This window comes from Viridibacillus sp. FSL H8-0110 (assembly GCF_038003565.1).
Lineage (GTDB): Bacteria > Bacillota > Bacilli > Bacillales_A > Planococcaceae > Viridibacillus > Viridibacillus arenosi.
In genome coordinates, this window is record NZ_JBBOPJ010000001.1 from 3,921,658 (window position 1) to 4,152,343 (window position 230,686).

205 protein-coding genes, 1 other RNA gene, 3 pseudogenes and 7 riboswitches (2 of these 216 running past the window's edge) are annotated in these 230,686 nt (G+C 35.8%); of the genes and pseudogenes, 53 read left to right on the forward strand and 156 right to left on the reverse strand.

What is annotated here, in order from left to right; genetic code table 11:
• Nucleotides 1-98 carry the end of a YjiH family protein gene (locus MHH98_RS19485; RefSeq protein ID WP_076034278.1) on the forward strand. It extends 1,258 nt beyond the left edge of the window, so 98 of the gene's 1,356 nt are visible here — the last part of the coding sequence; the start codon falls outside the window, past its left edge; it ends in the stop codon at nt 96-98.
• Nucleotides 99-301: 203 nt separating this feature from the next.
• Here MHH98_RS19485 and MHH98_RS19490 read toward each other — a convergent pair whose 3' ends face one another.
• On the reverse strand, nt 302-2,494 hold the full coding sequence (locus MHH98_RS19490; protein ID WP_235175681.1) for an ATP-dependent helicase: 2,193 nt from the start codon (nt 2,492-2,494) through the stop codon (nt 302-304).
• Between the two features lie 168 nt (nt 2,495-2,662).
• On the opposite strand from MHH98_RS19490, the gene ilvA reads away from it, so the two are divergent.
• A complete protein-coding gene (ilvA, locus tag MHH98_RS19495) occupies nt 2,663-3,925 on the forward strand; it encodes a threonine ammonia-lyase IlvA (RefSeq protein ID WP_340713415.1) in 1,263 nt (420 codons plus the stop codon).
• 248 nt (nt 3,926-4,173) lie between these two features.
• Here the strand turns inward: ilvA and MHH98_RS19500 are convergent, their stop codons facing one another.
• The 12 genes from MHH98_RS19500 to MHH98_RS19555 form a co-directional block, all read right to left on the reverse strand.
• On the reverse strand, nt 4,174-4,971 hold the full coding sequence (locus MHH98_RS19500; RefSeq protein WP_038180196.1) for an ABC transporter ATP-binding protein: 798 nt from the start codon (nt 4,969-4,971) through the stop codon (nt 4,174-4,176).
• A complete protein-coding gene (locus MHH98_RS19505) occupies nt 4,964-5,986 on the reverse strand; it encodes an ABC transporter permease (protein WP_340713416.1) in 1,023 nt (340 codons plus the stop codon). The genes MHH98_RS19500 and MHH98_RS19505 overlap by 8 nt, the downstream gene beginning before the upstream one ends.
• Nucleotides 5,987-6,003: 17 nt before the next feature.
• Entirely contained in the window at nt 6,004-7,011 is a 1,008-nt protein-coding gene (locus MHH98_RS19510) for an ABC transporter substrate-binding protein (protein WP_076065799.1), read from the reverse strand.
• A 394-nt stretch (nt 7,012-7,405) separates the two neighbouring features.
• Nucleotides 7,406-8,464 (reverse strand): NAD(P)/FAD-dependent oxidoreductase, encoded by a 1,059-nt coding sequence (locus tag MHH98_RS19515; RefSeq protein ID WP_038180203.1) that lies wholly within the window; start codon nt 8,462-8,464, stop codon nt 7,406-7,408.
• Between the two features lie 51 nt (nt 8,465-8,515).
• The gene (locus MHH98_RS19520) at nt 8,516-9,499 is read right to left on the reverse strand and encodes a FecCD family ABC transporter permease (RefSeq protein WP_445329622.1); all 984 of its coding nucleotides are present in this window, start codon (nt 9,497-9,499) and stop codon (nt 8,516-8,518) included.
• Between the two features lie 50 nt (nt 9,500-9,549).
• Nucleotides 9,550-10,596, reverse strand: coding sequence for a FecCD family ABC transporter permease (locus tag MHH98_RS19525; protein WP_038180208.1), 1,047 nt, complete (start codon nt 10,594-10,596; stop codon nt 9,550-9,552).
• A 17-nt stretch (nt 10,597-10,613) separates the two neighbouring features.
• A complete protein-coding gene (locus MHH98_RS19530) occupies nt 10,614-11,429 on the reverse strand; it encodes an ABC transporter ATP-binding protein (RefSeq protein ID WP_038180211.1) in 816 nt (271 codons plus the stop codon).
• A 217-nt stretch (nt 11,430-11,646) separates the two neighbouring features.
• On the reverse strand, nt 11,647-12,627 hold the full coding sequence (locus MHH98_RS19535) for an ABC transporter substrate-binding protein (RefSeq protein ID WP_327192109.1): 981 nt from the start codon (nt 12,625-12,627) through the stop codon (nt 11,647-11,649).
• 123 nt (nt 12,628-12,750) lie between these two features.
• Entirely contained in the window at nt 12,751-13,734 is a 984-nt protein-coding gene (locus MHH98_RS19540) for an ABC transporter substrate-binding protein (RefSeq protein WP_038180213.1), read from the reverse strand.
• A 70-nt stretch (nt 13,735-13,804) separates the two neighbouring features.
• Nucleotides 13,805-15,520 carry an ABC transporter ATP-binding protein gene (locus MHH98_RS19545; RefSeq protein ID WP_038180214.1) on the reverse strand — a complete coding sequence of 572 codons (1,716 nt, stop codon included), beginning with the start codon at nt 15,518-15,520 and terminating at the stop codon, nt 13,805-13,807.
• A 188-nt stretch (nt 15,521-15,708) separates the two neighbouring features.
• Nucleotides 15,709-16,668 (reverse strand): ABC transporter substrate-binding protein, encoded by a 960-nt coding sequence (locus MHH98_RS19550; protein ID WP_038180216.1) that lies wholly within the window; start codon nt 16,666-16,668, stop codon nt 15,709-15,711.
• A 98-nt stretch (nt 16,669-16,766) separates the two neighbouring features.
• The gene (locus MHH98_RS19555; RefSeq protein WP_051448579.1) at nt 16,767-18,371 is read right to left on the reverse strand and encodes a helix-turn-helix domain-containing protein; all 1,605 of its coding nucleotides are present in this window, start codon (nt 18,369-18,371) and stop codon (nt 16,767-16,769) included.
• Between the two features lie 494 nt (nt 18,372-18,865).
• Nucleotides 18,866-18,910: riboswitch (PreQ1 riboswitch) on the forward strand.
• Nucleotides 18,911-18,917: 7 nt separating this feature from the next.
• Between MHH98_RS19555 and MHH98_RS19560 the strand changes: the two genes are divergently transcribed.
• Complete coding sequence (locus tag MHH98_RS19560) at nt 18,918-19,406, forward strand: QueT transporter family protein (RefSeq protein ID WP_038180218.1); 489 nt, start codon at nt 18,918-18,920, stop codon at nt 19,404-19,406.
• 117 nt (nt 19,407-19,523) lie between these two features.
• On the opposite strand, the gene MHH98_RS19565 is transcribed toward MHH98_RS19560, so the two are convergent.
• Both MHH98_RS19565 and MHH98_RS19570 read right to left on the reverse strand, forming a co-directional pair.
• Nucleotides 19,524-21,131, reverse strand: a complete 1,608-nt coding sequence (locus MHH98_RS19565) for a long-chain fatty acid--CoA ligase (protein ID WP_340709438.1) — start codon at nt 21,129-21,131, stop codon at nt 19,524-19,526.
• Nucleotides 21,132-21,801: 670 nt separating this feature from the next.
• Nucleotides 21,802-22,749, reverse strand: a complete 948-nt coding sequence (locus MHH98_RS19570) for an L-threonine 3-dehydrogenase (protein ID WP_038180220.1) — start codon at nt 22,747-22,749, stop codon at nt 21,802-21,804.
• A 244-nt stretch (nt 22,750-22,993) separates the two neighbouring features.
• Here MHH98_RS19570 and MHH98_RS19575 point away from each other — a divergent pair, with 244 nt between their 5' ends.
• Entirely contained in the window at nt 22,994-23,635 is a 642-nt protein-coding gene (locus tag MHH98_RS19575) for a hypothetical protein (protein WP_038180221.1), read from the forward strand.
• Between the two features lie 279 nt (nt 23,636-23,914).
• Here MHH98_RS19575 and MHH98_RS19580 read toward each other — a convergent pair whose 3' ends face one another.
• The 7 genes from MHH98_RS19580 to MHH98_RS19610 all read right to left on the reverse strand — a co-directional run bounded on the left by MHH98_RS19580 (nt 23,915) and on the right by MHH98_RS19610 (nt 30,828).
• On the reverse strand, nt 23,915-24,361 hold the full coding sequence (locus tag MHH98_RS19580; RefSeq protein ID WP_038180224.1) for an RDD family protein: 447 nt from the start codon (nt 24,359-24,361) through the stop codon (nt 23,915-23,917).
• 405 nt (nt 24,362-24,766) lie between these two features.
• Nucleotides 24,767-25,108: a YolD-like family protein gene (locus MHH98_RS19585; protein ID WP_038180226.1), complete on the reverse strand. Its 342-nt coding sequence runs from the start codon at nt 25,106-25,108 to the stop codon at nt 24,767-24,769.
• 285 nt (nt 25,109-25,393) lie between these two features.
• A complete protein-coding gene (locus MHH98_RS19590; RefSeq protein WP_038180230.1) occupies nt 25,394-26,650 on the reverse strand; it encodes a Y-family DNA polymerase in 1,257 nt (418 codons plus the stop codon).
• Nucleotides 26,651-27,227: 577 nt separating this feature from the next.
• The gene (locus MHH98_RS19595; RefSeq protein ID WP_038180232.1) at nt 27,228-28,046 is read right to left on the reverse strand and encodes a MetQ/NlpA family ABC transporter substrate-binding protein; all 819 of its coding nucleotides are present in this window, start codon (nt 28,044-28,046) and stop codon (nt 27,228-27,230) included.
• Between the two features lie 15 nt (nt 28,047-28,061).
• Complete coding sequence (locus MHH98_RS19600) at nt 28,062-28,733, reverse strand: methionine ABC transporter permease (protein WP_038180235.1); 672 nt, start codon at nt 28,731-28,733, stop codon at nt 28,062-28,064.
• Nucleotides 28,723-29,736, reverse strand: a complete 1,014-nt coding sequence (locus MHH98_RS19605) for a methionine ABC transporter ATP-binding protein (protein WP_038180237.1) — start codon at nt 29,734-29,736, stop codon at nt 28,723-28,725. The genes MHH98_RS19600 and MHH98_RS19605 overlap by 11 nt, the downstream gene beginning before the upstream one ends.
• Before the next feature lie 118 nt (nt 29,737-29,854).
• Nucleotides 29,855-29,960, reverse strand: a riboswitch (SAM riboswitch).
• A 79-nt stretch (nt 29,961-30,039) separates the two neighbouring features.
• Nucleotides 30,040-30,828 carry a carbon-nitrogen family hydrolase gene (locus MHH98_RS19610; RefSeq protein ID WP_038180240.1) on the reverse strand — a complete coding sequence of 263 codons (789 nt, stop codon included), beginning with the start codon at nt 30,826-30,828 and terminating at the stop codon, nt 30,040-30,042.
• A 180-nt stretch (nt 30,829-31,008) separates the two neighbouring features.
• On the opposite strand from MHH98_RS19610, the gene MHH98_RS19615 reads away from it, so the two are divergent.
• Nucleotides 31,009-32,172 (forward strand): pyridoxal phosphate-dependent aminotransferase, encoded by a 1,164-nt coding sequence (locus tag MHH98_RS19615; protein WP_076034270.1) that lies wholly within the window; start codon nt 31,009-31,011, stop codon nt 32,170-32,172.
• A 167-nt stretch (nt 32,173-32,339) separates the two neighbouring features.
• Here the strand turns inward: MHH98_RS19615 and MHH98_RS19620 are convergent, their stop codons facing one another.
• The 6 genes from MHH98_RS19620 to MHH98_RS19645 form a co-directional block, all read right to left on the reverse strand.
• Nucleotides 32,340-33,539, reverse strand: a complete 1,200-nt coding sequence (locus MHH98_RS19620) for a glycine C-acetyltransferase (RefSeq protein ID WP_179078261.1) — start codon at nt 33,537-33,539, stop codon at nt 32,340-32,342.
• Between the two features lie 305 nt (nt 33,540-33,844).
• Nucleotides 33,845-34,486 (reverse strand): YczE/YyaS/YitT family protein, encoded by a 642-nt coding sequence (locus MHH98_RS19625; RefSeq protein ID WP_038180250.1) that lies wholly within the window; start codon nt 34,484-34,486, stop codon nt 33,845-33,847.
• Between the two features lie 124 nt (nt 34,487-34,610).
• On the reverse strand, nt 34,611-35,096 hold the full coding sequence (gene ybaK / locus MHH98_RS19630; RefSeq protein WP_038180252.1) for a Cys-tRNA(Pro) deacylase: 486 nt from the start codon (nt 35,094-35,096) through the stop codon (nt 34,611-34,613).
• A gap of 14 nt (nt 35,097-35,110) precedes the next feature.
• Nucleotides 35,111-35,761, reverse strand: a complete 651-nt coding sequence (locus tag MHH98_RS19635) for a hypothetical protein (RefSeq protein ID WP_038180254.1) — start codon at nt 35,759-35,761, stop codon at nt 35,111-35,113.
• A gap of 120 nt (nt 35,762-35,881) precedes the next feature.
• Nucleotides 35,882-38,065, reverse strand: coding sequence for a DNA topoisomerase III (locus MHH98_RS19640; RefSeq protein WP_340713419.1), 2,184 nt, complete (start codon nt 38,063-38,065; stop codon nt 35,882-35,884).
• 16 nt (nt 38,066-38,081) lie between these two features.
• Complete coding sequence (locus tag MHH98_RS19645) at nt 38,082-38,675, reverse strand: TetR/AcrR family transcriptional regulator (protein WP_038180258.1); 594 nt, start codon at nt 38,673-38,675, stop codon at nt 38,082-38,084.
• Nucleotides 38,676-38,813: 138 nt separating this feature from the next.
• Between MHH98_RS19645 and MHH98_RS22185 the strand changes: the two genes are divergently transcribed.
• Nucleotides 38,814-38,936 (forward strand): hypothetical protein, encoded by a 123-nt coding sequence (locus MHH98_RS22185; protein WP_445684014.1) that lies wholly within the window; start codon nt 38,814-38,816, stop codon nt 38,934-38,936.
• A pseudogene (locus MHH98_RS22190) lies at nt 38,927-39,127 on the forward strand (heavy metal-binding domain-containing protein); the annotation flags it as partial. The gene MHH98_RS22185 and the pseudogene MHH98_RS22190, both read left to right, overlap by 10 nt.
• Here MHH98_RS22190 and MHH98_RS19650 read toward each other — a convergent pair.
• Both MHH98_RS19650 and MHH98_RS19655 read right to left on the reverse strand, forming a co-directional pair.
• On the reverse strand, nt 39,086-39,649 hold the full coding sequence (locus MHH98_RS19650) for an NADPH-dependent FMN reductase (RefSeq protein ID WP_038180259.1): 564 nt from the start codon (nt 39,647-39,649) through the stop codon (nt 39,086-39,088). The pseudogene MHH98_RS22190 and the gene MHH98_RS19650 overlap by 42 nt on opposite strands.
• A gap of 220 nt (nt 39,650-39,869) precedes the next feature.
• A complete protein-coding gene (locus tag MHH98_RS19655) occupies nt 39,870-40,670 on the reverse strand; it encodes an oxidoreductase (RefSeq protein WP_038180260.1) in 801 nt (266 codons plus the stop codon).
• 146 nt (nt 40,671-40,816) lie between these two features.
• On the opposite strand from MHH98_RS19655, the gene MHH98_RS19660 reads away from it, so the two are divergent.
• From MHH98_RS19660 to MHH98_RS19685, 6 genes and pseudogenes are all read left to right on the forward strand, one after another.
• Nucleotides 40,817-41,896, forward strand: coding sequence for a PseG/SpsG family protein (locus MHH98_RS19660; RefSeq protein WP_038180261.1), 1,080 nt, complete (start codon nt 40,817-40,819; stop codon nt 41,894-41,896).
• 80 nt (nt 41,897-41,976) lie between these two features.
• The gene (locus tag MHH98_RS19665) at nt 41,977-42,165 is read left to right on the forward strand and encodes an SE1832 family protein (protein WP_038180262.1); all 189 of its coding nucleotides are present in this window, start codon (nt 41,977-41,979) and stop codon (nt 42,163-42,165) included.
• 474 nt (nt 42,166-42,639) lie between these two features.
• A complete protein-coding gene (gene abc-f / locus MHH98_RS19670) occupies nt 42,640-44,202 on the forward strand; it encodes a ribosomal protection-like ABC-F family protein (RefSeq protein WP_038180267.1) in 1,563 nt (520 codons plus the stop codon).
• A gap of 758 nt (nt 44,203-44,960) precedes the next feature.
• A pseudogene (locus MHH98_RS19675) lies at nt 44,961-45,853 on the forward strand (YitT family protein).
• 202 nt (nt 45,854-46,055) lie between these two features.
• Nucleotides 46,056-46,460: a transcriptional regulator Spx gene (spx, locus tag MHH98_RS19680; protein ID WP_340711631.1), complete on the forward strand. Its 405-nt coding sequence runs from the start codon at nt 46,056-46,058 to the stop codon at nt 46,458-46,460.
• 25 nt (nt 46,461-46,485) lie between these two features.
• Nucleotides 46,486-46,914: a MarR family winged helix-turn-helix transcriptional regulator gene (locus MHH98_RS19685; protein WP_038180287.1), complete on the forward strand. Its 429-nt coding sequence runs from the start codon at nt 46,486-46,488 to the stop codon at nt 46,912-46,914.
• Between the two features lie 203 nt (nt 46,915-47,117).
• On the opposite strand, the gene MHH98_RS19690 is transcribed toward MHH98_RS19685, so the two are convergent.
• Together MHH98_RS19690 and MHH98_RS19695 are read right to left on the reverse strand one after the other, a co-directional pair.
• Nucleotides 47,118-47,696, reverse strand: coding sequence for an RNA polymerase sigma factor (locus MHH98_RS19690; protein WP_076034265.1), 579 nt, complete (start codon nt 47,694-47,696; stop codon nt 47,118-47,120).
• 229 nt (nt 47,697-47,925) lie between these two features.
• Nucleotides 47,926-49,179, reverse strand: coding sequence for a hemolysin family protein (locus MHH98_RS19695; protein ID WP_038180291.1), 1,254 nt, complete (start codon nt 49,177-49,179; stop codon nt 47,926-47,928).
• A gap of 161 nt (nt 49,180-49,340) precedes the next feature.
• Here MHH98_RS19695 and MHH98_RS19700 point away from each other — a divergent pair, with 161 nt between their 5' ends.
• Nucleotides 49,341-50,723, forward strand: a complete 1,383-nt coding sequence (locus MHH98_RS19700) for a dipeptidase (protein ID WP_038180292.1) — start codon at nt 49,341-49,343, stop codon at nt 50,721-50,723.
• Nucleotides 50,724-51,024: 301 nt separating this feature from the next.
• Here MHH98_RS19700 and MHH98_RS19705 read toward each other — a convergent pair whose 3' ends face one another.
• The gene (locus tag MHH98_RS19705) at nt 51,025-51,597 is read right to left on the reverse strand and encodes a nitroreductase family protein (RefSeq protein ID WP_038180295.1); all 573 of its coding nucleotides are present in this window, start codon (nt 51,595-51,597) and stop codon (nt 51,025-51,027) included.
• A 137-nt stretch (nt 51,598-51,734) separates the two neighbouring features.
• Nucleotides 51,735-53,555 carry a sensor domain-containing diguanylate cyclase gene (locus MHH98_RS19710; RefSeq protein WP_038180297.1) on the reverse strand — a complete coding sequence of 607 codons (1,821 nt, stop codon included), beginning with the start codon at nt 53,553-53,555 and terminating at the stop codon, nt 51,735-51,737.
• Nucleotides 53,556-53,651: 96 nt separating this feature from the next.
• Between MHH98_RS19710 and MHH98_RS19715 the strand changes: the two genes are divergently transcribed.
• The gene (locus MHH98_RS19715) at nt 53,652-54,236 is read left to right on the forward strand and encodes a glycerol-3-phosphate acyltransferase (RefSeq protein WP_038180298.1); all 585 of its coding nucleotides are present in this window, start codon (nt 53,652-53,654) and stop codon (nt 54,234-54,236) included.
• A gap of 86 nt (nt 54,237-54,322) precedes the next feature.
• Here the strand turns inward: MHH98_RS19715 and MHH98_RS19720 are convergent.
• Nucleotides 54,323-54,814: pseudogene (locus MHH98_RS19720) on the reverse strand (amidase domain-containing protein); the annotation flags it as partial.
• Between the two features lie 306 nt (nt 54,815-55,120).
• Between MHH98_RS19720 and MHH98_RS19725 the strand changes: the two are divergent.
• Entirely contained in the window at nt 55,121-56,143 is a 1,023-nt protein-coding gene (locus MHH98_RS19725; RefSeq protein ID WP_038180301.1) for a DUF2804 domain-containing protein, read from the forward strand.
• A gap of 271 nt (nt 56,144-56,414) precedes the next feature.
• Here the strand turns inward: MHH98_RS19725 and MHH98_RS19730 are convergent, their stop codons facing one another.
• Nucleotides 56,415-57,134 carry a glycerophosphodiester phosphodiesterase gene (locus tag MHH98_RS19730; protein WP_340711632.1) on the reverse strand — a complete coding sequence of 240 codons (720 nt, stop codon included), beginning with the start codon at nt 57,132-57,134 and terminating at the stop codon, nt 56,415-56,417.
• A 174-nt stretch (nt 57,135-57,308) separates the two neighbouring features.
• On the opposite strand from MHH98_RS19730, the gene helD reads away from it, so the two are divergent.
• Nucleotides 57,309-59,540 carry an RNA polymerase recycling motor HelD gene (gene helD, locus MHH98_RS19735; protein WP_038180308.1) on the forward strand — a complete coding sequence of 744 codons (2,232 nt, stop codon included), beginning with the start codon at nt 57,309-57,311 and terminating at the stop codon, nt 59,538-59,540.
• 54 nt (nt 59,541-59,594) lie between these two features.
• Here helD and MHH98_RS19740 read toward each other — a convergent pair whose 3' ends face one another.
• The 3 genes from MHH98_RS19740 to MHH98_RS19750 form a co-directional block, all read right to left on the reverse strand.
• A complete protein-coding gene (locus tag MHH98_RS19740) occupies nt 59,595-59,732 on the reverse strand; it encodes a hypothetical protein (RefSeq protein WP_155981159.1) in 138 nt (45 codons plus the stop codon).
• Between the two features lie 270 nt (nt 59,733-60,002).
• On the reverse strand, nt 60,003-60,611 hold the full coding sequence (locus MHH98_RS19745; RefSeq protein ID WP_340711633.1) for a GDSL-type esterase/lipase family protein: 609 nt from the start codon (nt 60,609-60,611) through the stop codon (nt 60,003-60,005).
• Between the two features lie 31 nt (nt 60,612-60,642).
• The gene (locus MHH98_RS19750; RefSeq protein ID WP_076034264.1) at nt 60,643-61,506 is read right to left on the reverse strand and encodes a GNAT family N-acetyltransferase; all 864 of its coding nucleotides are present in this window, start codon (nt 61,504-61,506) and stop codon (nt 60,643-60,645) included.
• 114 nt (nt 61,507-61,620) lie between these two features.
• On the opposite strand from MHH98_RS19750, the gene MHH98_RS19755 reads away from it, so the two are divergent.
• On the forward strand, nt 61,621-62,688 hold the full coding sequence (locus MHH98_RS19755) for an acyltransferase family protein (RefSeq protein WP_076034263.1): 1,068 nt from the start codon (nt 61,621-61,623) through the stop codon (nt 62,686-62,688).
• 58 nt (nt 62,689-62,746) lie between these two features.
• Here the strand turns inward: MHH98_RS19755 and MHH98_RS19760 are convergent, their stop codons facing one another.
• From MHH98_RS19760 to MHH98_RS19770, 3 genes are all read right to left on the reverse strand, one after another.
• Nucleotides 62,747-64,570, reverse strand: a complete 1,824-nt coding sequence (locus MHH98_RS19760) for an ABC transporter ATP-binding protein (RefSeq protein WP_038180330.1) — start codon at nt 64,568-64,570, stop codon at nt 62,747-62,749.
• Complete coding sequence (locus MHH98_RS19765) at nt 64,563-66,296, reverse strand: ABC transporter ATP-binding protein (RefSeq protein WP_038180331.1); 1,734 nt, start codon at nt 66,294-66,296, stop codon at nt 64,563-64,565. The genes MHH98_RS19760 and MHH98_RS19765 overlap by 8 nt, the downstream gene beginning before the upstream one ends.
• Nucleotides 66,297-66,583: 287 nt before the next feature.
• On the reverse strand, nt 66,584-67,501 hold the full coding sequence (locus MHH98_RS19770; RefSeq protein ID WP_340713422.1) for a DMT family transporter: 918 nt from the start codon (nt 67,499-67,501) through the stop codon (nt 66,584-66,586).
• A 202-nt stretch (nt 67,502-67,703) separates the two neighbouring features.
• Between MHH98_RS19770 and MHH98_RS19775 the strand changes: the two genes are divergently transcribed.
• Nucleotides 67,704-69,719: a sensor domain-containing protein gene (locus tag MHH98_RS19775; protein ID WP_038180336.1), complete on the forward strand. Its 2,016-nt coding sequence runs from the start codon at nt 67,704-67,706 to the stop codon at nt 69,717-69,719.
• Nucleotides 69,720-69,799: 80 nt separating this feature from the next.
• On the opposite strand, the gene MHH98_RS19780 is transcribed toward MHH98_RS19775, so the two are convergent.
• Both MHH98_RS19780 and MHH98_RS19785 read right to left on the reverse strand, forming a co-directional pair.
• The gene (locus MHH98_RS19780) at nt 69,800-70,264 is read right to left on the reverse strand and encodes a threonine/serine exporter family protein (protein WP_038180337.1); all 465 of its coding nucleotides are present in this window, start codon (nt 70,262-70,264) and stop codon (nt 69,800-69,802) included.
• Nucleotides 70,265-70,274: 10 nt separating this feature from the next.
• Nucleotides 70,275-71,015, reverse strand: coding sequence for a threonine/serine exporter family protein (locus MHH98_RS19785; RefSeq protein ID WP_038180892.1), 741 nt, complete (start codon nt 71,013-71,015; stop codon nt 70,275-70,277).
• A 240-nt stretch (nt 71,016-71,255) separates the two neighbouring features.
• On the opposite strand from MHH98_RS19785, the gene MHH98_RS19790 reads away from it, so the two are divergent.
• Nucleotides 71,256-72,629 carry a polysaccharide deacetylase family protein gene (locus MHH98_RS19790; protein ID WP_038180338.1) on the forward strand — a complete coding sequence of 458 codons (1,374 nt, stop codon included), beginning with the start codon at nt 71,256-71,258 and terminating at the stop codon, nt 72,627-72,629.
• A gap of 67 nt (nt 72,630-72,696) precedes the next feature.
• Here MHH98_RS19790 and abc-f (MHH98_RS19795) read toward each other — a convergent pair whose 3' ends face one another.
• From abc-f (MHH98_RS19795) to MHH98_RS19810, 5 genes are all read right to left on the reverse strand, one after another.
• Nucleotides 72,697-74,562: a ribosomal protection-like ABC-F family protein gene (gene abc-f, locus MHH98_RS19795; protein ID WP_038180339.1), complete on the reverse strand. Its 1,866-nt coding sequence runs from the start codon at nt 74,560-74,562 to the stop codon at nt 72,697-72,699.
• A gap of 122 nt (nt 74,563-74,684) precedes the next feature.
• Nucleotides 74,685-74,816, reverse strand: a complete 132-nt coding sequence (locus MHH98_RS22195; protein WP_412104675.1) for an RAxF-45 family protein — start codon at nt 74,814-74,816, stop codon at nt 74,685-74,687.
• Nucleotides 74,817-74,853: 37 nt separating this feature from the next.
• The gene (locus MHH98_RS19800; RefSeq protein WP_038180347.1) at nt 74,854-76,065 is read right to left on the reverse strand and encodes an acyl-CoA dehydrogenase family protein; all 1,212 of its coding nucleotides are present in this window, start codon (nt 76,063-76,065) and stop codon (nt 74,854-74,856) included.
• 1 nt (nt 76,066) lies between these two features.
• Nucleotides 76,067-77,236, reverse strand: a complete 1,170-nt coding sequence (locus MHH98_RS19805) for a CaiB/BaiF CoA transferase family protein (protein WP_038180348.1) — start codon at nt 77,234-77,236, stop codon at nt 76,067-76,069.
• Between the two features lie 269 nt (nt 77,237-77,505).
• Nucleotides 77,506-77,820, reverse strand: a complete 315-nt coding sequence (locus tag MHH98_RS19810; protein WP_038180349.1) for a DUF3870 domain-containing protein — start codon at nt 77,818-77,820, stop codon at nt 77,506-77,508.
• Between the two features lie 488 nt (nt 77,821-78,308).
• On the opposite strand from MHH98_RS19810, the gene MHH98_RS19815 reads away from it, so the two are divergent.
• The 3 genes from MHH98_RS19815 to pcp are packed head-to-tail and all read left to right on the forward strand — an operon-like array spanning nt 78,309 to nt 80,640.
• Complete coding sequence (locus MHH98_RS19815; RefSeq protein WP_038180350.1) at nt 78,309-78,983, forward strand: DUF969 domain-containing protein; 675 nt, start codon at nt 78,309-78,311, stop codon at nt 78,981-78,983.
• Nucleotides 78,984-79,018: 35 nt separating this feature from the next.
• On the forward strand, nt 79,019-79,981 hold the full coding sequence (locus MHH98_RS19820; protein ID WP_038180351.1) for a DUF979 domain-containing protein: 963 nt from the start codon (nt 79,019-79,021) through the stop codon (nt 79,979-79,981).
• 11 nt (nt 79,982-79,992) lie between these two features.
• Nucleotides 79,993-80,640 (forward strand): pyroglutamyl-peptidase I, encoded by a 648-nt coding sequence (gene pcp, locus MHH98_RS19825; protein WP_038180352.1) that lies wholly within the window; start codon nt 79,993-79,995, stop codon nt 80,638-80,640.
• A 165-nt stretch (nt 80,641-80,805) separates the two neighbouring features.
• Here pcp and MHH98_RS19830 read toward each other — a convergent pair whose 3' ends face one another.
• The 4 genes from MHH98_RS19830 to MHH98_RS19845 form a co-directional block, all read right to left on the reverse strand.
• Nucleotides 80,806-82,275: an APC family permease gene (locus MHH98_RS19830; RefSeq protein WP_038180354.1), complete on the reverse strand. Its 1,470-nt coding sequence runs from the start codon at nt 82,273-82,275 to the stop codon at nt 80,806-80,808.
• 96 nt (nt 82,276-82,371) lie between these two features.
• Nucleotides 82,372-83,724, reverse strand: coding sequence for an aminotransferase family protein (locus tag MHH98_RS19835; protein WP_038180357.1), 1,353 nt, complete (start codon nt 83,722-83,724; stop codon nt 82,372-82,374).
• 419 nt (nt 83,725-84,143) lie between these two features.
• Nucleotides 84,144-85,316 (reverse strand): saccharopine dehydrogenase family protein, encoded by a 1,173-nt coding sequence (locus MHH98_RS19840; RefSeq protein WP_038180358.1) that lies wholly within the window; start codon nt 85,314-85,316, stop codon nt 84,144-84,146.
• Between the two features lie 23 nt (nt 85,317-85,339).
• Nucleotides 85,340-86,818: an aldehyde dehydrogenase family protein gene (locus tag MHH98_RS19845; RefSeq protein ID WP_038180365.1), complete on the reverse strand. Its 1,479-nt coding sequence runs from the start codon at nt 86,816-86,818 to the stop codon at nt 85,340-85,342.
• A 184-nt stretch (nt 86,819-87,002) separates the two neighbouring features.
• Here MHH98_RS19845 and MHH98_RS19850 point away from each other — a divergent pair, with 184 nt between their 5' ends.
• Nucleotides 87,003-87,791 (forward strand): TIGR00266 family protein, encoded by a 789-nt coding sequence (locus MHH98_RS19850; protein WP_038180366.1) that lies wholly within the window; start codon nt 87,003-87,005, stop codon nt 87,789-87,791.
• Between the two features lie 396 nt (nt 87,792-88,187).
• Nucleotides 88,188-89,387 (forward strand): MFS transporter, encoded by a 1,200-nt coding sequence (locus tag MHH98_RS19855; protein ID WP_038180367.1) that lies wholly within the window; start codon nt 88,188-88,190, stop codon nt 89,385-89,387.
• A gap of 59 nt (nt 89,388-89,446) precedes the next feature.
• Here the strand turns inward: MHH98_RS19855 and MHH98_RS19860 are convergent, their stop codons facing one another.
• The 10 genes from MHH98_RS19860 to MHH98_RS19905 all read right to left on the reverse strand — a co-directional run bounded on the left by MHH98_RS19860 (nt 89,447) and on the right by MHH98_RS19905 (nt 102,071).
• Nucleotides 89,447-90,409 carry a 2-hydroxyacid dehydrogenase gene (locus MHH98_RS19860; RefSeq protein ID WP_038180369.1) on the reverse strand — a complete coding sequence of 321 codons (963 nt, stop codon included), beginning with the start codon at nt 90,407-90,409 and terminating at the stop codon, nt 89,447-89,449.
• A 125-nt stretch (nt 90,410-90,534) separates the two neighbouring features.
• The gene (locus MHH98_RS19865; protein ID WP_143691039.1) at nt 90,535-91,830 is read right to left on the reverse strand and encodes a globin-coupled sensor protein; all 1,296 of its coding nucleotides are present in this window, start codon (nt 91,828-91,830) and stop codon (nt 90,535-90,537) included.
• Nucleotides 91,831-92,023: 193 nt separating this feature from the next.
• Nucleotides 92,024-93,064, reverse strand: coding sequence for a ribonucleotide-diphosphate reductase subunit beta (locus MHH98_RS19870; RefSeq protein ID WP_038180371.1), 1,041 nt, complete (start codon nt 93,062-93,064; stop codon nt 92,024-92,026).
• 12 nt (nt 93,065-93,076) lie between these two features.
• Nucleotides 93,077-95,302, reverse strand: a complete 2,226-nt coding sequence (locus tag MHH98_RS19875; protein ID WP_038180374.1) for a ribonucleoside-diphosphate reductase subunit alpha — start codon at nt 95,300-95,302, stop codon at nt 93,077-93,079.
• Nucleotides 95,303-95,482: 180 nt separating this feature from the next.
• Nucleotides 95,483-95,661, reverse strand: a riboswitch (cobalamin riboswitch).
• Nucleotides 95,662-95,897: 236 nt separating this feature from the next.
• The gene (locus MHH98_RS19880) at nt 95,898-97,076 is read right to left on the reverse strand and encodes a PepSY domain-containing protein (protein ID WP_051448584.1); all 1,179 of its coding nucleotides are present in this window, start codon (nt 97,074-97,076) and stop codon (nt 95,898-95,900) included.
• Between the two features lie 91 nt (nt 97,077-97,167).
• Nucleotides 97,168-97,857, reverse strand: a complete 690-nt coding sequence (locus MHH98_RS19885) for a PepSY domain-containing protein (protein WP_051448585.1) — start codon at nt 97,855-97,857, stop codon at nt 97,168-97,170.
• Nucleotide 97,858: 1 nt separating this feature from the next.
• Nucleotides 97,859-99,217 carry an ATP-binding protein gene (locus tag MHH98_RS19890; RefSeq protein WP_038180375.1) on the reverse strand — a complete coding sequence of 453 codons (1,359 nt, stop codon included), beginning with the start codon at nt 99,215-99,217 and terminating at the stop codon, nt 97,859-97,861.
• Entirely contained in the window at nt 99,207-99,917 is a 711-nt protein-coding gene (locus tag MHH98_RS19895) for a response regulator transcription factor (RefSeq protein ID WP_038180378.1), read from the reverse strand. The genes MHH98_RS19890 and MHH98_RS19895 overlap by 11 nt, the downstream gene beginning before the upstream one ends.
• Nucleotides 99,918-100,048: 131 nt before the next feature.
• Nucleotides 100,049-100,873 (reverse strand): undecaprenyl-diphosphate phosphatase, encoded by an 825-nt coding sequence (locus tag MHH98_RS19900; protein WP_038180380.1) that lies wholly within the window; start codon nt 100,871-100,873, stop codon nt 100,049-100,051.
• 109 nt (nt 100,874-100,982) lie between these two features.
• Nucleotides 100,983-102,071 (reverse strand): metallophosphoesterase, encoded by a 1,089-nt coding sequence (locus MHH98_RS19905; protein ID WP_038180383.1) that lies wholly within the window; start codon nt 102,069-102,071, stop codon nt 100,983-100,985.
• A 173-nt stretch (nt 102,072-102,244) separates the two neighbouring features.
• Between MHH98_RS19905 and MHH98_RS19910 the strand changes: the two genes are divergently transcribed.
• From MHH98_RS19910 to MHH98_RS19935, 6 genes are all read left to right on the forward strand, one after another.
• Nucleotides 102,245-102,595 (forward strand): lmo0954 family membrane protein, encoded by a 351-nt coding sequence (locus MHH98_RS19910; protein WP_038180386.1) that lies wholly within the window; start codon nt 102,245-102,247, stop codon nt 102,593-102,595.
• 14 nt (nt 102,596-102,609) lie between these two features.
• The gene (locus MHH98_RS19915) at nt 102,610-103,272 is read left to right on the forward strand and encodes a PspA/IM30 family protein (protein WP_076065524.1); all 663 of its coding nucleotides are present in this window, start codon (nt 102,610-102,612) and stop codon (nt 103,270-103,272) included.
• Nucleotides 103,273-103,383: 111 nt separating this feature from the next.
• On the forward strand, nt 103,384-104,085 hold the full coding sequence (gene liaF, locus MHH98_RS19920; RefSeq protein ID WP_038180390.1) for a cell wall-active antibiotics response protein LiaF: 702 nt from the start codon (nt 103,384-103,386) through the stop codon (nt 104,083-104,085).
• Nucleotides 104,082-105,140 (forward strand): sensor histidine kinase, encoded by a 1,059-nt coding sequence (locus MHH98_RS19925; protein ID WP_038180392.1) that lies wholly within the window; start codon nt 104,082-104,084, stop codon nt 105,138-105,140. The genes liaF and MHH98_RS19925 overlap by 4 nt, the downstream gene beginning before the upstream one ends.
• Nucleotides 105,115-105,744 carry a response regulator gene (locus MHH98_RS19930; protein WP_038180393.1) on the forward strand — a complete coding sequence of 210 codons (630 nt, stop codon included), beginning with the start codon at nt 105,115-105,117 and terminating at the stop codon, nt 105,742-105,744. Before MHH98_RS19925 ends, MHH98_RS19930 begins: the two co-directional genes overlap by 26 nt.
• A 232-nt stretch (nt 105,745-105,976) precedes the next feature.
• Nucleotides 105,977-107,272 carry a helix-turn-helix transcriptional regulator gene (locus tag MHH98_RS19935; RefSeq protein ID WP_340711635.1) on the forward strand — a complete coding sequence of 432 codons (1,296 nt, stop codon included), beginning with the start codon at nt 105,977-105,979 and terminating at the stop codon, nt 107,270-107,272.
• Nucleotides 107,273-107,315: 43 nt separating this feature from the next.
• On the opposite strand, the gene MHH98_RS19940 is transcribed toward MHH98_RS19935, so the two are convergent.
• From MHH98_RS19940 to MHH98_RS19955, 4 genes are all read right to left on the reverse strand, one after another.
• Nucleotides 107,316-109,550: a HAMP domain-containing sensor histidine kinase gene (locus tag MHH98_RS19940; protein WP_038180397.1), complete on the reverse strand. Its 2,235-nt coding sequence runs from the start codon at nt 109,548-109,550 to the stop codon at nt 107,316-107,318.
• A 2-nt stretch (nt 109,551-109,552) separates the two neighbouring features.
• The gene (locus tag MHH98_RS19945; RefSeq protein WP_155981161.1) at nt 109,553-109,726 is read right to left on the reverse strand and encodes a hypothetical protein; all 174 of its coding nucleotides are present in this window, start codon (nt 109,724-109,726) and stop codon (nt 109,553-109,555) included.
• Complete coding sequence (locus MHH98_RS19950) at nt 109,704-110,396, reverse strand: response regulator transcription factor (protein ID WP_038180399.1); 693 nt, start codon at nt 110,394-110,396, stop codon at nt 109,704-109,706. Before MHH98_RS19950 ends, MHH98_RS19945 begins: the two co-directional genes overlap by 23 nt.
• Before the next feature lie 636 nt (nt 110,397-111,032).
• The gene (locus MHH98_RS19955) at nt 111,033-111,911 is read right to left on the reverse strand and encodes an EamA family transporter (protein WP_179078265.1); all 879 of its coding nucleotides are present in this window, start codon (nt 111,909-111,911) and stop codon (nt 111,033-111,035) included.
• 113 nt (nt 111,912-112,024) lie between these two features.
• Between MHH98_RS19955 and MHH98_RS19960 the strand changes: the two genes are divergently transcribed.
• The gene (locus tag MHH98_RS19960; RefSeq protein ID WP_038180403.1) at nt 112,025-112,255 is read left to right on the forward strand and encodes a hypothetical protein; all 231 of its coding nucleotides are present in this window, start codon (nt 112,025-112,027) and stop codon (nt 112,253-112,255) included.
• A 131-nt stretch (nt 112,256-112,386) separates the two neighbouring features.
• Here MHH98_RS19960 and MHH98_RS19965 read toward each other — a convergent pair whose 3' ends face one another.
• On the reverse strand, nt 112,387-113,370 hold the full coding sequence (locus MHH98_RS19965; RefSeq protein WP_076034260.1) for a homoserine dehydrogenase: 984 nt from the start codon (nt 113,368-113,370) through the stop codon (nt 112,387-112,389).
• Between the two features lie 549 nt (nt 113,371-113,919).
• On the reverse strand, nt 113,920-115,215 hold the full coding sequence (locus tag MHH98_RS19970) for an O-acetylhomoserine aminocarboxypropyltransferase/cysteine synthase family protein (protein WP_038180408.1): 1,296 nt from the start codon (nt 115,213-115,215) through the stop codon (nt 113,920-113,922).
• 116 nt (nt 115,216-115,331) lie between these two features.
• Nucleotides 115,332-115,445: riboswitch (SAM riboswitch) on the reverse strand.
• A gap of 199 nt (nt 115,446-115,644) precedes the next feature.
• On the opposite strand from MHH98_RS19970, the gene MHH98_RS19975 reads away from it, so the two are divergent.
• On the forward strand, nt 115,645-116,376 hold the full coding sequence (locus tag MHH98_RS19975) for an NADPH-dependent oxidoreductase (protein ID WP_076034258.1): 732 nt from the start codon (nt 115,645-115,647) through the stop codon (nt 116,374-116,376).
• Between the two features lie 167 nt (nt 116,377-116,543).
• Here MHH98_RS19975 and MHH98_RS19980 read toward each other — a convergent pair whose 3' ends face one another.
• Nucleotides 116,544-118,229 carry a hypothetical protein gene (locus MHH98_RS19980; protein ID WP_340711636.1) on the reverse strand — a complete coding sequence of 562 codons (1,686 nt, stop codon included), beginning with the start codon at nt 118,227-118,229 and terminating at the stop codon, nt 116,544-116,546.
• Nucleotides 118,230-118,353: 124 nt separating this feature from the next.
• Between MHH98_RS19980 and MHH98_RS19985 the strand changes: the two genes are divergently transcribed.
• From MHH98_RS19985 to MHH98_RS19995, 3 genes are read left to right on the forward strand one after another with little or no spacing between them, the layout of a single operon-like run.
• A complete protein-coding gene (locus MHH98_RS19985; protein WP_038180413.1) occupies nt 118,354-119,004 on the forward strand; it encodes a lysoplasmalogenase in 651 nt (216 codons plus the stop codon).
• Between the two features lie 35 nt (nt 119,005-119,039).
• Nucleotides 119,040-120,266: a peptidase T gene (gene pepT, locus MHH98_RS19990; protein WP_038180415.1), complete on the forward strand. Its 1,227-nt coding sequence runs from the start codon at nt 119,040-119,042 to the stop codon at nt 120,264-120,266.
• Nucleotides 120,267-120,291: 25 nt separating this feature from the next.
• Nucleotides 120,292-121,263 (forward strand): DMT family transporter, encoded by a 972-nt coding sequence (locus tag MHH98_RS19995; RefSeq protein WP_076034256.1) that lies wholly within the window; start codon nt 120,292-120,294, stop codon nt 121,261-121,263.
• 432 nt (nt 121,264-121,695) lie between these two features.
• Here the strand turns inward: MHH98_RS19995 and MHH98_RS20000 are convergent, their stop codons facing one another.
• The 3 genes from MHH98_RS20000 to MHH98_RS20010 form a co-directional block, all read right to left on the reverse strand.
• Complete coding sequence (locus MHH98_RS20000) at nt 121,696-122,634, reverse strand: alpha/beta hydrolase (protein WP_340713423.1); 939 nt, start codon at nt 122,632-122,634, stop codon at nt 121,696-121,698.
• Nucleotides 122,635-122,667: 33 nt separating this feature from the next.
• Nucleotides 122,668-123,759, reverse strand: coding sequence for an LLM class flavin-dependent oxidoreductase (locus MHH98_RS20005; RefSeq protein WP_076034254.1), 1,092 nt, complete (start codon nt 123,757-123,759; stop codon nt 122,668-122,670).
• Nucleotides 123,760-123,859: 100 nt separating this feature from the next.
• A complete protein-coding gene (locus MHH98_RS20010; protein ID WP_340713426.1) occupies nt 123,860-125,119 on the reverse strand; it encodes an MFS transporter in 1,260 nt (419 codons plus the stop codon).
• 275 nt (nt 125,120-125,394) lie between these two features.
• Here MHH98_RS20010 and MHH98_RS20015 point away from each other — a divergent pair, with 275 nt between their 5' ends.
• Entirely contained in the window at nt 125,395-125,976 is a 582-nt protein-coding gene (locus tag MHH98_RS20015) for a TetR/AcrR family transcriptional regulator (protein WP_038180425.1), read from the forward strand.
• A gap of 141 nt (nt 125,977-126,117) precedes the next feature.
• Here MHH98_RS20015 and tatC read toward each other — a convergent pair whose 3' ends face one another.
• Genes tatC through MHH98_RS20035 form a run of 4 tightly spaced genes read right to left on the reverse strand, consistent with a single transcriptional unit; the run spans nt 126,118 to nt 129,706 of the window.
• Complete coding sequence (gene tatC / locus MHH98_RS20020) at nt 126,118-126,996, reverse strand: twin-arginine translocase subunit TatC (protein WP_038180427.1); 879 nt, start codon at nt 126,994-126,996, stop codon at nt 126,118-126,120.
• A gap of 15 nt (nt 126,997-127,011) precedes the next feature.
• Nucleotides 127,012-127,215, reverse strand: a complete 204-nt coding sequence (gene tatA, locus MHH98_RS20025; RefSeq protein WP_038180429.1) for a twin-arginine translocase TatA/TatE family subunit — start codon at nt 127,213-127,215, stop codon at nt 127,012-127,014.
• A 20-nt stretch (nt 127,216-127,235) separates the two neighbouring features.
• Nucleotides 127,236-128,948: a GMC family oxidoreductase gene (locus tag MHH98_RS20030; RefSeq protein WP_038180436.1), complete on the reverse strand. Its 1,713-nt coding sequence runs from the start codon at nt 128,946-128,948 to the stop codon at nt 127,236-127,238.
• A gap of 17 nt (nt 128,949-128,965) precedes the next feature.
• Complete coding sequence (locus MHH98_RS20035; RefSeq protein WP_038180437.1) at nt 128,966-129,706, reverse strand: gluconate 2-dehydrogenase subunit 3 family protein; 741 nt, start codon at nt 129,704-129,706, stop codon at nt 128,966-128,968.
• A 1,019-nt stretch (nt 129,707-130,725) separates the two neighbouring features.
• Here MHH98_RS20035 and MHH98_RS20040 point away from each other — a divergent pair.
• From MHH98_RS20040 to MHH98_RS20050, 3 genes are all read left to right on the forward strand, one after another.
• Nucleotides 130,726-131,436, forward strand: coding sequence for a Fe-S oxidoreductase (locus tag MHH98_RS20040; protein ID WP_038180440.1), 711 nt, complete (start codon nt 130,726-130,728; stop codon nt 131,434-131,436).
• A 164-nt stretch (nt 131,437-131,600) separates the two neighbouring features.
• Nucleotides 131,601-132,890, forward strand: coding sequence for an Nramp family divalent metal transporter (locus tag MHH98_RS20045; RefSeq protein ID WP_038180443.1), 1,290 nt, complete (start codon nt 131,601-131,603; stop codon nt 132,888-132,890).
• Nucleotides 132,891-132,938: 48 nt separating this feature from the next.
• Nucleotides 132,939-133,187, forward strand: coding sequence for a hypothetical protein (locus MHH98_RS20050; protein ID WP_038180446.1), 249 nt, complete (start codon nt 132,939-132,941; stop codon nt 133,185-133,187).
• An 85-nt stretch (nt 133,188-133,272) separates the two neighbouring features.
• Here the strand turns inward: MHH98_RS20050 and rbsK are convergent, their stop codons facing one another.
• The 8 genes from rbsK to MHH98_RS20090 form a co-directional block, all read right to left on the reverse strand.
• Nucleotides 133,273-134,169: a ribokinase gene (gene rbsK / locus MHH98_RS20055; protein ID WP_038180448.1), complete on the reverse strand. Its 897-nt coding sequence runs from the start codon at nt 134,167-134,169 to the stop codon at nt 133,273-133,275.
• Between the two features lie 13 nt (nt 134,170-134,182).
• Nucleotides 134,183-134,995 carry an energy-coupling factor ABC transporter ATP-binding protein gene (locus MHH98_RS20060; RefSeq protein WP_076034253.1) on the reverse strand — a complete coding sequence of 271 codons (813 nt, stop codon included), beginning with the start codon at nt 134,993-134,995 and terminating at the stop codon, nt 134,183-134,185.
• Complete coding sequence (locus tag MHH98_RS20065) at nt 134,988-135,848, reverse strand: energy-coupling factor ABC transporter ATP-binding protein (RefSeq protein WP_038180454.1); 861 nt, start codon at nt 135,846-135,848, stop codon at nt 134,988-134,990. The genes MHH98_RS20060 and MHH98_RS20065 overlap by 8 nt, the downstream gene beginning before the upstream one ends.
• On the reverse strand, nt 135,845-136,588 hold the full coding sequence (locus MHH98_RS20070; RefSeq protein WP_038180459.1) for an energy-coupling factor transporter transmembrane component T: 744 nt from the start codon (nt 136,586-136,588) through the stop codon (nt 135,845-135,847). Before MHH98_RS20070 ends, MHH98_RS20065 begins: the two co-directional genes overlap by 4 nt.
• Before the next feature lie 107 nt (nt 136,589-136,695).
• The gene (locus tag MHH98_RS20075; RefSeq protein WP_038180462.1) at nt 136,696-137,295 is read right to left on the reverse strand and encodes an ECF transporter S component; all 600 of its coding nucleotides are present in this window, start codon (nt 137,293-137,295) and stop codon (nt 136,696-136,698) included.
• Between the two features lie 539 nt (nt 137,296-137,834).
• Complete coding sequence (locus tag MHH98_RS20080) at nt 137,835-138,794, reverse strand: nucleoside hydrolase (RefSeq protein ID WP_038180464.1); 960 nt, start codon at nt 138,792-138,794, stop codon at nt 137,835-137,837.
• A gap of 138 nt (nt 138,795-138,932) precedes the next feature.
• Complete coding sequence (locus MHH98_RS20085; RefSeq protein WP_076065532.1) at nt 138,933-139,619, reverse strand: N-acetyltransferase; 687 nt, start codon at nt 139,617-139,619, stop codon at nt 138,933-138,935.
• 19 nt (nt 139,620-139,638) lie between these two features.
• Nucleotides 139,639-140,748: a mandelate racemase/muconate lactonizing enzyme family protein gene (locus MHH98_RS20090; RefSeq protein WP_076034250.1), complete on the reverse strand. Its 1,110-nt coding sequence runs from the start codon at nt 140,746-140,748 to the stop codon at nt 139,639-139,641.
• 95 nt (nt 140,749-140,843) lie between these two features.
• Here MHH98_RS20090 and MHH98_RS20095 point away from each other — a divergent pair, with 95 nt between their 5' ends.
• Entirely contained in the window at nt 140,844-142,088 is a 1,245-nt protein-coding gene (locus MHH98_RS20095; protein ID WP_340713427.1) for a hypothetical protein, read from the forward strand.
• Nucleotides 142,089-142,131: 43 nt separating this feature from the next.
• On the opposite strand, the gene nhaC is transcribed toward MHH98_RS20095, so the two are convergent.
• From nhaC to MHH98_RS20110, 3 genes are all read right to left on the reverse strand, one after another.
• A complete protein-coding gene (nhaC, locus tag MHH98_RS20100; RefSeq protein WP_038180472.1) occupies nt 142,132-143,583 on the reverse strand; it encodes a Na+/H+ antiporter NhaC in 1,452 nt (483 codons plus the stop codon).
• 210 nt (nt 143,584-143,793) lie between these two features.
• A complete protein-coding gene (locus MHH98_RS20105; protein ID WP_076034248.1) occupies nt 143,794-144,900 on the reverse strand; it encodes an amidohydrolase in 1,107 nt (368 codons plus the stop codon).
• A gap of 258 nt (nt 144,901-145,158) precedes the next feature.
• Nucleotides 145,159-145,293 carry a hypothetical protein gene (locus MHH98_RS20110; protein WP_268746455.1) on the reverse strand — a complete coding sequence of 45 codons (135 nt, stop codon included), beginning with the start codon at nt 145,291-145,293 and terminating at the stop codon, nt 145,159-145,161.
• Nucleotides 145,294-145,471: 178 nt separating this feature from the next.
• Here MHH98_RS20110 and MHH98_RS20115 point away from each other — a divergent pair, with 178 nt between their 5' ends.
• Nucleotides 145,472-145,762 (forward strand): hypothetical protein, encoded by a 291-nt coding sequence (locus tag MHH98_RS20115; RefSeq protein WP_051448586.1) that lies wholly within the window; start codon nt 145,472-145,474, stop codon nt 145,760-145,762.
• Between the two features lie 13 nt (nt 145,763-145,775).
• Here MHH98_RS20115 and MHH98_RS20120 read toward each other — a convergent pair whose 3' ends face one another.
• The 9 genes from MHH98_RS20120 to MHH98_RS20160 all read right to left on the reverse strand — a co-directional run bounded on the left by MHH98_RS20120 (nt 145,776) and on the right by MHH98_RS20160 (nt 155,172).
• The gene (locus MHH98_RS20120; RefSeq protein WP_076034247.1) at nt 145,776-147,416 is read right to left on the reverse strand and encodes a hypothetical protein; all 1,641 of its coding nucleotides are present in this window, start codon (nt 147,414-147,416) and stop codon (nt 145,776-145,778) included.
• Complete coding sequence (locus MHH98_RS20125; RefSeq protein ID WP_076034300.1) at nt 147,409-148,164, reverse strand: ABC transporter ATP-binding protein; 756 nt, start codon at nt 148,162-148,164, stop codon at nt 147,409-147,411. Before MHH98_RS20125 ends, MHH98_RS20120 begins: the two co-directional genes overlap by 8 nt.
• Nucleotides 148,165-148,294: 130 nt before the next feature.
• Nucleotides 148,295-150,874, reverse strand: a complete 2,580-nt coding sequence (mprF, locus tag MHH98_RS20130; protein ID WP_076034246.1) for a bifunctional lysylphosphatidylglycerol flippase/synthetase MprF — start codon at nt 150,872-150,874, stop codon at nt 148,295-148,297.
• Between the two features lie 105 nt (nt 150,875-150,979).
• Nucleotides 150,980-151,534 (reverse strand): superoxide dismutase family protein, encoded by a 555-nt coding sequence (locus tag MHH98_RS20135; protein WP_076034245.1) that lies wholly within the window; start codon nt 151,532-151,534, stop codon nt 150,980-150,982.
• Nucleotides 151,535-151,690: 156 nt separating this feature from the next.
• Nucleotides 151,691-152,485, reverse strand: a complete 795-nt coding sequence (locus tag MHH98_RS20140; RefSeq protein WP_076034244.1) for a LysM peptidoglycan-binding and 3D domain-containing protein — start codon at nt 152,483-152,485, stop codon at nt 151,691-151,693.
• 557 nt (nt 152,486-153,042) lie between these two features.
• Nucleotides 153,043-153,414 carry a helix-turn-helix domain-containing protein gene (locus MHH98_RS20145; RefSeq protein ID WP_038180486.1) on the reverse strand — a complete coding sequence of 124 codons (372 nt, stop codon included), beginning with the start codon at nt 153,412-153,414 and terminating at the stop codon, nt 153,043-153,045.
• A 123-nt stretch (nt 153,415-153,537) separates the two neighbouring features.
• Nucleotides 153,538-154,017, reverse strand: a complete 480-nt coding sequence (locus tag MHH98_RS20150; RefSeq protein ID WP_038180489.1) for a PaaI family thioesterase — start codon at nt 154,015-154,017, stop codon at nt 153,538-153,540.
• Between the two features lie 349 nt (nt 154,018-154,366).
• Nucleotides 154,367-154,558: a hypothetical protein gene (locus tag MHH98_RS20155; RefSeq protein ID WP_076034243.1), complete on the reverse strand. Its 192-nt coding sequence runs from the start codon at nt 154,556-154,558 to the stop codon at nt 154,367-154,369.
• Between the two features lie 176 nt (nt 154,559-154,734).
• A complete protein-coding gene (locus MHH98_RS20160) occupies nt 154,735-155,172 on the reverse strand; it encodes a hypothetical protein (protein ID WP_076034242.1) in 438 nt (145 codons plus the stop codon).
• 320 nt (nt 155,173-155,492) lie between these two features.
• Between MHH98_RS20160 and MHH98_RS20165 the strand changes: the two genes are divergently transcribed.
• Nucleotides 155,493-156,122, forward strand: coding sequence for a YfbR-like 5'-deoxynucleotidase (locus tag MHH98_RS20165; protein WP_038180495.1), 630 nt, complete (start codon nt 155,493-155,495; stop codon nt 156,120-156,122).
• A 106-nt stretch (nt 156,123-156,228) separates the two neighbouring features.
• On the opposite strand, the gene MHH98_RS20170 is transcribed toward MHH98_RS20165, so the two are convergent.
• From MHH98_RS20170 to MHH98_RS20220, 11 genes are all read right to left on the reverse strand, one after another.
• Nucleotides 156,229-156,729: a flavin reductase family protein gene (locus MHH98_RS20170; RefSeq protein WP_038180497.1), complete on the reverse strand. Its 501-nt coding sequence runs from the start codon at nt 156,727-156,729 to the stop codon at nt 156,229-156,231.
• Nucleotides 156,730-156,840: 111 nt separating this feature from the next.
• On the reverse strand, nt 156,841-157,440 hold the full coding sequence (locus MHH98_RS20175; RefSeq protein ID WP_076034240.1) for a nitroreductase family protein: 600 nt from the start codon (nt 157,438-157,440) through the stop codon (nt 156,841-156,843).
• Between the two features lie 16 nt (nt 157,441-157,456).
• Complete coding sequence (locus tag MHH98_RS20180; RefSeq protein WP_038180503.1) at nt 157,457-157,972, reverse strand: GNAT family N-acetyltransferase; 516 nt, start codon at nt 157,970-157,972, stop codon at nt 157,457-157,459.
• A gap of 26 nt (nt 157,973-157,998) precedes the next feature.
• Nucleotides 157,999-158,706 (reverse strand): amino acid ABC transporter permease, encoded by a 708-nt coding sequence (locus MHH98_RS20185; RefSeq protein WP_038180506.1) that lies wholly within the window; start codon nt 158,704-158,706, stop codon nt 157,999-158,001.
• Between the two features lie 18 nt (nt 158,707-158,724).
• On the reverse strand, nt 158,725-159,429 hold the full coding sequence (locus MHH98_RS20190) for an amino acid ABC transporter permease (RefSeq protein WP_038180508.1): 705 nt from the start codon (nt 159,427-159,429) through the stop codon (nt 158,725-158,727).
• A 26-nt stretch (nt 159,430-159,455) separates the two neighbouring features.
• Nucleotides 159,456-160,262, reverse strand: a complete 807-nt coding sequence (locus tag MHH98_RS20195) for a transporter substrate-binding domain-containing protein (protein WP_038180511.1) — start codon at nt 160,260-160,262, stop codon at nt 159,456-159,458.
• A 49-nt stretch (nt 160,263-160,311) separates the two neighbouring features.
• Nucleotides 160,312-160,581, reverse strand: coding sequence for a glutaredoxin family protein (locus MHH98_RS20200; protein WP_038180513.1), 270 nt, complete (start codon nt 160,579-160,581; stop codon nt 160,312-160,314).
• A gap of 39 nt (nt 160,582-160,620) precedes the next feature.
• Complete coding sequence (locus tag MHH98_RS20205) at nt 160,621-161,637, reverse strand: LLM class flavin-dependent oxidoreductase (protein ID WP_038180515.1); 1,017 nt, start codon at nt 161,635-161,637, stop codon at nt 160,621-160,623.
• Between the two features lie 24 nt (nt 161,638-161,661).
• Nucleotides 161,662-162,414: an amino acid ABC transporter ATP-binding protein gene (locus tag MHH98_RS20210; protein WP_340713429.1), complete on the reverse strand. Its 753-nt coding sequence runs from the start codon at nt 162,412-162,414 to the stop codon at nt 161,662-161,664.
• Between the two features lie 77 nt (nt 162,415-162,491).
• A complete protein-coding gene (locus tag MHH98_RS20215; protein WP_340713432.1) occupies nt 162,492-163,820 on the reverse strand; it encodes an LLM class flavin-dependent oxidoreductase in 1,329 nt (442 codons plus the stop codon).
• 173 nt (nt 163,821-163,993) lie between these two features.
• Nucleotides 163,994-164,869, reverse strand: coding sequence for a LysR family transcriptional regulator (locus MHH98_RS20220; RefSeq protein WP_076034238.1), 876 nt, complete (start codon nt 164,867-164,869; stop codon nt 163,994-163,996).
• A gap of 114 nt (nt 164,870-164,983) precedes the next feature.
• On the opposite strand from MHH98_RS20220, the gene ssrS reads away from it, so the two are divergent.
• Nucleotides 164,984-165,179: non-coding RNA, 6S RNA (gene ssrS, locus MHH98_RS20225), on the forward strand.
• Nucleotides 165,180-165,325: 146 nt separating this feature from the next.
• Here ssrS and MHH98_RS20230 read toward each other — a convergent pair.
• The 3 genes from MHH98_RS20230 to MHH98_RS20240 all read right to left on the reverse strand — a co-directional run bounded on the left by MHH98_RS20230 (nt 165,326) and on the right by MHH98_RS20240 (nt 167,352).
• Entirely contained in the window at nt 165,326-166,234 is a 909-nt protein-coding gene (locus MHH98_RS20230) for a methyl-accepting chemotaxis protein (protein WP_038180526.1), read from the reverse strand.
• A gap of 199 nt (nt 166,235-166,433) precedes the next feature.
• The gene (locus tag MHH98_RS20235; protein ID WP_038180530.1) at nt 166,434-166,904 is read right to left on the reverse strand and encodes a glutathione peroxidase; all 471 of its coding nucleotides are present in this window, start codon (nt 166,902-166,904) and stop codon (nt 166,434-166,436) included.
• Nucleotides 166,891-167,352: a MarR family winged helix-turn-helix transcriptional regulator gene (locus MHH98_RS20240; protein WP_038180533.1), complete on the reverse strand. Its 462-nt coding sequence runs from the start codon at nt 167,350-167,352 to the stop codon at nt 166,891-166,893. The genes MHH98_RS20235 and MHH98_RS20240 overlap by 14 nt, the downstream gene beginning before the upstream one ends.
• Nucleotides 167,353-167,783: 431 nt before the next feature.
• Between MHH98_RS20240 and MHH98_RS20245 the strand changes: the two genes are divergently transcribed.
• The gene (locus MHH98_RS20245) at nt 167,784-168,341 is read left to right on the forward strand and encodes an SLOG family protein (RefSeq protein WP_076034236.1); all 558 of its coding nucleotides are present in this window, start codon (nt 167,784-167,786) and stop codon (nt 168,339-168,341) included.
• A 3-nt stretch (nt 168,342-168,344) separates the two neighbouring features.
• On the opposite strand, the gene MHH98_RS20250 is transcribed toward MHH98_RS20245, so the two are convergent.
• The 6 genes from MHH98_RS20250 to MHH98_RS20275 form a co-directional block, all read right to left on the reverse strand.
• Entirely contained in the window at nt 168,345-169,226 is an 882-nt protein-coding gene (locus MHH98_RS20250) for a DMT family transporter (protein ID WP_076034235.1), read from the reverse strand.
• A gap of 106 nt (nt 169,227-169,332) precedes the next feature.
• Nucleotides 169,333-170,547, reverse strand: coding sequence for an amidohydrolase (locus MHH98_RS20255; RefSeq protein ID WP_038180539.1), 1,215 nt, complete (start codon nt 170,545-170,547; stop codon nt 169,333-169,335).
• A 2-nt stretch (nt 170,548-170,549) separates the two neighbouring features.
• Nucleotides 170,550-171,785, reverse strand: a complete 1,236-nt coding sequence (locus MHH98_RS20260; protein WP_340713434.1) for an amidohydrolase — start codon at nt 171,783-171,785, stop codon at nt 170,550-170,552.
• A 283-nt stretch (nt 171,786-172,068) separates the two neighbouring features.
• Complete coding sequence (locus MHH98_RS20265; protein WP_038180545.1) at nt 172,069-173,034, reverse strand: bile acid:sodium symporter family protein; 966 nt, start codon at nt 173,032-173,034, stop codon at nt 172,069-172,071.
• A 167-nt stretch (nt 173,035-173,201) separates the two neighbouring features.
• On the reverse strand, nt 173,202-174,494 hold the full coding sequence (locus MHH98_RS20270) for a nucleobase:cation symporter-2 family protein (protein ID WP_143691037.1): 1,293 nt from the start codon (nt 174,492-174,494) through the stop codon (nt 173,202-173,204).
• Nucleotides 174,491-175,078 carry a xanthine phosphoribosyltransferase gene (locus tag MHH98_RS20275; RefSeq protein WP_038180547.1) on the reverse strand — a complete coding sequence of 196 codons (588 nt, stop codon included), beginning with the start codon at nt 175,076-175,078 and terminating at the stop codon, nt 174,491-174,493. Before MHH98_RS20275 ends, MHH98_RS20270 begins: the two co-directional genes overlap by 4 nt.
• A gap of 192 nt (nt 175,079-175,270) precedes the next feature.
• A riboswitch (purine riboswitch) is annotated at nt 175,271-175,372 on the reverse strand.
• A gap of 242 nt (nt 175,373-175,614) precedes the next feature.
• Here MHH98_RS20275 and MHH98_RS20280 point away from each other — a divergent pair.
• A complete protein-coding gene (locus MHH98_RS20280; RefSeq protein ID WP_038180550.1) occupies nt 175,615-175,803 on the forward strand; it encodes a hypothetical protein in 189 nt (62 codons plus the stop codon).
• A gap of 152 nt (nt 175,804-175,955) precedes the next feature.
• Here MHH98_RS20280 and MHH98_RS20285 read toward each other — a convergent pair whose 3' ends face one another.
• On the reverse strand, nt 175,956-177,416 hold the full coding sequence (locus MHH98_RS20285) for an amino acid permease (RefSeq protein ID WP_038180553.1): 1,461 nt from the start codon (nt 177,414-177,416) through the stop codon (nt 175,956-175,958).
• Between the two features lie 107 nt (nt 177,417-177,523).
• A riboswitch (Lysine riboswitch) is annotated at nt 177,524-177,702 on the reverse strand.
• Nucleotides 177,703-177,825: 123 nt separating this feature from the next.
• Nucleotides 177,826-178,692, reverse strand: coding sequence for an aminoglycoside 6-adenylyltransferase (locus MHH98_RS20290; RefSeq protein ID WP_076034234.1), 867 nt, complete (start codon nt 178,690-178,692; stop codon nt 177,826-177,828).
• A 147-nt stretch (nt 178,693-178,839) separates the two neighbouring features.
• Between MHH98_RS20290 and MHH98_RS20295 the strand changes: the two genes are divergently transcribed.
• Nucleotides 178,840-180,057 (forward strand): CynX/NimT family MFS transporter, encoded by a 1,218-nt coding sequence (locus MHH98_RS20295; RefSeq protein WP_340713436.1) that lies wholly within the window; start codon nt 178,840-178,842, stop codon nt 180,055-180,057.
• 181 nt (nt 180,058-180,238) lie between these two features.
• Here MHH98_RS20295 and MHH98_RS20300 read toward each other — a convergent pair whose 3' ends face one another.
• The 8 genes from MHH98_RS20300 to MHH98_RS20335 all read right to left on the reverse strand — a co-directional run bounded on the left by MHH98_RS20300 (nt 180,239) and on the right by MHH98_RS20335 (nt 196,542).
• The gene (locus MHH98_RS20300; protein WP_051448588.1) at nt 180,239-181,048 is read right to left on the reverse strand and encodes a VOC family protein; all 810 of its coding nucleotides are present in this window, start codon (nt 181,046-181,048) and stop codon (nt 180,239-180,241) included.
• A 13-nt stretch (nt 181,049-181,061) separates the two neighbouring features.
• Nucleotides 181,062-182,261, reverse strand: a complete 1,200-nt coding sequence (locus MHH98_RS20305; RefSeq protein WP_083669625.1) for a M20 metallopeptidase family protein — start codon at nt 182,259-182,261, stop codon at nt 181,062-181,064.
• Between the two features lie 171 nt (nt 182,262-182,432).
• Nucleotides 182,433-182,538: riboswitch (SAM riboswitch) on the reverse strand.
• A gap of 81 nt (nt 182,539-182,619) precedes the next feature.
• Nucleotides 182,620-183,681 carry a nitric oxide synthase oxygenase gene (locus MHH98_RS20310; RefSeq protein ID WP_340713560.1) on the reverse strand — a complete coding sequence of 354 codons (1,062 nt, stop codon included), beginning with the start codon at nt 183,679-183,681 and terminating at the stop codon, nt 182,620-182,622.
• 351 nt (nt 183,682-184,032) lie between these two features.
• The gene (locus MHH98_RS20315) at nt 184,033-185,220 is read right to left on the reverse strand and encodes a GGDEF domain-containing protein (RefSeq protein ID WP_340713438.1); all 1,188 of its coding nucleotides are present in this window, start codon (nt 185,218-185,220) and stop codon (nt 184,033-184,035) included.
• Between the two features lie 440 nt (nt 185,221-185,660).
• The gene (locus MHH98_RS20320) at nt 185,661-186,794 is read right to left on the reverse strand and encodes a DUF5050 domain-containing protein (RefSeq protein ID WP_340713440.1); all 1,134 of its coding nucleotides are present in this window, start codon (nt 186,792-186,794) and stop codon (nt 185,661-185,663) included.
• A gap of 243 nt (nt 186,795-187,037) precedes the next feature.
• A complete protein-coding gene (locus MHH98_RS20325) occupies nt 187,038-191,783 on the reverse strand; it encodes a collagen binding domain-containing protein (RefSeq protein ID WP_340713442.1) in 4,746 nt (1,581 codons plus the stop codon).
• Between the two features lie 573 nt (nt 191,784-192,356).
• Nucleotides 192,357-193,475, reverse strand: coding sequence for a response regulator (locus MHH98_RS20330; RefSeq protein ID WP_081730027.1), 1,119 nt, complete (start codon nt 193,473-193,475; stop codon nt 192,357-192,359).
• On the reverse strand, nt 193,450-196,542 hold the full coding sequence (locus MHH98_RS20335; RefSeq protein WP_038180575.1) for an ATP-binding protein: 3,093 nt from the start codon (nt 196,540-196,542) through the stop codon (nt 193,450-193,452). The genes MHH98_RS20330 and MHH98_RS20335 overlap by 26 nt, the downstream gene beginning before the upstream one ends.
• A 636-nt stretch (nt 196,543-197,178) precedes the next feature.
• Here MHH98_RS20335 and MHH98_RS20340 point away from each other — a divergent pair.
• Nucleotides 197,179-198,666, forward strand: a complete 1,488-nt coding sequence (locus MHH98_RS20340) for a catalase (RefSeq protein WP_038180577.1) — start codon at nt 197,179-197,181, stop codon at nt 198,664-198,666.
• A 443-nt stretch (nt 198,667-199,109) separates the two neighbouring features.
• On the opposite strand, the gene MHH98_RS20345 is transcribed toward MHH98_RS20340, so the two are convergent.
• The 4 genes from MHH98_RS20345 to MHH98_RS20360 all read right to left on the reverse strand — a co-directional run bounded on the left by MHH98_RS20345 (nt 199,110) and on the right by MHH98_RS20360 (nt 202,475).
• A complete protein-coding gene (locus tag MHH98_RS20345) occupies nt 199,110-199,574 on the reverse strand; it encodes a helix-turn-helix transcriptional regulator (RefSeq protein WP_038180580.1) in 465 nt (154 codons plus the stop codon).
• 80 nt (nt 199,575-199,654) lie between these two features.
• Nucleotides 199,655-201,232, reverse strand: coding sequence for a sensor domain-containing diguanylate cyclase (locus tag MHH98_RS20350; protein WP_340713443.1), 1,578 nt, complete (start codon nt 201,230-201,232; stop codon nt 199,655-199,657).
• A gap of 212 nt (nt 201,233-201,444) precedes the next feature.
• On the reverse strand, nt 201,445-201,570 hold the full coding sequence (locus MHH98_RS20355; protein ID WP_268746456.1) for a hypothetical protein: 126 nt from the start codon (nt 201,568-201,570) through the stop codon (nt 201,445-201,447).
• A 314-nt stretch (nt 201,571-201,884) separates the two neighbouring features.
• Nucleotides 201,885-202,475 carry a TetR/AcrR family transcriptional regulator gene (locus MHH98_RS20360; RefSeq protein WP_038180585.1) on the reverse strand — a complete coding sequence of 197 codons (591 nt, stop codon included), beginning with the start codon at nt 202,473-202,475 and terminating at the stop codon, nt 201,885-201,887.
• Nucleotides 202,476-203,188: 713 nt separating this feature from the next.
• On the opposite strand from MHH98_RS20360, the gene MHH98_RS20365 reads away from it, so the two are divergent.
• The gene (locus MHH98_RS20365) at nt 203,189-203,524 is read left to right on the forward strand and encodes a heme oxygenase (RefSeq protein ID WP_038180587.1); all 336 of its coding nucleotides are present in this window, start codon (nt 203,189-203,191) and stop codon (nt 203,522-203,524) included.
• A gap of 73 nt (nt 203,525-203,597) precedes the next feature.
• On the opposite strand, the gene MHH98_RS20370 is transcribed toward MHH98_RS20365, so the two are convergent.
• Complete coding sequence (locus MHH98_RS20370; RefSeq protein WP_051448590.1) at nt 203,598-204,605, reverse strand: C40 family peptidase; 1,008 nt, start codon at nt 204,603-204,605, stop codon at nt 203,598-203,600.
• Between the two features lie 546 nt (nt 204,606-205,151).
• Nucleotides 205,152-206,297, reverse strand: a complete 1,146-nt coding sequence (solA, locus tag MHH98_RS20375) for an N-methyl-L-tryptophan oxidase (protein WP_340713444.1) — start codon at nt 206,295-206,297, stop codon at nt 205,152-205,154.
• Between the two features lie 249 nt (nt 206,298-206,546).
• On the opposite strand from solA, the gene MHH98_RS20380 reads away from it, so the two are divergent.
• On the forward strand, nt 206,547-207,746 hold the full coding sequence (locus MHH98_RS20380; protein ID WP_340713446.1) for a class I SAM-dependent rRNA methyltransferase: 1,200 nt from the start codon (nt 206,547-206,549) through the stop codon (nt 207,744-207,746).
• Between the two features lie 291 nt (nt 207,747-208,037).
• Here the strand turns inward: MHH98_RS20380 and MHH98_RS20385 are convergent, their stop codons facing one another.
• From MHH98_RS20385 to MHH98_RS20445, 13 genes are all read right to left on the reverse strand, one after another.
• Nucleotides 208,038-208,919: a MurR/RpiR family transcriptional regulator gene (locus MHH98_RS20385; RefSeq protein ID WP_038180596.1), complete on the reverse strand. Its 882-nt coding sequence runs from the start codon at nt 208,917-208,919 to the stop codon at nt 208,038-208,040.
• Nucleotides 208,920-208,979: 60 nt separating this feature from the next.
• Nucleotides 208,980-209,885, reverse strand: a complete 906-nt coding sequence (gene murQ, locus MHH98_RS20390; RefSeq protein ID WP_038180598.1) for an N-acetylmuramic acid 6-phosphate etherase — start codon at nt 209,883-209,885, stop codon at nt 208,980-208,982.
• 6 nt (nt 209,886-209,891) lie between these two features.
• On the reverse strand, nt 209,892-210,908 hold the full coding sequence (locus MHH98_RS20395; protein WP_340713447.1) for an N-acetylglucosamine kinase: 1,017 nt from the start codon (nt 210,906-210,908) through the stop codon (nt 209,892-209,894).
• Nucleotides 210,895-211,722, reverse strand: a complete 828-nt coding sequence (locus MHH98_RS20400) for a carbohydrate ABC transporter permease (protein ID WP_340713448.1) — start codon at nt 211,720-211,722, stop codon at nt 210,895-210,897. The genes MHH98_RS20395 and MHH98_RS20400 overlap by 14 nt, the downstream gene beginning before the upstream one ends.
• Nucleotides 211,723-211,733: 11 nt before the next feature.
• Nucleotides 211,734-212,678, reverse strand: a complete 945-nt coding sequence (locus MHH98_RS20405) for a carbohydrate ABC transporter permease (protein WP_076034228.1) — start codon at nt 212,676-212,678, stop codon at nt 211,734-211,736.
• Nucleotides 212,679-212,748: 70 nt separating this feature from the next.
• A complete protein-coding gene (locus MHH98_RS20410; protein WP_340713449.1) occupies nt 212,749-214,035 on the reverse strand; it encodes an ABC transporter substrate-binding protein in 1,287 nt (428 codons plus the stop codon).
• A gap of 21 nt (nt 214,036-214,056) precedes the next feature.
• Entirely contained in the window at nt 214,057-215,076 is a 1,020-nt protein-coding gene (locus MHH98_RS20415) for a serine hydrolase domain-containing protein (RefSeq protein WP_076034227.1), read from the reverse strand.
• Nucleotides 215,077-215,275: 199 nt separating this feature from the next.
• Nucleotides 215,276-215,497: a YdbC family protein gene (locus MHH98_RS20420; RefSeq protein WP_038180610.1), complete on the reverse strand. Its 222-nt coding sequence runs from the start codon at nt 215,495-215,497 to the stop codon at nt 215,276-215,278.
• Between the two features lie 126 nt (nt 215,498-215,623).
• Entirely contained in the window at nt 215,624-216,427 is an 804-nt protein-coding gene (locus MHH98_RS20425; protein ID WP_235175682.1) for an alpha/beta hydrolase, read from the reverse strand.
• On the reverse strand, nt 216,427-217,239 hold the full coding sequence (locus MHH98_RS20430) for an ABC transporter ATP-binding protein (RefSeq protein ID WP_038180611.1): 813 nt from the start codon (nt 217,237-217,239) through the stop codon (nt 216,427-216,429). Before MHH98_RS20430 ends, MHH98_RS20425 begins: the two co-directional genes overlap by 1 nt.
• A gap of 15 nt (nt 217,240-217,254) precedes the next feature.
• On the reverse strand, nt 217,255-218,259 hold the full coding sequence (locus MHH98_RS20435) for a FecCD family ABC transporter permease (RefSeq protein ID WP_143691043.1): 1,005 nt from the start codon (nt 218,257-218,259) through the stop codon (nt 217,255-217,257).
• A 10-nt stretch (nt 218,260-218,269) separates the two neighbouring features.
• Nucleotides 218,270-219,277, reverse strand: coding sequence for a FecCD family ABC transporter permease (locus MHH98_RS20440; protein ID WP_038180925.1), 1,008 nt, complete (start codon nt 219,275-219,277; stop codon nt 218,270-218,272).
• Nucleotides 219,278-219,300: 23 nt separating this feature from the next.
• On the reverse strand, nt 219,301-220,260 hold the full coding sequence (locus tag MHH98_RS20445; protein ID WP_143691036.1) for an ABC transporter substrate-binding protein: 960 nt from the start codon (nt 220,258-220,260) through the stop codon (nt 219,301-219,303).
• A 364-nt stretch (nt 220,261-220,624) separates the two neighbouring features.
• On the opposite strand from MHH98_RS20445, the gene MHH98_RS20450 reads away from it, so the two are divergent.
• On the forward strand, nt 220,625-221,710 hold the full coding sequence (locus tag MHH98_RS20450; protein ID WP_038180614.1) for a metallophosphoesterase: 1,086 nt from the start codon (nt 220,625-220,627) through the stop codon (nt 221,708-221,710).
• Between the two features lie 70 nt (nt 221,711-221,780).
• On the opposite strand, the gene bioB is transcribed toward MHH98_RS20450, so the two are convergent.
• On the reverse strand, nt 221,781-222,782 hold the full coding sequence (gene bioB / locus MHH98_RS20455; protein WP_038180616.1) for a biotin synthase BioB: 1,002 nt from the start codon (nt 222,780-222,782) through the stop codon (nt 221,781-221,783).
• A complete protein-coding gene (locus MHH98_RS20460; RefSeq protein ID WP_038180617.1) occupies nt 222,779-223,375 on the reverse strand; it encodes a biotin transporter BioY in 597 nt (198 codons plus the stop codon). Before MHH98_RS20460 ends, bioB begins: the two co-directional genes overlap by 4 nt.
• 205 nt (nt 223,376-223,580) lie before the next feature.
• On the opposite strand from MHH98_RS20460, the gene MHH98_RS20465 reads away from it, so the two are divergent.
• A complete protein-coding gene (locus tag MHH98_RS20465) occupies nt 223,581-223,913 on the forward strand; it encodes a winged helix-turn-helix domain-containing protein (RefSeq protein WP_038180619.1) in 333 nt (110 codons plus the stop codon).
• A 35-nt stretch (nt 223,914-223,948) separates the two neighbouring features.
• Nucleotides 223,949-224,464: a winged helix-turn-helix domain-containing protein gene (locus tag MHH98_RS20470; RefSeq protein ID WP_038180621.1), complete on the forward strand. Its 516-nt coding sequence runs from the start codon at nt 223,949-223,951 to the stop codon at nt 224,462-224,464.
• Nucleotides 224,465-224,500: 36 nt separating this feature from the next.
• Here MHH98_RS20470 and MHH98_RS20475 read toward each other — a convergent pair whose 3' ends face one another.
• The 8 genes from MHH98_RS20475 to uxuA all read right to left on the reverse strand — a co-directional run.
• Entirely contained in the window at nt 224,501-225,130 is a 630-nt protein-coding gene (locus tag MHH98_RS20475; protein ID WP_038180624.1) for a bifunctional 4-hydroxy-2-oxoglutarate aldolase/2-dehydro-3-deoxy-phosphogluconate aldolase, read from the reverse strand.
• Between the two features lie 11 nt (nt 225,131-225,141).
• Nucleotides 225,142-225,585, reverse strand: a complete 444-nt coding sequence (locus MHH98_RS20480) for a zinc-binding dehydrogenase (RefSeq protein ID WP_340713450.1) — start codon at nt 225,583-225,585, stop codon at nt 225,142-225,144.
• The gene (locus tag MHH98_RS20485; protein WP_155981162.1) at nt 225,585-225,728 is read right to left on the reverse strand and encodes a hypothetical protein; all 144 of its coding nucleotides are present in this window, start codon (nt 225,726-225,728) and stop codon (nt 225,585-225,587) included. Before MHH98_RS20485 ends, MHH98_RS20480 begins: the two co-directional genes overlap by 1 nt.
• Before the next feature lie 131 nt (nt 225,729-225,859).
• The gene (locus tag MHH98_RS20490; RefSeq protein WP_038180627.1) at nt 225,860-226,810 is read right to left on the reverse strand and encodes a sugar kinase; all 951 of its coding nucleotides are present in this window, start codon (nt 226,808-226,810) and stop codon (nt 225,860-225,862) included.
• Between the two features lie 26 nt (nt 226,811-226,836).
• A complete protein-coding gene (locus MHH98_RS20495) occupies nt 226,837-227,838 on the reverse strand; it encodes a substrate-binding domain-containing protein (RefSeq protein WP_038180630.1) in 1,002 nt (333 codons plus the stop codon).
• A 142-nt stretch (nt 227,839-227,980) separates the two neighbouring features.
• Nucleotides 227,981-229,231, reverse strand: a complete 1,251-nt coding sequence (locus MHH98_RS20500; RefSeq protein ID WP_038180633.1) for an MFS transporter — start codon at nt 229,229-229,231, stop codon at nt 227,981-227,983.
• Between the two features lie 74 nt (nt 229,232-229,305).
• Entirely contained in the window at nt 229,306-230,142 is an 837-nt protein-coding gene (locus tag MHH98_RS20505) for an SDR family oxidoreductase (protein ID WP_038180636.1), read from the reverse strand.
• On the reverse strand, nt 230,139-230,686 hold the 3' portion of the coding sequence (uxuA, locus tag MHH98_RS20510) for a mannonate dehydratase (RefSeq protein ID WP_038180638.1). 529 nt of this gene lie beyond the right edge of the window; 548 of the gene's 1,077 nt are visible here — the last part of the coding sequence; its start codon lies off the right edge, out of view — the gene reads right to left on this strand; its stop codon occupies nt 230,139-230,141. Before uxuA ends, MHH98_RS20505 begins: the two co-directional genes overlap by 4 nt.

Genomic DNA, 230,686 nt, shown 5'->3' on the forward strand with positions numbered 1-230,686 from the left:
AGATTCCTCTTAACTTTTTCGAGTTAATGATTATTTTCTTATTACGTACTTTGATTTCTCTACCAATTATTGCTGGTATCGGACATTTAATTTTTTAATCATAAAAGCAGGACCATCTTATTTAAAAGACGGTCCTGCTTATTTATTTAACTACCGTTTTATATATTAAGTAACCGATAGTCAATCTTTTCCGCATTCGTAAAGCACTTTATTTTTAGATAATTTATTTTTAATACCAATTACTAATTTTAAAAATAAGTTGATAAAATTTTCTATTTTGGAAGCCACAAATAGATACCTGTTATTCTATATTACAAAGAAACCCTTGTTTCAAGCATATATCGATCATAAATTTTTTATAACCTACAGATTCAAATTCAACACCAATAGCTTGTCCACTTAACTCTCGTATTTCTCCTTTACCAAAAACATGATGCTCTACATAACTATTCAATTGCAAATCTTCTTTTTTAGTAATGGCATTTACGGGAATATCTCTAGAAGGTTTACTTTTTAGATAACCAACCTCCTTTTTCACTAACTCTTTTCCTTTTACTAAACGCCGTACTTGTTTTAAAAACTGAGACTCCTCTACATGTTCGTCGTCTTTTAAATGATAAGTAAGCAATTCTAAATGCTTGCGTGCACGAGTCATCCCAACGTAGAAGAGACGGGCAGCTTCTTCTATTGGTTCGCTATTATCTTCGTCCTGTTGTTTTAAATCATCTTTTGAAGGAATAATACCATCAACTAGATCAATCATATACACGTTGTCATACTCAAGCCCCTTTGCACTATGCAAAGTAGATAAAGTAACTACATCACGCCCTTTGTTTGACCAAGACGTTTTCATAATTTCCTCTAACTCTTTTAAGCGTCTTGCGAATGCTTCAAGATTTGGTATACCTACCGCAATATGCTCTAGTTGATTTAGAATACCTAATAATCCTTCCTCATTGAAGCCAAGGTGCTCAGCCGTGTTACGAATCGATTTTTCATATCCTAGATTTTTACGGATGATTTTAATCGCTTCTTCTGGATCTAGTATATTTATCTTTTTAATTAACTTCTTCGTTTTATTCAATGCCTGCTCCTGATAATCTGCGTGTCGAACCGTTTGGAGCTGATCAAAAACTGAAGTTTTGTCATTATTATTTTTTAAATACATCATTTGTTTTTTCGTAATATATGCATTCATCTTCGTATGGACTTTCTCAAGAATGTCTACACGTGAATCATTATAGGAAAGGCGCATGAAATTGATAATATCTTCTACAATCCAATGTCGGAAAAATTTCAAATCTACGTCTTTCATATAGAATGGCAAACCTGCTTTATTTAACTTATCCACTAATCGGATGGCCGAAGAATTATTACGGTATAAGATCGCCGTTTCTTTCGGATTACTACTTTTCTCAATTTCTTGAATGATGTAGTTCAGTTGTAACTCATAGCGCTGCATATTGTGGATTTCAATTGATTCACCAGATGGATTTTCCGTGAACATTTCCTTCGTATAACGCTTTGGGTTTCTTTTGATGAAGTCATTTGCTATTTTCACGATTTCTGGTGTGGAGCGATAGTTTTGAGTCATTGTTAAAATCTTTGCTTGAGGATAATTCTTTTCAAATTCTAATAACTTTTGGACATCCGATCCACGCCACATGAAAATAGATTGGTCATCATCAGCTACAACGCAAAGATTATTTTGTGGTTTTGCTAAAATCGTAATAATTTCATGCTGAATAACGGAATTATCCTGACTTTCATCCGTTAAAATATATTCAAAACGGCGCTGATATTTCGTTCGAATTTGCTCATCGTCTTGTAAAATACGTAAACAGTACGTGAGCATATCGTCAAAATCTAAGAGTGGATATTGCGGGTTTTGAGTTTTGAATTGTTCATACGCTTTATACATATCGGCTATGCCTGAGATGGAGGATTTTACGGTACTTAGCTGCTTACTTGAAAGCATACGATTCTTTACATAGCTGATATAAGTAAGGAGCTCATCCATTTCATCTTCAGTTGGATTTGTATCCTTTATCTCCGTAAATATATTTCGAAGAATTATTTTTTTATGAAGTGGGACGTCATTGCCCCCCTCCACTAGTTGAAAATTTATGCGTTGCTTTGCAAAGTATTCTCGTACTACTTGAAAAGCAAAGCTATGAATAGTAGAGAAATGAACCTTTTCATGCGTCAGTTTGCCAAAGAATTGGTCGAAGCGCTGTGCCATATCTTGTGCGGAGGCTTTACTAAACGTAATGGCTAAAATCGCACGTGCTGGTATTTTCTTTACTAATAATAGATAGCCAATTTTCATATTCAAAGTTGTCGTTTTTCCTGAACCGGGTGATGCTAACAATAGCAATGGACCATCAGAATATCGAACTGCCTGTTTTTGTACATCATTTAAAGAAACACCCGTATGTTGTTGCATTTTATCAAAGAAATTCATTTGTACTCGTAATCCTTTCCGTTCATTCATACTGTTCTTTTTATTATAACTGAAAGCTAGTTGGAAACGCTTTTTTGCCCGCTCAAACGATAAGTAACGAAACATTTAGAATTAACTTAATATTTAGTCCATTCAGCTTGAATAATATGTTAAAATGAATAAATGCATTTTAAGGAATCGGAGGTTAGACGAATAATTATGACAGTATCAGATGTGAAGACCGTTCAGGTGGAAAATGTACTAATTGCTTATCAATTTTTAAAAGATGTTGTTGCACACACACCATTACAAAAAAATGAATATTTATCTGAAAAGTATGGTTGTACCGTTTATTTAAAACGTGAAGACTTGCAACATGTACGTTCTTTTAAACTACGAGGTGCCTATTATAAAATTAAAAGTATCGAGAATGATGCAAGAGAAAAAGGTGTTGTTTGTGCAAGTGCAGGCAACCACGCGCAAGGCGTTGCATATGCGTGTGCAAATTTAGGAATCCGTGGGCACATTTTCATGCCAACAACTACTCCTTCTCAAAAAATAGAACAAGTGAAAATGTTTGGACGTGAATTTGTAGAGGTTATTTTGTCAGGCGATACTTTTGATGATTCTGCTAGAAGTGCGCAGGCATTTTCAAAGGCTGAAGAACATATTTTCATTCACCCATTCGATGATATAGATGTAATCTCGGGACAAGGCACCGTTGCCGTAGAAGTGATGAATGATATTGAAGAGCCGATTGACTATGTATTTGGTAGTATTGGTGGAGGCGGCTTAATTGCCGGTGTATCTGCCTATATTAAAAACCTTTCCCCTCAAACTAAAATTATCGGGGTTGAGCCCGGTGGTGCTGCGAGTATGAAAGCAGCTTTTGCTAACGGTGGTCCTGTTGCCTTAGATCATATCGAAAAATTTGTTGATGGTGCTGCTGTACAACGTGTTGGCGACACTACATATGCACTTTGCAAAAAGTATGTCGATGATATTATTGCCGTTCCTGAAGGTAAAGTGTGTACGACCATTTTAAGCTTGTACAATAAGCATGCAATTATTGCTGAACCAGCGGGCGCTTTACCAGTTGCGGCACTGGATGCTTATCAAAACCAGATTAAAGGGAAATCCGTAGTCTGTATTATTAGCGGTGGTAACAATGATATCGGTCGTATGCAAGAAATTAAAGAGAAATCCTTAATCCATGAAGGTCTGTTATACTATTTCATCGTCAATTTCCCACAACGTGCAGGTGCACTTCGTCAGTTCCTTGGTGAAGTACTTGGTCCAGATGATGATATTACAACATTTGAATATACGAAGAAAAACAATAAAGAAAGTGGTCCAGCACTTGTAGGCATCGAGTTAAAACGTCCTGAAGATTATGCTGGTTTACTTAGCCGTATGAAACTTAACGGTTTCTCATTTAAAGAAGTGAACAATGATAGTACGTTATTTGCTCTATTAGTTTAATATCCATAAAAAATGGAATCTTCTGAGTGTAGAAGACTCCATTTTTTTATTCTCTGCTTTCCAAGGAAGGCAATCATTAGTTCTTCATTTATAAATAAACCATACTGCTCTTACTTGAAGCTAAGAAACGGTTTTATACTATGGATTTATTTTATATATCAAGCTATCTATGCTATCAGATTTTACGATTTAGGTAAACAAAAAGCAGGCACCCTTAGACAGGGTTCCTGCTTTGCAATTTCTACTTACTATACACTTAGTAGAGTTCGGTCTGATACAAGCTTCTCACCGCGAATACGTTGGAATGCATCCATTAAATCGGCGATTGTTAAATCTTTTTTCGCTTCTGGGTCAACCTCTAAAATGATTTGGCCTTTATCCATCATTATGAGGCGGTTACCTAGATCAAGCGCTTGTTGCATATTGTGGGTAACCATTAATGTTGTCAGATTATCTTTTTCAACTAACTGCTTTGTTAAATTCGTAATAAGCTCTGCACGTGAAGGATCAAGTGCAGCTGTATGCTCATCTAATAATAAAATTGATGGCTTTGTAAATGTTGCCATTAGTAGAGATAATGCTTGTCGTTCTCCACCCGATAGTAAGCCTACTTTCGCTGTTAAACGGTTTTCCAAATTGAGATGTAATGCTTCCAATGATTCACGGAAAAACTCACGTCTCTTTTTATCGACTCCTATACGTAAGCCACGACGTTTATTGCGAGAATATGCAATCGCCAAGTTCTCTTCTACGGTCATTGTTGGTGCTGTACCTGCCATTGGGTCTTGGAAGACACGGCCAATTAAATGAGAGCGTTTATATTCGGGATATTTGGTTACGTTTTTTCCGTCTATTTCAACAGTACCAAAATCAGGTGATAAAGCTCCCGAAATCATATTCATCATTGTAGATTTCCCAGCACCGTTACTACCAATTACAGTGACAAAATCACCTGTTTTTAAATCTAGATTAATATTATCTAAGGCAATTTTTTCATCTGGCGTTGCTTCGTTGAAGATTTTGTTGATCCCCTCTAGTTTAAGCAAGATGTTTCGCCTCCTGTTCACTAGTAACCGTACGTTCTGCTCGACGTTTTGCTTTGCGTGCACGCTCTTTACGTTTTTCAAAGAATTTAGGCAATATCAACGCCACGACCACAATTAATGCTGTGATAAGCTTCATATCACCGGTATCTAAAAATTCAACGCGAAGGGCGATAGCAATTACAATTCGGTAGATAATCGCACCGACAATCACAGCTAAAGTTGTACGGACAATTGTTTTCGTCCCTAAAATCGCTTCCCCGATAATAACAGAAGCTAAACCGATAACAATCATCCCTATACCCATACTCACATCTGCAAATTTCGTATACTGCGCAATAAGGGCACCTGATAATGCAACCAAAGCATTTGAAATACCCAGCCCTAAAATGATTAATGTATCTGTATTCGCAGAAAAGCTACGAATCATTTTGTCGTTATCACCGGTTGCACGAATAGCTAAACCAACTTCGGTTTTTAAAAACCTATCGAAAATAATTTTAATCGCAAAAGTTACGATGATCATAATGAAAAATGTACCCCATGTTTTTGGAACATTTTCGATGCCGATGCTGCTTAAAGTGTTATTTATTGCTGTATCAATACCTAAATTACCCCACCAGCCAAAGAAAATGGTGAACAGTGAATCGACGTTCGAAAGCGGTACGTTTGGACGCCCAATTGCGGTTTCTGTAGTTGCCCCCATAATACGTAAATTGATGGAATAAAGAGCAATCATCATTAATATCCCAGATAACAAAGGATTGATTTTCGCCTTCGTATGAAGTATTCCTGTCATACATCCTGCTAAAAAACCTGCGACAATCGCCGCTGCTGTTGCCAATGCTGGGTGGTAACCAAGTACAATTAAAGTCGCTGCTGTTGCAGCACCTGTCACAAAACTACCATCCACTGTTAAATCAGGAAAATCTAAAACTCGGAATGTAAGATACACTCCGAGCGCCATAATTGCATAGATGATTCCTTGCTCAACAGAGCCAAAGATTGCTGTAAACATGTAGAATCATCTCCTATCTATTCGACTACTTCTGCTTTCCATTCGTCTTTAATGTCTAAGCCAAGTTGTTCAGCTGCTTTCTTGTTGATCTCGAATTTTAAGTTTTTAGGATATGCCACTGGAATATCTGCTGGTTTTACACCATCTTTTAAGATTTTCACTGCCATTTCACCAGCTTCATAACCAATATCCGAATACGCAAAGCCGTAAGCTCCTAGACCTCCACGTTTAACTGAGTCTAATTCTCCAACCATTACAGGAATTTTCTTATCAGTTGCCACATCCAACACTGATTCAAGTGCTGTTACAACTGTGTTATCAGTAATGATATAGATTGAATCTACTTTTCCTACTAATGATTCAGTTGCCTGTTTTACTTCTGCAGATGTTGAAACAGATGCTTCTACAATTGTTACACCTAATTTTTTAGCTTCTTCTTTTACCATATCCACTTGTACACGCGAGTTTTGCTCTCCTGAGTTGAAAACCATTCCTATCTTTTTAGCTTTTAGTTCTTCAGCTAAAAACTTCACTGTACTTGGAATAGCTTCTGGGTGTGTATCAAGAGTTCCTGTTACATTTCCACCTGGAGCTTCCATTGATTTTACAAGCTCTGCTCCTACTGCATCTGTTACAGATGTAAAAAGAACCGGAATATCAGATGTTGCAGCTGCAACTGCTTGAGCACTTGGCGTTGCATTAGCAAATATTAAATCCATACCGTCACCAACTAAATTATTTGCTGCAGTTGTATTAATACTCGAATCCCCTTGTGCGTTTTCAATTTTGAATTCTACTTTAAGACCGCTATCTTCAATTGCTTTTTTGAATCCTTCAGTAGCTTCATTTAAAGATGGATGTTCAACGTATTGAGAAATCCCGATTTTATATGTTTTCTCATCTGATTTTTCAGATCCTGAATCGCCTGATCCTCCAGAGTCAGATTTATCTTTGGTTCCACATGCTGCTAATACTAGCATTGCTGCAAATAATAAAAATGCTAACTTTTTGTAACCCTTCTTCATATGAAATCCCCCCTATTTGAATCGTAACCACTTCTATTAATCTAGCGTGACTATAATTAGTGTTATATTACAGGGGGAAAAGTCAATCGTCAACAACATTATGAATCTTTCGACAATTCAAAATATGACATCTTCGCCACTTTAACGCGTTGAATGGCTGAACATCAACGTTTTGATGTATCCCTTTAAAATGTGAACATTTTGTGAATTTTTATAACTAATGGAAATGAAATTAATTTTATCCTATTTCAAAATTAAGCCTCTCATAAATGCATTAAATTAGAATGAAAAAAAATACCTTTAAAATTAAAGAAACACTAGGCTCCAAAACAAAAAATTGTTTCAAAGTCTAGTGTTACTTAAATGCATTGGTAAAAAACGCTTATATTTATAGTTAATTTTTCGCTAAGTATAAATGTTTCACTAATTCCTTATTCTTTTCTTTGAAAATATCATTATGAGATGACACCATTCCATACTCATATGCATCTGGTATTACGTATTGCTTTGCTTTATTTACTGCATTTGCTGCATCCTGAAATGCACCTGCAATTAAATGTAACTTTCCTTCATGATTCAAAATATCACCTGCAGCATATAGACCTTCTACAGACGTTTCACTTAAAGGACTTCCTGCAATACTATATTCATTTGCCATTTCAATATTTAATCCACTATTTGATGTCAGCTCTTTATCTCTATCATAACCGTGATTAATAATAACTTCATCAACAGGTAGTTGAATAATATTGCCATCTTCAATACTCAACAACTCGACTTTTTCAATACGTTCGTGATCATTTGAGGCAATTAGTTTTTCAATTGATGTATTTAGTAAACACTCAATTGAACTATTAAATAGACGTGATACCTCTGCCTCATGCCCTTTTAACATATCTTTTCGGTAGGTTAAGTAAACTTTTTTGGCAATGGGCTCCAATTCATTCGCCCAATCTATTGCAGCATTTCCGCCACCTGAAATCAATACAGTTTTGTTTTTAAAGCGTTCTAGAGATTTGACAGTATAATGTAAATTTGAAATTTCAAACCGTTCAGCGCCCTCGATATCTAGTTTTGTTGGATTTATAATACCGCCCCCAACAGCTAAAATAACTGTTTTTGAAAAGTGTTTATTGTTCGCTGATGTTGAAATAATAAAGTTCCCATCTTCGCCTTTATTAATTGACGTAACTTTTTCTCCTAATACTAACTTAGGATTGAAAGTCATTCCCTGCTGAATCAATTGTTCTATCAGTCGTTCACCTGTAACAGGTGTCAGTCCACCAATATCCCAGATCATTTTCTCTGGATACACATGCACTTTTCCTCCCAAAAAAGGTTGGAATTCGATAATTTTTGTTTTCATTTCTCTTAAGCCACTATAGAAAGCTGAAAAAAGTCCTGCTGGGCCACCGCCAATAATTGTTACATCATACAATTCTTCTGAATTCATCTTGAATCCTCCTATTAAACTTATTATTTTTTAATATTCAAAATTCACACTCTATGCTTTTGACCTTGCAAGTAGATATAAGAAATAGGGTGCTCCAATAACTGCAACGACAATACCAGCTGGAATTTCAGATGGTTGTAATATCCATCTACCTATCGTGTCCGCAGTTATTAACAAAAGGCTACCTATTAAAGCAGCTGTCGGTAAGAGATACTGATGTTTTGCACCCACTAGTTGTCGTGCTAAATGTGGTGCAATTAAACCAATAAAGCCAATTCCCCCACTTACAGATACGCTTGCACCAGCTAAGCCAACTGCAATTGCTAGTAAAATTAATCGCTCTTTTTCTATAGCTAGCCCAAGGCCCGTAGCAGGTATCTCTCCAAGATTAAATGTATTTAAGACACGAGCCTTCGAATAAGCGATTGGTAATAAAATAAGAATCCAAGGCAATAATGCCAATACAAAGCTCCAGTTAGAACCCCAAATACTACCTGCCATCCAAATAGCAACAAATTGGTAGTTTTCAGGTGATAATCTCAATGTCAATACAATCATTGCCGCACTAATACCCGCCGCTACTGCAACACCTGTTAGCAATAGCCTTGTAGGCGAAATTCCTTCACCACGTTTATATGCAAGTACATAGATCAGAATAGCTGTGGCTGCTGCACCTACAAACGCTAATATAGGAAGAAAAAAAACCGGTGCTGCTGTTGTAGTTGGAAAGAACGAAATAAATAACATGACTGCTAAACCTGCTCCTGAATTTATACCTAAAATTCCTGGATCAGCTAATGCGTTCCTTGAAACTCCTTGTAATATGCTCCCCGATACAGCTAATGCCATCCCTACTAAAATGGAGATAACGATTCGTGGTAATCTGAAATCAAACAAGATTATATTCTGTTTATCCGTCCCCATTCCAAATAATGTTCGAACTAATTCAATTGGGGTAAGCCTTATAAAACCTGTACCCATACTTATCATGAACATTATAATGATGAGTAGACAAATAGTGAGAATAAGCAAGATATTCTTCCGATGTTTTTTTTGTTGATAAGCAGATATGTAATTTTCCTCAGTCACAACTCTTTTCCTCCTTTACGAGCAAGGTAAAGAAAGAATGGAACGCCAATCAAAGCAATCAATGCTCCTATAGGTGTTTCATAAGGTGGATTTATCATCCTCGCAGCAAAATCAGCTAGTATAACTAATAGACTACCTAAAATTGCTGAACAAGGTACAATCCAACGATAATCGCTTCCTACAAGAAAACGCGTTAAGTGAGGAACAATTAATCCAACAAATCCAACGGCACCTACAACTGAAACGGCTGCACCTGCCAACACTAATACGACAACTGATCCAAAGAATTTTATCCTCCCTGTTCGTTGTCCAAGTCCAATCGCCACTTCGTCTCCTAGACTAAGCAAAGTGATTGATTTTGACAGCATGATTGCACCAATAATTGCTGCTATTATCCAAGGAGACATAACTTTAAGATGCTCCCACTTTGTACCCGAAACACCACCTGCATACCAAAACGCCAAATCTTGACCAATGCGATAATAAATTGCAATTCCTTCACTAAGCGCTCCGAGCAAAGCACTGACTGCTGCTCCTGCTAATACAAGACGCATAGGTGTTAAACCACCCTTTGCTAAAGAACCCACTCCATAAACAATGCCAGCACCTAAAGCTGCTCCAAAAAATGAAAATAAAATAATATACATATAAGGTAAGCCAGGAAAGAAAGCAAAGCAGATAGCAAGCATGAAAGCAGCACCTGCATTTAATCCCAATAGACCTGAGTCAGCCAATGGGTTTCGTGTCATTCCTTGCATAATAGAACCTGCTACAGCAAAACACGCTCCTACTAAACCTGCCCCAAGAACTCTTGGTAGTCTTATATCTTGAATAATTTGGTGTGTAGTTAAATTGGGGTTAAATTGAAAAACAGCAGACCAAACAGTTCCAAAATCAATATCTGCTGCACCAAATGATACTGATAATCCTATAGCGAATAAAAGGCCTATCGTTCCACCCAGTAATATGACAGTTGCAATAATTGGACGTGAGCCCTTATATACTTTCTTTAAATCTATTGATTCTTCTACTGAATCTGACATCTTCTTTCTCCTTACTTTTATTCAACAGTTTGCAATAAGCATTCCGTTTCTTTATTCAATTGATAAGATAAGCAAATTGGATTCTGGCTAAAAGGACATGTCATTAATATTGCATTAATATCAAAAACTGCTTTTAAATTTTCACTTTTCATTACTTTTTCCGGTTTTCCCTCTGTAATAATCTTACCGTCCTTCATCGCAATCATATAATGCGAGAAACGTGATGCATGATTCAAATCATGCAGTACCATTACAATCGTTTTCCCTTCCTCTTCGTTTAACTTTTTAAGCAATAAGAGAATATCAAGTTGATGGGCTAAGTCCAAATACGTTGTTGGTTCATCCAATATTAAAATTTCCGTATCTTGTGCAAGGGCCATTGCAATCCATACGCGCTGTCGTTGTCCTCCTGATAACGCTTCTACGGGGCGATCTCTTAGCTCACCTAATCCAGTGACCTCAATTGCCCAATGAATATGTTGTAAATCTTCTTTTCTTAATGTACCAAAGCCTCTTTGGTGTGGAAATCGGCCGTATGAGACTAATTCAAATATTGTAAGTCCTGATGGTGCTTCGGCGCTTTGTGGCAAGATTGCCATTTTCTTTGCAATTTCTTTTGTGGAAACTTGTTGAATTGCACGCCCATCTAGAAAAATTGCACCCTTTTGTGTCTTTAAAACCCTTGCTATTGCTTTTAAGAGCGTTGATTTACCACATCCATTTGGACCAATAATGGTCGTAATTTTTTTTTCAGGAATTGCGGCACTTAACTCTTCTATAATTACAGTGTTTGTATACCCAACTGCCACATGATCAACAGTAAGAACTGACATATTTTTTTATCATCCTTCCTTCGCCTTATGACAATTCAATTGATAATGATTATCATTGTCATTTATTTCAGTATAAAGTATGTTGAAAATATTTACAACATTTTTCCGTTAGCTTAAACATTCCTGTTGAACTACTACTGAATAATGATCAATTTAAAAGTTTTCTATAAAAAGAAAGATGTTCCCTCACCATTAAGTAGGCAGGGACCACCCTTTTCTATTGTTTAAGATTAGTAAGCCAATTAGTCAGTTCTTGAACTTGTGCAAGTGTTGCAATGGGATCATAATACCAAGAGCGTTCTTCTGGCCAAATATATAGACGGTCGTTCTTAACCGCTTCCAAACTGCCCCAAATTGGATCTTTCTTAAAATCTTCAACTGTTCGACCGTTGGAAGTCATGATAATATAGTCACCAGCGTATTCTGGTATCATTTCCTCTGAAAGCTCTGCCCATTGCTTCTTCATAATTTCTTCAGCAATACTCTTTGGAGGTTTCCTTCCAAAAGCTTGATAGACTGCCTGGCCGCCACGACCAAAATTGTCACCGTACACATATGTCACCTTTCCTGCGTCTTCCATAATTGAGAAGCTGCTATCTTCTTTAATAGCTGCGTCTACCTTGGCTTTAGCATCTGCAATCTGTTGGTCGTATTTTTCTAACCAAACTTTTGCTTCATCTTCCTTATTTAATAGCTCCCCAAAATAAGTTAACTCCTCGTGAGCATTTTTTAAATCACCATAAGGAATAACAATTGTAGGGGCAATTTTGCTTAAAATCTTGTAGCTTTCATTGTTCCCGGTAATAATTAGATCAGGATTCATTGCTAGTATGTTTTCTGCAGATGGTTTCCCATAAACTCCTGTATCAGAAACACCTTTTAATTTATCTTTGAAATAATAGTTTTTAAGTGTCAATTCGGGTGCTCCAACAGGAATAACATCTAGAGCGATTAAACTACCTAAATATTCTTCTGCCACAATGCGTTTTGGTTGTGTAGGAATCTCTATTTCTCCATTTATTGTACTTATTGTTTTTGTTGTTTTACTCTCTTTAACATCTGAACTCTTAGTTGTATCTTCTACTGTTTTATCATTATTTGTACTACTACAAGCAGATAGGGCTAAAACCATTAATACAAATAGGGTTACTACTATTCCTAATTTCCAATTTCGATTGCGGTATTGTTGTATATACAAATTAATATCCCCTTGTCTATTACATCCTGTTAGTTACTTAATAATGCAAACTCTATCAAACACTAAATTCTAGCGATATAAAATATAATTTTCTTTTTATAATTGAGATTATTTACTACTACACTATTTTTTTTCCTTAGTTAATTTCTCAATTTTAGTTGCTAAATCTTCAGCTTGGTGCAGTACTGAAACGGGATCAGAAGCGAAATAATATTCGGGCGCTAAACTAATTACTTCTCCCTTTTTAACTGCATCAAGATTTGTCCATGTCGCTGGTAATGAACCGCCCTTATTAAAGTAGTTCATCTCTATTACATAATCTCCTACATAGTCATTTACAACTTCATATGATATTTCGTAACGGCTGCCATCCGCTTCTTTCGTATCAAACAACTCTTTTACTTTTGGTGGAGGTGTCATTCCTAATGTTTCATATAATGCTCGTCCTCCAACAACACCGTTCGGAGCAATAACTGAAAGGTTCTTTTTCCCTAAATCGAAAATAGTAAAGGTAGAATCTTTGCTGATTACTTTGTTAATTTTTTCTTTAGCTACTGCAATACGTTTATCAAAATCTCCAAGAAATTGCTCCGCTTTATCTGTACGTCCAAGGTATTCCCCCATTGCTTTGATTTCTTCGTGAATAGATTTATAATTAGTATCTGAAAAAACAATTGTTGGAGCTATTTTTTCGTATTTTTCAACTGCTTCTTTATCCCATGTAATAATTAAATCAGGATTTAATTCCATAACTTTTTCTAAAGACGCTTCACCATCACCAATATTTTCAATTGCATCTTCTTTATAATAGTCTTTCAAATATGCTGCATAATCCAGGTTTGCCATAACAGCTCCTACTGGCATGACATCAAGTGCTAGCAATTGTCCTAAATACCAATCCGTCACTATTCGTTCAGGCTTATTTGGCACTTCAACTTTACGACCGATATCGTCAGTAATCGTACGAGTTCCCGTTTCAGCTTGTACGTTTTCATTTTTTTGTTCTTCTTGTGCTTTATTACTCTTAGTCGCTCCACATCCTGTTAAAATAAGCATCAAACTAAGTACCATCAGCAAAATTACCTTTAAGTTCAATTTATTGAACATTATAATATTCCCCTCTATCCGCGTAATTCTAAGTTTGTATTTACTATATCGCCTACATATTATTTCAATTTTAATAGCCAAATTGTGCTTCATGGAGTCTGCTGTATGCACCTTTCATCTCCAATAATTCACTATGATTCCCTTGTTCCTTGATACCCTCTTCCGTTACAACAATAATACGATCAGCATTTTTTATCGTTGCTAGACGATGGGCAATAACAAGCGTTGTACGTCCTTTCGATAGATTGGCTAGAGCTTTCTGAATAGCGATTTCTGTCTCTGTATCAAGTGCAGAAGTGGCTTCATCCAAAATAAGAATAGATGGATTTTTCAGAAACATACGAGCAATTGAAAGACGTTGCTTTTGCCCTCCAGATAGCTTGGCCCCTCTTTCACCAATCATTGTGTCTAGTCCATTTGATTGGGAAAGGATAATATCTTCAAGCTGTGCTTTTTTGGCCGCCTCCCAAATTTCCTCTTCTGAAGCTCCTAATTTACCATAGGCAATATTTTCACGAATCGTTCCATCAAAAAGGAAAACATCTTGCTGAACTACCCCTATATGCGATCGAAGAGATTCTAAAGTCATTTTCTTCGTATCAATGTCATCAATCGTAATTTTGCCGTTTTTGACATCGTAAAAACGAGGTAGTAAGCTACAAATCGTTGTTTTACCTGCACCAGATGGACCTACAAGTGCTACCGTTTCACCTGCACGGATTGATAAATTAATCTTCTCTAGCACATTTTCTTTATTTTCATAACCAAATGATACATTTTGATAGTTAATATTCCCTTGTAGTTGTGTGACATCTTCTGCTTCTGAAGCATCTGCAATCTCCGGTTCTGTTTCAAGTAAATCTAAGTAACGTCTAAAACCAGCAATACCCTTTGGATACATTTCAATTACTGAATTTATTTGTTGAATCGGCTGAAGAAATACATTTGACAGAAGTACAAAGGCGATAAACTCTCCATATGACATATTCCCTTGTATAACAAACCAAGTTCCACATAATAGAACAAAAATGGAAACAACTTTCATAAGAATGTAACTAATAGATGAATTCCAAGCCATTATTCTATAAGCAATCAATTTTGTATTACGAAAGCGACTGTTATTTTCTGTGAACTGAGCAATTTCATGATCTTCATTTGTAAAAGCCTGTACCACTCGCATACCACTCACATTATTTTCTACTCTTGCATTGAAGTCAGCTATATCAGCAAACATTCGATCGAATGCCCGAGACATTTTCCGGCTAAAGTACAATGATAAATAGATGATCAGTGGAATGATGATAAATGTCAGAATAGCTAATTTCCAATTAATTGATAGCATTAAACCAAACGCACCCGTTAATGTCATCAGTGCTATAAACAAATCTTCTGGCCCATGATGGGCAATTTCTCCGATATCCATTAAATCATTTGTCATCCGTGAAACTAAATGACCTGTTTTATTGTTATCAAAAAATCTAAATGGTTGCTTTTGAATATGTGTAAATAACTCCTTACGCATATCTGTTTCAATATTCACACCAAGCTTATGTCCCCAGTAAGTAACTACATAGTGAAGGGCTGAACTGACGATATAAATTGCAAATAATCCGACACACGCCCATAAGATAAACGCCAAATTTCCTGATGGCAATAAATCATCTACTACGCGATTTACGGCTAATGGAAAAGCAAGCTCCAATAACGCTGCAATGATTGCGCAAGAAAAATCCAATATAAACAAACCTTTATACGGTTTATAATAGGAAAAAAATCGCTTTAACATTGTTAAATACACCCCTACTCAGCAATATTTTTCTTTATGCCAAATCCATATATTGTTCAATGGATATGATAACGAACACGAAAATTCAAATGAACTCTTATTAGCTATTGAGATAAAAAGAGAGACTCCACTATATCAAACTGCTCCAGGCAAAGCCTCTCATCAATGGAAATAAAATTAATATTGTCTTACTTTTCCTGATTCTTCGATACTAGTAAATCAGCTATTTCTTCAGACTGAGCTAATACTGAGATAGGGTCATATGGCCAAAATCTCTTAGGATCAAGATCAAAAACTCGGTCGTTTTTTACTGCATCCATTGAATTCCACATACTATTTTTCTTGTCCAATTTGCCACCATATGATTGATCCAAAAAGATATAGTCACCTGCATAATCATTTAAAGCCTCAAACGATATTTGTTTAAATGTATCGCCTGTATCGATCAGTTCTTTTTTTATTTTTTCAGGTGGTGTGAGTTGAAGTTGCTTGTATATTGCCTGTCCACCCCTATAAATACCATCTCCGTATATGTAGAAGTCCTTATTATAAGCACCAAAGATTGAAACAGTTTCATTGGCACTTATTACTTTTTTAATTTTCTCTCGCTGTTCTTCAATTTTTGTATCAAATGAAGCAAGCCATTCTTGTGCTTGCTTTTCCTTTCCAAGCATTTCTCCAAATGCTGTTACTTCCTCATGAGCATCTTTGTAAGTTTCATAAGGAATTATTATTGTAGGTGCTATCTTCGAAAAATCTTCAAACGCGCTATTTTCAGAGTTGGCACTTATTATTAAATCTGGATTCAACTCTAATATTTTTTCTTTAGAGTTTTCCCCGATACTGTCAATTCCGGTGACTAAATTTTGAATATGGATATTTTCAAGATCCGAATCAGTTGCTCCTACTGGTTTTTCATCTAATAAAAGCAAGGTTGGTAAATAGCCATCTACAACGATTCTTTTTGGTTTGGATGGTATTTCAATATCTCCATGTATAGTTTTTACAACCCTTGTTACCTTTTCCTCTTTATTCTCATTATTTTGTTGTTTACTTGTACTATCTTCGGTTTTGTTACACGCAACCATAACAATTGAAAACATGATTAATAGTAAACAAAACAAGAAAATTGATTTATTTTTTAACATCTTTATCCTCCTGTTAATGATTATCATTCTCATTTAGGATATCAGTTTACATATTTATAGTCGATGTCAATAAGTCAGTATTTTCATATGTTAGATAGTCAGTCCTCTTTTTCCTTTAACAAGTGTCTCACTTGAATCTCTAATTGTTTTTCCAATGCATATGCTTCACAAAATCTAAATTCTTCTTGCTTCAAAAAATAAATCTGCTGTTTTTGAACAGCAGGGATTGAACTCCAAATGGGGTGATTTTCTATTGTTTTTTTCACTCTATGCAAATATCCACTTTTTTCACATGCAATGATAAACATATGATCTGCTGCATATTCTGGTAAACGATCCTCTGGAATCACTAAATGGTTTTGAGCATCCAACACTTCTCTCTGAACTCGTTCTGGTGCTGCTAATTCAAGCATGTCGTACAAATTATAGGCCGCTCTAGCTGTTCGATCCCATATTCTTATGTATTGATCGTCCCAAAACTCATATAATGCTACTGTTTCATTTTGTTTTTTTACCTGTTCAATTCTTCGTTTAGACTGCTGCACCTTTTCTTTAAATGCTATTATCCAATCCTCTGCCTGTTTCTCTCTCCCAAGAAGCTCTCCAAAAAAACGTAACTCCTTTAGTAAATCACTGTTTCCCCAATTAACCATCAAAACAGGTGCAATTTTCTCCATTTGCCCTATCCTTTCCGGGTTAGCATAATAGTAATAAGTTGGGACAATGATTAAATCTGCAGCGAGTTCATCTAAAGGGACTTTTCCTACATCAATAACACCGTTTAACTCAGCTTGTAGAAGTTGCGAATCATTTAAGACTTCAGCTGTAGATGCTATTGGTTTAATTCCTAACGCAAGCATATCTCCTAAAAATTGTAACGCTATAATTCTCTCTGGCTTACGTTTTAATCGAAAATCACTTGGTGACATGCCTACCAAACTTTTAAATTTTTTACTAAGCGAACTACCATCAGCATATCCAACTTTATAAGCAATATCGTTTAAGGGCGAATCGCTAGTAAGTAAATATTCCTTTGCTTTATTCACCCTTACGTATGCCAAATAATCAGAAAAATTCCAACCCATTTGTTTTTTGAAAAATGCCGAAAAATAGCGTGGATTATAACCAATCATTTCAGCTATAAAAGTACGCGTTATCTTTTCATGAAAATGCTCGTCTATATAAGCACAAGTAGAGCTAAATACTGTACTCGGATATCTAGTATCTGTAGAAAAGTAGAGCTCTAAGAATTCTTTTAATAAATAATGAATTCGATCATCCTCTTCCATTGACGAAAAACAATCCATTAATTCTTTCATAATCATAAAAGCTCTATGAGGGAGTTTTTCTGTTAGAAATCCATTTTGAGGTAGATTATTATATTGAAGATGATATTTTAATTCACTGTCCAAAATACTGGTCAATTCATATTGCTCTAGTGTCATTTGATAATATTCAAAAACATCATCAGATAAACTATTTTTTAAACGTAGAAGAGATCCAGGATGTATGCTAATAAGATTCCCCTCCACTATTGAAGACTGTAACTCATTTAAGTTTGCTTCAGCTTCTCCTTTTACTACTAAAATGAGAGTAGGTGACTTAATAGTATTAAATATCAATACATTCTTAGGCTTTATTTCTGTTATTTTTATATCTTTTAGAACATTGATTAACTTTATGTATTTTCCACTTTTGATCAACAAACTGTTCCTCCTATGCTTTACTAGTAAAAGAAAACTTACCTATTTCCTTCATTAACAACTTACATGACAATGATGATAATGATTATCAATATCACCACTACTATACTATAGAATAGTAGGATATAAAAGGAAGATACATCCACCCTTTTCATTCTTTCATCATAATTTTTGGGTATTATAGATGTTGAAGTGGCCAATAATAAGTAATGGCATAAAACTTAAAATACATAATAAACGACTTTGAATTTTCCATTTAGCCATGTCATTGTGGAGAACGTCTCTTTAAAATCCCCATTGTTTTTAGAGGGTTATAAACAATTTACATCTTGATTCATGAAAAAAATTCTACAATAGGTATCCGAAAAATATGGAATCTATTGTTTTTTTTATTGATTTACTTAGCTTAAATTTGAATATAAAAGTTGTAGTGAAAGGTTAATTTATACATGTACAATTTAAATTCGCTATGATAGGGTGTAGTGTAGACTTTTTATAACGTGGTTCGTAACCATCCCACGAAAAAAAACTAGGGGGAAATGAATAATGAAAGTAAAATCTTTGGCTACTAGCGGAATTATCGCAGCGCTTTATATAGCTGTGTCTATGCTAATTGCCCCACTCGCATTCGGTGCTATACAGTTCCGTATTGCTGAAGTGTTCAATCATCTTGTTGTCTTCAACAAGAAATTTTTTGTAGGTATCGTGATCGGTGTATTGATTACAAATCTATTTTCACCACTTGGTATGTATGATTTAATCTTTGGCCTTGGTCAATCTGTCTTAGCCTTAAGCATCACAATCTTTGCGAAACGTTTTATTAAAGGACATGTTAAGCAAATGATTTTCGGTACACTTGTATTTACATTTACGATGTTCTTAATTGCCATCGAATTGAATCTCGCATTCCAGCTACCGTTTCTATATACTTGGCTAACAGTTGCTGTCGGTGAATTAGTTGTGATGGGACTTGGTATTCCGATTATGCTAGCACTGAACAAGCGTATTAACTTTAGTAAGCTAATTGAAGATTAATATTATAACCACCTAGTCGCATTTTTGCGGATGGGTGGTTTTTTGTTTTACGCTCACAATAAAATTTTTCAGACCAAAACAAAGAGAGAGTCCCTAATGAAGACTCTCTCTTTGTTTTTATAATTGGTAATCCTTCACTTCATCACGCAATTTTGCCTTTAAGAATTTGCCGACGGATGTTTTTGGGATTTCTTTTAAAAAGACAACATGATCTGGTACCCACCACTTTGCAAATTGCCCTTCTAAATACGAAAGAAGCTCTTCCTTCGTTGCACTACTACCTTCTTTCAAGACAACACAAGCTAGTGGACGTTCTTGCCACTTTTCGTCTGGAACTGCGATTACAGCCGCTTCAAATACAGCCTCATGTGTCATGAGTGCATTTTCTAAATCTACAGATGAAATCCACTCTCCACCGCTCTTAATTAAATCTTTTGTTCGGTCTGTAATTTTGAGATACCCCTCTGGTGTTATGACAGCAATATCACCTGTGTATAGCCAACCGCCTTTAAACGCTTCTTCCGTGCGGTCATCCTTATAATATTCATCTGCAATCCAGGGGCCTCGAACAGTTAACTCACCCATAGTCTTACCATCCCAAGGCACTTCTCCATTTTCGTTGACAACACGTGTTTCAACAAGAGTTGTCGTCAATCCTTGTGTTGCACGAATATTAAGTTTCTCTTCTGCAGACCAGTTCTCCATTTCCGTTGTGTACGTGGAAAGACTTACAATCGGCGTAGTTTCAGTCATACCGTAACCAACGATAAATGGTACTTTGTATTTTTCTTCGAAAGCACGGATTAGACCTTTTGGTGAAGCTGATCCACCACAAACTATGGCACGTAATGACGATAAATCTCGTGGATTTTGCTCTTGTTCGTTTAACACACCAAGCCAAATTGTCGGTACACCTGCTGTTAATGTCACTTTTTCTTGTTCGATTAAATCGAGTAAGAGCTGTGGGTTGAACATTGGGCCTGGCAATACTTGTGTTGTGCCAAAATTTACTGCTGCAAATGGCATACCCCAGGCATTTACATGAAACATCGGTACGACTGGCATAGCTACATCGCTCTCGCGAATACCAAGTGAATCTGCTAAACCAAGTGCTAAGCTGTGTAGTACTAAACTACGGTGCGTGTAAACAACACCTTTTGGGAAGCCTGTTGTGGCACTTGTGTAACACATTCCGGCCGGCATATTTTCATCTAAATCATCAGGGAATTCATAGGAATCTGATGCCTCTTCTAGCAGTTTTTCATAAGAATGAACGTTTTCTAAGTTAGTTTCAGGTAAGTCTGTTCCATCTTGCATAACAACGAAATGTTTCACCGTTTTTAGTAAAGGTGCAGCTTGAGCAATTAACGGGAAAATATCGCTATCTACAAGTAAAATTTCATCTTCAGCATGGTTAATAATATATACTATATGCTCTGGTGATAGGCGAATATTGATCATATGGAGTACTGCTCCTGCACATGGTACACCGAAGTATGCTTCTAAATGGCGGTGATGATTCCACGCTAATGAGCCTACTTTTGTACCTTTTTTCATCCCCAATTTCGTTAATGCTTCAGATAATTTTCGTGTCCGCTGTCCAAACTCTTTATAAGTAATACGGTGAATCATCGTTTCACTCGTTCTAGAAATGATTAATTTTTTCGGAAAATATCTCTCTGCACGTTTCACAAAATCAGTTAGTACTAATGGCGTTTGCATCATACTCATCCAACTCCCCTTTAATTAAGTAATATGATTTTATTTAAAAACAAATGCTTATAAACCGAGATTCTTTGCAATAATCATTTTCATGACTTCATTTGTATCTGCGTAAATAGATGCTACTATGGCTGTCTCGGAAGCTTTTATCAACCTTATTACTTCCATATAACATAGCCACCTGTATCCTAGAAGCATTGCGGGGTAACACTTGTGTGTATAAAACTTTCTTCAGAACCTTATTTGCCGCTAACCTCTTACTATTGCTATTGAAGCTTTAATACATTTGCTCACTTAAAGTTCGATTATCCTTTGACTCGATAATACCTAAGGCGATTCCCTCATTTTTTATCTGACAAGTCAATTTTTGTAGCATCCAAAATTTCATGATGCTATTTAATACTAATAGAATAGTCAAATCTATAGATTATCTTTTCAAAACATAAATATTCAAACTTTTCCAATAAATACATTTTACACAATTATACATGTAAGCGCTATTATGAAACTATTAAAATGGAATATTTTTGAGAAAAATATTAATTAAAAGAGAATATTCTTAAATCTATCATCTCATTACAATATGCAGTTCTATCTATTAAAATACTTATCTTCTCCAATAAAAAAACCGTACCTTCAATTAAGAAGGTACGGCTCTATTAATGCCTATCCATTAAGCAGTTTTAGTTTCTTTCTCTTTTAACTTTTTTAACATATCTGCTGTCATTGCATCTAAGTCATATTTTGCTTTAAAGCCCCATTCTTCTTTTGCAGCACTTGCATCAATAGAATTTGGCCAACTATCTGCAATGGCTTGACGTACTGGGTCCACTTCATAAGCCATTTTAAAATTAGGGATATGTTTGCGGATTGATGCCGCAATTTCTTCAGGTTCAAAACTCATAGCTGTCACATTGAACGCATTGCGATGTATCAACTTCGTAGGATCTGCTTCCATCAAATCTACAATAGCTTGCAACGCGTCTGGCATATACATCATATCCATGTATGAGCCCTGTGCGATATATGAAGTATACTTCCCTTCAGAAATCGCTTTATAGTATATATCAACCGCATAATCTGTTGTACCACCACCAGGAGGAGTTGCGTAAGAAATTAATCCTGGGAAACGTACTCCACGAGTATCTACACCAAAGCGTTGGTAATAGTAATCACATAATAGTTCACCCGCTACTTTGTTTACACCATACATCGTAGTAGGGCGTTGCAACGTATCTTGTGGTGTATTATTTTTGGGCGTAGAAGGTCCAAATGCACCGATTGAACTCGGTGTGAAAAACTGCAGATTTTGTTCACGCGCAACTTCTAAAGCATTAACAAGTCCACCCATATTCAAATTCCAAGCAAATAACGGTTTAGATTCTGCAGTTGCTGATAATAATGCAGCCATGTGCATTAAAGTATCTGCTCCAAAATCCTTCGCCATATCATTCATGCGACCAGCATCCATAACATCCAGTGTTTCAAAAGGTCCCTTTTGTGTATCCGGTTTGCGAATATCTGTTGCTAAAACATTTTCCGTTCCATATGTTTCGCGCAGCTTAGATACTAACTCTGACCCTATTTGACCGCACGCACCGGTTATCATAATTTTTTTCATTTAAAAATCCTCCTCACCCAATAAACATTTGTATTTACAGAAAACACATTCTCCCGAGTGTTACAAATGTATTTCTAGAAAATACAAATAACAACAATAATACGTTGATTTATCAATGTTTTTAATAATTAGATTATACAATGTATGTTTCTAAAACACAATAATCGTTTTCACACAAAGGACAGTTTGTTTACAATACAATTATTCATTGTTTATTTTATAATAAACAAAAGGAGTGGAATCGATGCATTTATTTAAACTAACTTTTATTTATTTGGTCGCCATCATCAGCTGCACATTCCTACTTATAATGGACTTACCTATAGTCGTAGTATTTCTCTTACTATTTATGTATGTCTTCGCTCTCACAATGTTCCCATACCTCAACACTTTGTTTTGGTCTAACAACATTAGTAAAATGGACCGCTTTATAACAAAGCATAAAACAAAACCCGTATTTGCCTACCCATACGCGGTTGCACATGAAACAGTAACCGAGCAAAAAATAAGCGTACAAAAAATACTAAGCAGTTATAAAAAACAAGATGTTCAACACAACTACCGTTCTTTGCTAGCTACTCTGGACAAAGATTTCGAACTTGCTTTAGTAGAAGCGAAGCAACTTCAAAAAGAACCTATTCGTAGCTACACTATCGCACATATTGAAACTTTACTCGGTAACTTCGAGGCAGCAAAATCGCTCATCCCAAACCTAAAAAAAGAATGGATGCCACACGCCATTGAGGGTTTGATCGCCTATGAACAGCATGATTTCCAGACATTCGAAAAAGAAGCACATGCAGCCACCGCAAAAGTAAGAGGATTACAAAAACATTTATTGTTTTATTCTTTCAAAGAAATGAAGGCAAGATTAGAGGCAAAATAAAAAACCACCCGGGGGAGGGTGGTTTTTTAAGGATGGAATTTTTACATTCCAATGGGGAGTTGGTATAGTATTAGGCATTTCGGGTGGGTTTTATACATTACTTTAAAAATTCATTTATTTTAGTTAAGATTACCTCATTAATTAGTATAAACTTTATCTTTTTCTCACGACTTTAAGATTTCAAATCAGCTAGCTCTTACGTTTACCTGCCTAACAATTTTATAAAGTCACTCAATCCCACACCACTTTTCACCAACTAGTAGTAAATCTTCTGTTGTATTATTTATCAATCTTCCTAGCATCAATCACATAAGTGTTTGCAACCAAATCATGCAAGGCACGCTTTTGCGGGTGGAATGCGGCGATTATGTAACCAAGTCCGAGGAGAAGTCCACTAAAGATTCGAGCGACATTCCGAATGACGCTTCGGAAAATAGAGATTGTATCACCGTTCTTATCAACAATTTCTATGCCTAGCACTTTTTTCCCGACGGTACCTCTCCATGGCGTTGCCGGTAGTCCGATGAAATATAATATACCTACGATAATGAGAATCCAGCTATATAAAGGGTAAGTTGTTAGATATAGTTCATCACCAAATATCATTTCAGATATGACCCCTTTTGGAACTTTTAAAACGCCCCCAATTAGCGCTGTTGCCACAGCCACCACAGCAGCATCAATAATTGACGCTAAGAAACGGATCCAAAACCCTCCATAGTTCACTTCTACTTTCTCCTTTCCCTTCTATTAATTTACGTCGTCATCATTAGTGTATGATACATAACTTTGCATTTTGAGCATTTGTTTCAATAGATAATACGTGAAATTTCAGTGTAATAAATTAATTCCCCTCGTTGCACAAAATACCTATTATAACTCTATATTTAGGTGATTTATACGAGCTCTAAAATAGAATCATTCGATGAATTAATGCCCCACCTGTAACGCTGTGAGGAGTGATAGTAGTTTATCCCTGTTCAATATTACACAGCAACGATTATTGTCGTAATTGTCACGAAAAGTGATTTTCAGAAAACATTATTGATTTCATTGTTTTTTATATAACAATAAAGACCTCTATACATTGGTATAGGGGCCATCTAATGTAATTGATTTTTATTTTAAAGATTAATCACAATAGTTATTTTCTAATTGCGCTCTATAAACAGCATCCAATGGTATACGCCGAATGATTGTATCCATTTCTAATGATAGCTCACGAGTGGATGCCTTAAGATCCGTAATAATACCTGTATAGTGACTTAAATTATGATCAACCATAATTTTAAGCGTAACAATTAACTTTTGGTCATACGCGAGTTGAATAACCTGTTGCAGTTCTTCTAATTCCCATTCAGTCAATTCATTCGGTAATTCTTCTTCTGATTCATGTTTCCACACTCTAATTTGCTGCACATGTTCTGGTAACATCATCGAAACCCATTTAACATTACCTCTGTCACGAATCATCTTAAAACACCTGCTTTTCCATTATATTTTGTATGACATGATATAAAAGAACATACTAAAACATACTTTAAATTAATTTCTTCGCATTCAATATTACGTCAGTCTTTTTATGCGAACTGCTTCAACCTGTGTATTTAGTGCATAAGTTGTGCATAACTAGACCTATTTGCAACTAACACTTAGTTATCCACATGTCCGCAAGACATTACCACCCTGCCGTGTTATACAACTATTATTCAAATAGTGTATATCAATTAAATGGATATTGAATAAATATACATTACTTTATTTTTTGTGACCTCCTAATAATTTTGAACGTGAGACAGCGGTGCCAGCTTCTGTATAAGAGACCGCACGTAAAAGTGCAGTAGGGCCGTAACGAGAGCGTAGTTGATCCATGGTAGCTCCGAGCTTACGACGACGAAAGCGGTCAGTATCGAACAAACTAAGCTGCATTGAACGTTCAGATTCAAGCTTTGTAATACTAATCGTCAGCTGGCGTACCGGTCTATCTTCTATATAGTGTTCATCAAGCAACTGCTGGCAGACCTGATAAATTTTCATCGTTTCATTTGTTGGCTCATCGATTGTGCGTGAACGATGGAAGCCTCCACCAAATGCATTTTTACTGTAGGAGAGTCCTAGTGAAATGGTACGCCCTACTTTAAATGCTTCACGCGCACGCCTTGCGATGTCTTCACACATCTCTAAAACAACTGCAAGCACTTCTTCTTTTTTGTTATAATCGCGCATTAAAATTTGTCCTTTACCATAACTGATTTGCCCTTCAATTATCGGTGAACCGAGCTCAGAAAGATCAATTCCCCACGCATGATGATAAAGCTGATTACCCATAATACCAAAACGAGCTTCTAGTGTTTTTAAATCTGCTTTCGCTAAATCTCCTACTGAAAAAATCCCCATATGATTAAGCGTGCGTTCTGTCCGACACCCAATACCCCACATCTTAGAGAGTGGTGATGTAGGCCATAACTTTTCTTCCACATCTTCATATACCCATTTAGCAAAGCCCGTTTTTTTCGCTTCTAAATCAAGCGCTAGCTTTGATAACAACATATTAGGCCCCATGCCGACGGCACTTGGAATTCCAAACTGATTGTAAATATCTCGTTGTATCTTCTTCGCGGTTTGTTCAACTGGTCCCCATAATTTTTCTGTTCCTGTTAAATCAACGAAACTTTCGTCAACACTATAAATATGGATAGCTTCCTTTGGGACATAACTGTTGAGTAAGCGTGTAATTTCCATTGAAACGCGGATGAAGAAGTCCATTTTAGGTTCAAATAGGCGAATATCCGGATGCTTCGGAATTTCATAGAGGCGTGTGCCCGTTTTTACTTGGAAACGTTTTTTCATCATCGGCGATGCCGCTAGCACGATACTTCCCTTTTGATTGAAGTTACCAACTACCGCAATCGGCGTTTTCATCACATCTAAATGCTCCAATGTTGCAATACAACTCGCATAGAAGCAACGCATATCGATACACATAATTGATCGCCTTGGCATGTTTTCGTACATACACCTATCCTCCAATAGAGAACGTTTGTTCTTATTTTAAATTGAGATGAGTGAGATGGCAAGTGGGAATATCAGGTATTGTGAATGAGTAGTGAGTATAAGTTTTACCAGGAGGACTTCATAATAAAAAGAGACTACTGCACACTTAAAAGTGTGCAGTAGTCTCTTTAGAAAAATGCTCGAAACATTTACTCGAGATATCCAGCTTCAGCAGTCAGACTCTCGAGATCACTTCCACCTTCTCGGTTGAAAACTGAAAGTACGTTTTCAATTCGAAGGTTCCAGCGCTTGTCGAGTCTAGGGGACCGCTTCAGCATTTACTCGAGATATCCAGCTTCAGCGGTCAGACTCTCGAGGTCACTTCCACCTTCTCGGTTGAAAACTGAAAGTACGTTTTCAATTCGAAGGTTCCAGCGCTTGTCGAGTCTAGGCGGACCGCTTCAACATTTACTCGAGATATCCATCTTCAGCGGTCAGACTCTCGAGGTCACTTCCACCTTCTCGGTTGAAAACTGAAAGTACGTTTTCAATTCGAAGGTTCCAGCGCTTGTCGAGTCTAGGCGGACCGCTTCAACATTTACTTCATCCAGTCAGGTTTGCCGAAACCTTTAAATTCTTCATCGATGATTTTTTCAAATTCTTCCGATTTAACGATTTCTAGTATATCTTTTGCTAGTTGTGAATCTTTGTTTTCTTCCTTAACCGCAATAACATTACGGAATTTATCAGGCATGTTTTCTAAGAAGAGTGCATCTTGTAGATTCAGTCCCGCCGCAAGTGCAAAGTTTCCTGGGACACCAACAAGGTCAGCGCTATCGATTGCACGAGGCAGCCCCGCCGCTTCTATTGGTTGGAACACTAAGTTTTTAGGATTTTCAACAACGTCTTTTTCAGATGCTTTTAGTTCTTCGATGTTCGGGTCAATTTTGATAAGACCTTGTTCTTGTAACGCTAATAATGTACGTGCCGCATTTGATGGATCATTAGCAATTGCTACTTTTGCGCCGTCTTTAATACCATCAATTGATTTAAAATCTTTTGCAAAGAAGCCCATTGGTGCAGTTGGTACGTTAATTAGACCAGTTAATTTCATTTTATTTTGTTCATTAAAGTTTTCAAGATAAATTGAATGTTGGAAAAGGTTTGCATCAATATCACCAGAATCTAATGCTTTGTTTGGTTGTACGTAGTCACTGAATTCAACTGTTTTTACTTTATACCCTTTTTTCTCTAATTGCGGGATGATTGCTTTATTTAACATGTCACTATACGGCCCTGCAGTTGCGCCAATTTTAATGTCTTTTGAATCTTTTGGTTTGCTTTCATCTTTGTTACCACATGCAACTAAAACTGTTGCTAATACGAATAATAACGCTGCTAGTAAAAACTTTTTCATTTTCAAATCTCCCCTTTATCGTTTATCAATTGCTTTTGAAATGGCATCGCCTGAAAGTTGAATAATTTGGACAATAACAATTAAAATGACAACTGTCGCAATCATAATTGTGTTGTCATAGCGGTAGTAACCAAAGCGAATAGCTAGGTCGCCAATTCCACCGCCGCCGACAATACCAGCCATTGCGGAATATGCGACTAAACTAATAATCGTCATTGTCACACCTTGGATAATACCCGATTTCGCTTCAGGTAATAGCACATCTCGTATAATCATCCACGGTGTTGCACCGACAGCTATTGATGCCTCGATGACACCTTTATCAACTTCACGCATAGACGTTTCTACAAGTCTCGCAAAGAACGGAATGGCTGCTACAGATAATGAAACACTTGCCGCTACGGGACCAATTGTATCTCCAACCAGTATTTTTGTTAGCGGGAACAACGCTACTAATAGAATGATATACGGAACGGAACGAACTAGATTGACGATAAACCCTAAAATTCCGTTAAAAAAACGATTACGTAAAAATAAACCTTTGCTTGTAACAAATAGTATAATTCCAAGTGGTAAACCAATAATTAGTGAAATGCTAAGTGAAATACCAATCATCAGTAACGTTTCACCAAATGCTTTCCAAATGTCTGGAAGCATACTAATAAAGTGCTCGAAATCAAATAGCATTGTTAATCACCTCCACAAACGCACCGCGTCCTTCCATATAAGAAATAGCTCTCCCTACATTATCCGGTTGACCTTGTAGCTCCATTAAGAAAATGCCAAGAGGTTTTTCTTGAATATATTCAATTGTGCCGTGCAAGAAATTACCACGTACTTCAAAGTTTTGAATCATATCTGAAATGACGCCCTCTCCAGCTACATCTCCTTTGAATAGTACTTTCACAATTTCCCCTGTCACACCTTTAAGAATCGTTGGTGGCAGTTCAAATGATACAACGCTGCTAATAAATTCTTGTGTTAATGGCTCAACCGGATTTGCAAAAACGTCGTAAACTGCCCCTTCTTCAATGACTCTTCCATCTTGCATAATAACCATTCGATCACAAATTTCTTTCACAACATCCATTTCGTGCGTGATAAGGATGATTGTAATATTTAGCTCACGATTGATCTTTTTTAGTAAGCGTAAAATGGAAACCGTTGTTTTTGGGTCAAGTGCTGATGTCGCTTCATCACAAAGTAGTACGGATGGATTATTTGCAAGTGCGCGGGCAATGCCGACACGTTGCTTTTGACCACCACTTAATTGTGCTGGGTAAACGTCTATTTTCTCAGATAAACCTACCATTTCAAGCAATTCTTTTACACGAGCATTAATCAGCTTCGGTGGTGTAGCCGCTGCTTTTAAAGCAAATTCAATATTTTCGCCAACCGTTTTTTGACTGATTAAGTAAAAATGTTGGAATATCATTCCGATTTTCAAACGCGCTTTACGAAGTTGTTCACCTTTTAATTTTGTTAAATCTTGACCATTTACTACGATACTGCCACTTGTTGGTCGCTCTAATAAATTGATACAACGTAGAAGCGAGCTTTTTCCTGCGCCAGAATAGCCAACAATACCGAAAACTTCACCTTCATCGATTGTCAACGATACGTTGTCTACACCCGTTACCGTACCCTTCTTGGTTTTATATACTTTTGTAAGATTCTGAATCTCTAGCATATTGTATCCCCTCAAATCTGTTTAAATTATGTAACTTCTATAGAAATACTTGGAATTTGCTGTATTAAAAAACGCTTCTTTCGGTTATCTGAAAGAAGCATCGTAAGTGTAAATTGGCGATTTATCTTCCAGAATGTACTCATTCTGTAGGAATTGGCACCTTCCCTTTGGCAGGGGGTTGCCGGACGTCATAGGGCCTATCCCTCGGTCTCTCTAGATAAAATTCAATATTCGTTTGTAAGTTATGAACTAAATATTACTGTGAAATAATGTAGATGTCAAACACTTTTTTGAAACTTTGAATTATTTCAAAATATCTTTATATAATTCAGGACGACGATCATCATATACCGGGATTCGTTGGCGAATTTCATCCACTATAGAGAAATCGACATCGATAATCGCCATTTCTTCATCTTCTCCACCAGTCCATAACACTTCACCCCAAGGTTCAATAACCATCGATTGACCGTTGAAATTTTGTTTTTTATGGCTAATTCTATTTACTGCAATAACAAAACACTGGCTTTCAATTGCACGTGCTTGTAATAACGTTTTCCAATGATCAATACGTGGCGTTGGCCATTGTGCAGAAACGAAAATTACTTTCGCTCCGTTCAATGCATGAAGACGTAACCACTCTGGAAAACGAATATCGTAGCAGATAACACCAGCTGCTGGAATATCACCCAGTTCAAAGTTATTTTGCTTATCGCCAGCTGATAAATACAAATGCTCGTCCATTAGACGGAAAAGATGCGCTTTATCATATTCGCTGACAAGCTCCCCTTTGTTGTTATATACGTACATCGTATTATAGAATTTACCATCTTTTTTCGTTGATACCGAGCCACCAACAATATGAATTTGTAATTCTTCTGAAAGCTTTTGTAGAAAATTCTTTGTGCGTTCCCCGTTCGGATCTGCAAGGTCTTCTAATTTCTCTAAAGCATAGCTAGAATTCCACATTTCGGGAAGAATTGCGAGTTCCGCCCCCTTATCAGCGGCCTCCCTGATAAACTTTTCGACGTTTGTAAAATTTTTTTCGATGTCCCCGAAGGCAACATTTAATTGTATACATGCAATTTTCATAACTCCACCACCTGTAGACATTTTCTTAAAAAGGTTATAATATTTCTCTTATTATTGCGACTATTTTATACATACGTCTATTTTATCCACAAAGTAGTTGTTGTGTATAGCGTTTTTATAAGAAAGATTTTGTGGATAACAAGTTATTAAAGAAAATAATTCAAGGGGGTTTGTTCGAAGATGGAATTTTCAACGAGATTACAACAGTTGCCGAAGCAGTTTTTCGCAACTTTAGTACAAAAAGTAGGTGCCGCAGTTGCGGAAGGTAGAGATGTCATCAATTTAGGCCAAGGAAATCCAGACCAACCAACGCCTCCTCATATTATAAAAGCTATGCAGGAAGCTGTTATTAATCCGCAAACTCATAAATACTCTCCATTCCGTGGCTTGCCAGAATTCAAGGAAGCCATTGCTGAATTTTATGCGCGAGAATACGGCGTTGAAATTGATACAGATACGGAAGTAGCCATACTTTTCGGCACAAAAATTGGTGTAGTTGAATTACCTTTAGCTATTATGAACCCTGGTGATTCAATGCTACTCCCAGACCCTGGTTATCCGGACTATTGGTCAGGCGTAGCACTAGCGGATGTCAAGTTCGATACACTTCCATTACTAGCGGAAAACAACTTCCTACCTGATTACACAACTGTGTCAGATGAGGTAAAAGCTCGTGCGAAATTAATGTATTTAAATTACCCAAACAACCCAACTGGTGCTGTTGCTAATTTATCATTTTTCGATGAAACTGTGCAGTTTGCGAAAGATCACGATATTGCAGTAATGCATGACTTTGCATATGGAGCAATTGGATTTGATAGTGAAAAACCAGTGAGCTTTTTACAAGCTGAAGGTGCTAAAGATGTCGGGGTTGAGTTGTATACTTTATCGAAAACGTATAATATGGCCGGTTGGCGGGTCGGCTTTGCCGTTGGTAACGCAAAGTTAATTGAAGCATTAAATTTAGTACAAGACCATTTATTTGTCAGCCTATTTCCTGCTGTGCAAGAGGCTGGTATTGCAGCACTTTCTAGTTCACAAGATTGTGTAACTGAGTTAGTGGCTATGTATGAAAGCCGCCGGAACGCATTAAAAGTCGCTTGCGATCGTATTGGCTGGGCAGTGACAGCTCCAAAAGGATCATTCTTTGCATGGCTTCCTGTACCAAAAGGATATACGAGTGAAACATTTGCTGATTTATTGCTAGAACAGGCTGATGTAGCAGTTGCTGCGGGTAATGGTTTTGGTGAATATGGAGAAGGGTACGTACGTGTTGGCTTACTTGTTGATGAGGACAGGCTTCATGAAGCAATAACTCGTATCTCAAAACTAAATTTATTTTAAGTATTTATAAACTGAAAAGCTAACTTATCTCATAAGTTAGCTTTTCAGTGCATGGGTTTAATAACTATATCAATAAAACAGTCACATAATCACAGATGGTTATAGATTTAACAAAGAAAATTTCCTAATAAAATGCCCAGCACACATAGCGCTGAGCATTTTTTATATTAAAAAATTACGCCTAGCTCTTTACCTACTTTTTCATAAGTCGCTAAAGCTTCGTCTAGCATTTCTTTTGTATGTGCGGCAGTTGGCATATTACGTACGCGTCCAGTGCCTTTTGGTACAGTTGGGAAGACGATTGATTTAGCGTATACGCCTTCTTCAAAGAGACGAGCAGAAAAGGCTTGAGTTAGTTTTTCGTCACCAATGATACACGGTGTAATCGGTGTTTCAGATGCGCCGATGTTAAAACCAAGTTTTTTCAGACCCGCTTTTAAATAATCGCCATTTTCCCACAGTTTATCGCAAAGTTCTGTTGAATCAATTAACATTTGAACAGCTGCAGTGATTGCAGCAACATCACCTGGTGGTAAAGCTGTTGAAAATAAAAATGGACGAGAACGTACTTTTAACCAATCAATTAAATTCTTCTTACCAGCTACGTAACCACCTACTACACCAATTGCTTTAGACAGTGTACCGATTTGGAAGTCGATCTCTTTTTCTAAACCGAAGTGCTTCACAGTACCTTTCCCTTTACCTGTTACACCTGATCCATGAGCATCATCCACATATGTAATAAGATCAAATTCTTTCGCAATTTCTACGATTTCAGGAAGTTTTGCGATATCTCCATCCATTGAAAACACACCGTCAGTGATGACCATTACTTTATTGTATAAGCCTGATTCAGTTGCTGCTTTTGCTTTGGCACGTAAATCGTCCATGTCAGAGTGATTAAAAGCAATAATTTTTGCTTTTGATAAGCGACAACCATCTATAATAGATGCGTGATTTAGTTGATCAGAAAGGATAGCATCATTTTTATCCATAACAGCCGAAATGGCTGCCATATTACAGTTGAATCCTGATTGATATGAAATGGCTGCTTCTGTACCTTTAAATTCTGCTAGTTTCTCTTCTAATTTAACGTGAAGATCGAGTGTACCATTGATTGTGCGGACTGCTCCAGCACCTACGCCGTATTTTTCGATTGCTTCTTGAGCAATTTTCTTTAATTTATCATTTGTTGCTAAGCCAAGATAGTTATTTGAAGATAGGTTGACCAAATTTTTGCCACGCACTTGAATAACTGAACCGTTCGGGCCTTCTACTGGATCTATTTCGTTGTATAAGCCTTGGTCGCGCAGTTGTTGCAAGTTGTCGTCTACGAATGTGTTCAGTACGTTTGACAAGAATATCATCCTTTCAATTTTCGATAAAAATATTGTAGCATACTTTCATCGTTATTTGTACATCTGAAAAGAACTATTACCAACAGCGATATGAAATTCATTGCAATAACTAGACATACTGTCCTTACAAGAAACACAGTTGTACACTCAGAAAAATTAGAATACTTACTTTTCTAGATTATTTTGATGGAAACAGTACATTCTATTAAGTAATTCATCATTCATAACCTCTTCTAAATTTCTCTGTTATGACTCACTCATCTTATTCTAGAGTACTAAAAAAGTGAGTAGACAATTATCTACTCACTTTCTACTTATTTCGTTAACTCTGAAAATGTTACTTGTTCTTCGCCAATACATTTCAATAATAATTTGCGGCTATACGCAAGCGAAAATTGAACAATAGGACCAAGACCAAATGCCATAAGGACAGTACCAAGACCTACAGGACCACCAAGTAACCATCCTGCTACAGCAACTGCAATTTCCATAATTGTACGGGCTTTAGTAATACTTAAACCCAACTTGTCTACAGCTAAAAGCATCAAGCTATCACGAGGACCTGCCCCAAGATTTGCTGAGATGTACATTCCGCCACCTAAACCTATTAAAATAATACCGATTACGAAGCTAAGAAATTGTAGTGCTAAATGATCAACATCAGGCAATAACCAATTGAAGAAATCAATAAAAATACCGATACACACCATATTGATAAAGGTCCCTATCTTAGGCAATTGACGAGTACCAATTGCTGTAATACCAATAATAATTATGCCAGTAATAATTGACCAACTACCAATGGAAAAACCGAAGTTTTTGAATAGACCTATATGCAGTACATCCCATGAGCCTACCCCAAAGGTTTGCCCTTTAATTGTTAACGAAACACCGAGCGCAATGACGATAAGTCCCGTCATAAAAAATCCCCAGCGCCAACTATTTATTTTATTCACTAGAATCCTTCTTTCTACAGAAAAATGAAAAGCCCTCTACGCAACAAGCATAAAGTGGCTTTTCAATGATAACTAAACTATTATAACAAAATTCGTTCCTATTTAAAATAATACTGTCCTAGATTTATATAATAGCTGCGAATTTCGCATCGATGATTTTTGCTAAAACGGCCGGTTGGATACATATTTGCATGCCTATTTTCCCTGCACTAACAAAGATACGGTCAATCGTTTTTGCTGATTCATCTATGAAGGTTGGGAATAACTTTTTCATACCAATAGGCGAACAGCCACCTCTAATATACCCTGTAGTTGGCAATAAATCTTTGACAGGTAGCATCTCTATCTTCTTTTCCCCAACAGCCTTTGCAGCAGCCTTTAGATTAAGCTCTGCTGCTACCGGAATGACGAAAACGTAAAATCTCCCTTTACTAGCTGTAGAAATGAGCGTTTTATAAACACTCTCGACAGGTTGCCCAATTTTACCTGCAACTGAAATACCATCGACTTGACCGTCTGTGATTTCATATTCTGTCAATGAGTATGGGACTTTTTTTTGGTCCAATAAGCGCACTGCATTTGTTTTTTGTACTTTTGCATTTTTAGCCAAAACATTCACTTCTCCTAAGCAATACGATAAAAGCTAGGCTGCGTCACTCTAAATCCTGATTTCGCCATCTGCACATGATATGAATAGCGAGAAATTGCTCGATCAAATAGACGCTGTTTAAGCTTTTGCTCTAAAGTTTGTGTTGAATTTGTTACTTGCCCAAATTGATTAGTAGAATCTTCTGTTGTAACTGGTTGTTTTACTTTGGTGATTTGATCACGAGTTTGCTGGATTATCTCATTTTCGTCTTCAGTACGTACATCTTGTCTCATTGGTTCTAATGCTGAATGGTGAACTCTCTCTAACACTCCAGTTGTTTTTTCGAGCGTAGCACTAGTAGAGGAACGCATTTTCTCAATAACCTGACTAACTGCAACTGAGGTCTCAACTAATGGTGATGTCTGTTCCATGTTATCTTTTGCTTTAGCACGGAATTCATGGTCCTTTTGTTGAAGCTCACGAATAGCAGCTTGGACTTGCGGCTGATGTTGTTTTTCCTTTTTACCCGTTAGCAAATCCATTAGCTCTTCCAAAGCTGGATTCGACTTTGGTTGAAAATACTGAGCTGTTTTACGATAAGCATCACCTGCATTCTTTTGCCTAAGAGCTCGTTTACGATTTTCAATGTCTGTATACTGATTGTTTAATCGAGCAGCTAATTTCATGCAAATCACCTCTTTTCTAATACCATTATAGTTAAAACCTATTTTAACACCGTTATCTGAAAATTCAAAAGGTCGTTGTTCTCAAATGTTCATAAAATTTTATTGGTAAAAAATACCCATTTATTCATCTTTTGTTCCTAAAAGTTTCTTCAGTGCCTCTGCCATTGCATTGTTTTGTGGTTGATCATCTTGTTTTTTCATATATTTTTGGACTTCTTTTTTAGAAACCTTTGTATTACCAGTTTCCTTCTTACGTTTCTCAAATACCGATAATTTTTCACGATGGCCACATGAGCAAACGAAAATGCGTCCTTCTCCTTCACCACGAAGTTCCAATTTCTTATGACAAACTGGACAGCGCGCATTCGTCACCATTGATACTTTTTTCTTGTGACCACAAGCTCGATCTTGGCAGACAAGCATTTTACCACGTTTACCATTCACCTCAAGTAATAATTTCCCACAATCTGGACATCTTTTCCCTGTAACATTATCATGCTTGAATTTTTGATCGCTCTTCTTAATATCACTAACAGCTTTTTCAGAAAAATTAACCATATCATTAATGAAATCCGATTTTTTTGCTGAACCTTTTGCAATTTTCGTTAATTGTTGTTCCCACTCTGCAGTTAAAGCAGGTGATTTTAAATCTGTCGGTACTAATTCTAAAAGCTGACGACCTTTAGAAGTAGCATGTAGGTCCTTACCTTTTTTCTCAATTAAAAATGAATTAAATAGCTTCTCAATAATATCTGCACGTGTTGCTACAGTGCCAATACCACCTGTTTCACTTAACGTTTTGATTAAGTCCTTCGACTCACCACTCATAAATTGTGCTGGATTTTCCATCGCAGCTAGTAATGTTCCTTCGTTGAAATAGGCTGGTGGCTTTGTATCACCTTGTGTCATTGCAATGGCGCGGATAGCGATTTTATCACCTTTATTGTAGCTCGGTAGTGAACGCTCATCTGTGTCGTCATCATCATCTTGTTGATATACACGTTTCCAGCCCTCATCACGAATTGTACGGCCTTTTACTTTAAATACTTCATTACCCACAGCTAACGTAACCGTTGTTTGATCATATTGGAACGGGCCAAAGAAAACAGCTAAAAACCGTTTGACAATTAAATCGTATAAGCGACGTTCTTTATCAGACAAATCTTGTAAAATAGCCACTTCTTCAGTTGGAATGATCGCATGGTGGTCAGATACTTTTGCATTATCAATAACACCCTTTTGTGGTTGTACTGAATTGTTACGAAGTAAAAGGTTCGCTGCAGCTCGATTATCCCCAACAGCCGATGCTTTAATACGTTCCTTTAATGTGCTCTTCATATCATCCGTTAAATGCTTTGAATCTGTACGCGGATAAGTAACTACTTTATGACGCTCATAAAGATTTTGAAGCGTTGAAAGTGTTTCTTTTGCAGACCAGCTCCAACGCTTATGTGCCTCTTTTTGTAGCTCAGTCAAATCAAATAATGCTGGGGCAGATTGACGTTTTGGGGACGTTTGAATATCTTGAACAACCCCTTCAGTTACAGAGTCTAATTTTTTTAATAACTGTTCAATTTTTTCCTTTTGGAAAGACTGAGATTGATTATTTTGACGGTCAAACCAAGTGAATTTTGTTTCGTTTGTATGTGCTTGTAAGCCATAATACGTTTTTGGTTTAAAGTTTTTAATTTGTTGTTCACGTTCTGCAATCATTGCAAGAGTAGGTGTTTGTACACGGCCAGTGGATAATTGCGCATTATATTTAACTGTCAAAGCACGTGTGGCATTAATGCCAACAACCCAGTCAGCTTCTGCACGTGCTACAGCTGCCTCATATAAATGTTCATAAGAACGGCCATCTTTTAAGTTTTTGAAGCCATCTTTAATAGCTTTATCCGTCACCGACGAAATCCATAAACGTTTAACAGGTTTACGGCATTTCGCTTTTTCTAATATCCAGCGAGCTACTAGCTCCCCTTCACGCCCTGCATCTGTTGCTATAATAATCTGATTGACGTCTTGACGTATTAATTGTGCTTTCACTGCATTGTATTGTTTTGTTGTTTGACGAATAGGTACTAGTTTGAAAGGATTCGGTAATATCGGTAAATCTTCCATCTTCCACTCTTTAAACTTCTGATCGTACTGTTCTGGATCAGCATGAGTAACTAAATGGCCGAGTGCCCAAGTAACAATATATTGAGGCCCCTCTAGAAAGCCATTACCTTTTTTTGTACACCCTAAAACACGTGCTATATCGCGTGCTACAGATGGTTTTTCTGCTAAAACTAAGCTTTTTCCCATATAAATTCTTATCTCCTTATTTTAACGTTTGTAAATGTTCATGTAATACATGCTTAATGATTTCAGGCGTAAATTTATCTGGCAGCATGATGCAATGATAGGACATCCCTTCAAGGAGGGCATATAATCGAATGACTTCTACATCAATATCCAAATCTTCTCTTGCCTCTTTTAAGAATATTAGTAATTCAAGTATCGTTCTCAAAATTTGATAGGAGTTTTCTAAAAGCTCCTGACATTTTGCCCGAATGGCTTCATCCACTAATGCTTTAGATGAAAACGATAGCCAAACCTCCATTTCTAATTTTCTTTCTAAATCTAACGGCAAAAACTGACGTAAGACTTCTAGTATATCTTCTATTGAAGGACCGTTGCCAAATAAACGCATCGCTTCAATTCGTTCATCCGATTTTTTTCGAATTAGTTCCATTGAATAAACTAGTAGATCACTTTGTGTTGAAAAATAGTGCCTTAAAGAGCCAACAGAAAGATTTGCTTCTTGTGCAACGTTGCGCACACTTGCATTTTCCAGTCCCTCTCTTCGAATAACTGCCCAAGTTGCTCGAACAATTTTTTCTCTTTGTACTTCAAATTTATTTATCTTTTCCATTACCCAATCATAACACATTGAACGTTTTTAATACAGTTGTGCTACTTTATTAGTGCAGTTGTATTAATTTTGTGTGCAAGAAAATTTAAAAATACTTATTACAACAATTGAAGAAGTGATAACTGTAGTAGAGGGGTAATTGTAACTTCCAAAAATATTGGTCGTGATATTCTTGGCTCTTTAAGAGGCACTATGAGTGGGGAAAATAAATCGTATACTGAAATGACAAAACAGCACTTGAAGATACAAAGAATCGAATGATTGTGGTGGCAAAAGAAAAAGAGGCAGATGCTGTCATAGGTGTTCTGTATACATCTGAGTTTATGAAAGATGCAACGGTTAATGTGTGTGCATATGGCACAGCAGTAAAATTTATACAAACTAAAAAGGAGTGGCAAAAGCCACTCCTTTTAATGTTGGTCGATTGGTTCCTTCGGAAGATCATTACTTAGTTCGCAGTACTTCCCGAATACTCGTACTAATTCTTGTAATCGTTCAAGAACATTTTCATCTATGATGTTGTTGTCTTTATCAAAGTGACTAGCATGTGTGTATACGTAGTTTGGAGTTACGAGTGCACGGAAGTAGTCGAGGATTGGTTTTAGTTGGTTTTCTACAACTAGGTGATGTTGTTGTGTACCACCATTAGCTACAATTGAAACCGGTTTGTAGCGCAAAGCTTTAGGGTGTAGGAAATCAAATGCATTTTTTAATACGCCTGGAATTGATCCTTGGAATATAGGTGTAGCTAAAATATAACCGTCTGCTTCCTCGAATTTTTTCACAAGTGTTTTCATATCAGTATTATATTGATCAAATGGACGACCATCGACAAATTGATGTTCGAAGTCTGCTAGATGTAATAATTCTAGTTCTAAGCTATCATCAAATTCTTTAATATATGTCTCTATTTGTTTTAAAATTGCACCAGTTTTTCTTCCGATAATTGTACCGTCTACAAGTAAGATCTTCATAGATGTTACCTCCAATTCAAAATTCCTATCGTTATTGTAACAAATGCAGATTCTTTATATAAGGTGACAAGCACAATTTCGACATAATTTCAGTCTTTAGACGGAACAGAAAACTACATTTTTCGCCAAACAAAGTAAACCACCCTACTTAAACAAGGTGGTTTACTTTGAAAATTATTTTTTGACAAAATTATTAACTATCTTCAACAGTTTTTGAATATTACTGTTTATCATTTAACGGTTTGTCTATTTTTTCTTCTTCAAGTATTTCCTTTTCAATGAAAATATCTTGACGTTTCTCCCAATTAAAGATAAGTTCTTCGTCAATTATTTCCTCATGATCATCAACTAATGGGTCTATCTTTCCAATCATTGAAATTTCTGCAGATTCTAATACCCTGACTTTTTGTTTTGTATTTTTTATAGCTACACTATACATAGCTTTTGCTAATGTATTGGCAGCGATAGCACGGTACTTTTTAAGTGGACCACTGAATATAGGATTCAAGATATTCATTACAGCTCCACTAATTTTCTCTGCTGGGCGTACTTCCTCACGATTTCCCAACAGTAACGATGGTCTAAAAATCGATAATTGAGGTAATTCCAGTGCCATTAAATTTTGTTCCATTTTCCCTTTTACTTGATTGTAATAGAAATTAGAATTTTTATTTGCACCCATAGCTGAAATAACAAGTATATGCGGGATACCACATTTTTTTGCTATCGATGCGATATTCACTGGATATTCAAGGTCAACTTTTTCAAACATAGCCTTTGAGCCTGCCTTTTTACGTGTAGTACCTAGGCAGCAATAAAGTTCATGGGAAAATTTGAAATCTATTTCTTCCAATTGATCGAACTGACGAATTTTCACAATAAGTTTTGGATGTTCAAAATTCAAGGCACGGCGAGCAATTACTGTAATCTCCGCGTACTCTTCACTCTCACAAAGGACTTTGACAAGCTCCTGTCCAGTCAAGCCAGTTGCTCCAACGACAATTGCTGAACGCATCAACATAACTGTTCACGCCCCTTCCTATTCTATATACCGTCCAAAATGAAGGATAGTTTAGCCTATGTATCTTACATTCTAGTGATTTTACAGACATAATCATTAATTTTCCACCATAAAGTAGATAGATAAGTTGAAAGGATGGGATTTAAATGACTAATAACCAAACAGAAAATCATTCTAAAAAAACGATTGCATTTGCGGTTGAAGTTTCATCACATAATGACCTATACCCTGTTGAAAGAATCGCAACACTTGTTAAGATGTTCAGCGATGAAAAAATTCTCATTTTCATTAAGCAACCTTCTGAGTTAGCCTTGAAAAAGCTAGCAGCGACAGGAATAGAGCCTATTTCTTACCGCGATCAAAAACAGTTGCTTCAATATATATCGAAACTAAAGCCTGATTTACTTGTACGTGATGGCATAAATACAGAACTCGAAGATACGGAGAAATTAAAAGAAATTGTCCCTGCTCTCGTTCATTTTGATGATTTTGGCGAGGGAGGTAAAGCAGCTGATTGCGTGTTGCATACACTTTATAGAGAAATTCGAGAAAAGGTAGACCCTCATTACTTAACTGGCCCATCTTCATTTGTTGTACCTGAAAAAATTGCAGCCATTACTTCTACTGAAGATGAAGGAGAAAGACCTCATATTGTCGTCGTATATGAAGGTAGTGATTCGGAAAATTTAACGTATCGAACAATGCGCCACTTAATGCAACTGCAAATTCCTGTACGTATCTCTGTATTAGTAGATCCTTCATACGCACATGATATAGATGAATTGAATATGATGGCTTTAAGTCGTAGGAATATTACTGTTATACAAGCTGCTGATATGCTTGAAACTCTACTTTCCCAAGCCCAAATCGTCATTTGTGCAGCAAGTTATACCCCTTACAAAGTTGCTGTTGTAGGCATCCCATGTATCGTCATCTCTCAAAATGAAACAGAAATCATGCACGCATTCCCTCGTGATCAAAATGGTTTTATTCAACTTGGAAGTGGTCGCAAATTAAAACAATCTCACTTGCAAAATGCTGTTATGGAACTACTTTTACACGAAGCACGTCGCGACCGCGCCATTCGAAACCAAAAAAAGCTCGATCTACAAAGTAACAACCATTACATCTATTCCATGCTCATTAATTTTGCGCACAGAACACCAAAAACACAGGCTTTTTTAGTACAAGATCACACCAAGAAAACGCCACGTATGATACAATAATAAAAAAGCTGTGTTGAAATTAGTCGCAGTTCCAGAATTAGACATTACAATAGTCGAAATCTATATAAAGGAGTATTTTCATGCCTACTAAAGCCGAAATAGAATACCAAATATTAGAACTAAAAAGCGACTACATCCGTCATCAAGGTGACATCGAAAAACTCGATTCAATAGGTAACGGATCAGCTGTCGAACAGGCCGAACAGCGCCTAAAAGACATGGAGCAACAACTAGCCGAATTGAACAAACAACTCGCAGCGTTGTCATAACTGCGGGTTTTTTTTATTGTAAAAGCTGATGGCGCTCGTTCAGCTGCGAGGTCGTTGGAAGACGGAAGCCAAAGTCGCTCTTTGACTTTGAGCGCCCGACTGAAACGACCCAAGCAGCTAGCGCCTGAAGCTGGATATCTCATCTAAATGCTGATGGCGCTCGTTCAGCTGTGCGGTCGTTGGAAGGCGGAAGCCAAAGTCGCTCTTTGACTTTGAGCGCCCGACTGAAACGACCCAAGCAGCTAGCGCCTGAAGCTGGATATCTCATCTAAATGCAAAACCGCCTTTTAAAGGAAAGCAACCTAAGTTTGCGACGTCCTGTCGCAACGGTTGCATGATCAACGTCATGTTGACCTAAAATCGAACTACTAACTATAACAAAAAATACGAATTGCTTCGTTTGCAATCATGCGTTTGGAAATGAATATTTTTTTACAAAGTGCAACTATCGTATTTTATATGGAGGACAAAATAATGAGTATCTTAACAGTTGAAAATCTTGGCCATACATTCGGCGACCGTACACTTTTTAAAGATGTATCGTTCCGTATCGTAGAAGGCGAACATGTTGGTCTTGTTGGGGCTAATGGTGTAGGAAAGTCCACATTAATGAGTATCATCACGGGACAATTAATCCATGACCAAGGCAAAGTTGAATGGTTACCGAACACACATTACGGTTACTTGGATCAGCATACTGTGTTAACACCAGGTAAAACGATGCGTGAAACTTTACGCGATGCCTTTTTACCGCTTTACCAAAAAGAATCTGAGATGAACGAAATTACAGGCAAAATGGCTGAAGCAACACCTGAAGAGCTAGAAGAATTATTAGAACAGATGGCTGAAATTCAAGATGCTTTAGATGCTGGAGATTTTTATACATTAGATATGAAAATTGAGGAAGTTGCACGTGGACTTGGTTTAGATGCAATCGGCCTTGAGCGTGATGTAACAGCACTTTCTGGTGGTCAACGTACAAAATTATTACTTGCGAAGCTTCTATTAGAAAAACCAAAAGTTTTATTACTTGATGAGCCTACCAACTACTTGGATGAAGAGCATGTAACTTGGCTTTCAAATTATTTAAAAGGTTACCCACATGCATTCTTCTTAATTTCACATGATACAGAATTTATGAATGGCGTTGTCGATGTTATTTTCCAATTAGAATTTTCAAAACTAACTCGCTACACTGCCACTTACGAAAAGTTTTTAGAACTAGCTGAAATTAACAAGCGTCAACATATCGATGCTTATGAAAAGCAACAAGAGTTTATTAAAAAACAAGAAGGCTTTATCGCAAAAAATAAAGCACGATATTCTACTACTGGACGAGCTAAGTCGCGCCAAAAACAATTGGATCGCATGGAACGTATTGACCGTCCAGAAACAGCAGCAAAACCTAAGTTTAACTTTAAAGAATCACGTAGCTCGGGTCGTTACGTCGTAGAAGCTGAAAATTTGTTAATTGGCTACGACAAGGACAAACCACTATTACCACCACTTACTTTCGAAATTGAACGTGGTGAAAAAATTGCCCTTGTAGGTATGAATGGTGTTGGTAAATCAACACTACTTAAAACAATGCTTGGCAAAGTTCAGCCTCTTGGTGGTAAAGTAACGCGTGGTGACTTCCTCTTCCCTTCTTATTTTGAACAAGAAGTTAAAGCCGGTAACATCACACCAATTGAAGACGTTTGGAATGCATATCCAAGTTTGGAGCAAAGCCAAGTACGTGCCATTCTAGCATCTACTGGTTTGAAAAACGAGCACATCTCACGTCCATTAAGCCAACTTAGCGGTGGAGAACAAGCAAAAGTTCGTATTTGTAAATTAATGATGGATGAAAGTAACTGGATGCTATTCGATGAACCGACAAACCACTTAGACGTTCATGCAAAAGAAGAATTAAAACGAGCTATGAGAGAATACAAAGGCACAATCATCCTAGTCAGCCATGAACCTGAATTTTACGAAGGTCTAGTTACAAAAGTATGGGACGTAGCAGAATGGTTCTCAACTGGACATCAATAACTAAATGCTGAAGCGGCCCGCTCAGCCCCGACAAGCACTGGAACTTTCGAATCGAAAATATCTTTTCAATTTTCGACCGAGAAAGTGGAAGTGACCTCGAGGGGTTGGCCGCTGAAGCTGGATATCTATCTAAATGCTGATGGTGCTCGTTCAGCTGCGAGGTCGTTGGAAGACGGAAGCCAAAGTCGCTCTTTGACTTTGAGTGCCCGACTGAAACGACCCGAGCCGCTAACGCCTGAAGCTGGATATCATCTAAATGCTGATGGCGCTCGTTCAGCTGCGAGGTCGTTGGAAGACGGAAGCCAAAGTCGCTCTTTGACTTTGAGTGCCCGACTGAAACGACCCGAGCCGCTAGCGCCTGAAGCTGGATATCATCTAAATGCTGATGGCGCTCGTTCAGCTGCGAGGTCGTTGGAAGACGGAAGCCAAAGTCGCTCTTTGACTTTGAGTGCCCGACTGAAACGACCCGAGCCGCTAGCGCCTGAAGCTGGATATCATCTAAATGCTAAAGGCGCTCGTTCAGCTGCGAGGTCGTTGGAAGGCGGAAGCCAAAGTCGCTATTTGACTTTGAGCGCCCGACTGAAGTTGGAGAACGAATATCCGCAAGCTAATAGCATCTAAAGTTAATTATTTCTCTAAAAACTAAAACTCCGCTTTTGCGGAGTTTTTTCAAATCCTATACATTTACCATGGTTTCATAGATATCCCTTGAAATCAGCAACATATCGTGTAAAAATTATTATAAGGAAGGTGTTTTTATGGATTCAGACAAGAAAGCTAAAATAGTACAAAGAAAAAAAAATAAACTTAAGAAATATGCAATAAAACTCTTCTTCTTAACAATAGGAGCACTTATCATGGCTGTTGGGTTGGAAATGGTACTCATCCCAAACAACTTGATTGATGGTGGCGTTACCGGTATTGCCATTATGGCCTCTCACCTTACAAATCTTTCACTAGGGTTATTCCTATTCCTCTTTAACTTACCATTTCTATATTTAGGCTATAAACAAATTGGTCGAACATTTGCCTTTTCAGTCGCTTATGGTATCGTCGTTTTATCAATAGCGACTTCATTTATGCATAATTCATCAGCATTTACAAATGATACTCTATTAGCTACGGTTTTAGGCGGTATATTATATTACTAGGTATTGGTGTTGGGATTGCAATTAGAGCTGGCGGTTGCTTAGATGGTAGTGAAACATTAGCCATTTTATTCAATAAAAAGTTGCCCTTCTCTGTAGGACAAATTATTTTATTCATGAACTTATTTATTTTAGGTAGTGCAGGATTCGTATTCGGTTTTGACCGCGCTATGTATTCGCTTATTTCATATTTCATTGCATTCAAAACAATTGACCTTGTTTCTGAAGGCTTGAATCAAACAAAATCCATCTGGATTATTAGTGATGAAGCAGATGAAATTGGAGATCAGATTATGTCTCGCTTAGGTCGCGGTATTACTTACTTAAATGGACAAGGCGGCTATTCAAAAGATGATAAACAAGTGATTTTCTGTGTTATCAGCCGTTTAGAAGAAGCTAAGTTAAAAAACATTGTAGAAGACGTCGATCCTTCTGCATTCCTTGCTTTCAGTAATATGACTGAAATTCAAGGCGGAAACTTTAAGAAAAAAGATGTTCACTAAATAACTCATACTTTCAAAATCCACTGGGCATAATTAGTACAGTGGATTTTTTTTATTTATCAGCTACTATTTTTGTCGAAAATTCAAACTTTCTGCTTTAGATGTTAATTTAACTTGTTTTTCATATCAAAACCATTGACTTATATATATCTTACTTGTAAGATATAAGTATAATAATCAGTAGAGAAAGCGGGATAAATAGATGGCTGTTACAATTTTTTCTCAAACGAGCTGTACATCATCAAAAAAGGCTTTACAGTGGCTAAAGGAAAATAACATTTCTTTCACTGAAAAGAGAATTACCTCTGATCAGTTAACATTGTCTGAATTCAAATTGATTTTAAGCATGACTGAAGATGGTACAGACGAAATTATTTCTACAAACTCTAAAGACTTCAAAAACTTAAATTGCGATATAAATCAACTTTCTATTCAAGAACTATATGATATTGTAAAGGATCATCCAAAAATGCTACGTAGCCCAATTTTGGTCGATGAAAAACGCCTACAAGTTGGCTATAATGATATGGATATTCGTCGTTTCATCCCACGCAAGGTGCGTGCTTATGAGCTTTATGAAATGCAACGCCTTTCACTAGAAGGCTGAATGAAACATTTTGGAGATGAGTAATATGAATGATGCTAGAAGAGAAAGCATTTCTTCATTATTTGAAGTAGTTGCTACTTTAGAGCGCAAATGGGCAAATGAATGGAATAGCCAGAACAGTCTAGGCTTTTCTAAAACGCATATTTTAATACTAGATCTTCTAAATAACGAAGGTCCAAAACGTCCTTCAGCTATCGCTGAAAAACTTCAAGTGACAACAGGTGGAGTAACTGTTCTAACTAGCAAACTAATAAAAACTGGCCTTGTTAAAAAGACGCAAAATGAAACAGATCGTCGTGCATCACAACTTGAAATTACAGATACTGGTAGAGAACTCCTATCAAAGGCACATCGCCATGTAAATGAAATTATCGAAAAAATGTTTGGCATGCTCAGCGAAGAAGAAATTCATACGCTCAGTAAGATTTTCTCTAAATGCTTATTTGGTTCATAACAACCGCTAACATGAAATTATTGTGTTAGCGGTTTTATTTTGAACAAAATTTTGGCCAAATCCTATAGTTGGAATATCATACTTCCTACCATACCAAAATAGCTACCCACATTTGGGTAGCTATTTTCTTATATATTTACCGTTTTTCAAGGCGGCGATCTCTGTATAGATTGCCCGACTTTTGATTAACGGACAACTATAGATTAAGCAGGCATGATTGCCTCAACTGAAGATTGATCGGCCATCATCATTTCTTTTAGACGTTGTTTCGCACGGAATAAACGAGATTTAACTGTACCGATTGAAACATTCATTAATTCTGCAATCTCAACAAGTGAGTATTGATTTACATAGAAATATACTAATGTATTGCGATATATAGCATCTAATTTACCAATTTTATCTTGCACAATTTGAGCGATTGCATCTTGCTCAATAACTTCCTCAGTAGATAGTTCATTATTGGGAACCAAATCTAGTACAGGAACGTCTAAAGTATCAGGTTGGTTCATCATGTATTTACTACGACGAACATTTTTGCGATAACGGTCGCGGAAAGTGTTCATACAAATTGTAGTTAACCAAGCTTTGACGTGATCTACGTCTGCTACATAAGATTCATAACGTACAACTTTCACCCAAACTTCTTGCATTAAATCCTCTGCCTCTGCTTTATTGCGAGTTAGTTTTAGACATAAATGATATATATAACGATTATATTCCTCATAAACTGTTTCTAGTGTTGTATTTGTATTTGTATTTGTATTTGTATTTGTTTTCATTTTCATTACCTCCGATTCGCGTCTTGCTTTGTTAACCCTATTGTCGCAAAAACAAACCTTTCACTCTATCGGATTCTCTTTCAATTTTATTACATTCATGTAAGGTTAATATATAAATCATGTAATCTAGATTCTAAAACGTTGGAATATCAACTATCTAAAGTGAAAGCTTACATTACAAAAGAAAAATCCTACCCAAAATTTTGGATAGGATTTTATTTATTTTCGATTACTCTTCCTCTTTATCAGATTCGATTGGCTTTTTTGTAATAGTTAACTTAGCAATACGGTTATCATCCATTTCATTTACTACTACATGAAGATTCTCAAAATCAAATGATTCATTTTCTTCTGGAACATGTACGCATTGTTCAAGGACAAAACCGCCTAACGTATCATGGAGCTGTGGAATATTTACTTCAAAAATGCGATTAGCTTCCACAATTTCAAGACGACCATGACAAACAAGTTTAGTTTCAGTCACTTCATAAATGAGCGACTCCTCTTCCTCATCCGATTCATCCTCGATTTCTTGTCCAATCATTTCTTCTATTATATCTTCATGAGAAATAATCCCAAGCGTCCCTCCATATTCATCTAAAACTATAGCTAAATGCTTTTTCTTAGCCAGCATTAATTTAAATACTTTTTCTACATTGATATTCGAAACTACAAAAAGTGGTTCGCGATCTATGAAATCACCTAGCGTTTTCGAAGGATCTAATGTCCATTCAATAAATTTCTTTGAATAGAACATACCGACAATATCATCCATACTTTCATCATAAACCGGATAACGGGTAAACGAGTATTCCAAAATGGTATCGCGCACCTCTTCAAACGTTGAATGAATAGATAGTCCAATAACCTCTGTTCTGTGCGTACCGAGAACATCTGATACATCTTTATTTGGAAAATCCATAACACCTTTAAGGCGTTCTGATTCATCAAAAGCAAATGTTCCTTCTGTTGATGCAATGTCCACCATAGTTCGAAGTTCTTCTTTCGTCAGTATTGCTTCTTTCACTGCTCCATTTGAAATGATTTGGATAAAAATATTGGTAAAACTTTGGATAATCCAAGTAATTGGGCGCAAAATTTGCACTAATAATGCAATGATTGGAGCGACCATATAAGCAATACGATCCGCAAAAGTTACAGCGATTGTTTTTGGAAGTACTTCTCCGAATATAATGATAATTACTGTCAAAATTGTAGTAGCTACCGAAAGTGGCCACCCATGTCTAAGTGCAATGATGGTTAAGAACGTTGGCAAAAGTATATTCGCAATATTATTTCCAATTAAAATTGTTGTAATCATGCGGTCCGGATGCGAAATGAGCAAAAACAATTTTTCAGACATGCGATCTCCTTGCTCAGCACGCAACTGGACCTTCATCCTATTGATAGCTGTTAAAGCTGTTTCACTGCCTGAAAAGAAAAATGACGCCACCAAACATATGATTAAACCTATAAACTCCAACTAAACTTCCTCCTGTTAATAAACGAATTCAGAACATTTTCATATAGACAATATACCATATTATTGATAATCCACCTCTTTTTCATGTGTACCTTTCAAATTATTTAAAGGGATATGCTATACTTATTTTATTATCGAATATTTCGAAATGGGGGATAATTATGAATAGTATAGACCAATATTTCACTACCAAACGTGAGGAACATTTGGAAGAATTAAAGCAGTTTTTATCTATTCCAAGTATCAGTTCTTTATCTGAACATAAAGAAGACATGAAAACTGCCGCTGCTTTTTTAGGCGATGCTATGAAAAAAGTCGGATTAGAAAACATCACAATTAATGAAACTGGGGGCCATCCCGCTGTTACTGCAGATTGGTTACACGCTGAAGGCAAACCAACCATTTTAGTATATGGTCACTATGATGTACAACCTGTTGATCCTTTAAACTTATGGGATAGCGAACCGTTTAAGCCTGAGATTCGTGACAATATTTTATATGCACGTGGTTCAAGTGACGATAAAGGTCAAGTGTTCATGCATATTAAAGTCATTGAAGCTTTAATGCAACTAAAAGGTGAGCTACCCGTTAACGTGAAATTTTTAATCGAAGGTGAAGAAGAAATCGGTAGTAAAAACTTACCGGCATTCGTTGAGGAACATAAAGACTATCTAGCTGCAGATTTAGTTTTAATTTCAGATACAGGTCTTTATGCACCTGGGAAACCTGCTGTTTGCTATGCTTTACGTGGTTTAACAGGCGTACAAATAGATATTCGTGGAGCGAAAGGTGACCTTCATTCAGGACTTTATGGTGGTGGTGTACAAAATCCAATACATGCTTTAGCTGATATTTTAACATCCTTCCATAATGAGCACGGCACTATCACAGTGGATGGCTTTTATGATAACGTTGTTCCTCTTACTGACGAAGAACGTTCAGCATTTCGCGCTTTAAACTTTGACGAGGAAGGTATCAAAGAGGAAATTGGTGTGAAAGAGTTATTCGGTGAAAAGGGTTACACTTACCTTGAACATACATGGGCGCGCCCAACACTTGAAGTAAACGGCGTATTCGGTGGTTTCTCTGGCGAAGGTATTAAAACAGTTTTACCTGCTGAAGCTGGTGCAAAAATAACTTGTCGCCTTGTTCCTAATCAAGATCCTGAAGAAATTGTAGAAAAGCTACGCGCACATATCGCAGCTCACAAGCCAACTGGCGTTGAAATTACAGTTACTGACTTTGATAAAGGTAAACCATTCATTACACCAATGAACCATCCACTAATCCAAGCTGCTGGACGTTCTTACGAAAAAATATATAACACTCCAACAGCATATATTCGTGGTGGTGGTTCAATTCCTATCGTCGCAGCATTTGATGAAATTCTAGGAACTCCAGTAATCTTAATGGGCTTCGGACTTTCAAGTGAAAACTTCCATGCACCAAACGAACACTTCCATCTAGAAAACTACGACAAAGGACTCCGTGTTATCAGCGACTACTACTACGAAGTAGCAGCAGTTGATAAGGATGCCCTATAAATAAAAAACGCTCCTTTTAAAAAAGGAGCGTTTTTTATTTGCAAAATTAATTTAATCAGAGATTTAGTACTTTATTCATATTACTCGAACTCCTTTTTTTGCATTGCTTGAGGCCGCATTTAACCTACTCATCTATTCTTTTGCTACTTAGGCTTCCATTTATCCTACTCGCCTACTCTTTTACTTCACTCAAGCTCTCTTTATCATCCCCTCCCCTCAAAATCAAAGAAATCCCGCATACGTTTGGTTAACGCATGCAGGATTTCTAATACCATAGAAGTACTATGGTTAGTGTATATTTCTATTCACCAAAAATCGTTACAATTTCACTTGCTGATTTACGTGGTTTTTCTTTTGGTACAAGATCATAGTAGCCGAATTGTAACATGCCGATAATGCGTTCACCTGATTTTACACCCATTGGTTCACGGAATTTTGGATTATCTAGCCAAGCAGGAGTTTTCCAGCATGCACCGATTCCTTTATCCCAAGCAAGCAGCTGCATATTTTGTATAAAGCTACTTGCTGCGGCGAAGTCTTCTAAACGTTCTTTTTGTCGAGCATCTTCTGGAATGACTACAAATGCATATGCACCTGGTAATGAGAATTTACTCATCTTGCTTTGAAGCTCATCTTCTGAAAGTTCTTTCCAATTTGGTACAGCAAATTCACGAATAAGGTCTTTTAATGGTTCTAATTCAGGACCGCATGCCACTACTAATCGCCAAGGTTGACGGTTACCGTGATTAGGTGCCCATACTGCATCGTCAATTATCGACATTAAATCTTCACGATCAATCGGCTGACCATTGAACATTTTAATGGAACGGCGTTGTTTAATTGCTTCTATTACTGTTAATGATTGTTCCTTCATTTCCATCACTCCTACTCTGCAAATTTTTACAATTTGGCAGTAAGTTTCATCATACGAGTTATGTATGCATCACTATCCACCATACCATATTCCTAAAAAAAAACAAAAAATGACGAAAGTAATCCTTATCATTTTTATTATAAAAAGTTTGTTTGATTGCGGCCGCTATTTTTTGACTGATAAAGTGCTTGATCAGCTGCTTCGATAAAATCACTTACTGATTCAAATGAATGCATAAATGTCGTAGTGCCACCAATGCTAATAGTTGCAAATTGTATATCACTTCTACCTTTATGTTCAAATTTAGCATTTTCAACTGAACTGCGTATTTTCTCAGCAAGTATCCTTGCCTCACCCTCGCCCATATCTCGAATAACGATTGCGAATTCTTCTCCACCATAACGAGAAATTACGCCTCGGTCAGCTACGATATCCTTCATTATATTCACAGTATGACAAATAAGATCGTCACCTTTTAGATGACCATATGTATCGTTATATTTTTTGAATTCATCAATATCAATCATGAGTATTGTTAGAGGCCACTTGTCTTTGTAACTTTTTCGGAAACAGATTGGTAGTCGATCTTCAAAATAGCGTCGATTATTAATGCCTGTTAAGCCATCTAATTCTGTCAGTTGCTTCAATCGCTCATTTTTCAACTGTAATTCATATGTTCTTTCATGAATCTTTTTGTCAAGTGATGTATTTAACGTCATTAATTCCTTGCTAAGTAATTCAGATTCATGGAAATTTTTTGCGTAATTGCGACTTAAATTGAATGCTTGCAAAATGACGTAGAAGAAAAATCCGTAAATTGAAAGCATGAGTGTATCTATTAAACCCTTTGCAAACAAATAATCGTTCACCACCGTTATAAAAAACAATAAATTCGCTATTAAGTTCATTAGAGCAGTAGGTCTTTTGTTAACAAAAGCCTTTACTAATATAATCGTTATGAAAATCATAAGTATAAAAGCAAGAGGAAAAATGTCAAAGAAAAGAGATTTAAAAAAGCTCGGTGGTGTTACCCACGTTAGCAATAATAGAGGCATAATTATTGCTATTACTATATAAACTATCTTCTTACCAGCTTCTCTAGGGAATAGTCGAGAAATAAAACCTATATATACTAAGACTGATCCGTAAATTAATGTGTGCTCTATTCGCTTTAGTAAAAACCAAGACAAATGTGAGAACTGCATTTGCAAAAGCATTGGCCCTACGAAAAGTGAGCGCACCGCTATGAATAGACTCAACAAGCCAAAATAAAGGAAAGGTCGTTCAGTTTTCCTATATAAAAAAATAATTATATGGTATATCCCTATAATAATTATACTGCCATTCATAAATAACAGAGCTGCTTGCCGATCTGAATGATAATTGACTATAGCATTTGCTCGTCCAAATAAAATCTCTTCACTTGGCCCACCAACGTTGTCTTCAAAATTAGACACTTGCAAAACGACTAAAATCTTATCAGAGTTAGGAACGAAATAGCCAATTTTAGGTGTCATTGAAGGAGCTGATGTATCTTTAGAAGTACCAACAGAACCACTCGTTGAAATGGGCATTCCATCAACAAGCAAGGTATAGGCGCTTGATTGGAAACGAGTAGAAAGCGCAAATGTATGACCAATTTGCTCTTTAGGAATTTTCAAATAGAGAGCAAATGTTGCATAGTCTGTTATATTCCTTAAAGAGTCATTCCAAGTTCTTGGCAAATATTCTTTATCAACATTAGATGTTATAATCCTCTTCTCTATCTCTCTATTAGATAGTAGTTCATGAGTAAAAAATAACCATTCACCTCGTAATGGAATGATAGAACTCTCTGCTATATCTGTTTGATTGATTACTAATAAGCCGTATTTGATTTGGGAATTAGTTTCATAATCGACTAATGTACAGCCACTGAGGATGAATACAAATAGTATTAATGCACTGATCTTTCTCAATTGTACTCCTCCAAATATTTGATAATCGATTAAAAAAGGGTTGTTTTCATAGTTGTTTTTCCTACATACTGTAAAAAAGAGTCTGGAGGATTTTGTATGTCTTATTTGACGATTTGTTATTGGCTAGTAAGTTACTTCGTCGGTACATTCATGACTGCATGGTGGGTTGGTAAATGGCGAAATATCGATTTACGTGAGCATCGCAGCGGGAATTTAGGCGCTAGAAATGCTGGAGCAGTTATTGGTAAATCCGCATTTTTCCTAACTTCAATTGGTGATGGTAGCAAAGGATTACTCATTGTTCTACTCGGCTACTTGCTGAACGAAACGGAATTTTCAATCGCAGTTGCTGGTGCCCTTGTCATTATCGGCCATTTATTTCCTTTTTGGTTAAAAGGCAAAGGTGGTAAAGGTATTGCAACCTTTGTCGGAGTTACACTTGCTTTTAATCCGTTATTATTTTTAGCTTTTGTCGTTGGTTTTTTAATTCCAATTCCTTTCCTGAAAAGCGCAACACTAAGTATGCTTTTTGGTTATGTATGTTATATAGGATCAATTATTTACAGCGGATGTTTACCAGTTGCGTGGCCAATCATTCTTATTATTTTAATCATTGTTTACAAACATCGCTTCGACATTATCGAGTCCTATCAAGAAAAAGCTTGGAAATCAAAAAAATAATGAAAAAACCAATATTATAATAGCCTACTTTTTTTGAAAACACAGCAAACCCGACCTATTATCCATTGAATAGGTCGGGTACTTTATTATATTGGTAATATAACATCTTCTATGTGAAAAAAGTAGTATTTCATATTCGGCGTATAAGCAGTTGAGTCTAAATATTCCCATGGTCGATGAAAGCTATTGGATGTGTGGGCATTCACAAGAGGTTCACCATCTTGAAAACTTGTAACGATGACAGAATGATCTATTCTTCCGTTATCTTGGAAATCGTAAAAAATAACATCTCCTAGTTCTAAGTCATAGGCAGATGCAACTCGCTTTCCCCTCAGTCCCTTCTTTGAAGTTTCTAAATACCAACGCAATGAATGCGGTGTACTCCAACTAAAACTCCAATTACCTCCTTTTAGCCACCATCCCCCCGATCGGTTTGGCGCTCCCCACATTGGTGCGCCTCCTGCAAAAAGACATTGCGATATATAATTCGTACAATCCACATCAAATCGCGGAAATGCTGGATTGTAGCTGTCCCACCATTTATCGGCGTAAGCGACAGCTGCTTGTCGATTGTAAACTGCTCCATCACACCTCCTTACTCATGTATATGTATTGCCCTGATTGAATATTTCTATTATTGTAAAGGATTTTTATAAAGTAGTTATTTTGTCATTAAAAGTCTTTTTAACGAAATTTATCTATTTATAAAGAACCTCAAACTATTACTCATGTTATTACATTTCCATGATATTTGTCAGTGTCTTTACATTTATACAACAATTTCAATATTCCTTATTTGAATTGCCCAATATAAGTCAAAAATTTGGTACAATAAAAACAACTAATTTGTTTCTCCTACTTTACGTTTGAAAGGGTGTTCGAAATTGACACAGCACGCAGAAAAAGAAATTGTTGAGTCGACATTATTATGTGACAAGAAGGGTAATCTAAATCCCGCTGCCATAGGATTCGCTCGAAAACCAATTATCAATAGTAATTTGAAAGGCCATTTCATGCGTAAAAAGAAATGGAATTATTGGTGTGTTTTCGGAGATGAAATTATGTTCTCTGCTACAATTAGCCATTTAGATTATGCTGCTGTTTGTTTCGTCTACTTCTTAGATTACGAAACTCAACGTTACTTTGAAAAAACAATCACTATTCCCTTGGGCAATAAAGTTAAAATGCCTACAAGCGTATTAGAAACTATAAGTTTCAATCACGATGATATGAAAATCCAACTGCTATATGCGCAAAATGAAACACAAATGACTGTCACTATCCCTGATTTTGATGGCGATTTACTGCATGCTGACTTAACAATCAAACACCCTGTAAACGACGACTCTCTCAATGTCGTCATCCCTTGGAATCGTCAAACCTTCCAATTTACTGGAAAACATCATTCATTACCAACTAACGGTTACGTTAAAATAGGAGAAAAACGTTATAATTTTCAAGAAGAAGAGTGCTACGCAGTGCTTGACTATGGTCGTGGCGTTTGGCCACGTGAAGCAACTTGGAACTGGGCTATGGCTTCCCAAAGATGTAGAGGACACCGAATCGGTCTAAACTTAGGTGGACAATGGACAGATGGTACCGGCATGACGGAAAATGCAATATTTCTAGATGGCAAGATGACTAAAATCCATGAAGATGTTATTTTCGAATACAATACAAAAGATTTTATGCAACCTTGGCATATTAAATCTAAATTCACGGATGATGTTCAACTTACATTCACACCTTTCTTTGAACGTATCGCTACTACAAACGCCAAAGTTATCAAATCCGAAGTACATCAAATGGTAGGCTATTTCAACGGCCGCGTCCGATTAGACAGCGGTTGTTACCTACCTATCCAACAACTACTCGGCACCGCCGAAGAACATTTAGCTAAATGGTAAAAAGGACAGCCTCTGATTTGATTGAGAGGCTGTCCTTTTATCTTGGCAGTTGTTAAAAATGCGTTCGTTGAGTAAGATTAGTTTTTTTGAGTAGCTATGGTCTCCTTGAGTAGTGATAATCTATTCTCCAGTAGTGATACTTCTCCCCTGAGTAGTGATACTTTCTTCTCGAGTAGCGCTAATCTCGCTCTGAGTATCGATAATTCTTCCCAGTAGCGATTATCTCTTCTCGACTAGCACTGATTCCTTCCCAATAGCGAGCACCAATCCTTTATTTATTCCCATGCATATAGAGTTTCTCCGGATAATCTGTAAACACAGCTTCGACTCCAAGCTTTTTCATCAAATCATAATCTTCTATTGTATTCACAGTATAGACGCGCACTATATTTCCTCGTTCAATCGCCGTTTTAACGGCTTCTCGTTTAGCCGCTACTAATGAAACATGCAGTGCATCCGTACCTATCATTACACCGTACTCATGTAGATTTACTAATATCTTCATGAATAATGCCCCTACTTCATTTTGCGGTGCTTTTTTTAATACTCGCTCCACCATTTCATGATCAAATGATGCAAAAACAACTCTGTCTAACATGTCATTTTCTACTAGCAAAGCTATTACTTCATCTTCTATCCCCTGATATGAAAAGACATCCGTTTTCAATTCAATATTAATCATATGATGAGTCGCTTTGAAAAGCTCTAATACCTCTTGCAGAGTTGGGATTTTCTCGCCTGCAAATTGTTCACCTTTCCATGACCCAAAATCATATGAACGTAATTCTTCAAACGTCATATCACGGATATAGCCTTCTCCGTTTGAAGTACGATTGATACGTTCATCATGGTTGATAACGAGAACACCATCTTTTGTACGTTGGACATCTAATTCAATACCGTAAATAGGTAATCTTGCGGCTTCACGAAAAGAACAAAGTGTATTTTCAGGGAAATCACCTGAAGCCCCACGATGTGCAAATATTTTCATTTATTATTTCCTCCAAAGGTTTATTCGTTAACTATATGCTACACTTTCTAGATTTTCCAGACAATTGAAAACTTTTACTTGTACTCTCTGAATTCATGTAGTAATATTTATCATTGCTATCAAAACCCCAACATCTTCAACAGGACGCAAAATTGCCAAATTGGAGGACTGTAAATGACACAGAAGCATCCCGATTTTGAACAAGAAGCTCAGCGCCTGGCTTACACAAAACATTATATGCGAAAACTCTTAGAAGAATCCAAACGTGACGTTCAATCAGCACAGGACAGTATTCGAAAATCGATGGCTGATTTAGAATACCTAGATTCAAGTTTAAGCTACCTCAATATTTTAACGAATGCTCGTTTTTTTGAAATGGCACGTGATCAAAAAGAAGGCCTTGAAGCAGTTCAACAAAAACCTTATTTTGCACGTATACATTTTCAAAAAGAAGGCGAACCAGCGGAAAAACTATATATTGGTAAGACCTCTCTATTTGACCGTGAAACACAAGAACCCATCATAGTTGACTGGCGCTCTCCTGTCGCTAACGTATACTACGACGGACGACTTGGTGATCTTACTTATAAAGTACATGACGAAGAATACAATGGGCACCTCTTTTCAAAACGGCAATATAAAATTGAAGAAGGCAAACTATTAGACGTCCAAGATATTGACCTGACAACAAATGATGAGCTATTACAAGATGCACTGGCAGGTAAAGCTGATGTACGACTTACTGAAATCGTCTCAACGATTCAAGCTGAACAAAACGATGTTATACGTGCTCACTTAAAACAACCGATACTCGTACAAGGTGCAGCTGGTTCAGGAAAGACAACTATTGCACTCCATAGAATCTCTTATTTCCTTTATACAATGGGCGAGCATTTCAACGCAAAAGAACTGATGATTTTAGCACCTAATCAGCTATTCATAGACTATATTGGCGACGTATTACCTGAGCTTGGTGTTGATCAAATTTGCCAAACAACTTACTCAGATTATGTGCAACACGCAACTGATATTAAGCTGAAAATCCAAAATCCAAATGAACAGCTTGAAAAACTCGTGAGCGAAGACACTACCGATGAAACAGTGCTTTGGCTGACCAAAATGAAAGGTTCATTAGAATACCGAGATGTTATGGATCGCTATTTAAAAAGGATTGAATCCCAAATAGCTGATCAATTCGAAGACGTTTATATCGAAAAATATCGCATTTTAACAGGCTCTCATTTAAGAAAACTCTTCTTAAAAGATTTTGCCTATATGCCCATTGAAAAGCGAATTGAACGAATTAAAGCTGTGCTACAAAATTATGTACGACAAAAGAAAAAGCAAATACTACTTTCTTTAAATAAAAGATATGATGAAATGTTGGATAAGGCATTGTTCGGTATTCAAGATGCAGCTAAGCGTAAACAAACAGTTACAAAATGGATTGATGAACGTGATGTTCGAATTCCAGCTGTTGAAAAGATGGCTAAATCTACCTGTTCAAGTTATATGAAGCGTTTTAAGAAGCATAAAATCAAATCCTTATATCGTGAGTTTTTGACGAATTATGATTTACAAAGAGAGTTATCTCCCAAATGGTCTGAAGAAGAGCATGCGCAATTTTTCAACGCTCATATAAAAGAAACTTGGGCCTTAGAAGATTTGGCTGCAATCTTCTATTTGCATGCCAAAATCAAAGGGGTCAACGAAGAATGGAAAATGCGCGTTGTTTTCATCGATGAGGTGCAAGATTATAGCTTATTCCAGTTAGCTGCTTTAAAAGAAGGTCTAGAAACTGATATGTTCACTATGGTAGGCGACTTGGCCCAAGGTATACATAGTTACCGCTCCTTAACGGACTGGACGCCCGTACGCGAGTTATTCCCTCGCGCTACTTATAAAACTTTACAAAAAAGCTATCGTACTACAATAGAAATTATGGCTGTTGCAAATGAAATCTTATCGAAAATGGGCGAAGATTTACCACTTGTAGAGCCAGTTGTCCGTCATGGAGATGAACCAACCTTCCATGAGATGGGAATAATTGACCCCACAGCGATTGAAGATATTCATCAACAAATTAGAGCAAAAGGGCACCGCTCCATCGCACTCATTTGTAAAACCTCTGATGAAGCAATGGACTATACGAAAGTATTACAAAATGCTGGTGTAATGGCACAGACTTTATCTGAATCATCCGAGATTGATCAGGGTGCACTTCTCGTCATACCAAGTCATTTAGCAAAGGGGCTTGAATTCGATGCAGTTATTGTAACAGCCATCGAAAAGCCTTTCCGTGATACAGCACTTGATCGAAAGCTTTTATATGTAGCTGTCACCCGTGCCATGCATGAGCTACATTTAGTAGGCTCTTCACGCAATGCGTTTTTATTAGCAGAATAAAAATAAAGAGGCATTCCAAAAGTCGTTTGCAAGCCGACAATTGGAAGCCTCTTTTTATTTCCTCGCAGAGAGAGGATAATAATTTTGTTTTTTAGAGAATATATTCATTATCTTTCGGCGGATGCCCTTTTTCTCTTTTACTAATTGCTTTTCGTTTTTTTCATCGACTTTTCCTAGTGCAGGTAATCTCATTGTAGATCTCCCCTTTGCGATGGTTTTTGTATTCCTTTAACATTACCATTAGTTTATGAATATTATCGACTAAATATGTATATTTTTAGTAAAAATTATTATTGATTTCAAATTTTTATTTTGAATTTTATAAAATAAATGATTTATGATATCCAGATTATTATCGCACTACAACTATCCTTAAATGACTTATGATTTTAAACACCTCTTAAAATGATTTAGTAAATTAAAAATACCAAGCAATTTATTATTTGCTTGGTATTCTTCGGATTATTTAAAGATGCTCCAAATTCTTTTGAAAAAACCCACTTTACTCACATCTTCCATTTTATTTAATTCTACTATTATCGCGTCTGATAACATTTCGTAACCAGCTTCTCCGAAGTGTAACCCATCGTTTTTTATACCGACCAAAAGCTCCTTGTAGTTTACCCTACTGTAGAGAATGTCAAAAAAATCAATGACATGACATCCTGTTTCTTCCGCGACATCTTTGACTGCTTGGCCGTATTTCTTTAGCCTTTGATTTTTACGATTTGGTTGTAATGCTTCATCGACTGGCGGAGATGTAATAAGAATAGTTCGATCAGCTCCAATTTGCTGAACAAAGTAGCGAATATTAGATTTAAACGTGCCTATCGGTATTAATTTATGCTTTGCAGAATCGTTTCCACCAAATAATACTGTTACAACATCAGGATTTTTTGAAAGTACATCTTTCTGAAAACGAACTCTAGCTTGCTCCGTTGTATTACCAGATACTCCAGCATTAATAAATTGATGCTGTTTCATTTTCAACTTTAGCATGGATGTTAACACTGGTTTTGGATAGTTTTCTTTTCGTGCTGTAATACTATCTCCAAAACATATGATTTTCATCTAATAATCCCCTTCTGCTCTTTTCTAGTGATTATTTTTTCGCAAAATAATCTACTTGCTGTATTTTCGAAAATCCAGCTCTTTCATAAACAGATAGCGCTTGTTCATTTTCAATCTCAACATCAAGTAATACTGTCGATTGCCCTTTTTTAGAAGCAACATTTTTGACCCATGCTAAAAGTGCAGCTCCTATTCCTTGACGTTGGAAATCAGGATGTACTGCTAAAGCAGTTACCCACTGGACATCATTCTCTTCAACTGAAGTCACAGTACCAACAACTACACCCGCTTTTTCCGCAACCCATAACACGCGTCCCTCTGTTGTCGTATTCGTAGAGATTAGATGATCTGTATCTTCTGGAGTATCATCAAATGCAGATTCAAAAATAGGAACAAGTGCATCGCGTTCTCCATTATATAAGCGAATTGTTAAGTCTCTAAGAACGTCTGTATATTCAGCAGATGCCTGTAGTGTTGCTTCTGAAAAACTATATTCATAGCCTTGCTCTTCGATGAATTTACGACCTTCGTCACCGTTTAATGTAAGAGCTAATTCTCCAACAGTATTACGTTCATTAAATCCAGTTGCAATGCTCCCAACTAGTAGCTTACCAATTCCCATCCCACGATACATAGGAGCTACAACTGCTGACCATTCAAAAGTATTGAACCCCATCGTATCAACTGCACTAGCTACACCAACAAGTTCGTCCTTGTCATCATCATAAGCCAGCACTAGAAAGCCATATGCCTCTGGGTTGCACCAGCTACTTTCGTTCATCACCACTTTGTAATTTAGTTTATCTTCAAGTTCAGCTTTTCTCAATAATTGTAAAACTTCTTGATAAGTTTCACCATCAATAGGATATGTTGCTTTCATTATAAAAATATTCAAATTGAAACCACCTTGTTGTAATTGTTTTGTCATCTAAATGATAACAAATTATCAAATTAAGCGACTATCATTTGGCTTTTTAGGGGTATAGAATATCGAGATGGAGGTTTTACAATGACAAAACAACGCTTAACTTGGGTTGATGTGACAAAGGGATTTTTAATGATATTAGTAGTAATAGGTCATTTTCCTGGCGACTTGGATTACCCTCTTTTACAATATATTTATTGGTTCCACATGCCCGCTTTCTTTGTACTGAGTGGATTATTTTTCAAACCGTTATCAAAGGACGAGCCTATTCGTAAAGCTGTTAAAAAACGATTTATGCAATTGATGGTTCCCTATTTCTTTTTCCTATTGGTTATTACATGCATTCGTTATATATTGGCATTCGCTTATGGAAATACCGATATTTCATGGTATATGGAGGATTTAAGTACGCTCATTATTGGTGGACGTTATGCACGCGGATCTTACGGTGTATTTTGGTTTACAACAGTCTTATTCTTTACTTACTTATTATTCTTATTACTAACAAAATATTTAAACCGATTCTATCAATTTCTTGTACTTGCAATTTGCTATATTATCGCGCATATCCAAAGTTACTATGTAATAGATATTATTGGCGGCTCTTCAGCTGAAGCTGCACAAACAATTCCTATACTATGGAATTTAGATGTTACGCTCATAACTTTGGTCTACTTCGCCATTGGCTATTATGCAAAGGATTTGTTCTTACACATACGTTTGCCCTTATGGACAGTTTGTACAGTTAGTTCTCTCTTGGTAATGCGTCTAGCTTGGATAGATCAATTTGACTATCATTTAAGCTTGAAGTTTATTCGTTACAATCACGCCTTATTGGACCTTGTCATCCCTTTCATCTTTATCATTACCATTTTCGGTATATTCCAATTTATTACGCGCTTCACACCATTGAAATCGTTGAATTTTATCGAAATGCAGTCAATCACTATTATGTATATGCATATTTCGGTAGATAAACAGATGAATAATTTCTTTGACTACGATCTCGTTGGATATACTGTTCTATGTCTGGGAGTATCTATTATAGGCTCTTTAGTTATAAAGAAATTCATCCCTTACGGATTATTCTTTATCGGAGATATTCGTGCAAAACGCCCACTTCTTTTTAAGGGCAAGCTATTTACCACATAAACAAAAAAGGCATTCGTCCATTTGAAATGGATGAATGCCTTTTCTATCTACCAAACAGTTATGCATTTGATTCTTCTAACATTTTATAATAAATCCCTTGTTTTTCAGTTAACTCTTGCTGGGTACCTGCTTCAACAAGCTCGCCTTGTTGCATGACAAAGACGATGTCAGCTTGGCGTACTGTATTCAATCGATGAGCAATTACAAAGCTTGTGCGCCCTTTCATTAAACGTTCTAGAGCTTCTTGAATTTTCAACTCTGTTACAGTATCAATGCTACTCGTTGCCTCATCTAACAATAGGATTACAGGGTCTGCAACAAGCGCTCTTGCTATAGACAATAACTGCTTTTGACCTTGGCTTATTTCAGCACCATCAGCAGTCAGAAATGTATCGTAACCATTCTTCAATTTCATAATGAAATCATGAGCATTAGCCTTACGTGCGGCTTCCTCCACTTCTTCATCTGTTGCATTTAATTGACCATATCGAATATTTTCTCTAACTGTTTCTTCAAATAAAAACGGATCTTGTAAAACAAATGCCATTTGACTGCGCAAATTTTGACGTGATATTGCTTGAATAGGTGTATCGTCAATAGTAATTTCACCATTATTTACTTCATAGTAACGTGCGAGTAACTGTAAAATTGTTGTTTTACCAGCCCCCGTAGCACCGACTAAAGCAGCTGTTTGTCCTGCCTCTACGTGAAAGCTAACATTTTTTATCGTATGCGTTGCATCTGTTTGTTCATATTTGAAAGAGACGTTGTTGAACTTTACATCACCTTGTAGTTGATGGATTACTTTATCTGAGGCTAAATCCTTCTCTTCCTCTTCGTTCATAATCCCAAAAACGCGTTCTGCTCCTGCAATTGCAGACAAAACATTATTAAACTGATTCGCCAAATCGTTTAGAGGACGTGTAAACTGACGCGCATATTCTGAAAATATCACAATCGTCCCAATTGTAACTTGACCCTTCAACGCTAATAAACCACCGACTCCCGCAACAATGGCAAAGCTTGCATTATTTAATAGGTTCATGACCTTTGGAATGCCACCTGAGTATACGTTAGACCAAAAGCCAATTTGTCGTAACTTAGTGCTTTTCTCTGCAAACTCTTCAATCATACGCGGCTCTTGAGAAAAAGCCTTAACAATTCGTTGTCCTGAAATCGACTCCTCAATCATCCCATTTAATGCCCCTAATGCACGCTGCTGTTCTTTAAATAATTTGCCAGTACGGCGTGTAATCCATCTTGTAGCTACGAACATTACTGGAATAATGATCATCGTCAAAAGTGTTAATAATGGACTCATTGACAACATAACAACTAATGTCCCAACTAATGTTAAAACACTTGAAAATACTTGAATAAATGTACTATTCAAGGTCGAACTAACATTCTCAATATCATTTGTCATACGACTCATTAACTCGCCATGTTGTCGCTTATCAAAAAAGGAAATTGGTAACTTCTGCAGCTTAGTGAATAGACCTGTACGCATGCGATAAATCGTTTGTTGTGCAATACCAATCATCCAATAGTTTTGGAGAAACAATGATAATGACAAACCTATATAAATGGCTATCAAACCAAATATTAGCTTAGACAAACCTGCAAACTGAGCCTTCATAATGTGGTTATCAATAATTTTCCCAATCAAATAAGGACCTAGTAATGAGAATACCGAGCTCGCTACTACCATGAATAGAACAATAATTAATAGCGCACGTTGTTCATCCACAATACGCCAAATATGTCCTAGCGTTGAACCCCAATTTGTTGCACGATCCACCTTTTTATTGCGCTTCTTTTGTATATCTTCTTTCGTCAAAATATTTTTATAGCCAAAAGGTTCTCGAATTGCTTTAAGCATTATCATCCACCCCCTGCTCTTGTTGTGAAGTCGCAATTTTCCGATATAATATAGAACTTTCCATCAATTCTTCATGAGTACCAAATGCTGAAACTAATCCGTCTTCTAGAAGCAAAATTCGGTCTGCTCCTTTTGCTGTGCGAATTTTCTGTGTCACCACTAGCATTGTTGCATCTTCACCCTCTAGAGCACTCCATAATGCCGATTCTGTTTTGACATCTAGTGCACTCGTACTATCATCTAAAATCAAAAATTCTGGTTTACGTATTAATGCCCTAGCAATTGATAATCGTTGTTTTTGACCACCTGATAAGTTTACTCCCTTTTGACCAACTCTAGTTTCGTAGTCATTTGGAAAATGCTGAATTGAATCATGGATTTGTGCCTGTATTGTTGCCTCTTGCACTTGTTCAATTGAAGCAGCTGTATTGCCCCATGTTACGTTATCGTGGATAGAACCTGTGAATAACAATGCCCGCTGTGGTACATAACCAATCTCTTCACGCAACTTTTCTAAAGACCAGTTTTTCACATTCTCTCCATCCACAAAGATATCCCCAGACGTCGTATCGTAAAAACGAGGTAATAGCTGTAGCAATGTCGATTTACCTGAGCCAGTCGCACCCATAATAGCTAACTTTTCACCTTGCTCACATTTAAAAGAGATATTACGCAACACGAAATCATCTGTCTGTGGATATTTAAAAGAAACGTTGTCAAAACGTAGAGTCCCACGTTGTCGAACTTCCAGTAATCCTTTATCCATCTCATCATCTTCTAAGCCTTCTTCAATTAACAATACTTCCTCCATGCGATCCGCTGATGCTTTCGCTCGTGAAATAAATACGATAATAAATGAAAACATTGAAAATGCCCCTGTCATACGTAATGCATAGTTGACTATCGCTACAAGCTCACCGATCTGTGTTTCTCCTTGCTCAATTTTTCCCGCTCCAAACCAAAGAACCACAAGCAAGCTAACGTTCATAACAAACAGCAATATGGGCTGAATATACTCCATCGTTCGTAATGCTTTAGAGGTATCTACCTTCAAAGCATTCGCTACTTTTTCAAACCTACTCGCTTCGTACATACCACGCAAATAGGCTTTTACTAAACGCATCGCTTGTAAATTCTCTTGAATAACACGATTGACTCGGTCAACACGCTTTTGAACGGATGAGAAATATGTAATACCTTTCCGAACCATTAATAATAAGAAAATAGCTAAAAACGGTGCACCTATTACAAGATATACGGCTAATGATGGCTTCACATAAAACGCCATTATTAAACTACCAATCACAACAAGAGGCGTACGTAGCATGACTCTTAGACTCATAAATAAGACCTGTTGTACTTGAGATACATCACTTGTTAAGCGCGTAATAAGTCCAGCCGTTGGAAACCTCAAAAACGTCGTCATTGTAAATGATTGTACTTTTTTAAACAATGCATTTCGCAAATCAAAGGCAAAGCTTTGTGATGCATGTGCTGAAAAAAATGAATTCGTAATACCTGCAATAAAGCCAAGGAAAGCTATCAACATCATTATGCTACCCCATAACCAAACAGTTGCAGAATCTTGTAAAACGATTCCATCATCAATAATTTTCTTGATAATTAATGGTTGCATTAATTCAACAGCAAGCTCTACAAGCATGAGCGAAATAGCAATAACAGCGAACCATTTGTATGGTTTTATGTATGAAAACATTGTCTTCATGGTATAACCCCCACATTCATTTCGTCTCTCGAAATTTATTTAATTATTCCTTATTATGCCACAAAATAGACATAACTTGTGCTATAAAAACTCGAAATATTTTGAATGATAATATGATAAATTTTTTTTACTCATAAATATCTAAAAAAAACTCCTTCACTCCAAAAGTGAAAGAGGCAATTTATAAGTAATGAGCTTCGAAATAGATAATACAATTTTTCACACTAATTTAGTATCTAATAAAAAACCTCTTTAAAAACACAGTGGTATTTATTTTTTATCCAAATTTATTCATCTGCTTGTTGCTTATCCCCTTCAATGGAAAGCCATGTCACACAAACAAGCATAATTACGATTCCTACAATTTGCCATATTGCTAGTGTTCTTCCTAACCAAATAACAGAAATGATCATAGCTGTTAATGGTTCCATACTCGACAACACACTTGTTTCTATAGCTGTTATATATTTCATACTACTTAAAAACAATACAAAGGCAGCTGTTCCAAAGAAAATAATAGCAGTTAGCATTAATGCAATTTTCGGGTCTAACAATAGGCTCCATTCATCTGAACTCCAGACTCGCGAAATTACACCTAGTACAATACCACCGATTAGCATTCCCCATCCTACTACAATAAGTACACCCCATTCCTTCATAATAGCTGCAGGATATAAAGTATAAAAAGCAAATGTTAACCCAACCACAACTCCCCATAAAAGAGCTTCAGAACTTACGAGCAATGTCTCAAAGGAAGCATTAGTGAGTAATAAAAACAAACCAACAAGCGTCCCTAGAATACCTAATACTTGGTATTTTGGTGGCCATTTGCGATATGAGATTGAAACAAAAATAATAATGAAAATAGGTGCCAAAAATTGTAGTAATGTGGCTACAACTGCATTACTAGCATCAATAGCTGCTACGAATGAATATTGCACTCCAAGCATTCCTAAAACGCCAAATATGACTAATTTCCTCCACCAAACAGGATATCTCCAAATACTTGTTACATCTTTTTTAGTTATCAATAAAAAGGACAATAGTATTATACCTGCCAAAACGAGGCGGACTGTTAGCATAAACGGTACAGTTAACTCACTATTAGATAATACCCACTCCATGAGCGGCCCAGTAGCACCCCAAAGCATCGCTCCAGAAATAATCAGAATTATCCCTCTTAATCTATGTGACTGATGATTCATTACCGAACCCCTCCATAGTGATTATATTTTACTGTATTTTGAATATTTTTTTGCATATTTCTACCCATTTTATCCTTTATATATCACTAATATTAATATATAATTCTGAATTTCTTTTATATACATTACCTATTACTAATGACGGATGACAATCTTTTCACTATAATGATAGATATAGTAATTTCAAGGAGTCGTCGCATGCATGAATGAAACTCAAACAATTTTTAGTACAGCCAATTCAGTTTTGAACCAAATGCCATTTCCAATGATGATTGTTAATCATGAAGGAATCGTAGCAGCATGGAATCGCCAAGCCGAAAAAACTTTCGGCTATTCTGCGGATGAAGTCCTTGGTAAATTTACCCCCTTCATTGAAGCAGAGAAATCAGGCCTACATAAAGAAGGATGGACAAAGCTTTTACGTTCTCCTGAACCTTTCCATTTCGATAAAATGGCATTCATAGCAAAAAATAAAGAAGCTATCTTTTCGTCTGCTTTAGCAAAAGCATTTACTATCGAAAACGAGCGTTATGTATTTTTCCATTTTGAAATGACAGATGAGATTCAAAAAGACCCATCACCTTATCAAGAATTAATTAGCTTGAAATCAGGATTGGAATCCTCCTTTATGATGTTAACGATGGATCAAGAAGGTTTAATCAATTTCGCAAACAACAATTTCTTAAAACGGAGCAAATGGACACCAAAACGAATTATAGGCAAAACATTTTGGCAAATGTTCCCTCAAACAGATGACGGAACTGCTGATGCAAATAACATTTGGACATCCCTTAAAAACGGCAAGGCTTGGAAGGGCGAAGTTGAAAAAATGTCGAAAGACGGTTTATCCTATTGGGTCGATTTAACGGCTATCCCGATTTTCGTGACATGCAAAAACCCTTCCTACTTTATACTGCTCGAAAATGATATTACAGAAAAAAAATTGCTACAAAACCGCTTAGAAAAAATCGCTTATATCGATCAAGAGACTGGTTTAATGAATCGCTATCGTTTAGAACAAATTGTCACTGACATGATTCAAGAAAAGAATCACTTTACATTTGTTTACCTAAGCATTGATAAATTTTACTCTTTGAAGGAAATTTATGATGAACAAACAGAAATCGTCCTTTTACAGGAATTCACAAACCGTATGAAGATATATTTCCAAGATAGCACAATGGCTCGAGTCGGTATAGATGAATTTGTCGTATTAACTCCACTTGGTGAATGGTTTATCCAAGGTTTCCTTGCCTATCTAAAACAACACCCTATTTATGTAAACAATCGTGCACTACCACTTTCAATTAGCGGAGGTATTACAAAATACCCTGAAGATCAGTCATCATTCTCACATTTAGTGAAAGCTTCACATGCAGCAATTTCTAAAGTGCGTTCTGATGGTGGGGGCAATATTATTAGTTTAACAAAAGCTGATCATAAAGCACTTAGTACAAAGGCCATTATTGAAAAGCGCCTACTAATCGCTCTGGATAAAAAGAACTTAAAAGTACTCTATCAACCCCAGTTAAATTTAGAGACAGGTAATATTACTGGTGTAGAAGCCCTCGTACGTTGGGAAGACGAGGAAATTGGTATCGTTACACCAGATGTCTTAATCCCAATCGCCGAAGAAACTGGTTTGATTAATGATATTGGCGCTTTTATGCTTGAACAAGCTTGTTTACAAGCAGTAGCTTGGCACAAAAAAGGCTTAGATTTAAAAGTAAGTATTAACTCATCTGTACGAGAATTCCGTGATAAAAACATGGTACAACATATTAGAAAAGTATTAGAGAAAACAAATTGTCCTGCTAAACTATTGCAAATTGAAATTACAGAAAAATTTGCTTTAGAAGCTGAAGCCGAAACTTCTATAATTCAACAGATGAAGCAATTAGAAGCTGACGGTATTGTCTTCGTCCTTGATGACTTTGGTACAGGATATGCATCTTTCCGATTCATGCAACTCTTACCATTAGCTGAAATTAAAATTGACCAAACATTTATTTCAACACTTCAATATCAGAAGAAAGCGCAAAAATTAATACAAGGTATGATCCAATTTGGAAAATCTATCAATATGCGTGTTTTAGCTGAGGGGGTTGAAACAGCAGAGCAACTCGAATTACTTACATCATTTGGCTGTGATGCAGCACAAGGCTATCATATTAGCCATCCTATTACACCTAAAGAGGTTGAAAACCTTTTAAAATAATTTCTTATATTTATTTCAATAAATACAGTTCGTAAATAAAAGATGGCCATCGCTCAAATTAGCGATGGCCATTTATCTCTTTAAATTTCATTTTGTAACGCTTTTGCCTTACGTTTGCGTATTACATTGAAAATGAGTTGCATAAACACCTCTGCGAAGACAAGCCCCATAACAATGGCACCTGTAATAATGAATGCCCTTGCTGCATATTGAATGCTTTCAAGATATTCATTTTCAACGACATGTCTCATTGCATTGTAAGCCATTCCCCCAGGTACGAGAGGAATAATACCAGCAACGCTAAAGATAATCATCGGCATTTTAAAACGTCTTGCCAACATATGTGCCACAATCGAAATAACAAACGAACCCGCAAATGAAGCTAATACAGCATCCATACCATGCTTCAATAGAGAATAGTATATTAGCCATCCGATGGCTCCCACTAACCCACAATGGAATAGAGTTTTTTTAGGTGCATTAAAAATAATTCCAAAACCAGCTGTTGCTAAAAAACTAAGAACTCCTTGGGTGACCCAAAACATAGTATTCCTCCTAAAATGACAATACTAGTGCAACACCCGCACCGATCGCAAATGCCGTTAAAAAAGCTTCCGTTCCTTTAGCTACTCCGGATACAAAATGTCCTGCCATCAAGTCCCGCACTGCATTTGCAATAAGTAAGCCTGGTACTAACGGCATCACAGAAGCAATAATAATTTTATCTATTTGGATACCTATTCCCAATTTTACTGTTATAAACGCTGTAATACCTACAAACAATGCAGCTGTGAATTCTGCAAAAAACTTTACCTTTGTTAACTCATGCATTAAAACAAAAAGCAAAAAACCAATTCCGCCAGCTAAAATCGCTGCAGGAACATCCTTCCAAACACCTTCAAATAATATCAAAAAACATCCACTTGCAATAGCCGAAGCGACTATTTGAAGCCATGTCGGGAAATATAAATTTGAACGATCTATTCGTTGTAATTCCTCAAACGCCTCTGACAAAGTAATTTGCTCTGCAGTTAATCGACGTGATACACCATTTACAAGCGCAATTTTCTCTAAATCTGTCGAGCGTCTTGGTATTTGAACAATTCTTGTTGGCCTTTTATGACCAGCTGAAAATATTATTCCTGTAGGTGTCACAAAACTCTGCGCGGATGTTAATCCTTGGGAATTCGCCATACGTAACATCGTATCTTCAGCACGATACGTTTCTGCTCCACTTTGCATAAGTAATCTTCCAGCTAGAAGAAAACAATCTATCGCAAGTTCCTCTTCTTCCATTTCAATCACGGCTTTCTCCTGCCCTTCATAAACAAAATTCACCAAAAATACGTTATGTAAGACCAATTATTAGTAAAAAAATGTAATATCTTGCATGGCAAAATGCCTCTTTTGCGTCATTTTTACTTATTTTTCAACAAAAGATGATTTTTTAACATAAATTCAAAACTTTTCGCGCCACTTCGCCGTCTAATCGTATAGAATAGAACACATAATAGTTTTAAAGGAGGTCTTGGGGAAATGACCACATCACGCCCTAAAAAAAGAGGGCTTTGGATTGACACAATATTAATTTGTAGTGTTTTAGCACTATCTGCTGTTTTGCTTTTCTTTTTTTTAGTACCAAAAAACGACAAAGAATCTTCAGTAACAAATGGGGTCGCTTTAGCAGCACCACCTGAGCATCAAACAAAGGATTCGAAATATACCGGTATAAAAATTGCCTCTATTATTTCAGAAGACCATCGTATGCCCTATTCAATTGAATATCCTCAAACTGAAGATAAAGAATTCAACAAAGTTATGAAAGATGCCGTTTATAAGACGCGCGATACCTACTTAGCTAGCATGGAGGAAGTACTCCAAAATGATGCAAATAAAGTTGGTAAGTTAACAATAACATTTAAAACTTTGTATCATAAAAAGAATTACTACTCGTTTGTTTTAACTCAAAATACATATAAAGGCACAGGAAGTAAAGAAAAAACAATCCAAACCTTTATGTATGATAAAAAAAATAAGAAACAGTTGTTTTTAAACAACGTTATTAAAAACGAAAATAATCTGTCAAAACTTATACCTTTTGTTGAAAAACAGATAAAAAGTGATGACCAGTTTAAAACATATATCAATACAACAAAGTTAAAAAATGCTATAGCACCTACGTATTCAAATTATAAGCATTTTTCTTTAACTGATAGCTCTTTATACATTTATTTTGACGGAGCGAAACTGTCCGATAATAGTAATGCTATCTCTAAGATTAAGATACCACTTTCTTCTGTAAATAGTATACTGGCTAAACCGTTCAAAATGGCAGGAATAAATCCAGATGGTACAAGAAAGAAACAAATTGCATTAACATTTGATGATGGGCCTAACGCAAAAGTAACACCGAAAATCTTAAAAACGCTTAAGAAATACAATGCAAAGGCAACGTTCTTCATGCTTGGAAGCCAAGCAATGTACAATCAAAAGCTTGCTAAAAAAGTTGCGAGTGCTGGACATGAAATTGGCAATCACTCATTTTCACATACAAATTTAGTCACTCTTTCAAATAAGAAGATTAAAGCTGAAATCAACCGCACCAATGAGGAAATTAAAAGAGCTACGGGAGAAAAACCAACGTTATTCCGTCCACCTTATGGTTCAATCAACGAGAGAGTGCGTTCACAAAATAAACTACCAGTTATCTTATGGGATGTTGATACACTTGATTGGAAACATCGTAATCCTAAAACACTATTGACTATGGTCAAACAGTATAGTCATGATGGCGCTATTATTTTAATGCATGATATTCAACCTACAACAGCTCAAGGTTTAGACTCTGTTTTAGCTTACTTACAAAAACAAGGTTATGAATTTGTAACCATATCTGAGTTAAGAAGATAATTGTATAGCCCAAGACTAATGATTTTAGCCCTCGATTACATTATGTAATCAAGGGCTATTTTTATGCTCATTCTAATTCTTCCATCCATTGCTCCAATAAAACTTCTAGTTGCTGCTCTGCTCTTTCTTTCTCAGCTATTAGTTGTTCATATAAACTCCAATCCTGCTCTTGATGAATTTTCTGATTCAGTTGTTTTATAGTAGCTTCAATCTTTGCAATTTCTTGTTCTTTATTTGTATCATTTTTTATTACTTTTACTTTTGGAGATGTTTTTTTCTCTTGTTTTATAGACTGTGGTGAGTTAAGAGCTTGTTTCTCATTAAACTTTTGTCGTGCCCAGTCGTACGGACCCTCATATGTTATTAACTTCCGATTCTCAAGCCACACTGTTCTTGTAAACAATTTATTTAAAAAGAAGCGATCATGAGAAATAGCTAAAATAGTACCTTTAAAGTCTTCTAACGCGTCTTCTAGTACTTCCCTTGATTCTATATCTAAATGATTTGTCGGTTCATCTAAGATCAGTAAATTGACGTCTTGATGCATGAGCTGTGCCAATCTAAGTCGCATACGTTCACCACCACTTAAATCTGCAATTCTCTTAAAAACATCTGCTCCGTAAAACATAAATTTAGCTAAAATATGACGAGCATCAACTTCAGTGACAGAAACTTCATCACGGAAAACATCAATGAGACGCGCTTTAGGCTTATCAATTTGAAAATGCTGTGATAGATAGCCAATTTTCACTTGGCTACCTAACTTACATGTTCCCGTGTCTATCGTTGTCTTATTCAGTAACATATTCAAGATAGTAGATTTTCCTGTACCATTGCGCCCTACGATTGCCATATGTTCTTGCCATAGAAGTTGTAAATTTACATTTCTGAGTAATACTTTATCTCCAAAAGCTTTTGTGACATTTTCTAGTATGGCAACTTCCTTCCCACTGCGAGGCGCCGCTTCAAACGATAGATTCATTTTTTTAGGATCAATAATTGGCTTGCGAAGTTTTTCAATACGTTCTAGAGCTCGCTCCATATTACGCGCACGTCGATGCATTGCCTCATTCGGTGGAGTGGCTTCATTCGCCCATTGTCTCATACGTTTGATTGCTTCACGCATCTTCTTCATCTTCTTTTGTTGTTCTTCGTATTGTTGAAACTCCCGCATAAGACGCGCTTCCTTTTCAACACAAAAGTCTGAATAACTACAATGATAAACTTGCAGCTCACCTTGCTCTAAATCTACAATTTTCGTCACAACTTTATCTAAAAAATAGCGATCATGCGATATTATCACAACTGTCCCTGTGTAGTCGACTAAATATTGCTCTAACCATTCTACAGCAAACAAATCCAAATGATTCGTCGGTTCATCTAATAGTAGTAAATCTGGCTTCGTCAAAAGCAATTGACCAAGCATAATTTTCGTCTTTTCCCCACCACTAAGACTGTTAAAGGGCTGTTCTACAAAATCATTTAATTGAAGTCCATTAATGACCATCTCAATTTGTGCTTGCATACTATAACCATCTGCTAGTGTGAAGCGTTCTTGCACATCTCCATATTGAACTAAGCATCTTTCTAATTGCTCCGATGTTGCATTGGCCATACTATTTTCAAGCTCTTGCATTTGACTCTGTAAAACAAGTAAATGATTAAATGCTTGGGCTAATATGTCCTGACCTGTAATTTCTTCTGAAAATAATGGAATTTGAGCTAAATACCCAATTTTAGTCCCTTTCTTAAAATGAATTTTCCCTTGGTCTGGCGATTCTACTCCTGCAATCAGTTTAAATAAAGTTGTCTTTCCAGAACCATTACGTCCAACGATTCCTAAACGGTCTCCTGTTTTAATATCTAATACTAAGTCTTCAAAAATACTATTCCCACCGAGCATTTTGCTTATATGTTGAACTGTACAAATCATGATTGATTACTTCCTTCCGTTTGACACAGCTGAAAGCACCCGATCTTTGCCAAAACAAAAAGACTGCCTGATTAACAGACAGTCTTTTACGCCTTAAAATTCGGCTTGGAAAGAATGGCTAATCAGCTGTGGATCATTTGATTTTGTTGAAAAAAGGGCGCACTTATCCCGTTGACCGCAAAATCGAAAGAAATCGCACATGTAATTGGCAAAAATTCCAAAGTATAAACATATGCATCCACAGCATTTCTCATTCTTTCCTCACCTCCGTTTCAAATAATTATGAATAGTCTAACATAATTGATGGTCAATTTCAAATGGCCATTTAGGTAACATATGATTCAATGGTTTATCTTCACGTTCCCCCAATACATAATCTGCTTGCATTAACGTATGGATTTCACGTGTTCCTTCATAAATTACAGGTGCTTTTGAGTTGCGAAGGAAACGAGCTACTGGGTATTCATCTGAATATCCGTAAGCACCATGTATTTGCACTGCATCATCTGCTGCTTTGTTGGCGAAATCACATGCCTGCCACTTTGCTAATGACGTTTCGCGTGTATTACGTACGCCTTGATTTTTTAATTCTCCTACACGATAGACTAACAAACGACTCATCTGATAGCCTGCTTCCATTTTCGCAATCATTTGTTTTACAAGCTGGTGCTGTCCTATTGGTTTGCCGAATGTGTAACGTTGATGGCAGTATTTTACGCTTTCTTCAATACATGCCATTGATAAACCAACTGCTCCTGCTGCTACAGTAAAACGACCATTATCTAAAGCTGCCATCGCAATTTTAAATCCTTCGCCTTCTTCACCTAATAAATTTTCTTTTGGGACTTTGACATCTTCGAAGAAAAGTTCACCCGTATTACCAGCACGTATGCCATACTTCCCTTTTATTGCTTTCGAAGAAAAGCCTTCCCACGTACGATCTACTATAAAGGCGGAAATTCCTTTATGTTTTAATGAACGATCTCCTGTGTATGCAAATACGATGAAATAATCGGCAACATCACATAAAGAAATCCACGTTTTTTGACCATTTAAAATATAGTGATCACCATCAAGTACTGCATGTGTAGACATAGCGGCCACATCAGATCCTGCTCCAGGTTCAGTTAAGCCGAAAGCGCCTAACTTTGCCCCCTTAGCTTGAGGGATGAGGTACTTTTTCTTTTGTTCTTCATTGCCCCATTGCAATAGAGTCATACTATTTAGTCCCGTATGGACAGACACAGCTGTACGGAACGCTGTATCACCGCGCTCTAATTCCTCGCAAACAATGGCTAATGAATTATAGTCCATTCCACTACCACCATAAGCTTCTGGAATACACACACCCATTAAACCTACATCTGATAACTTAGAAAAAATTTCTGGATCGAACTTACCTTGACTATCCCATTCAGTAATATGAGGCATGATTTCTTTATCAACAAAAGCACGTACTGTATTTCTCAACATTTTTTGCTCTTCGGTAAATTCAAAATTCATATTAATTCTCTCCCTTATGTGTCATTTTTTCATACAAAGGCTGTAAAATTTCATCGTTGTGCTCTCCTATATTTGGTGGATGATGTCTGACTGTCACAGGTGTTCTTGATAATTTCAACGGGCTCCCGATCATTTTGATTGGACCTATTGTAGGGTGATCATAAGTGATGAACATATTACGTGCCTGTAACTGCTTATCTTGTTCAACCTCTTGTATATTTTGAATCGGACCAGCTGGTATGTTCTTTTTTCTGCATGCTTCATACCAATGTGCTGTAGACTCTTGTAAAAAAGCTGTTTGCAATAAAGGTATCAGCACATCACGTTTCTTTACGCGATCTGGATTAGTAAGAAAACGTGAATCCTGTGCATATTGAGGTACCTTCAACACTTCACAAAGCGTTGCAAACTGATGATCATTTCCAACTGCTATGACCATTTCACTATCGGCCGTTTTAAATGTCTGGTATGGTACGATATTGGCATGCGCATTTCCAAGTCCAGTTGGAATATTGCCTGACATTAAATAACTGCTTCCCACATTGACTAATGCGCTCACAGCCGCATCATATAATGCGATATCAACTTTTTGACCGATTCCTGAGCGACTACGTTCTAGTAATGCAGATTGAATACCAATACATGCGTACATTCCCGTAAGTACATCAGTGATTGCTACGCCCGTTTTTTGTGGGCCAGATTCTGCTGTCCCTGTAATGCTCATAAGGCCACTCATACCTTGAATAATAAAATCATATCCCGGTAAATAGCGATCTGGTCCTGTCTCACCAAAGCCAGTAATAGAGCAATAGACAATACCCGGGTTGATCTCAACTAATGTTTCGTACCCTAAACCAAAGCGCTCCATAGTACCGGTTTTAAAGTTATTAATGATGACATCGCTATCTTGTACTAACCTTTTAATAACTTCGCGTCCCTCATCTTCCTTCAAATTGAGAGTGATAGCTTTTTTATTACGATTTGCTGTTAAATAATAAGCACTTACATCATCTTGGAATGGAGGACCCCATTTTCGCGTCTCATCACCACTATCAAGGGCCTCTACTTTAATGACCTCAGCTCCTAAATCACCTAAAATCATTGTGCAGTATGGTCCTGCAAGTACTCGAGATAAATCGATTATACGAATATTTTCTAAAGCACCAGACATCCTGTCACCTCTTTTCATAGGTCAATAAAAAAGCCAATTCAAAAAGACTCCAGTGAATATACTGAGTGTCAAATTGAACTGGCTCTTATCTGTGTCATAAAACCCGGCTAGGCTTCAAACAGATTAGACAGTATTGGCTTACTATTACCCTTGTTACCTCATCACGCGTAATGAACGATTTGAACGTTTTTGCATGATTTATTATCTTTAACTTTACTTTACTATACTATTCTTTTTTTGTAAATTTATAACTACCTGAAAATTCTGAATTATTTTGACGATTTGTAAGATTCATATTGTTTATATAAATCTTTCAATGCCGACATTAATGCGTTTCCTGCTTTACCTAAGTAATGGACTTTCACGGCTTCGACCGGTTGTGTAATACCATCTTGCAAACTATGCCCTCTTAGCAATTGCTCAACAAATGATTTCCCATGCTGCGTTGCTAACGTACAACTTGCTGCAACGATTACCCCATATTTCTTATCAATTTCCGCAGTGATTGTTAGAGTCTCATAAATGTTTTGTGCGGCCATACCAGATGGCAGCCTCGCATGTCCTGCTATAAAAATTGTGTTCATAATGGTTCAACTCCTTCAGCACATTTATTTATAAAAATTTCCAATTTATATAAAAATCATACAATACTTATTGTTAATTTGAAAGTCTTTTCAATAAACGCAAATGCCCTATTACCAACAAAAATGGCAATTTTCCAGAGTAAAAAAAGAAGCACTATCCAATTTAGAACAGTGCCAATTCTATTAATAGATTAATCAATGCCAATTGATTAATATTAGGATTCTAATAATCCATTCATTTCCTTCACCTCCTACGTCATCATTCCAACCTACAATTCCGTAATCTTATTCTTCGATAAGTTTCCTTCATTATAAAAATGCCAAAAATCGTGATTTTATTTCATACCCGCGCCTTATAAAAGACTTTGGATATTACATAATTAGGCACTTGGATCGAAAAAAATATTTAAAAAATTCTTACTTTGATATACAATAACATTTAGTTTATATTATTGAAGAATAATTTAATAAGAAGAAAGGGGATATGTATGGTTCTAATTGGTGTTCTTTTAATCATGATTGGATTTGTACTTAGAATCAATTCAGCAGTTGTAGTAACTATTTCAGCACTCGTTACGGGGATGATTGCCGGTATTCCCATTACCAGTATTATTACGCAATTTGGAGAAGCATTTACAACTAACAGGTACATGTCTATTCTCATAGTCACGCTTCCTGTTATTGGGCTGCTTGAAAAAAATGGTCTACAGCAACAAGCTGCAAAGATTGTATCAAAAATTAAAGCCATCACTGTTGGTCGGGTATTGACTATGTATTTATTGATTAGGGAAGCCGGAGCTGCTCTTGGTTTAAACAGTCTTGGGGGACATCCGCAGACTGTACGTCCGCTGATTGCTCCAATGGCAGAAGGCGCTGCTCTATCGAAATATGGAAAACTACCTGAGAAAGAGCAACAGGAAATCCGTGCACACGCAGCTGCAACCGATAATATCGGTTTGTTTTTCGGTGAAGATATTTTCGTGGCGGTTGGTGCAATTCTTTTGATGAACGGATTTTTTGAACAGAATAATATACCTGCCGATCCAATATCAATGGCGTTATGGGGAATTCCTACTGCCATCTTTGCTTTTATCGTACACGCCATTCGTCTTCGTATGTTTGATAAAAGGCTGGATAAACGTTTGGGTAATAATGGTAAATAACGCAAAACAATCTAAAGAGAAAGTGAGAGTCTATTATGATATTCTCAGTTGAAATGATTTACGTATTAATGGGCATCATTGTTCTAGGCTGCTCCCTATATATTTTCACTGATCGGACAAACAGCCGGCGGTTATCTTCGGGATGCTTTTACTTGATTTATTCAGTTACATTAATGTTCGGCCAAATTATTCCTCCTTTTTACATTGGGCTTATGGTTATTCTTATGGTTTTAATCATTGCAAGTGGTGGGTTAAAGAAAGGTGAACATGTTGAAGAAAGCATTACTATTAAGGAAGAGCGAAGAAAACGCCTTGGCGGTCGCCTTTTCCTACCCGCTATCTTGATTCCTATTTTAACCTTGGCTGGTTCTAAGCTGCTAGATGGTGTTAAAATTGGAGGAAAGGCATTGCTTGATCCATCTAATGTAACGATGGTTGCTTTAGGTCTGGCGTGTTTGACTGCCATTATCGTTGCAATGTGGATGACACGCGGAACACCTACAGGAGCTGTGAAAGAATCACGTCGTCTGCTAGAATCTATTGGTTGGGCTGTATTGCTGCCACAGTTACTTGCAACATTAGGAACTATTTACACAAATGCAGGGGTTGGTACAGTCGTTTCCGACGCTGTAACAGCGATCATCCCAGAAGGTTCGCTATTTTGGATTGTGGTCATTTTCTGTCTTGGCATGGCTCTATTCACTATGATCATGGGGAATGCCTTTGCTGCTTTCCCGATTATGGCTGCAGGTATTGCCATTCCTTTTCTGATTAAACAATTTGACGCTAATCCAAATCATATAGCTGCCATATCTATGTTTGCTGGTTATTGTGGAACATTAATGACACCAATGGCCGCTAACTTTAATATTGTACCGGCAGCCTTGTTGGACTTGAAAGATAAAAACCATGTCATAAAAGTTCAAGTCCCAACAGCTTTAGCAGTATTAGTTTTCAATATCGTACTTATGTATTTTCTTGTCTCATTAGGAATATAGGAGGGATCGGCATGAAGAAAAAAGTGTTGTTAACCGGCTTTGAGCCTTTTGGGGGAGAAAGAATAAACCCTTCCTGGGAAGCAGTAAAACAGTTACATGGAGAAGTTATTGATGATGTGACTCTAGTTGCTGAACAAATTCCAACTGTGTTCGGGAAATCAGTTGCAGTTTTGGAGACTCTTGTTCAACAGCATAATCCTGACATCGTTATCTGTATAGGACAAGCCGGGGGTCGGCTTCACATCACACCTGAACGAGTGGCAATCAATTTGGATGATGCTAGAATCCCAGACAATCAGGGAAACCAGCCCATTGATGAGCCGATTGTAGACAAAGGTCCGGTAGCCTATTGGTCTACAATCCCCATCAAGAGAATCGTCGAAAACATGAAGGAGAGCAATATTCCTGCATCGGTATCCCATACCGCTGGAACATTTGTATGCAACCATATCTTTTATGGATTAATGGACTATATCGCCCGAACCTCATCAAGCATTCGGGGTGGATTTATCCATATTCCTTTCATTCCGGAGCAAACCATTAATAAAGAAGCACCTAGCTTAAGTCTTGAGACAATTGTTAATGGCGTAAAAATAGCAGCTGTCACAGCTGCTAAATACGATTCGGATATTCATATAGTAGGTGGGACGACCCATTAATTGTACCGTTTGATTTTAAAATATTGAGCGATTCCCTTGTTTTTCTTATAATTTATGATAGGCCTCCTGTTCATGATATAGCTATCCTTTTCACTGGCGTGCTTGGGATACTTCATAACAAGAGGTCTTTTTTATGCTCAAGTCTCATTTTTATTCATATGAATATTAAACTCTCTCCAAAACTCCATTCACATCTTTTCGTGATGAAGTTTCTTCAATATCTTCTTCGGATAACACACGTTCTATTTCCTGGTCCATTAGTTTGTTGGCATTTTTAGCGCCATATTTGGCCATAGAGATTTTGTATAACACTGTCCCAAACAGAGCCCAAGCTAATATGATTACCCACTCATACGGCCAAACTAACGCGGAAGGCATACCTGGTAGATATAAAATACATACGCCAATTGACATTAGAACAGCTAACCAACCAATTAATGTACCCCCTGGCAATATAAACGGTCTTTTTAAATCAGGCTCTCTTTTGCGCAAAATAATAAAGGCAATTGCTACTAAAACCCATGCAATAACAAGAGCAAACCCTCCTGCATCTACTAACCAGACAAGTGCTGGGCGACCGAATAATGGTGCTAAAGTAGTCAAAACTGCAATGAGTAAAATTGCTTTATGTGGCGTTCTATATTTAGGATGTAGCTCGCCTAATGCCTTAGGTAGCATTCCCGCTCTCGCCAATGCAAAAATGGCCCGACTACCGCCAACATAGAAGCCAATCCAGCTCGTTAATATCCCACCGATTCCACCTAGTACTAAAACATTCCCCATCATCTTACTACCACCAAATGCTTTTGCCATCGCATCTGCTGTGACAAGTGATGAACTAGCAATTTCTGATGGTGTCAACACGTATGAAACGCCGAAGATAATTGCTACATACCAAGTAATAGCTAAAAACACCGAAATGATTAGCAGTTGTCCAATTCGCTTACGTGGCAGATTAATTTCTTCTGCTGCTTGAGGTATCACATCGAATCCAACAAACATGAATGGCGTCATAATCAATACAGCCATGATGCCACCCCATCCTTTTTCAAATAAAGGTTGCATATGCTCTGGGCTTCCTGCAATAGAACTTCCCGTAACAAGCAATACACCTGAGATTAATATGAGTAATGTCAAAATTGACATCACAACACTTGTAATCTTCATTCCCCTATAGTTAATCCATGCAATAATAATCGACCCAAGAATTCCTACGGCTACCCATGTGAAATTTACATCCCAACCTGCAATTGTATACATGTAACCGACGCTATAGCCAGGAACGACATATTCAAAAACAGTCGGTAAAGCTACAGCTTCAAAAGCTACAACTGAAACATATCCAAGAATCATTGCCCATGTTGCTATAAACGAGGTGAGCCGTCCAGTCGCCCTATATGTGAAGAATAGTTCTCCACCAGATAACGGCATAGCCGAGGACAACTCTGCGTATGTTAAACCTATAAAAATAACAAGTAAACCGCCTATTAAAAATGCTATGATTGCACCTAGTGAACCTGCTTCTGTAATCCATAAACCAGCTGTTACCACCCAACCCCAACCAATCATTGCTCCAAAAGCAAGTGCCATAACGTCTCTATTCCCTAAAATTTTCAATAGCTTTTGATCTTCCATCTTACACCCCCGGATAAGAGTCTATTGAAATACAATAGACTCTATTAATGGAATTACTCTCGATCTATCTAGCCTTGAATAATTTTTCATTAGTTTTTAAAGTGCTGCTAGCTGCTCTTCAACCTCTTGTTGAACACTTAGTACAGCTTCACGTAGTATAGCAATTAGGTCATCTATCTGTGTTTTTGTAATAATCAATGGTGGTGAGAAACATACGATATCTGTATTGTCATAAGTAACTGCACGACATATAACACCACGTTCATGTAAGGCCGCAATAATTCTTGGAGCCACTTTCAACTCGGCAGGGAAGCGTTTATTCGTTAATGGATCTTGTACAAATTCCATCGCTCCGAGTAAACCTAACGTACGAATATCACCTACAATCGTTGATTCCCCTTTAATGGATTTAAATCCTTTTTGTAATTCTCCACCCATTTTAGAGGAGTTATCTACTAGATTTTCACGTTCTAAAATTTCAAGGTTTCTTAGTGCTACAGCCGCACCTGTTGGATGACCACTATAGGTAAAACCATGGAATAATACTCCTTCTGATTTTTCCTTCAGCACATTATGCACGTGGTCGGAAACAATGACACCACCTAGCGGAAAATAGCCACTTGTTACACCTTTTGCAAATGATAATACATCCGGCTCTACTCCATAATTTTCAACACCGAACATTTTCCCTGTGCGTCCAAATCCTGTAATAACCTCATCTGCTATATATAAAATGCCATATTCATTGCATATCTTACGTACTTCCTTGTAGTAATCCTTCGGTGGGATCAATACTCCACCTGCCCCTTGGACAGGTTCTGCCATGAATGCCGCAATCTTTTCTGGTCCTTCAGCTTCAATTACTTCGCGAATGGATTGAATCGATGACTCAGTACCAATTTCATATGGAGATTTTGCATGTATAAATCCTTGCATCAAACTTCCTGCCATGTCCCAAAACTCAGGTATACCTGTTGCACTTGTAGCGCCTGCTGAGACGCCATGATATCCTCGTCGTAATGCAACGATTTTATTTCGCTCGGGTTGACCTTGAATACGCCAATAATGACGTACAATTTTTATCGCTGAGTCATTTGACTCTGAACCACCTGATGTAAAGAACACCGCATTTAAACTAGGTGGAGCTAAATCAGCAATTTTCTTTGCTAGACGAATTGCTGGCTCATTACTAAAATTCGAAAAACATGAACTGTATGCTAATTGTTCCATCTGGTCTTTTGCCGCTTCTGCTATTTCTTTGCGACCGTGCCCAATGTTAACATTCCAAAGCGACGACATAGCATCTATATATCTCGTACCATCTTTACTTGTTAGATATATCCCTTCACCCTTATCGAAAATCACTTTTGGTCCATTCGCTTGTTGCTCTTGAATTGATGAGGTTGGATGAATAAAATGCTTTTTGTCCCATTCGTTTAAAGTTGTCATCTGTATTCCTCCTGTTTTTAAATATCTTTTATTGAAGTGATGGCATAACCGTAAACTACACATGATGTACTGAATGATGTCTTGTTTTTGCTAAAGGAATGTTAACCTCCCTTCTTAACTGCATAAAAAAAGCCAATTCAAAAAGACTACAGATAGATATCTGTGAGTCAAATTGAACTGGCTTATATCTGCGACGAAAAACCTGGTTTTGGCTTTTAACAGATTAGGCAGTCATATTTGTAAACTCAAGCACTTTACTATTTATATTTTAGGGCTACCTTCAACACTTACCCTTAATACATATTATCGTCTATGAATTACAAATATTCAAACTATTAATCATCGATTTTATAAATTACTTTACGAGATTACTCGTTAGACTTTGTTTATGTTATAAAAACCATCTCCATAGTCCTCTTCTATCCTTTTACAATATTAGTTGAACGATGCATAGTTTCTTTAATGGATACTCCACGTTTTTTCATTTCTTCCATGTATTTTTCACCTGGAACTACTTTCTCTGGTGGATATACTCCACGTTTTGAAATCGTACCATCGCCTACTAACTGAGCAACTACTGAAATTGTATTTGCAGTTGCTAGAGCCATTGCTGTTTCATTGGTTTCTTTGTCTTTCTTAATAATCAATTCGTATTCGTACGAAACTAGTTCCTCACTTTTTTCGCCTGAAACAATCACCCGTAATAATACCGCATCTGATTTATTACCAAGGGACATTTTAGTTTGTAGCACTTCACGTAAAACATCACGCGCTTTGATAACTTGACCATCTAGATTAACCGTTGTCTCTTTATTTGTTAAACCTAGATCTACAAGTAACTGGAATTTTTCTGCATGACCTTGATAGCGAATTGTTTTATATTCCAACGTGTTCACATTTGGGAAGGTCTGTGCTAAAGTAGATAATCCACCTGAAGTATGGAAAGCCTCTAGCCCGGTAAAGCCATCAAAATAAACCTTTTCAATCTCTGACAATGAAGCAATTTCCTGCAATTTCCCACCACGAATAACATGAGAAGAATCAGTATAGTGATCGAATACCCCTTCTAGAGAAAACACAATGTTATAATCCAACGGTGGTTCTTTTTCTACCGGAATTCCTCCAACAAAGATTTTAATCGATTTGACGCTATTTAATTTTGATGCACCATAGCCCGTTAAAATATTGATCATTCCAGGTGCAACACCTAGGTCAGGAATTAATGTAACGCCTTTTTCCTTAGCATCCTCAGATAGCTCTAAAACAGCATTTGTTGCACCGCCAATGTGACCACCAAGATCGACTGAATGCACACCCACTTCAATTGCCATACGTGCAACTTTTTCGTTAAATGTATAAAATAGAGCGTTAATCACAACATCTGCTTTTGCCATAATCCATTTTAACTCCGCATCATCGTTGGCATCTAGATGTAGCACTTCTAATTTATCTGACTTCAATAACTCAGCGAATAATGTTGTTTGACCGACATCTAAGTCTGCTAAGTACACTTTTTCAACTTTGTCACTTTTAACTAAATCACGCGCAACCTCTTTCCCCATTAAACCTGCACCTAATACTGCTACTTTCATCTGAATGTCCCCTTTCTTTGTTATTATTCCGTATCAATTTGTGCCCGTTGCAACTTGCCACTGTAATCAATGTAAATACTCTTCCATTCCGTATAGACATCCAGTGCTGCAACACCAGAATCACGATGACCATTTCCTGTTCCTTTTGTGCCACCAAACGGTAGATGAATTTCTGCTCCAGTTGTACCAGCATTGACGTATACAATACCCGTATCTAAATCACGCTGCGCTTGGAATGCTCGATTAATATCCTGTGTAAAGATAGAACTTGAAAGTCCAAACTGCACACTGTTATTAACTTCAATAGCTTCTTCTAAACTTTCTACTTCTATCAATGAGACAACTGGTCCGAAAATCTCTTCTTGTGCAATACGAGCATCCCATTTCACATCGGTAAATAATGTTGGTGCGTAATAAAAACCTTGATCGAAAGGAGATCCCGTTAGTATATTGCCTCCTGCAAGTAACTTCGCACCTTCCTGACGGCCTATTTCTACATAGCTATTAATCTTGTGTAATGCAGTTTTATTAATAACAGGACCAATTTTTACCGACTCATCTAAACCATCACCTATTGTTAATAGTTGCATAGCTGTTAGGAGGCGTTCTTCCAGCTCTGCTTTTACATCTTTATGCACAATTACTCGACTACATGCCGTACAACGTTGACCCGCTGTACCAAATGCACTCCACAAAATACCTTCAACAGCGAGTTCTAAATCAGCATCATCCATTACTATCACTGCATTTTTGCCACCCATTTCTAAAGAAACTTTCTTTAAATGACGGCCGCCCAACTCTGCTACCTTGCTACCTGTAGCAGTTGAACCTGTGAACGAAATGACTTTGACATCTGGATGCTCGATTAATGCTGTTCCTACTTCTGAACCTGAACCAAAGACAACATTAGCGACGCCTTCTGGTAAACCTACTTCTTCAAAAATTTTCGCCATTTCATAAGCCATCATCGGCGTTTCTGTAGCAGGTTTCCAAATGAATGTGTTCCCAGCAACAATTGCAGGGAAGGATTTCCAAGTTGCGATTGCTACAGGGAAATTCCAAGGTGTAATTAGTCCGACGACACCAATTGGAGCACGGACACTCATAGCAAATTTATTGGCTAACTCTGACGGAGTTGTTTCCCCAAACAAACGTCGCCCTTCTCCAGCCATATAAAATGCCATATCAATGCCCTCTTGTACCTCGCCTCGACCTTCTTCAATAACTTTTCCCATCTCTTTCGTAAGTACCTGAGCTAAATGTTCTTTCTTTTCTTTCATTCTTAAGCCAATTGCATACAAATAATCTGCGCGTTTTGGTGCTGGTACTAGTGCCCAACTTTTTTGTGCCTTTTTTGCAACAGCTACTGCTTGCTCCACAGCTCCTGTTGAAGACATAGGTACTTGAGCTAATTCCTCACCATTTGCAGGATTAATAACGGGTACGAATTTCAAATCTTCAGAGGTTCCCCATTGACCTCCGATAAAATTTTGCAACTTCACTGCTACTCCCCCTTTTAAATGAAAACGCTTTCTCTGTATATATTTTCTACAAAATACCTAAATATCCTTTATTTTTATTAAAATTGCAGTCAATTTATTTTTTCCTGAAAATTGACGAAACCTTTTAAAATCTCAAATCGTATTAATATTAAATACTAGGCTATAACAATTGGGAGGAAAAAAGATGAATAATCATGAAATTGATTACAAATTATTCGGCGATGACATGCAGTTTGTAGAGGTAGAATTAGATCCACAAGAAACAGTCATTGCAGAAGCTGGTGCATTAATGATGATGGAAGACGGCATTCGCATGGAAACTGTTTTTGGTGATACTTCAAGCGGCGGTGGCGGTTTCATGGGTAAATTAATGGGCGCTGGTAAACGACTTGTAACAGGTGAAAGTTTATTCATCACAACATTCACAAATGAAGGTTATGGAAAAAAACATGTTTCTTTTGCTTCTCCCTACCCTGGGAAAATCATTCCTATGGATCTAAGTAGATATAACGGAAAAATCATTTGCCAAAAAGACGCATTCTTAGCAGCTGCTAAGGGGGTTTCGATCGGCATCGAATTCCAACGTAAATTAGGAACGGGATTTTTCGGTGGTGAAGGTTTCATCATGCAAAAACTAGAAGGTGATGGCATGGCGTTCGTTCACGCAGGCGGTACAATTATTCAAAAGAATCTACAAGTCGGTGAGACATTACGTGTAGATACAGGTTGTCTTGTAGCTATGACAGCAGACGTTGATTACAATATTGAAATGGTCAAAGGTGTAAAAACTGCCCTATTTGGTGGCGAAGGTCTATTCTTCGCTACTCTACGAGGACCAGGAACAGTATGGATCCAATCACTTCCATTCAGCCGTTTAGCGAGTCGTGTATTCGCAGCAGCGCCTCAAGTACCAGGTAACAAATCCGTAGGCGAAGGCGGAATCGGCGGCCTATTTGATATTTTCAACAAATAAGGACGGCAAACTAATTACGAAACACTTTGCAGGACAGAAGCTAGAGTCGACATTTTACTTTAAGCGCTCGTCCATCTTTATTACTCGTATCCAATTCTTATAACTCAACCTACTCTTTCTAAGAGTAGGTTTTTTCTTTAACGCAGTGTTTTTTACCATATTACAGCTCTCCATCAATACTGTACCTAATAATCTATTAGTCACTCTTCACTTCTATTACTCTATTTAAAAATTCTTCTTTTCCTCTTTCCCTTATGATAAACTTACAATAATTTCAAAAAAGGAGTGAACGAATATGAAAAGCACTTTAATGACTTTCAAAGACAACTCGGAGGGCATGCTGTCTTAATAACGAGAGTTTGGCCTCCGTTATTTTACTAACGCGGAGGGAAAAAAATGAAAATACAAAATACTTATTATGCAATCACTAGTTCACGCTCATTGCTTATACAAATGGTATTCACACTGAACGCAATTTATTACGTTATAAATGCAGGATTAAATCCATTACAGCTAGTACTTATTGGAACGATTATGGAGGTAGCTGTATTTCTTTGTGAAATGCCTACTGGTTTAGTTGCCGATCATTTTGGACGAAAACGTTCTCTATTCATCGGGACTTTTATAATTGGCATAGCACACTTACTTGAAGGAATTTTCCCAGCATTTTGGTCAATTGCCATCGCTTCGGGTTTGTGGGGGTTAGGCTGGACATTTATTAGCGGTGCTGAAGAGGCTTGGATTGCTGATGAATTAGAAGGTAGAAATTTAGATTCAGTATTTCTTAAGGGCGCTCAATTTAGATCTTTAGGTCGATTTTTTGGTATTTTGCTTAGTGTTTGTATTGCTACTTTATTTTCAGTGCAAGTAACAATAATTATTGCTGGAATTTTATTAGTACTACTAGCTTTTGGTGCATTATTCACAATGCCGGAGACAAAGTTCGTCAAAATCTCACGAAAAAAAGATATTTCCGCCATACATCATCTAATAACAACAATTCGACATGGTGCGCGTCAAATTAAAGGAAATACAATGCTCGTGAGTATCGCGATTATAACTATACTTTTGGGATTGGCGAGTGAAGGATTCGATCGACTATGGGGTGCTCATTTTATTGAAGACTTCCATATACCTGAGGCTGAATCTATCTACTGGTTTGGTGCTTTCTATGCAGTAGCATTTTTATTAAACATTGTTGTTTTAAGATTTGTAGAGCGTCGTTTTAATAAAAATTACCCTGTAATTCTTTTGATTAGCAATGGTTTATTAATTTTTGCAATGCTTGCATTTGCCTTTAGTTCAAACTTTTTGCTGGCTCTTATAACTTTCTGGATAGCAGGTACGCTACGTGATGTTAACTATCCGTTAATGAGTGTAATGACGAATGAAAGATTGGAAGCAAAGGGTCGAGCAACTGCTTTATCTATGTTCGGACAACTTGATGCTATTGGACAAATTGCTGGGGGACCTATTATTGGACTATTAGCACTTTATACAACAATCGCTAGTGGTATCGCATCTACTGTGGTATTTATTTTACCGATTTTATTCTTCTTAGTACTGATGCAAAGAAAGATTAACAATTTTAGTTAGATGTTTTTCGCAAAAAAATGTGCCGAGGATTCCAATATCCTTCTAGGCACATTTTTGCTTTATTTCACTGGATTCTTTATTTCTTTTCCTTGTAAACAGGCTGCAATTGACTCTGTATTTTTTGCCATCATATTATTTCTAGTACGAATTGAAGCACTACCTATATGAGGAAGCACTACAACATTTGGTAATGTTAATAAAGGATGATCAGTTGGGACAGGCTCTGTTTCAAAAACATCAAGTCCTGCTGCCCAAATTTCTTTATTTAATAACGCCTCATATAACGCTTGCTCATCTACAACTCCACCACGTGCAACATTAATAAGAATTGCGCTGTTTTTCATCAATGCTATTTCACTTTTACCGATTAAGCCCTTTGTTTCAGGTGTTAACGGAGTTAATAGCACAACAAAATCCGATTCTTTCAGTAATGTATCTAGCTCCGCATACTCAAAACCATACTTCTCTTCAGCTTCAGGCTTTCTTGTACGATTATGATATAAAATTCTCATATCAAAACCCATTCCGCGTCTTGCTACCGCCTCTCCGATACGCCCCATTCCTACGACACCTAAAGTTGCACCATGAATGTCCATCCCTGTTAATTGGTTAACAGACCAACCTGTCCATTTACCATTTCGTACTTCACGCTCTGCTTCTGGGATTCTACGAGCTGTTGCTAGCATTAGAGCAAATGCTAAATCCGCTGTAGTTCCTGTTAAGACATCGGGTGTATTCGTTACAATAACACCTTTTTCCTTTGCAGCTTTAATATCAATATTATTATAGCCAACTGCTAGGTTAGCGATTATTTTTAACTTTGGCGCCACTTCAATAACTTCACGCGTTATTTGATCAGATATCATGACCCACATTGCATCCGCTTCACCAGCTGCTTGTTTCAATTCTTCAGCGGGCATCGGTTGATCCGCAGATGACCACATCTTCACTTCAGCTATTTCACGGAGTGGTGATATGCTCTCCTCTGGTAATTGTCTAGTAATCCAAACTAACGGTTTCATCTAAATTGCCTCCTTTAAAGAACTTAGTGAAAGCTTATCATATTCTCAAAGTGCTCCGATTAAAAAGCATAAAAAAACTATCTTAATAGATAAATTTAACATTTCTATTAATACAGTAATATTCATTAAAACTTTCTCACCGTTGTTTCTAATTCTGTAGCAGCTTGTTTTAATTGTTCTGAAGTTTCACCTATAGTTGTTACGACATTCGATAGAATATCCATTCGTTGTTCTACCTCTTGAAAATCTTGGATGGTTATATTTACAGCCTTACCGATGTTCTCAAATTCTTGCATCGATCTTTCATTTTCTTCAATACCATTAGTTACAAGGTTTTGTATATCTTGAATAGCTGTAACTACTTGACTGGTTACACCACTGGATACACCGATTAAACTTGCAATTTGTTCGACAGATTTCTTCGTTTGATCTGCAAGTTTACGTACTTCATCAGCCACAACAGCAAATCCTTTACCATGCTCACCAGCTCTAGCAGCTTCAATAGCTGAATTTAATGCCAGCAAATTTGTTTGTCCTGCAATATTTTTTACAATCTCGATTACTGCTTGAATTTCAGATGAAGATGCGTCTAGCGCATGAATCATTTTTGACATTTCATTCGTTTTTTCATTAATTTCATTTGTATGTTTTTTTAGTAGAAGCATTTGCTCGTATCCTTTTTCGGATGCTTCTCGAGTACCTTTTGCATCTTGAATACTGCTCTTCACATGTTTATTCACTTCACTAGTACTTGCAATTAATGTCTCAACAGACTCTGAAGTATGTAAAGAATGCGATTCTAAGTTACTAGAAATACTACCCATAACATTTTTTACATACATACGCGTTTTTTCTTGTTGTTGTTCTAATAATTGATTTGAAAATTGATCGTATTCTTCAAGGACGATTTGTTGTTCAAAGCTAATTAATTTTTTCACAGAATCAATAACATTACGTTCTAAGGTAGTCTCCAACTCTAAGCCATATATTTTCTCGATTAAATTATGTTCTAATTTTTGGAATGCAGCTAAATACCATTTTGGATATAATCCAATTCGAACATGCACTTTCGCTACACGAGTGCGTTTTTCGATAAATGTATCATCAATAATCCCATCGAACATTTCAATTACATGTTGTCGTAATGTTTGACGTAACCTTTCACCAGAGCTATGTTGCTGAATAAGTTCCTTCATAGAAGCGACGGTTTCAATTGATGCATAGAATTGCTCTACAACTTCGACTATATGTTTCTCCACTGTAGGTTTCAATTGACGTGCGATACGTAAATCTTCATTTGTTAAGTTTAATAAATCTATTTGGTGTAGACGTTCCTGATCGCTTATAAAAACCCCAGTTTTCGTTATGTCCACTTCCGGAAGAATCATCTTATTTACCTTATTACGTTTGAACGACAACATAAACTTAGCCCACCCCTAAAATATCTATACTTTTTACTAAACTATATCAAAAAACACACCTTTATATCTATTATTACGATATTTATTTAATAAGTTTTTTCTATCATAATTATAGATAGGTCTAAAGACTATGTGTACAACAAAAAAATGAGCGCTGTCTAAAGCGCCCATCTTCATATTATTATTTCACTTTTTATAGTTCATCAAAACCATTATCTTGAACATTTACCTTCACATATTGACGAGAACGTTGTTCGAAGAAGTCAGTTTTCCCTAAATCAACATCTTCATAAGCTTTGATCCATTTCATTGGATTTTTGCGGTAGCCTTCGAAAGGTCTTTCATAGCCTAATTGTGAACAGCGTACATTCGTATAAAAATAAATATAATCTTCTACATCATCTACATCTAAGCCATCAATTTTGTCTCCAATGACTTCATGTGCCCATTCAATTTCAAGTGCAGCTGCTTCACGGAAAATATCTTCCACTTGCTTAGCACGCTCTGGCGTATCGTATTCAGGATATTCTTCCAACAATTCTTTATAGATTTTAACGAATAGGTCAACATGAAGTTGTTCGTCACGGTTTATATAATTAATCATCGTACTCGTTGCTACCATCTTTTGGTTTCGTGCTAAATGATAGAAGAATGCAAAGCCAGAATAGAAGAATAAACCTTCTAAAATGACGTCATAGACGATGGAATTTAACATATGGTCGATATTAGGCTCTTCAGAAAATGTTTTATATCCTTTAATAACAAAGTCATTTCGTTTTTCAAGGACTGGTTCTGTACGCCAGAAATCAAATACTTTATCTTGCTCATCTTTTGATACTAAACTTGAAAGAATATATGAATAAGAATGATTATGAATTACTTCCTGCTGTGCAAGGATAATCATTAAAGCATTTAAGCTAGAATCTGTTAAATAATCTGCCACTTTTCCTGCATAGTCTGTTTGAACGCTGTCTAACATTGCAAGTAATCCAATTGTTTTCATAAATGCTTCTTTTTCATTCGCTGTTAATGTTGGGAACTCTTTAATGTCGTTCCCCATATTGATTTCGAAAGGAGTCCAAAAGTTACCTAGCATCTTTTTATATTTTGGATATGCCCAGCTAAAACGAACATCATCCCAGTTTAATATATTTGAAGAGCTCCCGTTTACAATACCTGTCGAACGGTTTGGAGCTGTTTTATCCATTAATTTTCGTTTTTCTAGTTTTGTCATCGTTAGTTCCTCCTAGCTTGCACATGATTCACATTCTAATAATTCAACCGACGTTGAGCGAACGTAGTATGTCGTTTTAATGCCTAGTTTCCAAGCATTTAAGTGCAATTCTAATAATTCTTTAGCCTTTACCGTGTTTTGTACATATATATTCAACGAAATACCTTGGTCAATATGACGAGCACGTGCTGCGTTTTGTTTTAAAGTCCAATTTTGATCAATAAAGTAAGCAGATTTGTAATACCAAGTTGTTTCTTGGTTCAAATCAGGAACAGTTACCGGGATCTTATAATCCTTTTTCTCTTCAGAATACGATTTTTGGAAAATTGGATCGATACTCGCCGTACTTCCTGCAATAATTGATGTTGATGAGTTCGGCGCAATAGCCATTACATAGCCGTTACGCATACCATTTTCAGCAACTGCTTGTTGTAATGTAGCCCACTTTTCGCCTTTATATTGGCGCTTTGTGAAGTATTCTCCTGTTTGCCAGTCCGAACCTTCAAATAATGGATATTGACCTTTTTCTTTTGCTAATTCCATTGATGCTTGTATTGTTAAATAAGCAATTTGCTCGTAAAGCTTGTCCGCAAATTCTACAGACTCTTCAGATTCCCATGCAATACTCTTCAGTGCCAATAAGTGATGCCAACCGAATGTACCAAGACCAATACCACGATAACGTGCATTTGTACGTTCTGCCTGAGGAACAGGAATACGATTTAAGTCGATAACATTATCTAACATACGCACTTGAATTGGGATTAATCTTTCTAAAGCTTCAGCAGGTACAGCTCGTCCAAGATTGATAGATGATAAGTTACATACAACGAAATCTCCAGGTTTGCGGCGCGTTACAATAACATCATCTTCTAATGTAATTGATTCGAACTTAGTAGCGCTCATGTTTTGGAAAATTTCCGTACATAAATTACTTGAGTAAATCATACCTTCATGCTTATTTGGGTTTTTACGGTTTACTTCATCACGGTAGAACATGAACGGCACACCAGTTTCTAATTGGCTACGCATAATACGTTTCATGATATCAATTGCTGGTACAGCTTCACGCGTTAATATTGGGTTCGCTAAGCAAGCTTCGTATTTCTCTCGGAATGATCCTTGTCCACGTTTTTCGTCATAGTAATCTTCTAGATTAAAGCCCATTACTTCGCGAATTTCATGCGGGTCAAATAAGTACCAATCTTCACGTGCTTCAACAGCCTCCATGAAAATATCAGGTAAACTAACGCCTGTGAAAATATCATGTGCGCGCATACGTTCATCACCGTTATTTAATTTCAAATCAAGGAATGGGAATATATCTTTATGCCAAATATCAAGATAAATAGCAATCGCGCCTTGGCGTTGACCTAATTGATCTACTGATACTGCTGTATTATTCAATTGTTTAATCCAAGGAACAACACCACTTGAAGCTCCTTTGAAGCCACGAATAGATGATCCACGACTACGTACTTTCCCCATATAGACACCGATACCACCGCCAAATTTCGAAAGTGTCGCAACATCAGTATTTGAATCATAAATACTTTGTAAACTGTCATCTACTGTATCGATAAAGCAACTTGATAATTGACCATGCGTTTTACCTGCATTTGATAATGTAGGAGTAGCAGTCGTCATATATAAATTACTCATTGCCCAGTAAGACTCTTTAATTTTCGCAAGGCGATCTGTTTTTTCATTTTGCATAAGTGTCATCGCTATAATCATCCAACGCTCTTGGGGCAATTCAATTGGTGTTTTGTCATAATCTCGCGTAACATAACGGTCCAATAATGTTTTCAATCCGATATATGTAAAGATTTCATCTCGTTTAGGTTCAAGCATTAGACCAATTTCTTCAAGTTCCTGTTTTGTATATGATTTTGTTAAAGCTGGATCATATAAACCTTTTTCGACAAGCTTCTCAACTTGTATAGCAAATGCTGTGTATACCTGTCCTACTTCTAATTGGCGTACTGTAGATGCTTCTCTATAAACACCCGCCAATAATAAGCGAGCTGCAACGAATGTCCAATATGTGTCTTCTTCATCTAAAAAGCTTAACGCTTCTAAGCTCATCGCCTTTGTCCATTCAGCGTCAGTTCCTTCTGGATTCTTATTTTCCCAGCGTTCAGACTTTCTAATAAGCTGGCTAATTTCTTCTCTACCAAACTCTTCCTCTAATTGAGATAATAATATTGCTCTTTCATATGTCATTAATTGGACCATATTGTCGTCTCCTTTTTTACAAATATAAAAAGCGATGAATCTGCCTTCTTCGGCAGAGCCATCGCTCTAGGTTTTAAAATTGGAAGCAGGCGAAATCACAACAAAAAAATACTTTTGTAATCAAAAGTAAATTGTTCAATGTAAAGTCTCTCGCTTCAACTCCTCAACCCCCGAAGAAAGTGTCGTCATGCGAAAAAGGCAGGTCTACTGGCTCATGCATCATCCAATTGTCATCCTTCCCAAGCATTGCTCAGTGGTTAATTGACAGTTGTCCGCATTCACAGTTGCGGGGACAGCTTCGGTTTCTCTTCCGAATTCCCTTTTAAACCGTATATGGTACCTTTTTTCGCTCACATACTATATATTGTGTTTTATTGATTAATCTAATCTAACATATTGTGTTCCTATCAGACAAGTAGAATCGTAAAATTAAAGTAAATGAAAGCAAAAGACCTACGAAAAATGTTTTATAATTTCCTATAAAGTCTATTTTATTTTTACAAAACAGTAGGTTAGGATTGTTTTTAAGTATGAAAATAATAAAAAACTACCCAAAATTATATTTTAGGTAGCCAAAGAACTATTTTATTAAAGATTAGTCGTCTTCATACTCTTTTTCGAAATCAAGAATGGCACCAGTCTTAGCGTCAATTTCTAATTCGTATTCATACATGCCATCTTTTACTTCAATTTCATAAACGCCATCTTCTTCATCTAATTCAATTTTAGTAATTGTTCCTTTTGCTTTTGTTAAAGCAATTTGAGAAGCTTTTTGCTCACCGATGAAAGTTGTTGTTGGATTTGGTACTTTTGTAATTCTTTCTTTATCTGTAATCATAGCTTTCCCAGTTACTGCATCGACATCGATATCATATTCATAATCAGCAGTTAAAATCTCAAATTCATATACGCCATCTTCACGGTCATATCCTGCTTTTTTTACTGTACCATTAACATTTTGTAAAGCAATTTCTTTGGCTTTTGTAATGCCTATTACTTTTGCAGGTGTTGAAGGATTTGCTGAATCGCCAGTGTTAGGAGTATTTGGTTTAGTAGTTGTGATTACATCGTCAGCTACTTCTGATTCTTTTTTAAGGATTTTCCCTGTTTTTGCATCGATTTCAAAATCATATTCTGTTGTACCATTAATAATTTCGATTTCGTATACGCCATCACTTTTATCTAGTTTGGCTTTTTGTACAGTACCACCAACATTATTTAAAGCTATTTGCTTCGCTTTCTCTAAACCAATCACTTTTCCAGTTACTACTTTTTTTGAAATTCTCTCTTTTTCTTTTTTCACAATTTTCCCTGTGTACGCATTGATATCAAAATCGTATTCATATCCAGCTCTAATGATTTCAATTTCGTAAATACCATCTTCACGATCTAACTTCGCTTTTTTTACAGAGCCCTTAACCGATTTCAATGCTATTTCTTTCGCTTTTGCTAAACCAATTACTTTTTTATTATTTACTGAATTAGAAACTTTTGTAGTCTCTGTTTTCTTCTCTAGTAACTTTCCCGTTTTAGCATCTAATGTTAATTCGTATTCTTTACTTTTGCCTCGCACATCAATTTCATATACTTGAACACCTTTTTCTTTGTCCAACTCTACTTTGTATACTGTACCTTTTACGTAGCTAAGTGCTTTTTTCGTAATTTCTTCTGACGATAAAATTTTACCTGAGTTAGTTTGAATGCCCGCTGCCGCAACTACTCCAGATACTGCAAGTGACCCCGTAATTGCTAATGCTGTAATCATTTTTTTCATAATTAAGTTCCTCCTCTTTGTTGATACTTATACTTTACACAATGAAAATGAAAGAATAAGGAGAATAAGATTAGAATTTGATGAGAAATTATTAATCCCACGTAATGGATAACACTTTGCCGGAAATAGCATGGATTTGAAATACTGCATCTTTGTCGTTACCTTCAATCTCCACTAAATAATATCCGCCATCACTCGTATCGTAAAAAGAAATTTCTTCTACAGTTCCATTCAGTTTTTTCTTAGCAATAGTAATCACTTGTTCCTTAGATAAAAGTGAAGAATCTTGCTCTGCATCTGCTTGAATTTCTGATAAAACTTCCCCATTAATTGCATCTATTAATAAGTTAATATGCTCTTTACCATTTACTACTTCTATTTGGAATACGGGGTCTTCCTTATTTGTATTGAGTGAGATTTTTTTTATATTCCCGTCATATTGTTCTTTTATAATTTTTCGTATTTCAGTTTCTGGTAGATATTTTATTTTTTCTTTAACAGCTGTTTTTTTCTGCTTCATCAATAAGATTTTGCCTGATTCAGCATCAACTTCGAGTTGATAAAGCTTGCTATTTCTTTGAAGCTGCACTCGATATTGATCGTTTATAGTAAGGAAAGAGATAATTTCCCCTCCATACATCGTTTCAATATTATTATAAATTTCCTCAGTTGTAAGAGGTGTTTCTTTCGTTAGTTTATTCCAAATCATGATACTAAGAATCGTCGCAATAATGATGAGTGTCACAATGAATAGTATTGATAGCTTTTCGCGAATGCGCATATCATCGTTCCCCCTCATTACTATTTTCAAATCGCAAGACGATTGTAGTTCCTTCACCTAGCGTACTTAATACAGTAATATTAATTGCTAAACGCTCAGCAAGCTCATGTGCAATAGCTAGTCCTAAACCCGTACCACCGGTTTTGCGATTGCGATCCTCACTAACACGATAAAAACGATCAAATAAATGTGGAATATTCTCTTGGGCAATGCCTTGACCAAAATCTTGAATGCGAACGACTAATTGCGATCCCTCTTTTGCTATGCTTACATTAATTTCACGTTCACTATAATGGCGTGCATTTTCTAAGAAAATAAAGAATAGCTGTTTAATTTTTTGTTCATCCGTTTTCGATATAACTGGACCTTTACCTAGTAAGTTAAATTCTCTGCCATAAGCTTGATGCATTTGATGTAATGTATCCTCTAATACTTTATAAATATCAACTGATTCAATGGATAATGGTGATTGTTCTTTATTTTTGGCTAATTCAAGCATTTGTTGAATCATTTCATTCATACGAATGGATTCACTTAAAATTGCTTGTACCGCTTCATTTGCAACTTCTTTATTATCAAAACCACGTCTCTTCAATAGACGAGCATAACTCTCAACTACAGTTAAAGGTGTCTTTAATTCATGAGATGCATTCGAAACGAAATGCTCTTGCTTACGAAAGTTTTGCTCCAACTGGCACATCATCTCATTAAATGTACGACTCATTTCAGCCATTTCATCTCTGCCTTCATTTTCTACATTTATTTTTTCGAAGGTTCCTGACTTTTGGCTTTCCTGCATCGTTGCAATTAGCCGATGAATTGGTTTAGTAACGATACGCCCTAGCGTCATACTTGAGAGCACAATAGGAATTGTCGCAATAATTGTTACACCAAGTAAGACAAGACGTAACAACTCTAAATTTCGCGCTACATCCTTCATGGACTGTAGCATTTGTATGTGTACAACAGAACCGTCAACCCAAATTGCAGGCATACTCATTGATAACACTGGGATACCTTCGTATTTTTCCACTGAATATCGTTTATGCCCATCAATATTGGGATGATAATCCTCAATACCTTCAGTAGATTGTACCGTAACGAGTGATTTACCATTATTATCAACGGCTCTTATTGCACCTCTTGGAGGGATATATGCGCGTAATATAGTAGCTGGGTCATTTACTTTACTTGTCTGGCTAATAGACGTTACAAGTTCTGTTGACTCAGATAATAGTTGATTATACTCTGTGTCATAGGCCATTTTTTCATATAAGAAGTAAATTCCAACCATCGTAAGTACAAGGATAATCAACATAACAAGCGACGAGAAAACATGAATTTTAGTCTTAAGCTTCATTCACCTGCTCCTTTAATACATAACCGACACCACGGACTGTTTGAATAAGTGGTTGTTTACTGCCTTTATCCACCTTCTGACGAATGTAACGAATATAAACATCTACGACATTCGTATCCCCGTAATAATCAAACCCCCATACAGCATCTAAAATTTGCTCTCGTGAAAGAACTTGTTTTGGATTTTTAATTAAATAGAGTAGTAATTCATACTCCCTGGGTGTTAAATCAATTAATTTCCCATTTCTTTTTACTTCACGCGTCTGTTCATGTATAGACAAGTCTGCATACTCATGGAAAAACTCATCTTGTTCTACAGTAACTTCCATTTGCTGAGGTTTAAAACGGAGTGCCGCTCGAATTCGTGCTAGTAATTCATCTATTTCAAAAGGTTTTGTCATGTAATCGTTAGCGCCAAGATCCAGTCCAGCCACTTTATCTTCAACATCACCTTTTGCAGTAAGCATAATAACAGGTGTATTAAATTCTGTTGCACGAATTCGCTTCAATACATCCAGCCCGTTCAAACCTGGAAGCATAATATCCAGTAGTAGGAGATCCCATTGCTGTTCACGGTATAAAATAAGTCCATCTGTTCCTGTATGGGCAATTCCCGTTTCATAACCTTCAAATTCTAATTCCAGTTGTAACACTCGTGCAATTTTTTCCTCATCTTCTATGATTAATATGCGCTCAGCCATTATTCTCACCAACCGTTTTTTATTTCCATAGTATCATGTCATTATGAAAATTCCATGAGAAGGACTATACGTTATACAAATTTCCCAAATAAAAAGAGCCTACCTTTTTTAAAAGGTAGACTCACTTTTCATTAAAACACGATAATTGCTAATACAATCGCTAAAATAATTCGATAGATGGCAAATGGTGTTAATTTTATTTTGTCGATAAGTTTTAAGAAGAATTTAATCGATAATAGTGCAAAAACAAAGGCACTAACGAATCCTACTGCGTAAAATCCAATATGGTCCATCGACATGTACTCCCAGTTTTTCAAAACAGATACTAAGCTAGCCCCTGCCATAATTGGCACTGCCATGATAAATGTAAAATCCGCTGCCGTTTTATGATCTAACCCTAATAATACCCCACCTGAAATGGTCGCACCTGAGCGTGAAAATCCTGGCCATAATGATAAACATTGTACTAAACCAATCTTTAATGCTTGACCATATGAAATTTTATCTAAAGTAGTAACTGTCGGTCTTTTCGGCCCGAATTTATCTGCAACAATCATTAAAATCGCGCCAGCTACTAAGCTGAAAATAACCGGTTTTACTCCAAATAGATAGTCATCGATATAATCTTTGAACGCAAATCCTAAAATAACTGCAGGTAACATTCCTACAATAACATGTATTAAGTTAAATTTACGATTTGCTGGTTGACCTTTAATTTTATAAAGTCCTACTAAACTTAATAATCGTTTCCACATGACTACGACGACCGCTAAAATAGAGCCTAACTGTACGACGATTTTAAATGTATTAGCAGAATACATTCCTAAAAATTCTTCGGTTTTTAACCACATATCATCTACAATGATCATATGTCCTGTAGATGACACTGGTGCAAACTCCGTCATACCTTCTACTAAGCCCAGTATAAGAGCCTTTAATAATTCAATAAAGTCCATAGTATCTCCTTATTCTTTTAATAATTGAAATGCCGAATCCTCACGCCATTTCTAGCTAAACTATCATACCACAATATACCTCGTTTAACTTTTACCATTATGTTAAAAATCACTTACAAAACTCTACGTCTACAACCCACATTTCTGAACGACTATTCGTCCGAATTGGTGGTCCCCAAAATCCGAACCCTGATGACACGATTGTATGCGTTGCTACCTTCAGTTTATAACCATAATCGTGTTCGAATGTTTTTCGTGTAATGTATTGATTCGGCCACATTTGTCCTAAATGTGTATGTCCAGATAAATGTACATCTACACCAAGCTTACTTGGTGTTTCAATATCCGTAGGCGTATGGTCCATTACAATCCAAGGTAACTTGTGATCAACGGTTGTTGCTAACGTTTCTAGCGAAGCTCGATCCGCATTAGTTTTGTCTTCTCTTCCTGTAACATAAAACGAATCTGCCACTAGAATTGTTTCATCTTGTAAAATGTTTACGCCAGATTCAGCCATTTCATGAACAAATAATGGAATTTTACGTCCATAATATTCATGATTACCTAAAACGCCATATACACCATATGTACTTTTCAATTGCTTCATCACTTCACTCATCCCATACTCCACATACCAAATGGGATCATCATCAACTAAATCTCCAACTAGAAAGACAACATCTGGTTTTGCTTCATTAGACAATTTCACAAAACGTTCTAAATGGGTTTTATTCGATAAAATGCCTAAGTGAAAGTCTGAGCCTATAACCATTCTTAATGGCTTTTGTACTGGATTAGCTTTTTGAATTTTAATCGTAAGATTTCTTACAACTGGTGAGTACGCCATATAGCTACCGAAAGCTACAATGATGAGTAATAATACGGCAACAACATAACCCACCCATTTTAGTGTGCCTGGCAAAAGCCATACAAGTAAATTCGCGATTGGGAATAACAACAAACCATACTGAATAACAATCATCCAATAGCTCCCAATAATTTTAAATATACGTAGTTTATGATGAATGCGTTCAATCATAATGCTATAAGCCATTATTGCCCAAATCACTCCAAAAACGACTGGTCCCTCAAAAGAAAAAGTCACATGGAGCCATGTATAGACATTCCAGCCTAAATAAAAAACTATTGAATTATATAGTAGAAACGCGATTAAGCCAAACCCAATTCTTTTACCCATAAAACCCCTCCTTATTCCTGTTAGTATAGCATTTCACTCTAGAAACGACTTGTTAGAAGCATAACTAGTAATTTCTACGTCTCTGGTCTTAGTTGAAAATGCATTTCAAGGCCGTTTGTCCAAAAACAATCCTAGCGTAATATAAAGGTACAAACGAAGGGAGGCACTAACTTATGAAAAAAGTCGGGTTATTTATCATCGGCGTCATCGCCGCTATCACCATTTTATGTTCACTTGGAGCTATGGCAGGATTGGCTATTTCAGCAGCCATCCTATATGCAGGTATTCACTTCTACTTAAAGAGTGAATCAACATTCGCAAAAATCATCTGGGCTCTTGTTGCAATCGCAGGTTTACTAACAGCTGTAGCGAATATCCCTAGCTTTATCGGTTTAATCGCAATCGTTGCACTTTGGTATATTATTCGAAAATGGGACGGTAAAGAAACAACACAAATCATCACTGCAAAAACAGATGATCCATTCACAAATTTTGAAAACCAATGGGATGAATTAACGAAATAAGGAGGAAATTAAAAATGGCAAACTTACTACAACGTTTAAAATATACTCTTGAGGCCGACTTACATTCAGTATTTGATAAAAAGGAAGCTAAAAACCCTATTGCTATGCTAAATCAGTATATCCGTGAAGCAGAAAAGCAAACAGAGCAAACTGGTAAATGGTTAGAACGCCAAGCATCTCTAAAAAAAGAACTTGAAAACGAACTAGCAGTAGCAATCGAAATGTTCATTAAGCGCCAAAAGCAAGCCGAACTGGCGAAGCTAAGTGGCGAAGAAGATTTAATCGGCTTTGCAGAACAAGAAATGTCTGCTTATGCAAACCGACAAATCGTATTAAAAGACAGCATTAACAAAGCAACTGAAGAATTATTTGGCTTGGAACGCAAATACGAAGAAATGAAACATAAAATTAAAGATATGAAAGTCCGTCAGCTCCAATTAATGGGGAAAGAAAATGTCACGCGTGCCCATAATCAGATGGATCGTGTTCTAAATCCAGAAACAAACGGTCAAGTCGGTAAACGTTTAGAAACTTTCGAATCTATGGAAGCTTATATTGAGCGTCTAGGGCAAAAAATTGATCAAGAGCACGAAATCTCATCTATGGAGCAACGACTAGCAATGTTAGAAAAAAATGCGCCACAACCGATTGCAATTAATGAAGAAAAATTAAGCTAATACTAGACTTCTTTGGAAGGCCAGTTATACTAAAAAGGAGAAAGGCAGATGCCCTTCTCCTTTGAGTTTTTCTATTAAATAAACATTATGATGCGAAGAAGGAGGAACAATATGAATCAAATTACAACAAATAAACTGACGATGTTACTTATCATTTCACTATTGCTTGTCTTTATCGAAGTGACGTTTTTCGGTAATGGCAGCATTATTTTCGCCCTTCTTGGCATCGTAATGATTTATATGAGTATTAGTAAACGTCGAAAATGGTTATTTTGGATGGGAACCATTATTAGTATCATTTCATTATTTTCTATGTGGAGTTTACGCTTACTTGTCGTAGCAACACTTATTTATATTTTATGGCAGCTAAAAAAAGGCTCTCCCATCACAATATCACTACCAAAGCAATTTGATTATAATTCAGTAGAAGCTCAACCGATAATTCAAAATAAAGCATTTTCCTTTCAAAAGACTCCAACAAATGCTTATGAATGGCAAGATATACACGTGCAAGGAATCGTTGGAGATTTAACAATTGATACAACACAAACACTTTTGCCGAAAGGTACTTCACTTATATCAGTCCGTCAAGGCTTTGGAAAAGTGAGAATTGCCGTACCATATGAAGTTCCCGTTCGAATTCATTTTAATACTATGGTTGGTGATGTTCAGCTTTTCGGAAACAGAATGCCACGTTTGTGGAATAAAACAATTTCGATGAAGGATGGCTATAATCAAGAGATTGAACATACTGTTGAGCTGATTATTACTGTATCCACTCTATTCGGTGATGTTGAGGTGATTCGTAAATGAGATCACTTTTCCCAAGATTTCTATCCATTTTCCTTATCGAAATTGCGATTGTTTTTTTTATTCTCTTCATTTTATGGGGGCTACCTGAAATAGATACTTGGTCCCCTCTATGGAAGTTATATTACTTGGAATTACCACTTGGTTTGTGGATTTTAACACTACTCGGTGCATTCAGTATTAGTGTTGCTATTTGGTCAATTTCATTGACTCAAAGTAAAGATAAAGAATTAGCAGATGTACTACAAACCTTAATACAAACGGAGAAGAAAACACCTGTCTCAACAAAATATTTATCTAAAATTATTCGTAAATCGATTGTGTCTGTTGAAGACCTAATTATTACACAACGAAAAAGTCTTCAGCGTATTACTAATGAACGTGCGGAGGCAGAAGATAAATTAATTCAAGAGCGGATCATCCAAGAAAGACAAAGACTTGCTCGGGAATTGCATGATTCTGTATCTCAACAATTATTTGCAGCCTCTATGTTGTTATCAACGGTCAATGAAACAGCACCTGAAGATTTACCATTACATTTCACAAAACCATTAAAACAAACAGAGACAATTGTACAACAAGCTCAACTTGAAATGCGCGCATTATTATTACATTTACGACCAGCCGCCCTGCATAACAAATCACTGGCTCAAGGTCTTGAAGATTTACTGTTTGAATTAAAACAAAAGGTTTTCTTTAACATACATCATCGTTTAGAAGAAGTTTCTTTACAAAAAGGTGCAGAAGACCATTTATTTAGAATTGCTCAAGAAACCCTATCCAACACTTTACGACATGCAAAAGCAACTGAAGTTGACATTCTACTAGTAGAACGTGATAATCTTGCTATTTTCCGTGTACAAGACAATGGGGTTGGCTTCCAAGAGTTTGATGAGAAAGCCGGCTCATACGGTTTAAAAAACATTGAAGAACGTGCCATCGAAATTGGTGGTACTTGTAAAATTGTTTCCGTTCCAAATCAAGGAACAGTAATAGAAGTTAAGATTCCAGTAGAGAAGGAGTATGAACCAGATGATTCGAATATTATTAGCGGATGACCACGAAATGGTACGGATTGGTGTATCAGCCTATCTTCAAGCACAACCTGATATGGAGGTAGTTGCAGAAGCTACAAATGGTCAAGAGGCGTTTGACCTGTCGTTAAAACATCGTCCTGATATTATTTTAATGGATATGGTCATGCCCATTATGACAGGTGCAGAAGCTACTGCTGCAATTATTAAAGAGTGGCCACAAGCCAAAATCATGATAGTGACAAGCTTCTTAGATGACGATAAAGTATACCCAGCTTTAGAAGCTGGTGCCATTAGCTACTTGCTCAAAACTACTAATGCAAAGCAAATCGCAGATGCCATCCGCCAAACTGCAAGTGGCACCCCTGTTTTAGAACCTGAAGTAACGAGCAAAATGATGAAGCGTTTACGTCAAACCGATCGTCCTCTTCATGAAGATTTAACAGAACGTGAGCGCGAAATCCTTCTGTTAATTGCTCAAGGAAAGGCAAATCAAGATATTGCAAATGAACTTTTCATTGCTATAAAAACAGTAAAAACACATGTCAGTAATATATTAGCTAAACTTGAAGTACAAGATCGTACTCAAGCAGTCGTATACGCGTTCCAACATCATTTAGTAAAGTAAATGATATTGGCCACAATAATCCATCTAATAAATACCCTGTTTTGTGAAAATAAGTAAGAATATGATATTTTAATACTATGTTTTTTGTGGAATTATCTAAATTTTCCTACGCTTATGAATATAGTCTCTACAAGTCATAATTTTCGTCACACAAAATCACTCTTTTTACCGATTCTAAAATTATTTTATTAGTGTAATATCCAAAATAGTATAATTTATGGAAGGTATATATATGCAAAATATTGGGCGAATTATTAAATCCGAACGTATAAAACAAAACATGAAACAAAAAGTACTTGCTGAAGATATTTGTTCTACATCTTATTTAAGTAAGATTGAAAATGGTAACAAATCTCCCTCTCCCGAAGTAATGAATGGCTTAATTGAGCGCTTACAGCTCGATTTAAACTACTTTTCAGAAGAAAACGAAGAGCAAATTATGGATAATCTCTATGAAAATTATAAATCTATAGTACTAACTCGTAACGAGCAAGCTGCTAAGGAAAAAGTTAACCATTATATGAATTTTGAAATTAGGTTTGATGAACCAAAAAACTTTTACTACTACAATCTGTATTTGTTTAGACTTTTTTTAGTCTCTAAGCAACCTCTAAATGAAATAGAACACTTTTTAACAGCCTTTTATGCCATGGAAGAAAATTTAGATGAACGCCAAAGTTTTATCTATAACGTCAATGCCAATATTTATCATTTTAGAAAGAGCAATTATATAAAGGCACTTTCCTATTTGGAATCATCTATAAATTTACTACCTAATATCCAGTTAGAAGATTGGGAAAGAGCAGATTATTATTATACATTAGCTTTAAATTATTATTCCTTAAACCAAAACTTAAACGCGCTTAATTACGCAAAGAAGTCTAGTGCTATTTACGAATCACTAGGGTACTTTGCCCGCTCTGTCGATTGTAAAACATTAATTGCCGCAACATTCATTCAAAACGGTCACTATGCTAGTGCCGAGCAAATTTTAGAAGATACTTCTCTCTTCTGCCATAGGCACCAGCTTCACCAATTTGATAGTCTACTGTCGCAGAATATGGGCTTTATTTTTGCTCTACAAGGCCATGCAAAAAAAGCTATTACTTATTACAAGAAAAGTTATAAAGCTAAAACAGAGCCTCTTAGTATTCTCATTACTATCCATTCAATCATTAAAGAATACTCAAAATTAAAACAAGAAGATTATGTGCGAATATGGTGCGAAAAAGGGCTAGACCTTATTAAAGAGAATGAATTAACCACTAGTACAACTACCTATTTGTATCACTTTGAAATTTTTAAAATGAAACATCAGTTAATTTCCTTTGACGAAAAGCTAATCGCCAATGCAATTGATCATTTCCAAAAAATCAATGACATTAAAAACGTCCAAAAATACGCCATTCTTTTAGGCAATATTCTCTATGAGCATCATGAATATAAAAAAGCTGCTTCCTACTTCCAAAGATCAACTGAAGCTATGTATCAATTAAAGTATATTAATAAGTGGGAAGACCTCACATAACAGTAAAAACCCAAATTGCGTCGTTGCAATCTGGGTTTTCTTATTAATAAACGGATACTACATTTACTGTAACTTTAAATAAGTCACCATCTACTTCAATTTTCATACGAGCTCCGTGTAAATCTACAATCGATTGTGCAATAGCTAAGCCAAGACCTGATCCATCTGTATGACGAGAAGCATCTGCTCGCTTGAATCGTTCATATAATTCCTCAACATTTTCACCAATCTCATATTTCGTTACATTTTTTATAACAAATTCTGCTTCTCCATTGTGCTGACGAAGTGTCACATAAACACGTGTACCTTCCAGTGCATATTTCAATGTGTTGACGATTAAATTATCCAGTACTCTCCACCACTTTTGACCATCAACGTACGCATGTAACGGCCCATCTGGCGTATTCACACGGAAATCTAACGCGGATTTTGTTATATCCTCTTCATGTTCAGCTAGAGCTTGTTGTAACAACTGATTCAAATCGACCCGTTGTTTATGAAGCTCAATGTTGCCTGAAGCCATTTTAGATACTTCAAACAAATCTTCGATAAGTGTTTTTAAACGCTGTGATTTTTTATCTAAAATTGCAATATATGAATTGCGTTCTTCTTCTGTGACATTTGGTTTTTTTAATAAATCAGTGTACGTAATAATCGATGTTAATGGTGTACGCAAATCATGACTAACATTAGTAATTAGTTCTGTTTTTAGACGCTCACTTTTTGCCTGCTCAGAAATCGACGTGCGAACACCATCACGTAAATCATTCAAATTTTTGGCATGTGAAGCAAGTGCTGACTTACCTTGTATTTTAATTTCATTGCTCAAGCGACCCGCAGCCATTTGCTCTGTTTCTTTCATAATACGATTTAAATAGCTCATTCGTGTTAAGAATAGAAGCGTCGCTGGTAGTAGGATGAATAGAAACAGCGGGATGTATATGAGGAATAGGTGCCACGCCACTAATGCTCCAGCAAGACCTAATCCCCCTAAGAAAATAATCCCTAGTAGAATAACTGATTGGAAACCGATGCTACGATTTAAAAATAAATCCTGTAACTTCTCAAAAGTTTTTCTTGCTAAACTATTCTGATATGCTTTCATAAGTTTCTCTTCGCTATTTAGATCTTCTAAAACAGATACTAACTGTGCAAGGAATATCCAAATAATTAAATATAAAATTACAAAAGCAAAGCCAAATCTGAGTAACTGATATACGCTAATACGATAATAACTATATTCAATCCCATCTTCTACTAATAACAAACCTATAAACAGAGCCCAAATCGTAACAAGTAGACTTATAATTCGTACATCAATCGACCATTTGTGAATCCAGTGAGTTGCATTATTACTTTCTAGAATAGCTTTCTTATGTGATTTCCAAGAAGCTATTAATAGTATTAAGCTTATTAAACCTAATCCCCAAATAATAGAGTACCAAATTTGATTTGTTTTAAATGCTTTATAGTCTGTAGCAAATTCTGCATATTGTAGTGCATTCTTTGGAATTGTGATTAGCCCTTCGTATTGGTACGTTTTATCAATAAGTGCTTGGTCGATATCACTTGGCTCTAGCCTTGTCGATACAATATCAGAATCATCATACCAAGGATTTCCATCATAATTTGAATAATTGCTATTAATACTATTCGACTTAAGTAATTCTCTTCCTTTTCCATATTTAATACTAAATGCAGCAGGACTATCTACATCACCAAATGTAGTTGTTTTCTGTGTATCCACATCAGTAAATTTAAAAGCAAAAAAGCGATAGTTATTCAATAAATCCCTTTTTTCATTACTTACATTTGCCACGTAATCATCTATGGCTCTTTTCTTACTGTCAATAATTTTAGCTTTAATATACTCATCGTCTTCAAAATTTTTCGTAATATCATCTATTTTAGCATCGCGTTCTTTAATCAAAGCTGTTTTCACTTTTGTTGACTTAGAATCGATTGCTGCAGAAATACGGTCTTCGTATTGGCTATTAATATTCTCAATTTGTTCGCTTAAACTACCATATCTTGTGCGATGTTCCTCGATTTCATTATCTGTCACAGTAATTGCCTTTTTCGCCTCATCAGCATCAATAGGGTTTAACAAAAGAGGGCCGATATTGTTTGTAAACTCATATAACTTAGATTGGAAAGTTTCAGAATCAAAATAATCCTTTCCTATATACTCCTGACCCTTCTGGACTAATGAATAAACACTGAACGCAACAATTGTTAGTAGAAACAAACTAAAAAGCCTTCTAGAATTGTTTTTCATTATTACTCCCCTCCCATCCATCTTGTTAGCTGAGCAAATGTTCTTGTCGTTCTTGCAAAGCTTAAATCTACTAAATCTAAAATAAATGATAAGCAATACGTCAAGCTAATGACTGCTATAAATATTGCAAGGATTGACCATAAAAACGCATTATTATTTCTCGATTTTGTAGCCAATGCCCCACACCACCTTTAAAAAACGCGGATTTTTTGGATCCACTTCAATTTTTTCTCTTATCTTCCGAATATGCACGGCCACTATGTTTTCCGCATTGTATGCAGGCTCGTTCCAAACGCGCTCGTAAATTTCCTGAATCGAAAATACACGACCGGCATTCGTCATTAATAGTTCAGTTATCTTAAACTCAATTGGGGTTAGTTTTACTGACTCCCCATCAAGTGTTACTTCTTTCGATTCCTGATCCAGCACTAAACCTTGCACAGCAATTTTCGATTGTTGCTCATTATACGTTCCAAGTTTCACATAACGACGCATTTGCGATTTCACACGCGCCACAAGCTCCATCGGATGAAATGGCTTCGTCACATAATCATCGGCCCCGACGGACAAACCATGTATTTTATCCGAATCCTCCACCTTTGCACTCAACATAATAATAGGAATGTTACGCTCCTCGCGAATTTTAAATGTCGCAGTTATCCCATCCATTTTAGGCATCATAATATCTAAAATTATTAAATGTACTTCATTTTCTGAAAGTATCTCCAACGCCTCAAGTCCGTCCGCTGCCTTTATTACGTTGTAGCCCTCATTTTTCAAATAAATCTCAATCCCATCACGAATATCCTGGTCATCATCCGTCACAAGTACCGTATACTCAGCCATCTCTCGCACCTCATCCCTCAACAAATTCAAAGATATATTTTACTCATTCATTAATCTCGTAGTTCTATAACATTTATAATACACATCAAATCTTAAGACCACCTTATCACAAAAATGAAGAAATTCTTAAGGTTTATATTAAATGCTGAAGGCGCTCGTTCAGCTGCGAGGTCGTTAGAAGGCGGAAGCCAAAGTCGCTCTTAGACTTTGAGCGCCCGACTGAAACGACCCGGGCAGCTAGCGCCTGAAGCTGGATATCTATCTAAATGCTGAAGGCGCTCGTTCAGCTGCGCGGTCGTTAGAAGGCGAAAGCCAAAGTCGCTCTTAGACTTTGAGCGCCCGACTGAAACGACCCGAGCAGCTAGCGCCTGAAGCTGGATATCTTGATAAACACTTGTTTGTTGCACTAACTCAGTTGTTTGTTGTACTATCTCGATTGTTTGTTGCACTAACTCGATTGTTTGTTGCACTAACTCAGCTGTTTGTTGCATTAACTCGATTGTTTGTTGCGCTAACTCGGCCCTTTGTTATTTAGCAGAATATTCACGTCCTAATCCGCTACCATAATACCGAAAATAGCTCATGCTACTCATATCTATACTTCATTTTCCCCACAAAAAAGCTACTTAGCCTTAACTAAGTAGCTAAAATTTTATTAACCTTTTTAACACGACCACCAAATGTAATAACTAAAATACCACCGAGTAGCATCGCAACACCAAACCATGACGTTACACTTAGATACTCACCTACTAGAAATACACCGAGTATAGTAGCCGTTAATGGTTCTCCAAGTGACAGTGTCACCGCTGAAGATGATGATATTTTTTGCAAGCCCGTTAAGAATAACAAATACGCGATACTAGTACCGAAAACGCCCATGAATGCTAATGGTAGCCAGTTTGCGCCTTGTCCGACCCATTCAATTCCATATATTAATGAGATTGGACACAATAATAACGCACTGATTGAGAATGTCATAGCCACTGCTGGCATCGCTTCTTCTTTTTCCATTAATGCCTTGCTCACATGTGTATAAATTGCAAAAGCTGTTCCTGCACATAGAGCCATGGCAATACCAATCGGATTGATAGTTGCCTCTCCTTTGTTCACAAACAATAATACACATCCAACTATAGCAAGTAATGTAGCTACTCCCCATGTGCGCGTCGGCTTATTTTTGAAATAAAGCCAATCAATTAAACCTGCAAATACTGGCGAACTTCCAATCGTTACGACAGTTCCAATGGCTACACCTGTCAAACGTACCGATGAAAAAAATAGCGGTTGAAATAGAGCCATCGATAGTGCTGCAAAAAAAGTATACTTCCAAGCCCAATGACGAAATTTTATCTTTCTCATTAAAGTAGCTATGATCAGTAAAGTGCCGCCACCAACTGCTGATCGCATCATAGCAACAGTAAGAGGATTAATACCATCTGTTAAAAATGTCTGTGTAGTACCAACTGTCCCCCATAAAACAGCTGCCAATAATACAAAAGCATAGGGTAATATACTCACTTAACTGCTCACTCCTTATGTATCTTTTCATAAATATACCATAAATTCTGAAAGTTGAGGCAGACGGTTTCTTCTATTATAATGAAGGCAAAAGGAGGCATTGATCTATGTACAAAACTGTTACAGATACAGCGAAAGATATCTCAATGCCAGAGCAACAAGTGATGCGTTACATCCTAGAAGGTCGCATTCATGCGGTTCACGATGGCGAACAATTTTTAATCAGCAGTGACCAATTTGAGCGTTTCCATGAACAACTTGAACGTATCAAAGAAGAAATTGAGATTTGGAAGAACACGCCGATTCCAGAAGACATTGATATTAAAGATGAGGACTAAAAGACAGCCAAGAGCTGTCTTTTTGTTTTGCATTATATTGAAAGAAAATTAAAACACCAATGGCTTTTACAATAGCCACTGGTGTTTGCGATATGTAGAAGCTAGCAACTGATTGCAGCTCCAATTTATATTTAGATTGTAACAGGTGCTGTTTGTTTAGCTAACATGTCTGCGTAATCTTCAACCATCACACTTGCAGTTGGGAACATTCCTGCTCCTGGCCCTACAAGAGTTAGGGTCCCAATGTAGTTTGTATCAAGAGCAACAGCATTATTAACACCCTCGATTGAGTAAAGTGGATGTTCTGGACCAACTAGTTCAGGTCCTACTTTAGCAATTAACTCTCCGTTTTCACCTAACTGTACATCTGCTACATGACGGTAACGTAAACCTTTAGCAGAAGCTTCATCTACTTGCTCAGATGTGATTTCTGTAATACCAATTACATCAACATCTTCCCACCTTGGCTGTTTACCAAATGCTAACGCACTAAGAATCATAAGTTTTCGGAATGCATCTTGACCAGAAATATCGTTATAAGGATCCGCTTCAGCGTAACCTAGGCTTTGTGCATCTTTTAATACATCATCGAACGCTAATCCTTCACTACGCATTTGAGTTAAGATGTAGTTTGATGTACCATTCAAGATTCCTTGAATATGGTGTACATCATTTACACGTAAGATATTTTGCATCGTTTTAATAACAGGAACGCCACCAGCAGTTGTTGCTTCGTAGCCCACTTGTACGCCATATTGCTTCGCTTTTTCTTGCAAAGCTAAACCATGTTTAGAGAACATTACTTTGTTAGCAGTAATTACGTTACAACCATTTTCGATTGCAAGTGCTGAATATTTAAATGCTGGTTCTTCCCCAACTATTGCTTCAAATACAACTTGTAAATCTGGAATAGCTAAAATATCTTCAAAGTTATCTGTTATTAAATCTTGTGGTGCATTTGAACGTGGTTTAGTTACGTCACGTACTAAAATTTTAGCGATTTCAATATCTACTCCTAATGTCTCTTTAAACTGTTCACGCTTTTCATTAATGATATGATAAATACCTTGCCCTACAGTACCAAATCCTAGAATCGCTACTTTTACTGCCGCCATACGATCGCCTCCAAAAATAAAATTGCAATCTTACATTCAATCTCCAAATTGTGTTCAAACTCCATCTAGTATTGATGACTTCAAAGCCAGATGTTAAACATCATTTTGTAGTTCCAATTCTGTTTGTTTTCTAGCACAACACCATATGATATTGACTTCTAAATAATTCAGAGAAAAGATATTTACTAATTATGTTGCTGTACAACTGTATTTAACCCCTTTACAGCGTATATCCCCCATAATCCCCTTACGAATAGTTTTTCAAATAGCGTTTAGCAATTATATCAATTACTAATACACTGTACTTCAATTTTTTTACTTATTGATGATTCTAGACTATAAATGAACAGATTACAAGAAAAATCTTTCCGGAAAGGACAATTGTTTTTCTCAGAAGGTCACACAAGCCAAGAATAACAACACTTTAACTGTATTTTGGAATTTCAGATTAAATGTTACTAGTTTAAAAATAACGATTTGAAAAGAAAAAAGGACGACATAATGCCCCTCGTCATCCCTTGAATTAGCCTTTTCTTCATTAATAAATACTTACTTTGTAACAACAGCTTCTGTTACTTTTGCGAAGGCGTTATCTAGTGCTTCTATAATATCCTCAATTGCTTCTAAACCAATTGATAATCGTACAAGCTCTTCAGAAACACCCGCTAATACTAATTCTACTGCACTTAACTGTTGGTGTGTTGTAGATGCTGGATGGATAATTAATGAACGCGCATCACCTACATTTGCTACATGCGAGAATAACTCAATGTTATCAATTAACTGGCGACCAGCTTCACGGCCACCTTTAATACCGAATGTTAATACTGATCCGAACCCATTTTTTAAATACTTTTTCGCATTTTCGTGAGTTGCACTGTCTTCAAATCCATTGAAACTAACCCACTCAACATTTTCATGACCACGCAAGTATTCAGCTACTTTTTTAGCATTCTCATTATGTCGTGGTACACGTAAATGTAATGTTTCAAGACCTTGAATTAACTGGAATGCATTGTCAGGACTTAATGTTGGACCAAAATCACGTAACAATTGAACGCGTAATCGAGTTGCGAATGCAGCACTTGCAGCATCAACACCGTAGCGAATACCATGGTAAGATGCATCTGGTTCTGTATAGTCAGGGAATTTCCCTTGCGTCCAATCAAATTTACCAGCATCGACAGCGACACCACCGATTACTGTACCGTGGCCACCAATCCATTTTGTTGCAGAGTGCACTACAATATCAGCACCGAACTCTATTGGATTTGAACCATATGGTGATGGGAATGTATTATCAACAATTAGTGGAATCTCATTTTCATGTGCGATATTTGCCAAAGCTTCAATATCCACTACAGTTAAACTTGGATTACCTATTGTTTCCACATAAATCGCTTTTGTATTTTCTTGAATCGCTGTACGGAAGTTTTCTGGATCTCTTTCATCTACAAATGAGGCTGTAATACCATAGCGTGGTAAAGTATTGGCTAACAAATTATATGTACCGCCATATAAACTACCTGAAGCAACAATATGATCGCCTGCGCGTGCAATATTTAAAATTGAAAATGAAATAGCAGCCATTCCTGAAGATAGTGCTACTGCCGCTGTTCCACCTTCTAATAGTGCAACACGTTTTTCAAATACATCGACAGTTGGGTTCATAATACGAGAATAAATATTACCGGGTTCTTCAAGTGCAAATAGTTTTTGAGCATGCTCCGTACTATTAAAAGCATAAGCAGTTGTACGATAAATTGGTACAGCACGAGCACCTGTTGTTGGATCTGCTACTTGGCCACCGTGTAATAATAAAGTTTCTGGACGTAAATTTGTCATCATTCATTCCTCCTAAATGTATTTTTGAGATGGCAAATCGGAGGTGTGAGGAGGATTTTTTGGAAAAATAAAAACCCTCTTCGCTAAGAAGAGGGTTGCATAAGCAATTTTTCCTCCCCTTATCTGTCAGATCCGATTAAAAATCTGTAGGAATTAGCACCATTGTGAGTTCGTCACTCACCGGTTGCTGGGCATCGCAGGGCCTATCCCTCCGCCGCTCTTGATAAGAGTATTTGATTCAGTTCCATCTTGTTGACAAGTATAGAAGATAAATCAAACTAATGTCAATACTTTTATTTGTTTTTTCTGAACATTAAATTTAATAGATACAATTTTTAGATAGATGAATTTAATTTAAGTAGACTTTAAAATATGTTAGCCTAAAGATAGACAGTAAATATATATTATTTGGCAAAGGGGTTTCGGATAATGACAAGAGAATTACTACGTAGTCACGCTTCTGTGCGTAAATATACAGGAGAACTTATTTCTAAAGAAGTAGTTGTCGATTTAATTGAAACAGCACAAATGGCAGCGAGCTCTCATTTTGTACAAGCATATAGTGTCATTTGGGTTACAGATGAAGATAAAAAGAAAAAACTTGGAGAACTTTCGAATAATGAATTCCAATTTGGAACAGCGGGTGCTTCGTTTTTATTTTGTGTAGATTTTAAACGACTGCAAGTTGCGGGCCAAAAAAATGGTGTAGAAATTATTGCTGATTCTGCAGAGAACGTACTTGTAGGTGTAGCAGATGTTGCTCTTTTCGCTCAAAACTTCGTTATTGCAGCTGAAGACCAAGGTTACGGTATCTGTTATATTGGTGGAGCGCGTAATAATCCAAAAGAAATTAGTGAATTATTTGGTCTTCCTGAATATGTATTCCCGTTATTTGCTATGACGATTGGTGTACCTACAAAGCGTAATGAAACAAAACCTCGATTACCAGTTCAAGCTATACTACATGAAAACAATTATGATGTAGATCGATATGATACATTGTTAGATGAGTATGATGCAACAATGGAAGACTACTATGCAAGCCGCGGGTCTAATCGTAAAATGGCCAATTGGACAAAACAAATGGCGGATTTCTTAATAGAACAGCGTCGACCACATATCAATGAATTTTTAGCACAGAAAGGCTTCACTTGGAAGTAATAAAGAAAACTCTAAAATTAGGGATACCTAGTTTTAGAGTTTTTTTGCATGAGTTCAACCTATTATAAGTTGTTTTACTACGCCTCTTCTCCTTCACTTTGATAAATTACTATTCATAATCCCATTAAAAAACCTGCCACTATTTAGTGACAGGTAGGCATTTCATTTTATTCTTTGACTAAACCTTCGATTACTAGCTCTTTTACAGGTAGGAAAACTTCGCCTGAGTTGATATATTTCACTTCGACTGTGTCACCTTCTTGTAGATAAATAGCTAATGGTACAACTTCTGAGCTCACGCTATAGTTGTCTTTGTTATCTAACATAAACGATACTGTTGTGAAGTCGCCACTTTTCTCTTTATAAACGCGGACAATTTTCCCTTTAATGGTTGCTTGCTCTTGTTTAGAGCTACCATTTACAGAACTGCCTCCACGACTTAGGATAGCTTTATATTGTCTTAATGCCTCATTTGGAGTAGCTCCTGAAACTGAAAGCTCAGGATTAGCAGCTGAGACGATGAAATAATTTTGTAAGAAACCGTTTGAATCGAGCACTGGTGTTAACCAGCTTGCTTCACCATAGAAGTTGTAGATGATTGGCATTTGACCATGCCACTTTTTCTCGATAAATTTCTTTTCGATTATTTGTAATGCTCCTTGAGAATCCATGTACGCTTCCTCTTGGTTGCCCGTGTAATACGTTGCCTCTCCAGTGCGGCCATTTGTTAATGAATAACCGAGCATTGAATCGACACCTTCTTTAGGACTTGTAAAATCTGTGAAGTAGTACATATCACCATTTTCATCAAAGATTGGGCTAACATTAGCTTCCGTTCCTTCATCCGAAGGTAATTTCACATCTTTTTTTCCAAATTTACTATTCCAGAAACCGTGAACATAGTTACCAAAATAGCTATTTTGAAGGCTAACTGCTTCCGGTGAAACTGCACCGTCGATAAATGTTGGAACATCTTTTAAAGCAAATGTCTGAGATTTACCTGTTTTTGCATCAACCATAATAATACCTTCTGCATCAAAGCCGTTACGCGCTGTGATGAATTTCCCATATGAACGAATATAATATGGTTTACCATTATCATCAACTTCAAGTTGAGGCTCACCGTAGAAAATTTTCGTTGGATTTTCTAAACGAATATGACGCTCAACATTATTGTTTAAAAATGAAGAAGTCGTATATTTCATTTCTGATTTGATGAACTTTGGATTATCTGAAGAATCTGTAGCACTCATTTTAAAATAACCTGGTGTCACTTTCCCTTTCGTCCATTTAAAGAAGCCTGAGAATTCAACAGGCGCAATATACACAAATTCGCCGTTAACCTTCTGAATTTGCAAACTACCTAATTCATAGTAGCTTGTATTTGGTACTTGGCTAAAAGCCTTTTTCATTTTATTACGAGCAAATTTTGGCGGTACGCTTGCAGGTGTTTTTGTTTCATCAAATGCCTTCAGTTCCACTTTTTGTGTCATTTCAGCTGATGTGTATTTTTCATTCGCATTAAATAATGGCGCTGCCAAAATATATACACCAAAACCTAAGCTTCCTAAAAACAGAATACCTTTTAAATTACGCTCCATACCACTTGCAGACCAAGCTCCAAGCGCTGTTAAAACAATTATCACTGGCCATAAAAGCGTCCAATTTTGATCAATTATTAGAACATAGTAAATTGTTGCTGTCGCTATAAATGCAACTATGAATACGAAAATAAAGAATTGGATTTTGAATTTAGCTTTCAAATCTCCATCTTTTGTTTTACTTGTTATCGGTACGATTAATAGTCCAGCTACTGCTGCAACTATCGCCGACATTATTAATGTAGCAATCATTTTGATCATCCTTTCACATATCTATTTTACGATACAATCTTCAGAAAGTTTCAGTTATATTTTATATTAGAAAGGTTTTATTTATTTTAGGCAAGAATACTCTTTAATGAAGGGAGGTGAGAATATGAAACAAAAAATTCTCATTAGCTTAATCATTCTATTAGGCATCATTTATATTTTCTTTATACCTGCTGAGCCTGTTACAGTGAAACTAAGCTTTAAAGTAGTTCCAATGCTTCTAATTATTTGGTTAGCTTCGTTTCAAAAAGCATCGCCTAATACAAGTTATAAAAAATGGTTACTACTTGGATTACTCTTTTGTATGATTGGTGACGCAACACTCCAATGGTTTTTATTTGGTTTAACTAGTTTTTTAATCGGTCACATTTGCTACATCGTTGCATTTGTACAACTTAAAGAAAAAATAATTGCTAGACCTGCAGCTACCCTTTTATTACTTTATGGAGGGTTTATGGTTATTTGGATTGCTGGGACTGTCTTTAAATCTGGAGACATCATATTAGGTGTTGCTGTTATCGCATATATCACTGTTATTTTAACAATGGGATGGACAGCTATTCAGACAAACTCGAAGCTTGCTACAATAGGGGCACTATCATTTATTTTCTCAGATTCAATATTATCGATTAATATGTTCATTACTGATGTACCTTTTTCTCATGCACTTATTATGGTGAGCTATTACGGTGCACAGCTATTGTTTGCTATTAGTATTTCTTATTATTCCGTCATCCGAAAGAAAGTGTTAGAATAGTGACAATGCTTTTACAATAAGGGGGATATTCCAATATGAAAGAAACAGTGATTGAAAGACTAGTACGTTATGCACAAATTGATACACAATCTGATGCTGAAAGCGAAACAACTCCATCAACTGAAAAACAATGGGATTTACTACATGTACTTGAGAAGGAATTAGCCGAAATCGGTATGACTGAAATCTCTCTTGATGAAAATGGCTACCTATTTGCTACACTACCAGCTAATTCAGATAAACAATTACCAACAATTGGTTTTCTAGCGCACGTTGATACTACTACAGACTATACTGGTACAAATGTTAAACCACAGCGTCATGACAATTACGACGGTGGAGATATTCAATTAAATGAAAATACAGTTCTATCTCCGAAAAATTCACCAGAGCTTGCCAATTATGTAGGGCAAACATTGATTACTACTGATGGTACTACTTTACTTGGTGCTGATGATAAAGCAGGTATTGTTGAAATCATGACAGCTATGGAATATTTAATTTCTAATCCAGATATTAAACACGGTAAAATCCGAGTTGCCTTCACACCTGATGAAGAAATCGGCCGTGGGCCACATAAATTTGATGTTGAAGCATTTAATGCTGATTTCGCTTATACAATGGATGGTGGTCCTTTAGGTGAATTACAATATGAGAGCTTCAACGCAGCTGGAGTAAAAGTTAAAACTTTCGGCGTAAGTGTACACCCAGGCTCTGCCAAAGATAAAATGGTCAACGCTATTACAATGGCTATTAAATTCCAATCTTATATGCCTGCAGATGAAGTACCCGAAAAAACATCTGGTCATGAAGGATTCATTCATCTAATGAACTTCAACGCCCATATCGAAGAAGCAAGACTTTCTTATATCATTCGATACTTTGACCGTGAAGAATTTGAATCAAGAAAACAATTATTTAAAGAAGTTGAAGCCAAAATTAAAGCTGAGTTCGGTGAAGATGCCATTACAGTTGAAATAGCAGATCAATACTATAATATGGCTGAAAAAATTGAACCACAAAAAGATATTGTTGATGTAGCCTTTAAAGCAATGGAAAACCTAAATATCAAACCTTTAATTTTGCCAGTTCGTGGTGGTACAGATGGGTCCCAACTCTCGTATATGGGAATGCCTACTCCGAATATCTTCGCTGGCGGCGAGAATATGCATGGACGATTCGAGTATGTTTCTGCTGAGACGATGGTTAAAGCTACTGAAGTTATCATCGAAATTGTCCAATTATTTGAGCAACGAGCATAAAGCGTATTTATAGGTAGGTGATATTTTGAAAGAAATTGCTTTAGGTGTTTTAGCGTCATTATTTTTTGCTGTAACTTTTATATTAAATCGAGTAATGGAGTTAGATGGTGGTAGCTGGCTATGGAGCTCATCATTACGTTACTTTTTCATGATTCCCTTTTTACTCGTTATTGTGATGTACCGTAAAGGCATACAACCAATGACAAAGGAAATGAAAAAACGACCTAAAGTTTGGCTATTATGGAGCTTTGTTGGCTTTGTCCTATTTTATGCACCGTTAACATTCGCGGCTGCTTATGGACCTGGTTGGCTCGTATCGGGAACATGGCAATTTACAATTGTTGCAGGAGTATTATTAGCACCTCTTTTCTTCATACGACTTGGTGAGAAAACAATACGACAGAAGATTCCTATCGTGTCATTGCTTATATCGTGCATTATTTTAGTTGGGATTATATTAATTCAAATCCCTAGTGCTAAAACAGTTTCTATTGAAAGCTTAATGTTAGGCATCTTGCCGGTTATTGTTGCAGCGTTTGCTTATCCACTTGGAAATCGTAAGATGATGGATGTGTGTGATGGTCGTTTAGATACCTTCCAAAGGGTTCTCGGCATGACCATCGCTTCCCTTCCTGCTTGGATTATATTAGCTGTTATTGCTCTAATAACAGTCGGGTTGCCTTCTGCTAGCCAAGTAATTAATTCACTTCTTGTTGGGATTAGCTCAGGTGTTATTGCGACTATTCTTTTCTTTATCGCAACAGATCGCGTCCGTAATAACCAAGGAAAACTTGCAGCCGTTGAAGCAACACAATCGACTGAAATACTATTCGTTATTGTAGGAGAGATGATTATCTTAGGTATTCCTTTACCAGAGCCACTCGCCCTATTCGGCTTAGCTATTATCATCATTGGAATGTTCTTACATAGCTATTACACAATGTTGATGAAGAAAAAACAAATGCCCACTGTCCGAAATTATCAAGAACTAAATTAAAAAGATAAATAAAAGAGCGTTACATATTTTATATGACTAATATGTAACGCTCTTTCCTTTTTTTAAACTAAAGCACCCCGTTAGTTTAATAATTTCGCTTTAATTTTATTTGTATATTTATATGAATTAATAATTTTTATTGTTAATCCTGCTAACAAAAGTCCAAGAATCCCTCCAAAAATATTAAGCCACAAATAAATAATTGTAAGAATATTAAAGCCTCCTATAACCAAACCAAGATCTTCAAATAAAAGGTGTAACATCTCAATCCCAATACAATTTAATATAACAATAGAAATTACTTTCTTAATACTTTTTAAATTGAAAAGAATTGATAAATAAATTCCTAAACTTACTAATAAAAGTGTAAATAATGCTTATAATCTCCATTTTACGATTATAAGCAGAATCATCCACAGTCAGATAGATAAATTATGGATGAAGTGCCCGTGCCATCGCGTCCAAATAGTTCTGACTGGCACGCTGACTCACTTCGGCTTCAGGCACAAATACCTCAAAGCAATGGAAGCAGCCAGGGTAGAGTTGAAATTCAACGTCTACTCCTGCTTGTGCTAGTCGTGTTACATATTCAATGGTTTCATCTCGGAATAAATCGAGTTGACCTACACATGTATAAGTTGGCGGTAGCCCCGCTAAGTTGTCTGCTCTCGAAGGTACAGCGTAGGGAGATACCTCGTTGGAATCGTTCTCCTTGCCCAAGTACATACTCCAAGCCGTTGAATTGTTTGCTCTATTCCATGTTGCGTGGTCTTCTGTAATCTCATAGCTTGATGGTGTTATGTTGCGGTTGTCAAGCATCGGATACAGCGGCATCTGGAATATAATAGATGGACCTCCTTTATCACGAGCCATTATCGCAAGCGCTGCTGTTAGTCCGCCGCCTCCACTTGCACCGGCGATCGCAACTCGATTCACATCAATGCCAAGCGAGTCTGCCTCATTTGTCATCCAAACCAATCCTGCATAACAATCTTCGATAGCCGCTGGATATTGATGTTCGGGAGCAAGTCGATAATCGACAGACACAACAACGCATTTAGCAGTCTGAACAAAGCGTTCACACAAAACATCGTCCATATCGGGGTGTCCCATTACGTATCCGCCACCGTGAATCCACAGCATAGCTGGAAGTTTATCAAGATTTTTCTCAACGGGTTCGTAAATTTTAACTAACATCTCGCCCGCAGCGCCAGGAATCGTTCGATTGGTCATGAGTACAAATTTTGATTTTTCCAAATGTGGATTCGACAAGAAACTTCGACTCGACTCTAAATTCTCCGCTAATTGAAAGCCTGGAAATTGTGAGAAAGCCTGTTTTAATTCTGGTAATACTCTACTGTCAATTTTCATATAAATTCCTCCAGTTAGATAATGAGACTTCAATCATTCCTTATTGAATGATTCACGGACTGGATGTGTCTCCTGTTCTCCTTCAGCTTCCCATTTGGCAATTTCCTCCCGTACACGAGGGGCAACTTCTGTTCCAAGCAATTCTATGGCACGCATGACTTGATTATGTGGCATTGTACTTAACGGAACATACATCATAAAGCGTGTAATCCCTACATGCTTACGAAGATGGATGATTTTTTCGGCGACTGTATCTGGATCACCAACATACAATGCCCCTTCAAAACTGCGTGCAGCATCAAAGCTGGAACGATCATAATAAGGCCAGCCCCGCTCTTTGCCAAGTTTATTCATGCCTGCCTGAGTGGATGGGAAAAATGTATCTGCTGCCAATTCCGTATTCTCTCCAACAAATCCTATCGAATGAGATCCCACCTGAAGTTTTGATACATCATGACCAGCGTGAGCCGCCGCTTTCTTATATAGCTTTACGATTCGTGCAAATTGCATTGGGCTACCACCAATAATTGCCAGCATAAGTGGTAATCCCAGAAGACCGGCACGGATAGCAGACTCCTCATTTCCACCGCTACCAACCCAAATCGGTAGAGAATTTTGAACAGGTCTTGGATACACACCTAAATTATTGATTGCTGGTCGATGTCCGCCTTCCCAAGTCACTTTTTCGGACTGACGTATTTTGAGCAGTAATTCCAAATGTTCTTCAAACAGTTCATCATAGTCATTCAAGTTATAGCCAAACAATGGAAAGGATTCAATAAAGGAACCACGACCCGCCATAATCTCTGCGCGTCCATTTGAAATGCCATCCAGTGTAGAAAAATCCTGAAAAACGCGCACAGGATCTGCTGAAGAAAGCACGGTTACTGCACTCGTGAGCCGTATCTTTTCCGTTTGTGGTGCCGCCGCTGACAGAACCATCGCTGGAGAGGATGCTGCATAATCCTTCCTATGGTGCTCACCAACGCCAAACACATCAAGTCCTACTTGATCAGCAAGAACGATTTCTTCGACAACTTCACGCAATCGCTGTGCGTGACTTATCACTTCGCCACTATGAACATCTGGTTTCGTTTCTACAAAAGACGTAATACCTATTTCCATTTGTTATCTCTCCTAGTTTAATTAGATTTTAAGCCTAAAAAATTAGTCATTTCCTTTATGGTAGTAATGTGTTATTCATATTGGCTAACACATGTTTATTTCATGAAGTCTTAACTCGGCTGGTCATAGCCCAAAAAAGAAGAGCGAAAGCACTGACAGAGGCTCCGAGTAAGGAAACCTCTCCCCAGCCAAAGTGTGCGTATATTTGAGTCGAAGCAATGGAACCACCAGCACTGCCGATAGAATAAAACACCATATACCCAGCAGTAAGTCGACTCCGTGCTTCTGTACGCAATGGAAGGATCATGGTTTGATTTGTAACATGTATTGCCTGTACGGCCAAATCAAGTAGAACTATACCTATCACTAATGCGATTAATGACTGCTCTATATAACTGATGAACAACCATGAAATCAATAATAAAGCTAAAGCAATACCTGTCGTTCGTTGTCCGTAACCTTGATCGGCCAATTTCCCTGCTCGTGCCGCAGCCAATGCTCCAGCCACACCTACAAGACCGAATGCACCAATTGCACTATGAGATAGAGCAAATGGAGGTGTGCTTAGTGGCAGGACTAGTGAAGTCCATAAAATACTGAAATCAGCAAAAATCAGCATGGCTAGAACGGAGCGAACGCGTAATGTTCGTTCTTGAATAAACAAAACAAGCACCGATCTAATCAACTGAGAATAGGATAGTGATTTTACCTCGCGCTCAACATTGGGCAACAACTTTAAAAACATACAAACCATCAAAAGCATGAGCGCAGCAGAAACTAGATATACGGAACGCCAACCCGCAAGATCTGTTAATATACCAGCAAAAGTCCGTGCGAGAAGTATGCCAATGACTATCCCACTTGTTACAATGCCAACGACACGACCTCGTTCTATAGGGGAAGCGATGGTCGCTGCAAACGCCATGAGAGTCTGTGTCACAACTGCAAGCAGACCCACCAAAGCCATACCTGCGAAAAGTACCATGCTAGAGAAGGCAGTACCAACTATAACCAGAGCTGTTATAGATAATAGCATCTGGCCGACAATTAGACGTCGCTGGTTTAGTAAATCTCCAAGCGGTACGAGTAGTAGTAAGCCCAATCCATAAAAAATCTGTGTGATGGTAATAACGACACCAATAATGGAATGGTCAATACCAAACTCATTAGATAGTTGATCAAGCAACGGCTGTGCAAAATAAATATTGGCAACAGACATTCCACAGGCAATCGCAAACAATAATGCCAACGCGCGAGACATTGATGGCTGTTGATTCAAATTAGGTTTCGTTATGGAATATTTATCACTTATCTTGGTGTAGAGTGGATCATTTTCTAGATTCGTCTCTGTTTCGCACACACCTTAACCCCCAATCATATTGGATTTTTGATTATAACATACCGTTCGGTACAATATAATTACTGGTAAATATATCTTAACCACATTCATTATGTCAACAACTTATTTGCATTAAAGTTAATATTACATTAAATAAATGGGGAGTGGTTTGACATGTTGAATGGCTAATAATATAATAATTACATACTGATTGGTATTGAAAATAGCAATTGTAATTACCTACACATACATCCTAAGCAATTAATAAAATCAAAGTTTGAAGAGGTGAATTCTTAATGGCAAGAACCCGTGAATTTGATGAGGATCAAGTTTTAGATGCAGCAATGCAGTTATTTTGGGAGAAGGGATATGAGGCTACCTCATTAAGTGATCTTACTTCTAGAATGGGTATTCAACGCCCTAGTATTTATTCGACTTTTGGAGATAAGAAAGAATTATTTGAAGCCGCACTTCGCAGATATACAATGTCTCGGGCCTCTGATATACGAACTAGGCTTCAAAGTCACTCCTCTGTAAAAGAGGCATTTTCTATTTTCTTTGCAGATGTCGTCATTGAAGAATACGCAGAAGATCTTAGTAAAGGTTGTTTTTGTATCAATACAATGGTTGAACTAGCACCTCATGATGAGAAATTTGAAATCTTAACCAGAGAACATCAAATGTATCTAGCCGTCATTTTTCAGGAGACGATCGAGCGGGGAATCCAATCAGGTGAGCTGGAAGCCAACACAGATGCAAAGCCTTTGGCACAGGCACTGATTGTAGCGTTAATCGGTCTAACAGTTATGTTGAAATCTCGCCCCCAACGTTCATTTGTCGACAATGCAATAGCAGCGACGCTCACATTACTTAAGTGATGATTGTATATTCAACTACGGAATTGTTTTAATTTAATGCTATTAATAATTTATTCAATAAAAAAAGTCCTCTATGATAATAACTGCAATTTGCAATTATTTCATAGAGGACTTTTTAATACTCAGACAAATAGACTATCATTAATCTACATTCTCTAAACTGGCTTTTAGAGCTTTTTTATCTTCGATTCTTTTTACTAAATGAATGCTGATTTCATAAAGTAAAATCATCGGTATGAGAACAAGTAATTGACTCATAAAATCTGGTGGTGTAATAAGTGCAGAAAATACTGCCATAAATACATATGACCATTTTCTAATACTTTTCATTGTATATGCAGTCAAAATACCAATCGTTGATAAAAACATAGCTATAATCGGCAGTTCAAATAGTAAACCTATTGGAACAGTCGTCATGATGAGATAGTGAATATATTCACTCGCTGATATCATCACATTAAAGTTTGATTCACCTATACCAATAAGAAATTGATAGCTAAGCGGGTTAATAATGAAATAACCAAATGAAACCCCTACTAAAAATAGTAACAACATTACAGGAGAATATAATCCTAAAAAGCGGCTTTCATTTTCTTTTAATCCTGGTTTAACAAACTGCCAAATAAAATGCATTAAGAATGGTAGTGAAAGACCAAGTGCAATTGTGGTAGAAACAGACATATAGAATTTAACCACTTCTAACGGACCTAAAATGACTAAATCATGTCCACGTGTTACATACGGAAGCCATTTATTCACCGTAGCAAATACAATGATGAAGAATATGACAAAAATAGTAACACCTTTTATGATTTGTTTTCGTAAGTCAGCTAAATGAGCAACAAGAGATTCGTTAACCAAACTTCCTTTTTCCTCCTCATTTTCCTCTGGTGGAGTAGGAGATGGCTCTCGATTTTCAACAGAAGCATCTTCTGTTGTTTCTGGAGTTTCATTTTCATCCGAACTGATTAAATCCAAAGGGCTAAGTACCTTTTTTCCATTTTCTTCATACGGATCCATACGAACACCCTCTACTTAAATTTCTTTTTTATCAGTTGTTGTTTTTTCTTTTTTAACATCTTCATCGTCATCCATTAAGCCTTTAGTAGACTTTTTGAACTCTGCAAAAGTTTTCCCTACTGCTGAACCGATTTCAGGTAATTTTTTTGGACCGAATACGATTAAAACGATAACTAAAATAATAATTAATCCTGGTACACCTATTGAACTAAATCCCATGCTTTATTCCTCCTTTATAATTAGACTAAAGAGCCGCCTTTTTTGCTGTATTTAATGACACCTTCTGCACAGCGGTAAGCTAGCGCACCTACTGTAGCAGTTGGGTTGTAACCACTGTTATTAGAGAAGCTACCTGCACCTACTGCAAATAGATTTTCACAATCCCAATGTTGTAAGTATTTATTAACAACACCTTCTTCAGGAGTTAAACTCATAACCGTACCACCTGTGTTATGTGTAGATTGGTAAGGTACGATGTTGTAGTGATCGATTGGAGCACGTGCTTCAACCTTTTTAGCGCCCATTTCTTTTAAAATACCTGCTGATTTATCAGAGATAAATTTGTGTAAAGCAATATCTTGTTTAGTGAAATCATAGTTTAATTGTAATAGTGGTTGTCCATATGCATCTTTATAAGTACTATCTAAAGTTAAGAAGTTTTCCTTATGTGGAATAGATGCACCTTGACCGCCAAGACTTAATGAACGCGTGTAGTTCATAATAGATTGTTTTTTAAACTCTGCTCCCCATGTTGGTGTATCAGATGGTACTGGGTTATTACCAATTGGACGGTTACCTAATTGCATAAGTGCAATGTTAGCACCATGGATAAAGTCTAAATCACTATGGTCAAAGCTATCACCATTAAAGTCATCGATACACATACCAAGAGCACCTGCACCCATAAATGTATTGAATTGTTCATCGAAGAAACCTGTTGCACCTGGCATGATTTGATAGCAATAGTTACGACCGAGTGTACCTTTACCAGTTGCAGGGTCATACATTTCACCTATGTTAGATACCATTAGTAATTTTGCGTTGTTCATCATGAAGCTTGTTAACACAACTACATCAGCTGGTTGGATAAATTCTTCACCAGAAATTGTATCAATATATTTAACGCCAGTAGCTTTTCCACCTTTTGTTAATACTTCGATAACGTTTGAATTACAACGCACTTCATAGTTACCAGTCTTTTTAGCAGTTGGGATAACTGTTACTTCTGGAGAAGCTTTTGCACCGTATTCACAACCAAAACGTTCACAGAAGCCACAGTATTGACAAGCATTAATTTGTTCGCCATCTGGGTTTTTATAAGCTTCTGATAAGTTTGCAGAAGGAACCATGTATGGATGGTAGCCTAATTTATCAGCTGCTTTCTCGAATTTTTGCAGTAGTGGGGTTTTCTTCATTGGAGGTGTTGGATATTCGCTTGAACGTTTACCCCAGAATGGGTTTTTATCTTCACCTGATATACCAGCTGTTTTTTCATACTTATCAAAATAAGGTTCTAACTCATCATAAGTCATTCCCCAGTTTTGGATTAAATAATCTGAGCCTAATTTGTCTTTACCATATTTTTTTTCAGTCATTGTCTTCATTTCAAAATCATATGGCAAGAAACGATATGTTTGACCGTTCCAGTGAGTACCAGAACCACCAAGACCTTCACCTAATAAAAATGAACCTAATTGGCGCATTGGTAGTGCTCTTTGTTTACGATTATTACGGAAAGTTACAGTTTCTTTTGATAGGTTTTGCATTAATTCATAACGTATTGCGTAACGATATTCATCATGTACGTTCATGAAATCTTCTGTTCCACGTTTAGCACCACGTTCCAAACCTACGACTTTCAAACCGGCTTTCGCGCTTTCAGCTGCGACGATACCGCCTGTCCAACCTACCCCTACTGTTACAACGTCTACTTTGGGCATAGTTTTAGTCATTTTTCTAACCTCCTGTATTAATGTTGACCTAATGGTTTAGGTGCAATTTTTTGGAATTTATCTTCTTCAATTACATTGATATATGACATTTGGTGACCTGGGAAGCCTTTCATTTTCCATCCTTCCATGTTCAAGTTACCGCCGTACATTGGATCAGCATATGCTCCTTCAATTGTTGCTGAACGCAGTAATGTAAAGAAAAATGCAGAAGTTACTCCAGACATTGCTACTTCACCTTTTTGGAAAGCAGTAAGAATTTCATCCATTTGCTTATCATCAAGTGATGAGAATCCATTTTTAAAGCGTTTTTGAGCTTCCGCTTCAAGTTTACCAACACCTTGTTTGAATATCTCTGCTCTTGTTAAACGTGATTGGTAACCTTGAGTAGCTTCACCAGCATAGAAAGGTCCTTGCATATACTCTCTAGAGTTACTGCCATAGTTACCTGCTAATTGATGATCGATAAAATATGGAACACCAAGATCAATCGCACCTGCACCTAAGTCATCTTTAGGGAAAATACGTTCTGTTGCATTTGATAAAATTTCGAATTCTTTATCAGTAGTAAAGAACATTTTACCTTTACTGTTCGTATTTGCAGCCTGATCTTTAGATGCGTTTTTATCGCTGTTTGATGAATTATTCTTGTTCGAACCAAATCCGATTAATCCACCAATTAAGCCGCCACCTACTAATGTTCCAGTTGCAATACCTGTTGTTTTTAAGAAATCACGTCTTGATAAATCTTTCTTACTCATATAGGAACCTCCCTTAATACTTTATTCGTACTAAATTTGTCATTAAGTACTCATAAAAAAGCAACCGTTACCCCAAGACTACTTTTTGAAAATAATATTTTCCTAACTTAATTAATAAAATACGTTATGTAAAAACAGTTGTCGATTATTCTTCAAACAGATTATTAAGAAACCATCTGTTTGGAGAGAAATCGATAAGTTCACAAAAATGTCTTAATAAAAAAGTTTCGAAAAATGTCACATATTCAATTCTAATCATCTCACTTCAGAAGAACAACAGAACTTATTAATCATAAATTTTACATTATAAGGGCTTTATTATAGGTTTATAGACTTTTTTAAATTGGTATATTTTATTTATTTTCATTAATTAGGAATTAATATGGAAAAATGAAGATATACAGTAAAAATAATTCATACACCGAAACTTTCGTTTATCAAAATTCATAATCATTACAATAATCAATATATTTATTTTGAATAAAAGTATTTCAATATAATTTTATAGTGTATTTTTCATATTAATAACATCTCAAAACACCTATAATAATTACTGTTTTTTACTTTTCAGAAAAATCTTTCGGAATGATTATTAGCTTGTTAAAGGAGGTTTTAATTTCATTTTAGAAATCATTTCTCACTCTTAATTACTTTCTACTTTTCTATACGAAAGTGTTAAGAAAAACAAAAAACGGTAAGCCATTAAAGGCTTACCGTTCCAGTTTTATCGATATATTCTTAAACTTTTGAGGGGGGTTTAAGAACACATTGTATTGTTTAGCTAAATTTTGGAGAAAAGTAGCTAATTAAAGTCCTTCTCTACTTGCTATGTTGTAAAGGAGGTTTTTCTTTATATGATAATGATAATCATTATCATATAAATAGTCAAGCATTTTATAGAAAATTCACTTATATTTTATTCTCTAGATTTTTTTACTTTCTTTTTCTACGAAAGTCTAAATATTTATCCAATAGGTCTTTAAAATTTTATTGTATAGTAGTTTGTAAGGGGTGATTAAATGGGTACTTTATCAAAGGATCAAAGACAACAACTAAATGCATACAGCGTATATACGGACGAGCCATCAACAGTTCTCTTCCGGCTAGATCAATTGCAAGACGATTCATTTCTTCCTGATTTTATGAATCTTATGTATGCCATAAGTGGTGTAACATCAGAAACTACTGCGATTTCATATTTCACAAAACGCTATGGCATGTTCATCGCTATGCAGTTTTACATGCTTAGTACATATGACGAAGTTTGGGATAGCGATGTTTCTTCAATCCATTTTGGAGCACGTGAAGAATTTGGGAGAACAGCGCTTTGCATTTTTATTAAAGAAAACGATTGGCGCATTGTTGATGATTCAGAACGCGAAGAAGTAATTGCACATATTTTGCTCACACAGTGTCAGGAAATTATTCAGCAATTACGAAAAATTACATCTGTTTCTCCATTAATGCTGTGGGAAAACATTTTCGGCTATATGTTATGGCATTTCCATACCCTACTGTCTAATCCTGCAACTGAAGATCAGGCACGTATTGATTTAGACATTTTAGAGGATGATAAAGTATGGTCTAAGTTCTTAAAGCGCTCTCAATTTGCAAAGTATACTGGTGGTCAACATCCATCTAAATTAGTCAATATCCCTGTTCGTAAAACATGTTGTTTCTCAAAAGACGTACCAGGATGGTTACAATGTGGCTTCTGCCCTTTAAAGTAAGTTTTCCCCATCTATAAGAAGACTGAAAATTTAATGATTTTTTTATTCGGATAATCGTAAATTTTTCTTTACAATTTCCAAATTGAGGATTATAATTTAAACACTTAAAGTTTCCTCCAGGAAACTTTATTGTTCATACAACATTTTTGGGAGTGTGGGAAACTATGACGAAGACTAGAGAGAAAAATGTCTACAAACGCTTCGAAGCACCTAGAGCAGAGGATGTATTAAGAGGCGATGTGAAAGGCTTCAGACGCATTTTACCTTTCCTTGGTCCAGCCTTTATCGCTGCTGTCGCTTATATAGATCCAGGAAATTTTGCAACAAATATCACTGCCGGCTCTGAATATGGCTATTTACTATTATGGGTAATCGCAGTTTCAAACTTAATGGCCGTCCTCATCCAATCTCTTTCTGCAAAATTAGGGATTGCTACAGGAAAAAACTTACCGGAAGTTGCTCGTGAAAACTTTTCTAAAAAAACATCAATATTTTTATGGATACAAGCTGAACTAGTCATTATGGCAACCGATTTAGCCGAATTTATAGGCGCTGCTCTAGGGTTATATTTAATATTCGGTATTCCTATGTTACCTGCAGCACTTATTACAGCAGCCGGTTCATTTGCTATATTAGAATTACAACGTCGTGGATATCGTGCATTTGAAGCAGGCATATCTGGAATGGTTTTAATAGTCGTTGCAGCATTTGCCTTTCAAACATTTATGGCGAAGCCAGATGTGGGTGGTGTCATTTCAGGTATTTTCACACCACGATTTGAGGGTGTAGATTCCATCTTACTTGCAACAGGTATTTTAGGAGCAACTGTAATGCCTCATGCAATTTATTTACATTCTTCATTAACACAAAGTCGTGTTATTGGCCGTACCAATGAAGAAAAACGAAAAATTTTCCATTTTGAATTAATTGATATTGTCATTGCTATGATAATTGCAGGAGCAATTAATATGAGTATGTTAATTGTTGCAGCTGCCGTGTTCTTTAACAAAGGTATTGCTGTTGAAGATTTAGATGTGGCATTTGAAGGTTTAACACAATATATAGGACCGATGGCTGGTATTTCTTTTGGACTCGGATTATTGATTGCTGGTCTAGCAAGTTCTTCAGTTGGTACGATGGCTGGAGATATCGTAATGCAAGGGTTTATACGAAGAAAAATCCCAATTTATTTACGACGAGCAATTACGATGTTGCCTCCTCTTGCTATTATTGCATTTGGTGTTAATGCAACTTATGCATTGGTATTAAGCCAAGTCATATTATCATTTGGTATCGCATTTGCACTCGTTCCCCTTATCATCTTTACAAGTAATAGAAGAATCATGGGCGAGCTTGTAAATTATAAAATTACTACAATTGTTGGCTGGATAGTTGCTGCAATCGTAATTTCCTTAAATTTATATTTACTTTATCAAATGGCATTCGGTGCATAATCATAAACAAGTTCGAGCACACTTCTATATACAAGGGAGTGTGACTAAATGGAGAGACCTGAAATTCCAGCTGATAAAAAGATTTTCACTGATTTGCCCTATCTAGATAATCCTGATGTTGTCGATACAGATTCCATTAGCTTGTTCGATTTGCATGAAGATATGCAAACAGTTGACGCCATTCCTGTTGAAGAATTGAATGATAAAGTGAAGGATGAAGACAATCATCATGGAACAAAATCAACCTCTTCTACTAAACGGAGATACGCACGCTCGAAAGAGGATATAGAAACGTAAGATCGAATATTTTATTAAAGTATTAAAAAGCCTTACTTAAAGTATTTATCTATACTTTAGGTAAGGCTTTTATCTTTAAAATTAATTATCTACATAAAGTACTTGGGATATCTGGTTGAGCACCCATTTCAGTAACTACAAATGCCGCTACTTTTGAAGCGTATGCAATAGCATCTGTAAGCAAATCTCCATGACATAATGCAACCGCTAAAGCTCCGTTAAAAGAATCCCCTGCTCCTGTTGTATCCACTGCTTTTGCCATTTCAGCTGCTATGAATCCACTTTCTTCGGAAGTCATATAAAACGCACCTTTACTTCCAAGCGTTACGACTACTGCTTGTACTCCTTTTCCTATCATTATAGAACATGCCTTTTGCAAGTTTTCTTCCGAATCTGCTGAAATTCCTGTTAACAATTCAAGTTCTGTTTCATTAGGTGTTAATATTGATACTTTCTGTAACAGTGAATCTGGAATATTTCGTGCAGGTGCTGGATTTAAGATGATTTTCGCCCCATTTGCATATGCAAGCTCTGCAGCCTTTTCTACTGCTTCAATAGGTATCTCCAACTGTAATAGCAATATATCACTTGTTTTAAAAGCAGCTTCTGATTCTTGGATCTGCTCAGGTGTTACAAGGAAATTGGCTCCTGGGAATAGAACAATCGAATTTTCACCAACATCAGAAAGCTGAATGATTGCTTGGCCTGTTGCGCCTTGAGAAGAAATCGCTTCAGTTTTAACACCTTTTCTCTCCATATTCTCTTTCGCACGAATGCCATGGTCATCGGCTCCAACACTCCCGATAAATTGGACGTCTGCACCTAGCTGCCCTGCAGTAACTGCCTGGTTAGCTCCTTTCCCCCCAAAATACAGATCATGTTTCGTACTGTGAATTGTTTCACCTTCTTTTACTATATGAGGTACTTCATATACAAGGTCAATATTAATACTACCTGCTACTATTATTTTTTTAGTCTTCATTTAACTTGCTCCTTTATGGCTTAACTTTTTCGGAAATGGCAGCTAGAAGCTGGGCCTGCGTAGTTATACCATCCGATAAGGATAATAATTTAGCCATTTTTGTTACGGCAGGAGGCTTTAACATACTCATTTCTAGAACATCAGGGTTATAAAAAATTTGATTTACATTATCGTCTACAACTATTTTACGATTCGCCATAACAACAATTCTATCAAAATATTCACTTACAAACTCCATATCATGTGTAATTGTAATAACCGTTTTTCCCTTTTCTTCAAGTACTTCTAAAATGTGTACCAAACGTTCTAAACCAACCTTATCTTGGCCTGCAGTGGGTTCATCTAAAATAATAACATCCGAATCCATTGCTAAAACAGATGCAATTGTTACAAACTTGCGGACAGAATAAGGTAAATTATATGGATTCTCATCATTAAATTTTTTCACACCGCATAAATCCATTGCCCAATCCGTTAGTTTGTCTACTTTCTCTTCAGGAAAGCCCATATTTTTAGGTCCAAAACGTACTTCTGATTCTATGTTATTATGAAAAATTTGATCATCAGGATTTTGAAAAACATAACCTACTTTTCTAGAAATTTGCGCTGTTGTGTATTCATTTGTATCCATATCGTCGACTAAAACATTTCCTTTAGTTGGCTTTAATAATCCATTCATTAATTTTACAGCTGTTGTTTTCCCTGCACCGTTTTGTCCAATAATAGCAATACGCTCTCCACTTAATATAGACAAATAAAAATCTTCTAAAGCTAGAGTTCCATCTGGATATGAATAACTTACATTACTTATTTTTATATTAGTCATTATTTTCCTCCCACTCTATCTCTAAAGATTTCGGTAGTTCTTCATTTTGAATAGGGATAAATTTTAATGGAACACCCATCTCTTTAAGATTTAAAGCCACTTCAGTAACGTATGGGTATTGAATATTATATGTTGAATACTTGGAATCTGAAAAAACCTCTCTTACAGGTCCCTGCATAACAAGTGATCCTTCATGGAGTACTAATATATTATCGGCATACTCTGCAATTAAATCCATTTTGTGCTCTACAAGTAATACCGTTTTACCTCGTTCTTTCATGATACGAATAACATTAAAAATGTCTTCAGTACCAATGGGATCTAACTGAGATGTCGGTTCATCGATTACCAAAATGTCTGGATCCATTACAATAATGGCGGCTAACGCAACACGTTGCCTTTGTCCTCCAGATAATTCAAATGGATTTTTTTCTCTTAAATGTTCAATGTTCACTAGTTTTAATACATCTTCAACTCTTTGTATTATTTCTTCTACTGGTACACCTAAGTTTTCTAAACCATATGCAACCTCATCAAAAACAGAATCTTTTACACCAGAAATTTGACTGAAAGGATTTTGAAATACATAGCCAATCTTTCCACCTAGTTGTCCAAGTTGATAATCTACAATTTGCTTGCCATCTACAATAACTTCTCCTGCTAATTCACCTTTATAAAAATGTGGAACAAAACCACGTATCGCATTGCACAGCGTTGTTTTTCCAGCTCCATTATTTCCAACAATGGCTGTAAATGCTCCTTTTTGAATTGAAAATGTAATATTTTTCAAACAAAAATCATCGCTAACAGGGTAACGATACGACATATTTTTTATTTCAATGATATTTTTCATAAGAAAAACCTCCAAACAATAAGACTAATCATCAAAATAAGTAATACAATTGGTATTGTCCTATCAGAGCTACTATTCTTTAACTTATGTAGGCTCGTTTTTTTAGTAGGCGCAGAAAATGCACGTGATTCAAGCGTGATAGCACGTTCCTCCGTACTTGCAATAGAAGATAAAATTAGAGGCGTTAATATTGGTATAAATGCCTTTGCACGTATCAAAAGTGATCCTTCCGTTTCCACTCCTCGAGTCTTTTGCGCTTCCATAATAGTATTTGCTTGGCGTTTCATTTCAGGAATTATTTGTAGCGTTGATAATACAATATACGCACCCATGGGTGGCATACCCAAATCCTCCAGCGCTTTTACGAAATCACGTATTTCTGTAATCCTGAAAAAAAGTATGAAAGCTGAACCCATTGCTAACACACGTGAAGTTAGTACGAGTCCGTACTGTAACCCTTCTTTAGTTATCTCAAATATCCACCATTCACCTATAACTTGGTCTCCTGGATAGAAAAAAAGTTGCATTATAAAAACGATTCCCAGTAAAAACACTAATGCTTTCACAACAATGTCTAAATATTGTTTTCCTACTCCCGCAATAATAGCTATCACAAGTAGTATAGGAAACCAAGTAAATGCAAATATATAACTAGGTATGATAATAACTGAGATTGTTACAAATAAAGTAAAATACAATTTTGTCAATGGATGCAATTTTAATATTGGATTTAGTTTCATTATTGGCATCTCCTTAAAAATATGTCTTAAAATCTAAATCATAGAGAAAAAAGCCCCTTCCTTTCCATTGATAAACCGACAACGAAAATAGAAAGAGCTTAGTAGTATTAACGTTGTTTACGTTTCATATAAAGTTCCCCATAATTCATTTTGGATAAATAACGATCTGACATACTTTTAACAATGAAGTATACAATTAATACTGAGACTACTTTATCAGCTACTTCTGTAATAAATGAAGAAGAGAATACTGCAGTCCATAACTCTTGGCCTGCTGCTAAAAATGTCGCCGTAATAATTGCTGATGTATTACCTGTAGCGCCACCAAAAACTAAAACGGTTATTGGTGCAGATACAATGACAGCAATAAATGTGATAATAATACCTGAAATAATCACTTTACCAATTTGTTTGAACATACCAAACTTAGATAAATAACCTGCACCAATCCCTATTGCTATAGATGTTAACGCATACGGTAAATAAATAGGATTAAAAATAGCATTAATTAAATTTGTAATAAGTCCTGCTAAAAGCGCTACCCAAGGCCCTGCCACTACACCGATTAAAATTGTGCCAATGGTATCTAAAAAGATAGGTAATTTTAATACATTAGCAACCTGGAACCCTACTAGATTAACCGCAACACCTATTGGAATTAAAAGCATTGCTAACATATTAAAATCGTCTTTAAAGCTACGTTTCATCTCATCTTCCTCCTTCGGCTATTTTTCTACCTCAAAGTAACTGTTCAATAAGTGCATCTCCATATACCTATCATATTGTTTTCACATAGAAGTCAACTCCCTCTATAATTCTGATTATCATACATATAAAGCCACACGACAGACGTGTAAGCGGATACATTTTTTTATTTCCTTCCTTCATATAGAAAGCCTGTATTAATTGCATTGTCTTCTCCTACTTCATCTAATGATGGAAATATGGTTTTTGTGACATTAAACTCAATCAAAATTCTTAGGACACTTTGTATTTCATTCGAAACTACATCATCTAGAATGCTTTAGGCGATATGTTCCCACTAACAAATAAAATCCTTAATATTGGGGGCAAAACCTTTTTCTATTATCAATCTAGTTACAACATTTGATTATTATGTTTTTACTATTTTTTCAATCACTGTTTTACTTAATATATTTATGAGTGTTATCAAATACTACTATTAAAAACAAAAAAACTACTTGATATCTAAATAGATATCAAGTAGTTTTTAAATACTTATTCCTTAAGCTAATTGTTTACCAATCGTATTCACTGCATTAAAGAATAATTCGATAAATCCTTCACGATTAACTGTATGTAGTACTTTAACATTTGGCGCTTTACCTGTTTTACCTACATAATCAACAATTGTTGAACCAGCTGTTAAACGGCCTTCCAACTCCACTTCTACAAAGTAATCTCCACCCTGGAATAACTCTGGAGCAACAAGATATGCAACTGCACACACATCATGTACACGAATTTGTTTCTCGAAATTTGGAGCGTGAAATGGTGTTTGTGATTGTGTGAATGTATAAAATTTCATCATCTCTGCAACTTTTTCAGCAAACGGAGTTCCTGACTTGCTTAATCGTTCCATTTCATCAAGGGTAATATATGCTTTATGCGTTACATCTAAACCACTCATAACAATCGGTAAACCTGCACGGAAAACTAATTCTACCGCATGTGGATCAACATAAGCATTAAATTCAGCAGTTGTTGACACATTACCACCTACTGCTGCTCCACCCATCCATGAAATCATTTTTATTTTCGGTTTTACTTCTGGGTGTGCAAATAATAACGCTGCTACATTTGTTAATGGGCCAGTTGCTACAATAATCATAGGCTCATCACTAGCTAAAAGTGTTTCACGCATTGCATTTACAGCTGAGCGATCACTCGTTTGTAGAGTTGGCTCCGCCCATTTCACATTGCCTAATCCACCTTCACCATGAATCTCTTCAGCCACTTCTAATGTACGGAACATAGGAGCATCAAGACCTCTAGCTACTTCAACATCTTGTTTAATATACGTTAAGAAACTAAGTGCATTATACGTTGTTTTATCTTGCGATACGTTTCCAGCTTCAGTTGTTACTAAACGAATATCTAACTCAGGTCTTGCAAAAGCAAGTGTTAGCATCATTGTGTCGTCAATACCAGGATCACAGTCTAATATTACAGGGATTTTATTCAATAGATTCACTCCTCAATACAGTTAATTCTATATATTTACTTCAATAAGTATTGTAACCCTTTTTCAAGATTGTATCATCATAGTATATTCTTGTATTTATATTTAAAAGCCACTTCCCTTATCGGAAGTGGCAAATACTCATTTCATTCTTTTATATTCTACAATCCATTCGTCATTTTCTAGAAACATTTGTACACCAAGCCAGCCTTCTTTTAATAGACGTTGCTGCATAGGGGTATCACTCATTAATACTTTATATGATTCATTGAATGACAAAACCTCTTCAGTTATTTTTTTGAAAAATACATAACGAAGCTTTCCACCATATTTTAATTTTAAAGCTGCAACCATCATACCTTGAGAAAATTTGTCTTTTAGGCTTGGAATATTGAACGGCTTTACTGTCGCACAAATATAATCAAAACGTTCCACATCTACCTGGTCCATAATAACTTTAGCCAATGTCTTTTGAAGACCAAAGCCACGATAATCAGGCGAAACATTTGAAATTTCCTGGTATAAAACACGTGGTAATAGAGATTCTTCTACTCCACAATCACGTCCAAGATGCTCATCATCAATTTCAGGCTCAAGAAGTGCACGGAATGCAATTAAATCTTCTCCTACAAATGCTCCAATCATTAAGCCGTTGCCATGAAGAATATATTCAAATTCTTCTTGTGATAGAGGCTGTAACACGGATTGATCTGGTAATGCATTATAAACAATAGTTTGTAATTGTTGTATGATCGCTAAATGTTCCATTGCTAATAAGCGTATATCAAATGGTGTTTCACCTAAATGACCTTTATATATACTGTTCATTCAAGCCCTCCTCCAATTGTTATTTCACTACATGCGAGTAGTGGCAAAGTTCTTGTAGGATAGCCTCATCTATATCAATGCCTAATCCTGGACGCTCATTTAAACAAATAAATGGTACATCATATTTTAAGTTACCCACATCTTTTGAAAATTTCAATGGACCTGTTAACTCGACACTTGTCATGATTTTTTTTGAGAATGCAACATGGAATCCAGCCGCAGAACCGACTGATGATTCTACCATCGATCCGATTTGACATTCAATTCCTGCCATTTCAGCCATTGTTGCTAATTTCATCGCTGGGTAAATACCTCCGCATTTCATCAGTTTAATATTGACCTTATCAGCAGCACGTTTAGCAATAATTTCACGCATTTCTTTTACACCATGTAAGCCTTCGTCAATCATTAAAGGAATATCTGTTTTAGATTTTATTTCTACCATCGCATCAATGTCGTCCGCAACAACAGGTTGCTCTAACCAATCTAAATCAACGTCACGTAATGCTCTTAAACCGCGTAAAGTTGTGGAACTATTTTCCCATCCTTGATTGACATCTACTCGGATTGCGATATCAAACCCAACACGCTCACGTACCGCTTGAATACGTTCTACGTCTTTCAAGACTTCTGTTCCAACCTTCATTTTGAATGAGCGGTAGCCTTGTCTCACACGCTCTTCTGCTTCATTTGCCATCTTTTCAGGTGTACCAATACTTAGTACATGTGTTATTGGGAACTTCTCATGATAACGCCCACCAATTAGTTGGTAGACTGGTACATCTAATTTTTTACCAACTATATCGAAACAAGCAATATCAATCGCTGCCTTTGCTGCAGGTACTTGATAAACTGCCTTGTCCATTAATGCATGAATCTTTTCGAAAGCCATTGGATCTTGACCAATCATTAATGGTGCAAGTTGGTTTTTTAATACAGCATAAGTGCTTTCCCAAGTCTCCCCTGTTACATGTTCATCGGGGACAGACTCACCGTAACCTATAATACCTTCATCCGTAGTCATTTTCACGATTATAGAGGGCATTGATGGATATGTGTCATAACTAATAATAAATGGTTCAATTAAAGGTAGCTCGATAGCAAAAATTTCAATTTCAGTAATTTTCATTTATATTCACTCTTTTCTTTTTATTTACGAGCTGTTATAGTTGTCGTTAAATAGTCGTTAATTAATAAAAAAATATAACAAAGGAGTCATATTCTATGTCAACAAAAATAGCAGTCATTTGTTCAAAAGCATTTATGAATCGTCTCAATATTATCTCACACGAAGTACCACATATACAATTAGATTTTTATATTTACAATTCACCAGAAGAAACACCTAATTTAATGAAACAAGTAAAACCTTGTGATGTTCTACTGTTGGCAGGGACATTGCCTTATTTATATGCTAAACACTTATTACATCAATGGCCAATACCTTGGACATATATAAAACAAGATGAAACGATGATATCAACAACTATTCTTTCTGCCATCGCAAAACATAATGTTACAATTGACCGATTATCTATTGATGTAATGAGCTCTACCTTTATACAAAATGTCTTGCATGATATCCAGTTTGAAGGGCAATTACCCTTCACGCAAGAAATTGAATTATCGACACCAACTAAGCAATTACTTACAAATCATATTGCTCTTTGGCAGTCAAGGCAAATTGACTTAATCATAACGAGTATTCATGCTATTTATGATGAATTAACGGCATTGGACATTCCTGTCATACGTATGCTTGATCCAAAAAGTTCAATTATTCGGCATCTAAATGAATCTATATCCTTATCACAATTAACAAAATTTGAATCTGCAAAAGCAGTTGCCGGAATTATAGAGTTCAATGAAGCTACACATAATCCACTACAAACGGTAGATCAATTAGCTACTATCATCCATGCTTCATATCAACAAGTAGATACATGCCGTTTTGAATTATTCACAACATATGGACATTTACAAAATGCACTTACCCAAAACAAACTTGAGTCTTTCTTTACTGTTTCAGAAAAGTCGGTGAAGCTCGTCTTTGGTTATGGTGAATCTATATTAGAAGCTCAAAGGAATGCACAACATGCTTTAAATTATGCATCTCCTAATGCTATTTATATCTTAACTGAAAACAAAGAACTACAAGGACCGTTTCCTAATAAAGCCTCAACATTATCATTACAAGCTAAAGATCCTTATATTGTCCTTATGGCGAAGGAAACAAAACTTAGCCCACTCAACATTTCTAAAATTATGGCCTTTAGTAAAGCGAGACAGTCGTTACAATTTACAGCTCATGATTTATCCGAGCATTTACAAGTAACACGGAGAACAACAGAGCGTATTCTAAAAAAACTTGTTGAACATAACTACGCTAAAATCGTTGGAGAAGAGATGACATATCAGCAAGGTCGACCACGCAGTTTATATGAGCTGAATTTTTCCACATACAATTAATAAAGCCTTCTAGACATCAAATATGCTAGAAGGCTTTTGCCTATTAATCTAGTGCAGGTACACTATTTAAATCTTCTTCCTTTTTTAACTTCGCTTCATTACTCTTTATTAATGCCTGTTCTTCCGGCGTTAATTTAACGATTGAAAACCCAATATATCCATAAATAATTGAAAGAATTGGTACTGTAAAATTCAATATCGCATAAGGCGCATATTCAAAAGCGCTTACACCTAGTGTCGCTAGTATAAATACACCACACGTATTCCATGGGAAAAACACAGAAGTCAATGTACCGCCATCCTCTAAAGTACGTGATAAGTTTTTAGAGTGCAGTCCTCTATCTTTATAAACCTTAACGAACATACGAGAAGGTACAACGATAGATATGTATTGTTCCGAACAAGTTGCATTTGTTGTAATACAAGAAGCAATTGTTGCAGCTACTAAGCTACCCGTTGATTTCGCAGCTTTCACAATAATATTCATCATTGATTGAAGCATACCAGAATACTCTAATACACCACCAAAAGTCATCGCAACAAGAGTCATAGAAACAGTGAACATCATTGAATCTAAGCCGCCACGATTAAACAACTCATAGACCATTTCATTGTCAGTTTCTAGTTTAAATCCTTCTTGTAAGGCATTTACTGCGTCTGCTGGTGCACCGCCTTGCACGAAAATTTGAGCTATAAATCCTAACAAAATACCAACAATTAAAGCAGGGATAGCAGGTACCTTTTTCGCTACCAATACAATTACAATAACCGGTACTAATAATAACCACGGAGAAATAACAAAGCTTTCTTGTAAAACGCTTAATGTTCCTTCAATTTTCCCAATATCCATTGTAGATGACGCAAATTGACGACCAAGTATGCCAAATACAACTAACGAAATAAGTAACGCAGGAATTGTTGTATAAAACATATGCTTAATGTGATCAAATAAATTTGTATCTGTTAAACCCGCAGCTAAATTCGTCGTATCAGAAAGCGGAGACATCTTATCACCAAAATAAGAGCCCGAAATAACCGCCCCTGCAATCATTGCTGCAGGAATACCCATACTTAAACCAATACCCATTCCAGCTACACCAATTGTAGCCATTGTCGACCAAGAACTTCCGATAGCCAGTGACACAATTGAACAGATAAGCATAATCGTTACTAAAAACCATGCTGGTGAAATAATTTTCAAACCGTAGAAAATCATCGTCGCTACGACTCCTCCACCAATCCATGCACCAATCGTCAATCCGACTAACATAATTATCACAATTGCTGGTAACGCAAGTCGTATCCCCTTATACATCATGCCTTCAATCTCTGTCCATTTATAACCATGTTTCCAAGCAACAATCGCCGCTACAATTGTCCCCACAATTAGCGGCACATGTGGACTTTGATCTAACACCACGACTGTCACTAACATTGTGATAATCATAATCAAAAATGTTAAACCAGCCCAACCTGCACTTATCTCCTTTTTCATTTCTCACAACCCCTTTGCGAAAATATAAATAGTTTAGAATAGTCTATAAATAATCACTATTATAATAATAGTAATAGCCACTTCTTTTTGAGTCAAACCTTTTTTGAAAACGCTATCATTTATTATTCATAAACTAGCAAAATTCATCTAACAGATATTACTAAAAAATAAAAAACCTATGCAAAGAATTCCTTCGCATAGGTTTTTAAATTATTTTACTAGAGTTTTTGAAAGTAGTTTCGATAAAACTTTAGCAGCATCAAGTAATGCTTCTTTTTCAAAAGTCATTTTAGGATGATGTAATCCTGGCGCTAAATTAGCGCCAATACCGATCATTGTCGCTTTTAATTCTGGTTTTAATACTGTGTAGAAGTGGAAATCATCACTACCTGGTGTTACAACTGGTGGAGTTAGATACTCTTTACCTAATACTTCAACAATCGCTTCTTCTGCCATTTTTGCAGCCTCTGAAGATACTTCAGCACCTGGTGTTAAATCCACCCAATTCCAAGTAATATCCACATTAAATTGTTGCTTAATTGCTTCTAATCCATGTTCAACTTTAGATTGCATATCTTTTAATACAACATTTTTCTGCGCGCGAACATCCATTGTGAAGTTTGCACTACCTGGAATTATGTTGATACTCCCACCATCTGCTACAATTTTCGTTAATTTCACTGAATTTGGCTCAAATGGAGATATATAAATATTCTTCACCATTTGTTGGATAGCTACTACAACATCAATAGCATTTTGTCCTTGATGTGGTCGTGCACCATGGGCATCTGTTCCATGGATACTGCCCTCTAAGAATACCGCTGCTCCATGGTGGATAGCTGGAGATACTTGCCCTATTTTAAGTTCCTCAATAGGACGTAAATGCACACCAAATAAATGAGTTACATCTTCAACTGCCCCTCTTTCAAAGGTAGCAACAGCACCGTTTCCTTTTTCTTCAGCAGGTTGGAAGATAAAACGAACACGGTGATTTAACTTTTGCTTTTGCTCTTTTAAATGTAATAGTGCGCCTAACACCATCGATATATTGGCATCATGACCACATGAATGATTAGCACGCCATTCACCATCAACTTCTTGCCATAAAGCATCAATATCGGCACGTACTGCTACTACATCTTCCCCTTCACCGATTTCTGCTAGTAAACCTGGTACATCACCAAGAAGTTTATAAGAAATACTCAACTCATCTAATATAGACGCGATTTTTTTTGTTGTTTCATGTTCTTCCCAGCTAATTTCAGGGTTCGCATGAAAATACTCAAACCAATTTACTATTTGTTCATCAATTGTCATGTTATACACCTCATCTGAATCACATCATACTGCAAAAATGAATAGATTTCCAACTAAGCTTTTCTGTCCTATTATAATTTCCTGTAAATAATTTTACTAAGAAACGAATAAAAGTTTAGTGACTTAACATTGTTTATGGAGCTCTTAAAATTACTCGTATATTTTAAATCTCTTGAATTTGATGTAAATTAACTAAATTATGTAAAATCAATTCCCGTTTCATAAAAAAAACAGCCCTTAAATACGGCTGTTTAATAATTATAACTCCGTAAAAAAACCTTCAGGATATTGCTCACTATTATTCTCATGGCAAATCTCCTCACGTTTTTCCTCTTCTTTTTGAACCTCAAAATCCTGATCTACTAAGTACGTTTCAAATCTTGATGCTTTCATTAGCATCCTCCTTTTAAAAATATTTTTTATGGTTTTTTTATATTACAATTTTCTCCACATAAAATCAATGATTATAACCTAATTAATTTAAATTTTCTGTTATTTTATAAATATGAATCTAAATCCAACAATTTACAGTATAATAATGTAAACATTATACAACTGAAGGAGATTGCTCATGAGCCCTTATATAATTCCCATTTTCGCAATGTTAATCCCAATTGTCGCTATTTCATCGAAAGCTTTCAATGATCGCTTGAGAATTAAACATTCTATACTAAAAGATGAAATTGAGCTTGAAAAACTGAAACAACAAAGTTTTATAGCTGAAACTGAAAGGCTTCGTTTAGAAATTGAACAAGTTCGTTCATCATCTCCACTATCCAAAGATGCATTGTTAGAATTTAAGCCTATTCAACCAGACTTAAATATAGAACCTACTCCAATCTCTTTTAAAGAAACAAAATAAAATCACGGTCGCTCTAAGAGTGACCGTGATTTTTCTTTTCTCCAAAAACAAGACGCCATCCAATAACAACCGCAATTATTAATATCAGTATATATATCAACTTAGCATATGGAATCATATCGATTAAATAATGGACTAAAGCAAATGCACCAATGGCAAACATTGCTACAAAAATCTTTAACGTATTATTATCTTGTGTTAGTTCATGAGAATTTGAAAAAGGATATACTTCTCCATTCAAAAGTACATATGAAAGCAATGTCATCATAACTGCAACTAATAAAATTATAAGTAAATCCGGAATTATTGCCCATGAGAACATGGCAATAAATACAATGCTTAACAGAGTAAATGTCGGGAAGAACAACTTTACAATTGCTGCTTTTAGTGTACTACTATAAAACATTTTCGAATTGCTAATAGGTGTTGCTCTAAAAATCCAGTTACCTTTATATGCCCCTGAAAACTTCAACAAATGAACAACAGTCGGAATCATAAGCGCACTAAAATACAAAGGATACACATTTTCATTTGCCATGGCTTCTTTTAAAGAATAGATTCGTACTTCATTAAAAAACATGACAAATGGAATAACAATGGCAAAACCTATTTGTGGATATGCCTTCAATTTAAATTCTCGTTCCTGCCGAATCATTAGTGATGCAAATCGATAAAATGTACGCTCCTGAGAATTACGGCATAATACCTTCGAAGTCCATTCCTCAAATAGGTGGGATTTACCTTTTGTACGTACAGAATCACTCAACAATTTTGAGAGGCTTCGCTCAAATACTGGCATCAATTTAATATATAATTGCAGCATCAGCAAAGGAATAACAATACCACATGCCATTAATATAAGCATATTTATCGAGTAATCTTGGTTTAACATTACTTCAAAAAAGGCACTATACCAAAGAGGGGGTAAAAAAACATGCCACCATGTAAACATATACTGTAAATTCATTTGAGTTAACTCAAATGAATGTGCCATTACTTGATAGCTAAGCATAACTGCGACAGCTAAAAATATTTGCACATAATTGATAAGATCCTTCAGTTTTTCACCACTAAAGAAACGTAGAATAAATAAATATGTGAAGGCAGTAATGACAACGACAAAACAACTAATAAAAACAATACTAATGATGAAAATGAGCCCGTAAAAAATACCGAATCGATATATACCAACAGCAAGTGGAATAATGACAAATGCACCTTCCAACAATGCTAAATAAATTACAATATGCATTAATTTAGCCGCATTCAGTGTACGATTACTGACGGGTTTTGGCTGTAATATATTTTTGTCACGCACATCTAACAATACTGCTGAGAAATCAGACACCATCGTCGTAATTGTAATGAACATTAGCATAGTAAATAAAATGCTCGACGCGAACATATATTGATTTTCCAAAAATAAAAAAGGGGTTAACAATAAGAGTCCGTATAAAAGATATATCCAGAGTGATTTAATAAACTGATTACCCTCTTTTTTCTGCTTTTGTCCATTGAAAATAGCCGGTATTCGACGACTGTCCATCGTTAGTTTCAATTGAATCAGTTTCCTCATAATTGGATAATCGATATCGAATTTCTCAAAAATCCATCGGAACGCATCGAGTACTCTCAACGATTTAAAATCATTCATGTACTCGACCTTCTTTCACAATCTCGACAAAACGCTCAGCAATTTCAACCTGCTGATTAAATCCTGTCATTTGATTGAATATTTCCTCTAGAGTCCCCTCCTTGCCTTGCTGTTGTAACTCTTCGAAACTACCATCTGCTACTACTAAACCATTAACTAAAAGCACAATTCGATCACTAATCTTCTCAACAACTTCCATGATATGAGAAGAATAAAAAACAGTCTTCCCCTCCTCAGCAAGCTTTGCTAAAATCTCCTTCACAACGAGTACACTATTTGCGTCTAACCCACTTAAAGGTTCATCAAAAAATAATAGATCGGGATTATGCAATACGCTCGAAATAATCAGCACCTTCTGACGCATCCCCTTTGAAAAAGAGGTTAAGCGTTGATGAAAAGCATGCTCTAACCCAAATTGGAACATCAATTGATATGCTTTTTTCTCAGCTTCCTCTCGTCCTAAACCGTACATTTCTCCAGTAAAGGTCAAATACTCTGCAGCCGTTAAATGATCATATAGCTCTGCCGTTTCAGGCACATAGCCAATCCGTTTTTTATATGTATAATCTCCATCAGCAATATCCTTACCGAAAATTTCAATTTTCCCTGAATAGCCTTCAATTAACCCAAGCATTAATTTTACCGTCGTGCTTTTACCTGCTCCATTCGGTCCTATATAACCAATAATTTGTCCCTTACCTACTTCTAGATTAATACCATTTAAGACTTGCTTATTACCAAAAGACATCTCAACGTTTTGTAATCGTAAAATGGATTCGCCTATCAACAAAATCACTCCTTTATAAGAATTTTCTTTTTTCTTTAATTATAATAAAACCTTAGAATCGTATAAATGACTCTAAGGTTTTATGGTTATATTATCGTTTACGAGAGTTTTTAATTTCAGATACTTGCTCTCTCATTGTAGCGTATTTATTGTCGCCTATTAAAATCATAATTTGTAACATTGTAAAAGGTAAATAGGCTCGTTTTCGATAAGCCAAATATTTAGGCTTCCATGTATTTGCGAATTTCTCTTTAAAATGTTGCACGTCTTGGAAATTATAATATTCTTGCCCATTAAATATAATTTCTGCAGCAATTTTCTCTGTTAACGTCGCATACTTGGAAACCCCAATATGTGAAAGTGGTGTCATACCAACATTTAAAAGTTTGAAATTCTCACTCTTTGCCCAGATGAAGATATTGAGGAATAAATAATCTATTATTCCTGTTGGAAGATCCGTCTTTTTCGAACGCATTAAGTCAATCGAAATAGTCTGTTCTTCGTCATATAACGGGATGATATTTGAAAATGCTACAACTTGCGCTTCACCATTTTTTACAACAGCGAGTGGTGCAAATTGTAAGTAATCTTCGTTAAAATAACCAAGTGAGAATCCCTTTTCCTTTCGATTATCCAGCCATTCATCTGATAAGGTGCGCAATTCTTTCAGCAAATTTTTTTGAAATGGAGGTTGTATGATTTCAAAAGAATAGCCTTCCTGCTCTAAACTATTTGTCAGCTTACTAACGGACTTTGCATCATCGTTTGAATATACAAGTTTCTCAACATCTATATAGCCCTCTTCTCCTAATTTAAAGAAATTGTAGCCATAGCCATGTAGATAAGGTACAAACTGATCGCTTACTTCATAAAAGACTGGCGTATAACCGTAGTAATCAGCATGCGCAACAAACTCTTCAATCGCTTCCGCAAAATCCGCCTTTTCTCCAACCAAGTCTCCAAGAACAACTAGTTTATCGGCACTTTCCTGATAAGGGAATAAAACAGTTTTCTTCTTATTCCAAAAAATATATTTATCATGTAAAAAAATAAGGTGTGATAGCTCTTTACCACCATATTTATTGAGATGTAAAAATATTTCTTTCTCATGCTGGAATGAAGATATTTTCTTAAATTGTGTCACTTTCCTTAACCAAACTTCTATTAATACAACAATGGTTACAACAATTAAAGCGATAAAAGCGCTACGAAATAGATCACCCGAATCCGTAATAAAGTATGGTCTCATGCTTTCCGGAATTGGATATTTTGCAGATGGCTTCGCCCAAATGCCAATACCAACATACAATGCTGTAATAACCAAAATAATAGATACATTTATAATTGAGCGACCCCATGTAACAATATAACTTTCACGATAGAAACGATCTCTCGATACAAATAATAATCCAGCTACAAAAATCATAAATAATGCCTGTTCATATTGAATACCTTTTAAAATAAATAATGCTGCAGCAAACAATAATACAAATAATGTTAATTGGTATGAACGTCGATCCTTGTATGAAATACCATTAGATAATGCTAGCAATATAAATCCTGTCGCTACAGCAACTTGATGAGATACGTTTACTATCGGCAAAGATAATACATCTTTTGCATACTTAATTCTTTCAATGGCTCCAGGAGCTGCAGAAGATAGTAAAAGCAACAAGCCTGATAAAAACACAAGAACAGTAGCTGTGATATGACTAGCACGTTCTAAAATAATATTAGGAACACTATTAAAACCGGCATTTAATTTCCCCCATAGCTCTCGAAGGAACAAAGCAAGCCCCGCTAAAAAAGGAATAATATAATAACCTACGCGGTAAAATAATAGCATTAATAATACAGACTCTTCAGGAACATTTAAACTTTGAGTTCCCCAGATGAACACTAAATCAAAAGATCCGAGACCACCAGGAATCATACTCACAATACCAGCACATGAAGCAACAATGAAAATCGGCAATAATTGTTCAAATCCAATTGGAACTTCTAGCATATAGCTGATTAAGTATATAAATGCAAATGCGCCTAACCATTCTAAGACTGATACACCTAGTAATCCCACATCACCTAATACATGGCGAGGTGTTGTTGTTTTTTTAACTAATTGAACAATAGCTTTGATAATTAAAAATGGCACATATAGACCAATAATTGATACAGCAACAACTAAAATCTTTCGTTCATTAAATAATGGGAAATCCCAATAGAAGATTGGTAATACCCAAGCAAATAATGAAAGACCAGCTAAATAAAATAAAGTTACTGAAGCAATTGTTTTGAAAAAGGCACCACTATCTATTTCTTTTTTCTTAAAATAATGTGTTCGTAACAACACACCAATTAAGCCGCCAAAACCAATTAGATTAGAGAACGAGTTAATAATTAACGATTCTTTCATCAAACGTCTTAAAGGTCTTTTAAGCTTTAGTTTTCTTACAATAAAATAGTCATAAAAAAACATTGGAAATACAAGTGCTAAAGGAACAGCTGCCATTAATACTAAAGTACGAACATCTAAATTCTCTAGCTCTCGAACAATTTCTTGCCCATTAACATTCCCAAGTATCTTACCTATTTCATGAATAGCAAAAATCATTAATAGTACCGGAAGAATGATTTTCAGCCATTGAAAAATTGTCGATCTGTTTAGTTTCATTCGCAACCACCCATTTTACGTCAACTTCTTATACTACTACTATACAGTTGTAACGCAAAAAATGCTGAATTCGTTGCTTAAATTCTTATTTTTTTCACAAATCGACTATTTTTTGATAACCCCGCACGCTATTCGCTTACCAGAATTCCCTGATGGATCTGTTTTATAATCGTCTGATGATTCATGTATAACAAAAGCACTACCATCTCCATCTAAAATAGAACGACTATCTCCTTGTTTTAAAGTAAATGCTTTAGTCGAAAATTCTAAATCAACTGTACCATCTTTATCTATTTGTAAATTTGGTAAATCACCTAAATGGTACCCTTTTGGATTTAGATATCCATGTTGCTTATCTGTTGGATTAAAGTGCATACCTGCCGACTCGAATGTAGGCGCTTCACATTTTCCGACTGCATGAATATGAATCGCTTTCTCACCAGGTTCTAACCCTTGTAAAGCAATTCCGATGTTAACACCTTCTTCTGTTTCAGTTAAAACTGCTTCACCAATAGATTTACCTTCACTATTAATGAACATTGCATGTGCAGATTCAGCTGGAATTGCGGTTACTTCCTTATAAACTTCTTTATTAGACGAACAAGCACCAAGCAATAATGTCATACTTAGTAACATCCATTGCGATTTTTTTACTCTCATTGAATACCACTCCTTTTATAAAAGGATGGCTAAAATGTTGAAAATTATGTATGAGGAATGCTAATGACTCTCTTTTTCAAGAAAAGCGAATAAAAAAGTACCTCTCACAACGAAATTTTTTCGACATGAGAGGTACATTTTATATAGCTTATCAGTTTAGTTTAAAACTTTGATTGTGACATTACGTACGCCCCACTGATAAACCTTGTTGTTATCTGGGATGAATACATCAATACGGTTTCCTTTAATAGCGCCACCCGTATCAGAAGCGATTGCCTCCCCATAACCTTCAACCCACACTCTTGAACCTAATGGGATAACAGAAGGGTCAACTGCAATAACTTTTGCTCCTGGATTTGCACGTAAATCATAACCAGTAGCTGTTACACCTGAACAACCAGTACAATATGCAGTGTACGCAGTCGCACGTACAGTCATTGTTTTACCACCTTGAGGAGGTGTTGCTGTTGCTGATTGTGTAGATGTTGATTGAGCTTGTTTTGTTTGTTTTGCTTGTGGTGCTTCTTGTGTTTGAGCAGGCGTTTGTTGAACTTTTGTAATATTTGAAGTTGCCTTAGCCGATAATGCGAGTGTATCTCCTGCAAAGATTAAATCGCTTGATAAATTATTCCAACTCATCAAATCCGCTATAGTAACCTCATTTTCTTCGGCGATTTTTGTAAGTGTATCACCTTTTTTAATAGTATATGTGTCATCTGATTTTTTATCAGATTTAGATTCTAATTCTAGTTGTTGCGCTGGGAAGATTAAAGAAGAATCTAGCAGGTTAGATGCTTGCAAGTCTTCGACTGAAATGTTGTTGGCCTGTGCAATAGCCCAAAGTGTATCACCTTTTTCAACAGTATAACTAACAGATGCAGCTTGCGCTGTCATTGTTGCAGATCCTAATAATAAAAAACCTGCTGCTAGTGCAATCAATTGTTTTCTCATCGTTAAAAACGACCTCCTTTTCACTAACACGGATAACTCTAACATCCCCACATTGCATGAATATTTCTAAACGATGTAGGGGGGGTATCAATCCTGTTACAATAGTTAGCAATATTCTGTCATTTTATACATTTTTCTGTAAAAAATTTTTTTCAAAGTGTTCAAAAAGGTTGTCATGACTACTATCACAGGCATTGGAATATAACTCCAATCACTCATTTCTGAAGCGCTTCATGCTCAAAGAACATAAAGAAATTGTCTCCATTTTTTTTTATTTCCTTGCAAAAAGAGGTTATTTCACTAAATTTGAGGGTGAAAATAGAGGGTTGAGCGTTCAAATATTACAAATGTCCATACACATTTTTAGAAGAAATAAACAGTAAAAGAATGTTTTTCAATTTACTTTCTGGTAAAACATTCAACTAATATATACTTTAAAAACAAAATTTTATTTTAAAGCATATATTTTCTTAACAAAAAAACACCTTCCTTTATCATTTAGGAAGGTGTTAAGTAAATTTAATCTGACCATGCTTGATCACAAACATTTAATGAATTTAAGAAGTAACCTCTTTTTGCATCGCCTTTAATTCAGCCAAAGTATAAAGTTCTAATAAGTCCTGTTTGTTAAGTTCAGGCAATAATAAATGAATATCTCTAAGTAATACTTTACGTTTTTTAAATTTGTCTTTATCTTCTTTTTGCTCAGCTGATTCGTCCATTACATTCAATAGTAATTCATCGGCCGACACTTGTAGCACCCCGCTTAACTTTACAATCCAGCTTGCGGATGGAACACTTTCTCCCATCTCCCAACTTTTAATACGGCTTGCGGACGTGCCAATTTTTCTGCCTAATGACAACATTGAATAATCATTTAACTCTCGTAGTTCCTTCAACTTCATTCCAAAAGCTTGAGCGTCAAACATTTTTCTCACTCCTTTTAATGTATTTTCTTTTGTGGTTCTTGAATTACTTCTATTATTAAGTTTTCGTATTTGCACTATTGAAATTTAGTGTTGAAAACTAACTCTGATGACTAAATAAAATTGTTATTTAACAAAACTAGCTGGCATATAAGCAGCTACTACCTCTCCATTAACTACATGCTCATCCCCAGCATATAATTTCACGTGAACTTTGAATTTCTTTGGGTGAATTTCTTCTACCTTGCCAACAGCTTTTAGCTGTACCCCTTGTGGCGTCGGTTTCAGGTAATCCACATGTAATGACGCGGTAACGAATCTTGGCGGTTCCACACTATCACCTGGCTCATGGCCATTTTTTCTATGGAGTGCCAATGCTGCTGATCCGGTACCATGACAATCAACAAGTGAAGCTAAAAAGCCACCATATACGAATCCTGGTATAGCAGTGAATTTATCTCCTGATTCATAAAAAGTAACGGTTTCTTCGCCTTCCCAAACCGTGCGAATATGATGACCTTCAGTGTTCAATCTTCCACAACCGTAGCACCAAGCAAATTCATCCGGATATTCATCCTGAATAGCTATTTTTTCTACCTTATTCATGCACATTCATCCCCCTTATTGCAAAATAATCCATCTACTATACAATTCGACACCCTGCTTCTTAAACCTTTTCTTTTTAACAACTTTTCTGCTTTAAAGAGAAAATTTTAATGTTTATTAGAATAATAATTAGATTACAGAGCGAATTCACTTTAACTTAAAAGCAAAAAAGCCATTTCATCTAATCGATGAAATGGTTTTTTTAATTTAATTTACTATTACCCATGTAGCGCAAAAAATGATTATGATAACAATCAATTTGAATAACCTAGTAGTATTTTCATTTCCCTTTTGACTCTTTGCTCTTCTTCATCTACGATTTTGCGATAATCAGGATTGCAACATCCCATTAAATATGGTCCTTTTTATAACCTGATTCATCTTTGTCCAATAAGATCAAATTTTCATTCCTTTGTTTGGCTGCAGCAAGAAAGAAGATAGAAATAATTCCCAAAATAATGACTATAGAGCCTATATATGCCCCATTCATCGGAAAACTAAAACCAATCGTAGCATTTAAAATGTAGATCATTGTTATCATCGTCATAAACACACCTGAATAAGAGAAATCCAGTAGTTTTCCTCTGCTAATAATAAACACATTGTCTCAACCCATGATTTCCTTCTATTATAATTGTAGGTGTAGAAGGAAATTCTAAAAAATAAAAAAGCTATCTACTCATCAAATTTGATGAATAGATAGCTTTCATATTTTTATTACCATAATATCGGCTTTGCAACCATAAACCATAGCATAATTAACAACAGTACAATATAAATCCAAACAGATTTCACTAATTTATTGATAAACTGCTGCTGATCGAATTCTGGTGTATTAAATGTACGAATAGTTGGCTTAAAGGCACTTGCCAAAAAGACGATTGAGCTAATCATTACAGCAAATGTCATAACAATCCATGACGTCAGCAAGTTCCAACCACCTAGCCACATAGCAAGCAATCCAGTAGTGACGAGAACATGGCCCGCATGCTTCACAATACGAATGGCAGTTGAAAATGTCCCCACATATGCTTCCAATGCATGGTGATTTTCCGTCGTTCGCATCTTCTTCAGCATCGGTAACAATACAAAAAATGGCCCAATCGACAAAATGGCACTAATAACATGTATAAAAACGATTATTGAATATATCATTTGATCGAATCCTTTAAATGGTATTTACTTTTCGATATTCCTTCTATATTCACGATAATTGAAAAGGTAATAGAGTGCAATGTCTGAATTATGAACAAAAAACTATGTTGTTTTATTCCACAGTCATAAGCAAAAAAGTAGCATTTCCATGGTTTAATCATATACACTTAAACTAGTGTTAATCTAATGTAAATTACTTATTAAAAAATCGTAAATTGGACTGGTTTTTTAAATTTCTGTAGTACAATGCAGATATAGGTGAAACCATCACATAAAAGGTTGCACTTTAGCATATACTTAAGATAGAGGAGAGGATTTTTATAGGTATTCATAAATTTTTTACAAGCTTAAACGACTTAGAGCGAATTATTCGCTGTCCCGGACGCTTCAAATTCGAGGAGCATAATGTAGCAGCTCACTCTTGGAAAGTATCACAATACGCTATGTTCTTCGGCACCTTAGAGGAAATGAATGGCGCAACGATCAACTGGAAATCTTTATATGAAAAAACGATCAACCATGATTTCGCAGAAGTTTTCATTGGTGATATTAAAACACCAGTTAAACATGCATCACCTGAGCTCAAACAAATGCTGGCGCATGTGGAAGAGAAAATGATGGAAAAATTCATCGTCTCAGAAATTCCAGATGAGTTCCAAGCCATCTTCTTTGACCGTATGAAGGAAGGTAAAGATGCCACAACAGAAGGTCGTTTACTTGAATTCGCAGACAAACTCGACCAATTCTACGAAGCATTTGCAGAGCTAAAACGAGGGAATACTGATTTAGAATTTGTTTATATGTATCAAACGGCTTTAGAAAAGTTGTTGCGTATCCCACTGCCAACAAGTGTCGCATACTTCAAAGAAGTTATGTTAGCAGACGTTATTGCTGAAGAAACGCAAATCGATATTTACTCATTAACCCATGAAATTATCAATAAAGCCTAAGCCTTGGAAATAAAAAGGCGAAGAGCTTTTTTATTTTACCCCGATTTCATAAAAAAACTGAAAAACTGTAAATCCCCTAACACTTTAGGAATTCACAGTTTCCCCTTTACTTTGCTTCTATTTTATAAAACTCTTTAGGAATTGGCCCTACATTACGTCGATGATAGAGTAATGGCTCTTTTTCTGTATTTTCAATATTAATGACGTGCCCGATTAAAACAGTATGATCACCTGCATCAACTTGTTGGACTGTTTCACACTCTAGCACTGATAATGTATCATTCAAAATAGGTAATCTTTGTACAGACTCTTGCCATTTACATTGACTAAAACGATCTTCAATTTTACTTGAAAATAGGTTACACAATTCTTGTTGATCATTTGCTAAAATATTTACGGCAAATTTTTTCGTTTTCATAAATTCATTATATGATTTTGATTTTTTATCGATCGACCATAAAATGAGTAACGGATCTAGAGAAACAGATGCAAAAGAATTCACCGTTAATCCAAGAGGTTCATGATTTCCATTGAATGTTGTTACCACTGTAACGCCTGTAGGGTAGTTACCTAAAGCTTTACGAAACGCTTGCTGTTGCTCTGACATATTATTCACTCCTATTTTTCAATTCCTTTTATTATGATATCTCTATCATATGTTTATTTTTAACGAAAGGGTTCGGTCAAGAGTATGACGAAGAATTTCTTATTTTATAAGTTATTTTACAATAACAATTCGTAGGTCGAGCGACTGTATTTCTTTCTCCCTGGGCGCAACAGTTGGCTTTCCAAATGGTAATTGCGCTATCAGTTTCCATCCTTTTTGAATTCCCCACTGCTGACAGATTTCAGATGAAAACGTTGGAATATAGTGCTGCAAACTAGCGCCAAACCCTTCGTACTCCAATGAAGTCCATACTAAGTATTGCAGTATTCCTGATGATTGATGCGACCATTCAGTAAATTGTTCATGAAATGATGGGAACTTCTCCTGCATTGATGCAACTACTTCATAATCCTCAAAAAACAATACTGTCCCATAGCCACTTGCAAATGCATTAAACTTTCTCTTGTTTTTTTCTATGTGTTCTTCCGCTAATCCTTCTTTGATTGATTCAAAAATCACTTGCCAAAAGTCTTTATTGCTATTTCCAAGCAATACAACTAATCGACCTGTTTGAGAATTAAAAGCCGATGGAGTATTTGCCACAGCTAATTGGACAATCTCCTCAATACGTTCATCAGAAATCACAAATTCATCCGTAATACCATAAATGGATCGTCTTTCTTCTATCGCAGAATAAAAATCACCTGACATTTTAAGAACCTCCTTCCTACTCTGCTATATCAAATCTGTAACATTTCACTAATGTATTAAATTTATAAAACTCTTTGGTTTGATCTCTTTGAAACCCAAGCCATTCATACAATCTAATTGCATCTGACATTTTATCTGTGGTATGCAAATAAAGAGACTCAGCTCCTTTTTGTTTAGCATACTCTATACTTACTTTTAACAGTTCTTTTGCCACACCTTTCCCTCTAGCAGAAGGATGCACTGCCAACAAACGTACAACAGGAGTATGGATTTCTAACTCAGGCAAACCATATGCTTCTTTAGATGAAGAAAAAATTTGTAATGTTCCTAAAATATTATCGTTGCTTTTCGCTACTAAAACGCGGTCCAAATTAGGGTTGTCTAATGAAGTTCTAATCTCCCCAATATACGTATTCCAAACTTCCTCATTTTCATAACTATCTTTATATTGTTCATAGCTTTTCACTAAAACTTCACGTGTTGCATCCTTTTCTTGTTCTAACAAGACATCTATTGCAATAATACTCCCCATTATTCCTGACCCCTTTCTAATTTCATTTAAATTGCACTATTATTATAGGATTTCGCCTTTTTCTCTACGGCATAAGATACCCATTCTATAATTGCTGTAATAATCCAGTATAAAAGACCAGCTGCTATGAAAGCCTCCAAAAACTTTAAATTTTTGGAAGCGATTATATTTGCAGCACCTGTAATTTCTTTTTGAGATACTAGAAAAGCAATTGATGTAGTATGTAAAAAGCCGATTATTAAGTTTGTAAAATTAGGAATAGACTGAGCTAATGCTTGAGGTAAAATAATTCTTTTCAGTACTTGAAATGTATTCATCCCTATTGCATACGCTGCCTCTATTTGCCCCTGAGATACACTAGATATCCCTGATCGAATAATCTCAGATAAATAGGATCCCGCTGTTAAAGATAAAGCGGTTATGACAAACAAAACAATAGGAATAGAGTTAGATTGTATAGGTAAATGTAAATATTTTATTAATATATCCAGTAATAGCGGTACACCAAAATAAATTAACATAATATGCATAATTGCAGGAGTTCCTCTAAAGAAAGAAACATAACCATTAGCTATTTGACTTAAAAACCTCAAATTATATGCTCTAATCATTGCAACAGATATTCCGATAAAAAAACCAATAATAATAGGTGTAAATGTAAGAATTAGAGTTAACGGGGCAGCTTTTAATAGTTCTTTGAATGCAATCCAGATAAAAGGAAAGTCAATTGTCATATTACTTTACACCCCTTCTCAAATAGTAGCTGTTTCACTTGGTTGATAACGATTTAAATATCTCTCCGAAATTTTAAATGCTTTCTCTAAAATCACTACAACAATGTAATAAACAATTGCTAATGAAATATACACTTCTAAAGCATGTGCAGTTGAAGCGATTAACGTCTCGCCCCTCCCCATCATATCCATTACACCAATTGTAAAAGCTAAAGAAGTATCTTTTAAAGAACCTATTATAGAATTTGAGATATTAGGAAATGCGATTCTAATTGCTTGTGGAAATATAATTCTATAGAAATTTTGAAAACGAGTCATTCCTATTGAATAAGCTGCTTCCGTTTGACCATAATTGATAGCTGAAATGGCACTGCGAAATATCTCTGCAAAAATTGCTCCATTGCTTAGTGAATAAGTAATAATAACGAAATAGAGTGCATCCATTCTTGTAATATCTATATTCCATATCATTAAAACTGCTGGTAGCCCATAGTAGACAAGGAATAACTGAATAAGTATAGGTGTACCTCTAATAAATGATATATATAAAGTAATCAATTGCTTTAATATTGGAATATGAAACAACTTTGGTATAGCCGCAACTATACCAATTAAAATTCCAAGTATTATAGAATAAATTAAAATTTCTAGAGTAATACCCAAGTATTTTATTAATGTAGGAATAAATTCAATAATTAATGCCGGATCAAATACTTTCCCCATCCACTCGCTTCCTTCCAAACTATTATTTAAAACTCAACAGAATAATCTGCTCCTAGCCATTTCTCGCTCAATTTGCTAACAACTCCCTCTTTCTTTAATTCTCTAAGTGCCTCATCCACTCTATTTGAAAGTGTTGTTTCATCCTTATTTAGCAAGAAATACACTTTAGAATTTAGTAATGTTTCCCCAACTACTTTTTGCTGTGCATCTGCTTGCTCATTATAAAATTCAGCTGCAAAAGGTGTTGAAATAATAGCATCTATACGTTTTGTTTTAAGTTGATTGATAATATCAGTTGTGTTAGTCCCGTAATTGATTTTTGCTCCTAAATTATGTTTTTTATTGTATTCTTCAATGAAAACGGCTGAATTACTAGTTGGAGTAACACTAATTTTTTTCCCTGCTAAATCATTAATTGATTTAATATCATTATTGCCTTGATGAATAGTCACCTTTAACGGAAAAACATTATAAGGTTCTTTATTGAATAAAAACTTTTCTTCTCTTTCTTTATTCACTTCCATTTGATGCGCGATAAGGTCAATTTTTTCAGTTTCTAAGCTTAATAATAAATTTGAAAACTCCATCGTCTTAAATTCAAATTCATATTCCGGTAGCTTTTCATCTATCGCTTTTACAATTTCGATATCATACCCCGTCAACTTTCCTTCATCATTTATAAAACAGATATTTGGAAACTGAGTACCCGTACCAACAATGATTTTCTGAACCTTTGTTGAACTTCCTTTATCATCCACTGACTCTGCCTTTGATGAGCAAGCACTCAATAAAGCTATTACAAATAAAAGACCCCATAACCATAGTTTCTTCATTATTTTCCCTCCCACTTAAATAACTAAATATCTATTTGTTTACTTGGTTTTAATCCAAAACAAATACTTCATCTAATGCTTCTTGCAAATGCTCTATTCCTACTTCCGTTACTCCACGATATACATTTCCTTGACCAATTTCTACAACAGGTACGTGACGTACACCGTATTTTACATCTAAAATATCTCTTAAATGATCATTATTAGTGACATCCACTGTTTTATAAGATAACTCTTTGTCAACTAAATATTTTTTTACATCATCACAATAACTACAGCCTTCTTTTGACCAAATTATAATAGATATATTTTCTGACATGCTATCTACCCCCGGAATATAATATTTTTTTTATAGCTATTATATTGATACTTCTTTGCGTACCATTGTTGCTAAGGATTTTGGACTTAATAATTCAAAGGACTTTAAACGCTCTTCACTTTTAGGTATAGGTGTATGTAAAATAAATTCATCTATACTGTATAACTGATGCAGTTGGTCTAGCGTACTCTTCACTTCAGTAGCTGTGCCAGCAATTATATTCGCTGCATATTCCTTCACCTCATAATCCTGACCGGACTCTTGGCCGAATTTGTCTGCTGCTTCATACGAATTTAAAGTCAAACTACGTCCACTCGCTAAATGTACTTTTACAATCTTTTGGTTCTCAGCTAAAATTCTTGCTTCTTGTGAAGTTGGTGCTGCAATTGTTGCTACAGCTACAATGAATTTTCCATTCGTATTATTTTCCTTATAGACTTTTGATGCCTCAGCAATAATACTGTCATCACTATTAATAAAGCGTGCAAATACAAATGTTATTCCTAATTCCCTAGCTAATTTTGCACTGTTTGGACTAGCACCTAACAAATATAATTCCTGTTTATTAGGTGGTATTGGAGTAGCTTGAATTCCTGCTAGTGGGTGCGTCGCGGGAATTTTGTCATCTATTAATTGCTGTAAGAATATTAAACGTTCCTCAAAATCTTCACCATTATTAACAGTTCCATATTGTAGAGCTTTCGTTGATAAAGGTAATCCACCTGGTGCTTTGCCAATCCCTAAATCTACACGTCCCGGTTCTAGAGTAGACAATACATGAAAGTTTTCTGCTACTTTATATGGACTATAATGTTGAAGCATCACACCTCCAGAACCAATTCTAATTCTTTTTGTTTTAGCTAATAAGTAAGATACCAATACTTCAGGGGATGAACCTGCAACATCAACTGAATTATGATGTTCTGATACCCAAAATCGCTCATACCCCCAATCTTCTGCAAGTTGTGCTAGTTTTACTGACTGTTGCAAAACGTCATGATTAGAAGATCCTTCAATGACTGGACTTTGATCAAGTATTCCAATTTTATATGCCATCGTTCCAACTCTCCTCTTTTCTCCTTAATTGGAATAATCCAACTCGGGAGTCATCCTTTTTAAGAATTGTCTTGTACGTTCTTCTTTCTGCTCAACAAATATATTGTTTGGTGTCCCTTCTTCTACTACAACACCATTATCCATAAAAATAATTCTGTCAGATATTTCTCTAGCGAAGTTCATTTCATGAGTCACGATAATCATTGTTTTTCCTTCTTTAGCAATTTTAGCGATTACTTCTAAAACCTCTCCGACTAATTCTGGGTCTAAGGCTGATGTAGGCTCATCAAATAAAATAACATCGGGATTTAAAGCAAGTGCCCTAGCAATTCCTACACGTTGTTGCTGTCCTCCTGATAATTGACTAGGATAGGAATCTATTTTATTTTTTAGCCCTACTTTTTGCAGCACTTCTAATGCGATTTCTTTCGATTCCTTTGCGTTTCTTTTTTGTACTACAATTAAACCTTCCATTACATTTTGCAGTACTGTTTTATGTTGAAATAAGTTATAGCTTTGAAAAACCATCGCAGATTTTTTACGCAAATTATTAATTTCTTTTTTATTTACCTTACCAGAATTAATAGAAATATCACCGAGTGTTATAGTGCCGCCATCTGGCCTTTCTAAATAATTTAAACACCTTAAAAGTGTTGTCTTTCCAGATCCACTTGGTCCTAAAATTGAAATAATCTCGCCCTTATCGACCTCGATATTAATTCCTTTTAGCACTTCATTATGCCCAAAACTTTTACGTAACTCTTTAATAACAATCATCTAATACCTCCTCTCAATACTTTTATTCAAAAATCATTACTATTCAAATTGAATAACTAGGTATTAATCTAAAAATTTTAAACAGTTTGCTTTATATAGCGGCTTTGTTTGAATGGCAATCCTAAATTCCCTCTTAAAGTATCAGCTTCATAGTCCTCTCGATAAATACCACGATGTTGTAAAATTGGTACAACTTTATCAACAAAATCATTCAATGCGTCTTGCAATGTAGCTGCTATAATAAAACCATCTGCTCCGCGCTCCTCAAACCATAGCTGTACTAAATCCGCAATTTTTTCAGGTGTACCGATAAATTGTGTACGTGGTGTTGCTTCTCGCAACGCAATTTGACGTAAAGTTAATTTTTGCTCTATTGCTTCTTTCTTTATACGGTCTGTATGACTACGAAAGCTATTTGCGCCTATATCACCTAAATCAGGGAATGTTTCATCTAGTGGATATTGAGAAAAGTCGTGATGATCAAAGTAGCGCCCCAAGTAGGCTAGTGCTCGTTCAATAGACACTAAATTTGCTAATTCCTCATATTTTGTTTCTGCTTCCTCTTCAGTATCACCAATAATCGGAGAGATCCCTGGCAAAATAACAACTTCATCAGGATTGCGACCAAAGGTTTTAACTTGATCTTTAACATCCTGGTAAAATTCTTGTGCTTCCTGCAAAGTTTTAGCCATTGTAAAAATGGCATCGGCATCTTTAGCTGCTAAGCGTTTTCCTGCTTCTGATGAACCTGCTTGGAAAATGACTGGCTGCCCTTGCTTTGTGCGACCTATATTCAACGGTCCTTGTACAGAGAAGAATTCTCCTTGATGATTAAGTTGATGTAACTTAGATGGGTCAAAAAATTGATCATTTTCTTTATCCCCAACAAATGCATCATCATCCCAAGAATCCCAAAGACCTGTTGTAACCTCTAAATACTCTTCCGCAATGCGATAACGTTTTGCATGGTCAGGATGTTCATCAACAGTTTTATTGTAATTTAATGCTGTGTTCTCTAATGGGGTTGTTACGACATTCCAACCTGCACGACCATTGCTAATATGATCAAGTGAAGCAAATTGACGTGCAATAGTAAACGGTTCGCTATAAGAAGTCGAGACTGTACCAACAAGACCTATTTTTGAAGTAACCGCAGCTAACGCTGACAAAATAGTTATCGGCTCAAAACGATTCAAGAAATGTGGAATTGATTTCTCATTTATAAATAGACCATCTGCTATAAATACTAAATCAAATTTCCCTTTCTCTGCCTTCTGTGCTTGTTGCGTATAAAAATCTAAATTTACACTTGAATTTGTTAACACTTTTGGATGACGCCATCCTGAAATATTACCACCAACACCATGAATAATCGCACCGAATTTGATTTCTCGTTTTTCAGCCATACTAATACCTCCCATTTTCAATTCCGCATAATTTTTAATCACAAGTTAACTGATAAGAATTATACGTTTTCTAATTGTGGATAATACTAACATTTTTCATATAGAGCTGACAAGAGTAATAATGATAGGAAAAATTAATAATTGATTAAAAATTTCTATCAATCTATTTTCCATTATAGAAATGCATTTATAGAGCGATTTATATCCTTGCGTAGTAGTTCAACCGCTTCACTTTGAAAATATGTTAAATAGACATGTTGCTTAATCAACAACAAATGAGAAGTATCTATTTCTACTAATTCACCTCTTGCAAGCTCATCCTTCACACATAAATAAGGTAAGAACCCAATACAATGTTTATTTTTAATGAGTGATTTTGCTACTTCTAAATGATCTACTTTAAATTCAATAAGAGGTTCTACCTGCTCTACCTCAAACAATTTATAAATCAAATTCCAATCAAAAGCACCACACTCAAAAAACACCATTGGTTCCTCTGCTAGTACTTTTGCGGTGATTATTTTCTTACCTAATAAAGCATGTCCAGGACTAACGATCAATCTCACTGAATTATCAAGCATACTATCTTGTTGAATACCTTCACTTGTTAACTGTTTCATAAAAGCCATATCAATTTGCTTATTCAACAACTTTTCTAACAGCACATCATTTGTAGCAGATACAATTTTAAAGCGTAACTCAGGATTTTGCGTTTTCCAAAAAGACAAAGCAAATGGAATAAAGTATTGAGAAGTTATTATATTTGCCCCAATTACAATTTCATGCTGATTCTCCCGATGTTTCATCTGCTGTTTTCCATCATTAAATGTTTGGATTATTTGCTGAGCATATGGAATAAAATCCCTCCCCTGCTGAGTTAGTATTACTCCTCTTCCTTGCCTTTCAAATAATTCAGTATTCAATTCACGTTCCAATGTTTTAATCCGTGCTGTAACTGTAGGCTGTGATAAGAATAACGCCTTCGATGCTTTATGAAAACTCTGCAAATGCACGACATACATAAAGGCTTCTAAATGATCAATATTCATCTATTTACCTCCCTTTATTATTCCATTTTTCAGTCTTAGTGTACTCGAAAAAGAAAGTAAATACTATGTAATCATCATTCTTGCAGTTACAGCAATTTTGCAGTATTATATGAATACAGGCTGCATTGTTCGTAATCATATTAAGTTTTAACCTTTAAGCTGTAAAAGGGAGTTTTAATTGAGGAAGGATTGGCATGCCGCATTCCATTGTTAATGCGGACAAACATGAAACCCTCTGCGAACACCCACTTTGAGGAGTGGTGGTTTAAAACTTTCAATATTAAAAAATTACGGCATACGCGGCTTATTAAAATTAAATTATCAAACCAGTTTCCTTTAAGGAAACTGGTTTTTTCATTCTATTTCGACTTTCTATTCAAATCCTACTATTGCTAAAAAACGTTCACTTAGTACGGTGCGTACATTCATGAACGTTTTTTTCATTTTACTATCTCTTCAAACAATCTCTGTGAAATTATGCGCTTTTCCATCCAATGCTTTAGCAGAAGTTGATATTTCTACAAAGTCTTGTATTGCTACATTGATTTGATCATGCGTCTCCTCCACACTTTGAGACACTCGGTTTATACTTCCTGTTACTTTTTCAATTTCCAAAGTAATTCCTTCAACATTATCCCTCACTTCGGAAATTGAATGAGCTACCTTTTCAGACAGTTTTCTTACTTCCTTTGCAACAACATCAAAACCTCGACCATGCACTCCTGCCCTAGCAGCTTCAATTGCCGCATTTAATGCTAATAGATTTGTTTGGGAAGCAATTTCACGAATGGTTTTCACAATCCCTTTAATAGAATCAGCCTGACTTTGTAAACTCACTAAATTAACTGTATTTTCCTCTGATTCACTTGCTATACGATTAATCGTCTCACGCAATTCATGACTTCTCATTATTCCGGCTTCGGAACGATTATGTAGCTGTTTGGACATGCTCTTTAAATCGTCGGCTACTTCCACAATCATATTCTGACGCTCTGTTATATTAGTAGCTATTTTTGATACACCTACTATTTTATTACTATTTTCAGCAAAAATAGGCATATAGGTAGCTTCTAACCATACTCGATTTCCCGTTGCATCCATCCGTTCAATTTTATCTTGAAAGCTTCTCCCAGATAGTAGACTTCTCCAAAATCGTTCATAGGATACACTGTTTACGAAGGATGGAAAGCAAAATTCTTTATGATTCTTCCCGTACATTTCTTCTACACTATAACCTAATGTTTGTGCAAAAAGATTATTTACGTATGCCACTTTTCGATTCAAATCAAAACGTATTATTGCTAAATTATTTTCAATGGCTTTCACTACAAGTTCGTCTGTCACCTGATTCTCCAACACATTCATATTATTCAACCCCTTATATTTGAATATTCATGTCATTATTACTCAATGTATTTCACTTTAATTTAACTATGAAAAAGCCATCTAAGTTGATTGAATATATTTATTATCCTCGTTCCAACATACCAACTCTGCGATATATCTAAAAATTTTTAATGATTCTATTGCCTACTAAATAGTTCAATTATGTAAATCTTATATTCTATAAATATTTTAGAATTTCCCTTTCAAAACTATACGGCTTATCTTTTGAACCAAAACGTTGAACAATTTCTCCATTTTGATTCACTAAAAATTTCGTAAAATTCCATTTTACGCTTTTCCCTAAGAAACCTTTTGAATGAGAAGTAACATATTGAAATACTGGGTGTGCATCCTTACCATTTACATTGACAACTTCATGCATTGGAAATGTAACCCCATACGTAAGACGACAGTTGGCAGCTGCCTCTTCTGCAGATGCTACTTCTTGATGAAATTGATTAGACGGAAACCCCAACACAACAAAGCCATCTTTTTTATATTTCTTATATAGCGCCTCAAGTTCATCAAATTGTGGACTAAATCCGCATTTTGTTGCTGTATTAACTATTAACATAACCTTTTCTTTATAACGATCCAAGCTATATTTTGTCCCATCATCCAATCTCACTTCAATATCATAAATACTCACATTTATCCCTCATCTCATTTAATTGTGTTAATAACTTGTTTAATTCGTTTAACCGTGATTTCAATACCCCGTCTTGCACTATTAATGTTTCACATTCCGATACTTTATTGAGAATTTCTTCGGTTATTAAGGATTCTTGTATTTGTGCTTTTTCTGTAAGCGACACAATAATAGCTCGCTTATCTTGAATAGAAATTTCCTTTGTCACCCATCCTTTATCAACTAACTTATTAATTATCGGATTTAGTGTCCCTATGCCTAAACACACTTTTTCACTAAGCTGTTTCACTAATAATTGATCCTTCTCCCAAAGAGCTAAAAGTACCAAATATTGTGGATATGTTAAGTCAAAAGGTTCTAAAACTTGGCGATATAATTTTGTAAATTGATTTGCTGCTTTATAAACTTCAAAACAAAGCTGGTTGTCTAATTTAAATGATTTATTCACATTACTCTCTCCATAAATATATATCGTGTACGATATATATTTTATTTTATATTTCGTGAAATGTAAATTTTTAGTTAAAATATCTTTTCCAATTCTATAATAAGACTTTTTCTTTATGTAACTGCGGATGAAAGCGGACGTAGAACAAAAACAATTTACCTTCGTCTGAATCCATCTGTTTCGAGTACAACAGCAAACCTTCGCCTCCGTGTAGGTTCGGGAAATAATATATTAACCAAAGCCTTAGATTTGAACTAAACAAAAAAAGTTGTTCAATTTAGAAGCGATAACAATTAAAGAACCTATTTGGGAGGTTAACTTTCAAATAGGTTCTTTTTATCTCTACTATAATTGTTGCATATGCTTTTCCATTCCTTCACTAAGCATGTAAAATACTTTATAACATAATAAATCTATAGAGGAGGCACTTCATGCTTAAACGTTTAGTTATCACTGGATACAAAGCACATGAACTTGGTATTTTTAATGATCAACACCCCGGTATAACGATTATAAAGAAGGCATTACATAATCAATTGATTTCCTTAATTAATGATGGATTAGAATGGGTTATTTTAAGTGGACAACTCGGTGTAGAAACTTGGGCAGCAGAAGTTGTACAAGAACTACAAATAGAATATTCAGAGTTAAAATATGCGATTATCACACCTTTTCTGGATCAACAAAAGAATTGGAATGAACAAAAACAAGAAAAATACGATATGATTGCGGCAAAAGCAAACTTTGTGACGAGTTTAACGAAGCGACCATATGAAGCTCCTTGGCAATTTATCGAGAAAAATAAATTCCTTATAAAAAATTCAGATGGTATTCTCATTATTTATGATGAAGAAAACGATGGTTCTCCTAAATATATAAAAAAGCTTGCCGAACTGTATGCCGACAAGCATGATTACACGATCCTCAACATTAACGCCTATGATTTACAGGTTGTTGCTGAAGAAGAACAGATGAAAGAATGGGACTAGTTTTTAGAGGAGAGTTTTTTTAGTTCTCAATGAAATAGTAACTCCACAAACAATTACAATTCCACCTAGTAACTGGACTATTTCAATTGGAGTTCCCAGTACGATTAAACCCACAACCATAGCAATAAATGGTTCCAAGTTCATCAATAACGAGGCATTAGATGCTCCTACTTTTTGAATCGAGTTATTCCAAAGATAAGTACATAGGCCGTGCATAATAATCGCTGTTACTATTAATAGTAACCAATATGATAATGATACAGTAAGGGCTTGCTCCATATACTTCCACTGCACAAATGGTAGCAACCCAATTAAACCAAAAATATTACTATAAAAAGTTATGACGCCAGGTGGCATCGATTTTGATAATTGTTGAACAAAAATGAGGAAAATAGAAAAGGATAGCATTGTTAATGTTATTAATAACTCACCTTTACCAAAGTGAATTGTCACAAAGGAACCATTCGTTATGACTAGCCAAACACCAAGTAGGGCAGCTAATGAGCCGAACCAAAATACTTTTTTCTTTCGCTCCTTAAAAAAGACTACAGATAAAATGGCCGTCATTATAGGGGATAACGCTAAAATAAGAGCAGCTTTTACTGGTTCTGAATATTGTAAACTGGCATAAAAACTCCATTGATTGAGGGTAATACCAATAAGCCCCGCAACAACTAATATTAGAAGCCCCTTTTTAGATAGCCTATAATTTCTTACTTCTCGGTAAGTAATGCTCCATAAAAATAGCACTATAAAAATTAATCGAATAAACGCAATAACACTTGGAGCAAATACATTTACTAATATTGCACCAAAAATAAAATTACTCCCCCAAGCAAAAACACAACAAAATAAAATAAAATACGTAAATAATTGGTTTTTCATAAAAATACCTTTCTATAATTTTTCAGCCTTCACAATAACTCTAGAAAGAGGATACCCCTAAGAGGATCAGTAAACACTGCTTCCTTTAGGGTTATCCTCTAATTATTTATACAAATTGACCATTCACCATGACTGTACGTTTAAGTGGTTTACGTGCAACTACTTCTGCAGATGAAGTGGCATCAAAGAAAATAAAATTTGCATCATCTTGAACATTCGGCCAAACCTTTTGACCTTCCTCATCTAGAGCTGTAAGTCCCCCTGTAATCCATTTCAATGCTTTTCTAAGTGATTTCTCATCAATTTTACCCGTTAATTCACAAAAACGAGTTACTTTTTCAAGAACATCACCAGAGCCATACGGACTCCAAGAATCAAAGAAACCATCACAACCAAAGTTCACATTTACTCCGTATCGATCAAGTAAATCGATTGGTGGGAGCACTCTCTTTAAATTAATAGGAACTGTAGACATAATTGCTACATTATTTTCTGCTAGGCGTGTAGCAATTTTTTCTTGTTCACGGCTAGAGACATCACCTAAGCAAAATGAATGGCTTAAAGCTGTACGTCCATGATAATTTACATCCTCAACAATGTCTACCCATTTATCCACTGTATAATAGCCTACGTGCCCACCATCATGAAGGTGAATATCAACGTCTGCATCAAATTCTGTAGCTATATTCATAGTTTCATATAAAGATCTTTCTATTGCATTATCAATACCTGCTGGGTCTAATCCCCCAACCATTGTTGCCCCATTACGCATCGCCTCTCTAAGTAAAGTAGGAACATGATCTCTTAGCAAACCATGTTGTGGAAATGCAATAATGTCTGCTGTTACTTTACCTTTGAATGAATCCAATGCTGCAATAACACCCTCTAAATTCTTCAGTCCTATATAAGGATCAATATTAACGTGTGTACGGATATGTGTCGCACCATTAGCTAAAATTGTTTCAATCATTTGTGTCGCTCTTTGCTGAGTAGAATCCGCTAGTAATGGCAACTCACTTGCTTCATGAGCCAATCGTTCCTTTAGATTAGCTACGGGTGTACATGCTCTCCATCCTAATGACATATATGTTTTATCAAGATGATTATGCATTTCTTTAAATGTTGGAACGGCAAGTTTCTCTTTCATATCAATACTATCTTCGTTAAAAGGAATGTTTTCAGAAGTAGATATTAATTTTGTTATTTTACCCTCAGTTATTTGAATATGGAATAATGCTGTTTCAGTTTCAACTGTGCCATCTGCTAAGGTTCTTTCTCCTACTTCTAATTTTACATTCGAAAGCCATTGTACTTTACTCATTATTACCCCTCCTGTCCTACTAGTTCTTCATTTGTGAAAATCAGCTGACCTTGTGAAATAACATGCGTAATTGGTCTTCTTCTAGCAACAGCATGTGCAGAGCATTCTGCGTCAAGTAATACTATATTCGCTAAATCCCCCGCTTGAGGCCAAACTCTCGTACCTACATCATTTAGTGGGGTAATTCCACCTGAGGCATATTTCCAGCATCGACTAAGTGAGTATTCATCAATACATTTAAATCTTTCTGCAAATGTATTTAACTTTTCTACAGTATTCCCTGTCCCGAATGGTGACCAGTGATCTGTTAAACTATCGTGTCCAAGCGAAACTTTCACCCCATTATCATATAAGTATGGAATTGGAATAGTTGTTCGACCAATTGGCACCGTTGAAGTGACATCGATTTGAGCATCTGCTAAAGTCTCCGTTAATGCTTCTAACTCTTTACCTTCTAAGTCTCCTAAAGCCATTGCATGACTAATTGTTACTTGACCAACTTTGTTTGCCTGCTTTGTTAATTTCGCTAATTGATAGAACTCAAAAGCACCAAGTGTATTCGGATCATGAATGTGCATGTCGATGCCTGTGCCTGCTTCTAATGCAATATCCATAGTAATATGTAATGATTTATCAATATCACGGTCAATAACAGAGGGGTCTACTCCACCAACTAGTGTGGCACCCATTTTCATAGCTTCACGTATTAATGGTTCAACACCCGAACGTAATAATCCGTGCTGTGGAAACGCTACAATATCATAAGTAACTTGTCCTTCAAATTTTCGAAATGCCTCTTTCGTAATTTCTATATGCTTTGTACCGATTTTAGGATCCACATTACAATGTGATCTGATATGTGTATGCCCTTGAGAAAGTAGTAATTGAATTATATTTTCTGCACGCTGAAGTGCTATAGGAAGTTGAGCAGGTAATAATTCCTCCTCCTCTTCTATTCTAGTAAAAATACCTTTCATAGCTGGCTTACAAGCCTTCCAGGGACCACTAAAATATGTTTTATCAACGTGAATATGCATTTCTCTAAAGGCAGGCATTAATAAAGATTCTTGTGCATCTAAAATATCAATATTTGAAGCCAGTATACCTTTCCCTATTTCAGTTACTTGTCCATTCATAATTAATACATCAAATATCTCTGTTTTCGTACTTACAATATGACCATTTATATAGCTAAAACCTGTTTCTAACTTAGCGTTTTTTATCAATAGATTCTGCATTGCTTACTACCTCCTAATTCTATAATTGTAAGTTGGCTACAATGGGCATCGAATTGTATGCAACTTTCACCCATTCTGTAAATCATATACTATTGTCACTATATTCTCTATTTTCTGTAATCAATAGTTTCATAATTAATATGATATTGACGTATAGCCTATCTTAATTTTTAAATTTGGTATAGGTTTTTACTATCTACAACTAGCCTGATACTCATATTAGTGATGACAAAATAAAAAAGCTATTCCACCAAGTATTTAACACCTGTGGAATAGCCTTAAATTATTGTTCTTTGTTTCCTTCTAATACTTTTAACGTTTTTTTATTTGCCTTCCAGCTCCAATAAGTTGCGAGTAATGGACCCGAAATATTGTGCCAAACACTGAAAATCGCACTCGGCACTGCAGCTAATGGACTGAAATGGGCAACTGCTAATGCTGCTCCTAGACCGGAATTTTGCATTCCTACTTCTATAGATATTGCTTTTTGATCTTCATAATTCAATTTCAGTGCTTTTGCAATTAAGAATCCAAATAGTAACCCTAAACCATTGTGTAAAATAACAACAGCAAATATTAATAGCCCTGTTTCTAAAATTTTATCGCGACTACCACCTACAACAGCAGCTACAATCATTACTATCGCAATAACAGAAATGAAAGGCATCACACCAATTGCAGCATCCGTTTTATTTTTAAATATTAATTTTACAACAACGCCTAAAACAATAGGGATTAAAACAATTTTAACAACAGAGATGAACATATCACTTGCTGATACTTTTAACCACTCACTAGCTAATAAAAACACAATAGTTGGTGTCAAAAGCGGCGCAAGTAGAGTCGTAATAGATGTGACAGTTACAGATAACGCTGTATTCCCTTTCGCTAAAAAAGTCATAACATTTGAAGCTGTCCCCCCGGGGCATGCTCCAACTAAGATGACACCTATTGCGACTTCTGGAGATAAATTAAATACTTTTGCGAGTATGTATGCTAATGATGGCATGACTATAAATTGAGATAAAACACCAACTATAACCCCCTTAGGCTGCTTCAAAATTAATTTAAAGTCTCCTATAGATAGCGTCATCCCCATTCCAAACATAACAATCCCTAATAATAATGAAATATGAGGGGCAATCCACGTAAATTGCTCTGGTGCGTATAATGCTAGACCCGCAACTATCAAGACCCATATGGCAAATGTATCGCCAACAAATTTCCCGATCTTTTCTATCGTCTGCATGTTACTTACCTCCTTAACAATATTATTAGATTATATGCTTGAGGTTTTAAATTATCATACTAAACTAATGGTCTAGTTTATAAACGATGTATTTTAGTAATTTACGATAATAAAAAAAAGATACACCACTATAAAGAAATGATGTACCTTAAAATAATCTTAAGCTTTTAATCTATTAATTCTTTCTTTGATTCTTCTCTTCTCCATGGGATCATATTAAAAATAATATTTAATAGGATAGCAGTTACACTTCCTGCAACGATACCGTTACTTGTTAGGATTTGAACGCTAGAAGGTAAGACTTTGAAGATATCTGGAACAACTGTAACACCAAGGCCCATGCCGATTGCACAAGCGATAATCATTGAATTACCTTCAGATTGATTGATCGTTGTACTTAACATTTTAATGCCTTGTGCGATAACCATTCCGAACATTGCTATCATAGCTCCACCAAGTACTGGAGTTGGAATGATTGTCGTTAATGCTGCTACCTTAGGTAAGAAACCTAAAGTTACTAGGAAACCACCTGTGATGAAAATAACATTGCGTGTACGTACGCCTGTCATTTGTAATAACCCAACATTTTGAGAGAATGCTGTATACGGAAATGAGTTGAAAAGACCACCTATAATAGAAGCTAGACCTTCTGAACGATAACCACGAGCTAAATCCTTTTCTGTCACAGGTTGCTTACATATATCACTAAGTGCAAAGTAAGAACCTGTCGACTCTACTAAAGATACTAATGCTACAAGTGTCATCGTAACGATTGGTTCCCAATGGAATGTTGGTGTACCAAAATAGAATGGCTGAACCATTTGTAAAAAGTCAGCTTCTATTACCGGAGTAAAGTCAACTTTATCCATGAAGATTGCCGCAATTGTTCCGAGTACTAGTCCTATTAAAATAGAAATTGCACGAGCAAATCCTTTTGTAAATCGATAAATTAAAACAATAGTAATCAATGTACCAAATGCTAACGCGATGTTAGGAGCAGAACCGAAATCCTTAGCTCCTTGGCCACCACCCATATTGTTAATAGCAACTGGTATTAAAGTGATTCCTATAATTGTTACAACTGAACCAGTGACAACTGGTGGGAAAAAACGTACTAACTTTCCAAAAAAACTTGCAATTAATACTACAATTAGGCCTGAAGCAATGACAGAACCATAAATTGCGGATAAGCCATATCCTTTACCAATTGCAATAATTGGTGCTACTGCCGTAAAGGTACAGCCTAAAACGATTGGTAAACCTATACCAAAAAATTTACCACGTACCACTTGTAATAGTGTTGCAATACCGCACATCATAATATCAATGGAAACTAAATACGTTAATTGCGTTGAATCAAACCCTAAAGACTTACCAATGATTAAAGGAACTAGAATAGCCCCCGCATACATTGCTAATAAATGCTGAATCCCAAGTGTCACTAATTTCAGGTTTTTCATCGAGCTGAGTCTCCTTCGGCAAATGTAACTTTACCGTCTTCCAAAGATGAAATGATTGCTAGAGAATCAATACGAATACCTTTTTCACGAAGTAGCTTGCCACCATCTTGGAAACCCTTTTCAATGACAATACCTACGCCACTAGCAGTTGCGCCTGCTTGTCCAACGATATCAAGTAAGCCTTTCACAGCTTCTCCATTCGCTAAGAAATCATCGATAATTAGTACAACATCATCTGATTTCAAGAAATCTTTTGATACAGAAATTTCATTCGTTTCATTTTTTGTAAATGAATGAACTTTTGAAGAATATAAATTTCCTGCTAAAGTTAAAGATTTACGTTTACGAGCAAATACTACGGGTATACCTAAAATAAGGCCTGCCATAGTAGCTGGTGCAATACCTGAAGATTCGATTGTAACGATTTTTGTTAAACCTGCATCTTTATAGCGATTGGCAAACTCTTGACCGATTTCTTGCATAAGTTTCGGATCGATTTGGTGATTCAAGAAAGAATCAACTTTTAATACTGTGTCTGATAATACTTTACCATCTTGTACGATTTTGTCCTGCAGTGCCTTCAAGTTTAGGCGCTCCCTTCTTTTCCTAGCGGTTTCTAAATTTTTACTATATTAATCATTAATAAGCGTTTGTATCAACTAGAATATAATAAAAAAACTCAGAAACCATGCATCCATTCATACTACGAGTGGAGCAAAGTCCCTAGAGCTAAAAGTTCTTTGGGTATAGAAAAATAATGTCTTTAGACATTTACTTTCTATATCATTGCCTCTCATAGTCAGTTTGTTTACGGCAAACCGGTAGAAACTTGCGAGCCTTATTCTCGCTTTTATATGAGTGAATGCTATTAAGATTTTCGTTATAGAATGTTCCTATTATAGCACTGAAATTTTGAATTTCAATCCTTACAAATAATGAAAGACTATTCAATCTTTTTCGCCCTTTTAAAGCACTAAACCAAAAGGAACTATGTGGTATTTAACTAGTTCCATCTATATAAGTATCTCATTCATTTCAACTCAGCAAATTGGAATTTATGCTATAATTCCCCTTAAGGTATTTTACAAAAAATACAATTTCAAGGAGTCGAAGATGTGGTATGAGTAAATGTCCTAAATGTGATGGAAACGTATTGAAAAAAGGGGTGCTTCACAGTGGTGCTGTAATACTTCAAATGGTGCCAGCAAGCAATACTAGAGGGAAATCTTCACCTGTATCAGCAGAGTATTGTAATGATTGTGGATACATTGAAGCTCTTTATGTCACTGAACTTAAGAATTTGCAATAACTCTTCTTATTCCATTATTGATTAAATGCCCTTCAGATAATTTATTGCTTTACTTCCCTTAAACACGTTCATGAATATGTTTAATAGTGCAAATGGGTATAAATTAATTAAACAAAAAACTACGCAGCCTAAAGGCTACGTAGTTTTTTAGGTTAACGGTGACTATCAAAGTCACAATCTTCTAGTTTTACGACTTTCGTTTTATGAACAATTTTATAGCCGAACCAAATGGCTAAGAAAATTGGTAATCCGATATATGAAACAAGCATACCGTACCAATCGATATGGTCACCTGTGAATGCTGTATAGTTTTGACCAACAACAACAATTGCACAAAGTACAAAGGCAAAAATCGGACCGAACGGGAACCATTTTGCTTTATAAGGTAATTCGTTTAAATCGCGACCTTGTATGATATATGCTTTACGGAATCGGTAATGACTTACTGCGATCCCTAGCCAAGCCACAAACCCACACATACCTGAGGCATTTAGCAACCAAATATAGACAACACCATCACCGAAGAATGATGCAATGAATGATACACAAGCAACTAAACAAGTTGCTACTAGTGCTGCCATCGGAATACCGCGTTTGTTTAGTTTGGTAAACATTTTTGGTGCTTTACCGTCTTTAGCAAGCTCCCAAAGCATACGTGAAGATGCATATAAACCAGAGTTTCCTGAAGATAATATCGCCGTTAAAATGATCGCATTCATAACTGAAGCTGCAAACGCGATACCTGCATTTTCAAATACTAATGTGAACGGACTAACTGTAATATCACTACTAGCTAAACGTTCATCAGTAAATGGAATTAATAAGCCAATCGCTAAAATTGCTAAAATGTAGAATAAAAGGATACGCCAGAAAACTTGACGAACAGCTTTCGGAATATTTTTTCCTGGATCATCTGTTTCACCCGCAGTAATCCCAAGTAGCTCAGTTCCTTGGAATGAGAAACCTGCTGCTAAGAAAATACCGAACATTGCGAAAAAACCACCATGGAATGGACCATCTTCAATGAAGAAATTTTTGAATCCAACTGGGTCTTGTCCACCCATCAAACCAAATACCATCAAGAAACTAACGATGATAAAGACAACAATTGTAACGACTTTAATTAGTGAAAACCAATATTCACTTTCACCAAAGCTTTTAATCGATAAGACATTCAAAGTGAAGATGATTACTAAAAATCCTGCTGTCCAGACAAATGATGATACGTCTGGGAACCAAAATTTCATAATTAATGATACCGCTGCAATTTCTGCTGCGATCGTAATTGCCCAGTTATACCAGTAGTTCCAACCAAGAGCAAAGCCAAGCGCTGGGTCAACGAATTTAGATGCGTAAGTACTAAATGAACCTGATACAGGCATAAATGCTGCCATTTCCCCTAAACTTGTCATTAAAAAGAACACCATAATACCAATTAAAGAATATGCTAATAACGCTCCACCTGGACCCGCTTCGTGGATAGCTCCACCACTTGCTAAGAACAGCCCTGTACCGATTGTTCCTCCAAGTGAAATCATCGTCACGTGACGACTTTTCAATCCTCTATTAAGACCTTGCGTTTCTACGCTTTGGCCATTATTTTTATTACTCATTAAGAATCTCCTCTTTCCATTTTTCATTGCAAGAAGGTTAACTTGATGTCATAAAAAATACCATCACAAGGAATATGCGATGGTATCGAAATATGCCCATCAACCTTGATAAAGATAGCTCAACACGCCTGCTAAGACGTGACAGTTCTGCACCTTTCGGCAACAGCCCCAATGATTATAAGAAAAAGCTTATAATCACTTCGGCGATATTCCCTTTCAAATAGAATCCCCGACGCTTTTCGTCTCATCCATTTTACTTTTTAATACCGCGACCTCTACCTCATCGAATGGATGAGGCATTGCAATATATTAATTTAATATGTCCCCATTATAATACAAGAGTGTTCTATATTCAAGATGTAAATTATCTTGAATATTAGAACAATTTAAGTTAATTTTTGTTAAGACTTCAGAATATAACTTTTGCATCACTCGGTAGCGTTTGAATATGTTTTAAGTAATTGAGCACTATCACACTTTCTCCATAACCTTGGAATGAAAGCATGCTAGCAACATTTGTTGCTGTATTTTGGAATAAATCACACATAGTAAATAGTGCTTGCCATGCTGAATCATAGCTAGCATTATTATATGTTGCGAGTAACTGCTCCCACACCTTTTTTGGTAACAGGTACTCTAGGTCCTTGCCATTTTTACCAACGCTTTTAGAAAAGTCTGTTTGCACTCCGACTTGCCAAGAAAGCATTTGAATCAGCATTTCACGCGTATTATTAAAATGTGCTTGTGCATAGAGCATTTCTTTTCTCCATAAACCTTTCGCAATATATGTAGAAACCCACCAAAATTCATTACAACAATCCTTATAATGTTCTTCTGTCGGGCATTGCACCCAATAATTCACATCCGTTGGTGAAGGGAGTTTAGGAAGTGACCCATCTTTATCTAACAAGATTGTGGTTAAACTATCTTCCTTACAATATTCTTCTTGTTCTTCGACAGGGATAAGCATCAAATCAATTCGGTTTCCATCCGAAAATTGCATCAAGTATGTATAGCGCCCACCAAGTTCAGGAGGAAACAACACCATATCTTCTGGCGTTTGCATAATGATTCTCTCTCCAAAAATATTTACCCAATAAGGGGTGTTAGTAAATGATTTGATATCCGTCACAATATAAACGATATCAAAATCTTGAAAGGGATCCTTTTTCACATTCATATTTGTTCTTGAACCATTCATACAAACCGCGCGTACGCGATCATCATTTTTCGCTATATCTAGGATTAAATCCATCATTTGCTGCGCTGTTCTCATCATCAATACCCCCGTATTAAATTGGTGATTTTATTTTGAGCCATCTTATTATAATTATCAATTTTCTTTGATATAATTAACCTTTGTCAATTAGTAGGTTTAAAATATTATAAGATTTATAAATATATATAATAGGAGGAGTTACAATTGGCAACAAATAAAGCTGTTCAAAATGGCAACAAGCTAAAATGGAATCGTAAAGTTTGGCTACTTGTAATTGGGATTATTTTCATTGCTTCTACATTACGTGCTCCTTTAACTTCTGTAGGTCCAATTATCTCATTCATTCGTGATGGTCTTCATATTTCAAATGTATTAGCAGGATTTATCACAACGATCCCTTTGCTTGCTTTTGCTGCTATTTCACCATTAGCGCCAAAATTTTCAAAGCGCTTTGGCATAGAACGTACTTTACTATTCTCAACAGCATTACTTGCTGTAGGGATTCTTACTCGATCATTAGGTACCACATCCACACTGTTATTAGGTACTTCTCTAATCGGTGTAGCAATTGCTTTTGGAAATGTACTGTTACCAAGTTTGATTAAATTAAAATTCCCTTTACAAGTTGGGTTACTAACAGGAATTTTCACTGTTTCGATGAATCTATCTGCAAGTTTAGCAGCTGGTATTAGCTATCCACTTGCTAGCGGAGAACTCGGCTGGAGAATTGCGTTAGGTATCTGGTTCATTTTAGCAATAATCGCTATTATTGTTTGGGTCCCACAAATTCGTAAATCTAAGTCTGAATCTAATATTGGCTCTGAAACTAATAAAGAACACATCCCACTTTGGAAATCACCTCTAACTTGGACAGTTACATTAGCAATGGGCTTCCAATCTCTTATTTTCTATACAACTGCGGCTTGGATTCCTGAAATGTTGCAATCACAAGGTATGAGTGCTAATACAGCTGGGTGGATGTTCTCCTTTATGCAGTTCTCGCAATTACCTGCAACATTTATGATTCCCATTATTGCTGGCCGTAGAAAAGATCAACGCCCACTTGTTATTGTTTTCGGCGTTCTTTATCTAGTAGGATTCGGAGGTATTTTAGCTGGATGGACCTCTTTAACAGTGTTATGGATGATTTTACTTGGACTTGCAGGTGGTGCATCATTTAGTTTAGCTATGATGTATTTTTCACTGCGCACGCGTACTGCTCATGAAGCGGCAGAATTATCTGGTACTGCTCAATCACTTGGTTATTTATTAGCTGCTATCGGTCCTGTACTATTTGGCTATGTTCACGATATTACCAATAGCTGGACAACAGCTATCATTCTATTCATCTTTACAGTTCTGCTATTAGTAACTGTTAGTATGCATGCTGCAAAAGAAGGTTATGTTACCCCTGAAAAATAGAGTTGAATCCGAGCTTATAATGGTTAGGGTTTTTATATTACTAGGCGCAAGTTATCCACATAAAAAAGCTATTAGGTAGTTTAACCACTACCTAATAGCTTTTAATTTTTATTGTCTTTATAATTGCTGGCTTACTATTTCCCCTCCACTTTATGTCACACAATTATAATATTGCTATAAATTACTTCTCAAAATGATAGCGACCGTTAAATAATCCAATTGTGCCAGGTTCTTTAGCACCTGAAAAATTAACTTGGAATGGAAATTCGCCTTGTTCTGCTAATACTTTTGCAACAACTCCATCTCCAATAGGACTAGCAAAGTATAAGTCCCCTCCAGCTAATGTAAGAACCTGTACAATAGCATTCAACTCTGGATCGACATATGCTTCTGCAACCTCTAACCCTAAATAACGAGACCATTTTTCAGCAGTTTTTTCAGCATCTATTACAGCAAAAGTAACACCTGCAAATTCTAACTTTTCTGGTTGATTTCCAATGACACCTTTTTCAATTTGTTCCTGTCTACGGGCATCGTCATTATCGTCCCATTGAATAATAAATGGTAATTGAAGAGAGTCATTTCCTTCACCAGCATAAAGTAACTGCCAGCTAATAATACTGCCATCTGGTCGTTTTCTGTTCATTGGTACTGGCCCATTTACTGATAAACCTTGCTCTTTCAAACGCTCTGCTATACCTTCAATATCCGTTGTACGAGCTGCAAATCTTACGAAACCTTCTTTGAATTTATTATTTACTACTGTTTCAATAAGGCTGTGATGTAAATGTTTTGCCCCTGCTACTAATTCTCTGTCGTATGTACCAAGGTACTCTATATAACTTAGATCAAAGTAACTAAGTGCATTGTACGTTCCGCGCCCTTCATGAACGCCACCTTCAACAGCGTAAATTCCTTGATTTTGTAATGGCTTAATTACTTCTTTTGGCTCATCCACAAAATGTACTAAGTGATCAAAAGATAATGTCATGTTCCAGTCCCCCTTATTTAAATAAATAATGTGAAACGATTTTCACAAATGATTTCTCTATAGTTAATAACGCTCTTTCATCAAAATCAAATTTTGGATGATGATGTGCAAAATGAGTGCGTTCGTCGTCATTTCGTGAACCTGCTTTAAAATAAGTACCTGGCTTTTCATTTAAAAAGTACGCGAAATCCTCCCCACCCATTGACGGTTCAAAATCAATCACAGATTCTGTACCGAATTCTGCTTCAAATAATTCTTTCACAAGCTCTGTTTCAGTTGGATGATTGTAAAGGGCTGGGTAGCCATGCAAATAATCGATTTCACATGTGGCATGTGCTGATTCCGTTACTCCTTTGACAATTGAGTAGATTTCTTCTTTTACCTTACTCCGAACATCCTCTGTCATCGTCCGGACCGTTCCTTCAATAATTGCCGAATCTGCAATGATATTAAAGGCACTTCCAGCGTGGAATACACCAACTGTCACCACCGCTGCATCAAATGGATTTAAGCGACGACTGACAATTTTTTGCAACGCTCCAACGATTTCACTACCCACTATAATCGAATCGATGGATTGCTGTGGTTTCGCACCATGCCCTCCTAGTCCTTGGATTTTAATTGTGAATTTATCAACTGCAGCCATTTTGAAACCATCCCCAACAGATACCTTTCCAACTGGCGAACCCGAGTCTAAATGCGCACCAAATACATAATCTACATCCTTTAATACATCTTCAGCAATCATGAATTTCGCACCACCAGGAGGTTTTTCTTCCGCATGTTGGAAAACAAAAATGATGTTACCGTGCAGATGCTCTCTGTAATGGCTTAGCGTTTTCGCTGTTCCAAGTAATGAGGCTGTATGTCCATCATGACCACATGCATGCATAACACCATCTTTTTGAGATTTATAAGTAACTTCTTTTAAATCTGCGATTGGTAATGCATCAAAATCTGCTCTTAAAGCGATTGTTTGACCAGCTTGATCCCCCTTCAAAACACCGATTAAACCATTTCCGCCTATCCCTTTTTTCACCTCTAAACCGAAGCCCTCAAGTTTTTCTGCTATAAATTTTGCAGTTTCATATTCTTCAAAAGATAACTCTGGATGCTCATGCAAATATCTCCTCCATCCAACAATTTCATCAAAATCTTTATCTATTTCTTCATAAATTGTAGTTAAAAGTTCTTTTTGCGTTATCGCACTCATTCAATATTCCTCCCTCAATTTATACCTTTAATTCAAATAGGTTTACTTTGAATTTGAGTTAAATTTTTTTCTTAGAACTTTTCATTATATGCTCTGTAAATTTATTTCATGATAATAAAAAAGTCGATTTCTCTATTTCATTTAGAGAAATCAACTCGGTATGTAAGTCTCTCCTCATCTATCAAGTTTTTAATCAACTTGCTGGAAGTAGCACCTTACTTTAATAGCGGTTGCTGAGATATCACAGGGCCAGTCCCTCCACCTCTCTTGATAAGAAAACCTATTGAATTAGTAGTAATTAAAATCATGTTACGCCAATCCATTGAAAATTGCAATAAATTTCCTGCTATTTTCTAAATCAATACGGCGCTTTCTGATAAAAATAATTTGGTGTTTTACGTTCATTGTCATATGGTTTATGGAATATATGCGTTGTAGCCGGTGATAACGGTGGAATAAGCCATGTCCAATTCCCTGTTACGTCACGCCCTGCAGTTTGTTCATTGGATTCGAAGCGTTTAAATTGTTGTGCTGCTGTATGGTGATCTACAATACTCACTTCATCTTCTTTATACGAATATAAAACGGCCGCATTCAATTCAACTAATGCACGGTCTTTCCATAAGGAAGAATTTGAAGATGTATTTAAACCCATTTTTTCTGCGATTGTCGGTAACATATTATATCGATAATCATCTGCTAGGTTACGCGCACCAATTTCCGTTCCCATATACCAGCCATTAAACGGAGCAGCTGCATATGTAATACCACCAACTTCTAATTTCATATTCGAAATCATCGGTACCGCATACCACTTCAGACCAAGTTCCTTAAACCACTCAAATTCAGGGTGTCGGATTGGTACTTCTAATATATATTCAGCTGGAATATCGAATACTTGCGGTTCTCTTTCTCCAATTTGAATAACTAGTGGCAAAACATCGAAACGCCCACCTTTTCCTTGCCAGCCAAGTTGCTCACATTTCTTCGTAAACTCTACCGAATCTGGATCTCCAACAACGCCATTTGCTGTTTCATACCCAGCATAGCGGATTAATTGATGATTCCAAACACGTACGTTAGGTTGAGAGAAAATTGTAATCGTCGGACGGATTCGACCACCATTTGTTGCAAAATCAATATGCTCTAGAAGTCCTTGAAAAATGTCGTGCTCGCTTGTCAATTCCCGCTTATCAAGCACTTGCAACGTTTGCCAAAACAAACGACCTATACATTTATTACTATTACGCCAACCTACTTGTGCACCAAATCTCAGTTCATCTATTGTATGTTCATAATATCCATTATCTTGGATATCATTCTCTACTTCAACTAAGCGTCTTACTAACTCCTCTTCAGATCGCTCCGTTTCCGAATAATACAACTTTATAAAATCAATAGCCTCATTCAACATCGCCATAGTTCCTCCTGTCACCACTCGACTTCCTATCTACCATCATAGAAGAATTGATTTCCATCAGACAAGGCATAAGACTTAAATAATGTGGTGATTTTGTGGCAACTTCCAATTTTGGCATAAACCGATTTGATTTGAATGAATTTTTAGAATAAAAAATAAAATAATATCTTCTTAAAATTCAGCTTAAAGTGTAAATAAAAAACGCCCCCGAAAGGATTTAGTTGAAAAATATATTCTAATTCCATTAGAAGTCTATTTATTAAATTTTTTTGGCATTGGTATCCCACTCTCCACAGAGAGTAAACACGATTCATTACTTATAATCAAGATTATATACTTATTACCGAATAATCATACAATCGAATAATTATTACGACCGCTTTTTTTTACTTTATATAATGCTTTATCGGCGCTTTTGATTACAGTTTCTACATCAGTTGAGTTAGAACAAGGCAATGTACAAGCGCCAATACTTACCGTCACAATGTTAGATACAGGTGAATTTTCGTGAAGAATAAACAATTTTGATATAGCCATTTCAATCAATTTGCATTGTGTGTGGACCTGTTCTTCCGTCAAATCCCTTCCAACTACGACAAATTCTTCCCCACCCCACCTTACTGGGATACAATCGTATTCTTGTACTGTATCGGCAATTGCTTGTGCGATAGAACGCAGTGTATTATCGCCACGATTGTGTCCATGATGGTCATTATAATTTTTGAAGTAATCGATATCAATTAAAATAATTGTCACATCTATAGATTGTTCAGCACGATTTCTGTATATATCTTGTATATCTCGTTGAAAGCCATGTCGATTATAGATACCCGTCAACTCATCATAATAGGCTTTTAATGACAATTGCCTATTTGCTTTTTGTAGCTGATCTGTCAATATCGCATTTCGTTTCAATTCTACAAGCCACTGTTCCTTCGTTTTATATGACTTCAAATAATCTCTGTAAACTACTCTTGAAATTATAAAAGTTATGATAACAATAAGCGCTACAAAGTAAAGTTGTAGATAGAATAGATAGAAATCATGATGAGCTATTGGAATTCCTACTACTAAAATTGTAGTTGCAATTATGATAGGCAACAATATTTGGTTTATTGATGTATAAAATAGTACTGCACAAAGTAGCATACACAATGTATAGACCATAAAATCCTGATATTGTACTTGATCCATTACAGAAATAATCGCTCCATAAATCATTGAAATGGTAATATAGACAACAATAATTTTTTCCCATTTATCAATATGTTTAACAGAGTAATTGGATACCTTCATTTGTCTACTAACAATGTAAAAACAATATATATTAAACAAACAAAATGACGTATATACCGCCATATATTGAAATGGGAAATTCGGATGAAAACTTGAAAAAGACGTAATTCCAATATTAACAATACCAATCAAAACAATAACAACCACATACACTTTTGTTATCAACAACATGCGTGACATATTATCCAACAATCGTTCTTTTCGAAAAACAAGCTCTTGTTTAGAGTCTTGGTCCTTCCTCATAGGGGCCACTCCCATCAATCGGCTCGCATTATTCCCTTATGAAATCCTATTTTGTACAATACATTCCAACACTGCTATAAAAATATTTCACCTTCGATTGAACCTAATTCATAGTCCTAAACTTAACAATACACACGTTTCATAGTATTAATCCCCCTAAAATAACCATAGATAGATGCACACAATTATGTCAATGGTAACGGATTTGTTTAATAAATTATATAATATAAGTTCTTTACTTAGATTTAATACTAATTTAGAGCATTTATTTAGTAATACTAACCATCAGTTCTAAACAAATTCTGAACAAAATGTGATGTGCTAGACAATTATTTACATTATTAGTAATTAACAACTGTCTAAATATTAAATCAGAAATACTAAAAACCCTAACTTCTGTAGAAGTTAGGGTTTTTAACAGTATTTTACAGTTAATATTTTCATTTAGCATTAAAAGCTAATTGGCGCATCTTCCCTGATTCATTTTCTTTATAATAAAGTACTTTACTTTTTACATACAAGTCTACGACATGGGTGGATTTTATTTTAGTTTTATTTTGACCATTTAACTTCACTTTATATAAATAACCACCATCAGAATAATTACTATAGTAAATCCATTGGCCATATACGGCTAAGAAAGGTGCTCTGTCGTTGACAACTTTTAATTGCTTATTACTTTTTTTATCCATCTTAAATAACTGATCATTTTTGTTATTTGAAAAATAATATGTTCCACTTTTTTCAATCACGTTCCCCATGTTGTGGAAATATCTGTATTTTACACTATTTGCGTTCGGAAACTCTTTTTCTTTCCAGCTATGATCTTTTTTCAATTGTGCATTACTTAGTAAAAAATAATGATAGTTGACAACTCCAGTTTTGTTTGGAATTGGATCATCCCAAGTCGTATCGATATGATAGTACTCACCATTAATCTTCACCATGTTCCAAGAGTGGCTCTCGCCTTTACTACTTCCCGTAACAACTATTGTTTCCACTCCTACATTATTTAAAAGTAGTTGCATTGACTTTGAATACCCATCACAAACGGCAACTTTATTCACTAAAGCACCAAAAACTTCATAAGAATCTCGGGAAACCTTATCTTTTCTATGGTTTTTGTAATCATATTTTACCGATAAAACTAGATAATCATGAATAGCCTTTATCTTTTCTATATCACTCATATTTTTTTTTATTTTTACATTTATTATACGCTTTACTTCAGCATCAATTTTGTTCTTCTTTTTAAGAATACTTTGTTTACTGCCATCATATTTAAATTTGATTGTTCCAGTTGAGAATGTAGTTGCTCCATTATAATAAAAAATTTCCGGATGATCCTCAACTACCTTATTTACGATTGCCCCAATTTCTTCAGGCCTTACTTCGCTAGAATTAAAATATGTACTTGCTTCTACATTTTGCAAGCTTTTGAGAATATTATTATATGTCTTTTGTTCTTCGTTACTAAAAGATTTTGTTGAGATAGTGCTCCTTGCAAAGGTTTGCATAGGAAAGATGCTTGCTATTAAAATAATTCCTAGAATCACCTTCATTAACTGTTTCATCTATACCATTCCTAACCTTTTCTTTTCTCTAATTATATTAAATATAGTTCTAAATAAGTATCCGACATTAGTTATATTGACTCCATCCTGAGTAATTCATCAGTGAATATATGTATCTATAATAATAATGCAAATGTTTAAATTCCGGACTAAATACCTATAAAATTACCTTATTATCTATTCGTTTCCTAAAATAAAAAGAGGACTATTAGTGGTGAATTCCCACTAAATAGTCCTCTTTTCCTATGCCTTTGTACTTCTTCTGTTATATAAAACCCATAAACCAAACAGGATAGCTAAAATCCCTGTAAATAAGGTACCTGCTGAATACTCTACACCTGTTTGTGGAAGTAATTCACTTTCTTTTATGCTTCCCAGATTATTTGGCTTATCCTCATTTTTATTATACCCAGAATTATTCGCCTTACCTGTATCACTCGGTTTTCCTGGTGTGTTAGGATTACCCGAATTGTTTGGTCCTCCAGGATTATTTGGATTTCCTGGTTTGCTCGGTTTGCCTGGTTCTCCTGGTTTGCCTGGATCAACTGGTTTGCCTGGGTCAACTGGTTTACCTGGGTCAACTGGTTTACCTGGGTCAACTGGTTTACCTGGGTCAACTGGTTTACCTGGGTCAACCGGTTTGCCTGGATCAACTGGTTTGCCTGGATCAACTGGTTTGCCTGGATCAACTGGATGTTTGTATTCATTTGTTTTTGTTAAGTCCAGTATTTCAATTTGTTCTTTTTGAATAGCAAATTCTATCGGCTTGCTATCTAGTATATAACCAGCTGGAGCTTTTGTTTCAATAAGTTGATAGAATCCTTCATCAAGATTCTCTTCATAAATTTCACCATTTTTATCTGTTATTAGTTTCTCTTTTCCACTAACAACGGTATACTCATCTGTCTCTAGCTTTTTATACATCAATTTGAATTCTGCATCTTTTAATACGATTTTAGAATTATTTGCATCTACTTTTTTCAATTTAAATGCTCGGATAATTTTGTTGTTTTTAATTGTTATTTCTTTATCTGATTTGTCTAGAGTAACAACCACATTACTATCCTTCGAATCAATTGCGTAACCATTTGGAGCAGTGATTTCTTTTAATGTGTAATTATCATAAGGTAAGTTTTCAAATACTATCTTACCTTTTGCATTTGTTGTTTTTGTATCGACTAAAGAATTTTTACTGTCGTAAAGTTCAAAGATTGCACCTTCTAATACTTTACTAGCATCTGCCGCGTCCACTTTAATGACTGAAAGGTTTCCTTTGCCTCTAACATTTTCTTTTTTCACTACTTCTACTTTAGTTTGATCCTTCTCAATTGTGAATCCAACTGGTTCTCCGTCTAATAAATAATGTTTAGGTGCTTGTGTTTCAACAAACTGATACTTACCAGGTTCAAGATTATTTACAATAATTTTGCCGTCTTCATCTGTTGTTAGTGCTTTTTTAATTGTCTTATATTCAGTACCTTGCTTTTGTTGAAGGTCAAATATCGCGCCTTGCAGTGTCGTAGCGGAATTATCCTTATCAACTTTTATTAGCTCAACAGCTTGAATGATTCTATTATTGTAAATAGTTTCTTCGTTAGCGCCAATAATCTCTATTTTTTTTGTATCATTAATACCTACAACATATCCTTTAGGGGCATGATCCTCTTTTAATAAATAGTTTCCGTAAAGCAATTTTTCAAACTTCACAGTACCATCTTCACCTGTAGTCAACGTTTTGATGACCACACCACTGTCCTCATCGATTAGTGAGAATACAGCTCCTGGAAGAGGTTTTGTTTTATCATCAGCAGCAAATTTCTTTACTTCTAGACTTCCAACTTTACCTTCCCCTGTTCCTGAACCTGTTGTTTTTTTAACTTCAACAACGGCTTTAGATTCAGTTGTTTCCTCTGAAATTTGGTCGCCTGTCAATGTAATATCGTTATTAATCTTAGCTCCCACTTTATCTAAAATAAGTGACTGATATTCTAGAATATAAGGAGTGTCAATTGAATTCTTAAAGGTAAGCTCAAAGAAATCCTTATCGCCCTCTCCCTTTTTAAATTCAATTTTATATTGGTCGTGTTCTAATTCTTTTCCTTTTGTAACGTTCCCTTTTTCATCAACTGTAGTAGCGTATAGATGGAAGGAGTTTTCGAGTATAGATTGGTTACCACTTGGATTATCTGTTAATTTTACATTCGATACGCTTGATTGCCCGAAGTTAATATTAACCTTCCAATTAATAATCTTACCTTTCTGTACTCCTGATTTTTTAGTATATTCGCCTCCATGTTGCACGGATACACTTGCAGTAAGATCAGTTACTTTATTCCCGTCATTATATAGTGTCGCAGTGTTACTATATTTATTTTTAATAAGTGAATCTTTCAAACTTGTTTTATATGAAATTAAATAAGGTTCATTAATTTCATTATTGAAAATCACTTTAAAACCTGGTTTACTACCAGGATTCCACTCAACTGTATAATCTTGACCTTCTACTAACTCTTCTTTATTTGTGCCGTTTGCTCCACCCGTTAAAGACATTTTATATACTTTTAATGAATCCTCAACAAGTTTTTGATTGTCTAAAATGAAATCTTCTACATAGGCATTTGATAGTGTTTTAAGGTTGTAATTTACACCGATATTCCATGTTATTTCTTTTTCCACAGCATTGTACGAGCCGTTTTTAAAACCGTTTGATTGTGTATATTCATCTGGCGTAAATTTTGCCGTTGCTTCTTTTGATTTATCTTTACCATCTTTATCAGTCCATGTAAGACTGACATTATTTTCTAAATAATTTAAAGATTTATCATCACGATTTTCATAATTAAATTTTGTTTTATATTCAATTACATGTGGTTTATTAATTTCTTTTGTAAATTCAATTGTGAATCCATTACCATCTTTATCTTCTTTTAATGTGTAATCTTCACCTTTTTTAAGTTCATTTCCAGGTGTTGTAATTTTAAGTGTGTCCGGAAGTAATGTTAGCCCTTTATTTGTAAATGAGTCTACAAGTTTAACGTTTTTCATTGAATGACTATCTTGGTTTATGGAAATCATCCATGTTGCTGTTTTGTCTTTATAATCTGAGCTTACATAATATTTTTCTAGTATTTGTTGGTAAATGGTCTCTTTTCCTGTTCCTTGTCCACCATTACCAGATGTCACTTCATTTATGATTTCCTCGCCATCATAAACACGATTATTCGCTTTTGTTTTATAGACAATTTTATATGCAGCATTTATTTCTTGTTTAAACTTTAATTCAAACCCATTTTTACCTTCTGTTGATTTTGGAGTGAATGTATAACCAGTTGATACTGCTTCTGATCCATTTTCATTACCATCTTCACCAATTTTCACTTTTTCAACTTTAAGAGAAGCATCTACAAACTCCTGTGTATTGTTAAAAAAGTCTGTTAGAATCGCTTTCTCTGCAGGAATTGTTTTTTCATTGTAGTTGTACTTGATTTCCCACGTAATTGTTTGTGTTGCTGGGTCGTACCCTATTGATTTTTTTTCTAACGTTTTCCCTCTTCCAACGCTTACTGTTGCACTAGCCGATTGCTCATTAAAGTCTGTACCTGATAATGTTGCTTCGTTTTGATACTTCGTTCCATCAGAATCTATGATATCCGTTGTGTATTCTACACGATAAGCTGATTTGATGTCCCCTAAATCTATTTGGAAATCTTTATCTCCTGTTATTTTCCCAACGTTAAATCCGGTTGTAACTTCTTCCCCTTGCTCAACGCTACCATCTAAATGTGTTATTAGTTTATACACCTTTATAGAATTAGCTTGTAATAATTGCCCTTCTTGGATAGGATCACTAAGCTTAGCATTTTTAATAGAATCAAGGTTTTTATTAAAATCAATCGTCCAATTAATAGTTTTTGCATTGTAGTTTTTATCTGGTGTTCCTTTTTTATCAATTGCAGTACCATTCGGATTGTAATTAATAGGAATATCAATAGAATCTTTACCAGTAATAGGTGTTACTGTAACTATTTTTTCATCAGTAACCACTACTTTTTCACTTATTTTTGATAAAACTTGTAGTGTCCCTTTAATATCTGAATGGTTTTCTATGAATTTATTAAAAGTAACAGTAGCTACCCCGTCCATACCAACCGAAAAGACCCCAATGTCTTCTCCATCGAACCTAAGTGGTGCATTTTTCACTTCTTCATAAACAATTAGTTCTTTTGGCAAATTAAATTTGAATATCGCACCATCTGTGTAGCCATGATTATTTGGAAGTACATATTCGTAATCTACCGTAATAATCGATTCACGATCGACACTTTCTATTTCCTGGCCTTCCTTATTTTCAAAGGTTAATTTTGCACTCGTTAAGATATTGTCTTTTATATCTGTGTTTGTCGTTTTATTATTTTCTTCTTTTCCTTTTGAATCATCTGTACCATTTTCTTCTGTTGTTGATTTTCCATCTTCTTCAGAAGTGATTCCGTCAACTTCTTTAAGTAATTCTACCTTTTTTCCATTTTCAACTTTTGTATTCTCTACTGCCTCTTCTGTAGAATCGCCAGTAACTGTTGAATCAGCTTCAGGTTGGTTAACAGTGATTTCCTGTTCCCCAACGATTTCTATCGTACCAGAACCACTTTTCGTCTGATTCTGTAAGATTTTCACTTGAATTTGGTTACCCGAAACTGTGTATGAGCCGATTTCTGTCCCATCAATTAGTAATTTATTTGTTTGAGATGTACCTACCTTAACCCCTTCAGGTAATTGGAAATCGAATACTGCTGCCTCTTTCTTATCACCAGCATTAAAATGCCAATTATACTTAACCGTCGCTGTCGATTCTTCTTCCGAACCTTTGATTATTTCTGGGGTTCCTAAAATAAATAATTGCTCGTTATTACTATTTGCATTTGCAGCAATTGGAGTTAAAAAACTATTCACGAGTAATAGAATCATCATTGTTATAAAACCAATCTTTTTCATACTTACCTCCCTATTATTTAACCTCATCATTTTTCTGCACCATTTCAATTCTCCCGATATCACCTTATAATCTTAATGTTTCAATTAACTTTTTGCTCGGGTTTAACATTCCTTTTTCACTAAATAAGAACGAGTCAGGGGTACACCTGATAATACAATGGCATTTAACTTAGCTTATTTTTTTAAGCTATTTATACTATCTATTTCCCGATTAATCCACCTTTCTCCTTTTCTATTTATTATTAGCTACTTCTTTTCGGGACTAATTCGTAAAACTTTTCTAATTTAGGAATGGTCTATGCCATTATAACCTCTTGTTCTGAACAAATTCTGAACTTGAAAGATAAATGAGACTAAAACCCTATAATAAATATTAGATATAATATATTATTGATTAAACGAAAAAATTTTAATATTTTATCAAATTTAACTAAGCAAAAAAAAGGTATATATTTAGTTATAAATTATGAATTCACAGATTTTTAACAACTAAGAAAATAAAATCCAACTAATTCTTCACAATATTAAAAGAGCTGTCTCTAAGTCAAAAAATGACTTGTGAGACAGCCCCTATTAATGAGAAAAACATTCATTATATAAATCTACAATTTCTCTAGGTATTTTAATGCCTAATTCATCTACGAGATTATTCGTAATTGTTTCGTAAAGCGCTTTTATCTTTTGTGTATTATTTAATTGTTGATAATGTTTCATCAACTGGTGCATGATCGTTTCATTATACATATCTAAAATCAGCATTTTTTCCAGACACTTTTCCACTAATGCGTTTTGATCTATTTTACTTTCTGTACTCGTTATAAATTTTTCGAGATATAGTAGAACATCCTGTTTTATCCATTGTTGGTATTGAATTGACCATGGGTAGACGTCCCCTTCCAAATAATCTCCACTATAAAGTTCGAGTAACCTTTCTACCTTTAAAGGATGCATGTCCTCTGTTTGTACAATTTGCATTAGTTCAAGCACATCACTTGTGAGGGGCACAGACAGTTTATAATGATCATTTACTAATGTAATGGAATTTTCCACACCAATATCTTTTATAGCTTTTCTCAATTGGTAAACAGTTGTATGTAATAATGTCACAGCTTTTGTAGCGTCCATTTCTGGCCATAATGCCTCAACAACATTCGCCTTATGAATCGGATTTTCTCTATTGTGCCATAAGAAAATGAATAATTCCTTTACTTTTCTTGTACGCCATTTCACTTCATTTTGTTGATAATCTTGTAGTGCAAAGCTACTCATGAAGCGAGCATACAAAACTTTGTGTGTTTGCTCAGAAAGACCTTCCCTAGATTTATATAAAGTAATTCTTTCTTCAACTTTTTTAATTGCCTTTCTTAACCGCGTCATATTTACAGGTTTTAACAAATAATCAGACGCGTTCACTTCAAATGCCTCTATTGCAAATTGAGGATGCGCCGTTACAAAAAGCACGTCTATATTACTGTACCTTTCCATTACTTTCTCAGCAAATTCAATTCCGTGCATTCCCGGCATTTCCATATCTATAAAAATAACATCCACCTGTATGTTAGCTAATTCTTGCAAGGCAAGAACCGGATTTGTATATTTCCCGACAATTTCAATTCCTTCTATATTACTAGTCATAATCTCAAGCACTTCTAAAGCAATTTCTTCATCATCGATTAATAGAACTCTCATCATTTTCACCCCCAGGTACAATTATAGTTATTTTCGTTCCTTCACTTTCTTTACTTTCTAATAAGAATGATGATTTTTCAATAAGTTTTAGCTTTCTATATGGGTTTAAAAAGCCTAATCGTGTACTCCGCTCATTCATTAACTCATATTGCTTTTGAATAGGGATTCCTACGCCATCATCTTCAATCACTATTTTGACACCTACTGTAGTTTTCTCTATCGTTACTTTTACTGTCCCGCCATTAGACTTTTTGGCGATGCCGTGCTGAACTGCATTTTCAACAAGTGGCTGAATGGTCATTGAGGGGATAAGTGCTTCTATCGTTTCGTCGATCTCATATTCAATATTTAATCTATTACCAAAACGCATCTTTTCAATGGATAGATAAGCTTTCACTAATTCTATTTCATTTTCTAATGGGATTAAGCAATCTTGACCATTAAAATCTAATTTTGCACGGAAATACGTAGACAAATATTGTAGCGCCTCCCGCGTTTTCTCTTCATCCTTATAACTCAATCCTATAATCGTATTAAATGTATTGTATAAAAAATGTGGTGTAATTTGTGCAGATAAGAAATCTAATTCATTTTTCACTGCTTCCCTTGAAGATTCTTTCATTGATAACAATGATTCTATACGGACTTTTAATTCTTCAAGATTAATTGGCTTTTGTAAAAAGTCATTTGCCCCTCCTTGCAAGGAAATTATCAAATCTGATAATTGACCAGCTGCCGTTAAGATGACAATTGGAAGCTCGAGTAAACCATGTTCTTCCCTCACAATTTTACAAACTTCAAAACCTGACATATTTGGCATCATTAAATCTAATAACATTAAATCCACGGATTCATTTCCCATTATTTCAAGGGCGTCTACACCGCTTTCAACTGCAATCACGGTATAGTCTAAAGATCGTATAGAATTTACCAATATCTTTAAATTATCATGATCATCATCTACTACTAAAATGGTATAACCCTTTTTCCCTTCAATTTTCACCGGTACATCCAAGAATGCTTTTGAAGCCTCTTTATCTTTTATTGCCAGAAGCATACTATTTTTTTCAGTTGGAAAATATGCTGGTTTCTCCACCGCTTTAAGCTGTGATTCGTTCGCTAAAGGAATCGTAAAAGTAAAACACGAGCCTTTTCCGATTTCTGAAGTAACCCAAATGCGCCCACCAGACACTTCCACTAGTTGCTTAGTAATACTTAACCCTAGACCAAGACCTTCAGATTCAATTCCTTTTACTTGATATAATGAGTCGAAAATTTGATTAATATGATCTTCCTCAATGCCTATGCCTGTATCTGTAATTGAGATGAACATTTCTCCATTCTGCACTTTTGCAGAAAGTGTAATCTCGCCATATTTCGTGTACTTAATAGCATTGTAAATAAGATTAAAGAAAATCTGTTTTAACTTGTATTCGTCTACATAGATTAATGGTAGATTAGATGGAAACATATTAACTAATTTTAACTTATTCGAAGTCGGTATTAGATAAAATACCTCAGCTATAATCTCTTCAACAATATGAACATTGACCGGAGTAGGTGAAATATTTACTTCCCCACGCTTGATCTTTCCAGCATATAATAAATCCTCTACTAACTTCGCTAACCGTTTACCAACGGTGTGAATTAAAACAGCGACTTCTTGTTGTTCTTTTTTTAGTGCCCCTTTATTACCTTCCATTAATGATTTAGAGAGATTAATAATACCGTGTAATGGTGTCCGTAATTCGTGAGAGCTTTTCACTAAAAAATCATCCTTAAATTCATCAAAACGAAGTAATTCCTTAGATAAACGATCTACTTCTATAAAAGCACGCTGGTGACGAAAACCAATTAAAGAAGATAAGCCAATTACCATTGTTAAAAACAGAAACACGGGCTCATATTTAACTTTTATTTCAAATAAAAAGTTTAATGCAATTAAAGTTCCATAACATGCAAAAGATGTAACTATCATTAATATATACTCAGAACCTTCTGCTTTTTTTATTAAAGCCGCCTTCAGTAATATATATACGATGTATCCATAGCTTAACCCTAAAATGAAAACCATTACTATTTTCTCGACCATAATAGGAGGAGTTACTAACAACAATATAGGATTTGGTATTCCCTCTATAAACACCTCAACAATTAATAAGCTACATAAAAATATGACAACTTTTTTATTTGTATATTGTTTAAAAAATTCATATATAAATAACAGAAAGAATAGAATTGCTAGATGAAAAAATGTGAATTGGAAATACGACCTATCAAGCAAAGATAAATTCGACATTTTTATAAAAAATAATTGCTCATTTAACGTAGTAATATAAAATCCTTGAAAGAGGCAAAACAAACTAAAGTATAATTCATATAAAATTCTTTTTCGTTGTAAGTAGGTTACTAAATACATAATAAACAATAAGAAATAACCTGCAAAAAGAGCCGTTTCCAACATTACATCCATTGTTTTTGATATTTCAATGTCCTTTGAAGTCCCAAATTTTATTGGAGAAATAATGCCAGCAACATGGTAATTTAGATTGGCCACTTGAATAACAACCTCTATTTCTAGGCCTTCACCAGTTCCATACGCCACATACTTCTCATTACTAAACTGATGTATTTTCATATTTTTTGAAGGGTCGCCTTTTGCACCGGCCTCTACGCCATTTATAAACAATCGGCTAGAAGATCGAATCGTATCCATTTTGAATCCGTACTTCTCGTTATTTGGCAACTTAATAAGTAAACGGTATGTACCATATTGTTCTGTATATTGGTTATTCCAATTTCCTGGAACATTAATAGTTGTCAGATTTTGAGTATATTCATCATAAGTATGCGGGTTATTGTCAGGCGTTATTAAATCTCCGGCGTAAAATTGCCATTCACCATTTAAATTTATATTTCCATCTCTTTCAAAATCCCAATTACTCAAATCTAATACACCATTTTTTGCATCAGGCCCATTCGGTTGGAAAATATTAAAGTAGTTAAAACTACTTATAATTGTGAACAAAAAAATACCGATACAAATAGCGATGAACAGCTTTCTTTTCATAACACACCTCTTTGCTAGATCAAATATGTAAGTTTGTTTCTTTTATGAATCAATTTCTATTTTTCAATTCGTATAAACCTATTGTAAATGAATAATCCATAAGATGCTTAAATTGTTAAATCATTTCAAAGAATATTCACTTTAGAATACATTTGAATATAAAAAAACTGCGCAAAGTTTAAACTCTCAACATGCCTTTCTTATAGCCAATCTACTGATCATAAAAAAAGAAATAAAGATTCAACTATCATTAAAACATTATCAATTACTCTTATTTTTACTACCAAAATGATAATAATAATTATTATTATATAAAATTTATTCTTGACTTTAATTGATGAGTAAGTTGTTTAAAAGATCTTTATTTTGTCTAACTCATATTCTCAATGATTTTTTAATACACTTATCACTATTCAAGCTATTTCATTACACTTTTTGTTCCTTTTATAATTTATTTAGTAAGTGAATTGCACTTTTTGAAACACTATATATACATAATTAACCTCCCATTATTTATAGAACATACTTAAAGATATAAATTCCTTAAAGATAATCATTATAATTTACTTTCATCTAGCAATCTGTTATATTAGTTTTGAAGAGTTCAATTGAGTTCAAAATAGGAGGCACAACATTATGACAAATGATAATAATAAAAAGTTAACAACTGCTGCTGGCGCACCAGTCGTTAGTAATACTAACTCTATGTCTGCAGGTAAACGTGGACCCCTTTTACTGCAAGACGTATGGTTGATTGAAAAATTAGCTAATTTTAACCGTGAAGTTATTCCGGAGCGTCGTATGCATGCTAAAGGTTCAGGTGCATTTGGTACTTTCACAGTAACTCACGATATTACTAAATATACAAAAGCTGCAATCTTCTCTGAAGTAGGTAAAAAAACAGAAATGTTCGCTCGTTTTTCTACTGTAGCTGGTGAACGTGGTGCAGCTGATGCTGAACGTGATATCCGCGGATTCGCATTAAAATTCTACACAGAACAAGGTAACTGGGATTTAGTTGGTAACAACACTCCAGTATTCTTCTTCCGTGATGCAATGCACTTCCCTGACTTGAACCACGCTGTTAAACGTGACCCGCATACTAACATGCGCTCAGCTAATAACAACTGGGATTTTTGGACAAACTTACCGGAAGCATTGCACCAAGTAACTTATGTTATGGGTGACCGTGGTATCCCAACTGATTACCGTCATATGCACGGATTCGGTTCACATACGTATTCAATGATCAATGCTGATAATGAACGTGTATATGTGAAATTCCACTTCGCTTCACAACAAGGTATTAATAACTACACAGACCAAGAAGCTGCTGAAGTAGTTGCACACGACCGTGAATCTTCACAACGTGACCTATTTGAATCAATCAAAAAAGGCGACTTCCCTAAATGGAAAATGTCTATCCAAGTGATGACAGAAGAACAAGCTCGTAACCACCGTTACAACCCATTTGATTTAACAAAAGTATGGTACAAATCTGAATTCCCATTAATCCCTGTTGGTGAATTCGAATTGAACCGTAACCCAGCTAACTACTTTGCTGAAGTTGAACAAGCTTCATTTGCGCCATCTAACGTTGTTCCTGGTATTAGCTTCTCACCAGACCGTATGCTACAAGCTCGTTTATTCGCTTATGCAGATGCTGCTCGTTACCGTTTAGGTGTAAACAATACATCTATCCCTGTTAATGCACCAAAATGCCCAGTACACAACTTCCACCGCGATGGACAAATGCGTGTAGATGGAAACTTAGGAAGCACATTGCATTATGAGCCAAATAGCTACGGTGAATGGCAAGAACAACCATCATATAAAGACCCTGCATTAGCACTTGATGGACCAGCAGATATCTATGACTTCCGCGAAGATGATGACAATTACTTCGAACAACCAGGTAAATTGTTCAACATCATGAGCCAAGAAGAGCAACAACGTTTATTCGAAAATACTGCTCGTAACATGGAAGGTGTTGAGTTCTTTATTAAAGAACGCCATATCATTCACTGCTACAAAGCAGATCCAGCTTATGGTACAGGTGTTGCCAAAGCAATGGGTATCGATATCAAAGAAATTGACCTTAAAAAAGAAATTCAATATCGCTAATATAACAAAGCCTCGTTTAGCTACTCATGCTAAACGAGGCTTTTTTACTTTTTAACTACTTATCCACAATTTACTTAATTATTTTGAATATTCTATGCACTTATTCACAGAATTGGTGTATAACTTTGTGTAGATTGTGGATAGTATCATTTTTCCACCAAAAAGTTATCCACAAAAAAACAACTCTTCGCGTTGAAGAGCTGCTTTTTAAACTCAAATAAATAATTTGACTTCATATTTCATCTGTAGTACCTATGTATAAAGTATGACTGATATGTATATTACAATCGTTACTGTAATACAACTTGTGAGTGTTGTTACTAAAACAGTTTGACAATCTACTACAAATATATACTCAATCCCTAACTCATGATTGCATTTATTCACTTGTTTATTATGTAACATAAATAAAGGCATCCACATATTACATGGATGCCAAATACTTAATTAAAGTGATTTTCTTCTATAATACGGGTAAATTCTTCTAACGCGGCCACTTCATTCATCGTACTAAACCAACGATATGATTCAGAATCTAAAATTCGATAATGGTTGCTTAAAATATTTTGTTGCAAACGATATCCCTTATCCTCTTGTACTGTTCGCCACCATACATGTCCGCCCATAGTTTTTTCTTTTGGGCGTGCAATCACGTCATGCGCTGTTAGTTCCACTACTTCCATAGGATCGCCACCCATTGCATTTTGCAAAATTGAACTTTCTCTAAATAGGGCACATAGTGCAACTGTTGTTGTCCAGCCACATGGTGTTCGTTGTTTTTCGATTTGAACAAGTGTTTTTTTTGAAATACCTAGTACCTCAGCCATTTTATCCTGAGTATAATTATTTTCTGTACGAACTAACTTAAATTTCTCAGTAGCGATACTAATGATTTTTTCTTTATCCATATTTATCACCCTTAATTGTTTCTTTTAGTGTAATTTTATACTATTGAATGCAAAAAGGGAATTTTCTATTATAAAGTGGATTACAGTACAATAAATATTTCTTTTGCCATTACAACGCGATTTCTACCTTGTTCCTTCGCCTCATATAAGCATTGATCTGCTAATCCAATCATTGTTGCAGGCTCACTTGCCATTGAAGGATATTCTGCGATTCCTGCTGAAATTGTAATATTTTCCCCAGTTGGACTTATTGTTCGCTCGATATCCGTACGTAGCTGCTCTGCTACTAAATAAGCGTCAGTTGCAGATGTATTTGGCAATAAGATAATAAACTCTTCTCCACCATAACGGCAACATAAATCATTTGCTCTTGTTGCTTTTTTCATTTTCAAAGCTAAGAATTTTAATACTTCATCTCCAACACCGTGACCGTATGTATCATTCACCGACTTAAAATGATCTATATCGATTAAAATAATTGAGTAAGGTGTATTCCCACTTGTCCATTTTTGCATTCGTTCATTTAATGTTCGGCGATTCGTCAATCCTGTAAGTGGATCTGTTGTTGATTGGTCCATAAAGAAACTTACTTGTCCATGGAGAAAAGATAGGCTCTGAATTAATGCTTTTTTTAGTTGTATAACTTCATAATACCAGCCGGGTACTTGAGCGAGATTCTTTTCTTCGTTTGCTTTCATACTACTTTCCGTTAATGTTGCTAGTTGCTGTAATGGACGTGCAATTTTAAGTGAAGCCCATAAGATGATAACTAGTGAAACGAGCAATAGTGGTAATGCAACGTACAGCATCTGCTTTACCATATTTGTTGCCGGTTTCAAAGCAATTTCAGTTGAGCGTTGTGCCACAACTCCCCAATTGGCAATTGAAATATACGAATATCCTGCCAGCATGTCTTTACCTTTAGAATTAATCAAACGAGATGCACCTGTACTATGGTTTTCAAGCATTTCACTTACAATCTTATTATCAGATACTACATCATTAATGCGTGATTTATCTTGATGATAAATTATGCGGCCATCGTTATCTACTACATACACGTAAGAACCGTCTTTATAAAAATGCTCACCGAGAACCTCATTCAATACATTATCTTCTTTCAAATAAATAGTTCCACCTATTAGCCCTAGGTATAGGCCCTCTTTTGCGAAAACTGGAACTGAAATGAAGATGAGCAAACGATTTGTAATTCCTTTATACGGCTTTGATATTAATGGTTTCTTTTGCGTTATCGCTTCTTTTATAGCATTAGAAGTAAGAGTCTTTCCTTTTAAATCTAATGATTGAGGGGAAGTTGCAAGTACTTCACCCTTTGCGTCGACAATAGCTACAGAATTAAAAGTATTTGTTTGATTTTTCACACGATCAGCTTCATGTAACAATTTATCCTCATCATCAAAAATAGCTGTGATTTCTTCTGCACTTATATTAAGTGTTTGTAATGTTTCTTTCATATAATCATTTGCTGTCATTGCTAGTTTTTGAGCATACGCATGATTCGTTTCAAGAGTACTTTCTTGTAAGGATTGCGTATTCGTACGATAACTACTCCACAAACTGCTCGCAATTGTTAAAAGGAATGCCAAAACAGCTACACTGATAATTAAATGGTGTAATTTTAGATTGATTTTTTTCATATGCCCCTACCTATTTCCTTATATAGCTCGATATAATACATCAAGTAAAATAGTAACATACCACAAGTGTTAAAATACAATAATTTACTATTTTATAAGTAATTTATTCTCTTTTTAAAATAAAAAAATCGCTATTAAGCCATCCAGCTTAATAGCGATTTATCCAAATTAATTAATTATTAATGTTAATTACTCGTAAGGCAATTTCCTTACTATTCTTTGTCTCTAGAGTGGTTGAAAATAGAATCTGCATTGTCGAAACAGTGTATAGTATCGTCAAAATCTTCTTCTACATCATCTATTTTAATACCTAAAAACCTCAATAACCTGTCCAACATACGATCAACCCCTTAATCTTCGTACTGACATTCTTGAAATTCCTATACTTATTTCGATGATTTACTTTCGTTCCTACTATTATTATACATAAAAATTGATAGAAATTCTAATAAGACGCTAACCATGCACGATTACTGTCATATTAAGGTTACTTATTCTATACAAAAAACCTCCTCATAGTTATATCTATCCAACAATGAGGAGGCTTTCAATTATAGTATCCATTAACAACATAAGAAATAGCAAAATGCTTATTTTTCAAATGAAATGAAAAGGATCATTAAGTAAAAACTAAATTTATATCTAGAACTCATTAAACCTCTATGCTAACTTTTTTAGCAAAAATTCCACTACAAATGAGTTTTTTTATGTAAAATAACCACGATTCCTGTTTAACTCCATCACTATTTGGAGTAGCGACACTGTGGAGAATAAACTTTAATATAATTTCATTTGGCATTTCTTTATCCAGAAAATTCTCTTTTTTGCCTTGATCTATTATTGTTTGTAATATGCTATACATACCTATTTGTAATTGCTGTATTGCCGCTTTTTTATGTATAAGTACTTCAGAATCGTTTTCCTGAATTTCCTTTGCTTTCACTAAAATTTGTTGTAAATCTTTATATTTATACATTTTAGTCACTAATTCATCTAACTGTGCCGTAAAGGGCAGTTCTTGATCTATTAACTTTAAGTCTATATGTATTTTTTTTAAGGCTGAAACTAAATAATCAAAAATAAGTTCCTCTTTATTAACATAGTATTTATAAATTGCTGCTCTTGAGACATTCAAAGTATCAGCCAGTAGACTAAATGTATAACCTTCATATCCATACTTTAATAAAAGTATTTTGGTAGTATTAAATATTTCATCGGATGAAAATTTTCTCTCCCGCGCCATTTTAATCACCTCTATTTTTAAAGTAGTGGTACTATCCTATAATATCGACAAGGTATATTATACCATTATCACCCAATAATAGCATTACCATAGTGCAAATTATATATTTATCTCAATATATTGAATAATTTTATGTAAAACCAAGAAATTCTTTCACATTAAAAACGCTAGAAGTTTTTAGGACTCCTAGCGCTTTTTATTACTTCTTTTTAATAAGAATTTTCTTATCAAACAATACTTTTTTAGAAAGTGAGCAAAATAGGCATTGATATCTTCCTTGAAAAGTCCAACTGTACCACTATATTGCCAGTTGTAACTATCTTCAAACATTGTATTAAGAGTGATCAACATCTAAAACAAAGGCTGGTTTCGCTTCACGCACAAAGGAAGGGAGCCACTGTATTCTTTGTATCATCGCATAAGTATAGCTCTCAATTTATACAAGATTTATACAACTCTTATTATCAGCACAAACAATTCCATTTGAAATTGTTTGATTATTAAATCTTAGGGTATTTATATTATTAAGTACTTACTATAAAAGAGATATAATTAAATTGTCCTTTCTAATAAACATATGGGAACACATTTTTTAAGCGTTTTCAACTGAAATATAGGTTCTCATTTGCATTGGGGTTTCAACATGGTATACGATTTCTTAAAAGGCATAGGTTTCTAGTATGCCAATGTTTTAAAAAAAGGAGAGATTGTTTATGTTCGTAGTAACTAACCGTATTAAAACGAAAAAAGGCTTTGCTGAAAAAATGGCTCCTAACTTCACTCGTCCAGGTGCACTTCAATCATTTGAAGGCTTTGTCAAAGTTGAAGTAGCTGTATGCAAAGATTTTGAAGAATACGATGAAATGAGCGTTAATATGTACTGGGAAACACTTGATGGCTTCAAAGCGTGGCGCGAAAGTGACGCATTCAAAGCATCTCACAAACGTCCAGAAGCAAAACCAGGTGAAGCTCCAAAAGAATCTCCAATGCTTGGTAGTCAAATCGTTATAGCTGAAATTGTTTCACGTATTGAAGCAGCACAAGCTTAAGCTTTTATTCAATAAGAAAGGCTCTAAACTGAAGTTTTTATTCTCCAGTTAGAGCCTTTTTAAATTTATACTATTAATTTAATGATCCGTAGCTTACGATACGTGGTTCCCAGTAACTACCTTTTGCAACACTTTGATACTGTACTTTGTCCCCTGCTGCGTGTAAAACTTTGTTGTTTCCTGCATATAGACCAACATGCGTAATCGTGCTACCTCCTGGTGTAGCAGTGAAGAAGATTAAATCGCCTACTTCTGGACTACTTACTTTTTTAGTAACAGCACGTTGAGAACGACTATTATGTGGAAGTGTACCGTATCCAGCTTTTTTATATGCATAAGCTGTAAAACCTGAGCAATCAAAACCTGATGTCGACATGCCACCCCATACATAAGGAACGCCTAAATATTGACTACCTACACTTATCACTTTGTTACGAAGTGCTGAGTTTGAGCTAGAAACTTTTGTTGTTTTTTTGTATTTTTTTAAGTATGAGCTTGATACCCAACCTTTCTTGCTACTATGTTTGACTTTATACCACGTTGTTCCGCCTACTGTCTTTTTATATGAAGCTGTCACGACAGCTCCCTTTTTTAGTGTTGTTATTTTCCCACTTTTTAGTGATGCACTTTTACGCATATTTAATATTGATTTTGTTTTATATTTACCACTAATTTTTGTTGCTTTAGCAGTAGATGATGTTGATTTTTTATATTTTTTTAAGTATGAACCAGATACCCAACCAGTTTTTCCACCGTGTTTTACTTTGTACCATGTTGTACCACTTACTTTCTTTTTATATGTAGCTGTTACGACTGCACCTTTTTTTAGTGTTGTTATTTTCTTGCTGCTTGTAGATGGACCTTTACGCATATTCAATGCTGCTGTTGTTTTATATTTACCTGAAATTTTAGTTGCTTTTGAACTTGAAACCATCGTAATTCCGTTAGCAGAATCTTGTAAAACATTTGTTGCATTCGTTTGTGTTGGTTGTTGAGGTTGATTATTTACTAATGCTCCAAGTCCAAGTGTTATTGTCAAAGTAGTTGCTGTGATAGCCTTAAATACTGTTTGCTTGTTCATATTAATAATGTTCCTCCAATTTTTTCTTTTATAGTAGATAATAATATTTCGATGTTTATGGATGTAAATAACGTTTTTTTATTAATTCCACTATTAATACTAAGGAAAGTCAGATGGAGAAACAACGGCATTTCATTTACAATGTCATTACACTTTATTACAAATAACTCAAAATCCTCATACTATATCCAGTTTTTAATAAAACGGAAATATAAACGGATTAATTTTCCATTTAATACTACTTTTCTTTGTTATTTTATTTAATTGATGAATTCCATAATTTTTTTACTGAAAATGGTAACTACTTGATAAAAACATAATTATTCAATGCAAAAAAACTCCCTTCTGCTTTAAAAGCTAAGGGAGTTTACTTATATAGTGAAAGAACTGATTATGGTTCTTATTGATAAATTTCTAAACTGAGAGCTGTCATTGACATTGGAATTTGAAATCCCTGAAATGACTCAATATTTCTATAGAAATCTTCTACTTGTATTTTCTGCAATTTTGTTTTTTATAGATCATGCTCTGCATTTTTTACTGTAATCATATTTTCCCTACGTTACTAAACCGTTTAATAGAAAACGGTGTGATATCTAAATCTGTAAATCCTTTTGTAATCAAGTCACTTAGGACTTCTCCAACAGCGCTAGCAAATTTGAAACCATGTCCTGAGAAACCAGCTGCGATGGCGATGTTATTATGTTTTGGATGGACATCTATGATGAAATCTTCATCTGGCGTCATTGTGTACATACATGTTTTTCCGAATTTCAACTCATGCTCACGTGGCATAAATTCATCTAGGAATCCACTCAGATTTTCTACATCACCGACGACATCACCAAATGCAAGTTTGTCCTCATCTGGATTAATATTATCTCCTCCATCATGCCGTCCCACTTTTAATCCTGCGCCATCAATACTTGGAAAACCGTAGTATATACTTTCCGCAAGCTCGAATGTGAAAGCTGGAAAATCGTTTTGATTATAGTATTTTTCATCTACATCGTACCAAGCGAATGTTTTGCGAATTGGGTTTAGTGGAAGTTTTAAATCCAATTGTTTTAGTATTTCTCCAGCCCAAGCACCCGCAGAAATAATTACGGAGTCTGCTGTAAATATTGCACCATCTTCTGTATAAATCGTAACTTTGTCTGTCTGTGGATCGACTTTAATAACACGACTATTTGTACGAATAGTTGCTCCTGCATTTATGGCCAATTCTCTATAAGCTTCAATGCATGATTCTACTCTTAACACGCCCGAAGTAGGTTCGAAACAACCGAGGTAGTTATCTGGTAATTGCATACCTTCCCATTTTTCGTTTACCTCAGTTGCCGTCATAACCTCTAATGGTAGATCAAATTTCTCTGCACTCTTAATCACGTTTTTTATGAACGGAATATTTTTATCACCAACATTAATGACACCAGTTTGGAGAAAAATTTCCTTACCTGTTTGTTGTGCAAGTTCTTGCCATAAATCACGTGCACGTAAAGCGAGTGGAACATACTCTACCCCTTCACCATATGCATAACGAATTATGCGTGTCTCACCATGGTGACTTCCTTTATCATGTGGTGGATTAAAGGCATCTAATAGTAAAGTCTTTTTTCCACTTTGTGAAAGGAAATATCCCGCAGCCATTCCCATTGAACCTGCTCCTATAACTATCACATCATAATGCATTTTCATTGCCTCCTTGATACTCATTATTATTATTTTACTATGAATTTTTAGAATATTGGGGAGTGATAAGGATTATTGCTGAAATGTACAAGGCTGTTGTTCAACTTCTCATCTTGGAAGCGATACCTTTAATGGCTGCAATTCATATATTCCATTATTTTATTATTTAATCAACCTTAAACTTCCTCATTATCGCATTTTATGGCGAAAAATGCGATAATGAGGAAAACGAATATTAAGGATGACATGATGACAAAAATGATAACACTTAGAGTGGATCAAAGCTTTCTTGCAGATTTAAAAAGAGGCTATCCATTAATTTTAAAAGAGGCTGTAGTTAATACAGATATGCTACGTGAAGAAGGCGAACTTATTCGTCTTGTAGACCGCGCTAATCGCTATTTAGCAACTGGATATTATGGTAATCAAAATAAAGGAATTGGTTGGGTCCTAACGACAAAAGAACATGAAGAGATTGATGGGGCATTTTTCAAGACTAAATTGAAAAATGCACTAGATCACCGTGCTGACTTTTTCGAGGATAGCCAAACAACAGCATTCCGTGTATTTAACGGCGAAGGGGACGGCATTGGCGGTCTAACAATCGATTATTTTGATGGTTATTACATGGTTAGTTGGTATAGTGATGGAATATATAGCTTCAAACAATATATCTATGATGCACTTGCTGAGTTAGTTGAGTTCAAAGCTATTTATGAGAAAAAACGTTTTGATACGAAGGGACAATATATCGAGCAAGATGATTTCGTAATGGGTGAACCTGGAGATTTCCCTATCATTATTAAAGAGAATGGTATGAATTTTGCAGTGAACCTAAATGATGGTGCAATGACTGGGATTTTCCTTGACCAACGCGATGTACGTCGTACAATTCGTGATTATTATGCAGAAGATACGAATATGCTGAATACTTTCTCTTACACTGGTGCATTTTCAGTTGCTGCTGCTCTTGGCGGCGCAAAAGAAACAACGAGTGTTGATCTTGCAAAACGTAGCTTAGCAAAAACGATTGAACAATTTAGTGTCAATGGTATCGATTATGAAGCGCAAAATATTAAAGTAATGGATGTATTTGATTACTTCAAATATGCCGTTCGTCACAACATGAAATATGATTTAGTTGTACTTGATCCTCCTAGCTTTGCACGTTCGAAAAAAATGACATTTAGTACTGCAAAAGACTATCCGAAATTGCTAATGGACGCAATTTCTATTACGGAAAAAAACGGTATTATTGTTGCTTCTACAAACAATGCAAGCTTCGGTATGAAAAAGTTCAAGACGTTCATTGATAAGGCGTTTAAAGATTCAAACACTCGCTATAAAATAGTTGAACAATCTTCACTACCAAAAGATTTCCGCGCAAACCGCGACTTCCCTGAGTTCAACTATTTAAAAGTTGTGTTCATTAAAAAGCTGAATAAATAAGAGATTAAACCGCAACCAGAAATGGTCGCGGTTTTTATATTTTAGGTTAATCACTAATCTATACTAAGTACCATTTCAATAAAACAACCGAATCCTTATCACTTTTATTGATTTGCTGTAATAGTAGTTAGTTTCCATAGTTATCTGTATAAACAATTACTAGATTAATGCTTTAATTTTGCAAATATTTTCAGCTTTGCTCATAAAAAATTACTATTGCAAGAATTTGAATCCTAAGAACAAACCCCAAAAAAGAAATATCTGGCCTAAATAAAGAACTGATACTTCTTTTTAAGAATAGTTGATTCTCCGTTTCCCAACTTTTTCATGTAATGTTTTAATTACTGTTCTCGTTTTATCCAAATACTCTATTGTCTCTTCATATGTACTAGTTGCCACGCACATAAATAATATATCTAACACATGTAGCTGTGCTAATCGCGAAGAAGTTGCACCGCTTCTAAAAGTAGCTTCTAATTTAGGTGAAGTATATAAACAAATGTCTGCTAAGCTGGCAACAAGTGAATTCCCGTATCTGGTAAGACTAATTGTTGTAGCATTTACACCATTTGCTATCTCTAACACCTTAGCTACCTCATGTGTTTCTCCTGAAAATGAAATGCCAACAATTACATCTCCCTCTTCCGCGTTTACAACGGCGGTGCCGCCTAAATGTGTATCCGTGAAATACATACAGTATTTATTAATACGCACAAATTTTTGATACGCATCCATTGCAGCTATTGCTGATGCACCAACACCAAAGAAGAAAATTCTCTTAGCATTTAATATTGCATCCACAGCATGCATAAGCGCTTTTTGATCGATTAAATCTGCAGTTTCACGTAAAATTTGCATACTATGATTTGTAATCTTATCAATAGTTAACTCTAACGGCTCATTCGGTTCGATATCACGTACATCAACCTTCTCGCTTTGTAAATCTCCAGCAATTCTAAGCTTCAATTCTTGTATGCCACTTAAATTCAATGATTTACAAAGGCGAATGACAGCCGCACTACTTGTATGACTATGTTTGCCAATATCGATTGCTGTCATTTTAATTGCTTCAGCAGGATGTTTTAAAATATATTGAGCAATTTTCCTCTCAGAAGGTGGCAAGCTAGCTTCCATTTCGGAAAGTATTAGCAATCCCGAATTCATCTTTTCTATACTTATAACCCCCTGCTTCCTTATTTAATATTGAAGCAATATTACTATATTCTCTCTTAATTAGAGATTCTTCAGTTGTATTGCTGCACGAACGTGACCTTTTGAATTTGCTAAAAGTTGTTTTGACTCATCCAAAGTTGACTGTGTTAAAAGCATAACTATCGCTGGTTTCACTTCATAACCTGTTTTAGCTAATACCTGCTCTGCTTGTTCGTAAGTAACTTCTGTTGCCTCACAAACAATTCTTTTTGCACGTTCTTTTAATTTATTATTACTAGCATGTACATCAACCATTAGATTTTTATAGACTTTACCTAATTGAACCATAGTAGCTGTAGAGATCATGTTTAATACCATTTTATGTGCTGTAGCTGCCTTTAATCGTGTAGACCCTGTTAAGATTTCTGGACCTGTATCTACCTCAAGCGCAATATCAGCACATTCGCTAATAATTGAGTTTGGATTACTTGTTAAACTCATTGTTTTAGCTCCGACAGAACGAGCATAAACTAAAGCCCCTTTTACGAAAGGGGTACTTCCGCTTGCCGCAATACCGATCACCACATCATGTTCTGTTAAACCATGTTCTTTTAGGCTCGATTGACCCCATTGTTCATCATCTTCCGCTCCTTCAATGGCTAAGACAACTGCATCGATTCCACCTGCTAATATTGCCTGTACTACTTCTGGTGATGTACTAAATGTAGGAGGACATTCCACTGCGTCTAACAAACCAATTCTCCCGCTTGTTCCAGCACCTACATAGAATAATCTTCCCCCTGTCTCAAGCGAATGATATACTACCTTAATCGTTTTTTCTATTTTTGGTAGTACCTTTTCAATAGCTAGTGGAATTTTGAGGTCATCCTGATTCATTAATTTTATAATTTCAGCTACAGACATTAAATCTAAATTGGTTGTTTCCCTATGATGCGCTTCTGTTTTCAGTTTTAGCTCTCGCTCCATAGATTTTCAATTCCTCCTAATCTTATTTTCAAGATCAACTTTCATCCATGTCTGTAACAGATCAACTTTCATTTTCTTTGTGATTGGAATGTACATTTCAAGTAGTGCTAAAGTAAATGCACCAACTACTGGTGATACAGATGGTTTAATCAATTCATTGTCACTTAAGACTAAGCTTAGAGAATGCTCAAATTGACTTAAGAAATACTCATTTTCAAATAAGCCACCACATACAACTATTGGTAATGACTTTGCACTTTCCTCTCTTGAATATATAATTTCCAATAGGTGCACTAGTTGAGCCACCGCATCAAATACAATTCGACACGCTACATCGTTACCTCGCTCTGCTAATTTCAAAACAATCATCGCAATAGATGACACGATCAAACGTGGTTGCTCCTGTTCATAAACTTTCGTGATGATGCCTACGGTATTATTCAGTTGAAGATATTTGAGAACTTCTTCCGTAAATTCATCAAGCTGCTCTTGTAAATCGTATAGTTGTGAGATATGACTTAATGCCTGTGTCCCAATATAATAACCACTACCTTCATCGCCAAATAAATAGCCCCATCCACCTGCTCGACTAATTTTGCGACCATCTTCTTGTACTAAATAAGCAATAGAACCGGTACCAGCTATTAAAACCAATCCATCCAATTTAAATGTGCCACTTACCAAGGCTGCTACTGCATCATTAGTAACTCGAATTGTACAATGATACGATTGAAAATACTCTTGTATCCATTCATTCCAGCAGACTAAATCTTCCTCACGATCACCACCAGCTGCACATACAAATACAGCCTTGACCTCCGCTTTTTGAATAGCGGACTTTACTAACAACTTATCTAATAAATGGACTAATTGGATTTTAACTTTTTCCTTTAGAGTGGCTTTTATATTCGAGCCTTCACCAGTTACAAGAGCTAGAATCTCTCCATCGCTATTGCCAATCACCGCTTGAGTTTTAGTTCCGCCACCATCTATTCCAATAAAATATCGTTTATTTAACTGCACCTGCCGTCAGTCCTTCCATAAACTGCTTTGAAGCGATGAAAAATAGTAAAATCATTGGTAATGAAGCTAAAGTTAAGCCTGCGAATAGCGAACCCCAATCTGCGGAATGTTCACCAAATAATGACATCATTCCTACAGGGATCGTCATTTTCGCCTTTTCCGTAATAAAAATTAATGGGAAGAAAAAATCATTCCATGCAGATATAAAATTAATAATAACTACAGTTCCTAAAGCAGGTCGCATAATTGGTAAGAGCACATGCCAGAGTATGCGTATATTTCCTGCACCATCCATTCGAGCTGCTTCCTCTAATTCAACAGGCATTGTACGGAAAAAGCCTGTCAAAATAAGCATCGTTAACGGGATCCCTGTTGCAACATTCATAAAAATTAATGACCAAAGTGAATTAATTAATCCTAAATCTCTCATCAAAATAAATAATGGTACAATCCCTAACTTAATCGGTATCATCATTCCTAATAAAAAAATAAAGAAAATGGCATTAGTCCACGAAAATTTAAAACGAGCAATATAAAAAGCTGCTAAAGAACACACAATAATAATTAAAGATACTGACACAACGCTTACTATGCCACTATTCATAAAGTAAGTAGTAAAAGGAACTTTTGATAATAACGTCCGATAAGTATCTAAGCTAATACTTGTCGGCAGACCTAAAGGGTTTTTAAAAATTTCTGCACTCGTTTTGAATGAAGAAAGAATCATTAACAAAATCGGATACAAACTAATTGTCGCTGCAACAAAAACAACAATATAATAGAAAGGTTTAGTCCAAATAGTACCTTGCTTCATACCTTCACCTCTCACATCTCAACATCTTTTTTATTCATCACTCGTAAGAAAACCGAAGTACATATTAAAATAAAGCAGAATAAGCATGTCGCTAAAGCCGAGCCTAATCCTATAGAAGTAGATCCCGCAGCAGTTGAACTGCCAAATGCTAACCTATAGAAAAACACTGCTAATGTATCTGTAGAATAATAGGGTTCGCCCATCGATCCCTGCATAGCATAAATAAGTTCGAAAGCTTCAAACGATTGAATGAACGTCAATACGCCCATAATCATAATGGAGGGAATCATTAATGGTAAATAGATTCTAGACAACATTTTAAAGCCCTTTGCTCCATCTAATCTGGCTGCTTCAATAAGTTCACTTGAAATCCCTTGAAAACCGGCCAAAAAAATAAGAACACCAAATCCAATACCAAACCAACAATTCACTAGAATAATAACAATAAGAGCTGTATCCGGATCACCTAACCATGCTCTTTGCAAACTTTCTAGGCCTAGCTTTTCAAGTAAAACATTCACTGTACCATAGTTTGGATTTAAGATGAGTTTCCATAAAAAGCCGACTACAATAACAGAGAGTACCCTTGGTAAAAAGAAAGCAGCTTTGAAAAACTCTGAACCTCTGATTCTTTTATAGATGATAAAGGCTAAAAAGAAAGCCAGACCATTCATCACAACCATCTGTATAATAAAATAAATTCCATTATGCTTAAAAGCATTCCAAAACATAGACCCATAAGGCTCTTTTGTAAAAAGCGTAACGAAGTTTTGAAGCCCTACAAAATTGCCTCTGCTCATTCCATTAAATTCAAAAAAACTATAGGATAGGGCAGCCATTATTGGATATAACACGAACATTCCATAAATGATTAATGCCGGTATAGGAAATAAGTGAATTGTCCACTTTGACCAACTCCGTTTCTTTTTTATCGATGGAGCTGTCCCATTTGTCATATACCATAGCCTCCTTTATGTAAATTGAAACAATAGGCCCTCACCTCTTTTCAGTGAGGGCAATTATTATTTATTGAAACGGCTTAAACCATGTTTTTGCATTTTCTTGCACTTTTTTTGCTACACCATCAACTTTCACATCACCTAAATACATTCCTTGTAGTTCAGTTTCAAGTACTGTTTTCGTTGTTGGGTCTCCACCTGTAAAATTAGTAACCCACATATAAGGTGTCGCGTTAGATACTACTGCTTTACTAAGATCACTTAATAGTGCCTGATCAGAAGAAATGCCAGGCATTGCACTAATCATTGAGAACTCTTTTACAAATAGTTCACCAAATTCTTTTGTAGTTAAAAATTCTAAAAACACCTTTGCTGCCTCTTTATTTTTTGAGTTGGCATTCATAGCAAATGAGCCATCAACCCATGTTGTAACAGTTTTATTGCCTGCTTTAGATGGCATGGGGAAAAAGCCAAAATCTAAATCTGGATTCATTTCCGAAACAACGGGGATTTCCCAACTACCTAATGGGAACATGGCTGCTTTTTCTAATGCAAACTCAGTTCGAATATCATCCATTCCTAGACCCTCTGAGTTTTTAGGAAAGTATTTCTTCAAATCATTCATCACTTGAATAGATTCTTTAAACTTTGCATCTGTGAAATCTTTTTCACCAGCTAAAACTGACTTGTAGAAATCATTACCCTCATAAACACCTGGCCCCACAATGCCGTGGAGCAAAGATAATAGCCAACTTTCCTTTGTACCCATCGCAATAGGTGTGATACCTTTTGCTAGAAGTTTGTCATTTAATTGAATGAATTCATCCCATGTATTTGGAACATCTAAACCTTGCTCTTTGAAAATCTTCTTATTATAGAAGAATTGAGTAGAACTCAAATTAATTGGTACCCCATACTGATTTCCTTCTGCATCTCGAGAAGCTTGTAGCGCTTCTTCCGAGAATACATTCATTCCATTTAAATCGTTAATTTTTTCTATGAATCCTGATTCTGCTAGTTTTAAACCAGCAGCATATGGACGTAAATGAATAATATCCGGACCTTCTCCCGCTTGTAATGCTGTGTTTAATACCGTATTATATTCTGTGTTTTTTGTAGGACTGAAAGTGACTTTAATATCTGGATGTTCCTCGTTGAATAATGCGATTACTTTTTCATATTTTGCTACATCTTCTGTACGCCAGCTACCAATTGTCAGTGACACTTCCTTTGAAGATTCGGATTCTTTATCTCCCTTGCTCGTGTCATCAGATTTGTCTTTTGAGCCACAGCCAGCTAATACGATTGTCAACAAAAGTACAAACAAAAAGAACCACCTATTCAATACCTTCATGTCTGTTCCTCCACCCCAAAATTAGTTAAGCAATTCCTCATACACCAGGTCGTGAATCTGCCTTCTGATTTCTCGAATCGAATTGTTTCTTCCAAAATGCACGGCATTAGTTAATAATATGATAGAAGATTTTTTTACAGGATCCATGCAAATACTAGTTCCTGTAAATCCTGTATGTCCAAAAGCTCCTACGCTCACCTTCTTTCCAAAGGATACTGATGGTTCTTCACCAGTCAGCACTTCAAACCCAAGACCCCTTCCTAAAAACGTATTCATATATGCTGACTCCATCCAATTGAATGGAATAACCGACTGTTGTCTAATACCTAACCAATACTCTGAAAACAAGAGTAAATCCTTTGCACTTGAAAATAAGCCCGCACTACCAGATACACCGCCTAATAAAAGCGCTTTCTCATCATGTACATCTCCTTGGACATATTGTCCTTTAACTAGTTCAGTAGAAGCCACCTTATACTTTTGGTTATTCGGCAATAAAAATTGTGTATTATGCATATTCCACGGATTAAAAAAATGTCGTTTCACAAATTGATCTAACAATTCCCCTGTCACTTTTTCTACTATCTTGCCTAATAAGATCATCCCTAGATCACTATAAGCGACAAACCGACCTGGATTATAGACTAAATTACATGCTAATATTTCACTCATTATATCCCTGTTATGATGTCTCTCTACTTTTGGTACTAACCCTGCTGGTAATCCTGATCTATGCTGTAACAAATGTCGAATCGTCACCTTTGGAAAACGAAATGCTGGTATAATTTCCGACACACTTCTATCAAGTTGAAGTTCATTTCTACTTAGTAAATATAAGGTAGCTGGTAATGTAGCGACGACCTTTGTTAAAGAAGCCAAATCAAAAAGGGTATTTTCTGTGATTGCATGCAATTGCAAATCCTGTCCTTTGAAATGCCCGTAGCTCTTGGTTATTAAATGCCTCGAATCCTGTTGCACACTAATAACTACACCCGGTAGCAATTTTTTTTGAATTATTTGTTTGATATACTCGTCTATCATGACAACACCCTTGTTATTTTTTAGATTTTCCATGTTATTACGATATGAAATTAAATAACAAAAAATAAGCGGATTTCTGAAATTTTTTTTTAAACCATATACACATAAAAAAAGAGCTATCCGTCATATTAGCGGATAACTCTTTTTCTATGTGTTCTATTGAATAACTTAGTCAATTTTTACAAAAAACTGCACTTGATTATAATGTCAATTCTTGCAACGCCTTTTTCAATTCCTGAACCTCTTCCGAACTTAACGTTACGCCCTTACCCATCTTCGTATGATCCTCAGACCAATCTCTTAGATCATACTTAGGGGCACGATCATTCCAACTGATTAAATTTAATTCTTTCTGCCAACCTTTAGCACCTTCAGAAAGTACTGCAATGTTTTCTACGATTTCGTATTTTAGTTCTGCCATTTACTCTTACTCCTTTGTTCTTTAATAACTTCATCATTTGGGCTAACTAGCTTAAATGTATGATGTTACAGTACTATTTTCCCTAAGCACCATCAGCCTCGTAATAATCCATTATATCAGAACTTTCTATTTCTTATTTGCAAAGCGAATTGCTCTACTCATGACTGTAGGCACGACAGATGCATGATTTTCTTCTGGAGCACAGTAAAATTCACATTCCACATACTTTTGTTGATCTGCACTTAATCGGCTGAACACTTGTTTTGCATCGTCAACCATAAAGCCCTCACATTCACCTACTGCAATGTAAAGGTTCTTCTTCCCATACGCTTCCGATTGTCTCAGAAATCCATCCATGTATGTTAAAATTTCATGATCATTCCACCAGATTGATGGACTTAAAGCTAGATAAGTTTGAAAGGCTTTTGGTTTTGTGAAAAGTGTCCATAATGTAAAAAGGCCGCTGAGAGAATGTCCGAACAGAGCTTGTTTTCCCTTATTAATAGAATAGCGTCTTTCTATTTTCGGTTTTAACTCTAACTCAATAAAATCAAGAAATTTCTGTGCTCCTCCGTGGACACCAACATCAAAACCCTTTAGCCGATCTGGATAAACATACTTATTTGCAGGTGCAGTAAAATCATAGAATCTTCGTTTGGAAGCATCCTTTCCCTCACCTTGATGCCCAATACCTACAATAATCGCCTCATTCACCAATGTTTTCGGTGCATTTCTAGATTGCAAACTTACGATGCCTTGAGCAAATTGAAAGTATGAATTTCCATCTAATATATAAATAACAGGATAGCCATCTACAGGTGGGGGTGAACTAGGTAATGATACTTTTATATCATATGAATAATCCATTTCATCAGAATAGTATAGCCATTGTTCTGTATTGTCTTGAGTGACTTTATTTATTGCTTTCACTACTTTTCCCCCGATTCCTGCTCTAGGAAAGTATCATATCCAAAACACACTGGTGCCCCATTATCTGGGTCAATCATTATGCGTGCATCGATATTGAACACTTGCTTTAGAGTTCCTTTTTCTAAAATTTCATTAGGTGTACCGACAGTAATAATTTCTCCTTCTTTCATTGCAATGATTTCATGCGAAAAACGTGCAGCATGATTGATATCATGTAATACCATTATTATTGTGCAATGATGCTCTCTATTTAGACGCTCTACAATCTTCAGTACTTCAAGTTGGTGAGCAAGATCTAAATAAGTCGTCGGTTCATCCAACAGTAAAATACTTGTCTCTTGTGCAAGAGCCATTGCTAGCCATACTTTTTGACGTTGACCACCTGAAAGTTGAGCGATTTCTCGATCACGAAAAGCAGTCGTTTTCGTTATATCCATAGCCCATTCAATCACTTCAATATCTTTATTTGATAAAGTACCTACATTTTTCCGATGCGGGAAGCGACCGTAAGAAATAAGCTCCTCTACTTTTAATTGTAAAGGTGCTTCGGGATTTTGAGATAAGAGTGCCAGTTGCTTTGCAATCTCCTTCGTCGAAATTGTCTTCATGTCTTGTTCCTGCAAAAATACATTACCACTTTGTTGTTTTAGGATTCGTCCAATTGTTTTTAATAAGGTTGATTTACCACATCCATTTGGACCGATAATTGTTGTTATTTTTCCTTCTTTAATTGTCGTATTCAAATCTGAAAAAACTGTGACTTTTTCATATCCTGCCGTCAATTGTTTCGCTCTAATAACACTAGTCACCATTTATCGGTTCTCCTTTTACGCTTTTGATTTAACTAATAAATATAGAAAATAAGGTACACCTAAAATTGCTACTATGATGCCTACGGGAATTTCCGCAGGGGCGAATACTGTTTTTGCAACATAATCAGAGAAGATGACTAATAGCATTCCTACTACACCACTCATAGGAATGACATACCGATGTTGTATACCTACAAGTTGTCTTGCGATATGAGGAGCCATTAATCCAATGAAGGATATACTACCTGATACTGCTACACATGCACTTATCACACCGATGCTACATAAAAGCAGTATCGATTTCTCTTTTTCAATTTCAATTCCAAGACTTTTAACGCTTGCCTCTTCAAGTTGTAAATAATCTAATAAATATGCTTTTCTGTAGATTATAGGTATCAAAATCAAAAGCCAAGGTAACATGGCAACGATGAAAATCCAGTTTGCATTATAGATACTTCCAGTCATCCAAACAGTCGCCATCTCAAAGTCACTTTCACGCATTTTAAGAGAAATAAACATTGAAAGCGCACCAAATCCTGAACTAATGGCAATACCTGTTAAAATCAGGCGCTGCGTATCTAGTTTGCCATTACGCCAGGAAAAGCTATATATAATAATTGCAGCAGCTAATCCACCTATAAATCCAAATAAAGGCATTATTAATATCGAAATCCAGTTAGAGCTACCAGATGCAACTAACTGCATCTGAAAAAGAAACATGAATACTACAATAGAAGTACCTGCACCAGCGTTGATACCTAATATTCCTGGATCAGCTAAGCCATTTCTTGTGATTCCTTGAATAACCGTACCCGCTATACCTAGCCCTAGACCTACAAGAGCCGCAATAACAATTCGCGGAAGCCGGAATTGAAAGATAACTAGATCAAAATCTTCATTTGGATTAATTCGTAACAGCGTTGTGACGACATCTTTAATCGACATATCGAAAGTGCCATTGGTGATATGAATGTACATAGCTATAAAAATAAGCAAAAAAGCGGCTGTAATTTTCATCATAAAATGTTGTTTATGCACGTCGTTCTCCCCCTCTCGTACGAATTAAATAGAGGAAGAAAGGTACACCAATTAACGATGTAACTACACCAACTGGCGTTTCAAACGGAAAGTTAATAAATCGACTACCAACGTCACATAATGCTAAAAAGACCCCACCAATAATCGCTGAACATGGGATGACAAATCGGTAATCGACTCCTACAAGAAATCTCGTAATGTGAGGAATAATTAATCCTACGAAACCGATTTTCCCAACAAGAGCCACAGCAGTACCGGTTAAACAAACGACTATTAATATACTAATAGCCTTAACCCATTTTGTACGTTGACCAAGACTTATCGAAATATCCTCGCCAATTGATAAAATAGTAATTGATTTAGCAATGTATAAAGCAAGTAAAAGACCAACTAAACCAAATGGTAAAGCAAGTAAAAGAACTTCAGGATCAACCTTATGAATTTTAGCGTTATACCAAAAACTCATATCTTGTGAAATTTGAAAGTATGTAGAAAGTGCTGCTGATATACTGCTTAAAAAAGTTCCAATAACTGTGCCAATAATGGCTAATCTTACAGGAGATAGGCCATTTCTCATTAATGAACCAAAACCAAATACAATCCCCGCTCCAAAAGCAGAGCCAATCATAGAGAAAATGATTAGATTAAAGTTAGACATTCCAGGGTAAAAAATCATACAAATCGTGATCACAAATGCTGAACCATCGGTTACTCCCATAATAGAAGGGGAAGCAAGATAGTTTCTTGTCATCCCCTGCATAATAGCTCCTGATATTGCTAGAAATGCTCCTACTAGCAGAGCAGCCAAAACACGTGGCAAACGAGATTGCATGATAATATTATGATCAACATTTCCCGAATCAAATTGTGTAATCGCCAACCAAATTGTAGTAACATCAATATCCTTTGTACCGTATAAGATCGATAACGCAATTGTAAATATGATGAAGAGAGGTGCGGCACCAATAATTAGGATTGGCACAAATTTAGGTTTCATCATTTTATTTATCATAGGTTCACACATTATTTCGAAAGGTTTTCAACAGCTGCATTTAAGAATTTTTCTTTACTCCAAGCTGTACCACCTTGAGCCATAGGTTCTACTACGTTCACAAATACTTTGTCGTTTTTAGCAGCGTTAATGCTCTTGAAGATAGGATTTTTTAATACATCATCTAGTGCAGCAGTTTTCTTATCATTCTCGCTTTCCTCGAATTGCAAGAAAATAATATCTGGATTTACATCTGCCAAAGTTTCAATTGAGATTTCTTCTTGAGCAGCAGTTTTAGTAATTAATTCAGGAACTTTTATTCCCAAATCTTCATATATAACGGGATTTAAATACACACTAGCTGGATAAACGAACATGCTATTAGCACGGATACGTATTACAAAAACACTTTTGTCTTTCACTTTTTCAGCTACCTTAGTTTTTGCAGCTTCTGCTTCTGTTTTGTAATCACTAATAATTTTTTCCGCTTCAGATTCTTTACCTGTCAACTTACCCATTAAAAGTAGATTATCTTCCCAATCCGTAGAAATATGTGATACCGGGATCATCGTTCCAATTTTATTTAATTGCTCAACCACTTCATCCGGATATTTTGATGAACCTAAAATAACATCTGGCTTTAATTTTAAAATAGTTTCATAGTTCGGTTGCATTTTTTCTCCTATAGAAGTTGCACCTTCCAAATCACTAGCAAGGTATTCTGGGAGTTTACCAGCAGTTGTTACAGCTCCTAGTGGTTTCACATTAAGCATTGCTGCGTCTTCCATAGATTCTAAACTTGCAGCGATAATATTATTTACTTTAGATGGTAAAGTATATGATTTATCTAGATATGTGATTGTTTGTTCTTTTGAAGCTGTTTCTTCGGTTTCTACAGCTTTATTGTCCTCTTTTTTTGGAGTTGTTTCATTCCCTCCACAAGCTACTAAAAATACCGCTAATCCAAATATCCAAAATCTATTCATTTTCATCTGTTAAATCTCCTTTATGTATTAGTTAATATAAGCAGGCCTACTTATTTACCGTTAAACAACTGATAATGATTATCAATATCAATAACTTTTACCAATATAACCCTTAATATACAAAGTGTCAACACCCATTATAAGTTCTATTAAATTTCGTTTAACACGCTCAAATTATTGAACATTGTTATGTTAAATGCCCTATATCATAGAATCCCTCACTAACAGATTCTAAAGGCCGAATCTACATTTCTGCATTATTTTGTATAGTAATGGAAAAATTTGTTTCTATTAAAGCAGGATTTTCATCTTATGTTATTGAATTATTAGGAATTGTTATTACTTTTACATAAAAGAGGGATCAACAAATATGAGAGTAGAGAAGGTTCATGTAGAAAAAGAAAAGCGAGTCATTATTGTTTCAGATATTCATGCAAGCTTGGATTTATTTAAAAAATTGCTTCATAAAGTTACTTACACAACAAATGATTATTTAATTATTAATGGTGATATGTGTGAGAAAGGTGAGAATAGTTTAGAAGTCGTAGAATACATTAGAACACTATGTAATCACTCTAGTAATGTGTATGTCACTAAAGGCAATTGTGATGTATTGTTTCGCTATGTAGAAAATGGTGACCAGGGTATTCTCTCTTATATTGAAAAAAGAAAGAATTCCATTTTAAACGACATGCTAGCTGTCTATCATAAATCCTTGAATGATTTTGGAAATTTAGAGCAACTAACGCAATATTATCGTCAACATTTTGAAGATATATTAACTTGGCTTGAACAATTACCTCATGCAATCGAAACAGAGGAATTCATAGTTATTCATGCAGGAATTGAAAATAAAGAGGATTGGCAACAAACACAGGAGACATTTGCTTTGCAAGCAGATGCATTTTATGAAAAAAATCATCAAGCCGACAAGATGGTGATTGTTGGACATTGGCCAGTGGTAAATTATAGATTTAATCATACAACTTCACATCTCCCATTAATCGATTGGGATAAGAAAATAACGGCGATAGATGGAGGAAATCGAATCAAAGAAGACGGTCAATTAAATGCTTTAATCATTCAAGATAATCAATATACATCATGTTATGTTGACGATTTAACAAATGAAGTCATTATCAAAAAAGACCATTTCGACACAACAAGCCGAGTAGGGACCGTTACTTATCCATATTATGAAATGCAAATCATTCAACAAGAACAATATTTCACGCTTTGTGAAAATATCAATCTCCAGCAACAACAATGGATCAAAAACGAATATTTACAAATTGTTGATGGAAAAGCAACATGTACCCGAGGGATTAGTACAACATTTCTTTCAGTACAAGAATCAGAAAAAGTATGGCTGATAAATGATTCTACAGATGGGTATATCCTGATTAAAAATTCAATTGGTGAGATTGGTTGGATCCCTAAAGCATGTGTATTTTAAGATAAATTCATGTTATAGAAAAACATTAAACACAAATACCCTGTCGTAATAATCTACGACAGGGTATTTTTTAATTAACTTTTAATTCACGTTGTAAAGGCTCCAAATCCACTTCAAACCCTAAATCTTCAAGCATTTGGCGATCTTTTTCTCCTGCTTGTCCTTCCGTTGTTAAGTAATCACCTAGGAAAATAGAGTTTGCCGGGTATAAGCTGAGTGGTTGAAGTGTACCCAGATTCACTTCACGGCCCCCAGATACTCGAATTTCTTTAGTTGGATTGATGAAACGGAATAGGCATAATACCTTTAGACAATAACGAGGGTTGAGATCATGTGTACCCTCTAGCGGTGTACCATCTACTGCATTTAAAAAGTTTACTGGAATAGAATCTGCATCCAAGGCATGTAGGCTACGTGCCATTGCAATCACATCTTGTTGTGTCTCTCTCATACCGACGATAACACCTGAGCAAGGTGAAATACCCGCTTCTTTAGCTAGTTCAACAGTTCTTACACGATCATCATATGTATGTGATGTCGTAATGTTCTCGTGATGGTTAGCAGACGTATTTATATTGTGATTATAACGATCAACGCCCGCTTCCTTTAACTTCTGGGCTTGTTCCGGTTTTAGAATACCTAAGCACGCACAGATGGTCATATCATTATGTTTTTCTTTTATAGCCTTTACAGAATCTACGACAATATCAATTTCTCTATTAACAGGACCACGCCCGCTCGCAACGATACAATATGTCCCTACATTTAGTGATGCTGCTCGTTCTGCTCCTGCAACGATTTCATCTTGTTTCATCATCGCATATTTTTCAATCGGTGCTTTTGAAATAATGGACTGTGAGCAGTATCCGCAATTTTCTGGGCATAAACCTGATTTCGTATTAATAATCATATTTAATTTCACTTTATTACCATAATAATGATTGCGAATTTTATAAGCTGAGTGTAATAAAGGTAATAAATCTTCATCTGGACTTTTCAATATTGCGAATGCTTCGGTATCTGTCAGTTGATATCCATCTAGGACCTTCTGTGCTAACACTTCATAATTCATCGTGATTGCCTCACCTTCAACACTTTTTGTAATCGATGACCAAATATGCCTGCAAATACGGCTAATATTAAATCTTTCGGTAATGGTGGCATCATCCAAAGCCATGCCATTTTATAGGTGAAACCTTCAGGTGCGCTAAACCATAACATATATGCAGCATACATCCAGTTAGTACCGATCAAATAGCTCACGATTGCCCCTACTACCGCTGCTGTGATGTACATTCTTTTCGAACTATGATTTTCTACAATTTTACCGACAATAAATGCAACTAGTATAAATGCAACTATAAAACCAAATGTTGGACTCAATATTTGGGCAAAGCCTCCACCGAAACGTGCGAAAACAGGTGCACCCGCTAAACCGATTAACATATAAACCGTAATTGAGAGGGCACCTAGTCGACTTCCCAATACAAGACCAGCCAATACAGCAAAGAATAGCTGCAATGTAATCGGTACGCCACCTACTACCATAAACGGCGCGAAAGAAGTAATATTCGCTCCAATCATCATAAGTGTTGCGAATAATGCACAATAGACTAAATCGACTGTTCTCCATTTACTTTTAGAATTCACTGTACTTGTTGTCATTTTACACCCCTGTATGTTTATGTATTTATAAATATAGTAAAAAAAAAAACAATTTGTGTCAACCTATAAATTTACAATGGTTAACACAAGTCACTAGAACATATTACAATGCATTGCATTGTCGACTAATGTACTTCATTGTGTTACAATAGGTACATTAGCAGCTACTTAAAATTGCTTCTACTAACTAAGGGGGCTTTACATTATGTCAAATGTCAACGTTGTAACTCCAGAGGTCAGCTTACCGGAGCGTAAAATTATTACAAATCGTCTTTTCGAATTTCTTTATTTAAAAGAAAGACAGGTACCTATTCAAGATGTTTATAAAGCCATGGCCAATGTTTTTCAACTGACTATTGCACAACAAAAACTAACCCTAAAAAGCGGGGCAAGCCTTTTCGAAAATGAAGTAAGAAATGCTCATACTGAATTAAAGAAAAAGGAATATACTACGAGTACTGCAAAACGAGGATTTTGGAGCATTAGCGAAAAAGGCAAAAAAGTTTATCTCCATTCTCGTCTAAAAAAATTCAATTAATAAATCGATATAATCGGCTTCCAGGGGGATAACATATGTCAAAGGAGCAATATCATGCCGGAAACTCATTAACTTTGCGATTACGAAAAAGTGATGAGGGCATTATGAAATGGGCCGGTGCTCAATCTGAAATCGGAGATTCTATACGGTTCCTAATCGAGCAAGAGATACAGAGAAACGGGTTTAAGGATTTGTCTTTGGAGATTAAAAACAAACGTCCTATCCTTCCTACCTCTACAGACATAGAGCCAAATTTACTAGCTTATTTATACAATCGCAATGAACCCGTAGCAATTAATGATGCATATGAGGAAATGCGCGAGATGTTCGAAATCACTGAGGATGAAGCACGTATTACAGTACGTGATGGTCAAGAGCCTCAATGGAAAAACAATGTTCGTTGGGCTAGTCAACAGCTGAATATTAAAAACTTTATCCGCAAAGATTCTCAGTATGGTTATTGGGAGATTTCAGAAGATGGCAAAGTTTATTACGAAAAAACTCAAAATAATATTACTATGCAAAAAGAGGTTGCTCATAAGCCAATTTAATTGACTATGAGCAACCTCTTTTTTATAAAAATGTTATTAGTTTTTAGCAGATTCAAATGCTTGAACATATTCACGAGCTGCTGCTGTAATTTCAGCTGCTGTGTTGAATTTATAAATTGCACTGCCTACACCTACGCAAATTGCGCCATTTTTGAAATACGATTGAATATTACTTAAATCGATACCACCAGTTGGCATTAACGGAATTTGTGGAAGTGGACCTTTAACATTTTTTAAATAATCAGCCCCAAGTGTGTTTGCCGGGAATACTTTTACGATATCTGCGCCTAATGAATACGCTGTGGCAATTTCAGTTGGTGAGAATGCTCCAATTGCGACAAAGCAGTCATTTTCCTTTGCTACTGTAATAGCATCTGCCACAACGATTGGTGTAACGATAAAATCTGCTCCTGCATCGATTGAAGCTTGTGCATCTGCTCCACTTAAAATTGTGCCTGCACCGACAAATAGTTTGTCCTGGAAATGCTCCTTTGCAACTTTAATAGAATCTAAACCTTCGTCGCCCTCGATTGTAATTTCAACTGCCTTTAAACCACCCTCATATAATGCTTGCAGTAAATCAATAACTGTAGCTGTTTCCATACCGCGCATAACAGGGATGACACCTGCTTCTTTCATACGTAAAAGTGCTTGTTCTTTATTCATTTGAATTCCCCTTACCTCTCTAAAGTGATTTGTGCTTTATTTGTTCGGAAATCACCTTGTTGGAAGTATTCAGGTGTTTGCTCGAATGTAATTTTCTTTGTAACATAGCCCCCTTTAACCGATCCGTTTTGCATAGAATCAATGACATATTGGAAATCTTCTAAAGTAGCATTTCTACTTCCTAGTAATGTCATTTCTTTTGCATGAAAATCTGGATCGAAGAAGCTTATTGTACCTTTCACTAAACCAACATAGACTACTTTTCTTCCATGCTCTGCATATTCAAACGCTTTCATCATCGAATGCTTATTGCCAGTAGCATCAAAAACAATAGTTGGCAATTGGCCATTATTTTTTTCTCTTAATTCATCTAATACTTGCTCACTTGGCTGAAATACTGCATCTGCATCTGTCCAGTCTTTACTATAGTTACGGCGTTCTTCGCTTAAATCCATTAGGAAAGTTGTAGCACCTTGTAACTTGGCAAATCAGTGATTTTTCTATCTTGTAATTTAATCACATAGCCCTTTTCTAAATCTTCCAATGCAATGGCTACATTATCAGCTATATTGATTTGAATAGTTTTTTGAGACACCAATTAGTAACAACCCCTTCTTGAAAGATTAAATAGTCCACTAAAATAAAAGATGCATGTATTATTTCAATATACAATTAAGTTAATGAAAAATATTACATGCATTTTTTTGTCCTATTCGATTTGCGTCTATACTATCTTTGTATATCTTTCTTTAAACCTAGGAATTTTTCTAGATCCTCTATATAAGGTAAACCTTCATTATCTCCTGGTACTGTTAATACGAATGCTGCTACAGAGTTTGCAAAGCTTAATCGTTTTTCCATTGTCCAGCCGTTAATAATTCCGTAAATGTAACCAGATGCAAAGGCATCTCCTGCACCAATTTCGTCGACAATTTCTAAATTTTCTAAGGCTGATGATGAAGTGATTTGGTCGTCTTCGTAACCAACTGCACCTTTCGATCCGCGCTTTAAGACAAAATTCTTGATGCTATAGGTTTCTTGCAAAAGTTGAGTAAGTTCATCCATTTTACTTGTCGAAAATAATATTTCTGCTTCTTCTTCACCCATCATAATCATGTCTACATATGGTAAATAAGAACATAATGTATTACGAGCTTCTTCAGCACTCCATAACTTCAGGCGAATATTAGGATCAAGAGTAACATAAACATTATTTTTTTTAGCTATTTTTAATAATGCTAAAATAATTTCTCGGTTGTTTTTATGAATGGCTGAAAATACGCCACTAATGTGAAGAATTTTGAATTGCCTTACGTATTCTTCATCTATATCCGTAGTTTCAAATGTTTCTGTAGGAGAATTCCCTCTATAGTAATATGAGTTGATACGATTGGCGTTTAAAATTTCTTTAAAATATACTGACGTTGGATAACCTTCCACTAGCTTCACATGCTCAACATCAATACCTTCTCCTCGAGCAAATGAATAAATATGCCTGCCGAATTCATCCTGTCCTAAACGACTAATCCAACCTGATTTCAATCCTAATCTTGAACAGCCAATAGCTACATTAAGCTCTGCGCCTCCTACTTTTCTTTCAAAGGAATTTACAAATCTTAATGGCCCATTAGACATAGGATTCATTGTGATGAGTGCGTCACCTATTGTTAGTACATCCAATATATTCGCTCCCATTCTTTTTGTTTTTAAGTTGAAGAACGTTCTACTAATTGTGGTTCAAAACGGATAATAGTTTCTTCCGTTTTTTCATGATCATCTGCTTTTTTTAATAACTGCTTTGCTGCATAAGTACCAATCTCATAAGATGGCTGTGTTACAACTGTGATTGGAGGATTGTATATCTCTGAAAAGCTAACTTCATCTATACTTACCAAAGCGATATCTGTTGGAATTATTAACGATTTTTTTCGGCAAAACTTCAAAACTTCAAGTAATGTCAGGTCATTCCCACAAATAATTGCATCTGGCACTTCATCTTGTGAAAACATAAAATGTATTTTCTCCTGCATTTTATGAATTTGCTCACCTGCACAAAACTGTTCTAAAAGTGGCAAATTGTGCTTTTGCAACGCTTTTTTAAATCCGTTCATCCGCTCTATACGAGGGGTAATATTCATTTCAATAGAAGTTGTTAAAAATGCTATATTTCGATATCCTTTTTTCACTAAATGATCAACAGCAAGAAAAGAGGCTTTCTCGTTATCTAATAACACCGAAGTTATGTCCGTATTTTCTACAGATCTATCTACAAAAACGAGGGGATAACCACTTTTCTCTAACTTCTTATATAAGTCTAAGTTGCCGCCTGTCGGGAAAATTATTAATCCATCCACTTGTTTCGCTCTTAGTGTTTCAATATACTTTCTTTCTTTTGAAGGTTGATCATCTGCATTACAAACTATGACATTTACATTTTTGAGCTGGCATTCATCTTCAATTGCACGAATAACTTGTGTTGAAAATGTGTGCAAGATGTTCGCAACAATGACACCGATTGTATATGTCTTTTTCTGTTTTAAACTCCGTGCGATTATGTTTGGTTGATAATTCAACTCATCAATGGCACATTCAATTCTTTTCTTTGTTTCCAAACTCATATATTCAAAACGGTTGTTAATATACTGTGATACCGTACTTTTCGAGACATTCGCTTTGTTGGCGACATCCGCCATTGTTACTCGTTCCATTTGTCATCTCTCCATTTTTAATAAATCGGTTTAGTTATTTATTAAAATTATAGGGCATTTTCACTTCTAGCACAATTTTTACAATTTATTGAAGACAAGAAGTGAAAAATAATTCCCTATGTATGAAGATATCTTATTTAACTTAAGCTACTGTCTCTTCATTTGGCTTAATAATAGGTTTGACGAAACGAATAACTGCTAGTGAAGCAACTATTGCTAAGCCCCCTGCTAATAGGAATGCTGCTGTATATGTTCCTGTAGTATCTACAAGATAACCTGTTAAAGTTGGTCCAATAATCCCTGCAGTATTTGCTAAGAAGTGCATGAAACCTCCTACTGAACCTACATTACTTTGATCTACTACATCATTGATAATTGCCCAATAAATTGCACCAGTTAAGTATAAGAAGAATACAGATGCTGCTACTAAAGCAACTGCACTTACAGTCGTTGTTACTAATCCAGCAAATCCAATACATAATGCCGAAAGGAATAAACATGACACAAGTATTAATTTACGAGAGAACAAAACACCTTTTTGTAAAAACTTTTTATAAATAAAGTCTGAAACAAAACCACCCATTGCAAGACCAATAAAACCTAAAACCCAAGGAATAACTGTAATAATACTCATATCCTTAACACTCAATCCACGTGCACTTACTAAATAGCTCGGGAACCATGTTAAGAAGAAAAATAAAATATAGTTATAAGCGAAAAATGCAAAGGCAGTAAATAAGACTGTTTTTTGTTTAATATAGAAGGTGAATTTTAATTTGCTTTCTTTTATTAAATTCATATCTTCTTTTTGATCTTTGTCACCAGCTTTTTCTGGTTTTTCCTTCACAAATTTCCACCAGAAAGCCGCCCAGATTAAACCAATGATCATAATTGCGATAAATGAAATTCTCCAACCATATGCTATTGCAATATAACCAACAATTGGTCCTGAAATTGCTCCGCCAAGTGGGGTACCACTATTTGTTAATCCGACAACGGAAGCACGTTGGTTCGGCGGAAACCAGTTATTGACCATCTTATTAATGGTGGCTGATAACGGACCTTCTCCCATACCAAACAACACGCGAATAACGATCATACTAACAAATCCAACTGCTAAAACTAACGCACCACTAAATAATGACCAAACAATCATTGCTACAAAAAGCGTCATTTTTGCCCCAAATTTATCTGAAGCCATACCCCCGAAAAAGTTGAATAACGCATATCCAACAGAGAAACTACTGAAAATAATCCCCATTTGCGTTGCAGTTAACGATAAATCATCTTTAATGAACGGTGCTGCAATTGATAGTGCAGAACGATCAAGATAGTTAATCACACCAGCTAAAAATAAAAATGCTATTACAACGCCTCTGCCTTGTGAAAACATAAAATCACCCCAATTGTCATTTTATTAAACGTAATAAACCGATTTAGTAATATCGCACAAAATTCACGTTTCCCTTAAACTCCTGAGTAAGCAATAAAACCACCATCTACCGGTACTGTTATTCCTGTTACAAAACCTGAATAAGCTTCATCAGAGAGCCATAATAATGTTCCAAGCAAATCTTCTGGCTGACCGAAACGTTTCATCGGAGTCGCCGTTAATATTTTTTTAGAGCGTGGTGTATAGCCGCCCTCTTCGTTGACCAATAAATTATGATTTTGTTTTGTTAGGAAAAAACCTGGGGCAATTGCATTTACACGTAATCCTGCTTCAGCGAAATGAACGGCCATCCATTGAGTAAAATTATTAATAGACGCTTTTGCAGCACTATAAGCTGGCACTTTAGTCATTGGAGAGTAAGCGCTCATAGACGAAATATTAATAATCGAAGGTGATTCACTTTTTAAAAGTACTTCCCCGAATACTTGACTAGCCAAAAAGCTTCCTGTGAAATTGCTAGAAAAGACTTTATAAAATCCTTCTTCTTTTAAATCAAAGAAACTTTTCCCCTCTGTTTCTTCTTCATAAATTTCAGTTGATGTTATAGCATCGGCATCATTTCCGCCTGCACCGTTAATCAACAAATCGATACGACCAAATTGCTTCAAAACTTGTTCTTTTGCTAGCACTAACTCATCGCGACTTAGGACATCTGTTACAACTGAAATAGCCGTTCCACCTGCTGATACAATTTCATCTACAATGACTTGTCCCTTTGCAGCTGTTCTATTCAAAATGGCTATTTTCATCCCGTGACGAGCTAACTCTATTGCCATGCGGGAGCATAAAACACCGCTCCCACCCGTAATTACAGCAACTCTACCAGTTAGATTTTCATGAATTGGTATCATCTCGTATTACCTTCTTCAATTGTTTTGTACGCATCCCAAAGGCCAAGTAAATACATAATTCCTAATGCACGGTCATATAAACCGTAACCAGGTCTACATTTTTCTCCCCAAATATGACGGCCGTGGTCTGGTCTTACATAACCTGTATAATCTTGTTTATGTAATACATTTACAATACCTTTGACATCTATTGAACCATCTTGTGTATAGTGCGATGTTTCAACAAAGTCACCATTGTCATAGATTTTCACGTTACGAATATGAGCAAATGGGGAACGATATGCATATTTTTCTGCAATTTCCACCATATCATTTTCAGGACTAGCTCCCATTGAACCAGAGCAGAATGTAAAGGCATTTGAAGGTGAGTCTGAAATTTCGATTAATTTTTCATAGCTTTGGGCACCTGTGATAATACGAGGTAATCCAAAGATTGAATATGGTGGATCATCCGGATGAATTGCCATTTTAACATTGCACTCTTCGGCCACTGGTAAAATTGCTTCCAAGAAATATCCCAGATTTTCCCACAATCGTTGTTCGT

Bases quoted from the DNA above. Each gene is read 5' to 3' on its own strand.
- MHH98_RS20420 (WP_038180610.1), bottom strand. From the start codon at position 215,497: ATGGCAGAACTAAAATACGAAATCGTAGAAAACATTGCAGTACTTTCT.
- MHH98_RS20095 (WP_340713427.1), top strand. From the start codon at position 140,844: ATGTCAACAAAAATAGCAGTCATTTGTTCAAAAGCATTTATGAATCGT.
- MHH98_RS19650 (WP_038180259.1), bottom strand. From the start codon at position 39,649: ATGAAGATCTTACTTGTAGACGGTACAATTATCGGAAGAAAAACTGGT.
- pcp (WP_038180352.1), top strand. From the start codon at position 79,993: ATGAAGAAAAAAGTGTTGTTAACCGGCTTTGAGCCTTTTGGGGGAGAA.
- MHH98_RS20325 (WP_340713442.1), bottom strand. From the start codon at position 191,783: ATGAAAAAGATTGGTTTTATAACAATGATGATTCTATTACTCGTGAAT.
- MHH98_RS19815 (WP_038180350.1), top strand. From the start codon at position 78,309: ATGGTTCTAATTGGTGTTCTTTTAATCATGATTGGATTTGTACTTAGA.
- MHH98_RS20175 (WP_076034240.1), bottom strand. From the start codon at position 157,440: ATGTCAGGTGATTTTTATTCTGCGATAGAAGAAAGACGATCCATTTAT.
- MHH98_RS19855 (WP_038180367.1), top strand. From the start codon at position 88,188: ATGAAAATACAAAATACTTATTATGCAATCACTAGTTCACGCTCATTG.
- MHH98_RS19575 (WP_038180221.1), top strand. From the start codon at position 22,994: ATGCATTTATTTAAACTAACTTTTATTTATTTGGTCGCCATCATCAGC.
- MHH98_RS19550 (WP_038180216.1), bottom strand. From the start codon at position 16,668: ATGTTAAAAAATAAATCAATTTTCTTGTTTTGTTTACTATTAATCATG.
- MHH98_RS20265 (WP_038180545.1), bottom strand. From the start codon at position 173,034: ATGCAGACGATAGAAAAGATCGGGAAATTTGTTGGCGATACATTTGCC.
- MHH98_RS20030 (WP_038180436.1), bottom strand. From the start codon at position 128,948: ATGACTAAAACTATGCCCAAAGTAGACGTTGTAACAGTAGGGGTAGGT.
- MHH98_RS19545 (WP_038180214.1), bottom strand. From the start codon at position 15,520: ATGTTAAAGCGATTTTTTTCCTATTATAAACCGTATAAAGGTTTGTTT.
- solA (WP_340713444.1), bottom strand. From the start codon at position 206,297: ATGCATTATGATGTGATAGTTATAGGAGCAGGTTCAATGGGAATGGCT.
- MHH98_RS19510 (WP_076065799.1), bottom strand. From the start codon at position 7,011: ATGAAGAAGGGTTACAAAAAGTTAGCATTTTTATTATTTGCAGCAATG.
- MHH98_RS19570 (WP_038180220.1), bottom strand. From the start codon at position 22,749: ATGAAAAAAATTATGATAACCGGTGCGTGCGGTCAAATAGGGTCAGAG.
- MHH98_RS20260 (WP_340713434.1), bottom strand. From the start codon at position 171,785: ATGCAGAATCTATTGATAAAAAACGCTAAGTTAGAAACAGGTTTTAGC.
- MHH98_RS19705 (WP_038180295.1), bottom strand. From the start codon at position 51,597: ATGAAGGAACAATCATTAACAGTAATAGAAGCAATTAAACAACGCCGT.
- MHH98_RS19890 (WP_038180375.1), bottom strand. From the start codon at position 99,217: ATGAAGCTTAAGACTAAAATTCATGTTTTCTCGTCGCTTGTTATGTTG.
- MHH98_RS19895 (WP_038180378.1), bottom strand. From the start codon at position 99,917: ATGGCTGAGCGCATATTAATCATAGAAGATGAGGAAAAAATTGCACGA.
- MHH98_RS20465 (WP_038180619.1), top strand. From the start codon at position 223,581: ATGTCAAATGTCAACGTTGTAACTCCAGAGGTCAGCTTACCGGAGCGT.
- MHH98_RS20285 (WP_038180553.1), bottom strand. From the start codon at position 177,416: ATGAGTAATAAAAATAATGGCCAAAGCGTAGAAACGCAAGGTCTTAAT.
- MHH98_RS20470 (WP_038180621.1), top strand. From the start codon at position 223,949: ATGTCAAAGGAGCAATATCATGCCGGAAACTCATTAACTTTGCGATTA.
- MHH98_RS19980 (WP_340711636.1), bottom strand. From the start codon at position 118,229: ATGATTGCTACATTAATAATGTCGGCGATAGTTGCAGCAGTAGCTGGA.
- MHH98_RS19880 (WP_051448584.1), bottom strand. From the start codon at position 97,076: ATGAAAAAAATGATTACAGCATTAGCAATTACGGGGTCACTTGCAGTA.
- MHH98_RS20090 (WP_076034250.1), bottom strand. From the start codon at position 140,748: ATGAAAATTACTGAAATTGAAATTTTTGCTATCGAGCTACCTTTAATT.
- MHH98_RS20255 (WP_038180539.1), bottom strand. From the start codon at position 170,547: ATGAGTAAAGTACAATGGCTTTCGAATGTAAAATTAGAAGTAGGAGAA.
- pepT (WP_038180415.1), top strand. From the start codon at position 119,040: ATGAAAGAAACAGTGATTGAAAGACTAGTACGTTATGCACAAATTGAT.
- MHH98_RS20345 (WP_038180580.1), bottom strand. From the start codon at position 199,574: ATGGATAAAGAAAAAATCATTAGTATCGCTACTGAGAAATTTAAGTTA.
- MHH98_RS20380 (WP_340713446.1), top strand. From the start codon at position 206,547: ATGACAAAAATGATAACACTTAGAGTGGATCAAAGCTTTCTTGCAGAT.
- MHH98_RS19665 (WP_038180262.1), top strand. From the start codon at position 41,977: ATGCCTACTAAAGCCGAAATAGAATACCAAATATTAGAACTAAAAAGC.
- MHH98_RS19905 (WP_038180383.1), bottom strand. From the start codon at position 102,071: ATGGGTAAAAGAATTGGGTTTGGCTTAATCGCGTTTCTACTATATAAT.
- MHH98_RS19935 (WP_340711635.1), top strand. From the start codon at position 105,977: ATGCAAAATATTGGGCGAATTATTAAATCCGAACGTATAAAACAAAAC.
- MHH98_RS19785 (WP_038180892.1), bottom strand. From the start codon at position 71,015: ATGGAAGAAGAGGAACTTGCGATAGATTGTTTTCTTCTAGCTGGAAGA.
- MHH98_RS20500 (WP_038180633.1), bottom strand. From the start codon at position 229,231: ATGTTTTCACAAGGCAGAGGCGTTGTAATAGCATTTTTATTTTTAGCT.
- MHH98_RS19585 (WP_038180226.1), bottom strand. From the start codon at position 25,108: ATGATTCGTGACAGAGGTAATGTTAAATGGGTTTCGATGATGTTACCA.
- MHH98_RS20120 (WP_076034247.1), bottom strand. From the start codon at position 147,416: ATGAATGATTTTAAATCGTTGAGAGTACTCGATGCGTTCCGATGGATT.
- MHH98_RS20430 (WP_038180611.1), bottom strand. From the start codon at position 217,239: ATGGTGACTAGTGTTATTAGAGCGAAACAATTGACGGCAGGATATGAA.
- MHH98_RS19775 (WP_038180336.1), top strand. From the start codon at position 67,704: ATGAATGAAACTCAAACAATTTTTAGTACAGCCAATTCAGTTTTGAAC.
- MHH98_RS20350 (WP_340713443.1), bottom strand. From the start codon at position 201,232: ATGAAAAAAATCAATCTAAAATTACACCATTTAATTATCAGTGTAGCT.
- MHH98_RS20365 (WP_038180587.1), top strand. From the start codon at position 203,189: ATGTTCGTAGTAACTAACCGTATTAAAACGAAAAAAGGCTTTGCTGAA.
- MHH98_RS19770 (WP_340713422.1), bottom strand. From the start codon at position 67,501: ATGAATCATCAGTCACATAGATTAAGAGGGATAATTCTGATTATTTCT.
- MHH98_RS20370 (WP_051448590.1), bottom strand. From the start codon at position 204,605: ATGAACAAGCAAACAGTATTTAAGGCTATCACAGCAACTACTTTGACA.
- MHH98_RS20250 (WP_076034235.1), bottom strand. From the start codon at position 169,226: ATGAAAAACCAATTATTTACGTATTTTATTTTATTTTGTTGTGTTTTT.
- MHH98_RS19525 (WP_038180208.1), bottom strand. From the start codon at position 10,596: ATGTCAGATTCAGTAGAAGAATCAATAGATTTAAAGAAAGTATATAAG.
- MHH98_RS19915 (WP_076065524.1), top strand. From the start codon at position 102,610: ATGGCAAACTTACTACAACGTTTAAAATATACTCTTGAGGCCGACTTA.
- MHH98_RS19600 (WP_038180235.1), bottom strand. From the start codon at position 28,733: ATGCTATTTGATTTCGAGCACTTTATTAGTATGCTTCCAGACATTTGG.
- MHH98_RS19820 (WP_038180351.1), top strand. From the start codon at position 79,019: ATGATATTCTCAGTTGAAATGATTTACGTATTAATGGGCATCATTGTT.
- MHH98_RS20230 (WP_038180526.1), bottom strand. From the start codon at position 166,234: ATGAATGTGTTGGAGAATCAGGTGACAGACGAACTTGTAGTGAAAGCC.
- MHH98_RS19730 (WP_340711632.1), bottom strand. From the start codon at position 57,134: ATGAAAATATTTGCACATCGTGGGGCTTCAGGTGATTTCCCTGAAAAT.
- MHH98_RS19740 (WP_155981159.1), bottom strand. From the start codon at position 59,732: ATGAGATTACCTGCACTAGGAAAAGTCGATGAAAAAAACGAAAAGCAA.
- MHH98_RS20160 (WP_076034242.1), bottom strand. From the start codon at position 155,172: ATGATATATTCAATAATCGTTTTTATACATGTTATTAGTGCCATTTTG.
- MHH98_RS20215 (WP_340713432.1), bottom strand. From the start codon at position 163,820: ATGGCTGAAAAACGAGAAATCAAATTCGGTGCGATTATTCATGGTGTT.
- tatC (WP_038180427.1), bottom strand. From the start codon at position 126,996: ATGGATCCGTATGAAGAAAATGGAAAAAAGGTACTTAGCCCTTTGGAT.
- MHH98_RS19970 (WP_038180408.1), bottom strand. From the start codon at position 115,215: ATGACAAATTTACGTCCAGAAACTTTATTATTACACGGTGGCCAAGTA.
- MHH98_RS19565 (WP_340709438.1), bottom strand. From the start codon at position 21,131: ATGATGCAAACGCCATTAGTACTAACTGATTTTGTGAAACGTGCAGAG.
- MHH98_RS20475 (WP_038180624.1), bottom strand. From the start codon at position 225,130: ATGAATAAAGAACAAGCACTTTTACGTATGAAAGAAGCAGGTGTCATC.
- MHH98_RS20110 (WP_268746455.1), bottom strand. From the start codon at position 145,293: ATGAAAGCATCAAGATTTGAAACGTACTTAGTAGATCAGGATTTTGAG.
- MHH98_RS20300 (WP_051448588.1), bottom strand. From the start codon at position 181,048: ATGACATTATCTTTTGATCACTTAGTACATTTTGTGGATGAGCCAAAA.
- bioB (WP_038180616.1), bottom strand. From the start codon at position 222,782: ATGAATTATGAAGTGTTAGCACAGAAGGTCCTAGATGGATATCAACTG.
- MHH98_RS20145 (WP_038180486.1), bottom strand. From the start codon at position 153,414: ATGTTTGACGCTCAAGCTTTTGGAATGAAGTTGAAGGAACTACGAGAG.
- MHH98_RS19870 (WP_038180371.1), bottom strand. From the start codon at position 93,064: ATGACAAAACTAGAAAAACGAAAATTAATGGATAAAACAGCTCCAAAC.
- MHH98_RS20270 (WP_143691037.1), bottom strand. From the start codon at position 174,494: ATGAAAAACCTGAAATTAGTGACACTTGGGATTCAGCATTTATTAGCA.
- MHH98_RS19635 (WP_038180254.1), bottom strand. From the start codon at position 35,761: ATGAAATTAGCTGCTCGATTAAACAATCAGTATACAGACATTGAAAAT.
- MHH98_RS19910 (WP_038180386.1), top strand. From the start codon at position 102,245: ATGAAAAAAGTCGGGTTATTTATCATCGGCGTCATCGCCGCTATCACC.
- MHH98_RS19530 (WP_038180211.1), bottom strand. From the start codon at position 11,429: ATGTCAGTTCTTACTGTTGATCATGTGGCAGTTGGGTATACAAACACT.
- MHH98_RS20305 (WP_083669625.1), bottom strand. From the start codon at position 182,261: ATGAGTGCGATAACGCAAAAAGAACTTTTAACTACAATTTATGAAGAA.
- MHH98_RS20200 (WP_038180513.1), bottom strand. From the start codon at position 160,581: ATGTCAGAAAATATATCTATTATAATTTGGTCAAAAGAAGGCTGTAGT.
- MHH98_RS19960 (WP_038180403.1), top strand. From the start codon at position 112,025: ATGTACAAAACTGTTACAGATACAGCGAAAGATATCTCAATGCCAGAG.
- MHH98_RS20320 (WP_340713440.1), bottom strand. From the start codon at position 186,794: ATGAAACAGTTAATGAAGGTGATTCTAGGAATTATTTTAATAGCAAGC.
- MHH98_RS20435 (WP_143691043.1), bottom strand. From the start codon at position 218,259: ATGATGAAAATTACAGCCGCTTTTTTGCTTATTTTTATAGCTATGTAC.
- MHH98_RS20060 (WP_076034253.1), bottom strand. From the start codon at position 134,995: ATGACTAATATAAAAATAAGTAATGTAAGTTATTCATATCCAGATGGA.
- nhaC (WP_038180472.1), bottom strand. From the start codon at position 143,583: ATGAAAAAGGAGATAAGTGCAGGTTGGGCTGGTTTAACATTTTTGATT.
- MHH98_RS20480 (WP_340713450.1), bottom strand. From the start codon at position 225,585: ATGGATTTAAGCGAAGAACGCCGTAACTATAGTAAAGACTGGACAGAT.
- MHH98_RS19620 (WP_179078261.1), bottom strand. From the start codon at position 33,539: ATGATATTCTTGTCAAACGTACTGAACACATTCGTAGACGACAACTTG.
- MHH98_RS20335 (WP_038180575.1), bottom strand. From the start codon at position 196,542: ATGAAAAGAAAGCTGTTCATCGCTATTTGTATCGGTATTTTTTTGTTC.
- MHH98_RS20115 (WP_051448586.1), top strand. From the start codon at position 145,472: ATGAGCCCTTATATAATTCCCATTTTCGCAATGTTAATCCCAATTGTC.
- MHH98_RS19860 (WP_038180369.1), bottom strand. From the start codon at position 90,409: ATGAAACCGTTAGTTTGGATTACTAGACAATTACCAGAGGAGAGCATA.
- rbsK (WP_038180448.1), bottom strand. From the start codon at position 134,169: ATGAAGACTAAAAAAATAATAGTAGCAGGTAGTATTAATATTGACCTT.
- MHH98_RS19885 (WP_051448585.1), bottom strand. From the start codon at position 97,857: ATGCGCATTCGCGAAAAGCTATCAATACTATTCATTGTGACACTCATC.
- MHH98_RS19745 (WP_340711633.1), bottom strand. From the start codon at position 60,611: ATGAAAATCATATGTTTTGGAGATAGTATTACAGCACGAAAAGAAAAC.
- MHH98_RS20185 (WP_038180506.1), bottom strand. From the start codon at position 158,706: ATGACAATTGACTTTCCTTTTATCTGGATTGCATTCAAAGAACTATTA.
- MHH98_RS19780 (WP_038180337.1), bottom strand. From the start codon at position 70,264: ATGTTTTGGGTCACCCAAGGAGTTCTTAGTTTTTTAGCAACAGCTGGT.
- MHH98_RS20440 (WP_038180925.1), bottom strand. From the start codon at position 219,277: ATGATGAAACCTAAATTTGTGCCAATCCTAATTATTGGTGCCGCACCT.
- liaF (WP_038180390.1), top strand. From the start codon at position 103,384: ATGAATCAAATTACAACAAATAAACTGACGATGTTACTTATCATTTCA.
- MHH98_RS19590 (WP_038180230.1), bottom strand. From the start codon at position 26,650: ATGTACGAAAACATGCCAAGGCGATCAATTATGTGTATCGATATGCGT.
- MHH98_RS19925 (WP_038180392.1), top strand. From the start codon at position 104,082: ATGAGATCACTTTTCCCAAGATTTCTATCCATTTTCCTTATCGAAATT.
- MHH98_RS20125 (WP_076034300.1), bottom strand. From the start codon at position 148,164: ATGTCTTTTGGTAATAAGCAAGTCTTAAATGGTATTAATCTAGAAGTA.
- MHH98_RS19805 (WP_038180348.1), bottom strand. From the start codon at position 77,236: ATGTCTGGTGCTTTAGAAAATATTCGTATAATCGATTTATCTCGAGTA.
- MHH98_RS20245 (WP_076034236.1), top strand. From the start codon at position 167,784: ATGCTTAAACGTTTAGTTATCACTGGATACAAAGCACATGAACTTGGT.
- MHH98_RS20180 (WP_038180503.1), bottom strand. From the start codon at position 157,972: ATGGGGAGTATTATTGCAATAGATGTCTTGTTAGAACAAGAAAAGGAT.
- MHH98_RS20340 (WP_038180577.1), top strand. From the start codon at position 197,179: ATGACAAATGATAATAATAAAAAGTTAACAACTGCTGCTGGCGCACCA.
- MHH98_RS20405 (WP_076034228.1), bottom strand. From the start codon at position 212,678: ATGACAAATGGGACAGCTCCATCGATAAAAAAGAAACGGAGTTGGTCA.
- MHH98_RS19755 (WP_076034263.1), top strand. From the start codon at position 61,621: ATGACAAAACAACGCTTAACTTGGGTTGATGTGACAAAGGGATTTTTA.
- ilvA (WP_340713415.1), top strand. From the start codon at position 2,663: ATGACAGTATCAGATGTGAAGACCGTTCAGGTGGAAAATGTACTAATT.
- MHH98_RS20155 (WP_076034243.1), bottom strand. From the start codon at position 154,558: ATGATAACAATGATCTACATTTTAAATGCTACGATTGGTTTTAGTTTT.
- MHH98_RS19790 (WP_038180338.1), top strand. From the start codon at position 71,256: ATGACCACATCACGCCCTAAAAAAAGAGGGCTTTGGATTGACACAATA.
- MHH98_RS19985 (WP_038180413.1), top strand. From the start codon at position 118,354: ATGAAACAAAAAATTCTCATTAGCTTAATCATTCTATTAGGCATCATT.
- MHH98_RS20075 (WP_038180462.1), bottom strand. From the start codon at position 137,295: ATGAAACGTAGCTTTAAAGACGATTTTAATATGTTAGCAATGCTTTTA.
- MHH98_RS19965 (WP_076034260.1), bottom strand. From the start codon at position 113,370: ATGGCGGCAGTAAAAGTAGCGATTCTAGGATTTGGTACTGTAGGGCAA.
- MHH98_RS19645 (WP_038180258.1), bottom strand. From the start codon at position 38,675: ATGGAAAAGATAAATAAATTTGAAGTACAAAGAGAAAAAATTGTTCGA.
- MHH98_RS20505 (WP_038180636.1), bottom strand. From the start codon at position 230,142: ATGATACCAATTCATGAAAATCTAACTGGTAGAGTTGCTGTAATTACG.
- MHH98_RS19700 (WP_038180292.1), top strand. From the start codon at position 49,341: ATGAATAGTATAGACCAATATTTCACTACCAAACGTGAGGAACATTTG.
- MHH98_RS19950 (WP_038180399.1), bottom strand. From the start codon at position 110,396: ATGGCTGAGTATACGGTACTTGTGACGGATGATGACCAGGATATTCGT.
- MHH98_RS19655 (WP_038180260.1), bottom strand. From the start codon at position 40,670: ATGTTGATGCGTTCAGCAATTGTCGTTGGAGCAACTGGCTTGACTGGA.
- MHH98_RS19560 (WP_038180218.1), top strand. From the start codon at position 18,918: ATGAAAGTAAAATCTTTGGCTACTAGCGGAATTATCGCAGCGCTTTAT.
- MHH98_RS20410 (WP_340713449.1), bottom strand. From the start codon at position 214,035: ATGAAGGTATTGAATAGGTGGTTCTTTTTGTTTGTACTTTTGTTGACA.
- MHH98_RS20040 (WP_038180440.1), top strand. From the start codon at position 130,726: ATGGGTACTTTATCAAAGGATCAAAGACAACAACTAAATGCATACAGC.
- MHH98_RS20315 (WP_340713438.1), bottom strand. From the start codon at position 185,220: ATGAGGAAGGACCAAGACTCTAAACAAGAGCTTGTTTTTCGAAAAGAA.
- MHH98_RS19505 (WP_340713416.1), bottom strand. From the start codon at position 5,986: ATGTTTACAGCAATCTTTGGCTCTGTTGAGCAAGGAATCATCTATGCA.
- helD (WP_038180308.1), top strand. From the start codon at position 57,309: ATGACACAGAAGCATCCCGATTTTGAACAAGAAGCTCAGCGCCTGGCT.
- MHH98_RS19685 (WP_038180287.1), top strand. From the start codon at position 46,486: ATGAATGATGCTAGAAGAGAAAGCATTTCTTCATTATTTGAAGTAGTT.
- MHH98_RS20450 (WP_038180614.1), top strand. From the start codon at position 220,625: ATGAGAGTAGAGAAGGTTCATGTAGAAAAAGAAAAGCGAGTCATTATT.
- MHH98_RS20495 (WP_038180630.1), bottom strand. From the start codon at position 227,838: ATGGAACGAGTAACAATGGCGGATGTCGCCAACAAAGCGAATGTCTCG.
- MHH98_RS20190 (WP_038180508.1), bottom strand. From the start codon at position 159,429: ATGGGGAAAGTATTTGATCCGGCATTAATTATTGAATTTATTCCTACA.
- MHH98_RS19615 (WP_076034270.1), top strand. From the start codon at position 31,009: ATGGAATTTTCAACGAGATTACAACAGTTGCCGAAGCAGTTTTTCGCA.
- MHH98_RS20045 (WP_038180443.1), top strand. From the start codon at position 131,601: ATGACGAAGACTAGAGAGAAAAATGTCTACAAACGCTTCGAAGCACCT.
- abc-f (WP_038180267.1), top strand. From the start codon at position 42,640: ATGAGTATCTTAACAGTTGAAAATCTTGGCCATACATTCGGCGACCGT.
- MHH98_RS19800 (WP_038180347.1), bottom strand. From the start codon at position 76,065: ATGAATTTTGAATTTACCGAAGAGCAAAAAATGTTGAGAAATACAGTA.
- MHH98_RS19640 (WP_340713419.1), bottom strand. From the start codon at position 38,065: ATGGGAAAAAGCTTAGTTTTAGCAGAAAAACCATCTGTAGCACGCGAT.
- MHH98_RS20360 (WP_038180585.1), bottom strand. From the start codon at position 202,475: ATGGCGCGGGAGAGAAAATTTTCATCCGATGAAATATTTAATACTACC.
- MHH98_RS20050 (WP_038180446.1), top strand. From the start codon at position 132,939: ATGGAGAGACCTGAAATTCCAGCTGATAAAAAGATTTTCACTGATTTG.
- MHH98_RS19865 (WP_143691039.1), bottom strand. From the start codon at position 91,830: ATGTTGTCGTTCAAACGTAATAAGGTAAATAAGATGATTCTTCCGGAA.
- MHH98_RS19840 (WP_038180358.1), bottom strand. From the start codon at position 85,316: ATGAAAGTAGCAGTATTAGGTGCAGGTTTAATGGGGAAAGAGGTTGCG.
- MHH98_RS20310 (WP_340713560.1), bottom strand. From the start codon at position 183,681: ATGGCGATGTTGAATGAGGCTATTGATTTTATAAAGTTGTATTATTCG.
- murQ (WP_038180598.1), bottom strand. From the start codon at position 209,885: ATGGAGCGAGAGCTAAAACTGAAAACAGAAGCGCATCATAGGGAAACA.
- MHH98_RS19850 (WP_038180366.1), top strand. From the start codon at position 87,003: ATGAATAATCATGAAATTGATTACAAATTATTCGGCGATGACATGCAG.
- MHH98_RS19610 (WP_038180240.1), bottom strand. From the start codon at position 30,828: ATGAAAATTGCATGTATACAATTAAATGTTGCCTTCGGGGACATCGAA.
- MHH98_RS20035 (WP_038180437.1), bottom strand. From the start codon at position 129,706: ATGAGTAAGAAAGATTTATCAAGACGTGATTTCTTAAAAACAACAGGT.
- MHH98_RS20015 (WP_038180425.1), top strand. From the start codon at position 125,395: ATGGCAAGAACCCGTGAATTTGATGAGGATCAAGTTTTAGATGCAGCA.
- MHH98_RS19765 (WP_038180331.1), bottom strand. From the start codon at position 66,296: ATGAAGACAATGTTTTCATACATAAAACCATACAAATGGTTCGCTGTT.
- MHH98_RS20445 (WP_143691036.1), bottom strand. From the start codon at position 220,260: ATGAAAATGAATAGATTTTGGATATTTGGATTAGCGGTATTTTTAGTA.
- MHH98_RS19490 (WP_235175681.1), bottom strand. From the start codon at position 2,494: ATGAATGAACGGAAAGGATTACGAGTACAAATGAATTTCTTTGATAAA.
- MHH98_RS19690 (WP_076034265.1), bottom strand. From the start codon at position 47,696: ATGAAAACAAATACAAATACAAATACAAATACAAATACAACACTAGAA.
- MHH98_RS19540 (WP_038180213.1), bottom strand. From the start codon at position 13,734: ATGTTCAATAAATTGAACTTAAAGGTAATTTTGCTGATGGTACTTAGT.
- MHH98_RS19515 (WP_038180203.1), bottom strand. From the start codon at position 8,464: ATGAATTCAGAAGAATTGTATGATGTAACAATTATTGGCGGTGGCCCA.
- MHH98_RS20330 (WP_081730027.1), bottom strand. From the start codon at position 193,475: ATGATGAGAGTTCTATTAATCGATGATGAAGAAATTGCTTTAGAAGTG.
- MHH98_RS19760 (WP_038180330.1), bottom strand. From the start codon at position 64,570: ATGCTTAAAGCAATTCGAGAACCTTTTGGCTATAAAAATATTTTGACG.
- MHH98_RS19835 (WP_038180357.1), bottom strand. From the start codon at position 83,724: ATGACAACTTTAAACGAATGGGACAAAAAGCATTTTATTCATCCAACC.
- MHH98_RS20355 (WP_268746456.1), bottom strand. From the start codon at position 201,570: ATGTTGGACAGGTTATTGAGGTTTTTAGGTATTAAAATAGATGATGTA.
- MHH98_RS20205 (WP_038180515.1), bottom strand. From the start codon at position 161,637: ATGGCATATAAAATTGGAATACTTGATCAAAGTCCAGTCATTGAAGGA.
- MHH98_RS19975 (WP_076034258.1), top strand. From the start codon at position 115,645: ATGACAAGAGAATTACTACGTAGTCACGCTTCTGTGCGTAAATATACA.
- MHH98_RS19875 (WP_038180374.1), bottom strand. From the start codon at position 95,302: ATGGTCCAATTAATGACATATGAAAGAGCAATATTATTATCTCAATTA.
- MHH98_RS19830 (WP_038180354.1), bottom strand. From the start codon at position 82,275: ATGGAAGATCAAAAGCTATTGAAAATTTTAGGGAATAGAGACGTTATG.
- MHH98_RS20135 (WP_076034245.1), bottom strand. From the start codon at position 151,534: ATGAGAGTAAAAAAATCGCAATGGATGTTACTAAGTATGACATTATTG.
- MHH98_RS20065 (WP_038180454.1), bottom strand. From the start codon at position 135,848: ATGAAAAATATCATTGAAATAAAAAATATGTCGTATCGTTACCCTGTT.
- MHH98_RS20005 (WP_076034254.1), bottom strand. From the start codon at position 123,759: ATGGAAATAGGTATTACGTCTTTTGTAGAAACGAAACCAGATGTTCAT.
- MHH98_RS20280 (WP_038180550.1), top strand. From the start codon at position 175,615: ATGAGTAAATGTCCTAAATGTGATGGAAACGTATTGAAAAAAGGGGTG.
- MHH98_RS20195 (WP_038180511.1), bottom strand. From the start codon at position 160,262: ATGAAGAAACTATGGTTATGGGGTCTTTTATTTGTAATAGCTTTATTG.
- MHH98_RS20170 (WP_038180497.1), bottom strand. From the start codon at position 156,729: ATGTCAGAGCAACAGCAAGCGTTTCGTAAAGCTTTAGGTAACTACCCT.
- MHH98_RS19605 (WP_038180237.1), bottom strand. From the start codon at position 29,736: ATGCTAGAGATTCAGAATCTTACAAAAGTATATAAAACCAAGAAGGGT.
- tatA (WP_038180429.1), bottom strand. From the start codon at position 127,215: ATGGGATTTAGTTCAATAGGTGTACCAGGATTAATTATTATTTTAGTT.
- MHH98_RS20415 (WP_076034227.1), bottom strand. From the start codon at position 215,076: ATGATAGACGAGTATATCAAACAAATAATTCAAAAAAAATTGCTACCG.
- MHH98_RS22195 (WP_412104675.1), bottom strand. From the start codon at position 74,816: ATGAGAAATGCTGTGGATGCATATGTTTATACTTTGGAATTTTTGCCA.
- MHH98_RS20000 (WP_340713423.1), bottom strand. From the start codon at position 122,634: ATGAAAATTGACAGTAGAGTATTACCAGAATTAAAACAGGCTTTCTCA.
- MHH98_RS20140 (WP_076034244.1), bottom strand. From the start codon at position 152,485: ATGAGAAAACAATTGATTGCACTAGCAGCAGGTTTTTTATTATTAGGA.
- MHH98_RS20290 (WP_076034234.1), bottom strand. From the start codon at position 178,692: ATGAGAACAGCGCAGCAAATGATGGATTTAATCCTAGATATAGCGAAA.
- MHH98_RS19595 (WP_038180232.1), bottom strand. From the start codon at position 28,046: ATGAAAAAGTTTTTACTAGCAGCGTTATTATTCGTATTAGCAACAGTT.
- mprF (WP_076034246.1), bottom strand. From the start codon at position 150,874: ATGAAACTAAACAGATCGACAATTTTTCAATGGCTGAAAATCATTCTT.
- MHH98_RS20210 (WP_340713429.1), bottom strand. From the start codon at position 162,414: ATGATTGTTATTAAAGAGTTACGTAAAAGTTTTGGGCATAATGAAGTG.
- MHH98_RS20220 (WP_076034238.1), bottom strand. From the start codon at position 164,869: ATGAATATTGATCATTTAGAAGCCTTTATGTATGTCGTGCATTTGCAG.
- MHH98_RS20460 (WP_038180617.1), bottom strand. From the start codon at position 223,375: ATGACAACAAGTACAGTGAATTCTAAAAGTAAATGGAGAACAGTCGAT.
- MHH98_RS19940 (WP_038180397.1), bottom strand. From the start codon at position 109,550: ATGAAAAACAATTCTAGAAGGCTTTTTAGTTTGTTTCTACTAACAATT.
- MHH98_RS19660 (WP_038180261.1), top strand. From the start codon at position 40,817: ATGACTAATAACCAAACAGAAAATCATTCTAAAAAAACGATTGCATTT.
- MHH98_RS19930 (WP_038180393.1), top strand. From the start codon at position 105,115: ATGATTCGAATATTATTAGCGGATGACCACGAAATGGTACGGATTGGT.
- MHH98_RS20150 (WP_038180489.1), bottom strand. From the start codon at position 154,017: ATGAATAAGGTAGAAAAAATAGCTATTCAGGATGAATATCCGGATGAA.
- MHH98_RS20085 (WP_076065532.1), bottom strand. From the start codon at position 139,619: ATGAACAGTATATATAAAGGTCATTTAGGTGAAACACCATTTGATATA.
- MHH98_RS20400 (WP_340713448.1), bottom strand. From the start codon at position 211,722: ATGAAGCAAGGTACTATTTGGACTAAACCTTTCTATTATATTGTTGTT.
- MHH98_RS19900 (WP_038180380.1), bottom strand. From the start codon at position 100,873: ATGGACTTTATTGAATTATTAAAGGCTCTTATACTGGGCTTAGTAGAA.
- MHH98_RS19715 (WP_038180298.1), top strand. From the start codon at position 53,652: ATGTCTTATTTGACGATTTGTTATTGGCTAGTAAGTTACTTCGTCGGT.
- abc-f (WP_038180339.1), bottom strand. From the start codon at position 74,562: ATGATTTGTACAGTTCAACATATAAGCAAAATGCTCGGTGGGAATAGT.
- MHH98_RS20070 (WP_038180459.1), bottom strand. From the start codon at position 136,588: ATGAAACTAAATCCAATATTAAAATTGCATCCATTGACAAAATTGTAT.
- MHH98_RS19810 (WP_038180349.1), bottom strand. From the start codon at position 77,820: ATGAACACAATTTTTATAGCAGGACATGCGAGGCTGCCATCTGGTATG.
- spx (WP_340711631.1), top strand. From the start codon at position 46,056: ATGGCTGTTACAATTTTTTCTCAAACGAGCTGTACATCATCAAAAAAG.
- MHH98_RS20105 (WP_076034248.1), bottom strand. From the start codon at position 144,900: ATGACAATTGATGAACAAATAGTAAATTGGTTTGAGTATTTTCATGCG.